Below are 226,951 nucleotides of genomic sequence, written 5' to 3' on the forward strand. Positions count from 1 at the left end.
GTGGGCCTGCCGACGGTGTGCGCCGAGACGTGCGTGGGCCGGCTGCGCTACATCGGGGTGTTCCTCTACGACGCGGACCGCGTCACCGAGGCGGCATCGGTGCCCGACGAGAAGGACCTCTACGAGGCACAGCTCGACCTGATGCTCGACCCCGAGGACCCGGCGGTCGTCGCGGCGGCACGCGAGCAGGGCATCCCGGCGGACTGGCTCGACGCGGCTCGTCGGAGCCCGGTCTACGCGCTCGCGAAGACCTACCGCGTGGCGCTGCCGCTGCACCCCGAGTACCGCACCATGCCGATGGTCTGGTACGTCCCGCCGCTGTCCCCGGTGGTGGACCTGCTGCGCGAGCAGGGCCACGACGCGGAGGACCCCGGCAACCTGTTCGGCGCGATCGAGGCGCTGCGCATCCCCGTGGAGTACCTCGCCGAGCTGTTCACCGCGGGTGACACCGCGATCGTCACGGACGTCCTCAAGCGGCTCGCGGCCATGCGCTCCTACCTGCGCGGCATCACCCTCGAGGAGGGCGCCGACGAGTCGATCCCGAACGCGGTCGGCATGACCGGCCAGGCGATGTACGCCATGTACCGGCTGCTCGCGATCGCCAAGTACGACGAGCGCTACGTCATCCCCAAGGCGCACGAGGAGCGCGGCCACGAGCTCGAGGAGCTGGGCTGCTCGCTCGACTACGACGAGGGTCCGGGCATGTACGAGTCCGCGGCGTTCGGCGAGGCGTCGGGCCGGCCCGTCCCCGTCGCGGTCGAGACCTTCCACGCGCTGCGGCAGCGGCAGACGTCGGAGGCGATCGCCCCGTCGGAGGAGATGCGGGGCCGCGTCAACCTCCTGAACTGGGACGGCGTCGGCACGCCGCCGGGCCTGTTCCCGCAGAAGGACGGCCCGCCCCCGGGCGCGGTCGGCGGACCGGTCCCCGACGAGGCGGTCCGCGCCGAGGCGCGCCCCGACGAGGGGGAGGCGCGATGAGGCTCGGCACGGGACGGGCGCGCTCGTCGGGACGCACGACGAGCGCGCGCGACGGCTCGACGCGCGTCGTGCACCAGGCGGCGTCCTGGTGCCTCGCCTACCCGGACGAGGCGCTGGTCGAGCGCCTGCCGCTGCTCGCGGCCGCGACCGACGAGCTCGCGCGCGGTCGCGCGCGGGACGGCCTGCGCACCTTCCTGGACCACGCCGTCGCGACCCCGCTGGACGTGCTGCAGCCGGACTACGTGCGGCTGTTCGACCTGTCCCGCAAGCAGGCGCTGTACCTGTCCTACTGGACCGACGGCGACACGCGTCGGCGGGGGGAGGTCCTGGCCGGGTTCAAGGAGCGCTACCGGGCGAGCGGCTTCCTGGTGGACACCCGCGGCGAGCTGCCGGACCACCTGCCGCTGGTGCTCGAGTACGCGGCGCTCGCGGACCCGCAGGACGGGACCGCGCTGCTCCAGGAGTACCGCGCGAGCCTCGAGCTCACGCGGTTCGCGCTGATCGAGGCGGGCACGCCCTACGCGGGCGTGCTCGAGGCGGTCTGCGCCACGCTGCCGGGGGAGTCGCCCGCGGACAAGGCGGCGGTGCACGCCATGGCCGCCGCGGGTCCGCCCTCGGAGAGCGTGGGGCTGGACTCGGCCGACCCGCGGCTGCTGCCGCTCGCGGGCTACGGGACCACGGACGGGAGCGCCTGATGGACGTCGTGCTCTGGGGGGTGCTGCCGTACCTCGTCGTCGCCGTGTTCGTCGGCGGCCTGGTGTGGCGCTACCGGTACGACCAGTTCGGCTGGACCACGCGCTCGTCGCAGCTCTACGAGTCGCGGCTCCTGCGCATCGGCTCGCCGCTGTTCCACTTCGGGCTGCTGTTCGTGATCGTGGGGCACGTGGTCGGCCTCGTGATCCCCGAGTCGTGGACCGACGCGGTGGGCGTGACCGAGGAGATGTACCACGCGGGTGCGCTGGGCATCGGGACGGTCGCGGGGGTCGCCACGCTCGCGGGCATCGTGATCCTCATCGTCCGGCGTCGTCGCACCGGGCCGGTGTTCATGGCGACGACGAAGAACGACAAGGCGATGTACGCGGTGCTGACCACCGCGATCGTCACCGGGCTCGCGACCACCGTCATCGCGTTCAGCCAGGGCTCCGAGACGCACGACTACCGCCAGTCCGTCTCGCCGTGGTTCCGCTCGCTGTTCGTCTTCCAGCCCGACGTCGACGCCATGGCCTCCGCGCCGTGGCAGTTCCACCTGCACGTCCTCGTCGGGCTCGGCCTGATCCTGCTGTTCCCGTTCAGCCGGCTGGTGCACGCGTTCACGGCACCGGTGCACTACCTGTTCCGCCCGTACATCGTCTACCGCAGCCGCGACCGCCGGCCGACCCCGGGAGCCAGCGCGCCGAAGCGCGGCTGGGACCCCGTGGGGACGCGCGACCGCGACCGCTGAGCCCCAGGGGAGAGCACGTGACCGAGACGACGAGCACGGCCCGCGCCGGATCCGGCCAGGCGCTGAACCTGGCGCTGGCGACCTGGGCGTTCGCCATCACCTTCTGGGCGTGGAACCTGGTCGGCCCGCTCGCGGCGCTGTACTCCGAGGACCTCGACCTGTCCTCGAACCAGAAGGCGCTGCTCATCGCGACCCCCGTGCTCGTCGGGGCCGTCGGACGCGTGCCCGTGGGTGCGCTGACGGACCGCTACGGCGGGCGGACCATGCTGTCCGCGCTGAGCTTCATCTCGATCGTGCCCGTGCTGCTGGTCGCGTGGGCCGGGAACCTCGAGTCCTACCCGCTGCTGCTGGTGTTCGGCTTCCTGCTCGGCATCGCGGGCACGTCGTTCGCCGCCGGCATCCCGTTCGTCAACGCCTGGTACGGGCCGTCGCGGCGCGGGTTCGCGACCGGGCTGTTCGGCGCGGGCATGGGGGGCACCGCGCTCTCGTCGTTCTTCACGCCGCGGTTCGTCCAGTGGTTCGGCTACACGCAGGCGCACCTGATCATCGCGGCGGCGCTCGCCGTGACCGGCGTCGTCCTGATGCTGCTCATGCGCAACTCCCCGACCTGGCAGCGCAACGACCAGCCGGTGATGCCGAAGCTCAAGGCCGCCTCGAAGCTGCCCGTGACCTGGCAGATGGCGTTCCTGTACGCGGTGACCTTCGGCGGGTTCGTCGCGTTCTCCACCTACCTGCCGACGTACCTCAAGGACGTGTACGACTTCGACCTGGCCGGCGCGGGCACGCGCACCGCCGGCTTCGCGATCGCGGCCGTCATCGCGCGGCCCCTGGGCGGCGTGCTCTCCGACCGCGTGCACCCGCGCGTCGTCGTGCTGGTGTCCCTGGCCGGCGCCGCGGTGTCCGCGGTGCTGATGGCGCTCAAGCCCGAGCCCGAGATCCCGGCCGGCACCGTCTTCGTGCTCATGGCGTTCTTCCTGGGGCTCGGCTCCGGCGGCGTGTTCGCCTGGGTGGCGCGCCGCGTGCCCCCCGAGCGCGTCGGCAGCGTGACCGGCGTGGTGGGCGCCGCGGGCGGGCTCGGCGGGTACTTCCCGCCGCTCGTGATGGGCGCGACCTACAACGAGGTCACGCACTCGTACACGATCGGGCTCGTCCTGCTCGTCGTGACGGCCGTCGTCGCCTTCCTGTTCACGTACTGGCGCCTGCCCCGCGAGGAGCGCGCGCCCACGGCCCCGGGCGCCTGACGTGCGCACGCTGGCGGTCACCCAGAACATCACCGTCGACGGCATCATCGAGATGCGCGGCGACTGGTTCGACCCGCAGGCCCAGGACGACGAGCTGCTCGCGGAGGTGCGCCGCCAGGACGAGTCCACCGACGCGCTGCTGCTCGGCCGCCAGACCTTCGAGGACTTCCGCTCCTACTGGCCGCACGCGACCGACGACCGCACGGGCATCGCCGCGCAGCTCGACACGGTGCAGAAGCACGTGGTGTCGAGCACGCTCACCGAGGCCGGTTGGCAGAACACGACGATCCTGAGCGGCGACGGCGCGGACCTGGCCCGCGAGCTCAAGGAGACGCCGGGCGGTGACATCGTCGTGACCGGGAGCATCACGCTGACGCACGCGCTCGTCGCCGCCGGGCTCGTGGACGAGTACCGGCTGTTCGTCTACCCGGTGGTGCAGGGCGCCGGGCGACCCCTGTTCCCGGAGAGCACGCCGACGACGCGCCTGGAGCTGCGGGACCTGCGCCGGTTCCGGTCCGGCGTCGCGCTCGCGGTCTACGCCCCGGCCGCCTGACCGGCGTTCTCCGCGCCCGCCTCGGGGCCGACGGTGCGGCCAGACGCAACGCGCGGGCGCCCCTCCGCGAAACATGGCTGGCATACAGTAGCCCGCGCACCGGAGGCGGAGATGAGGGGGACGCAGTGGAGACGACCTCGCTGGGGCTGGCGGACCGGTCCCTGGCCACCAAGATCTACCTCGAGCTGCGCGAGCGGATCATCCAGGGCGCGATCAAGCCGGGGGAGCGGATCCGCGAGCGGGAGCTCGCCGAGGAGCTGGACGTCTCCCGGATCCCGCTGCGCGAGGCCCTGCCGCGGCTCGAGGCGGAAGGGTTCATCCGCACGCTCCCGCGCCGCGGTGCTGTGGTGACGGAGCTGAGCCTGCGCGACGTCGAGGAGCTCTTCGAGGTCCGGACCAGCCTGGAGGTCCTGGCCACCCGGCTCGCGACCGAGGCGTGCGCCTCGGGAGCCGACGGCAGCGAGCTCACCGAGGCCCTCCATGCTGCGGAAGCGGCGCTGGCCAGCGGCGACGACGCGGAGATCGCGAGCGTGAACTCGACGCTGCACGAGAAGATCCTGCGACTGTCCGGCAACTCGCTCCTGCAGCTGTTGATGGTCCCCGTCAACGGCCGGGTCCGGCGCCTGTTCTTCCTCGAGGCGGAGCGCGACCAGCAGGTGCTCTGCGCCGAGCACCGGGACCTGTGCCGGGCGATCCTCGACGGGCACGTCGAGCTCGCCGGCTCGCTCGCCTTCGCCCACGTCGAGCACTCCAAGGTGGAGTCGTTGGCCCTCATGAGGACCCGCCTCGCCACGGCTCCCGCCGTTACAGGAAGTTAACGGGCGACCCGCTCCCCACGTAACCTCGCGACGGCATTCTGTATACCAGAGCGCCTCGCTACGACGTTGGGAACGGATCTTGTCGCACACGTTCACGCTGCACCGCGGCCGGCTCGCGGACGGCCGGCTGGTCGACCTGCGGGTCGTCGACGGCGCGCTCACGGAGGTCACTGCCGTCGGTCCCGGAGCGGACCCATCCGCCCGGGGGGCTGGCGCGGCCCTCGGTGCGGTGGACTTCGACGCCTGGGTCGCCGACGGCGGCGCGTACCGGGGGCCGGTCGACCTCGCGGGTCGCCTGGTCCTGCCACCGCTGGTCAACGGCCACGTCCACCTGGACAAGACGTTCGTGGGCGCGCCGTGGCAGCCGCACCGGTCCGGTGCGACGGTGGCGGAGCGCGTGGCGCACGAGCGCGACCTGCGGGCCGAGGTCGACGTGCCCGTCGCCCACCGGGCCGCAGCGCTCGCCGAGCTGCTGGTCGCCTCGGGCACCGGCCTGGCGCGCACGCACGTGGACGTCGACCCGGATGCCCGTCTGGCCCACCTCGAGCAGGTGCTCACGCTGCGCGAGCAGCTGGTCGACGTCCTCGACCTGCAGGTGGTGGCCTTCCCCCAGAGCGGCATCGTCACGGCACCGGGAGTCGCGGACCTGCTCGACCAGGGTCTGCGGCTCGGCGCCGACGTGGTCGGCGGGCTCGATCCCGCGGGGTTCGACGGCGACGCGCAGCAGCATCTCGACGTCGTCTTCGCCCTCGCGGAGCGGCACGGTGCGCGGGTCGACATCCACCTGCACGAGCTCGGGGCCGCGGGTGGGGAGCAGCTCCGCCTGATCGCCGAGCGCACGGCCGCGCTCGGGCTGCACGGGCGGGTCGCGGTCAGCCACGCGTACGGGTTGGGCACGCTCGGGGCTGAGGAGACCCGGCGGTGCGCCGACGTCCTGGCGTCCGCGGGCGTCGCTGTGATGACCAACGGCCCGGCGGGCCCGATGCCGCCCGTGCTGCTCCTGCGGGAGCGCGGGGTCACGGTCTTCTCCGGCACGGACAACGTCCGGGACGCGTGGTGGCCGTACGGCGACGGCGACATGCTGACGATCGCGCGGACCGTCGCCTACCAGCAGGGCTTCCGGTCGGACGACGAGCTCGGGGTGGCGCTCGACCTCGTGACCGGGTCCGCCGCACGCGCGCTCGGCGCAGCGGGGTATGGGCTCCTCCCCGGTGCGCCCGCGGACCTCGTCGTCGTCGAGGCCACCTGCGCAGCCGAGGCGGTCGCAGCCCCCGCCCGCCGCACGGTGGTCCGTTCCGGCGTGCCGCGCTCGTCGGTCGCCACCACCCCAGTCTCCGTCCCGGACGGGACGGACGCGCCGGAGCCGTCCCCCGCGGCACCGACGCACCACCCGGACGACAGCGCTGTCGGCCAGGGCCTTCGACCAGACCCCCGCCTGACCCCCTCGAGGAGCTGACCATGGCACCAGCGCGACTCCGTCACACCCGAACCGCAGCCACCGTGCTCGCGGCCGGCCTCCTGCTCTCCGCCTGTGCGGGTGCGGCCCAGCAGACGTCCGGCGGCGGGTCCGGCACGACCGCGGCCACCCGCGACGAGACCGTGATCATCGGCACGGGCGCCACGCCGCAGAGCCTCGAACCGGCGATCGCGGACGAGGTGCAGACCGACTTCACGGTCTCGTCGATGTACGACAAGCTCGTGACGTTCGACGGCGAGGGGAACCTCGTCCCGCAGCTCGCGACCGAGTGGTCCTTCGGCGAGGGCGCGGCGAGCGTGGACCTCACCCTGCGCGACGACGTGACGTTCCACAGCGGCAACCCGTTCACGGCTGCGGACGTCGTCTACACGCTCGACCGCGTCAAGCGGCTCGGCCTGGGCGTCGCCTCCTTCCTCTCGGACTACGAGTCCGCCGAGGCGGTCGACGACACGCACGTCACGATCACGCTCAGCGGTCCGAACGCCGCCTTCGTCGGCGCCCTGAGCAAGCTGTACGTCCTCGACTCGGCGCTCGTCGCCGAGAACGCGGGCTCCGACGACGCGCAGCAGTGGCTCGCGACGAACGACGCCGGCTCGGGCGCGTACGAGCTGTCGACCTACACCGCCAACCAGACCACCGAGGTGGCGCGGTACGCGGACTACTGGGACTACGACGAGGCCCGGCCGGCCCAGGTGGTCTACCGGTACATCACCGAGAGCGGCACCTTGCGCGACGAGCTGACCTCGGGCGGCATCGACGTCGCGACCGGCCTGGCGGCCACCGACGTGACCGCGCTCGAGAGCGCGGACGGGCTCCGGGTGGAGAGCCTGCCGAGCATGCTCCAGCTGTTCGTCATGTTCAACACGCAGGGCAGCGGCATCACGGCCGACCCCAAGGTGCGCGAGGCGATCCAGCTGGCCTACGACTACGACGGGCACATCGCCTCGATCCTGCAGGGCAAGGGCCAGGTCGCCTCGGGGCTCGCCGCCCCCACGGTCGGCTGCCGCTACGACGCCGGACCCACCGAGCAGGACGTCGCCCGGGCCAAGCAGCTCCTCGACGAGGCCGGTGCCGCGGGCAAGAGCGTCACGATGGTCTACCAGCAGCAGATCCCCGAGCACGCGAAGGCCGCCACGCTCCTGCAGTCCAACCTGGCCGACATCGGCCTGACGCTGGACCTGCAGCCCGTCACGTACCCCGAGTACACCGCGATGCTCGAGTCGGCCGAGACGACGCCCGACATGGGCCTCCTCTGGGACTTCCCCTACTACCCGGAGATCGGGCCGATGCTCTACCGGGTCTACGACTCGCAGTTCATCGACCAGACGAACTACGCGCGGTACGCCAACCCTGAGGTCGACGAGCTCCTCGAGAGCGGTCTCGCGAACCCTGACCCCGAGGCCGCGTGCCAGCAGTTCGTGGACGCCCAGGAGCTCATCGTCGACGACCACGTCGCGATGACCATCTCGAACCCCGAGAACTCCCTGGTGCTGCGGGACGGCCTCGCCATGACCTACGACCCGACGAGCCAGCTGTTCGACGTCTCGACGCTCGTCACCCAGTGACCCACGGCCCGGCGGGCGGTCGCATCGACCGCCCGCCGGTCGGTCGTCGGGCTCGCCGGACGACGGACGGAAGGAGGTGCATGTGTCCCGGTTCCTGCTCAAGCGCATCGGTCTGGCGTTGCTGAGCGTGTGGGGCGTCGCCACGCTCGTGTTCTTCATGACCAAGCTCATCCCGGGTGACGCGGCACGGGTGGCGGCGGGTCGCACCGCGACGGCCGAGCAGATCGCGCAGGCGCGTGAGCGGCTCGGGCTCGACGAGCCCCTCCTCTCCCAGTACCTCACCTACCTCGGCGCGCTGCTGCGCGGCGACCTCGGCTGGTCGGCCTCCACCAAGCAGCCGGTCGCGACCGACCTGCAGGTGGTGCTCCCGGTCACGCTGCAGCTCGTCGTCGCGACCATGGTCGTCACCGTGCTCGTGGCGGTCCCGCTCGGTGTCCTCGCGGCCGTCCGGCACGGCAAGGCGGCGGACGGGGCCACCCGCATCGTCGCGATCCTCGGCGGCGGGGTCCCGGTGTTCTGGCTCGCGCTCATGCTGCAGTGGGGCCTCGCGGCACGCCTCGGATGGGTGCCGATCTCCGGGACCAACGGCTTCGGCATGGCGCCCCCGGTCGTCACCGGCGCCACGCTCGTCGACTCGGTGCTCGCCGGCCGGCCGGACATGCTGGCCGACTCGGCCTGGCACCTCCTGCTCCCCGCGCTCGCGCTGTCGGCGCCGTTCATGGCGGTCGTCGTGCGCAATGTGCGCTCGACGATGCTCGGCGTGCTGGGCACGGACTACGTCGCCTTCGCGGTGGCCAAGGGCGTACCGCAGCGGCGGCTCCTGCTGCGGCACGCGCTCCCGGCTGCCGCCGGCTCGACCCTGACGATCCTCGGCATGCAGTTCGGCTGGATGCTCGGTGCCGCGCTGCTCGTCGAGTCCGTGTTCGCGATGCCTGGCCTCGGGACGTACCTGCACCAGGCGGTCGTCAACCAGGACACCTTCGCGGTGCTCGGCGGCGTCCTCGTCACCGGCACGGTCTTCGTCGTCGCCGGCCTGGTGGTCGACCTCCTGCAGATCGGCATCGACCCACGCGTCCGCGCCTCCCACCTCCAGGCCGCCTGAAGGGACCCCGCATGACCACGTCACCCGACATCGCGCCCGCCGTGCCGGCCGCCTCCGACCAGCAGGGCGTCGCGCGTCGTGCGGCACCGGAGCCGGGCTCCTCCGCGGGCGCACCCGCCCGCGCGGCGGCGGCGGTCGCACCCGCCGCGATCGGCCGCGGCGTCGTGCGCGGCGTGCGCGCGGTCGTCGGCCCGCGGCCCGCGCTGCTGGACGGTCTCGCGCTCGTCCTCGTCGCGCTGCTCCTCGTCGCGGTGGTGGCGGGCCCGTGGCTCGCACCCGCGGACCCGTACCGGGCCGATCCGACGAGTGCGCTGCTCCCGCCGGGAGCGGGGCACCTGCTCGGCACCGACGACGCGGGCCGGGACATCCTGTCCCGCCTCCTGGTCGGGGCGCGGACCACGCTGCTCGCGGCTGTCGGGGTGGTCGCGCTCAGCACGGTGGTCGGCGTGCTCGTGGCGGCCGTCGCCGCGGCGGGGCCGCGCTGGCTGGACGAGACGCTCATGCGCGGGGTCGACATCTTCCTCGCGTTCCCGTCGATCGTCCTCGCCCTCGGCATCGCGGCGGCGCTCGGACCCTCGCTCTCCTCCGTCGTGATCGCGATGGTCGTCGCGATGTGGCCCGCGACGACCCGGCTGGTGCGGAACGTGATGCGGGAGACGATGTCCGGCCAGTACGTGGAGGCCGCGCGGCTCACCGGCATGTCGACGCCCCGCGTGATGCGTCGGCACGTCCTGCCCAACTCCCTCGACTCGGTGTACGTCCAGCTCGGTCTCGACGTGTCCGGCGCGATCGTGCTCATCGCCGGGCTCGCGTTCCTCGGCGTGGGCGCACCACCGCCCAGCGCCGACTGGGGGTCGATGGTCGCGCAGGGCCGCGAGTACGTGACCACGGCGTGGTGGGTCTCGCTGTTCCCCGGCCTGGCGATCACCCTCGCGGCCGTCGCCTTCGGCCTGCTCGGCGACGCGCTGCGGGCGCGGCTCGACCCGACGGTGGTCCGGGCATGAGCGCGCTGCTGGAGGTCCGCGACCTCGTCGTCCGGGTGCGTCGCTCCGGTGGCCCGGAGCTGGTGCACGGCGTGTCCTTCGACATCGCTGCGGGCGAGCGGCTCGCCCTCGTCGGCGAGTCCGGTTCGGGCAAGTCCACGGTCGCGAAGGCCCTGGTGCAGCTCGACCCGACGCTCGAGGTGACCGGCTCGGTGCGGTTCGACGACGACGAGCTCGTCGGCGCCTCCGCGCGAGCGCTGCGGCGCGTGCGCGGGGCGCAGGTCGCGATGATCTTCCAGGACCCGATGACCGCGCTGAACCCCGTGCAACGGATCGCCGACCAGGTGGCCGAGCCGCTCGTGATCCGCGGCGTGCCGCGTCGTGAGGCGCGGGCGCGAGCGGTCGAGATGCTCGACCGGCTCGGGGTGCCGCGCGCGGCCGAGCGGGCGCGTGCGTACCCGTCGGAGTTCTCGGGCGGCATGCGGCAGCGCGTCGTCATGGCCGCGGCCCTCATCGGCGGGCCGCGCCTCCTCGTCGCCGACGAGCCGACCACGGCGCTCGACGTACGGGTCCAGGAGCAGGTGCTCGACCTGATCGAGGAGCAGTCGCGCGAGCTGGACCTCGCGGTCCTGTTCATCACGCACGACCTCGGCTCGGTCGCCGGGCTCGCGGACCGGGTCGCCGTGATGCAGGGCGGCCACGTGGTCGAGGAGCGCGCCGTGGACGACCTGTACGCCGATCCGCGGCACCCCTACACGCGCGGTCTGCTCGCCTCGGTCCCGCGCATCGACGCCGACCCCGAGCGGCGGCTCCTGACCGTCGCCGACCACCTCGCGCTGGAGGCCTCCCGTGGCTGACCCGATCTCCCGCCCGCTGCTGCAGGTGCACGAGCTCGTCAAGACGTTCGGCTCCGGGCGGCACGCGCACACCGCCGTGGACCGCGTGTCGTTCGACCTCGCCGAGGGCGAGGTGCTGGGCCTCGTGGGCGAGTCCGGGTCGGGCAAGTCGACGACGGTGCGCTGCCTGATGGGGCTCGAGGCACCCGACGGTGGCGACCTCGACTACGACCGCATCGACCTGCGCGCCCCGACGCGTGCGGGCCGGCGGAGGTTCCTGCGCGAGGTGCAGATGGTCTTCCAGGACCCGTACTCGAGCCTCGACCCGCGCATGACCGTGCGGCAGCTCGTCGCCGAGCCGCTCGCGGTCACGCGGGCCTGCGCGCCCCGGGAGCGTCTCGACCGGGTGGTGGAGACGCTCGAGCTCGTCGGGCTGGACGCGACTCACCTCGACCGGTACCCGAAGGCGTTCTCGGGCGGCCAGCGGCAGCGCATCGCGATCGCGCGCGCTCGTCGTGCGGCCGCGCGTGCTGGTGTGCGACGAGCCCGTCTCGGCGCTGGACGTCTCCGTGCAGGCGCAGGTGCTCAACCTGGTCAAGGACATGCGGCGGGCGCTCGGGCTGTCCGTGCTCTTCATCGCGCACGACCTGTCGGTGGTGCGCTACCTGTGCGACCGCGTCGTCGTGCTCAAGGACGGGCGCGTGGTCGAGGCCGGCACGCGTGACGAGGTCTACGGGGACCCGCAGCACGACTACACGCGTGCGCTCCTGGCCGCGGTCCCGCGACTGGACCCTGCCGCCGAGCGCGCCCGCCGCGCGGCGCGCCGGCTCACCCCCACCCCGGCCTGACCCACCGGCCGCCCGCCCCCCGCGACCAAACGCTCCCCGCGACAACGCCATCTCTCCGGCTCTGGAGCTCCCGAGCCGGAGAGATGGCGTTGTCGGGCGGCTTCAGTGAGCGGCGATGGTGTCCAGGTAGTCCGTGGCCTGCGCCAGCGGGACGACGTCGCCGATCTTGGTCGAGATGTCGAACAGCGTCCACTGGTGGGCGCCAGGCAGGTGGTCCGCCACCGCCTCGGGGACGACGATCGTGCGGAAGCCGTTCGCGAGCGAGTCGGCGGCGGTCGCGCGCACGCAGCCGGAGGTGACGACGCCGGTGAGGATCACCGTGTCCACGCCCGCGTTGTGCAGCACCGTCGACAGGTACGTGTGCTGGAAGGCGCTCGACTGCGTCTTGGTGATGACGTGCTCGCCCTCGAGGACCTCGAGCGACGGGTGCAGCTCGGTCGCGAGGGTGCCGACCGCGAGGTTGTCGGAGCCCGGGAACTTGCGGGCCATGCCGGTGGCCGAGACCAGGCCCCCGGCGGAGGACTGGTACGCCTGCGTCGTGAAGACCACCGGGACGCCGGCCTCGCGGGCGTGCACCAGGAGCTCGTTGGTCGCGGCGAGCGCACGCTCCGACTCGGGGCAGTAGGCGGCGTAGCCGGGCTCGGTCCAGAACCGGGCGAGGTCGATGACGACGATCGCGGGGCGGGTGCCGAAGCCGACCTCTGCCCACGTGCGGTCGGTCGCGTCGCGCCACTGGCCCAGGAGGTCGATGACCTCCGCCATCTTGGCCTCGATCTGCTCGGCGAGCTGCGCGGCGGCCTCGGTCCCGACCTGTGTGGCTGCGGACGGGGTCGGCTTCTCGGTGACGACGGTCATGCGGTTGCGTCCCTCCTCGGGGAGCCCTGGTGGCTCGTTGGTATACCAACTGTGCCACGGAGACTCCCGTCGGAACGGCCCTCGGGGTGACTCTTAACGTGAAAGTAACAGCGTCGGTCCTGTTCGGAAACTCGGGCTTTGGCATTCTGCATACCAACACAGTGAACCGGAGGATCTGATGGCCTACCCGATCGTGGACGTGACGCTCCCCGCCGCGGACGAGTTCCCCGCCCTGTCGCTCGCCGAGCGCGACCGCCGCTACGCGGCGCTGCGCACGCGGATGTCGCGTGACGGCCTCGACGCGCTCGTCGTCTTCGGCAGCAGCCGCGACACGTACGACCGGTACCTCTCCAACGAGCCGCTCGGCACGGTGGCCGTGCTGACCGCCACGACGGTCACCGTCCTCGGACGGTATCCGCTCGCGCGGCTCGACCCGTCGGGTGCCCCGTACGAGCGGTGGGTCGACGACGTGCGGCCCGGCCCCGTCCCGCAGGTCCTGCGCGACCTGCTCGACGAGCACGGCCTCGCGACCGGGTCGACGGTGGGCGTGGTCGGGCTCACCGGGATCGGCTTCGCGGCCGACCACGGCTGGATCCCGTACACGACGTGGCACGAGGTGCTGTCCCTGCTGCCCGCCGTGACGTTCCTGGACGCCGGCGGCTGGTTCGAGCGCATGACGCTCGTCAAGAGTCCCGAGGAGCGGGTCATGGTCCGCAAGGCGGCCGCGATCGGCGAGGCCGCGTGCGAGGCGTTCGTCGCGGCCGCGAGGGTCGGCGCGCGCGAGACCGAGGTCGCCGCGGCCACGCTCGCCGCGACCGTCGCGGGGGGCGGCTGGTGGTACGAGCCGATCATCTGCTTCCGCGCCGGCCGGGACCGCTTCTCCTGGGGTCGGCCCGAGTGGATCGGGATGGGCGGCGGCGGCCGGGTGCTGCAGGCGGGCGACTCGGTCGCTGCCGAGCTGTTCAACTTCTACGGCGGCTTCGAGACGCAGCAGCAGATCGAGGCCCACATCGGCGAGCCGGACGCGCTGACGCGCCGGCTCGAGGAGGTCTGCATCCAGGCGTACCAGGACGGCCTCGACGTGCTCGCCCGGCCGGGTGCGACGTTCGACGAGCTCGCCGACGCCATGATGCAGCCGATGCTGACGAACGGCTTCTGGAACACGGGGCCGCAGATCCACGGGGTCGGCCCGTGCTGGCCCAACAGCGCGACGCACCTGAACACGGCCTCCGACCCGATGTTCGACGGGCTGGTGCTCCCGCCGGTCAAGCCCCAGGACGGGGACATCGAGCTGGCGCCGGGGATGGCTTTCGCCTTCGAGCCCAATGCGATCCACCAGTACCGCCGGATCTGCGTCGGCGGCACCGTCCTGCTGACCGAGGACGGCATCGAGGAGCTGAACCAGCTCGCCAAGACGGTCCAGGTGGTCCAGCCGTGACCCGCTACGGGACGGACGTCAAGCTGTTCGACGGCTCGTCGCCCGCGTGGGGCGGACCGATGCAGCTGCTCGACGCGGTCAAGGACTTCGGCCTCGACGGGATCAACCTGCGCACGCTCGACGAGCTCAGTCCGACGCTCGACGCGGGCTTCCTCGCCGAGTGGGCGGCGCACGCGCGCGAGCTCGGCCTCTACGTCGAGATGGGTCTGGGCAAGGTCAACCCCTACATGACGGCCGAGCTGCCGCGCGTGCGTGACATCGGCGAGGGCAGCTACCTCGTCGGGATGCAGCGGATGATCGCGGTCTGCGCCGAGCACGGCTGGACCAACACGTGGACCGCGCTGGGCGGGTACAAGGGGCAGTACTCCGGCCTCCACATCACGGACCGGTTCCGCGGTGAAGCGCCCTGGCCGGACCAGCTGGCGGCGACCGCGAAGTTCCTGCACCGCCTCGCACCCGCGCTGAGGGAGCACGGTGTGAGCCTCAACCTCGAGACGCACGAGGAGGTGACGACGTTCGAGCTCGTGCGGCTCGTCGAGGAGGTCGGCCCCGACGTGCTCGGGATCTGCCTCGACCCGGGCAACATGCCGGTGCGGGGCGAGCACCCCGACGACGGGATCGCGCGCGTCGCGCCGTACGTGCGCAGCACCCAGCTGCGCGACGCCGCCCTGCTCCGCACGGGCGACAGCATCGCGCGGTTCCTCGCACCCTGCGGCGAGGGTGTCGTCGACTGGGGCGCGGCGCTGCGGCTCGTCCTGTCCGCGAACCCGGACCTGAACCTCACGGTCGAGCCCATCGGTCCCGTGCGCGCCGAGATGCCGGTGCTCGACCTCGACCCCGAGTGGCTCGCCTCGCACGTCGACCTGAGCGCGGCCGAGCTCGACCGCCTCCGGGCGGCGGCGGACGCCTACGGCGCACGCGCTGCGGCGGGTGAGGTCGAGGACCTCGCGCAGCTCCGAGCACCGCGCCCCGCGACCGCGGCGCACCACGACTTCCTCGCGCGCAGCGTCGCGCACCTGCGCGCCACGGTCGCCGACCTCGTCCCCGTCGCGTCGTCCGTGTGACCGCCGGCCCGACGCCAACCGCCAGCTTCGACCCGAGGAGCCCCCGATGACCACCACCAGCCTGACGAGCGTCGCCGACGAGCTCCGCGCCCACCTGGAGTGCGGCGTGCTCGGGCCGCAGGACGTCGAGTACGACCAGGCCCGTCGCGTCTGGAACGCCGACATCGACCGCCTGCCCGCCGCGATCGTGCAGTGCGCGAGCGCGCAGGACGTCTCGGAGGCGCTGACCTGGTGCGTCGCGCGTGGCCTCCCGGTGACGGTGCGCTCGGGTGGTCACAACCTCGCGGGGACGTCCGTCGCCGACGGCGCGGTCCTGCTGGACACCGCGCTCATCAACCACGTGCGGATCGACACCGAGACGCGCACGGTCACCGTGGGTGCGGGATGCCGTTGGGGCGACGTCGACCGGCCCGCCTCCGAGCTCGACGTCGCCGTCCCCGCAGGCGTCGTCTCCCACACGGGGGTCGCGGGGCTGACGCTGGGTGGCGGGTTCGGGTACCTCGCGCGGCAGTTCGGCGCGACGGTCGACTGGGTGCAGGAGATCGAGGTGGTGGTGGCGGACGGCCGCATCCTGCGCGCGAGCGCCGACGAGCACCCGGACCTGTTCTGGGCGCTCAAGGGCGCCGGCCACAACTTCGGTGTGGCCACCGAGTTCGTCTTCCGCTACGTCGACCTGCCCGGTCTCGCGACGGTCCGGCAGTGCCTGTACGCGGCCGACGACCGCCGCGCCCTCATCGAGCGGTTCGCGACGTGGGGACCCGACGCGCCGACGAACGTCGGCACCTACGTGCGTCTGCTGCGCGCACCCGAGTACTGGTCGCAGATCCCCGCGGCGCACCGGGGTCAGCCGGTCCTGTCGGTCGCCACGGTCACCTACGGCGATCCGGCCGACGAGCCGGCGCTGACGGCCGGCATGTTCGAAGGGGTCGAGCCCATCTACACCTCCGTGCGCTCGATCCCGCACGTCACCCTGCAGCACGCCACGGACGACGAGTTCCGCTACGGCGTGGGCCACTACTGGAAGCACCTCTTCCTGCGCGAGATCACGCCGGAGGCGATCGACGCGATGATCGCGCGCTCGGACGCCTACCCGGGCCGTGCGCTGAACTCGAGCGCGTTCATCGCGCACCAGCTCATGTGCCCGTTCGAGATGATCGCCGGCAGCCGCACGCCGCGCGACGGCTCGAACGACTCCACGGCCGGGGTGGGCAGCCTCTACAGCGCGAACATCGGCGCCGACTGGGAGTACCCGGGGGAGAAGGCGCCGCTGGTCGCGTGGGCCAAGGAGTTCGACGAGGAGCTGCGCCCGTACCAGGGCGGGACGTACGTGAACTTCGCGTCGGAGGGCGGCGACGGCGCGGTCGCGCGCGCGGTCTACGGCCCCAAGTACGACCGGCTCGTCGCGGTGAAGGGCGAGTACGACCCGACCAACGTGTTCGCACGCGGCCTCGTCGACCTCACCACGAACGAGGTCGCCGCGACGGTTCCCGCGGGCTCGTCGGGCGCGGGTGACCGCTGATGCTCGTCGGGACCGACTCCTCGAAGTTCCCCGGCGCGGCCGAGCGTGGCGCGGCGTGGACCTTCCGCCGCGCGTCCGAGCTCGGCCTCGACGGCGTCTTCCTGCGCAGCCCGTGGGAGCTCTCGGCGACGCTCGACGCGGGCGAGATGCGCGATGCGGTGCAGGTGGCGCGCGACGCGGGGCTCTACGTGCAGGTCGGCATCGGGAAGGTGAACCCGTTCACGGCGCCCGAGCTCCCGCAGATCCGGGCGCACGGCGACGGCGACTACCTGCGCGGCCTCGTCCGTCTCGTCGAGCAGGTCACCGCGCTCGGGGTGCACGACCTGTGGGCCGCCACGTGCAACTACCAGTTCCGGTACCGGTCGATCCTCGCGTGCGACCGCTTCCGCGAGGACGTCACGTGGTCCGACCAGCTCGCGGCCACCGCGCACGTGCTCGACCGTCTGGGCCCCGTGCTGCGGGACCACGGCGCGCACCTGAACCTCGAGACCCACGAGGAGATCACGTCGCGCGAGGTGGTCGCGCTGGTCGAGGGAGCGGGGCCGGACGCGTTCGGCATCACGTTCGACACCGCCAACGTGCTGGTCCGCGGCGAGGACCCCGTGGCGGCCGCGCGTCGGGTGGCGCCGTACGTCCGCGCGACGCATGCGCGAGACGTGGCGCTGCACACCACCGCGGACGGCATCGGTCGCTTCCTCGCACCCGTGGGAGAGGGCGTCCTGGACTGGCCGACGATCCTGCGCACGCTGCTGAGCGCGAACCCGGACCTGCCCGTCTCGATCGAGGGTGTGATCGGTATGCGCGCCGAGATGCCGCTCTGGGTGCACGACGAACGCTGGTACGACGGCGGCGTCGACGAGGCCGAGCTCGCGCAGGTGCGCCGGCTCACCGCCGACTACGAGCTGCGGGCGGCCGCGGGCGAGGTGCCGGGGCTCGTCGGGTTGCGCGCGCACCTGGACGACGAGGCCGCCCTCGACTTCGTGCTCCGCAGCGCGGCCGCGCTGCGCGCGTACGCACCGGTCGCCGCATGATCCTGCGGAGCGCCCGGCGGCTGCGCGAGCCCGGGCTCGTGGACGTCCGGGTCGACGACGGTCGGATCGTCGCGGTCGCGCCCGCTGGGTCGGTCCCGACCGACGACCCGCAGGGTGAGCTGGACCTCGCGGGCCGGGTGCTCCTGCCCGGCTTCGTCGAGTCCCACCTCCATCTCGACAAGGCCTGGCTCGGCGGACCACCCGGCGGCGCAGGGCTCGCGGAGGCGATCGCCTGGACCGCGCGCCGGAAGGCGCAGTTCACCGTCGCGGACGTGGCCGAGCGCGCGGGGCGGGTGGCCGAGCTCGCCGTCGCGCACGGGACGACGAGCGTGCGTGCGCACACCGAGGTCGACCCGGGTGTCGGCCTCACCGGAGTCCTGGGCGTGCTCGAGGTGGCGGAGCGGCTCGCGGGCCGGCTCCGGGTGCAGATCGCCGTGTTTCCCCAGGAGGGCCTCGCGTGCCGTCCGGGCACGTCGGCCCTCGTGCGCGAGGCGCTCCGCCTTCCCGGGACCGTCGTCGGCGGTTGCCCCTACGTGGAGGCGACGCCCGACGACGCGCGGGCCCACGTCGAGACCGTCCTGGACCTCGCCGTCGAGCACGGCGTGCCGGCCGACCTCCACCTGGACCTCGCGGACGGCGTGGACGACCCCCGGTTCCTGCTCGCCGAGCACGTCGCTCGCGCCACCGCGGAGCGCGGTCTGCAGGGCCGGGTCGCGATCGGCCACGTCACGACGCTGGCGGCGCTGGGTCGCGACCAGCGGGCGCGGGTTCTGGACCGGCTCGCCGCCGCGCAGGTGGCGGTGACCCTGCTGCCCGCCACCGACCTGCACCTGTCCGGTCGCCACGACGAGCGGGACGTCCGGCGCGGCGTCGCTCCGGTGCGCGACCTGTGGGCCGCGGGCGTCCGCACCGCGCTGTCGTCGAACAACGTGCGCAACGCGTTCACGCCGACGGGCCGCGCCGACCTGCTCGACATCGCGCTCCTGGCCGCCCGCGTCGGCCACGTGTCGGAGCAGCACGAGCTCGACCTGCTGGTGGACGCCGTGTCCACGGTGCCCGCTGCGCTCCTCGACGTCGGGGAGCCGGTCGGCCTGGTGCCCGGCGCCCGTGCCGACCTCGTCGTCCTCGACACGACGGACGCGGACGCGATCCTGCTCGACCAGCCCGCTCGGCACCTCGTGCTCAAGGCCGGCACCGTCGTGGGAGGCGCCGTCGTGGCCGGCACGGCCGCGGCCGTCCCCGCGGGCACGACCCGCAAGGCCGGCGTGCCGGCGGTGACCTCGTGACGGCGGCAGCCGGCACCGCCCCGGCGCTCGAGACGGCGACGCCTGCGACCGGACGCGTCCAGGTGGCCCTCATGCTCGCCCTCACCTTCACCACCGGCATCGCCGACGCGGTGGGCTACCTGGGCCTCGACCGCGTGTTCACCGCGAACATGACGGGCAACGTCGTCATCCTCGGCATGGCGTTGGCGGGTGCCGACGGTCTCCCGGTGCTGGGCCCCTCCGTGGCGCTCGGCGGCTTCCTCGCCGGAGCGCTCGCGGCAGGTCGGCTGCTCCGCCGGGCGCCGGCAGGCTGGTCCGTCCGGACGACGACGGCGTTCACCGCGGCGGCCACCGGGTGTCTCGTGGTCGCCGCCGCGACCCTGGTCCGTCCGCCCGTGGCACCGAGTGCGTACGCCGCGGTCGTGACCGGCGCGCTCGCGGCCGCCCTCGGGATCCAGGCAGCCGCCGCGAGACGTCTCGCGGTCCGTGACGTCACGACGGTCGTGGTGACCTCGACGTTGACGGGTCTCGCCGCCGACTCCCGCCTCGCGGGCGGCCCCGGCGTGGGCGGCGGCCGCCGCGTGCTCGTCGTCGTGCTGCTGACCGCGGGCGCGGCGGTCGGCGCGCTGCTGCTGACCGCCGGGGGCGACCGCGGCGTGGGGCTGGGTGCGCTCGTCGCCGGGCTCGGCTCGGCGGTCTGCGTCCTCGTCGGGCACCGCCGAGGGCGGTCGTCGTGAGCGTGCTCGCGCGCGGAGGCCCTGCCGCGACGGTGGCGGCGGACCCGTTCGTCGTCCTGCAGCCGGGCCTGGGTCCGATCCGCGCCACCACGTACCTGCCCGCGACCCCGGAGACCGTCCGCTGGGGCCGGTTGCCGTGCGGGTCCGACGAGGCCGTCCTCGAGGTCGCGCCCGGCACCGAGGTCACGATCGACACCGTGAGCCACGAGGGTCTGCTACCGGACCAGGGCGACCCGGTCGCGTTCTTCGGGTCGCACGGCGTCCCGCCGGAGGCCGTGCTTCGGGACGCGGTCGAGATCGCGGCGCGGGTGTCCCGCGGGCCGTCCGACGGCCCGCACGTCGTGACGGGGCCGGTGCGGGTGACGGGAGCGCAGCCGGGAGACCTGCTCGCGGTCACCGTGGTCGAGGCGCTGCCGCGGGTGCCGTACGGGGTGGTCTCGAACCGGCACGGACGGGGTGCGCTGCCCGGCGAGCTCCCGCGCACCCCCGGGACCGTGAGCGTCTTCACGCCGGTGCGATCCCGTCCCGACGGCGCGGTCGGATGCCTCCCGCTGGTCGACGGCGGTCCGCGGGTCGTCGAGTTCCCGCTCGCCCCCTTCCCGGGGATCGTGGGGGTCGCGACGGACGGCGACCGTCGCGTGCACTCGGTCCCGCCCGGTGCCCACGGCGGCAACATCGACGTCAACCTGCTGACCGCCGGGTCCACGGTCCTGCTCCCGGTGCAGGTCGCCGGGGCGCTCGCGTACGTCGGGGACCCGCACTTCGCCCAGGGCAACGGGGAGGTCGCCCTCACGGCGCTGGAGGCCTCGCTGCGGCTCACCCTCCGGTTCGACGTGGTGCCGGCCGACGTCGCGAGGTCGCGGTTCGGCGACCTGACCGGCCCGGTGGTGCAGACCCCGGAGCTCCTGGTGCCGATGGGCCTCGACCCGGACCTCGGTGAGGCGATGCGCGCCTGCGTCCGGCAGTCGCTCGGCCTGCTCGTCGCGCGGTACGGCATGGCGGAGCACCTCGCGTACGCGTACCTGTCCGCCGCGACGGACTTCGAGGTGAGTCAGGTGGTCGACCAGGTCGTCGGCGTGCACGCCCGCATCCGCCTCGCGGACTTCGAGCGGGTGCCCTCGTGACGACGAGCGCTCGCACCGTGGCTGCCGCGGAACGGCTGCCCTCGGACCTGCTCGCCGCCGTCGAGCGGTACGAGCGTGCGGTCGTCGCCGACGACGTCACGACGCTCGACGAGATGTTCGCGCCCGGACCGGCGACGCTGCGCGGCGACGACGCGGGCCTGCTCGTCGGCCACGACGCGATCGGTGCCTTCCGGGCCGGCCGCGGCGGTGTCGCTCCGCGCGTCCTGGATCGGCTGGAGGCGCGTCGGCTGGCCGCCGACTGCTGGCTCGTCGTCGCCGTCTCGCGGTACGTCGGCGGTGGGAGCGGCCTGCAGACGCAGGTCTGGCGCCGCGACGACGGGCGCTGGGTGGTCGTCGCTGCCCACGTCACGCCACGGCCGCGCACCTTCGACCGGTCGGTGTGGCGCGTCGTCGGCGACCCGCTGGTGCCGGGCGCGTCCGCCGGGCCGCTGGCCGGACTGCGCGTCGCGGTCAAGGACGTCGTCGCCGTGGCCGGCCAGCGGATCGGCGCGGGCAACCCGACGTGGCTCGCGGCGGCGGGCCTCGAGCCGGCGCACGCCCCGGTGGTCGAGGCGCTCGTCGCGGCGGGCGCCGAGCTCGTCGGCATCGCGCGCACCGACGAGCTCGCGTACTCCCTCGCGGGGGACAACGTGCACCACGGCACGCCACCGAACCCCAGCGCGCCCGGCGCGCTCCCCGGTGGCTCCTCGAGCGGCCCGGCGTCGGCCGTCAGCCTCGGCCAGGCGGACCTCGGGCTCGCGACCGACACCGCGGGCTCGATCCGGGTCCCCGCCTCGTACCAGGGCCTGTGGGGATTGCGGACCACGCACGGTCGCGTGTCGCGCACCGGCGTCCTTCCTCTCGCGCCCTCGTTCGACACCGTCGGCTGGCTCACCCGCGACGCCGCCTCGTTGCTGCGCACGACGCAGGCGCTGCTCCCGGACGGGGTCGGGGTGCCCGGACCGCTGCTGCTGGCGGTCGAGACGCTCGACGAGGTCGACCCGGCGATGCGGGACGCATTCCTGGCGGCAGCCGAGGGGCTCGCGGTGGAGCGCGTCTCGGTCGGTGCCCTCGAGCCGGTCGCCGAGGCGTTCCGTGTGGTGCAGGGGGCGGAGGCGTGGCGTGCGCACGGTGCCTGGTGCACCGCGCACCCCGCGGCACTCGGCGGCGCGGTCGCCCGGCGGTTCCGCGCCGCGGCGGACGTGACCGAGGACGACGAGCGCCGGGCGCGGGACACCCTCGCGGGGCACCGGGCCGCGCTGCGGGACCTGATCGGCGACGGTGCGCTGGTGCTGCCGGCGGCGCCCGGTCCGGCGCCGTCCCGTAGTGCGGGAGCCGCCGCGCTCGATGCGGTGCGCACCCGGCTGCTGCGGCTCACCGCTCTCGCCGGGGCCGCCGGGCTCCCGTCCGTGGCGGTGCCGTGGCTCGCGACGGCCGCAGGCCCTGTCGGCGCCTGCCTCGTCGGGCCCGCGGGGAGCGACGTCGCACTGGTGCGTCGTGCGGCAGAGATCGCCCCGGTGCCGCCACCCGCGCGCGGTGCCCGGTGAACGTCCTCCTCCCGGACCGGACCGCCGATGCTCGGCGGGCGTTGGATACGCTGCCCGCCGGGTGCGAGACCCGCTGACCAACGAGACGGGGGCAAGGTGGCGTCGATCCGGTCGCTGCGCAAGCTGCGCACGGTGGGCGGTGGCACGGACGCGGAGCGCGTCGCGTGGCTGCGTGAGGTGACCGCCCGCGCGGGGCACACCAACGTCTTCAACGTGACGCTCGCGCGCACAGGCGACCGGCTGCACGTGGCGTGGCGAGCGCTCCCGGCCGGCGGCGAGCGGCCGTTCCACGCGTTCTGCACCGCGGTCGACGTGGACGGCGGCAACCCCGGGGAGGTCGTGGACCTCACGGCGCACGCGGCGGCGCACGGCGTGCCGGTGGTCGCGGACCCGAAGCTCTTCGTCGCGCACGGCAAGGTCTACGTCACGTTCAACACGGGCTTCGTCGCGGCGCCCGAGCGCAACGACGTGTACGTCATGCGCGTCGCGCCGCACCTGCGCGCGCCGCAGCGGTGCGTGCTCGACCAGCGCCGCCGCATCGAGAAGAACTGGGTCTTCTTCCCGCACCCGGCGGGCGGGCTCGGCGCCGTGCACCGTATCGGTCCACTGGTGCAGCTGGTCCAGACCGACGGCGGCCTGGGCAAGGACGGCCCGCTCGGGTTCTCGCGGCTGCCCGGGGTGGAGCGGCCGAGCGCCGCCCTGGGCCTCACGCTCGGGACCCCGCTCTACCGCGACGGGGACCGGTACTACGGGATCGTCCACGAGAAGCGGAAGTACCGGCGCCGCGCGCTCTACCTCGGCCGGCCCGCCGTGTTCGAGGGGCTCGGGACGTCGGACGCCCGCGTCCGCGTGAGCGACCTGCGCCTGGTGCACTCGTGGCGCGCGATGCTGCCGCACCGGGCCCGCTTCAACCCGTCCCTGCTGTCGGCCACCTACTTCTCGGGCATCACCAAGCTCGACGGCGGCCTGGTGCTGGGCTACGGGATCAACGACAAGGACTTCGGGATCACGAAGGTGGACCGGTCGCTGTGGAGCTGAGGAGCTTCTTCTGGGACCCGACCGGCGAGGGCGCCGGGTGGCGGGTCGGCAACGCGGGCGACGTGTTCAACCGCGACCTCGTCGACTTCCTGTACGGCGTGCGGATGCGCAACGCCCCCAAGGCCGGCGAGCGGCTGCTGCTCGTCGGGTCGACGGTGCACCGCGTGCTGCCCGGCGACGTCGTGTGCGGCGTGGGGCACAAGGGCAGCCCGATCCCACCGGCGAGCGAGGTGCCGGGCGTGCGGGTCCTGGGCGTGCGGGGACCGCTGACGCTCGAGGCCGTGCGCGACGCCGGGTACGACGTGAGCGACGTGCGGTTCCAGTACGACCCGGGACTGCTGGTGCGGGTCATGTACGCCGGCATGCTGACGACGGTCCGGCCCGTCCCCGGACGCACCATCTTCGTGCCGCACTACCGCGAGCGCCCGCAGTTCGCCGCTCGGACCGACGTGCGCGTGGTGGACATCGACTGCACGCCGCGGGACCTCGTGCTGGAGATCCTGCAGGCCGAGCACGTGTACTCCTCGTCCCTGCACGGCGTGATCTTCGCGCACGCGCTCGGCCGGCCGTGCACGCTCGTCGCGCCGCTGACCGCGGAGCCGGAGCTGAAGTACCGCGACTACCTCGCGTCCGTCGGCGTCCCCTGGCGCACGCCACCGGACCTCGACGCCGCGCTCCGCGAGCCCAAGCCGACGAGCCCCGTCGAGGTGGCGCTCACGCTCGACGACTTCGCGTTCCCCACGCTCGACGAGCTGCGCGCCGCCCGGGTGGTCCGCGGCAGCTGAGGCGTGCGCCCCGGTGGCGGTGCGGTGCTCCGGCGCCGGGGGCTCACGGGTGCCCGGGCGCCTCGTGCGACGCGTGCGCCGACGGCTCGATCTGGAACGTGGAGTGCTCGACGGACACGTCGAAGTGGTGCGCCACGCACTCCTGGAGCGTGTCGAGGATCTGCGGGACGTGGCCGGTGGTGAAGCAGCGGGCGTCGACGACGACGTGCGCGGACAGGGTCGGCAGCCCGGTCGCGATCAGCGACGCGTGCAGGTCGTGCACCTCCAGGACGTGGTCGACGCCGAGCAGGTGCTCGCGCACGTCGCCCAGGTCGAGCCCCGGGGGCGTCGTCTCGAGGAGGACGGACGTCGCCTCGCGGAGGATCTTCAGCGCGCGCGGCAGGATCAGGGCGCCGATCAGCAGGCCGGCCACGGCGTCGGCCTGCTGCCAGCCGGTCGTCGCGATCACGACCGCCGCGACGATCACCCCGACCGAGCCCAGCGCGTCGTTCAGCACCTCGAGGAACGCGGCCCGCAGGTTGAGGCTCGACGAGCGGCCGCCGGCGAGCACCAGCAGGGACACGAGGTTCCCGACGAGCCCGACGACGCCGAACACGACGAGCTCGCCGGACGGGATGTCCGGCGGCGAGAACAGCCGCTGCACGCCCTCGACCAGCACGTACACGCCGACCGCCAGCAGCACCGCGGACTGCGCGAGCGCGGCGAGCACCTCGGCCCGCCGGAACCCCCAGGTGCGCTGCGGGGTCGGGGGCCTGAGCACCAGCGTCGCGGCGACGAGCGCGATCAGCAGCCCCGCCGCGTCGGTGAGCATGTGCGCGGTGTCGACGAGCAGGGCGAGCGAGCCGGTGAGCAGCGCGCCGACGGCCTGCGCGACCAGGATGACCGTGGTGATGCCGAACGCGACCGCGAGCCGGCGCCGGTCGGCGTCCGCACCGTGGTGATGGTGGTCGTGGCTCATCGCGCGGCCTCGTCGTCCCCGGCCGTGTCCGGGACGTGCGCGCCGCGCAGGTGGCGGCAGAGCGTGACGGCCGCGCCCGTCACGGCGAGCAGGTCCTCCGTGGCGCCGAGCAGAGCGGTGAGCCGCTCGGGCTGGGACAGGGAGTAGCGCGTCGAGCGACCGTCCGGCGCGGCGTCGACGAGCCCGCACTCGCGCAGGCACGCGACGTGCGCGGACACGGTGGACTGGGCCAGGCCCAGGTGGTCGGTCAGGTCCCGCACCCGGTGCGGACCGCGGAACAGGTGCTGGACGATCAGCAGGCGGGCGGGGTCGCCGAGCGCCCGGAAGAGTGCCGCCGCGGGCGCGATCGCGGCCTCGTCGTCCACTTCGTGGAGGTCTGGTCCGCTCTCATCGCGCGTATCCGATGTCATCGTCACGCGACGATGATAGACGTGCGGACGTCCCTGGGGGAACGGTCAGAGCACGCGCGCCAGGTCCGCCAGCCCGGCGAGCGGGTCGGCGGCGGTGGGGAGCAGCACCGACGTGGTCAGGCCCGCGGCGCCGCGGGCGGCCAGCTGCTCGCGGACCTGCGCGGGCGTCCCGGCCAGCGCGAGCCGCCGCACCCACGCGTCCGGCAGGTCCCGCGCGAAGTCCTCCCGCGTGGCGCTGCGGGCACGGAGCTCCGCCAGCTCGTCGGCGAACGGCAACGGCGCGAGGTGCGGCGCCCAGTCCGGCTCGCCGATCCACGCGAGCGCCGGCCGGGCGGCGGCGAGCGCCGTCGCCTCGTCGTCGTGCACGGCAGCGACGTCGTAGCCGACGAGCCGGTGCGGTCCGCGCGCTGCGATCTGGTCGAGCGCGGCGCGCACGTACTCGGGGGTCGTCGGCTCGGCGAGGACGGTGCCGTGCGCGAACCGGCCGGCGACCGCGAGCGAGCGCGGGCCACGCACGCCCAGCAGGACGTCCGGTGGCACGTCCGGCACCGAGGACGGCTCGAGCCGGACGCCGGAGAGGCCGAGCTCGTCGTCGTCGAGGCGACCGCCCCCGAGCAGGATGCCCAGGCCACGTGCGTACGCCCGCAGCAGGGCGAGCGGTCGCTGCGGCCAGGCGCCGACCGACCGCATCCAGTCCGGCATGCCGTGGCCCACCCCGACCGTGACCCGTCCCGGGAACAGCTGGGCGAGCGTGGCCACCTCCATCGCTGCGTACGCGACGTTGCGCGCCGCGGCCGGCAGGATCCCGACCGCCACGTGGATCCGGCTCGTCGCCGCGAGTACCGCCGCCGCCTGCGCGACGCCGCCGCGGAAGCCCAGGTCCTCCACGACCCACAGCTCCCCGAAGCCGAGCTCCTCCGCGCGCCGGGCGTACGGGAGCACGGCGTCCGCGGCCAGGTCGCGCGGCAGCAGCACGCCGACGGTCGGGAGGCCACCGGCGGGCGCGAGGGACAGGGGCGACGAGGCAGCGGTCACGCCACGAGTCTGCCCGGTCGGCCCGCCACCGCGCGTGCCGCCCCGCGCGCTGGCATCGTGGCCCGGTGACCCCGCGGACGATCGTCATCACCGGTGCGAGCGACGGCGTCGGCGCCGCCGCGGCGCGGATCCTGGCCGAGCGCGACGAGCGCGTCGTGCTCGTCGGGCGCTCACCGGACAAGACGCGGGCCCTGGCCCGCGAGCTCGACGCGCCCGCCCACCTGGCCGACTTCGCCGACCTCGCCCAGGTCCGCCGGCTGGCGGAGGAGCTGCGGGCCTACCCGCGGATCGACGTCCTGGCCAACAACGCGGGCGCCATCATGGGCGCCCGACGGGTCACCCGGGACGGCTTCGAGGCGACCTTCCAGGTCAACCACCTGGCCCCGTTCCTGCTCACGCACCTGCTGATCGACCGGCTCGAGGGTGCCAAGGTCGTCCAGACGTCGAGCGCCGCCGCGCGCCGGTTCGCCCGGCTCGACCTGGAGGACCTGCAGAACGAGCGGCACTACTCGCCGAACCGTGCCTACGGGGACGCCAAGCTCGCCAACATCCTGTTCACGGTCGAGCTGCACCGCCGGTACCCCGGCGTGGCCGCGGTCGCCTTCCACCCCGGGATGATCGCCACGTCGTTCGCAGCGGGCTCGTCGAGCTGGTTCCGGTGGGTCTACCGCACCCCGCTCGCTCGCCTCGTGCTCGAGCCGCCCGCCCGCGGTGGTGAGCGGCTGGTCTGGCTCGTCGACGGCACCCCCGGGCGCGACTGGACGCCGGGCGCCTACTACGAGAAGAACCTCGAGGCGGTCCCGCCGCCGCTGGCCGCCGACCCGGACGTCGCACGCGCGCTGTGGGACCGCAGCGCCGCGCTCGTCGGACTCACCACGCGGGAAGGTCCCCGCAGCCCGGCGTGAGGTTCGTGCCGCGGAGCGCACCCGCGCTCCGACCGCGACGCTCTCCGCGTGTACGTACACCGTGCGTACGCGCGGAAGGGCACATCGACTTGCGGGCCCGGCGGCGCGACGGGGACCGGCCGCCGCGGCCGACGGCCGGGAACGAGGGAGGGGAGATGGCGGCGGCGGGGGGTGACCGGCGGGGAGTTGGCAGATCGCCGGCGCGGAGGCCGACGGCTGGCACGCGCTGGCCCGGACGTCGTCAGCCGCGGCGTCGCGCGAGGATCCAGCCGCCCAGGCCGGCGAGCAGGATGATGCCGATCGCGACCAACACGAGTCCCAGGACGTACGCGGGTGCGGGCCAGAGCGCGCCCGTGCTCGTCCCCTCCGCGAGCGGCGCGTAGGCGAACCAGGCGAGCTCCCGTGGGCGGCTGCCGTACCAGGCCAGCGCCGTCCCGCCCGCGACGAGCGCGCCACCCGCGACCGCGGTCGCGATAGCGCCGCGACCTCCGCCGTGCCCTCCCGCGCGAACTGCCGTCTGACCTCCCGCGTGAGCTTCGGCGCGAGCTCCGGCGCGATCTCCTGCCGTGGCGGGCTCGGATCCTGCGGCGGGTGCGGCGGGTGCGACGGGCCGAGGTCGGCCGGCAGGCGTGCGCTCGGTCGCGGCCCAGGCCGCGGCGCCCGCCACCAGCGCGAGACCCAGCGCGACGAGACCCACGCCGACGAGCACGCCGAACGTCAGCAGGGAGCCCGACGACGTCGTGGCCCAGTCGTCGGGGCCGGGCAGCGCGGGGACCGCGCCGTCGAGCGTGAGCACGGCTGCAGTGGTGCTCGTGAGCGGTTCGCTGGCCGTCCAGGCCAGCCACCCGCCGGTGCCGGCGAGCACCGCTCCGACCAGGACCGCCGTCGCCACGGCGCGCACCGGACGCGCGGCGGTCGGCACACCGGACGGCACGACGTCCTGCGCCGTGCTCGGCGACGCGGCGGGCCCGCCCGCGGGCCGCGGGCGGGCGAGGGCGCGTCCGACCACCACGCCGAGGACGACGACGCCCAGGACGGCGAGCGCGAGCCCCAGCGCGGTGACGGGCGTCACCTCGCGTGGCTCGACGACCGCACGCGGGAACGTGTCTCCCACCGCCATCGTGAACTCGACCGGGACGGGCTCGCTGCCTGCCCAGACGAGCCACGCCCCGCCCGCCACCAGCAGCAACCCGAGGAGGGGCAACGCCCCTCGTCCCCAGGCCGACCCGTCCCGCCGCCGCGCTGCCCCCTGCTCGCTCTCCATGAGTCGAATCATGGCCGTCGAGAGCCGTGCGTGGGTGGGGTTCCGCGGGTGGATCAGCACCGCGGCGCGGGAGGGCGGGGACGGGTGCGACGATTCCGGGGTGCGGAGCGTCGTGGTGGTCGAAGGGGGCGACCTGGGGTGCGCGCGGCTGCTGGTGCTGCTGCGGCATCGGGTCGCGGAGCTCGACGACGGGACCGTGGTGCACGTGTCCACCTCCGACCCGGTCGCCCCGATCGACCTGCCGGTCTGGTGCCAGATGACGGGGCACGCCTACCTGGGCACCGTGCCGGGGACCGCGGTGCCGACCTACGCCGTGCAGGTGACCGCGACGCCTGCCGCCACCGATCCCGCCAACCCCTGGCGTCGGGCGACCTGACCCGCGCTAGGGTGGCGACGGCGATGGATCCCGCCGGGGCGTAGCGCGTCCGAACCGCCGCGAGGCTGATGGTTCCTGCCCGGTCGTCGGACCGCGGGCAGGTGCTGCCCGCGAAGAAGGAGGGTCTCCGTGGACGTCCCGCAGCCAGCGGTCGAGCGGCTGGTGCCGTTCGCGGGGCACCCGGCCGTGGTCGGCGTGGTGCCCGGTCAGCCCGAGCTCGTCGTGCGGACCGCGCTCGCGTGGGCCCAGGCGAGCGCGACGGCGCTGCACCTCGCGTACGTCGACACCCAGCGGTACGTCGTCGAGGAGCATGCCGACGGCTCGGTGCGGCACGCGGCCCTGGACCCCGACACGTCCGACGACGGCTGGCAGCGGGTCGAGCGCGAGCTCCGGGAGCAGGTGGCGGCGGTCGTCGGGACGACGAGCGTGCCGTGGACGCTGCACTACCTCGCGGGCCGCCCCGACCGCGCGCTGACCCATCTGGCGCGCGCCGTCGACGCGGCGGTCATCGTCGTCGGGACGCGGGCGCCCGGGGCGGCGTCGCGCTTCCGCGAGCTCGTCGAGGGCTCCGTCGCCGTCCACCTGGCGCACCACCAGCACCGGCCGGTGCTGACCGTGCCCCTCGGCGTCGTCGACTGGAGCCAGACGAGGTCGCCGTGGTGACGGGGCACGTGCGGCTCGTCGGGCTGGTGTTCCTCGGCGGGTGCGTGGGGACGGCCGTGCGCTGGGCGCTGGAGGAGGCGTTCGCGGTACCGACGGGGTGGCCGTGGGTGACGTTCGCGATCAACGTCGCCGGCTCGTTCCTGCTGGGGCTGCTGCTCGAGCTGCTGGTGCGCGGCGGCGCGGACGCGGGATGGCGGCGCGCGGTGCGCCTGGGCTGCGGCACCGGCGTGATGGGGGGCTTCACCACGTACAGCACCTTCGTGCTCGAGGTGGACCGGCTGGGCGCTGACGGTGAGCTCGCGCTCGCGGTGGCCTACCCGCTGGTCAGCGTGGTGCTGGGCCTGGCCGCGGCTGCCGCCGGGATGGCGCTGGCCGCACGCACGACGAGCGGCACGACGAGCGAGCGGCGGGAGACCGCGTGATCGGGCTGCTCGTGGCGCTCGCGGGCGGGCTGGGAGCGGTCGCGCGGTTCGAGCTCGACTCGTTCGTCGCCCGCCGCAGCCGCCGCTCCGTCCCCGTCGGGACCGTCGTGGTCAACGTGTCGTCCTGCCTGGCCCTGGGGCTGCTCACGGGCTGGGTGGCGTCCCATGCCGGGCTGGACGACCTGCGGACCGTGCTGGGCGTCGGCTTCCTGGGCGGCTACTCGACGTTCAGCACGGCGAGCGTCGAGGGCGCCCGCCTGCTGCGCGCGGGCCGGGTCCGGGCGGCGCTGCTGCACGCGGGCGGGATGCTCGTGCTCAGCCTCGCCGCAGCGTGGCTGGGCCTCTCGATCACGTCGTGAGCCGTGCGGGGACGCCGTGGCGCGGGCCCCGTCGCGGCGTCGTCAGCGGCGGAAGCCGCCCTCGGTCGAGAGCACCTGCCCGACCACCCAGCGCCCCTCGTCGCTCACCAGCCAGGCGATCAGCCGCGCGGGGTCGTCGGGCTCGCCGAACCGGCCGCCCGGGAAGTGCGCGAGGACCTGGTCCAGGACCTCCGGCGGGCGGTCGGCGGTGTCGACGTCCAGGTAGCCGGTGTTCACCGGGCCCGGGTTGACGGTGTTCAGGACGATGCCGCGGTCGATCAGGTCGTCGGCGACCGAGGCCGTGAGGCCGGCGAGCACGGCCTTGGACGCGGCGTACGCGATCTCGTGCGGCATCGCGCCGGCCACCTGGCCGGACGTCATCCAGATCACGCGGCCGCCGGGCCGCCCGTCGTGCTGGGCCGCGAACGCCTGCGTCGCCAGGATCGTGGACCGTGCGTTGACCGCCCAGTGCGCGTCGAGCATGGCGGCGGTCTGGTCCGCGAGCGGTCCGTCGCCGCCGCTGCGCGCGTGGTTGGCGACCAGGACGTCCAGGTGCCCCGTGGCCGCGCGGGCACGGTCGACCAGCTCGGCGCCGGCGGCCGGATCCGCGAGGTCGAGGCTCGTCGCCTCCAGCCGGGCCCCGGGGACCAGCTCGGCGCGCAGCGCCGCCAGCACCTCGTCGACGTCGTCCGCGCCCCACGGCTGGTCCGCGTCGTGCGGCGCCCAGTGCTGCAGGAAGAGGCTGGCCCCCGCCTGTGCCAGCCGCCGCGCCACCGCGAACCCGATGCCCTGCCGCCGGCTCACGCCGGTCACGACGACGACGCGCCCCACCATCCCGCTCACGCCCCGACGGTACCCACCGCCCCCACGCCCACCGAGCGATTACCCGGGGTCTGCGGCGCCCGACCCGGAGACATCCCGGGGGCCGGGGTCGGCGTCAGGGGAGGGGGCGGGCGAGAAGGACGCCGACGCCGCCCGTGAAGGTGACGCCGGCGAAGGACGGGCCGCGCGCCTCCTCGACGAACCCGTGCGCGGCGTGCAGGTCGAGCGACGGGTGGTTGGTCGCGTTGACGATGCTGCGCAGCGCGTCGGTCCGGTCCCCGGCCGCCGTGACGCGCGCGGCCACCGCCGCGACGACGGCCGCGAGCAGGCGGTCGCCCGCGCCTCGTCGTCGCCAGGCCGGGTCGACCGTCAGCGACGAGACGTACCAGCCGTCGGGGGAGTCGGCGTGACCGCCCAGCACCCGGGCGGACGCCCAGCCGACCACCTCGTCGTCCCGGCGCGCCGCGAGGACGACGTGCAGGTCCGACCGCAGCCAGCCCGCCAGCCGCCCCTCGAGCCCCACCTGCGTCGCCCCGCGCGTGCGGGCCACCCGCGCGACCCCGGCGACGTCCTCGGGCTCCGCGGGTCGCACGACGAGCGCGGGGTCCGGCCGGCCGTGCTCGTCGGGCGCGTACGGGGCGAAGTGCGACACGTCGCCACCGTACGTCGCCTGGTAGACAGGTCGGCATGATCCTCGAGCACGCAGTCCTGCAGGTGGTGCCCGGCCGCGCGGCGGAGTTCGAGCGGGCGTTCGACGAGGCGAGGCGGATCATCGGCGGCATGCCCGGATTCCGGGGGCTGCGGCTGGAGCGCGGCGTCGAGGACCCGACGCGGTACCTGCTGCTGGTCGAGTGGGACCGGCTCGAGGACCACACCGAGGGCTTCCGCGGGTCGCCGCAGTACGACGAGTGGCGCGCCCTGCTGCACCACTTCTACGACCCGTTCCCCGAGGTCGACCACTACGCACCGGCCGCGACGCAGGCCGCGTCGACGGCGCCCGCGCTGCCGGCCCCTCCGCTCGCGCTGCCCGTGCGGCCCGTGCTCCCCGGCTTCCACCCGGACCCCACCGTGTGCCGGGTCGGCGAGGACGTCTACCTCGCGTGCTCGAGCTTCGAGTACGCGCCCGGCGTGCCGGTGCTCCGCTCCCGCGACCTGGCGACGTGGGAGCTCGTCGGGCACGCGCTGGACCGTCCCTCGCAGCTCGCGCTCGCGGGCGTCGGCGCGTCCGGCGGCGTGTACGCGCCGACGCTGCGCCACCACGACGGCCGCTTCTACCTGGTCACGTCGAACGTGAACGACGGCCCGGGCCACATCCTGGTCACCGCCACGGACGCGGCCGGCCCGTGGTCGGAGCCGGTCCGCATCGACGAGGTCGGCGGCATCGACCCGGACCTCGCGTGGGACCAGGACGGCACGTGCTACCTGACGTGGTCGGACGGCGGCATCGTGCAGGCCGTGCTCGACCCGACCACCGGCCGGCTGCTGTCCGACCCGCGGCCGCTGTGGAGCGGGACGGGCGGCCGCGACCCGGAGGGCCCGCACCTCTACCGCGTCGGCGAGCACTGGTACCTGCTGGTGTCCGAGGGCGGCACGGGTGCCGGCCACGCCGTCTCGGTCGCGCGCGGACCCGCCCCGTACGGGCCGTTCGAGCCGTGCCCGGACAACCCCTTCCTCACCGCACGCGCGACGCCCCACCCCGTGCAGAACGCCGGGCACGCGGACCTCGTCGAGCTCGCCGACGGCACGTGGGCGGCGGTGTTCCTGGGCGTGCGCCCCTCCGGCCGGTTCCCGTCCTGGCACGTCCTGGGCCGCGAGACGTTCGCCGCCCGGGTCGCGTGGGAGGACGGGTGGCCGCGCGTGGTCGCGCCGATCGAGCCGTCCGACGAGGCCGCGGTGCCGCCCGACGAGCTGACGGACGCCCTGCCGCCCTCCTGGGTGGGCTCCGGGGTCTTCCCGGCCGACGTGCTGCGGCGCACCGACGACGGCTGGGTCCTGACCGCCCGGCCCGACGAGCGCACGTTCGTCGGCCACCGCCAGGAGCACCCGCACGTCACCGCGTGCGCCCGGGTCGACGCGGCCGACGGGGTGGGCGGCATCGAGGTGCGGATCGACCCGTGGCACGCGCTGACGCTCGAGGTAGACGGCGGCGTCGCCCGCGCCGTGGCGCGCGTCGGGCACCTGGTCCAGGAGCTCGGCTCGACGCCGGTCGGCCCGGACGACGAGCTCGAGCTGCGGGCGGTGCCGTCGACCGCGTCGGAGTACAGCCGGGAGCGGGGTCCCGACGAGGTCGTCGCGGCCGTGCGGCGCGCGGGGGCCTCCGCCGGCGACGAGGTCGTCGAGCTGGGCCGGATCGACGGCCGCTACCTGTCCACCGAGGTGGCGGGCGGCTTCACGGGCCGCATGGTCGGCCTGGTGTGCCGCACCGGCTCCGTCGCGGTCCGCTCCTACCGCTGCGCACGCGACTGACGACGCGGGACGGGAGGCAGCGGTGGAGCGGACGACCGAGGCGGGCGTCCCCGGGCACGGGACGGTGACGCGGTGAACGGGGCCGCGGTCGTGGGCGTGGTCGCGGCCGCCGTCGGTCTGGCCGTGGCGCTCGTCGTGGTGGTGGTCGTGGTCGCCCGGACGTCGCGCCCGGGTCCGCGGCTCACGGCCGCGGAGGCCGCCGCTGCGGGCTGGCGGTGGCAGGGCGAAGGGCTCGACGTGCTCACGCGGTGCGGGGTGGTCGGCGTCGACGTGACCGAGGCCGGCGCGGTCCTCACCCGCGACCTCGGCGGTCGGACGGTGGTCGCCGCCCGGACGTCCGGCCGCAGCTGGACCGTGCGCCGCGGTTCGGTGACGATGACGTCGCGGGTGTCCGGCGCTCCCTACGCGCTGTGCAGCGTGCGGCTGCCGGCCGCGCTGCCGACGATCCACCTGCTGCGCGAAGGTGCGGGCGGGGGCCTCGCCACGGCGGTCGGCGTGCCGGACGTCGACACCGAGTCCGGCGCCTTCAACGAGGGGCGCCGCGTGGTCTCCGACGACGACCGGGTCGCGCACGCGGTCCTCGCGCCGCACGTGATCGCCGAGGTCTCGGCGGGGCCCGCGGACGCGACGCTGCAGGTGGTCGGCGACCGGCTGCTCAGCTTCCGCCCCGGTGAGCCGGACCTCGCGGAGCTGGCGGCGCGTGCGGCGTGGCTGGTCCGCGTCGCGGACGCCATCCCGGGCTTCGTCTACGACGAGCGCCGCGACTGACGGGTCACTCGCCGGTGGACCCGTCGATCCGCTCGCGGATCAGGTCGGCGTGCCCCGCGTGCCGCCCGTACTCCTCGATCAGGTGCACCAGGATCCACCGCAGCGAGATCTCCTGGTCGGTGTGACGCTGACGCCGCGCGGCGACGGCGTCGAGCCCGCGCTCGCGCAGCACCTGCTCGACGAGCGCGTCCGACCGCGCGATCGCGTCCACGTAGCGCCGCCGCAGCTCCTCGGGCGGCGTCGTCCGCGCGGCCGTCCACTCCCAGTCGCGGTCGGCCGCCCAGTCCACCGACGCCCACGGCTCTGCCGGCGGGTTGCCGTGCAGGACGACGCTGCACCAGTCGTCCTCGACCAGGGCGAGGTGGTGCAGCAGCCCGCCGAGGGTCATGGTCGACGGGGGCAGCGCGGTGTCGAGCTGGTCCGCGTCCAGGCCGTCGGCCTTGCGCAGCACCGTGGAGCGGAGGAAGTCGAGGAAGCCGAGCAGGGTCGCGACCTCGTCACCGGTGAGGGGCGGGTCGGTGCGGTCGGTGCTGATCACGTGCGTGACGCTACGCCAGCGCGCTCGTCGACCGGCGGGTGGCGTCCGGCAGGCGGAATCAGATGGCAGGGGCTGGGCCAGGTGCGGGAGCGTTCCCAGAGCGGCGGACGACGCCGCGGGACGGACGGGGCGCGGCGTGGCGCGGAGCGGTCAACGAACGAGAACGAGCACGAGAACGAGCACGAGGACGAGCACCGGTACCAGCACGAGCACGGGTACGGACACCGGTACGGCGGACCGCACGGCCGCGGCGGGCACGACGAGCGCGTCGCGGAGCTGGGTGGTCAGGCGGCTCGCGGAGCGTCGGTTCGCGGCGGGCCAGCTGCGCAGCCTCCTCCCGTACGCCGGCCGGGGCCTGGTGGCCGGGACCGTCGCCGTGCACCTGGTGGCGGGCGCCGCGCCGATCGGGTTCATGGTCGGCACCGGCCTCGCGCTGCAGGACCTCGCCGGCGGCGGGGCGGGCGGCTGGCTCGCCCTCGCGGCCGCGTCGTTCCTGGTCCAGCAGGCGCTCGCGCCGCTGCAGCTGGTGCTGTCCAGGCGCGTGCAGCGGCGCGTCGACGCCGCGTGCATCGAGCGGCTCTCGTCGTTCGCCCTGCGCGGGGCGTCGCTCGCGGGGCTGGAGAAGCCCGAGGTGGCGGACCGGCTGAGCCAGGCCGACGAGGCGTTCGAGCAGTGGACGCTCACGCCCGGCGCCGCGGTCGAGGGCGCGCTCGCGCTGACCGCGCGGTACACCCAGCTGGTCGGCGCGCTCGTCGTGCTGCTGGTCGCGGTCGGTCCGTGGCCCGCGCTCGCGGGCGCGTTCGTCGCGGTCGTCGCGCGGCTGGGCCAGACCGAGGCGTTCAACCGGTGGGGCCACGTAATCCGGGACATCCGGCGGCTGCGGCGGCGAGCCGGCTACGTGCGCGAGCTCGCGACGAGCACGCGCGCCGCCAAGGAGATCCGCACGCTGGGCCTCGTCGACTGGCTGGACCAGCGGTACGTGGCGGAGGACCAGGCGGTGCTCGACACGCTCTGGACCTCGCGCCGCCGCGTGTACGGCGCGCCGTTCGTCGGGTACGCGCTCGCCGCGCTCGTCGGGTCGGTCGTGGCGCTGCTCGTGGTCGCGCGGACGGACGCGGACGTCGCGCAGGTGAGCGTGGCGGTGCAGGCGCTCATCCTGTGCGGACGGTTCGGCGTCGTGTTCCCCGAGGCGGACGTGAAGCTCGTCTACGGCCGCGGCGCGTGGCAGGCGCTGCTCGAGCTCGAGGACATCGCCCGCCGCGAGGGTGCGACGACGGGCGACGCCTCGGCCGGCGGCGCCGGTGCGGTGACCGCGCCGCGGCGGTCGGTCCGGCTCGAGGGCGTGCAGTTCGGCTACCGGCCGGACCGCCCCGTGCTCGACGAGCTGGAGCTCGAGCTGCCCGCCGGCACGTCGACCGCGCTGATCGGGGTCAACGGGGCCGGCAAGACGACGCTCGTCAAGGTGCTGACCGGGATGTACACGCCGCAGGGCGGCAGCGTGCTCGTCGACGGGACGGACCTGCGCACGCTGGACGTCGACGCGTGGCAGCGCGCCTTCGCCATCACGTTCCAGGACTACCTGCGCTACGAGCTCCCGCTCCGCGAGAACGTCGCGATGGGCGCGATCGCGCACCGCGACGACGACGAGGGCATCCGCGCGGAGCTCGAGCGCGTGGGGCTGGGGGACCTGCTGGCCGAGCTGCCGGCGGGCCTGGACACGCCGCTGACGCGGGCGCTGCCGGGCGGACGGGACCTGTCCGGCGGGCAGTGGCAGCGCCTCGCGCTCGCGCGCTCGCTGTTCGCCGTCCGGCACGGGGCCTCCGTCCTGGTGCTCGACGAGCCGACCGCGCAGCTCGACGCCCGCGGCGAGGCCGAGTTCTACGACACGTTCCTCGACCTGACGCGCGGCGTCACCAGCCTCGTGATCTCGCACCGGTTCTCGACCGTGCGGCGGGCGGACCGGATCGTCGTGCTCGACGCCGGTCGGGTGACCGAGGTCGGGACGCACGACGAGCTCGTCGCCCGCGGCGGGCAGTACGCGCGGATGTTCGAGGTCCAGGCGCGTCGGTTCACGGCCGAGAACGACCAGGAGGTCGCGCGATGAGGGACGTCGTGTTCTGCCTGCGGCGCCTGCTGACGATCACCTGGCGTCTGGACCGGCGACGGTTCGCGGCCGGGGCCGGGCTGCTGCTGCTCGGTGCGATCGCCACGCCGCTGCTGGCGATCGGCGCCGGCCGGCTGGTCGACGACGTCGTCGCGGGCGACGTCGCCAGCGCGAGCGGCTGGGCGCTCGTCGTCGCGGTGGCGCTCACCGGCGACCTGATGCTCGGCCACTTCGCGCACCTCTACTACTTCGAGCTCGCGGAGGAGACCGAGCAGCGGTTCAACCGGGACCTGCTGCGCCTGGTCAACGCCGGGGACCACCTGGACCGGGCCGACGACCCGGCGTTCGCCGACCGGATCGACCTGCTGCGCCAGGACGTCATGCAGATGCGCGCCACGGTGCAGACGGGTCTGCAGCTCGGCGCCACCGCCGTGCAGGTGCTGCTGACGGCGGTGGTCCTCGCGACGGTGTCGCCGTGGCTCCTGGTGCTCGCGGCGTTCGCGGTCGCGCCCGTCGTGCTCGGCCGGCGCGCCGAGGCCGGGCTGCAGGAGGTGCGCGAGGCGCAGTCGTCCACGACACGCTCGATCCGGGCGCTGCGGCGCCTCGCGACCAGCCCGGCCTCGCAGAAGGAGATCCGCCTGAACGGCGGGACGGACTTCCTGCTGGCGCGTCAGGGTGCGCTGCTGGGGACGTACGACGAGGCGATGGGCCGCGCGGACACGCGGTACGCGCTGCTGCGCGCCGCGGGGCAGATCGTGTTCGGGCTGGCCTACGTGGGCGCGGTGCTCGGGGCGTTCTGGCTGGCGCGCGAGGGCCGGGCCTCGGTCGGGCAGGTGGTCCTGACGATCACGCTGGCGACGCAGCTCAGCACGCAGATGTCCGCCGGGATCGAGATGCTCGGGTCCGTGCACCGCGCGGCGGCCGGGCTGCGCCGGTTCGTCGGGCTGGAGGCGGAGCTCGCGGCCGAGCACGCCACGCCGCCCGACGGGCTGTTGCCCGCGGACCTGAGCGACGGCCTGCGGCTCGAGGACGTCACCTTCGTCTACCCGGGCACCGAGCGGACCGTGCTCGACCACGTGGACCTGCACCTGCCCGCGGGCTCGTCGGTCGCGCTCGTCGGGGAGAACGGTGCGGGCAAGAGCACGCTGCTCAAGCTCGTCGCGGGGCTGTACCGGCCGACGGCCGGGCGCGTGCTCGTCGGCGGGACGGACCTCGCGACCGTGGAGCCGGCGCGCTGGCGCGAGCGCACGGCCGCGCTGTACCAGGACTTCGCGCGCGTGGAGCTGACGCTGCAGCACAGCGTGGGCATCGGCCGGCTGGCGGACGTGGACGACGAGTCCGCGGTGGCGGCTGCGCTGCGCCGCGCGGACGTGGGCGAGCTGGCCGACGAGCTCGCGCCCGCGGACGTCCTCGGCACGGGGTACGCCGACGGGCGGGACCTGTCCGGCGGGCAGTGGCAGAACCTCGGCTTCGCGCGGACGCTCATGCGCGACGACCCCGCGCTGCTGATCCTCGACGAGCCCGCGGCCGCGCTCGACGCGCTCGCCGAGCAGCGGCTGGTCGACGCGTACCAGGCGACGGCGGCCGAGGTCGCCACGACGGTCGGCGGCGTGACCGTGTTCGTCACGCACCGGATGTCGACCGTGCGCCTGGCCGACCGGATCGTCGTGCTCGACGCCGGCCGCGTCGTCGAGCACGGCACGCACGCCGAGCTGCTCGCCGCGGGCGGCCGGTATGCGCAGCTCTGGGCCCTGCAGTTCCGCGCCTACACGGAGGGTTGAGAGTGCCTCGACTGTTCATGACGACCGTCGACGTCGCTGCGTGGGGCGCGGGACCGCAGCCGACGCTCGAGGCCGACGGCCTGGTGCTGCGGCCCTGGCGCGCCGCGGACGCCCCGGCCGTGCGCGCCGTCTACGCCGATCCGGCGATCCAGCGCTGGCACGCGCGGCGGCTCGACTCCGACGAGGAGGCCGCCGAGGTCGTCGAGAGGTGGCGCGGCGCCTGGGCGGCCGGGTCCGGGGCGGGCTGGGCCGTGGTCGACGCGGCCGGCGCGCTCCTCGGACGCGTGAACCTCAAGCTGGTCTCGGCCGAGGACGGCGTGGCCGAGCTGGGCTACTGGACGGCACCCGACGCGCGCGGGCAGGGGGTCTGCTCGCGCGCGGTGCGGGCGATGACCGGGTGGGCCGTGGCGCAGGGGGTGCACCGGCTCGAGATCGAGCACTCGGTCGGCAACGCGGCGTCGTGCCGGGCCGCGGAGAGGTCCGGGTTCCCGCTCGAGGCGACGCGGCGCAGCAGCGCCCGGCACGCCGACGGCTGGCACGACATGCACGTCCACGTCCTCCTCTCGCCGACGGACCGGTAGCCCGGCCCCGGCCGGTCCCGTCTGCTGTGGGCGGAACGGCACCGCGCGGAGCGGCGTCGCGCTAGCGTCGGGACATGGCGACGGCGACGGGGACGACGAGCGTGTGGCAGCGGCGCCTGCGGTGGCGGGACGCGGTGGGCGCGGTGCTGCGCGAGCGCCGGCTCGACGCGGGCCTGCGGCTGACCGACGTGTCCGCGCGCGCGGGCGTCTCGACGCAGTACCTCTCGGAGATCGAGCGAGGCCGCAAGGAGCCCTCGTCGGAGGTGCTCGCGGCCGTGACCGACGCGCTCGACCTGTCGCTCGCCGACCTCGCGCTGCGGGTCGCGGACCTGTTGGCGCCGCGGCCGGGGCGCCTGCCCGCACGGGCCCCTGCGGTCGTCCTCGACCTCACCGGACGCCACGACGCGCTCGTGTCCCGCGCGCCTGTGCCCCGCTCGTCTGTGTCCCGCTCGTCTGTGCCCTCTCCCGCGGTCACGCTGCTGGCCGCCTGAGCGCCCCGCGGTCGATCACCTGGTCCGCCAGGCCGTACTCCACGGCCTGGTGCGCGGTCAGCACCAGCGCCCGGTCCGTGTCACGGCGCAGGACCTCGGCCGACCGTCCCGTGTGGCGCGCGAGCACCTCCTCGAGCTCCGAGCGGACGCGGACGATCTCGTCGGCGGCCAGGATCAGGTCCGGCACGTCCCCGCGCGCCTGCGTGCCCGGCTGATGCAGGACGACGCGGGCGTGCGCGAGCATCGACCGTTGGCCCGCGGCGCCACCCGCGAACAGCACCGCGGCGTCCGCGGCCGCCCGTCCCACGCACGTCGTCGTGACCGTCGGGCGCACGTACTGCATGGCGTCGTAGATCGCGAGCATCGCCGACGGGGACCCGCCCGGCGAGTTCACGTACAGGTCGATCCGCCCGTCCGGGTCGGCGGACTCGAGGTGCAGGAGCTGCGCGACGACGACGTTCGCGACCTCGTCGTCGATCGGGGACCCGAGGTAGACGATCCGGTCCGCCAGCAGCCACGAGTACACGTCGAGCGAGCGCTCGCCGCCGGGGACCTTCTGAGTGACGTAGGGGATGATCACCGCGCACCCCCGAATCCGGCGGACGTGGCGAACCACGGCAGCACCTGCGCCACGTCGTCGACCACGCGGTCGACGAACCCGTACTCGAGCGCCTCCGCGGCGGTGAACCAGCGGTCCCGCTGCGAGTCCTCCGTGACCCGCTCGACCGGCTGGCCCGTGTCCGCGGCGATGAGACCGAGCACGGTGTCCCGCGTGTGCCGCAGGTCGTCGGCCTGCAGCTCGACGTCCACCGCCGAGCCGCCGATGCCGGCCGAGCCCTGGTGCAGCAGTACCCGGGCGTGCGGCAGCGCCGCGCGCTTGCCGGGCGTGCCCGACGAGAGCAGGAACTGGCCGGCGCTCGCGGCCCAGCCGATCGCGACCGTCGCCACGTCGCACGGCACCAGGTGCATCACGTCGCGGATCGCGAGCATGGCCGGTACGGAGCCGCCGGGGGAGTTGACCAGGAGCGTGATGTCGCGGTGCGGGTCCTCGGCCGCGAGCACCAGCAGCGCCGAGCACAGGCGGTTGCCGAGCGCCTCGTCGAGCGCGGTGCCCATGAGCAGGACCCGTTGGTGCAGCAGGCGTTGCGCCAGCAGCTCGTCGTAGTCGGCGGTCCGGGGGAGCGTGGTCTCGGTCATGCGACGACGCTCGCACCGGTGACGGCCCGGAGGACCGCCCTGCCGCCGCGAGCAGATCCGCGGTCAGCAGCAGCCGGCCGGCCCGCGGGGTCAGGGGCGCAGCAGGACCTTCGTGGCGCGGCGCTCGTCCATGGCCGCGTACGCCTCGGCGGCCTGGTCCAGCGGGAGCGTCAGGTCGAAGACGCGTCCGGGCTGCAGTCGTCCGTCCAGCACCTCCGGCAGCAGCTCCTCGATGTAGCCGCGCACCGGCGCGACGCCGCCGCGCACGCCGACGTTGGTGCCGAACATGGTCCGCACGGGAAGCTCGGGCCCGCCGGACGGCACACCCACGAACCCCACCTGGCCGCCCGGGCGCGCGGACCGCAGCGCCTGGTCCATCGACTCCTTGGTCCCCACGCACTCGAGCACCACGTCGGGCCCGATGCCGGAGAACATGTCCTTGAGCCGCGCCACGCCCTCGTCGCCCCGCTCGGGGACCACGTCGGTCGCGCCGAACGACCGCGCGAGCGCCTGCCGCGCCTCGTGCCGGGACATCGCGACGATCCGCGACGCGCCGAGCCGCTGCGACGCGAGCACGGCGCACAGACCGACGGCGCCGTCCCCGACGACCGCCACGGTCGAGCCCGCGCGCACGCCACCGGACACCGCGGCGTGGTGCCCGGTCCCCATGACGTCGGACAGCGTCAGCAGGTGCGGCACCAGCTCGTCGGACGGCGTCCCGGGGACGACGACGAGCGTGCCGTCCGCCAGCGGTACGCGGACGCGCTCGCCCTGGCCGCCGTCGAGCGAGCTGCCGGGACCGTCCTCGCTGCCCCACCAGCCGCCGTTGAGGCAGGAGGTGCTGACGCCGTTGCGACAGTTGAGGCAGGTCGAGTCGCACACGTAGAACGGCGCGATGACGAAGTCGCCCACCGACAGGCCGCTGACCTCGGTGCCGATCTCCTCGACCACGCCGACGAGCTCGTGCCCGATGCGGTGCGGTGAGTCGGTGCGCTGGACCCCGCGGTAGGGCCACAGGTCGGACCCGCACACGCACGCCGCCACGACGCGGACGATCGCGTCCGTGCCGTACCGGAGCACGGGGTCGGGGACCTCCTCGACCCGGATGTCCCGCTCACCGTGAATCACCGTCGCACGCATGGAGCCAACCTAACCCTGGACGGGCCGGAGGAGCTGGCCACGGATCGTCGCCAGCTCCTCCGGCCCTCGCGGTCAGGGCGTGCCCGTGACCGCGGTCCCGTTGCGGGTGACCGTGTACGCGAGCTCGGCGCCGCTCCAGAAGTGGAACGTCAGCGTGACGGGCGCACCGTCCGTCACCTCGGCGAAGAACGCCGGGCGGAGCACGATCTCGCCCGCGGCCTCGTCGGGCGCGAACGCCACGTCGAACTCCTTGAACGCGGTCCACCCGTGCGGCCCCGCGAAGGAGCCGTCCGCGTAGGTCGCCTCCATGGTGGCGAGCCGGTCGCCGCGGAACTGCGTCGGGACGGCGAAGTCCTCCGTGGTCCCCGTCGCGGCGGCGAGCACGGGCTCGTCGGCGGCGACGACCTCGATCCGCCACGGCACGCCGCGCGTGAACCACGCCGTCAGCGTGGCGCGCGTGCCGTAGCCGGCCGAGGATCCGACGAGGCGCTCGAGCAGCCGGGTCGGCAGGGTCAGCGTCGAGCCCGAGAGCCGGTAGTCCTTGCCGGCGCGCAGCGGCTTGCGCCCGTCCGTCAGCGCGACGAACCGGGTGCCGTGGAGGTCCAGCGTCACGCTCTGCTCGGCGACCGCGTCGGGGTGGACGAAGACCTGGTCGGTGGACGCCGTGCCGGAGCGCGTGGTCCAGCTCGAGCGGATCTGGGCGAACAGCGCGGGGTCGCTCCACCGGTAGGTGGTCCGGCCGAGGTGCTGGCCGTTGTCCCACAGCATCGTCGTGACGCCCGCGGTCCGGGCCTCGTAGCCGAGCTGCTCGAAGAACTTGAGCTTCTCGCCCTGCTCGATGGTGCCGGTGTGCCGGTCGAAGCCGAGCAGGCCGTACTCGCCGAGGATCACCGGGATGCCGGCGTCGCGCAGCGTGGTCTCGACGCGGTCGAACGCCCCGGTCATGTCCGCGAGCGCGGTCTCGTCGAACCGCGTGCCGCCCGCGACGTTCACGCTGAACGGCCAGTAGCCGTAGTAGTGGAAGGTCGCCGCGACGTTCTCGTCGTCCAGCGCCTCGTACGTCTCGAGGAGGCTGTCGAGCCGCGCCTGCCCGCTGTCGGTGTGCAGCGTCGGCAGCACCAGCACGCGGTCGGCGTTGCGGCCGCCCGACGAGCGCACGACCTCGTGGAACGTCGTGTTCAGCTCGTCGAGCAGGGCGTACTCCTGGTCCTCGCCCGACGAGCCGGCGAACTGCGGCTCGTTGACGGACTCGAACAGCAGCGTGCGCGGGTAGTCCCGGAACCGCTCCGCGAGCTGCTCCCAGGTGGCGGTGAACTGCGCGAGCACCTCGTCGTGCCGCGTCGGCATCTGGTTGACCCACTGCCACGAGTCGTGGTGCAGGTCGAGCAGCACGGACAGGCGCGCGTCGAGCGACCAGTCGACGACCTCCTGGATGCGGTCCAGCGTCGCGTCGTCGATCGCGTAGTCCGGTGGGGGGCCCTCGAACTGGCCCAGCGTGACCGGGATGCGGATGCTGCGGAAGCCCTGGGCCCTGACCGTGCGGATCAGCTGCCGGGTGACGCGCGGGTTGCCCCACGCGGTCTCGTCGGCGCCGACGGAGTCGAACGTGTTGCCCAGGTTCCAGCCGGGCTGCATCCCGGCGACGACGCGCTCGGCGGACGGCTGGTGCCTGGTGCCGTGGCGGTCGTGGGGGCCGTGGCCGGCGGGGCCGCCGGCCGTCGCGGGTGCGGCCAGGGTGGCGGTGAGCGCCAGGGTTCCGACGAGCGCCGCGAGGCTCGTCCAGAGGGGTCGTCGCATGGTTGCCCTTCTCACGGTGGGGCCCCGTTGCCCCGCGCCCCGGAGCGCGAACTCGCCCGTCGAAGCGCTTCGACGGGCGAGTCTACGGGCGATTGGTCCCGTTCGCACGGGTCTCGCGCGTGTGAAGCGATACGGCTCAGGGAGCGGCAGGGGTCCGGTCGTCGGCGGGCTCGTGGCGCAGCAGGTCGCCGGGCTGGCAGCCGAGCGCCTCGCAGAGCGCCTCGAGCGTGCTGAAGCGCACAGCCTTGGCGCGGCCGTTCTTCAGCACCGCCAGGTTCGCCGGGGTGATCCCGACGCGCTCCGCGAGCTCGCCGACGGACATCTTGCTGCGAGCGAGGGCGACGTCGATGTCGACGACGATCGGCATCAGATCACCTCGTCGAGCTCGGCGCGCAGCGCGCTCGCGGTCGTGTCGAGCGTCACCGCCTTCGCGAGCAGGAGGCGCATCACCACGACGAGCAGGGCGATCCCCGCGCAGCACACGCCCCCGATCCCGATGACGGCGACGATCCCGGGCGCGACCGCCTCGCCGGGCGCGAGGACCCAGCCGAGCGCGAAGGCCAGGACGGCGCCGGCGGCCGCGCAGCCGATGATGACGTCCACGTCGCGGAACGCCGACGTCGAGAACGGCGCGTCGCGGCGCGCGAGCCGCAGCAGGCGCCAGATGCACACGAGCGCGACCTCGGCGGCGAGGAGCCCCGCGATCATGATGCCGACGACCACCCAGCGCAGCGGCGCGAGCTCCGGCTCCTCCTCGGCGATGTCGACCGCGAGCAGCGGCAGGATGACGCACTGCACGAACAGCAGCCCCGCGATGACGAGCACGATGACCGCGCGCACCGCGCGGACGACCCAGACGTCCATGACCCCTCCTATCGACGAACGATAGAAGCCTATCGCTATTCGATAGACCGGTCGAGTCCACTGGTGCCGCCGCCGGCCGGCTCCTGCCGTGCGCTCGTTCGTCTCGACCCGGGTGGGTCGTCAGAGATCCGGGTGGGTCGTCAGACATTGCTGACGAGGGACCGCACCTCTCACGACCTGGCGAGACCTCTGCGCCGGGGTGTCGGCCGGCGATCTCGTCGTGCGGGGGGCTGGCGGTGGAGCCGGACGGAACGGGCGAAGCGGGAGATCTTCACAAGCGTGACACGTGTCACTACTGTGTGGCCCGGCCTGCAACGCCGCAGCGCCGGACGCCGTCCGAGAGGGACCCGCGATGTCGAACGAGAAGTCACGTCTGGACGAGCTGCCGGCCCTCGGGCGCCGGTCCTTCCTGGCCATGTCCGGTGCGGCGGTCGTCGTCGCGGCGGGTGCCAGCGGTGCCGTCGCGGGCGGTGGCTCGCACCGCCCGTCGCCGTGGCGACCCGGACCGCCGCGGCGCGGGGGCGCGGCCGCGCAGCGCGCGGCCACCGCCTTCCTGCAGTCCGCGACGGACGCCTACCCGACGATCAACACCGGGCCGCGGCTGGCGCAGAGCTACGCCGACGAGCTCGGGCTGTTCAGCACCGCGTTCGTCTACGACAACGCGCTGGCGATCGGCGCGCTGCTCGCCGACTGCGGCCGCGGCACGCTCGCCACGGCCAAGGTGCTCGGTGACGGCCTGGTCTACGCGCAGGAGCACGACCCGGTCCACGACGACGGCCGGCTCCGGCAGGGCTACAACGTCGGGCCGTACACGTTCTACGACGGCAACCCGCAGCCGAACGGGTTCGTCCAGCCGGACGGCACCGCCAACATCGGCTGGCAGTTCGGGTTCCTGGGCACGGCGGTCGGGGACATGGCGTGGCCGGGCCTCGCCCTCCTGCAGCTCTACGGCGCCACCCGGGAGCGGCGCTACCTCGACGCGGCGGTGCGCATCGGCGAGTGGATCACGACGAACGCGTGGTCGACGCGGCCGCTGGGTGGCTTCTCGTTCGGGGTCGACGGCGCCGACAACCCCGTGCCGAACGGGTCGACGGAGCACAACATCGACTGCGTCGCCTTCTTCACGATGCTGCAGCACGTCACCCGGGACAAGGCCTGGGGGAAGGCGGCGGCCCACGCGCGCGCCTTCGTCGAGCGCATGTGGTCCCGCGCGGACGGCTGGTTCTGGACCGGCACCAACGACGGCACGGAGATCAACCGCGACCCGGTCCCGCTGGACCCGGCGACCTGGAGCTGGCTGGCGCTGCGCGACCGCCGGTACGCGGGCGCCCTCGACTGGGCCGGGCGCGCGCTGGCGACCACGGACGTCTCGACCGCGCCGACGTCCCAGCTGCCGGACGGCGAGAAGGTCTCCGGCGTCACCTTCAGCACGGCGAGCCTGACCTCGACCGCGCAGTACAACGGGATCACGGTGCACCCGCAGGGCGTGTGGCTCGAGGGCACGGCGCAGCTCGCGACCTCGCTCGCCGACCGCGGTGGCCGGGCGGACCGGGCGCGTTCCGAGGCGCTGCTCGCGCAGGTGCGTCACGCGCAGGACGCGCTCGGCACGGGTCAGCACCTGGGCGGCGTCGAGGTGGACGGCGGCGTGGTCGCGGCGTCCAGCCTCATCGACTCCGGGTTCGGGTTCGGCTACTTCCAGGTCCAGCACGTCGGCGCGACCGCGTGGTTCCTGTTCGCGTCCACCCGGACCAACCCGATGCGCTGGGGCGGCCTGCGCTAGGAGGACACGGAGGCGGCACGCGTGGGCAGCGTGAGGACCCGCGCGCCGTCCTCGGTGATCGCGACCGTGTGCTCGCTGTGGGCGGTGCGGCAGCCCGTCGCGCTGCGCAGCGTCCAGCCGTCGTCGTCGGTGACGAGCTCGTCGGTGTCCACCATGACCCACGGCTCCAGCGCGAGCAGCAGGCCGGGGCGCAGCGTGTAGCCGCGTCCCGGCCGGCCGGTGTTGGGGACGTGCGGGTCCTGGTGCATCGTCGAGCCGATGCCGTGGCCGCCGAACTCGGTGTTGACCGGGTACCCGGCGGCGGCGAGCACCGAGCCGATCGCGTACGAGACGTCGCCGAGCCGCACGCCGGGCCCGGCCGCGGCGATCCCCGCGGCCAGCGCGCGCTCGGTGGTCTCGATCAGGGCGACGCTCTCCGGCGGTCGCGCGGAGCCCACGACGAAGCTGATCGCCGAGTCGGCGGCGACGCCGCGCAGGAGGACGGCGAGGTCGAGGGTCAGCAGGTCGCCGTCGGCGAGCGCGTAGTCGTGCGGCAGCCCGTGGAGCACGGCGTCGTTCACCGCGGTGCAGATGTAGTGCCCGAACGGCCCGCGGCCGAACGACGGCGCGTAGTCGACGTAGCAGGACTGCGCCCCGGCGTCGAGGATCATCGACCGCGCCCAGCGGTCGACGTCCAGGAGGTTGGTCCCCACGGTGCACCGGGACCGCAGGGTCTGCAGGATGTCGGCGACCAGCGCGCCGGTGGCCGCGGCGCGCTCGACCTCGGCCGGGCTGAGGATCTCGATCATGCGCCGCGCGTCCCGTCGAGCGTGCCGCCCAGCGCGACGAGCAGCCGCTGCACCTTGCGCTTGTTCCGGCCCCAGTCGAACAGCGAGGGCACGGCCTCGCGCGGGTGGAAGACCAGCCGCGTCCCCGCGGCGTCCGGCACGAGCTGCACGTACAGCGTCGTGCCGAACGAGCTCGCCGACATCCCGCGGACCAGCACCGCCTGCTCACGCGTCGACGCCGGCCCCACCACCCAGCCCTGCTGCACGGCTGTGCGGTCCAGCTCCAGGCGCATCTGGTCGAGCGGCTGCGGGACGGTGCCCGTGTACGTCGTCTCCGGTCCCACCGGCTGCCTCCTGCTCACGCGTGGCGGGTGCCTCGCGACCCAGCGAGCCTACCCAGCGGGGACGGGCGCCAGCAGTTGCGCGGGGCTACCGACGGTGTGAGCGTGGGGCGTCGGCGGTCCTCGACGACGAGGGCCGTCGGCAGCGCGGCGCGGCCGATCTCCCTGGCTCGCCGCCGACCACCCGGACGATCGCGCCGGCCGAGCCCTCGACCGCCGCACCGCGGGCCGCACCGACGCGACCTCGCGCGCCCGCCTCGCGCGGCCACGGCCGTGCGGGCGACGGTCAGGGTGCGGACCGAGGAGGACTTCCATGGCACGCAGGACCGACCCAGCCGCGCGGCGGCACGGACCACGGACGACGGTGCTGGCGGGCGCGCTCACGGCTGGGCTGGTCGGGCTGGCCGGGATCGCGGCACTGCCCGCGGCGGCGGGTGGTCACGGCCCGGGCCGTGACCACGACCCGCGCCAGCCCGAGCTGGGCACCCGCGGGGTCCCCATCATCACCGTGGACCACCGCAGGTTCCGCGACCTCGACCGCGACGGCCGGCTGACCCCGTACGAGGACTGGCGTCGCAGCGCGGCGAGCCGCGCGGACGACCTCGTCGGGCGGATGACCCCGGAGGAGAAGGCCGGCCTGCTGGTCCACGGGACGCTCCCGACGACCGCGACGGGCTACCGCTTCGAGGACACGACGAGCGCCGGGGTCACCCAGCTCCTGGGCGACCGGCACATCACGACCTTCATCACCCGCCTCAGCGCGACGCCCGCGCAGCTCGCGACCGCCAACAACGCGGTGCAGGAGGCGGCCGAGGGGCAGCGGCTGGGCATCCCCGTCGTCGTGTCCACCGACCCCCGCAACGGCTTCTCGGTGACCGCGGGCCAGACGGTCGCCCGCCAAGGCGTCACGGCGATGCCCGACGCGATCGGCTGGGCCGCCGCGGACTCCCCGCGGCTGACGCGGCTGCTCGGCGACGTCGTGCGGCAGGAGTACCGCGCGGTCGGCATCCAGGAGGGCCTCTCGCCGCAGGCCGACCTGGCGACCGAGCCGCGCTGGACGCGGATCAACGGCACCTTCGGCTCGGACTCCGACGACGCGCGCGACCAGGTCGAGGCGTACGTCGAGGGGCTGCAGGACGGTGACGACGGGCTGCGCACGACGAGCGTCGCGACCGTCACCAAGCACTGGGTCGGCTACGGCGCCCAGGCCAACGGCTACGACAGCCACTACTACTACGGCCGCTACGCGATCTTCCCGGGGGACAACTTCGCCGAGCACCTGGTCCCGTTCGAGGGCGCGTTCGACGCGCAGACCTCCGGCATCATGCCGACGTACTCGATCCTGCAGGACCTCGTCTACCAGGGGCACGCCGTCGAGCAGACCGGTGCGGGCTTCAGCAGCTTCCTGCTGCAGGACGTCCTGCGCGGCGACTACGGGTTCGACGGCGTCATCGTGTCCGACTGGGGCATCACCGGCAGCTGCCCGGTGGAGTGCCAGGAGACGCGGCCGCCGGCGCCGTTCTTCGGCTCCTGGGGCGTCGGCATGCCGTGGGGCGTCGAGGACCTGTCGGTCGTCGAGCGGTTCGCGCTCGCGATCAACGCCGGGGTCGACCAGGTCGGCGGCTCCGACGAGCCCGCCAACGTGCTCGCGGCCGCCGACGGCGGCCTGCTCACGCAGGACCGGATCGACGAGTCCGCGCGGCGCGTGCTCGAGCAGAAGCTGCGGCTCGGCCTGTTCGAGAACCCGTACGTCGACGTCACGCGGGCGGCGAAGGTCGCGGGCAACCGGTGGTTCCAGAGGATCGGCGACGACGCGCAGGCGCGGTCGCTGACGCTCCTGACCAACGAGGACCGCGTACTGCCGGTCACCACCCGCTCGGGCCACGGGCACGCGTGGGGCACGACGAGCGGGCGCGGCCACCGGTCGAGCCCGACGGTCTACCTGTCCGGCGTCTCGGCCGACGTCGCCCGGGACCACGGCCTGCGCGTCACGACCGACCTAGGCTCGGCCGACCTCGCGATCGTGCGGCTCGCCGACCCGCGTGCGGGCGACGACCTGACGGGCCTCGAGTGGACGGGCGACGAGGAGGACTACCAGGCGTTCCTGGCGGCCACCGACGCGGGCGTCCCGACCATCGCGGTGCCCAAGCTCGACCGGCCGCTGATCCTCACGGACGTCGTCGACCGGGCCGCCGCGGTGCTGGCGAACTACGGCGTGTCCGACGACGTGCTGGTCGAGACGATCCTCGGCGAGCGGTCGCCGGGCGGCGAGCTCCCGTTCGAGCTGCCGTCGTCGATGGCTGCCGTCGAGGCGCAGCTGGCGGACGTGCCCGACGACTCCGCCGACCCGCTGTTCGAGCACGGCTTCGGGCTGTCCTACCGGACGGGGCACGGCCACCACCACCGGTGACCTCTGCCGCCCTGTCCTTCCCCGCGCCGCCGCGGTGCGGCTCGTCACAGGTGCCCGGCCGGGCGCGAGGTCCGGCCGGGCACCAGACTGTCCAGGTCAGGTCAGGTCAGGTCAGGTCAGGTCAGGTCTAGTCAGGTCAGCCCAGCGGGAGGGACCCCGGTATGACGGTCGTCAGCCTGCACGGTCACGCGTGCGCCCGGTTCGAGCGGGACGGCCGCGTGCTCGTCGTCGATCCCGGTGGCTTCAGCGAGCCGGACGCGACCGCGGGGGCGGACGCGGTGCTGGTCACCCACGAGCACGCCGACCACGTCGTCCCCGACCGCCTCACCGCCGAGCTGGCGGCGGACCCCACGCTCGAGGTGTGGGCTCCGCAGCCGGTGGTGGAGGCGCTCGTGCGGGCCGGCGCCGACGAGGCCCGCGTCCACGCGCTCGCCGTCGGGGACGAGGTCGAGGCGGCCGGGTTCGCCGTCCGCGCGCTCGGCGGCCGGCACGCGACGATCCACCCGGACCTGCCCGTGCCCGTCAACCTGGCCCTCCTGGTCGACGGCCGGGTGCTGCACCCGGGCGACTCGCTGACGCAGCCGCCCGCCGACGTGCCCGTCGAGCTGCTCCTGCTGCCCGTGAGCGCGCCCTGGCTCAAGCTCGCCGAGGCGGTCGACTACCTGCGGGCGGTGGCGCCGACGACCGCGGTGCCGATCCACGACGCGATCCTCAGCGACGCGGGCAAGGCGCTCGTCGACCGCGTCTCGAAGCAGCTCGCGGGAGACGGCACGACCTACCGGCGACTGGCGCCGGGGGAGACGCTCACGCTCGGTTGAGCGAGAGGAGCGCGCTGACCCACACCAGCGGCGCGTTCCACCGGATGCAGACGTCGTTGGTGACCTCGGACGTCGGCTCGTCGAGGTAGCAGCACTGCGGAGGCAGTCCGACGAGCCGGTCGTCGTACGGGAAGTCGGGCGCGGGCTGGGAGTTCGCGCCGCCGGCGAGCGCGCCCGGCGGCGGCGGGGGCAGCGTCGCGTCGCGGTCCTGGCCGAATGACCGGGTGCGCTGGTGCCGGCTGTGGTCGGTGCCGTAGCCGGTCACGTAGCTCTGGCCGAGCGCGTTGCGCCCCAGCAGGTGGTCCGCGCCGGCGGCGACCGCGTCGAGGTAGCCGGTCTCGCCGCTCACCAGCGCGGCGGTGCCGAGCACGACGAGGTTGTTCAGCAGCCGCCCGTTCGAGCCCCACGCCCAGCCGTCGGCGGGCGCGTAGGGCTGGCCCCACGGCTGTGCGTCCTGCACCGCACGCAGCCGATCGGCGCCTGCGACCACGCTCGCGACGACGCGGTCGTGGTCGGGCAGGGGAGCCGCGGGACCGGTGCGGCCGTGCAGGGCCAGGTCGAGCCGCGCGGGTGCCGCGACGGCGTCGAAGTCGAACCCGCGCTCGTCGAACGGGTCGCGCGCGTGGTGCGGGGACCGCGCCACGTCCTCGGCGTACCGCTCCTCGCCCGTCGCGAGCCAGAGCTCTGCCGCCGCCCAGTACCGGTCGTCGGACAGGTCGTCGTCGCCGTAGGGACCGCCGCCGTGCCGCGCGTGGTCGTCGGGCGCCAGCAGGTCGGGCGTGCGGAGCGCCGCGTCGTACGCGCACCGCGACGCTGCGAGCAGCCGCGCCGCGTACGCGGGGTCGGCGAGGCGGAACGTGCGCGCTCCCGCGGCGGCCGCGGCCGCGAGGTGCAGCCCGGCACCCGTCGAGGGGCGGTGCAGCACGCGCTCGGTGGGGTCCAGGTGCGGCGGGCCGGGGATCGGCGACCAGACGACGCCGTGGACCCGGTGGAACGCGAGGCCCGCGTGGGGCCGGCCCGGGGGGACCTGCATCCGCAGCAGCCAGTCCAGCTGCCAGCGGCACTCGTCGAGCACCCGGTCCCGCAGGTCGTCCGCCGCCGCGGTCCGCGGGCCTCGCGCGAGCACGTCCGCCGCTCCGAGCAGCTGCCACACGGCGATCGCGCCGCTCGTGACGTACTTGCCGTGGTCGCCCGCGTCGTACCAGCCGCCCGAGACGTCGTACGTCGCGTCGTCGCGCCAGCCCGGGTACAGGCGCGGGGCGTCGGGGCCCGACCACGGCCGGACCGCGGTGTCGCCACGGTTGGGCGGGACGCCGACGTGGCCGGCCGGCCGTGCGTAGCCGGGCGCGACCTCGTCGTCGATCGCGACGCCGGACCGCTGCAGCGTGAGGAAGCGCAGCGCGTCCGCGGCGAGCGGTCGGTACAGCCCGGCGTCGACGCGGAACGCGTGGCTGTGCGCGTCGAGGGTCGGGACCAGGACGCGGTGCCGGCCCGGCGGCAGGTCGCCCAGGTCGAGCACGTGCACCGCCAGACCGGACGTCGGTTCGGGGCGGGTGGGCCACGGGTGCGAACGGGCCTCGTGCACCGGGCGGCCGCCCTCGTCGACGACGAGGAACGGGACCGGCTCGGGCTCGTCGGACACGAGCGTGGCCCGCATCGGGCGACCCGGCAGGTAGCCCACCTGGTTGACGCGCACGCGCGGCCGCCCGGTGACGACGTCCCGCACGGACCACGACGGCCAGCTCACGCCCGGCAGCCTACGGCCGGCACGCCCGCCCCGTCCGGGGTGCGCGGGGCCGTGACCCTGCGGACGATGGAGCATGACGACCAGCGACGTGCACGAGCTCGAGGTCCCGCTCGACGTCCCCGACGGCTGGGCCCTCCCGGACCTCACCGGTGGCGGCGTCGACCGCGTCGCGGACGCCGGCGTGCTCGACCTGGATGCCCGCTACCTCGACACCGCCGACCTCGCGCTGCTGCGGCGCGGCGTCACGCTGCGGCGGCGCACCGGCGACGACGAGGCGGGCTGGCACCTCAAGCTGCCCGCCGGTCCGGGGCGGGACGAGCTGCGCGCACCCGTCGACGAGGACGCGCCCGACGAGGTGCCCGCGCGCCTCCTCGAGCTCGTCGCGGGTCTGCGCCTGGGCAGCGACCTGGTACCGGTCGCCCGGATCCGGACGCGCCGCACCGTGCGCCGGCTGCTCGCAGCGGACGGCCGGACGCTCGCTGAGGTGGTGCTGGACGACGTCGACGCACGCCCCGCGCTCGGGCCCGCGACGACGTGGCACGGGGTGGAGGTGGAGCTCGTCGACGGGTCGCCGGGCCTGCTCGCGGCGCTGGTCGACCGGCTCGTCGCCGGTGGCGCGGAACCGACGCAGGATCGCAAGCTCGCCCGCGCGCTCGGCCGCCGCGAGGGCGCAGCGCCCGCACCGGCGACCGGCGCCGAGCTCGTGCGGAGCACGCTCGGCCGGCACGTCGACCGGCTGATCGGCCTGGACCCGCGGGTGCGACGCGACGACCCGGACGCGGTGCACAAGGCGCGCGTCGCGGCGCGGCGGCTGCGCGAGGCGCTGCGCACGTTCCGCCCGCTGCTCGACCGCGAGGTCACCGAGTCGCTGCGCGACGAGCTCCGCTGGTGGGGCCGGGTGCTCGGCGAGGTCCGGGACGCCGAGGTCCGCGCGGCGCGCGTCGCCGACGTCCTCGACGCCCTGCCCGACGAGCTGGTGATCGGCCCGGTCCGCGCGCGCACGGGCGGCGACCTGCGGGGCGAGCGCGAGCGCGCCCACGCCGCCGCCCTCGACGCGATGGCCTCCGCGCGGTACCTCGACCTGCTGGTCCGTGTCGACGCCCTCGCGCAGGACCCGCCGGTGGTCCGGCACGCGCACCGTCCGGCGGAGCGTGTGGCCGCCCGGGCGGTCCGACGAGCGTGGCGTCGCCTGCGGCGGCGGGCCGACGAGCTGGCGGCCGTGCCCGCGGCGACGTCCCCGGGTGCAGGTCCGGCGGGGCTGGTCGTCGGGCCCGTCGTGGACGACCCCGCGCTCGCCGAGGCGCTGCACGCGTTGCGCAAGTCAGCAAAGGCCGCCCGGTACGCAGCGCAGGCGTGCACGGTCGTCGTGGGACGGCGGGCGCGACGGTTCGCCCGACGGGCCGAGGCCGTGCAGGACGCAGCGGGGGCGCACCACGACGCGGTCGAGCTCGCGGCGGAGCTGCGGGGCCAGGGCGTCGCCGCGCACCTGGCGGGCGAGAACGCCCTCACCTTCGGGCTGCTCGTCGCGGCCGAACGCGCCCGGGCCGCGCAGGCGTTCGCGGCCTACGAGGACGCGTGGGACCGCCTGGACCGCGGCACGGTGCGCGCCTGGACGCGTTGACGCGGCCCTCGACCCCGCGGCCTGCGAGGATCGGGGGATGGTCGAGGTCGTGCTGATGTGCGGGCCTGCCGGCTCCGGCAAGTCGACGGTCGCGCACCGGCTCGAGGCGGCCGGGTACGCGCGCGTCTCCTTCGACGACCACGCGTGGCGGCTCGGTCACCGACGCCACCCGCTGACGCCCGAGCAGTCGGCCGAGATCGCCACGGAGGTGCGGGCGAGCCTCCTCGCACTCGTGGGGGAGGGCAGCGACGTCGTCGTCGACACGTCGTGCTGGTCGCGGCGCTCACGCGACGAGTACCGCGTGCTCCTCGCGCCGCTCGGGATCGTCCCGGTCACCTGGTACGTGGAGACGCCGCGCGACGAGGTCCTGCGCCGCGTCGCGGCCCGCGGCAACGCCGGGCCGCACGACCTGGCACTCGAACCCGAGGTGGTGGCACGGTTCCTCGACGGGTTCGAGGTGCCGACACCGGCCGAGGGTCCCCTGCTGGTGGTCGACGGCACCGGCGGTGACGCGCCGGCCTGACCCCGTCCGTCCGCGCGGCGTGGGACGTCGGAGAGCGCGCAGCCGCGCGTGGGTCCGCCCGAACGCGGAGCCCCCGGTACCGGTCAGCGCGTCCGACGGCAGACGACGACGTGCTCGAGGCCCGGGCGGTCGGGCGCGTCGCGGACCTCGTCGACGTCCAGGCCGGCGTCGGCGACGAGCCCGCGCACCTCGTCGAGCGTCCAGAACCGCAGCGTGGAGTCGGACGTGACCAGGCCGGTGCCGGGGACCAGGTGCGACCAGCGGAACGTCACGAGGGGCGGCTCGACCGCGGTGACCTCGACCCACGCCTCGACCTCGCCGAGACCGGGGACCTCGGTGCGCGTCCGGCTCTGCTCGGGCGTCCACGCCTCCCACGCGCGGCGCCGCGGGTCGCGCGTCTCGAAGACCAGCCGGCCGCTCGGCCGCAGCACCTCCCGGACCGCGACGAGCGTGCGCAGCGCCGCGTCCCGGTCGAGGAACACCTGGAACACGTTCGCGGTCATCACGACGAGGTCGACCGGGTCGACCTCGGTCAGGACGCCGGCGTCCCCGTCGAGCCAGCGGACCCGGGACGCGTGGGGCTTGCCGCGCGCCACGTCGAGCGACGCGGTCGCCGGGTCGACCCCCACCACGTCGAGCCCGTCGGCCGCGAGCATCGTCGCGAACGTGCCCGTGCCGCACCCGAGGTCGAGGACGCGGTGCGCCCCGAGCTCGTCGACGAGTGCCCGGTACGCGTCCAGGTCCGACCGGTCGGGGTCCAGCGGGTCGTACAACCGCGCCAGCAGGGGGTCCTCGAAGATCGCGTCGGCCACGGTCCGCACGGTAGCCGCTGCCCGGCGGGGGAGGCGGTGCGGGTCAGGGTGCCGTCGCGCGCAGCACGTCCTCCAGGGAGCGCGGGGGGTGGCCCGTGAGCTCCTCGACGGCCCGGGAGGGGTGGGCCATGACACCGCTCGCGATGGCCGTGTAGGTGCTGACCCACGCGTCCACCTGCCAGTCCGGCGCGCCGTAGCGGGCGCGCGACGCGTACGCCTCCTCGACGGTCTCGTCGTGGAACGCGACGTCCCGGCCCCGCACGCGCGCGATCGTCGCGGCGACCTCGGCGAGCGTCACCGCCGCCGGGCCGGTGAGGTCGTAGGTGCGCCCCGCGTGGCGCTCCGGCTGCCTGAGGACGGCCGCGGCCGCCTCCGCCACGTCGTCGCGCGCCACCGCCGCGCACCGGCCGGTGCCCGCGGGGCCGCGGATCACGCCGTCCTCGCCGACCATCAGCTCCAGGAAGTCGAGGTAGAGCGCGTCCCGCAGCGCGGTGGACGCCATGCCCGACGCGCGCAGGTGCTCCTCGGTGGCGAAGTGGTCCCGCGCGAGCGTGAACGTCGCGTCGGGCGCCGCGCCCAGGAACGACAGGTAGACGACGTGCCGCACCCCGGCGGCCGCGGCCGCGTCGACGAAGGCGCGGTGCTGGTCGACGCGGTCCGGCGCCTCGTGCCCCGAGACCATGAACGCCACCTCGACCCCGTGCAGCGCCCGCGCGCACGCGTCACGGTCGGTGTAGGACGCCGCCACGACGTCCGTGACGGTCGGCAGCCGCGGCACCCGTGCGCTCTGCGGGTCCCGCACCAGCAGGCGCTGGGCGACGCCGGCCTCGTCGAGCAGCCGCGCGACCCGGCCGCCCACGTACCCGGTCGCGCCGGTGACGGCGACAGGTGCAGAGTTCATCACCCGATGCTGCCTCCTCTCGGCGCCCCGCTCCACCCCGCTGCCTCCCCATACGCCCACCCACACGCGCAAGGGACCCGGGTGAGGGCGGGCGGGAGCGCGGAGGTGCGGCCGCTCGGGCTCACCGGGCCAGGCGCTCGACGATCGCGCCGTAGAGGCCGGGCAGCGCGGCGGCCAGGGGGACGATCCCGCGGCGCGCAGGTGAGGTCGCGGCGGCGACGAGCCCCGACGTCAGCACGCGGTAGTCCCGCGTCGCCCGGGCCCAGGCCTGCTCGTAGCCGTGCGGGTCGTCGAGGTGCGCGACCGCGGCCGCGGCCTGCGCGAGCCCGACGCGCAGCCCCTCGCCGGTGAGCGCGTCGACGTAGCCCGACGCGTCGCCGACGAGCAGCACGCGGCCGGTCGCCCGCGCGGCGGTGCGCTGCCGCAGCGGGCCGGCGCCGCGCACCGGGCCGTCGGGCTCGGCGCCGCCCAGCCGCTCGGTGAGCTCCGGCAGCGCCGCGAGGGTGGCCGCGAGGTCGGTGTGCGCCGGCCCCAGCACCGCGACCCCGACGAGCCCCGGCGCGACGGGAGTCACGTACGCCTCGGCGTGCGGGGCCCAGTGCACCTCGACCAGGTCGCCCCACGGCGTGACCCGGTAGTGCCGGCGCAGCCCGAACCGGCGACGGTCGGTCCGCACGCCTCGTCGCGCGGGCCGCTCCAGGCCGGTCAGCCGGCGCACGGTCGAGTGCAGCCCGTCGCACGCGAGCAGGTACCGGCCCCGCAGGTCCCCGACGACGACGCCGGACGGGTCCTGGTCCAGCGACGTGACGCGCACGGGCACCCGTGCGACGCCGAGGCCGGCCGCGCGCTCGGCCAGCGCGGCGTGCAGGACCGTGCGCCGCACGCCGCGACCCGCCGGACCGACGAACCGGTGCTCGACGCGCCGCTCGCCCCCGACGTACGCGATGCCGGACAGGGCGTGGCCGGCCGGGTCGACGCCGAGCCGCGCCAGCGACGTGAGCGCCCCCGGCATCAGCCCCTCGCCGCACGCCTTGTCCACCGGTCCGGGCCGCGGCTCGAGCACCAGCGCGGTGCGGCCCGCGAGCCGTGCCTCGATCGCCGCGGCGAGCCCGACCGGCCCGCCCCCGACGACGAGCACGTCGGCGTCGTACGCGTCCGACGAGCCCACGGCCGCGTCAGGCCGCCGGCCGCGCGGCCGCCAGCGCCCGCTCCTCGGCGGGGATGCGGAAGCCCAGCAGGAGCACCGCGTTCAGCACGGTGAACGCCAGGGCCGTGACCCACGCGGTGTGCACGAGCGGCAGCGCGATGCCCTCGGCGACGACCGCCACGTAGTTGGGGTGGGAGAGCCAGCGGTACGGCCCGCGGGTCACCAGCGGCAGGTCCGGGACGACGATGACGCGCGTGTTCCACCGCGGCCCCAGCACCGTGATGCACCACCACCGCAGCGCCTGCGAGGCGAGCACGACGACGAGCGCGGGCCACCCCAGCAACGGCAGGAACGGTCGGTCGGCGAGCACCACCTCCGCGATGCACGCCACCAGCAGCCCGGTGTGCAGCGCGACCATCGCCGGGAAGTGCCCGCGCCCGCTCTCTCGCCCGCCACGCTCGAAGGACCACCGCGCGTTGCGCGCGGACACGACGAGCTCGACGAGCCGCTCGACGCCGGTCGCAACGACGAGCGCCACGTACAGCGCGACGCTCACGGGGTGGCCCTCACGTGCCCTGCGGACGGCCAGCGCAGCGCGACGAGCTCGGCCCCCACACCCGGCCCGAAGGCGGCGACCACACCGAGCGCCCCGCCGGCCGAGCCCGCACCCAGCGGCCCGGCCCGCTCGGTCGCCATGGCGTCCGCGAGGACGTGGAGCACCGCAGCCGACGACAGGTTGCCCGCCCGCGCCAGGCTCGCCCGGGACGGCGCGAGCGCGTCGGCCGGCAGCCCGAGCGCCTCCTGCGCCGCGTCCAGGATCTTGGGCCCGCCGGGGTGCACCAGCCACGCCGTCACGTCGTCCGGCACCGCGCCCTGCGCGGTCAGCAGCGCCTTGACGTCGTCGGCGACGTGCGCGCGGATCGTGTCCGGCAGCCCGCCCGAGAGCACGATCCGCAGCCCGGACGAGCCGACGCGCCAGCCCAGCGCGTCGCCGGAGCCGGGGTAGAGCATGCTGCGCGAGCCCACGACGCGCGGGGCCCCGGACCACGCCGCGCGTGCGGCGGCCGGCGCCCCCCGCGGCGCCGTGCGCCGGTCACCCGCCATCACGACGGCCGCGCCGCCGTCGCCGAACAGCCCGCTCGCGACGAGGTTCGCGGTCGAGTCGTCGTCCCGCTGGAGCGTGAGCGAGCACAGCTCGACCGAGACGAGCAGCGCGACCTGGTCCGGGTGGCCGAGCAGGTGGTCGTGCACCCGGGCGAGGCCGGCGGCGCCGCCCGCGCAGCCGAGGCCGAAGCTCGGCAGCCGCGTCACGTCGGCCCGCAGCCCGACGCGGTCGACGAGCATCGCGTCGATCGAGGGCGCCCCGACCGCCGTGACCGTGGTGAGCATCAGGTGGTCGACGTCGTGCGGCTCCAGGCCGGCGGCCGCCAGCGCGTCGCGCACCGCGCGCTCCGCGAGCGCGAGGCCGTGCTCGAGCGCCAGGGCGTTGGTCTCGTCGAACGAGCCGAGCGACCGGTACCGCTCGAGCGGCAGCGCGAGGTGGCGCCGGTCGATCCCGCAGGACGCGTGCAGCCGGGTCAGCAGGGCGCGCCGCGTGGGGTCGGCGGTGACGATGGTCGCGAGCTCCGCGGCGATCTCCGCCTGTGCGTAGGCGTGCGCGGGCAGCACGGGTGCGACCGCCACGATCCGGGACATGTCGGGATCGTCGCACGCGGCGCCCACGCCCGCCGCGTGAGCGGGGCACGGGTGCGTCAGGCCGTGGCGACCAGGACCGCGACCGTCACGGCCGCCACGCCGATCGCCGCCAGGAACGGGTAGCGGCTCGTGGGGCGGCGCACCGCGACCGCCGCCGCGCTGACGCCCAGCGCCACGGCGGCGACGAGCGCGCCTGCCCCCGCGACGCCCGGCCCGCCCGGCCCGCCGGGCGGGCCGAGCACGACGAGCGCGGTGGCGCTGACGAGCAGCGCGACGGCCGCGAGCGTGGTCCGCCGCCGGCCGAGCCGGTGGGGCAGCCCGCGCACGCCGGTCGCCGCGTCGTCCTCCAGGTCCGGCAGGACGTTGGCCAGGTGCGCCCCGACGCCGAGCAGCGCGGCGGCGGCGGTGGTCGAGACCGGCGCGAACCGCGCGGGATCGAGCGCGAGCGTCACGACCGAGGGCAGCAGCCCGAACGACAGCGCGTACGGCGCCCAGGACCACGCGGTCGACTTGAGCCGCACGTTGTACGCCCACGCCGACGCGACGGCCACGACGTGCACCGCGCCGGCCGCGGCACCGAGCGCGAACGACAGCACGACGCAGGCCGCCACGGCGACCAGGGCGGCGGTGCGCACGGTGCGCACGGCCAGGCCGCCGGTCGCGACCGGCTTGTCGGTGCGCCCCACGGCGGTGTCCCGCGACGCGTCGATCCAGTCGTTCGACCAGCCGACCGACAGCTGACCGGTGAGCACGGCGAGCCCGACGAGGACGACCGTCGACGCAGGCGCCCCGACGCCCCCGGCGTACGCGGCGGCGAACGCGGTGACGGCCACGGTCGGCGGCAGGTGCGAGGCGCGGACCAGCGCGCTCGCGGTCCGGGCTGCGGGCATGGCACACCCTTGCACGCAGGGTGCTAGCGGACCCGCCGGAGACGCGCGGCGTCGACCGCGTCGATCATGAGGCCCCGGTCCTCGCGGACCCAGCGCTGCCCGGTGGCGCGACGCTCGTCGGGCCGCGCGAACCGGTAGCGGTAGAGGTGGGCGCGCACCCAGCGCGGGGGAGCGCCGTCGAACGGGTCGACGCGCAGGAGCCGGAGCGTGGGCGCGTCGGCCTCGAGGAGCCGTCCCAGGAACGGCACGAACCAGCCGAGCTGGGCGGACGAGCCGAGCCCCAGGAACCACATCCCCCAGTCCAGTCGGAGGTGGTACGGCGCGAACTGCCGGGGGAGGCGCCGGACGTCCCCGGGCTTGCCGTGGAGCTCGTACTCGCGCCACGTCGCCTGGGCGGGGTCGCGGTCCAGCGTCCCCTCGACGACGACCTCGGTGCGCTGCCGCGTGATGCTGCCGAAGGCGCCGTAGGCGTTGACCAGGTGCCAGACGTTGAACGACGCGTTCATGAGCTGCCGGCGGGAGACGAGGTTGCGCGCCGGCCACCAGCTGAGCACGACGCACAGCGCGCTCGCGGCGAGCACCAGGACGACGAACCACGGGGGCCCGGTGCCGGAGGCCGGCGCGACGTCGATCCCGAGCAGCACGCCCCAGGCGCGGTCGTCGATCGCCGCGCACGCGAGCACGATGGTCAGCCAGTTGAGCCACGCGAAGTTCCCCGAGAGCACGAGCCAGAGCTGCGTCACGACGAGGACCCCCGCGGCCGTGCTCGCGACCGTGCCGGGCACGAGGAGGAAGAACGGCACGACGAGCTGCGCGACGTGGTTGGCGGCGACCTCGACCCGGTGCAGCGGTCTGGGCAGCAGGTGGAACAGGCGGCTGGCCGGCCCCGGCATCGGCTGGGTCTCGTGGTGGTAGTACAGCGCGGTCAGGTCCCGCCACGCGGGGTCGCCCCGCCACTTGATGAGTCCGGCGCCGAGCTCGAGGCGGAGGACGAGCCACCACAGGAGCACCAGGACCGGCAGCGGCGGCGCGACCTCGTCGGACCCCAGGAAGGCCACCAGGAACCCGGCCTCCAGCAGCAGCGACTCCCACCCGAACCCGTAGAACACCTGCCCGACGTTGACGACCGACAGGTACAGGGCCCACAGGACCAGGAACGCGACCATCGGCGCCCACGGCGGCCCCTGCTGCGGCAGCCCGACGACGAGCGCGAGGGCCACGACGAGCCCGGCCCACCCGACACCCACCAGCAGGCGGTCCGAGTAGCGCCACTGGAACAGGCTCGGGGAGCGGCGCCACGGGACCCGCTCGACGAACCGGGGGACGGGGAGCAGCCCGCGCTCGCCCAGCAGCGGCCGGAACTGGCGCAGCACCACGACGAACGCGATCGCGTAGACCGCCGCGACCCCGTGCTGGGCCACGGCACGGCCCACCGTGTAGCCCTCGGCGCCGAACCAGCCCACGTGACCACCTCCCGGTGAGGCCCCGCCACCAGCGTCGCCGAGCCGCGCCCCCGCTGCCAACGCACGTCACGGCCGCCGGCGGGAATGGCTCGCGCCCGGTCGCGTTGACGTGGACCATGACCACTTTCGGCATCATCGGAGCAGGCAACATCGGCAGCCAGGTCGCCCGCGCGGTCATCGCGCTCGGGCACGACGTCGTGATCGCGAACTCGCGCGGTCCGGAGACGCTCACCGACCTGGTCACGGAGCTCGGCCCCAAGGCGCGGGCCGCGACCGCGCAGGAAGCCGCCGAGGCGGCCGACGTCGCCGTCGTGACCGTCCCCCTCAAGGCGCTGGAGCAGGTGCCCGTCGAGCCGCTCGCGGGCAAGGTCGTCATCGACACGAACAACTACTACTTCGAGCGGGACGGGCACATCGAGGCCCTCGACCGGGGTGAGGCGACGACCGCCGGCCTCCTCCAGGAGCACCTGCCGACGTCGAAGGTCGTCAAGGCCTTCAACCACATCATGGCCGCGGACATCACGACCGACGGCACGCCCGCGGGGACGCCGGACCGCCGCGCGCTCGCGACGTCGAGCGACTTCCCCGAGGCGGTCGCGCTCGTGACCGACCTGTACGACGCGATCGGCTTCGACACGGTCGACGTGTCGCCGCTCAGCGAGTCGTGGCGCGTCGAGCGCGACCGGCCGGCCTACGTCGTGCGGCAGAACCGCGAGGAGCTCGTCGCGAACCTCGCGCTGGCTCCGCGCACCGTCTGACCCGGCCTACCCGTCCCCCGGCGCCCGTCCCGGGCCCGGGGGACGCCGGTGCGTCAGTGGCCGGCGCCCAGGCTGCCCGCGAGGCGCTCGTGCCGGGCGGCGCTCTCCGGGTTCATCCCGACGATCGTGACGGTCTTGCCCTTGGTCGCGTACTTGTGCGTGATCGCGTCCAGCGTGGCGACCGTCGACGCGTCCCACACGTGGGCGTCGCTCATGTCGATCACCACGCGGCCGGGGTCGCCGGCGTAGTCGAACTGGTAGACCAGGTCGTTCGACGAGGCGAAGAACAGCTCGCCCTGCACCGCGTACACCCGCTGCCCGTCGTCGTCGTCGGTGTCGAGCCGCGTGACCGTGGTGACGTGCGCGACCCGGCGCGCGAACAGGACCATGGCCGCGACCACGCCGACCAGGACGCCGTACGCGAGGTTGCTGGTGGCGACCGTCACGGCGACGGTCGCGACCATCACGGCCGTCTCCGACCGCGGCATGCGGCGCAGGGTGGCCGGGCGCACCGAGTGCCAGTCGAACGTCCCGACGGCCACCATGACCATCACCGCGACGAGCGCGGCCATCGGCATGATCGCGACCACGTCCCCGAGCCCCACGACCAGCACCAGCAGGAACACGCCGGCGAGGAACGTCGAGATCCGCGTGCGCGCGCCGGACGCCTTCACGTTGATCATGGTCTGGCCGATCATCGCGCAGCCGCCCATGCCGCCGAAGAAGCCCGTGATCACGTTCGCGGCGCCCTGGCCCCACGCCTCGCGGGTCTTGTCCGAGTGCGTGTCCGTGACGTCGTCGACCAGCTTGGCGGTCAGCAGCGACTCGAGGATCCCGACGAGCGCCACGGCGAGCGCGTACGGCGCGACGACCCGCAGCGTGTCGAGGTCGAACGGCACGTCCGGGACCAGCAGGGCGGGCAGGGACGTGGGCAGCTCGCCCTCGTCGCCGACCGTCGGCACGTCCAGCGAGGCGAGCACGGCCGCCGCCGTGAGCAGCACGATCGCGACCAGGGGTGCCGGGACCACGGTGGTCCAGCGGGGCAGCAGCACCATCACGACGATGCCCACCGCGACCATCGGGTACACGACCCACGTGACGTCGACGAGGTGCGGCAGCTGGGACAGGAAGATCAGGATCGCGAGCGCGTTGACGAACCCGACCATGACGGACCGCGGGATGAACCGCATGAACTTGGCGATGCCCAGCAGCCCGAGCAGCACCTGGAGCACGCCGGCCAGGATCACGGTGGCGACCAGGTAGTCCACGCCGTGCTCGCGTGCGACCGGCGCGACGACCAGCGCGACCGAGCCCGTGGCCGCGGAGATCATGGCGGGGCGGCCGCCGAGGAACGCGATCGAGACCGCCATGGTGAACGACGCGAACAGCCCGAGCCGAGGGTCCACGCCCGCGATGATCGAGAACGCGATCGCCTCGGGGATCAGCGCCAGGGCGACGACGAGCCCGGCCAGCACCTCGGTGCGCAGACGCCGGGGCGAGCGGAGGGCGGCGAGCACCGAGTGCGTCGCGTCGGCCTCGGGGGCACCGGTCGTCGGCACGCGGGCCGGGGTGCTGGTCGTCGGGACGCCGGCGGGGGCGTCGGGCAGCGGGGCGTCGGTGGGCACGCGGAAGGGATCCGTTCGGGAAGGGGAGGGGTCGGGGCGTCGCCCCGCAGGCGCAGACTCTACCGTGACGTAAGGGTAGGTTCGAACCCGGCGCGGCCTGGGACACTGGGCGCATGACCGTCCCCAGCGCCCCGCAGGCCACCATGCACATCGGCGCGGTCGCCGAGCAGACGGGACTCTCGCTGCGCACGCTGCGGCACTACGACGAGGTGGGGCTGCTGCGCCCGAGCGGCCGGACGGACGGCGGGTTCCGCCTCTACACCGAGGCCGACGTCGACCGGCTGCTCCTCATCCGCCGCATGAAGCCGCTCGGGTTCACGCTCGAGGAGATGGCCGAGCTGCTCACGCTGGTCGACGACCTGGCCGGACCGGCTGAGGGTGCGCCGCACGCGCGCGAGCGCCTCGCCGAGTACGTCACGCGCGCGCAGGAGCAGCGCGCCGAGCTGGCCCGCAAGCTCGACATGGCCGACGAGTTCATCGCCCTGCTGCGCGCCCGCTGACCCCCGGTCCGGGTCCGTCGCCCGAGCAGCAGCCGTCGGCGCACCCGTCGTCGCCGCACTCCTCGTCGGACGGGCGCCCGTCCGACGGGACGAGCAGGGCCGCGACCGGCGTGCAGCACGCATCCCCGCGCCAGGCCTCGAGCCCCTCGCGCACGGCGAAGCCCGCGATCACCACGGCCGCGAGGGGATCGGCCCACCACCAGCCGAGAGTGCTGTTCAGCACCAGCCCGACGAGCAGGACGCCCGACAGGTAGGAGCAGATGAGCGTCTGCCGCGAGTCGGCGACGGCCGAGGCGGAGCCGAGCTCGCGCCCCGTGCGGCGCTCGAACCACGAGAGCCCGGGCATCACCGCGAGCGAGACCGCCGCGAGGACGATCCCCACCGTGGAGTGCTCGGGCTCCGCGGCGCCGACGAGCGTGCGCACGGCGTCGACCGTGACGAACGCCGCGAGGCCGAGGAACGAGACCGCGACGACGCGCAGCGCGGTGCGCTCCCGCGCGCGGGGGTCCGGGCCCGCGAACTGCCACGCGACGGCGGCGGCGGAGAGCACCTCGACCACCGAGTCGAGGCCGAAGCCGATCAGCGCCGACGACGAGGCCACGCGACCCGCGACCAGCGCCACCGCCGCCTCGACCATGTTGTAGGCGATCGTCGCGGCGACGACGCCGCGGATGCGCCGCTCGAGCACCGCGCGGCGCGCGTCGTCGAGCGCGCGCGGGCCGGCCGGGAGCACGCTCATGCGCAGGTGCACGCGCCGTCGCAGCACGTCGGGTCGACGGCGAGGACGAGCTGCAGCAGGTCGTTGAGCGCGGGCGCCAGGTGCGCGTCCGCGAGCCGGTACCAGGTGCGCCGGCCGTCGGGGATCGCCTCGACCAGCCCGCACCCGCGCAGGCAGGCCAGCTGGTTGGACATCACCTGGCGGGACACGCCCAGGGCGTCCGCGAGGTCCGACGGGTACGCCGGCGCCTCGCGCAGCGCGAGCAGGATCCGGGTGCGGGTCTCGTCGGACAGCGCGTGCCCCAGCCGGGACAGCGCGGCCGTGTGCGTCAGCGTCGCGGTCGCCATACCGCCGACGGTACACGCAAACGTGAACTGTCGACACCCTCGGCCGGTGCGGCCCGGTCGGTGTCAGCCGTGCGCGAGGCCCGGGAACGTCGCAGCGTCGCCCTCGAACGGGCGCAGCTCGTCGGGCGCGGGGAACGGCAGCACGTGCGTCGCGGTCACGACGTCGACCGCGCCGAGGTCGTCGACCTTCACGACGACGCGCTCCGGCGTGACCTCGACGATGCGGACGCGCTCGCGGGTGCCGTCCGGCTGGTCCAGCTGCCAGAGGTCGGCGAGCCAGCGCAGCCCGCGCTCGTCGAGCGCCTCCTCGGCGGTCAGCCAGTCGACCTCGCCGGTCACCGGACGGCCGAGCGCGTCGAGGGCGACGAAGCCGTCGCCCTCGGGGCGGATCCACCCGAGCCGCTCGCGGTCGCCCGGGCGGCGGTGCTCGATCCAGCTCTCCTGCGGCATCGTCCGATCGTAGGGGCGCTGTCGGGCGCTGTCGGGCGCTGTCGGGCGCTGTCGGTCAGGCCGGCTGCCAGAGCTCGATGCGGTTGCCCTCGGGGTCCGTGACCCAGCCGAACCGGCCGACGCCCGCCATGTCCTGCACCTCGTCGGAGACGTCGGCGCCCGCCGCACGCAGCTGCGCGAGCATCGCGTCGAGGTCGCGCACGCGGAAGTTGAGCATCGCCTGCTGAGCGGGGGACCCGAAGTAGTCCGTCCCGGCCTCGAACGGCGCGAACACGGTCGGTCCCGCCTCCTGAGCCCACGCGCCGTCCTCGTCGGGCGCCAGCCCCAGGTGCTCGCGGTACCAGGCGGCGAGCGCCGCGGGGTCGGCCGAGCGGAAGAAGTAGCCACCGATGCCCAGGACGCGCTCCATGCGGCCATCCTGCACCGGGTCAGAGGAACGCGCGGACCTCGACCTTCCGGTGGCACGCGTGCGACCCCGCGGTCGCCAGCTCGAGCGCCGTCGCGTCGTCCGGTGCCTCGATCACCCAGAACCCCGCCACGAACTCCGCGGTCTCGACGAACGGCCCCTCGGTGACGGTGGGGACGCCGTCACCGCGCGCGTCGATCACCGTGGCGTGCTGCGGCGCCGCGAGCCCGCCGGCGAGCACCCAGGCGCCCCGCTCCCGGAGGCCGTCGTTGAACGCGTCGATGGCCGTCATCTCCGCGTCCGTCGCGGTCGTCGTGCGGTCGTAGACCACGTTGACCAGGTACTGCATGTCGCTCTCCCGTGCTCGTCCTCCGGCCGCCGCGGCGGCCCGTCACCAGCATGACGAACGACCCCGCCCGGATTCGACAGCTCAGGCGGCGGTGCTCGTCGGTGCTCGTCGGTGCTCGTCGGTGCTCGTCGGTGCTCGTCGGTGCTCGTCGAAGGCTCGTCGGGCGCGGCACCCGGTGCGCGGCTAGCGTCGAACGCGCCGACGACGAGAGGACGCGCGATGACGCTCACGGGCAAGGTCGCCCTGGTGACCGGGGCGGGATCGGGGATCGGCCGCGCGGCCGCGCTCCGCCTGGCGCGCGACGGGGCGACCGTCGTCCCGCTCGGGCACAGCCAGGACAGCGCCGACGAGGCCGCGGCCGAGATCCGCGCGGCCGGCGGGACCGCCCTGCCGCTGGCCGCCGACGTCGCCGACGCGACCGCGGTGCGCGCGGCCGTCGACCGGGTCGAGAGCGAGCTGGGGCGGCTCGACGTGGTGGTCGCCAACGCGGGCGTCAACGGCGTGTGGGCGCCGCTCGAGGAGCTCGAGCCGGAGGAGTGGGAGAGCACGATCGCCACCAACCTCACGGGCACCTTCCTCACCGTCCGGCTCGCGCTGCCGCTCCTGCTGCGCCAGGGCGGCGCGGTCGTCGTCGTGTCCTCGATCAACGGCACCCGGACGTTCTCCAACTCCGGCGCGTCGGCGTACGCGACCAGCAAGGCCGGACAGCTCGCTTTCGCGCGGATGATCGCGGTCGAGCTGGCGCCGCGCGGCGTGCGCGTGAACGTGGTCTGCCCGGGGGCGATCGACACCGAGATCGGCGACAACACCGAGGCCCGGAACACCGAGCGGCTCGGGGTGCGCACGGAGTACCCCGACGGGCAGATCCCGCTGACCGGGAGCGAGCCCGGCACCGCGGACCAGGTGGCGGACGTGATCGCGTTCCTGGTCTCGGACGCGGCGAGCCACGTCACGGGCACCGAGGTCTTCGTCGACGGCGGGCAGTCGCTGGTCGTGTGAGCGCTACGTCATCGCGGCGAGCTGGATCAGGTTGCCGCAGGTGTCGTCGAGCACGGCGGTGACCACGGGGCCCAGGTCGGTCGCGTCCTGCGTGAAGTGCACGCCCAGCGCCTTGAGCCGCTCGACCTCGGCGGGCACGTCGTCGACCGCGAACTGGGTCCACGGGATCCCGTCGGCCGCCAGCGCCTCCTTGAACGCGCCGGCCGCGGGGTGGCCGTCGGGCTCCAGGAGCAGCTCGACCCCGTCGGGGTCCGCGGGCGAGACGACGGTGAGCCACCGGGCCTCGCCGGCGGGGACGTCGGTCTTCTTCTGGAAGCCGAGCTTCTCGGTGTAGAACGCGAGCGCCTTGGCCTGGTCGTCGACGAGCACGCTCGTCACGTTGATCCGGATCATCAGCTCACTCCGTCGGGTCGATGGGCCACCGCTCCACGACCGCGCGCAGCGGACCCGTGTCGAGGTGGTGGAGCTTGTGCCGGCCCTCCCGCCGGCTGTGCACCAGACCCGCCTCCTCGAGCACCGCGAGGTGCTGGGAGATGGCCTGGCGGGAGGACGTCAGCCCGTGCCGCACGGACAGGCGTCCGCAGATCTCGAACAGCGTCTGGCCGTCCCTCTCGGTCAGCTCGTCGAGGATGGTGCGACGCGTCGCGTCCGCCAGAGCCCGGAAGAGCGCCGCGTCGGCGGGTCCGGCGTCGTCGACCACGGCACCGTTATAGGCAAGTGGCAACTTGCCTGTCAAGAGGTGGCGGGACGCCGTCGGACCCGCAGGAGCGCCGCGCCGGCGACGGCGGAGCCCAGCCCGCCGAGCGCCATGTCCGCGATCGTGTCCCCGTAGGCGACGTAGATCGAGGGGTCGAGGTAGGTGTGACCCGCGTACTCGGCGAGCTCCCACACCGCGCTGAGCGCGAGGCCGACGGTCAGCGTGACCGCCGCGCAGGCGGCCGGGGCGGCCGGGCTCGAAGGGTCGACCACCGCGCCCGTCCGCCGGGCGAGGAGCAGGTGCGCGACGGCGGCGACGAGGCCCGTGACGACGAGGTGCATCAGGCCGTCGAGCCACCACACCGCCTCGTAGAGGTCCAGGGCCCCGCACCAGGCGGCCGCGAGCAGGCCCACGCCGTACGCGGCCCCGAGCGTGCCGGGCGCGCGCGCGAGCCGGGGGACGGTCATGCCCGCGGCGACGAGCAGGAACAGCGCCGCGCCCACCGGTCCGCGCACCAGCACCGCGAGCACGATCGAGACCAGCACCGCGACCCGGACCGCGCCCTCGACCGGGGGGTCGAGGAGCGCCCGGACGGGCACGTTCCGCGTCATCGTCCACCCCCGGTCCGGCGGCCCGGTCCTCGCGTGCGGTCGGGCGCCGGGACCGAGGCTACGCGGGACGGCTCGTCACGGCCGTGCGTGCCGCGTCCCGCCGTCGACGTGCAGGACCTCGCCGGTCACGTACCCGGCGCCGAGCAGCCAGACGACCGCGTCGGCGACGTCGGCGAGGGTCCCGTGCCGCCCCGCCAGCGAGTCGCGCGCCGCCCGCTCGAGCACGGCCGCGCGGCCCGCGTCGCCCCACCGGTCCCACGTGCCGCTGTCGACGATGCCGGGCGCGATCGCGTTGACCCGCACGGGCGCGAGCTCGACCGCGAGGTGCCGCACGACGTGGGCCAGCGCGCCGTTCGCGACGCCCGTGACGACCTTGCCGGGCTGCGGCCGCCAGCCGACGACGCCCGAGAAGAAGAGCATCGAGCCGCCCGGCGCGAGGCGGCGGGCGAAGTGCTTCGCGACGAGCAGCGGGGCGACCACCTTGGCGCGCAGCGCGGTGACCACGCCCTCGGCGTCGAGGTCGGCGACCGGGGCGTCGTGCGGCGCCGAGGCCGTGGACACGACGTGGTCGACGGTGCCGGCGGACCGTGCGGCCGCCGCGATCGAGGCCTCGTCGAGCACGTCGAGCCGGAGGTCGGCGTCGTCGTGCCGCGAGGCCACGACGGCCTCGCCGCCGGCCGCCCGCACGCGGCGGGCGATCTCGGCACCGATCCCACGGCTCGCGCCGATGACGAGGGCGCGCTGGTCCAGGAGCTCATCTGTCATGGTCGTGGACGGTATAGATCGGATACCGGTATCTTCAACGCTACCGACGACGAGAGCGGGTGACCGGTGGGCCAGGCGTACGACGTGATGGCGGCGACCTGCCCGAGCCGCACCGTGCTGCACCGCATCGGGGCCCGGTGGACGGTCTTCGTCGTCACCGCGCTCGAGGCCGGACCGCTGCGGTTCACGCAGCTGAAGGCCTACATCTAGGGCATCACGCCCAAGGCGCTGACCGAGACGCTGCGGGCCATGGAGCACGACGGGCTCGTCGTGCGGGACGACCGCGGCGGCAACCCGCCGCACGTCGAGTACGCGCTGACGCCGCTCGGCCGCTCGCTGCTCGGCCCGCTCGGTGCCCTGCGGGCCTGGGCCGAGACGCACGTGCCGGAGATCGAGCGCGCCCGCGCCGCCGCCGGGGCGCCCGGGCTCTGACGCCCGGGCGACGCGGCCGGCACGCGCCCCGCCGAGCAGGTCCACCGAGCAGGTCCGCCAAGCAGGTCCGCTGAGCAGGTCCGCCACGCAGGTCCGCGGACGGCCCCCGTCGGGTCAGCCGACCCGACGCCGGTACGCCCGGACCGCGCCGACGTAGGCGAGCACCAGCACCCCGAGGATCCAGGCGAGCGCCACCCCGATGCCGCCCCCGACGGGCTCCTGCGCGAACAGCGCGCGCAGCGTGTCGACGACCGCCGTGACGGGCTGGTGCTCGGCGAACCAGGCCACGGGGCCGGGCATCGAGTCCGTGGGGACGAAGGCGGAGCTGATGAACGGCAGGAAGATGAGCGGGTAGCTGAACGCGCTCGCGCCGTCCACGGTCTTGGCCGAGAGCCCCGCCAGGACGGCGAGCCAGGTCAGCGCCAGCGTGAACAGCACCAGCACGCCCGTGGCCGCGAGCCACGCGCCGACCGACGCCCCCGTCCGGAAGCCCATCACCAGCCCGACCGCGACGACGACGACGAGCGACGCGAGGGTCGCGGCCAGCGAGGTCAGGACGTGCGCCCACAGGACGCTCGGCCGGGCGACCGGCATCGACCGGAACCGCTCGACGATGCCGTCCTGCAGGTCGAGGAACAGGCGGTAGGCGGTGTAGGCGACGCTCGACGCGATCGTGATGAGCAGGATGCCCGGCAGCATGTAGTCGATGTAGGACTGCGACGAGCCGGTGCTGATCGCGCCGCCGAGCACGTACGTGAACAGGAGCATGAGGGCGACCGGCGTGACCGCGGTCGTGATGATCGTGTCGGGGCTGCGCAGCACGTGCCGCAGCGAGCGGCCGGTGAGGGCGACGGTGTCCTGCACGGTGCGGACGGCGCGGCCCGTGGCCGCGGGACGCGGGCGCGTGGCGACGAGCGTGCTCATGACGGGTCCTTCCCGGGGGTGGCGACGAGAGCGAGGAAGACGTCCTCGAGCGTGGGCTGCTTCTCGACGTACTCCACCCGGGCGGGCGGGAGGAGCCGCTTGAGCTCGGCGAGGGTGCCGCTGCGGATGATCGTCCCCTCGTGCAGGACGGCGATCCGGTCGGCGAGCTGCTCGGCCTCGTCGAGGTACTGCGTGGTCAGGAGCACGGTGGTGCCGGCGGCGGCGAGCTCCCGCACCGCCGCCCAGACCTCGAGCCGCGCCTGCGGGTCGAGGCCGGTCGTGGGCTCGTCGAGGAAGATCACCGGCGGGTCGCCGATCAGGCTCATGGCGATGTCCAGCCGGCGGCGCATGCCGCCGGAGTACGTCGCCGCGCGCCGCCCGCCGGCCTCGGTCAGCGAGAACCGGGCGAGCAGCGCGTCGGCGACCGCGCCGGGGTCGGGCAGGTGCCGCAGCCGTGCGACGAGGACCAGGTTCTCCCGGCCCGTGAGCACCCCGTCGACCGCCGCGAACTGGCCGGTCAGGCTGATCGACTCCCGCACCTCGTCGGGCTGCCGCGCGACGTCGAAGCCGTGCACCGTGGCGGTGCCGGCGTCGGCCGGGAGCAGCGTGGCGAGGATGCGCACGAGCGTCGTCTTGCCGGCGCCGTTGGAGCCGAGCAGGGCGACGATGCTGCCGGCCGCGACGTCCAGGTCGACGCCGCGCAGCACCGCGTGGTCCTTGAACCGCTTCTCGACGCCGCGCACGCTGATGGCCGGCTGCGCGGTCATCGCTCGTCCTTCTCGGCCTCGTCGAAGGCCTTGGTGAGCCGGGCGCGCTCGCGGTCGATCCACTGCTCGCCGCTGTAGGCCTGCGCGAACGCCTCGGCGAACGCGACCGGGTCGTCGCCGACGATGTCCCGCACGGGGGTGCCGTCGGTCGCCGCGCGCTCCCAGAGGTCGGCCAGGTCGCCGAGCATGGTGACGAGCGTGCCGCCCTCGGTGGTGCCGCCGTAGTAGAGCGTGTACCGGTGCTGAGCCTTGGCGGCCGTGCGGTACGGCTCGGGGAGGGCGTCGATCCGGGCGGTGTCCTTCTTGTACTGCTTCTTCTGCTCGAGCGAGCCCGTCAGGGCCTCGATCCATCGGGCGACCATGTCAGTCCTCTCCTGGTGCGTACGTGCGGTGGAGCTGGTCGATGCGTTCTTCGAGGAAGCTCCAGGTCCTCCAGAACTCGTCGAGCTGGTCCCGCCCGGTGGCGTTGAGCGAGTAGACCTTGCGCGGCGGCCCCTTCTCCGACGGGACCTTCTCGACGTCCACGAACCCGCGCTGCTCGATCCGGACCAGGAGGGCGTAGACGGTGCCCTCCACGAGGTCGGAGAAGCCCTGGTCGCGCAGCTGGGCCGTGATCTCGTAGCCGTAGGCCGGCCGTTGGGCGAGGACCGTGAGGACGATGCCCTCGAGCGTCCCCTTGAGCATCTCCGTGAGCTGGTTGGCCATGGACCCACCTCCTCTACTGTGTGTTGCTGAGTACTGGAAGACGGTAACGCTAGGTACCGGTACTTGGCAACACTGAATAGAGCCCGGGTTCTCCGGGCGGAGGGAACGGGCCGGGTCAGGCGGCGGGCGAGCCGTCCACGGCGACGGTGACGACGGCGATGTCGTCGCGCGCGTCGTCGCGCTGGTACGTCATCACGGCCGCGAGGATCGCCTCCGTGACGTCGGCGGCAGAGCCGCGGTGCTCGTCGACGACGTCCTCGAGCCGACCGCTGCCGTAGAGGGTGCCGCGGCGCTGACGCGCCTCCGTCACCCCGTCGGTGAACAGCACCAGCGCGTCACCCGGCCCCAAGGTGACCTCGGTGTCGGTGAAGCGCACCTCCGAGAGGAGGCCGATCAGCGACCCGTGCTCGCCCACGGGCTCGGGACGGCGCCCCGGCCGGCGCAGCAGCGGCCGCGGATGCCCCCCGCACGCGACCGTCGCCCGCCACACGCCGTCCCTGCGGCGCAGGCGCACGAGCACCACGGTGCAGAACCGCTCGGTCTCGGCGCGCCGGAGCACCTGGTCGAAGACGCGCAGCGTGTCGCTCGGTGACGCGTGGTCGACCGCCGCGGCGCGCACCGTGTGGCGCGCCAGCGCGGTGACCACGGCGGCCTCGGCGCCCTTGCCCTGCACGTCGCCCAGCACCACGACCCAGTCGTCGGTGGCGACCTGGAAGACGTCGTAGAAGTCCCCGCCCACGTGCCGGCCGTCCCCCGCGGGCCGGTACGCCGCGGCCACGTCGAGGCCGGGGATGTGCGGGGGAGCCGGTGGGATCAGCGTCTGCTGCAGGGTCTGGGCGAGCTGCAGCGCGCGCGCCTCGGACTCCTCCGCACGGCGCATCGTGGCGAGCATCTCCCGCTCGTAGCGGCGGCGCTCGGTCGCGTCGAACGCGGCGGTCCGGATGGCGACCGGCGTGCCGTCCTCGTCGCGGTCCAGCACGGAGTTGACCAGCACGGGCAGCCGTCGGCCGTCGGCGCACACCACCTCGAGCGCGATCTCGCGCGCCGTGCCCTGCATGCGCAGGGTCGGGGCGTAGTGCGTCTCGTGGTAGATCCGGTCCCCGACCGGCAGCAGGTCGACGAACCGTCGCCGGCCCACCAGGTCCTCGCGCCGGTGCCCGGTCCACGCCAGGAAGGTCTCGTTGACCCGCACGATCGTGCCGTCGGGCGTGGTCGACAGGTACGCGCACGGCGCACGGTCGTACAGCAGCTCCGGGTCGTCCCGGCGCAGGGCCTCGTGGAAGGCCTCGTCGTCGCCGGCGACCGGTGGCGCCCCCACGCGCTCTCCGCTCAGCGCCCGACGAACGCGGCGATCGCGGCCGTCGTCGCCTCGGGGGCGCTGAGGTGCGGGCAGTGCCCGGTCGCGTCCAGCACGACGAGCTCGGCGCCGGCGATCGCGTCGCGCACGTACTCGCCGACGGCGACCGGCGCGATGATGTCGTCGCGGCACTGCACGACCAGGGTCGGCACCGTCACGCCCGCGAGGTCCGCGCGGTTGTCCGAGAGGAACGTGACGTGCGCGAAGCGGCGCGCGATCTCCGGGTCCGTGCGGCAGAAGCTCTCGGTCAGCTCGGCACCCAGCTCCTGGCGGTCGGCGTTGCCCATGATCGCCGGGGCGATCGCGGCGGACCAGCCCAGGTAGTTGCTGTCGAGCGACCCGAGCAGCTCGGTGATGTCCGCCTCGCTGAAGCCGCCGGTGTACCCCTCGTCGTCGATGTACCGCGGCGACGGCCCGACGAGGACGAGCTTGTCGAAGCGGTCCGGCTCCGCGACCGCGGCGAGCACCGCCACCATCGCCGAGACGGAGTGCCCGACGAGCACGACGTCCTCGAGCCCGAGCTCGTGGACGATCGCGAGGACGTCGTCGGCGTACCCCTGCAGCGAGCCGTGCCGCTCGGGGTCGTACGACGCGAGGTCCGACCCGCCCGCACCGACGTGGTCGAACGTGATCACGCGGTACGCGTCCTCGAAGTGCGGTGCGACCAGGCGCCACATGTGCTGGTCGCACCCGTACCCGTGCGCGAACACGATCGGCTGACCGTCCGGGACACCGCTGACGCGGATCCTGTGCCGGGCGACCGCGTCCATCCAGCGAGGGTACCGCCGGGGCTACCCGCGCCCGGTCGGCCCGTCACCAGGGCGAGCGCGCGTAGTCCTTGAGGAAGCAGCCGTACAGGTCCTCGCCGGCCTCGCCGCGCACGATCGGGTCGTACACCCGCGCGGCGCCGTCGACCAGGTCGAGCGGCGCGTGGAAGCCCTCCTCGGCGAGCCGGACCTTGGTGGGGTGCGGCCGCTCGTCCGTGATCCACCCGGTGTCCACCGCCGTCATGAGGATGCCGTCGGCGAGCATCTCCGCCGCGCTGGTGCGCGTGAGCATGTTCAGCGCCGCCTTGCTCATGTTGGTGTGCGGGTGGCCCGGGCCCTTGTACCCGCGCGAGAACACGCCCTCCATCGCGGAGACGTTGACGACGTACGTCCGCCGCGCGGGCGACGCGGCGAGCGCGGGCCGCAGCCGGCTGACCAGGATGAACGGCGCGGTCTGGTTGCAGAGCTGCACCTCGAGCAGCTCCATCGGGTCCACCTGCTCCACGGTCGCGACCCAGCTGTTCGTCTCCGCCACGTCCGGGATCAGGCCGCCGGCGTCGATCGACGTGCCCGCGACGAGCCGCTCCAGGCTGGCGGCCTCCGCGGTCAGGGACTGCACGACGAGCTCGTCGGCGGCGGCGCGCGCGGCCCGCTCGATCGCGAGCGCCGGGCTCGTCAGGTCGCTGACCGACCCGGCCAGCGCGCGCGGGTGCGCGTCGCTCGTGTGCCCGAAGGTCGTGATCATGCGCGCGGCCTCGTCGGGCAGGGGCGCGAACTCGGCGTCGGCCAGCCGCGTGTACGCGCCGGGCGAGCGCCGCACGGTCTGCGCGGCGTTGTTGATGAGGACGTCCAGCGGCCCCTGCGCGGCGACGTGGTCCGCGAGCGCCACCACCTGCGACGGGTCGCGCAGGTCGATCCCGACGACGTGCAGCCGGTCCAGCCAGTCGGCGGCGTCCGGCATCGCGCCGAACCGGCGGACCGCGTCCCGCGGGAACCGCGTCGTGATCGTCAGGTCCGCACCGTCGCGCAGCAGCCGCAGCGCGATGTACATGCCGATCTTGGCCCGCCCGCCGGTGAGCAGCGCCCGGCGCCCGGTCAGGTCGGTGCGGGCGTCTCGCTTGGCGTGGTGCAGCGCCGCGCACTCCGGGCAGAGCTGGTGGTAGAACGCGTCGACCACCGTGTAGTCCTGCTTGCAGACGTAGCACGGCCGCGCGCGCAGGAGCGTCCCCGCGACGGCGCCCGACGAGGCCGACGTCAGCGGGATGCCGTTGGTCTCGTCGTCGATGCGGCCGGGGCTGCCGGTCGCGGTCGCGGCGATCACGGCGGCGTCCGCCTCCGCGAGCAGGCGGCGCTTCTCGCCGCGGCGGTGCTTCTTGGCCGCCTTGAACAGCGCCGACGAGGCGCGGCGCGCGGCCGCGTGCTGCGGGTGCGTCTGCGGCAGCACGGCGACCTGGTCCATCACGCGCAGGAACGTCGCGAAGTCGTCGGGGTGCACGCCGGGCTGCCCGTCCGCCTGCGCGTCGACCTGCTGGTCGGCCTGCTCGTCGGTCGCGTCGACCGGGGCGCCGCCGGGCGTGGGCGTGGCTGTCTGCGCGCTCATGCGCCGTCCGTCCTGGAAGGGGGAGAGGGCCGTCGCGGTCGCGCGGGCCCGGAGCATGGTACGTGGCCCCGCTGCGCGCCCGCCGCGGGCCGCCGGCCGACCGCGAGCGCGGACGCTCGACCTCGTCGGACGCCGTCCGTACCGTGGGCGGGAGCGCCCCCCAGGCGGGCGATCCCGGCAGGCCGCACCGGCACGGAGGCAGTCGTGAAGCTCTTGCTCACCTCGGGCGGGGTGACGAACCCCAGCATCCGGGCGGCGCTGGTGCGGATGCTGGGCAAGCCGGTGGAGGAGTGCCACGCGCTGTGTGTCCCGACCGCGCAGTGGGGGCACCCGATGTGCGGGCCGTCGTCCGTCCGCGGCTTCGTCGCGGCGGGACCGGGATCGCCGCACCTCTCCGGGCTCGGCTGGGCGTCGCTCGGCGTGCTCGAGCTCACGGCGCTGCCGACGGTGGGCGCGGAGCGCTGGGTGCCCTGGGTCCGGGCGGCGGACGTGCTCCTGGTCGACGGCGGCGACGCCACCTACCTGTGCCACTGGCTGCGCGAGTCCGGGCTCGCCGACCTCCTGGACACGCTGCCGGACACGGTGTGGGTGGGTGTGAGCGCGGGGAGCATGGTGATGGCGCCGCGGATCGGGCAGTACTTCGTCGAGTGGCCGTCCGCCCCCGACGACCGGACGCTCGGCGTCGTCGACTTCGCGATCTTCCCTCACCTGGACCTCTTCCCGACGAACACGATGGCCGACGCCGAGCGGTGGGCCGCCGGCCTCGACGTGCCGGCCTACGTGATCGACGAGCAGACGGCCCTCGCGGTGGTCGACGGGACCGTCGAGGTGGTGTCGGAAGGCCGCTGGGCCCGGCTCGGCGGCTGAGGCCGGCGGCGGGACGGGACGCGGCCGGGGTGGCATCATGCCGTCGTGGCTGACCTCGGACCGACGACGGAGTCGGATCCCGTCTACGACCGGTTCGCGCGGCTCGTGCACGCGTACCTCGGCGTGCCGGTCGCCCTGGTGACGTTCGTGGGCGCAGACGGGCAGCGGTTCCCCGGAGCGGTGGGGCTGCCGGAGCCGTGGCAGTCGCTGCGGGGCACGCCGCTGTCGCACTCCTTCTGCCAGCACGTCGTCGCGCAGGACCGCCCGCTCGTCGTGAGCGACGCCCGCACCGTCGACCTCCTGCGGGACAACCTGGCGATCCCCGACCTGGACGTCATCGCCTACGCGGGCTACCCGCTGCGCGACCTGCAGGGGCGGGCCGTCGGCTCGCTGTGCGCGATCGACGGCACCCCGCGCGAGTGGACCCCGGACCAGCTCGCCGTCCTCGAGGACCTCGCGCTGGCGTGCGCGTCCGAGGTGCAGCTGCGCGAGGCCGCCGCGCTGGCCGCCGACGCGGTGCGCACCGCCGACCGCCGCGCGGAGCACGGCCAGGTGCTGCTGGCGATGTCCGACGCCTTCACGCAGACGCTCACGCCCGACGAGGTGCTCGACGCCGTGCAGCGCGTCGCCACCGAGGTCGCCGGCGCGGCCCGGGCGTCGATCGGCATCGTGCACCCCGAGCGCGGTGCGCTCACCTGGGCGCGCCACGCGGCGGTGCCGGGCGCGCCGGTGACGCTGTGGGACGACGAGCCGCTGAGCCGCGCCGAGTCGCCCGCGGTGCAGGTGGTGATGTCCGGCCGGCCGTTGTTCTTCGACGACGCGACGACCATGTCCGAGGCCTTCCCGATCGTCGCCGGCGTCGGCGGCCCGGGTGCCGCGGCGTTCCTGCCCCTGACGACGTCGACCGCGACGCTCGGCGGGGTGCTGCTGCGCTGGCACGAGCCCCGCGTGGTCGACGACGAGCTGCGCGACCTGCTGGTGACCCTCGCGAGCGACGCGTCGATCGCCCTCGAGCGCGCGCAGCTGCTGCAGCGGCGCCGCGACGTGGCGCACACGCTGCAGAGCGCGATGCTCTCCCACCTGCCCTCGCCCGCGGGGGTGACGCTCGACGCCGTCTACCTGCCCGCGGAGGTGACCGAGCAGGTCGGTGGCGACTGGTACGACGCGATGGAGCTGCCCGACGGCGGGTTCGCCCTGGTGGTCGGCGACGTCACCGGCCACGACATGCGCGCCGCGACGCGCATGGGGCAGCTGCGCTCCATGCTGCGCACGCTGCTGTGGGAGCACGACCGGCCGCCGTCGCGCATCCTCGAGCTGCTCGACGGGATCAACACCGGCACGGGGCTCGAGGCGATGGCGACGGTCCTGCTGGCACGCGTCGAGCCCCCGACCGACGACGGCGTGCGGACCCTGACGTGGAGCTGCGCCGGACACCCGCCCGCGCTGCTGCACCGCGCGGCCGACGGGACGGTCGAGCTGGCCGGTCGCCCGGACCTCCCCATCGGCTTCATGCCGGACCGCGAGCGGCACGACCACGAGGTGCGACTGGCGCCCGGTGACACGCTCGTGCTCTACACCGACGGGCTGCTGGAGCGTCGCACCGAGTCGCTGCGGACGAGCATCGACGCGGCGGCACGCCGGCTCGCGGTGCTCCCGGACCTCGGTGCCCGCTCGCTCGTCGACGCCCTCGGTCCGACGGGGGACCGCCGCGACGACGTCGTCGTGCTCACCCTCTGCCTCGGTCCTCGCTGAGCGGGCCCGCGGTCAGGCGGGGGCGGCGGCCGGTCCGCTCGGCGTCGTGGCCGGCTCGTCGTCCGGCCCGTTCGCCCCGCTGGCCATGAGCACGCGTCCGACGACCGCGACGACGACCCCCGCGCCCACCACGCCCAGCAGCGCGACCCGGAGGCTGGCCGCGTCCGCGACGAGGCCGACGAGCGTGGGGGAGACCAGGAACCCGACGCGCAGCAGCCAGCTCACGACCGTGAGCCCGACGCCCGCGGGCAGGCCGGGCAGCTCGTCGGCCGTGTGCATGACGGCGGGCACCAGCGTGGCGACGCCGAGGCCGGCGAGGGCGAACCCGACGAGCGTGGTCGCGAGCGACGGGAACGCGAGCGCGAGACCCATCCCCACCGCGATCGCGACGCCGCCGAGGCGGGCGACCCGGCGCTGCCCGAACCGGTCGACCACCCGGTCACCGGTGAGCCGGCCGACCGTCATCGCGACCTGCAGCGACACGAACGCCAGGCCCGCGGCGGCCGCGCCGACGCCGACCTCGCCGCGCAGGTACAGGGCGCCCCACGACGAGCCGGCGTCCTCGACGAACGCGCCGCACGCGGCGAGCACGCCGAGCGCGGCGAGGGTGAGCACCGTCCGCCCGGCGACGTGCCGCAGCGAGCGGGCGCCGGGGGCGGTCTCGTCGGGCGCCTCCGCGCGCTCGGCGTCCTCCGGACCGCGCAGCAGGAACCGGTAGGCGACCACCGCGACGACGCTGAAGAACGCCGACGTGGCGGCGAGGTGCGCGCCGAGCGGCACGTCCAGGCCCGCGGCGGCGGCGCCGAGCAGGCCACCGAGCACCGCGCCGACGCTCCACAGCCCGTGGAAGGCGTTGACGATCGAGCGCCCGTACAGCCGCTGGACGCGGAACCCGTGCGCGTTCTGGGCGACGTCGATGACCGCGTCGAACGCCCCCGCCAGCAGGAACAGCCCCGCGAGCGCCACCCAGGTCCCGGCGAGCGGCACGGCCGCGACGGCCGCGGCGAGCGCGACGAGGCCGAAGGAGGCCACCGCGGCGGAGCCGAGCCGCTGGATCAGGAGGGGAGCGAGCAAACCGGCGAGCAGCGCGCCCAGCGGCATCGCGGCGATCGCGGCGCCCAGCCCGGCGTTGGTCAGGTCCAGGTGGTCCTTCACCTCGGGCAGCCGCGGCACCAGGTTGGCGTAGAGCACGGCGTTGACCAGGAACACCGCGGACACCGCGACGCGGGCGCGGCGGGCGGTGGGCGGGACGACGACGGGGTTCGACGAGGGCATGGTGCTCCGAGATGACGCGACAGGGGTCCGGCATACGCCGATGTGTTCAAGCGTACATAACTTCGGTACGCTGCCGCACATGAGCGAGCTCGCCACGACGCCCCGCCGGGCACGTCGGCACGACCCGGACCGCCGCGACCGGATCGTCGACGCGTGCCTCGACGTCATCGGCGAGGTCGGGGTCGCGGGCGCGTCCACGCGCCGGGTCGCCGCCGCCGCCGACGTCCCGCTCGGCTCGATCACCTACCACTTCACGGACGTCGACGAGCTGCTCCGCGAGGCCTTCGGCCGGTTCGCGCTGCAGGTCAGCGACCGGTTCGAGCAGCGCCTGGGGGCCGCGTCCGACGAGGCCGCGGCGCGCCGCGCGGTGGTGGACCTGATCACCGACGACGTGCTCACCGACCCGCGGGAGCTGGTGCTGACGCACGAGCTCTACACGCTCGCGGCCCGGGACCCCGGCTACCGCCGGCTCACGCACGAGTGGATGGCTCGCAGCCGGCACGCGCTCGAGCGGCACTTCGACCCGACGACCGCGCGCATCCTCGACGCGCTCGTCGAGGGCCTGACGATCCACCGCGCGCTGGACACGGAGCCGCACGGCAGGGCCGAGGTCGAGCGCGCCGTCGCGCTGGTCGCCGGCGGTGCCGACCGGGAGCGGCCGTGACCACGCTCGCGGAGCAGCTCGCCCACATCGCCACCGGTGCCGTCTACGACGACCTGACGCCCGAGCTGATCGGTGCGCGTCAGCGTGCGGTCCTCGCGACGAACGCGTACAACGCCGCCTACGGCCGGCCGCAGGCCGAGCGAGAGCGGCTGCTCCGCGACGTGCTCGGCACCGTCGGCGAGGGGGCGAACCTCGAGCCGACGTTCCGCTGCGAGCTCGGCACGAACATCCAGCTCGGCGCGCGGTTCTTCGCCAACTTCGACTGCGTGATGCTGGACGGCGCTCCCATCACGGTGGGCGACGACGTCCTCGTCGGACCCAAGGTCGGGCTCTACACCTCGAACCACGCGCTGGACCTCGACGAGCGCGTCGCCGGCGCGTGCGTCGCACGGCCCATCACGATCGGCCACGGCGTCTGGATCGCCGGCGGTGCGACTGTCTTGCCCGGCGTCTCGATCGGCGACGGTGCGGTCGTCGGTGCCGGCAGCGTCGTCACGCGCGACGTCGCGCCGCGCACGCTCGTCGTCGGCAACCCCGCACGCGTCGTCCGGCAGACCACCGCGGCGGACCGCACGGGCTACCTCCCCTCGCACCGCTCGCACGCCTGAGCGCCGGTGTGGGTACGGGCGCTGCGCCCCCGCACGACGGTCAGTGCAGCTCGCGCCGGTAGTACGTGGCGGTGGGGACGTAGCCCAGGGCTGCGTAGAACTCGCCTGCCCGCGAGGTGGCGAGCGACACGACGCTCGCGCCGGCGGTGCCGGCCCGCTCCTCGAAGTGCCGCACGAGGGCGGCGCCGGCGCCCGTCCGGCGATGATCCTCGCGGACCGCGAGCTCCTGGACCAGGGCCAGGCCGCCGTGGACCATCATCGGGGCCAGGACGCCGAGCAGGTAGCCGATCACCGCGTCGCCGTCCTCGGCGACGAGCAGCACGCTTCGGTCGTCCGCCAGGGCGCGGCGCAGGTGGTCGTCCACGACGGCGTCGTCCAACGGTCCCCGCAGGGCGAGTCCCGCGACGAGTGCGCGGACCGCCGGCGCGTCCTCGGTGGTGGCGTCCCGGATCATGGCGGGAGCCTACGTGGGTGCCGCCGCCGCTCGACCGGGGGGTCGCGGCGCGGTTATGTACGAGCGTACACAACCGCGGTAGCCTGGTGCCATGACGACGGACTACTTCGCCGGTGACCCGCGGACCAACCGGGAGCGCATGCTCGCGGGCGACCTCTACATCGCCGACGACCCCGAGAGCGAGCGCATCGCACGCGCGGCGCTGCGTCTGGCCGACGCCTACCACCGCGCCGAGGTCGCGGGTGAGCCGGACGCGCGGGCGCACCTCCTCGAGCTGCTCGGCACGCTCGGCGAAGGCGCGTACGTCAAGCCCCCGCTCTTCGTCGACTACGGCGAGAACCTCCACATCGGGGCGCGCACGTTCGTCAACTCCAACCTCACGGCGCTCGACGTCGCCACGATCACCATCGGCGAGGACTGCCAGATCGGCCCCAACGTGCAGCTCCTGACGCCGACCCACCCGGTCGACCCGCAGCCTCGTCGGGACAAGCTCGAGGCGGCCCGCCCGATCGTGCTCGGCGACAACGTGTGGCTCGGTGGCGGGGTCATCGTGTGCCCCGGCGTCACCATCGGCGACAACACGGTCGTCGGAGCGGGTGCGGTCGTGACCAGGGACCTGCCCGCGGACGTCGTCGCGGTGGGCAACCCGGCCCGGGTGGTGCGGGAGATCCCGGCGCCGGGGCTCAGCGCGGCCGCGACCCGAGCGTCTGGCGCACCTGCTGGGTGAAGGCGATGCGTCCGGACGGCTCGGCCGCACGAGCCGCGGCGGCGGCCATGGCCGTGCGCAGCTCGTCGACCCGGTCCGGCGGCACGGTGTCCCACATGGCCCGCTGCCCGTGCGACCAGGAGAACTCGAGGACGTGCTCCGGGCCGCGGAACACCGCCGCGACGGTGTGGGAGACGGTCCGCACGTCCGTGAACCCCGCCTCGACCAGCAGCTGCTCGACCCCCTCGTCGGAGGCGTAGGGGCCGCGCCGGCCGCTCGCGCGGGCGTCGAACATGCCCGGCGGCAGGAACGGCGCGAACAGCGCGTCGATCTCCCGCCACCGCTCGTCCTGCGCGCCGAAGGTCGTGACGCCGACGCGCCCGCCGGGCACCAGCAGCCCCCGCCACGCGGACAGCGCCGCCACCGGATCCGGCAGGAAGAACAGCACGAGCGAGGCGGCGACGACGTCGAAGGACTCGGGGGGCAGGTCGGGCGCGCGCGCGTCCCCCACGCGGACGTCGACCTGGGGGAGGTGCGCCAGGTCGGCGGAGGTCAGCTCGACCATCCGGGGGGCGAGGTCGATCCCGAGCGCGTGCCCGCCGGGTCCGGTCGCCTCGGCGAGCGGCCGGAGCGCCGCACCCCGGCCGCAGCCGACGTCGAGGACCCGCTCGCCGGGTCGGACGGCGAGCTGGGCGACGAGCGCTGCTGCGATCGGCACGAACCAGGGGACGCCGACGGTGTCGTACGTGTCGGCGACCCGGTCGAAGACGGCGGCAGGACCCTCCGGCGCGGCCATCGCACCAGCGTGGCACCGACCGGGCGCGATGGCACGCGGCCGCACCATCGGCCCAGCATCGGCCCAGCATCGGCCCAGCATCGGCGATGATCGCGCGGGGCGGGACTGCTAGCCTGCGAGAGCCGTGCAGGACGACGTGAGGAGGTGGGACCCGTGACCGCAGCACCGACATGGGCGCTCCCCTCCGGGGTCGCGGCCGGACGATAGGTCGTCCGGGAGCGCCGACCAGCACTCCCGAGAGGCACGACCATGGACTTCACCTCCGAGCACCTGCACGACGACGGCGTCCTCGAGCGCGAGCTCGTCGTCGGCGACATCCCCGGCACCCTCTGGACGCCCCCGTCCGGACCCGCGCCGCTGGTCCTGATCGCCCACAACAACGGGCTGCCGAAGTCGGACCCGCGGCTCGTGGCCCGCGCCCGGTTCCACGCCGCGCGGTACGGCTACGCGGTCGCCACCATCGACGCCACCGGCTGCGGCGACCGGCCGCGGACGCCCGAGCAGGAGCGGGACCGCGCCGCGTTCCGTCGCGCCATGCAGGCGGGCGAGGGCACCGACACGGTCCTCGAGGACTTCGTCGGTCCGCTCGTCGAGGGCGCGGCACCCGACTGGCAGACCGCCCTCGACGCGCTCGTCGCGCTGCCCGACGTCCAGGGACCCGTGGGGTTCTCGGGCTGGGCCGCGCTGGGGATCCGCCTCGCGACGGCGGAGCCGCGCATCGCCGCCATGGGTCTGGGGGCCGGTGGGTACGTGCCCCGGGCCCAGCGAGAGGCGGCGCCTCACGTCACCGTCCCGTTGCTGCTGATGGTCCAGTGGGACGACGAGGGGAACCCGCGTCAGCGTGCGCTCGACCTGTTCGACGCGTTCGGCAGCACCAGGAAGACGCTGCACGCCAACCTCGGCGGGCACCTCGGCACACCCGCCTTCGAGCTCGAGGACGGCTGCCGGTTCTTCGACCGCCACCTGAGGTGAGCGGGCGTCACCGCGGGACGACGACGACCTTGCCGAGCGCCCGTCCGGCACCGACCCGCGCCAGCGCGTCCGGGACGTCGTCGAGCCCGACGACGCTGTCGACGTGGATGGTGATGTCGCCGGCGACGCAGAGCTCGGTGAGCGGCTCGAAGTGCGTCGGCCCCTCCTTCACGACGAGCACGCCCAGCGACCGGCCGCTGAGCGCACCCACGGCCGCGCCCACCGTGAGCACCCGGAGCAGCGTGCGGGCCGGTCCGCCGACGCACCGGTAGGTACCGCCCGGGGCGAGCGCCCGGCGGTAGGCGAAGACGGACCGGTGGGCGACGAGGTCGAGGACGGCGTCGTACGGCTCGCGGTCGCGCGTGAAGTCCTCGCGACGGTAGTCGAGCACGTCGTCCGCCCCGAGCGAGCGCATGTGCCCGAGCTTGTCGCCGTTGTCGACGCCGGTGACGTGCGCGCCCAGGCGCTTCGCGAGCTGGATCGCGAAGGAGCCTGAGCCGCCGCCGGCGCCGTTGACCAGGACGCGGCGGCCGGCGGCGAACCCCGCCGTGCCCTGGAGCGCGATCGCGCCCGCCTGGGGGATCGTCGACGCCTCGACGAAGGTCAGGCCGGCGGGCTTGGGCGCCAGCGCCCGCTCCCGGACGACCGCGTGCTCGGCGAAGCCGCCCTTGAGGTCCAGGCCGTCCCCGTAGACCTCGTCGCCCGGCGCGAACCGGGTGACCCCGGGGCCGACGGCCTCGACAATCCCGGCGATGTCCGAGCCCAGGACCTGGCGCCGCGGGGCCCGGAGCCCACCGAGGCGGGCGTAGGCCGGCGAGCCGCGCAGGCACTCCCAGTCGCTGAGGTTGACCGACGTCGCCTCGACCCGCACCAGGACCTGGCCCTCGGCCGGAGGCGGGACCGGCACGTCCACGACCCGCAGGACCTCGGGCCCGCCGTACCGCTCGTAGACCACTGCGCGCATGGACTTCCCTTGACCGGGCGACAGGACCGCTGCAGGATGCCAGACTGGAAGCGATTCCAGAATGTTCCAGTACGTCCACTTGCGGCTCGACGACGAGTCGCGCACCCCTGGGGAGACACCGATGTCACACCACCGACGACGGCTGGCGGTCACGGCCACCGTCCTCGCGCTCGCCTCCGCCGCGCTGGGCGGCAGCCCGGCCTGGGCGAGCAACGACGTCCTCGACGAGCGGACCACGATCTTCACCGATCCGCGCAGCTCGACCATGGACGCCGCCCGCGCGCTGCACGGCCAGGCCAAGCGGGACGCGCTCCAGCTCGCCGCCGTGCCGAGCGCGACGTGGTTCACCGACGGCACCCCCGCGGAGGTGAAGAAGGAGGTCCGCCAGCTCGTCGGGCGCACGGCCACGAAGGTCCCCGTGCTGGTGGCCTACAACATCCCGTTCCGCGACTGCGCCCTCTACTCCGCCGGCGGCGCCGCGGACGTCGCGTCCTACAAGGCGTGGATCGACGGCTTCGCCGCGGGCATCGGCGACAAGAAGGCGGTCGTCGTCCTGGAGCCGGACGGTCTGGGGATCATCCCGTGGTACACGACGCTGAACGGTGAGCTCGAGCACTGCCAGCCGCCGGAGCTGGACCCGGCCACCACGGACCGCGACGTCGCCGCCGAGCGGTTCGAGATGCTCGGCTACGCGGTCGACCGTCTCCAGCAGCAGCCCAACGCCGCGGTGTACCTCGACGGGACGGGGCCGTACTGGCTCGCCGTCGGGGACACGGCCGATCGGCTCGTGAAGGCGGGCGTGGAGCGTGCCGACGGGTTCTTCCTCAACGTCTCGAACTACGAGCTCACCGAGAACGACGTGACCTACGGGACCTGGGTGTCGAAGTGCCTGGCGTACGCGACGCAGGTGGTGCCCGGGGACTTCCAGAGCTGCGGCAACCAGTACTGGAGCGGCGGCCCGGCGAACGACTGGACGGGCCAGGTCCTGACCAACCAGGGCGTCTGGAGCCCGACCGCAGCCGATCCCGCGCTGAACACGGCCGGCATCGAGTCGCGCTACGACCTGGTGCTCGGTGACGTCCAGCCGACGACGCACTTCGTCATCGACACGAGCCGCAACGGGCAGGGCCCGTGGGCGCCCCCGGCCGGGACCTACCCGGACGCCGAGACGTGGTGCAACCCGCCGGGCCGTGGGCTGGGCCCGCGTCCGACGACCGACACGGGCGACGAGCTCGTCGACGCCCTGCTGTGGATCAAGATCCCGGGCGAGTCCGACGGCCAGTGCTTCCGGGGCCTCGGCGGACCGGAGGACCCCGAGCGCGGCATGGTCGACCCGGCGGCCGGTCAGTGGTTCCCCGAGCAGGCGCGCGAGCTGATCGAGCTCGCCCGACCCGCGCTGAGCAGGCCGTGCGCGCACGGTCGGCCCGCGCGCTGACCGCTCGCCTGGCCGGAGGGCGGTGATCACAGCAGCACAGCAGCACGCAGGCCCGGGGAGAGCCACGGGCCGTACGCACACCCGTACCGATGGAGGTACACATGCGCTCGACCACGATGCATGACGACCCAGCACCTCGTCCGGCGCGGCTGCGCCGCTGGGCGCTGGGCGCGGCTCTGCTGGCCGGCCTCGCGGCCGTGCCGGCGCTCGCCGCACCGGCTCAGGCAGCCATCGGCGGCAGCTTCGCCGACGAGCTGGACGGGTTCGACACCACGCGGTGGTACAAGGCGGACGGCTACAGCAACGGGGGGATGTTCGACGCGGGCTGGCGCGCCGACCACGTCTGGCACAGCGGCGGCGTCATGGGGATCAACCTCGACGACGCCGGCTGCCCCGACGCGTGCTCCGGGCGGCGCTACGCCTCCGGCGAGTACCGCACCACCGACCTGTACTCCTACGGGCGGTTCGAGGTGCGGATGCGGGCCGCCGGCGGCGGAGCAGGCACGGTGACCTCGTTCTTCACCTACACCGGGCCGAGCGACGGTCAGCCGTGGGACGAGATCGACGTCGAGATCCTCGGCAAGAACACGTGGCAGATGCAGACCAACTACTTCACCGACGGCGTCGGGGGCCACGAGTCCGTCATCGACCTCGGGTTCGACGCCGCGGCGGGGTTCCACGACTACGCCATCGAGTGGTGGGACGGCGGCACCATCAACTGGTTCGTCGACGGCCGTCTGGTCCACCAGGAGGACGGCTCGCGTGGCCCGCTGCCCACCCACCCGCAGCGGATCATGATGAACCTGTGGCCCGGGACGGGAGTCGACGGCTGGCTCGGTCCGTTCAGCTACTCGGGTCAGCGGACCGCGACGTACGACTGGGTCCGGTACTCCCGGTACTGACCGGCAGCTCCCGGCGGGGCGGTCACGTCCCGCCGGGAGCCGACCCGCGCACGACGAGGTGCGTCGGCAGGATGATCGGCGTCGGTGTGTCCCCCTCGATCAGGCGGGCCAGCATCGTCGCCATCTCCCGGCCCAGGCCGCGGATCGGCTGGCCGACCGTCGTGAGCTCCGGCTCCGTGTGGCGTGCGACGTCGAGGTCGTCGAAGCCGACGACGGCGACGTCCTCGGGAACCCGCCGACCCGCGGCCCGTAGGGCGCGCAGCGCACCGGAGGCCATGTTGTCCGAGGCGGCGAACACACCGTCGGTGTCCGGGTGCGCGGCCAGGAGGCGGGTCATCGCGCGGTAGCCGCCGTCGTACGTGAAGTCCGCTTCCTCGACCTGGTCCGCCGGCAGTCCCCGTGCCGCCAACGCGTCGGCGAACCCGCGGGACCGGGCGACCGACGCCTGCAGGTCGAGCGGGCCGGTGATGGTCGCGAGCCGACGACGCCCCGAGGCCAGCAGGTGCTCGGCGGCGAGGCGCCCCCCGCCGAGGTTGTCGACGTCGACGTACCACCGGGCGTCCCCCTCGAACGGGCGCCCGCCCAGGACCACCGGGAGGTCCGTGGCGGCCACGATCCGGTTGAGCGGGTCGTCGCGGCGCAGCGCCATGAGCATCACGCCGTCCGACCCGCGGGAGCGGAGCAGGCGCTCGAGCCGGGCCTGGCCGCGCTCCGAGGACGCGAGCAGGAGGGTGAGGTCGAGCTCGGAGCGATCGAGCGCCGCGGCCACGCCGGCGAGCACCTGGGAGAAGAACGGGTCGCCGAACATGGCGGGGTCGTCATGCGAGACGGCGAGCACCACGGAGCCGACCCGCTTCGTCGCCAGCGCCCGCGCCGTCGAGTTGGGGACGTAGCCGAGCTCGCGCGCCGCTAGCGCGACGGCCTCCCGCTTGGCGGCGCTCACGTTGCGGACGTTGTTCATGGCCCGGGACGCCACGGAGCGTGAGACCCCGGCACGTCGGGCGACCTCGTCGAGCGTCGCCGCCCGACGGGGAAACACCGCGTCGGACGCCGGCCCTGCGGCGCGGGGACCGTCGCCGTGACCCGTCGTCATGGGGTCTGACATGCGGCTGAGCCTACCGGCGTGCCCGCCACGGCCCCCGGCGTCCGTGGCGTGCGGTCGGCTTCGCGGGCCGCCGCGCCCGGCAGGCGTCACCGCGCGCGGCGGGTCCAGAGGTGGTGGGTGACGCCGGACGGCGACGACGTCGCCTCGGTGTCGAACTGAGACTCCAGCGACTCCAGGTCGTCCCACAGCCGGACGCCTCGGCCCAGCACGACGGGGACGACCACGACGTGCAGCAGGTCGACGAGACCCGCACGCAGGAACTCGCGGACGACGGTCGGGCCGCCGCCCAGCCGGACGTCCTGGCCGCCCGCGAGGTCCGTCGCGAGCGCGAGCGCGTCCCCCGGGGCGAGGGCGCGGAACAGGAAGGTCGTCTCCCCGACCGCCAGGTCCGGTCGGGCATGGTGCGTCAGGACGACGACCGGCGTGCGGAAGGGCGGCTCGTCGCCCCACCACCCGCGCCACGACTCGTCCTCCCACGGACCGACCTGCGGGCCGAACTTGCCGCGGCCCATGATCTCGGCACCGATGCCGCGCCAGCTCGCGGCCGCGAACGCGTCGTCGACGCCGTACGTCCCGCCGCCGACGGCCTCGGTCTCGTGGCCCGAGGTGCTCACGAACGTGTGCGTCGGGAAGAACCACTCCATGAGGCGTCCGCCGGCGTGACCGAATGGTGCCTCGAGGCTCCGGTCCTCGCCCGTGGCGTACCCGTCGATCGACACGGCGAGGTTGTGGACGCGCAGCTTCGTCATGCTCGGAACCTAGCGAGAGCCTCGGTCTCGGCCGACGCGCCGCGACCGGGAGGGCTCGGCGGCCAGGTCGCGGGCGCCCGTCGCATCAGGCGGCCAGGTGAAAGGTCTGCGCGAACCGGTCGAGCAGGGTCGCCTGCCCCTGAAGCACCCGGATCTCGCCGGTGGACACGGCGCGGTCCGGTGTCAGCGTCCCGGAGATGACGCGGTGGATGCTCGGTCCGGCGACGAACTCGAGGTCGGCCGGGCCGGTCCCGCGCGCCACGTCGAGGGCCGGTCCGTCGACGTGGATCAGCAGCTCGTCAGGACCGAAGCGCGCGGCGTACGCCGTCGCGGGGAGCGATGCCGCGACCTGCGGGCGGAAGGCGGTGCGCAGCGTCATCGTCATCGCGTCGGGGGTGACGACCTGCTCGTCGCGCGGGTCGCCCAGGGCCTTGAAGCCCCAGGCGCCCAGCGCGAGCACCACCGGCTCGAGCTCGCGCCCGTACGGCGTGAGCTCGTACAGCACGACGCGCGACCGCGGCGCACGGCGGATCACACCCGCCGCCTGCAGCTCCTTGAGCCGCGCCGCCAGGATGTTGCTCGGGATGCGTGGCAGCCCCGCCGCGAGCTCGCCGTACCGGCGTGGTCCGACGAGCAGGTCGCGGACGATGAGCAGCGCCCACCGTTCGCCGACGAGCTCGAGGGCCTGCGTGATGCCGCAGTACTGGCCGTAGTCGCGCGCCGCCATCGGCCTCAGGCCTGCTGCGCCATGAAGGCCTCGGGCCCCTGCTCGGCGGCGACGGGATCCATCCAGCCGAACTCCAGGACGTTGCCGTCCGGGTCGGTCAGCTGGCGCTGGTACATGAAGCCGTAGTCCGCGGCCGGGCGCGGCTCGGTGCCGCCCGCCGCGAGGCCGTCGGTGACCGTCGTGTCGACCAGCTCGCGGCTGCCGAGGAAGATCGCCGTCGACACCGACGGTGCCACCTTCGGGTCGCCGATCGGCAGGTCGGTGAAGGTCTGGAAGTACTCCCGGACCAGGATCATGAAGTAGCAGTGGCCGTCGTCGACCACGACGCACGCGGCGTTGTGGTCCGAGAACGCCGGGTTGATGGTGAACCCGAGCGCCGTGTAGAACGCCTTGGCGCGCTCCAGGTCGGTGACCGGCAGGTTGACGAACATCGAGATCACGGCGGGCTCCTGACGCGGACGGGGACGAGCGGACGGCGTCACACTTGCAAAAAACAAGTGCCGCGTCAAGACCTCGCCCGCGCCAGGGCGCCCGTCACCAGCGGTGCGCGACGTCCACCACGACCCGCGATCCGGTCCCCGGCCCGTCGAGCACGAGCACGCGGAACGGCAGGCGAGCGCGCACGCCGAGGCCGAAGCTGGTGTAGCCCTCGAAGGAGCCGGCGAAGACGACCTGGCGGAACGTCCGGTAGCCCGCGACGTCGCTCAGGTTCCGCGGCCGCGTCGGCGAGTACGTCTCGCCGTGGGCGTTGACCGTGATCTGCAGCGCGGCGTCGCCGCGCGTCGGGATGACCACGCCGGAGCCGTCGTGCCGCACGTCCTTGACGTAGCGCACGGTGTAGCCGCGGGCGTCGCCCGCGACGTCGATCACGAGCCGGTCGAAGCACGTGTGCCGGCCCGTGCGCACGTCGGCGACCTGGGCGGTCGACATCCCCGGCGCGGACTTGGCCAGGGAGCCCCACGTGATGCCGCAGTACGGCGCGGCGTCGGCGGCGGTCGGCCCCGCCAGGAGAGCGCCGAGCATCAGGACGATGGTCAGGAACGAGCGTCGCATCACACAACCTCCTCGTTGCGCGGGCACCCGGACGATGTCCGTTTTGTACCAGGTTAGCCCTCGGCGGACGCAGGGGAACCCCCGAGCCGCGGTCCCCCGTGCGAGCCACCCCAGGTGTCCACCGGGCGGGGACCCGCGGGGTGTGCCGTCCTCCGTAGCGTCGTCGACGAGCCGAGGCGCACTGCCGAGGCACCGGAGGAGGGACACGTCATGCGCATCCTGAAGCAGCTCGGCGCGGTGGTCGCCGTCGCCGTCGTCGGCAACCTGGCGGTCGGCGCGACGAGCGGCGTGGTGTCGCTCGCGCTCGGTGCCCTCGCGGGTCTGGCGGCGCTCGCCGCGTACGCCCGGGTGGTCCGCCGGACCGAGCACCGCGTGCCCGTGGAGGTCACCCGTGCCGGGGCGCCCGCGGCGATCGGCCGCGGCGTCCTGATCGGGCTGGGGATGTGCGTGGCGGTCATGGCCACCGTCGCGGTGTTCGGCGGCTACCACGTGCACGGCTGGGGCTCGCTGTCGTCCGCCGCCGGCGTGCTCGGCGTGACGGTCGTGGTCGGGGTGACGGAGGAGCTCGTGTTCCGCGGCGTGCTGCTGCGGGTCGTCGAGGAGCGGGCCGGCACATGGGTCGCGCTCGCGTCCACCGCGGCGCTGTTCGGCGCGATCCACCTGCTCAACCCGCACGCCACGCCGTGGGGCGCGATCGCGATCGCCGTCGAGGCGGGCGCGATGCTCGCCGCCGCGTTCGTCGCGACGCGGACCCTGTGGCTGCCGATCGGCCTGCACGTCGGCTGGAACTTCGCGCTCGGCGGGCTGTTCGGCACCGAGGTCTCCGGCTCCGGCACCGCGACGGGACTCGTGCACGGCCTGACCTCCGGCCCGGTGTGGCTGTCCGGCGGGGAGTTCGGGCCCGAGGCCAGCGTGTTCACCGTCCTCGCCGGCGTGCTCCTGACCCTCGTCTTCCTGCGTCTCGCGCACCGTCGAGGACGCATCGTCGCGAACCCCCGCCGCGCCGCGCGGGCGGCCGCGACCACTACGGTCTGACCGTGGTCGACCTCCGGCGAGTCCGTGCAGCGTGGGCGTCGTACGACGTCACGGTCCGTGACCTCCCGCTCGCGCTCGCGATCCTCACCGCGACGTTCGTCCCGTCGCTGCAGGACCAGGGCACGCAGCTCGGCGACCTGCCCGGGCGTCCGCACGACGCGCTCACGGGCGTGGCGATCGCCCTGCAGGCGCTCCCGCTCGTCGTCCGTCGTCGGTTCCCCGCCGCCTGCCTCGCGCTGGTCTCGGCCGGGTTCGCGCTCGACCAGCTCGCGGGCTTCCACACGGTCGCCGGCGTCGCGCTGCCGATCGCGATCTTCAGCACCGCCGCCCACCTCCGCAGCCACCGGCGCACGGCGGCGGTCGTCGCGACCGCCGCGTACGTCGCGCTGGCCGTCGCGCTCGCGGACGGTGGTTCGGGGGAGGGCGTGACGGGCTTCGCGGAGTTCTACGTCGTGCTGGCTGTCGCGTGGGGGATCGGGGTGTGGCTCCGGCAGAGCCGCGCGGCCGAGGCCGAGCACCGCCGGCTCGCGGCGGAGGGGGCGCGGGCCGCCGAGCGCGCGGTCATCGCCCACGAGCTGCACGACGTGGTGACGCACCACGTGACCGCGATGGTCGTGCAGTGCGAGGCGGCGCGCTACCTCGCGCAGGACCCCGCGCGGCTCGACGACGCGCTCACCGCCGTGGCCGCCACCGGCCGCCGCGCGATCAGCGACCTGCGCCACCTGCTCGACGTGCTCGACCCGCAGCACGGTCCCGACCCGCGCACGCCGACGGCCGGCGAGGTCGGCGAGCTCGTCGAGCAGGCGCGGCGGTCCGGCCAGCCGGTCGAGTACGCGCAGGAGGGCACGACCCCGCACCCGCCGGGCGGGGCGGAGATCGCGGCGTACCGCGTGGTCCAGGAGGCGTTGACGAACGCGCTGAAGCACGCGCACGGACTGCGGACCGTCGTGCGCGTGCGGCACGACGACGACGTCGTCGACGTCGAGGTCACCACCGCCGGCGAGGCGCAGCAGCGGGTCGCGCCCGCCGGCGGCGGACGGGGCCTGGCGGGGCTGCGAGACCGGGTCGGCCTGCTCGGCGGCGAGCTGACCGCCGGTCCTGCCCCGGACGGCTCGTTCGTCGTGCGGGCGCGCATCCCGGCCGGGACGCGGCCGTGACCGGACCCACGCGCGTGCTGGTGTGCGACGACCAGGCGCTGATCCGCACGGGCTTCGCGACGATCGTCGACGCCCAGCCCGACCTGGAGGTCGTCGGGACGTGCGCCGACGGCCGTGCCGCGGTCGACCTCGCCCGACGGCTGCGGCCCGACGTCGTCGTCATGGACGTGCGGATGCCGGTGCTCGACGGCATCGAGGCGACCCGGCTGCTCGCGGGCGCGGGCGTGGCCGATCCCGTCAAGGTCCTGGTCGTGACGACGTTCAACCTCGACGAGTACGTCTACGAGGCGCTGCGCGCGGGTGCGAGCGGGTTCCTGCTCAAGGACGCCCCCGCCCAGCAGCTCCTCGACGGGATCCGGACCGTCGCGTCCGGCGCCGCGCTCCTGGCGCCCGAGGTCACGCGACAGCTCGTCGGAAGGTACGCGAGCCGGATCGCACCGTCCGGCGCCGCGCACGACGACGCCGCGCTCACGCCGCGCGAACGGGAGGTGCTGCGCCTGGTCGCCGACGGCCTGTCCAACGCCGAGATCGCCGCCGAGCTCGTCCTCAGCCACGAGACCGTCAAGACCTACGTCTCGCGCATCCTGACGAAGCTCGACCTGCGCGACCGGGTGCAGGCGGTGGTCTACGCCTACCGCAACGGCCTGGTGCGCTGAGCGCGCGGGTGCCGCACCGGTCGACGCTGCCGTCACGGGCTGGCTACGGTGGCTCGTCATGCGCCCGCCTCGTCGTCCCGTGATCGTTCTCTGGCTCGGGGCCGTGCTGGCGTTCGCGGGGTGTGCGGGGACGGCAGAGCCGGCCGACGAGGCGGAGATCGCCGAGCTGTCGGTCCCGGCGGGTGTCGCGCCCGAGCTGGTCTACGTCCTGGACGGCGAGGACCTGGTGCTGGCGGGCCAGTCGGTCGGGGTGAGCGGCGACGACGGTCTGAGCGCCGCGTACGTGCGCGAGTCCGACGCCGCGACCGTGCTGCTGCGCACCGAGCGCGACGCCTCGGACCCCTCTCTGGCCGCGTGCGCGGACCTGCCCGACGCCGGACCGCCGCGGTGCGTCGTCGAGCGCGGTGACGTGCGGGTCGTGCTCGAGGGCGACGGCGTCGACGTGGCGACCCTGCGCACGGCGGCGGGAACCGTGCGAGTCCCGGACGCGAGCACGCTGCGCGCGCTGTTCGCCGACGTGCCCGCGGCTCCGGACGCGCCCACCGAACGCGGCGACCTCCCGCCGGGTGACGGGGCGCCTGTCGACCCGCCCGCGGCCGGCGGCTGACCGCCGCCGACCGCCGGCGCGGTCAGGAGCCCGTGATGGCGCTGATGATCGCCTGCTGCGTCACCGTCGCGCTGCTCCGGTCGAACAGGCCGAACCCGAACCGGCCGTTGTAGCCGTTGTCCCAGTAGGCCGTGGCCGCGCCGTACTTCTTGGCCGTCGCGACGAGCGTGCGCGCGTAGTCGGCGCGGTACCTGTTGTTCGTCGCGTCGAAGCTCGTCTTGTCGATCGAGCCGTACTCGCCGACGAACACCGGGTACCCCTTCGCGACGAAGGCGTCGTGCATCTTCTTCAGCTGCGCGTCCATGAAGTCCTGCTGGCCCCAGCTCGACCTCTTCGCCGGGTTGGTCGCCGCCGGACCCCACTGCGTGATGGTGCCGTCCTCGGTGCCGGTGAAGTCCCACGGGTCGTAGTAGTGCACCGAGATCATGATCCGGCGCTCGGAGGCGGGGATCGCCGACGAGCGGTACTGGTCGGTCGGGATGACGAACCCGTAGCTGCCGGCGGTGTAGTCGATGTTCGTGTTCCAGCCCGGTACCAGCAGCCAGCGGGAGGCGTTGTTGCCGCCGGTGCGCCGCACGGTGTCGACGAAGACCTGGTTGTACGCGTTGATGTTCGAGTAGCACGGCTGCGTGGGGGCGCCGTACTGACCGTCGAACTCCTCGTTCATCGACTCGAGGATCAAGCGGCCGCCGTAGCCCTGGAACGTCGAGGCGACCTGCTGCCAGACCTTCTGGTACTTCTCCTTGATCGTCGCCTGGGAGGACGCGTCGCAGATCAGCCAGGCGCCGCTGACGCTCTTGTACCCGTCGCCATGCATGTTGACCACGACGTAGAGCCCGCGGTCGTAGGCCATCTTCACGACCTGCTGGACCCGGGTGAGCCAGGCGGAGTCGATCGTGTAGCTGGGTGCGGGGCCGATCTTGTCGAGGTAGGAGACCGGGATGCGGATCGTCTCGAACCCGGCCGCCTTGACGCGGTCGAGCAGGGCGCCCGTGACCACCGGGTTGCCCCACGCCGTCTCGCTGGGGACCCCGTTGACGCTGGCCTCCAGCTGGTTGCCGAGGTTCCACCCCTGGCCCAGGTCGGCGACGAGCTGCGCGGCCGTCCCGGTGACGGGTCCGGTCGTCGGGGTCGGGGTCGGGGTCGGGGTCGGGCTCGGGGTCGGCGTGGTCGAGGGCGACGCGGTGGGCGACGGTGACGTCGTCGGCGAGCTCGTCGGGGTCGCCACGGCACCGGTGCACACCGTGCCGTTCAGCGTGAACCTGCTGGGCACGGGGTTGGTCCCGGCGAAGGTGCCGATGAAGCCGAACGACGCGGTCCCGTTGGTGGCGAGCGCTCCGTTGTACCCCGCGTCGCGGACCGTCACGGCCGTGCCGGACTGGCTCGCCGAGCCGTTCCACGCCTGGGTGACGGACTGCCCCGCCGCGAAGGAGAAGCCGAGCTCCCAGGAGGAGACCGCGCTGCCCAGGTTCGTCACCTGCACGCCGGCGGTGAACCCGCCCGGCCACTGGGAGCTCACCGCGTAGTCGACCCGGCACCCGGTCGCGGCGCTCGCCGCGTCGGCGACGGCGATCGAGCCGGTCACCGCGATCACGGCGGCCGTGGCCGCGGTCAGCGCCTTGCGAAGTCCGAGCACGGGGATCGTTCCCTCTCACTGGGGGCAGCGCCGCAGCATCCTGGGCGCCCGACGACCGGCGGCGGCGACGCGCACGTTGCGCCGGCGGGAGTGCCCGCTCAGCCCACCAGACGCGCGGCGCCGGAGCACCGCGCGAATCGATTCACCGCGTCTCGGCCCCGTCTCAGCTCGACGTCAGCCCGACCCGAGGCCACGCGTCTCCGGGACCTCGCCGGGGAGCGGGCTGGCGACCGTTCCCGGCGTGCGGCAGGCTCGGGACGACAGTCGGACGGACCACTCGAGAGGACCCCCTCATGCCGAAGCCGCCGCTCCCCGTCGAGGTGGTCGCCCTCCTCGCGAAGCCCAACCCCGCGGTGATGGCGACCCTCCACCCGGACGGCCATCCTGTGACGGTGGCGACCTGGTACCTCCTCGAGGACGACGGGCGCGTGCTGCTCAACCTCGACGCCGGTCGCGCGCGGCTCGAGCACCTGCGCACGGACCCGCGCGTCTCCCTGACCGCGCTCGCCGAGGGCGACTGGTACACCCACGTCAGCGTCCAGGGCCGGGTGGTCGAGATCCACGACGACGTCGACCTCGTCGACATCGACCGCCTGTCCCGCCACTACGGGGGCCAGCCCTACGCGGTGCGGGACCGGGCCCGCGTGAGCGTGCACGTCGAGATCGACCACTGGCACGGCTGGGGAGCGGCCAAGCAGGACTGAGGGCTAGGGCGCGGCGCCGCTGAGGCGCAGGATCTCGTCGACCACGCGCTCGACCGGGACGGTGGCGTCGATCGGCACGCCGGTCGGGACGGTCTCCTTCGTCCGGTGCCACCGGGTGAGCAGCGCCCGGTCGGTCGGGATCCCGTCGCGCCACTCGTCGTCCGGTCGCGCATCCAGGCGCCGCAGCAGCGTCGTGAGGTCGACCTCGAGGACGAAGACCGTGTCGAACCCGTCGACGAACACGGGGAGGTTCCGCGAGCCGCCGCAGAAGAACGTGTCGTCGTGGCTCCGGTCCGCGAGCAGCGCGTGGACCTTCGCGACGTCCCAGACGTGGTCGTCGCGGCCGCTCGTCGCGAACGGCTCACCCGTGCGTGCGTCGCCCGCGTACGCGAGCTCGCGGTCGCCGTGGACCACGTGGAAGCCGCGACGGGTGAGCTCGTCGGCCACCGTCGTCTTGCCCGTGCCCGACAGGCCCTCGACGAGGTGGTTGCGGCGGCCCACCCGCAGGACGGTAGCGCGCGCGTGTCAGGCGCGCGCGACCACCGCCTCGAGCCACGACTGCCACGCCGGCTCCTCGCGCCGCACGTAGTCGGCCGCGTCGGCGGCGAACAGGGAGGTCCGCACGATCACGAGGGCGTCGTCCTCGCCGGGCCACACGCCGACGCTGAGCAGCCCGGGTACCGGCGCGCTGAGCCGCACGACCGCGTGCCGCTTGCCGACCCGCTCGACGGTCCCGGTCGCACCGTTGAGCTCGACAGCCGCGCCCTCGCCGGTCAGCCCGAGCTCGGTGCGCAGCGTCGTCCAGAGCTGCTGCTCGTCGCCCGGACGGGCGGCGTCGAGGTCCATGCGCGTGGCGGTCTGGCCGGGGAAGTGCTGGAGGTAGGCGCGCAGGGTGTCGAATGACGGGATCCAGCCGGGTCCCAGCGTGTCCCACCACTCCTGCTCCCAGTCGGCGCCGACGCCGAAGCCGCTGCTGGTGACCCGGACGACGCAGGTGCCGCCCGACGTCGCCTCGACGAGGAACTCGGACGTCAGCGGGCTCAGCTCGGCGGGGTCCTTGCCCATGAGGGCGGCCCAGTCCTCCTGGTACTCGAGGCGCCGGGGCGGGTCCCAACCGGTGACCTGGCCGTCCGATCCCATCTCCGGGCCCATCGCGAAGTGGAGCGAGCCGCCCTCGCGCTCGTCGAGCTCGGTGGGCAGGAACCACGCGCTCATGCCCGTGGCCGTGGCGATCGCCGCCCACACCTGCTCCGGTGTGCCGGGGACCTCGACGCTGAACTCCAGGCGGTACGGGACGTCGGTGCTCGTGCTCATGACTCCTCCTCGGGTACGGGGTGGGCGGCGACGACGAGCCGGTGGGGCCGCCCGTCGTCGTGGTGGTAGCGCGCGGCCAGGTCGAGCACCGCGGCCGTGAGGTCCTCGGCGAAGGCCGCGCGGTCGGCGGCCGACCGGAAGCCGATCGTCGTGTCGACCGTCAGCGTGGGCAGCCGACCGCCCGACGAGCCGGCCCGTCGCGCCAGGGTGCCGACCTCGCGGACCAGCCGCCCGGCGAGCGCGAGCAGGTACCCGGCCGAGAGGTGGTCGGGGTTCGTGGACGGGTCGGCGGCGGACGGGCTGACGGCTGCCGGTGAGACGACGTAGGCGTGGGCCGACGCCTGCAGCACGCGCTCGGTGATCCCGCCGTGGCGGCGCTCGTCGGCCAGCTCCACCAGTCCGTGCGCCTCGAGCGAGCGGAGGTGGTAGTTGACCTTCTGGCGTGCCATGCCGACGCGCGCGGCGAGGCCGGCGGCCGACGCGGGCGCCCGCAGCTCACCGAGCAGCCGGGCGCGGACGGGGTCCAGCGCGGCCGCCGCTGCGCCCGGGCTCTCGATGACCTCGACGTCCTGCACCCGTCCACCGTGCTCCTTGACAAACAATATTGTCAAGCGCTGCCGCGCGGAAGGGTCGGGGCACGCGGAACGGCGCGTCAGGCATGCTGGCGGCGTGGACCCGTACCTCGAGACCGCCCGTGTGGCACTCCGTCCGTTCGGTGCCGACGACGCGGACCTGCTGATCGAGCTCGACAGCGATCCCGCGGTCATGCGGTACCTGTCGGGCGGCGAGCCGACCGCCGCCCAGGACGTGCGCGAGCGCGTCCTGCCGAGCGTCCTCGCCGGGTACGACCGCTGGGCCGGGGCGTTCGGGCTGTTCGCCGGCTACGAGACGGCCGGCGGCGCGTTCGTCGGGTGGTTCTGCCTGCGGCCGGAGCGCGAGGGGCCGCTCGACGAGGTCGAGCTCGGCTACCGACTGCGCCGCTCGGCGTGGGGCAGGGGCTATGCGACCGAGGTCTCGTCGGCGCTGGTGGTGAAGGCCTTCACGGACCTCGGCGTGCGCACGGTCTGGGGCGCGACGATGGCGCTGAACCGCGCGTCGCAGCACGTGATGGAGAAGGTCGGGATGACGGTCACGCACCACCTGGAGACGCCCGAGGACATGCTGGGGGCCGAGGGTGCGGAGCTCGGCGGCTACCGGTACGCGATCACGCGGGAGCAGTGGGAGCGGTCGCGGACCTCCTAGCGCAGCGCGTCCTGCAGGCGGTGGGCCACGTGCTCCAGCGCGTCCGGGACGAGGGAGAAGTACGCCCACCGCCCGCGCTGCTCGCGGCTGAGCAGACCGGCGTCGACGAGCACCTTGAGATGGTGCGACACGGTGGGCTGGGAGAGCCCGACGGGCTCGGTGAGGTCGCACACGCAGGCCCCGTCGTCGCCGGCGGCCGCGACGATCGAGAGCAGCTGCACCCGGGTGGGGTCGCTGAGCGCCTTGAACACGCGGGCGAGCTCGCGCGCGGCGTCGGGCTCGGCCGCGGGCCGCGGGGGCGGGGTGCAGCACGTGCCGGTCGCCACCCCGGCGACGAGGGGCGAGGGCGTCGCGGTCATGCGCGACATCTTGCCACGCATCGACGATCATGGATATGTTGCCGCCACGCACCCATCGACGTACTTCGATACGAGGAGAGCCATGACCGAGGTCGCGCGGGAGAGCCTGCCGGTCGTCGTGATCGGAGCCGGGCCGGTCGGCCTGGCCGCCGCCGCGCACCTGCTGGAACGAGGCCTGGAGCCACTGGTGCTCGAGCGGGGCGAACGGGCCGGCGCGGCCGTGGCCTCGTGGGGCCACGTGCGCCTGTTCTCGCCCTGGCGCTACGACGTCGACGCCGCCGGGCGGCGGCTGCTCGAGCCGGCCGGCTGGACGGCGCCGGACCCGGACGCGCTGCCCACCGGAGCGGAGCTCGTCCGCGACTACCTGGCCCCGCTGGCGGCGACGCCGGCGATCGCCCGGCGGCTCCGCACCGGGACGACGGTGCTCGCGGTCGCACGGGACGGTGCCGACAAGACGCGCACCCTGGGCCGGGAACGCAGGGCGTACCGGGTGCGCACGGCGACCGCGGACGGGCGGGTCGAGGACGTGCTCGCCCGTGCGGTCATCGACGCGTCGGGCACGTGCTCCGCGTCGAACCCGCTCGGATCGAGCGGTCTGCCGGCGGTCGGCGAGCGCGCGGCCGCGCACCACGTGACCGGGCCGCTGCCCGACGTGCTGGGCGCCCAGCGTGCCCGGTTCGCCGGGCGGCGCACGCTCGTGGTCGGCATGGGGCACTCGGCGGCGAACACGCTGCTGAGCCTCGTCGAGCTGGCCGAGACCGCGCCGGGGACGACGATCACGTGGGCGATCCGCGGGGTCTCGCCGCGGCGGCTCTTCGGCGGGGGAGGGGACGACGAGCTCCCTGCCCGCGGGGTGCTCGGCACCCGGCTGAGGGACGCGGTGGATGCCGGCCGTCTGACGCTGCTGACGCGGGTCGCCATCGAGCAGCTGGTGCCGGCGGGCGACGGCGTCCGGGTCCTGGGCCGCACCCGCGAGGACGCCCTGGACCTCCACGTGGACGCGATCGTCAACGCGACCGGGTTCCGCCCGGACCTCGACATGCTGCGTGAGCTGCGCCTCGACCTGGACCCGGTGGTGGAGTCCCCCGCGCGCCTGGCGGAGCTGATCGACCCCAACTTCCACTCCTGCGGCACCGTCCCCCCGCACGGTGAGGCGCTGCTGTCCCATCCGGACGACGGCTTCTACCTGGTCGGGATGAAGTCCTACGGGCGCGCCCCCACGTTCCTCCTCGCCACGGGGTACGAGCAGGTCCGGTCGATCGCCGCCGCCCTGGCCGGTGACCGCGCGAGTGCGGACGCCCTCGAGCTCGAGCTGCCTGCGACCGGCGTGTGCTCGACCGACACCGACACCGACACCGACACCGACGCCGACGGCGGCGCGTGCTGCGGCAGCGCTGCCGAGCCGCAGCTGGTCGCCCTGGGCGTCGGTGCACCCGCGGGCGTCGGGTTCGCCACCGGCGTCGCGCACGGCCGTGCGGGCGACTCCCCGACGGACGGCGCGACGCCGTGACCGTGGAGCTGCGCGCCGCGACCACGGCGGACGTCGGAGGCATCGCCCGCATCTACGACCACTACGTGTCCACGTCGACCGCCACGTTCGAGCTCGACCCGCCGGGGGAGCGCGTGTGGGTGGACAAGGTCGACGTCGTGACAGCCGCCGGCTGGCCCTTCCACGTCGCGGTCCTGGAGGGCGAGGTCGCCGGCTTCGCCTACGTCGGTCCGTGGCGGCCGCGGGCTGCGTACGCGCACACCGTGGAGGACACCATCTACCTCGACCCGGCCGCGACCGGTCGCGGCATCGGCACCCGGCTGCTCGCGGCGGTCCTGGACGACGCCGCGGCGGCCGGCGCACGGGAGGTCATCGCGGTGGTCGCCGACGGGGACACCGCCGCGTCGCTCGCGCTGCACCGGCGGGCGGGCTTCAGCCCGGCCGGCCGGCTGGAGCGTGTGGGGCGCAAGTTCGACCGGTGGCTGGGCACGTCCCTGCTCCAGAAGTCGCTGCCCGGCGCGTGAGCGGACGCAGGCGCGGACGTCACGGCGTCCGGGCCCGCGTCGCGGGCGAGGTCAGGCGTGGACCGGCGGCACCCCGAGCTCGGTGAGCAGCGTGAGGACGCGCCCGCGGATCTCGTCGCGGATCGGGCGCACCGCGTCGATGCCCTGCCCGGCCGGGTCGTCGAGCTTCCAGTCCTCGTACCGCTTGCCGGGGTAGAACGGGCACGCGTCGCCGCAGCCCATCGTGACCACGACGTCGGAGGCCTGGACGGCCTCGGTGGTCAGGACCTTGGGCTTCTCCGCTCGGATGTCGACGCCCTCCTCGAGCATCGCCTCGACCGCGACGGGGTTGATCTGCTCGGCGGGCACCGAACCGGCCGAGCGGACCTCGACGCGCCCGCCGGACAGGTGCCGCAGCCACCCAGCGGCCATCTGGGACCGGCCGGCGTTGTGGACGCACACGAACAGCACGGTGGGCCTGGTGGCGGCGGGTTCGGTCATCGGGAGCTCTCCTCGGGTCGGTCGGTGGTGGACGGCAGCAGGTCGGTGAGCAGGGCGCGCACGCGGGCGTCGATGTCGTCGCGGATCGCGGCGGCGCCCTCGGGGGAGGCGAGGGCGGGGTCGCCGACGACCCAGTCCTCGTACCGCTTGCCCGGCAGCACCGGGCAGGTGTCCCCGCAGCCCATCGTGACGACGACGTCGGCCGCGCGGACTGCGTCGTCGGTCAGGGGCTTGGGGAAGGCCTCGTCGGCGTCGGCGCCGAGCTCGGCGAGCAGCGCTCGGACGGTCGCGTGCACGGCGCCGGCGGGCGCGGACCCGGCCGACCGTGCGACGACGGCGTCGCCGGCGTGGTGCCGTACCAGCGCGGCGGCGAGCTGGGACCGGCCGGCGTTGGCGACACAGACGAACAGGACCTGCGGGACGCGAGCGTCCGACTCCGTTGCTCGCATGACGTCGGCGAGCCGTTGGGCGGCGAACCGTTGCGCGGTCGGCACCAGGTGCGCGGTGACCCCGGCGCCGCGGGCGAGCGCCGCGTACGACTCGCGCACGGTGCTCAGCACCAGGTCCGGTGCCAGGTCCGGGAACCGGGCCGCGAGCTCGTCGGCCACCCGGGTCAGGGTGGCGTCGACGTCCTCGAGCCCGGTCAGCGGGTCCGCCCGGTGGTGCGTGACGTCCAGGGCGGCGGGGGCGAAGGAGTCCAGCAGCGCGGTGACCGCGCCGCGCACGTCGGGAGCGACGCGGTACCAGACCCAGGTGCCGCGCCGCTCGGAGGCCAGCACGCCGACGTCTTTGAGGACCTTGAGGTGGTGGGACACCGTCGGCTGGGAGACGTCGGCGACGGTCGCGATGTCGCAGACGCACGCCTCGCCGGTCGAGCTGGTGGTGATGAACGAGAGCATCCGCAGCCGCAGCGGGTCGGCCAGGGCCTTGAGCACGGCCGCGACCTCGACCGCCGCCCGCGCCCCTATGGCGCGGGCCTCGGGCGAGGGAGCGCAGTCGGGGCCGGAGTGTGCGTCGGCACGGCCGGCGGGTACCGACGGGCGCGGCGGAGCCCCGCTCTGTATCGACACGCGTCGATATTGACAGACGCCAGCCCCAGGCGGGCCCCGTCACGGTGAACGTGAGGTGAACAGTGCCGCCGGCCGGGAGTCAGGTCGCGCTGCGAACGGCGTAGCGCACGTGGACCACGCCGTTGCGGAACCGTCGGTGGTCCAGGAGCTGCAGGTCCAGCCGCAGGTCGCGCGGGAGCGCCGGCTTGCCGCCGCCCACCGTCACGGGGCACAGGAGCAGCACGCACTCGTCGACGAGCCCGTGCCGGAACGCCTCGGCCGCCAGGGTCGCGCCGCCGATGCTCAGGTCCGTGGCGGACGCCTCCTTGAGCCGGCGCACCTCGTCGGGATCGAACCGCCGCTCGATCCGGGTGCGGGCCGTGGACGCCGCCGCGAGCGTGCTCGAGTAGACGACCTTCTCGGCGTCGCGCCAGATCCCCGCGTACTCGCGGACGACCTCCGGCTCGTCGGCAAGCCAGTCGTCGTCCTCCCAGACGCGCATCGTCTCGTACATCCGACGGCCGTACAGCGACGTGCCGACCTGGCGCTCGTGCTCGTTCCAGAACGCGTGCACCTCCTCGTCCGGCACCGACCAGTCGAAGGCGCCGGAGCTGTCCTCGAGGTAGCCGTCGAGCGACGTGTTGGCTGCGTAGACCAGCTTGCCCATGGGTGCCTCCGGCGGGACGGGCCCCCAGGGTCCCAGCGGGCGCCGGCGCCGACAAGGGCGTGGCGAGCCCCGGTGGACGACGGGCCCGCGACCGGGGAGCGTGGCCACGAGCGGGCGACGCTCGAGCCGGGCTGTCGATTCCGGGGCGGCTCGTCCGTCATCGTGGCGACGGGCTGCACAGGGCGGCCGCACAGGAGGAGTGACATGACCCGGTACGCGATCTACTTCCACCAGCAGTGGGTCGGCGACCACTCTGCCGAGTGGTTCCGGTCCCGCGTCGAGCCGAGCACCGCGGTGGTCCGCGACATGGAGGCGGCCGGCGTCCTCGTCTTCGCCGGTGGGCTCGAGGAGGACCTCGCCGACGCGTTCAGCGTCGACGCGACCAGCGGCACCGTGTCGATCACGGACGGTCCCTACACCGAGAGCACCGAGTACCTGGGCGGGATCACCGTGATCGACGTACCCGACCTGGAGACGGCCAAGATGTGGGCGGCCCGGGTCGCCGAGGGGTGCGGCTGGCCGCAGGAGGTCCGGGTCATCGTGTAGCCGTCACGGTGCGCTGGTCGCGGCGGGTCCAGAAGAGGACCGGGACCAGGAGGAGCGAGAGCGCGCCGCCGAGCAGCGAGAGCGTGGCGTAGCTGGTGGCGCCCATGACCATCCCGGACATCGCGCCGCCGCCCGCGCCGGCCAGGGCGATCAGCACGTCGATCGTGCCCTGCGTCCGCGGCCGGTTGGCGGGGACGGTGGCGTCGACGACGAGCGCGGTGCCGGCGATGAGGCCGAAGTTCCAGCCGAGGCCGAGGAGCGCGAGGGCCAGGATCAGCAGACCCATCGAGTCGGCCGGTGCGAGCGCGGCGACGACGCCCGCCAGCAGCAGGGTGCCCGCGGCGGCGACCGCCATCGGGATGCGCCCGAGCCGGTCGACGAGGCGTCCGGTGACCAGCGAGGGCAGGTACATGGCGCCGATGTGGATCCCGATGACCAGGCCGATCGCCGACAGCTCGTGGTGGTGGGCCCGCATGTGCACCGGGGTCATCGTCATGATCGCGACCATCGCGATCTGGGTGAGCACCATGACCGCCGCCCCGACCGCGGCGCCGCGCCCGGGGCGCGGGACAGGTGCGCTGCCGGCTGCGGCGGGCTGGAGCGCCCGGTCCAGCTCGCGGGCGACGAGGTAGGGGTCCGGCCGCAGCAGCGCGAACAGCACGAGGCCGGCCGCCAGGTAGGCGACGCCGGCCAGCAGGAACGGACCGGCCAGCGCCGGCAGGCCGAGCCCGGTGGCCAGGTGCCCGAGCGGTTCGACGAGGTTGGGGCCGGCGACGGCACCCAGGGTCGTCGAGACCATCGCGACCGAGACCGCGGTGGCGCGCCGGGCCGGGGGTGCGAGGTCCGTCCCCGCGTAGCGGGCCTGCAGGTTGGTCGCGGTGCCGGCGCCGTAGACGACCAGCGCCGCGAGCAGCAGCGGCACGCTGTCGAGGGCGGCCGCCGCGACGACGCCGAGCGCGCCCAGGCCACCGGCGCCGAAGCCGACGGCCAGGCCGAGCCGGCGACCGCGGCGCTGGGTCAGCCGTCCCACGCTGAACGCGGCCACCGCGGAGCCGAAGGTGACCAGGGCCGCGGGCATGCCCGCGAGGCTCTCCGAGCCCAGCATCTGCTCGGCGAGCAGCGCGCCCACGGTGACCCCGGCGGCCAGGCCCGCACCGCCGAGCACCTGGCTGGCGACGACGACGCCCAGGGTGCGGCGCTGCAGCGCCGCCCGCGCACGCTCGTCGTGAAAGGGGCTCGAGACCGGGAGGTCGAGCTCAGGCGACGCCATCGAGGCGCACCGCCTTGTCCGCCCGCCACTCCACGACGCCCTCGTCCATCGCGGTCGCGTCGATGCCGTGGCCGCGCATCAGGTGCGCCGCCTCGCGGGCCGACCGGCACAGCTCGCCCCGGCAGTAGACGACGACGGGCGCGTCGGTCGGCAGCTCGTGCAGCCGCGAGGGCAGGTCGTCCAGCGGGATCGAGAGGGCCCCGGGGAAGTGCCCGGCGGCGAACTCGTTCGCGGGGCGCACGTCGACCACCGTCATCGCCGAGGTCACCGCGGCCGGGCGGATCGTCGCGGCCGCCGAGCCGCCGTCCGCCGCGACGAGGTAGTCGGCCAGCGTGTCGCGGAGCTGACCCGAGCGTGCGAGCGCGACCCGCTTGGCGGCGACGTACAGCTCGGCGACGTCGTCCCCGGCGAGCCGGTAGTGGATCGTCGTGCGCTCGCGGCGGGTGCGGACCAGGCCGGCCTGCTTGAGCGTCTGCAGGTGCGCCGACGTCGTCGTCAGCGCCATCCCGGACAGCCGCGCCAGCTCCTCGACCGGGTGCTCACCCTGGGCCAGCAGCTCGACGAGCTCCAGCCGCCGCGGGCTCGCCAGCGCCTTGACCACGCCGGCGAGGGCGTCGAACACCTCGGCCTTGGCGGTATTCCCGAGATCCATGGAATAGAAGGTACCAGCCGGGTCGCGATCACTCGCGCGCGGGGGACCGGTAGACCGAGACGTGGGACCGCGAGTCCTCGGTGAGCGCGGCCCCCGACCAGTCGGCGTGCCGGCTCTCGAGCGCGAGGCCGGCCAGCTGCGCCATCAGGTCGAGCTCCGCGGGCCAGATGTAGCGGTGGGCGCTGCGGCCGAGGCGGGCGTCGCGGGTCTCGTCGAACCGGAAGTGGTGGGAGACGACGCGCTGGTGCAGCACGTCGTAGGTGTCGAGGCCGATGTACCCGGGCTCGAGAGCCCACACGGTCGCGCCGGTGCCCGGGGGGAGAGTGCGCAGCTCCGGGACCCAGAGCTCGATCACGAACCGGCCGCCGGGGACCAGGTGGCGCGCGGCGTTGCGGAAGCACTCGACCTGCTCCTCCTGCGTCAGCAGGTTGGAGATGGTGTTGTAGACGAGGTAGACGAGCGAGAACTCGCCCGGGGCGACCGCGGTCGTCATGTCGCCGAGGACGACCGGGATCGTCGCCTCGTCCACCTTGGTGCGCAGCTGCTCGACCATCGGGCGGGACAGCTCGATGCCGACGACCGGCACGCCGCGCTCGGCGAGCGGGACCGCGACCCTGCCGGTGCCGATGGCGAGCTCGAGCGCCCGACCGCCGTCCGCCAGCTCGGCGAGCCGGTCGACGGTCGGCCCCAGCACCTCTGGTGCGAACATCCCGACGCCCGGGGTGTCGTAGTGCTGGGCGGTCTCGGCGTCCCACATCTGGTCCTCGGCCATGGCGCCGACGATCGCAGCGCGCACCCGGGCCGTCCACGTGATTCAGGCCCGCCGACCCGCACCGGACGCATCGCACGGCGCGACGACCGGCGGCGGCGCACGAACGAGCAGGCAGGCGGCCTGCCCGCGCGCGGGGCGTCGTCGTCGCCTAGCGTGGCCGGACCAGGACGTCGACCGGTGAGGGAGCACGGCTCATGAGCGGTCCGCGGCACCACGACGTGCTGGTCGTCGGCGGCGGCAACGCCGGCATCTCCCTCGCGGCCAAGCTGCGGCGCGACGGGTGCCGCAACGTGGCGGTCGTCGAGCCGCGCACCACGCACCACTACCGACCGCTGCTGTCCTACGTGGCGTCGGGCATGGCGACGCTCGACGACCTGCGCCGTCCGGAGGGCGACGTCGTCCCGGACGGCGTGCGGTGGTACATCGACGAGGTCGCGGCCGTCGATCCCCAGGCGTCGCACGTGCGCCTCGCGAGCGGCGAGGTGCTGCACTGCACGGACCTCGCGGTGTGCCCGGGTTCGCAGGTCGACTGGGACGCGGTGCCGGGCGCCCAGGCGGCCATGGCGACGCCGGCCGCCGCGACGAGCTACCTTCCTGAGCTGGCCACGAAGACGTGGACGCTGCTGTCCTCGCTCACGAGCGGGACCGCGGTGTTCGCCGTCTCCGACCGGCACGTGCCGTGCAGCCCGGTCGCGCTCAAGCCGCTGCTCACGGCCGCCGACCACTGGCGACGGACCGGACTGCTCGACGCGATCGACGTCCACCTGGTCCACGAGGGCGCGGCTCTCGTCGGAGAGGCGCGCGCCGACCGCGAGCTGCGGGCCGCCGCGGAGCGCTTCGGCGTGCGCGTCCGGATGCGGACCGCGGTCGAGAGCGTGGACCCCGAGGCGCAGACGCTGCGCCTGTCCGGCCCGGACGGGTCCGACGAGCTGCGGTACGACGCCTTCTACCTCGCCCCGCCGCACCGGGCGCCGGCGTGGATCGCCGAGTCCGGGCTGGCCACGGCCGCGAGCGACGGCTTCGTCGCGGTGGACCCGCACACGCTGCAGCACACCGAGCACCCCGCGATCTGGGGGCTGGGCGACGCCGCCGACGTCCAGACCCCGCCGTCGGGGGGCGCTCTGCGCAAGCAGGTGCCCGTCGTGGCCCACAACATCGCCGCCCGCCGCACGGGCGCGCCGATGAACCGGTACCAGGGGTACACGGTGGCCCCGGTGACGACCGACCGGCGACGGCTGCTGCTCGGCGAGTTCGACCGTGACGGCACGCCCGAGCCGACCTTCCGGTTCCCCGACCTGGTGCGCCCGCGGCGCACGCTGCTCGCGTTCGACCGGTACCTCGAGCCGCCGATCTACTGGCACCGCCTGCTCAAGGGCAAGGTGTCCTGACCGCACCGGGGCGGCCGGACCGCAGCCGCGCTGAGGGCATCGCGGTGTGGGCGGTCGGCGGCGTACGCCTCGTGTACGTACACCCGGGAGCTCACGTCCTCTCGACGAGCGCCACGCCGGGCGGCGCCATGCCGTGCGTCGCGCCCGACGGTCTGCATCGTCCAGGCTCGCGGGCCGGGAATGTTCGGGGATGCGCGCGAGTTGAGCCAGGCAGACTCAAGTTTGCTCGGTCGGACTTGCAGGGTCGCGGGACCCGGGTGCAAGGTTGAGCGCAGCGGACTCAAGAGCGTCCAGAGCACCGAAGCGAAAGAAGGCACAGCACATGGCACGAGCAGTCGGCATCGACCTCGGCACGACGAACTCGGTCGTCTCCGTCCTCGAGGGTGGCGAGCCCACGGTCATCGCCAACGCCGAGGGGTCGCGCACGACGCCGTCGGTGGTCGCGTTCTCCAAGACCGGCGAGGTCCTGGTGGGCGAGATCGCGAAGCGCCAGGCGGTCACCAACGTCGACCGCACCATCACGTCCGTCAAGCGCCACATGGGCACGGACTGGACGGTGGAGATCGACGACAAGAAGTACACGCCGCAGGAGATCTCCGCGCGCGTGCTCGGCAAGCTCAAGCGGGACGCCGAGGCGTACCTGGGCGAGCCGGTCTCGGACGCGGTCATCACGGTCCCGGCCTACTTCAACGACGCCGAGCGCCAGGCGACCAAGGATGCCGGTGCGATCGCGGGCCTCAACGTCCTGCGCATCATCAACGAGCCCACGGCGGCCGCGCTCGCGTACGGCCTGGAGAAGGGCAAGGAGGACGAGCTCATCCTCGTCTTCGACCTCGGTGGCGGCACGTTCGACGTGTCCCTCCTGGAGGTCGGCAAGGACGACGACGGCTTCTCGACGATCGAGGTGCGCGCGACCTCCGGCGACAACCGCCTGGGCGGTGACGACTGGGACAACCGGATCGTCGACTTCCTGGTGACCGAGGTGAAGAACTCGAGCGGCGTGGACCTGTCGAAGGACAAGATCGCGCTGCAGCGTCTGCGCGAGGCGGCGGAGCAGGCCAAGAAGGAGCTGTCGTCCGCGACCAGCACCAACATCAGCCTGCAGTACCTGTCGATGAGCGAGAACGGCCCCATCCACCTGGACACCAAGCTCACCCGGGCCAAGTTCCAGGAGATGACCAAGGACCTGCTCGACCGCACCAAGGCGCCGTTCAACGCGGTCATCCGCGACGCGGGCATCCAGCTCTCGGACATCGACCACGTCGTGCTCGTCGGCGGCTCGACCCGCATGCCCGCGGTGACCGAGGTCGTCACGGAGCTGACCGGCGGCCGCGAGCCCAACAAGGGCGTGAACCCCGACGAGGTCGTCGCCGTGGGTGCCGCGCTGCAGGCCGGCGTCATGAAGGGCGACCGTAAGGACGTCCTGCTGATCGACGTCACCCCGCTGAGCCTCGGCATCGAGACCAAGGGCGGCGTGATGACCAAGCTCATCGAGCGCAACACGGCCATCCCGACCAAGCGCAGCGAGATCTTCTCGACGGCGGAGGACAACCAGCCGTCGGTGCTGATCCAGGTGTTCCAGGGCGAGCGCGAGTTCGCGCGGGACAACAAGCCGCTGGGGACGTTCGAGCTCACCGGCATCGCGCCGGCGCCGCGCGGCATCCCGCAGGTCGAGGTGACGTTCGACATCGACGCGAACGGCATCGTGCACGTGTCCGCGAAGGACCGCGGCACCAACAAGGAGCAGTCGATGACGATCACCGGCGGCTCGGCCCTCCCCAAGGAGGACATCGAGCGCATGGTGCGCGAGGCCGAGGAGCACGCCTCCGAGGACAAGAAGCGCCGTGAGGACGCCGAGGCCCGCAACTCCGCCGAGCAGCTCGTCTACTCCACGGAGAAGCTGCTCGTCGACAACGCGGACAAGCTGCCCGAGGACGTGAAGACCGAGGTCCAGGCCAAGGTCGGCGAGCTCAAGACCGCGCTCGAGGGCACGGACACCGACGCGGTCAAGGCCAAGACGACCGAGCTGCAGACCGCCGCCCAGAAGATCGGCGAGGCGATCTACGCGCAGTCGCAGACGGAGACGCCGGCGGACGCGCCCACGGACGCCCCCGCCTCGTCGGACGACGACGTGGTGGACGCCGAGATCGTCGACGACGAGAACGAGGACGACAAGAAGTGACCGACCAGCCGACGACCCCCGGGCCCGAGCAGGGCCCGGGGGAGTCCCCCGAGCCGACGCGGTTCACCGACAAGCGGCGCATCGACCCCGAGACGGGCGAGCTGCGCCAGCCGACGCCGGAGGAGGCCGTCCTCGCCGAGGCCGAGGCGGCGGCCCAGGCCGGCGAGGAGGAGGTCGTGCTCGAGGGGCTCGTGGAGACCCAGAAGCTCGCGGCAGAGCGGCTCGAGGAGCTGCAGCGCGCCAACGCGGCGTACTTCAACCTCGAGCAGCAGTACTCGGCCTACGTGAAGCGGTCGAAGACCGAGGCGTCCGCCGCGCACGACCGCGGCGTCGCGAGCGTGGTCGAGGCGCTGATCCCGGTGCTCGACGACATCGAGCTCGCCCGTCAGCACGGCGACCTGAGCGGCCCGTTCGCGTCGATCGCCGAGAAGCTCGAGGCGACGATCGGCCGGTATGGCGTGGAGCGGTACGGCGAGGCGGGCCAGGAGTTCGACCCGGCGATCCACGAGGCGCTCATGCACGCGCACTCGTCGGAGGTCACCGTCTCGACCGTGCAGATGGTGCTGCAGCCGGGCTACCGCACGGCGGACCGGGTCCTGCGGGCCGCGCGCGTCGCCGTGGTGGACCCGGAGAGCTGACGACGAGCACAGGACGGGAGGAGGCGCGGTGACCGGGCAGGACTGGCTGGAGAAGGACTTCTACGCGGTGCTCGGCGTCTCCAAGGACGCCGACGCGACCACCATCAAGAAGGCGTACCGCAAGCTCGCGCGTGAGAAGCACCCGGACCACAACCCGGGAGACGCGAAGGCGGAGGCCGAGTTCAAGAACGTCGGCGAGGCCTACGCGGTGCTCTCGGACCCCGAGCAGCGCCAGCAGTACGACCAGATCCGCGCCATGGCCGGCGGCGCCCGCTTCACGGCGGGCGGCCGCGGCGCCGGCGGGTTCGAGGACGTGCTCGGCGGCATGTTCGGCGGTGGCGGCGGCTCGCGCGTGCGCTACTCGCAGGGCGGCGCGGGCGGGTTCGAGGACATCCTCGGCGGCATGTTCGGCGGCGGGGGGTTCCAGCGCGGCCCGCAGCCGGGCGCGGACCTGTCCGCGGTCGTCGAGCTGCCGTTCCGGCAGGCGGTCGAGGGGTCGACGGTCTCGCTGCAGGTCGAGGGGCGCACGGTCAACGCGCGCATCCCGGCCGGCGTGCGCGACGGCCAGAAGATCCGGCTGCGCGGCAAGGGGCGTCCCGGTGACCCCGGAGCCCCGGCGGGCGACCTCGTCGTGACGGTGCGGGTGCAGCCGCACCCCGTCTTCGCGCTGGACGGGCGCAACCTCAAGCTGACCGTCCCGGTCGCGTTCGACGAGGCCGCGCTCGGCGCGACGATCGACGTGCCGACCCTGGGCGGCGACACCGTCCGGGTCAAGGTGCCGGCCGGCACGCCCTCGGGCCGGACGCTGCGGGTCAAGGGCCGCGGCGTGCCGGGCAAGGACGCCGCGAACCCCACCAAGGACGCCGGGGACCTGCTGGTGACCGTGCAGGTCGTGGTGCCGCAGCGGCTCTCCGACGCGGCCCGCGAGGCCGTGCAGGCGTTCGGCATCGCGACCTCGGGCGAGGACGTGCGCGCCGAGCTGATGTCCCGCTCGCGGCGCTGACCCGGCGCCGACGAGCGGGACGAGCCGGACGACGAGCGGGCGACGAGGAGGCGAGCGGTGAACGAGGACCAGCCCGTGTTCGTCATCTCGCGCGCCGCCGAGCTCGCGGGCATGCACCCGCAGACGCTGCGCCAGTACGACCGGCTCGGCCTGGTGTCGCCCAGCCGCACGTCCGGCCGCGGGCGGCGGTACTCGCTGCGCGACGTCGCGACGCTGCGCGAGGTGCAGCGGCTCTCGCAGGACGAGGGCGTCAACCTCGCGGGCATCAAGCGGATCCTCGAGCTCGAGGCGGAGGTGCAGCGGCTCGGCCGCCAGGTCGAGTACCTGCGCTCGTTCGTCGAGCCCACGCGCCGCGTGTTCACCGCGGACCCGCGCGGGGACGTCGTGGCCACCCGCCGCGTCGCCCGCCAGCCCCGCGCGCCCCAGCAGCCCCGCGCGATCACGGCCGCCGGCGCGGTCGTCCTGTGGCGCCCCTCGGCCCGCTGACGTCGGCCGTCGACCCCCGCGAGCACGCCGGTCCCGCGGGCGCATGTCCGTCCCTCCCGACGAGGTCGGCGACGACCGACGTGCTCGCGGGCGTTGCTCGGCGCCTGACGGACCCGCCCGACGGACCTCGGGCAGGATCGTCGGGTGACCACCGCGCTCGGGATCGACGTCGGCACCACCAGCACCAAGGTCGCGCTCGTCGACGTCGACCGCGCCGTGGTGCTCGGGATCGCCGCCGCCCCGACGCCCGCCGCAGCGCACGTCGACGCGCTGGTCGCCGACCTCGCCGGGCGCGTGGTGGCCGCCGGGCCGCGGCCGGAGGCGGTCGGTGTCGCGTCGATGGCCGAGACCGGCGTGCCCGTCGGGCCGGACGGGCGGACCCGCGGCGACTGGCTGCGGTGGGACGGTCACCGCGCGGACGCACAGGCTCGGGCGCTCGCGGAGCGGCTCGGGCGTGGCGAGCTGTTCGCGGCGACGGGCGTGCGGGCCTCGGCCAAGGTGCCCCTCGCGACGTGGGCGTGGCTCGCGGAGCACGGCCAGGGCGTGCTGCACGCGGGCGGCCGCTGGGCCGGGGCCGCCGACCTCGTCGTGCTCGGCCTGACCGGGCGCCTGGTCACCGACCACACCCTCGCGGGCCGCACCATGGCCTACCGGCTGGGCCGGCCGGGCGACCTGCCGCACGGGTTCGACGCCGCGCTGCTCCGCGAGGTCGGGCTCGGCGCCCGGCACGTGCCGGCGGTGCTGGCCCCGGGCGCGCACGTGGGACTGCGCGCCGGACCGCTCACGGCGCTCGGGCTGCTCGTCGGCACACCCGTGACCGTGGCGGGGCACGACCACGCGGTCGGCGCCTTCGCCGCCGGGGTGCGCGGCCCGGGCGACGTCGCCGACTCGGTCGGCACCACCGAGGTCGTGTGCACCGTGCTCCCGCGGGACCCCGAGCCCGGGCCGGTCGCCGCCGCGGGGATGAGCCTGGTGCGCACGGTCCGCGGGGACCGCCCGGCGCTGGTCGCGGGATCGTCGAGCGCGGGCGGGGCAGTCGAGGCCTGGCTGGACCAGGTCGTCGGGCCGCGTGGCCGCGAGCACGACGAGCACCCGTACGACGAGCACCCGCACGACGAGCCTGCGCACGACGAGCGCGACCGCGTCCGCGCGGCGGCGTCGGTGCCCTTCGTCGTCGACGAGGTGGTCGACGCAGCGGTCGACGGCGCGTTCGTCGTGCTGCCGTACCTGCACGGACGCCAGACGCCCCGGCCGGACCCCGCCGCCCGGCTCCGCGCGCTGGGCCCCGTGCCCGCGGACCCGGTCGCGGCGGTGCGCGGGGTGCTGCTGGGCGCGGCCCTGCACGCGCGCTGGATGCTCGACGAGCAGGCGGCGCTCGCGGGCGCCGCGCCGCGGGCGGTGCGGGTGCTCGGACGGCCGGTGGCGACCAACCCCGCGTGGGCGGCGGTCAAGAGGTGGTGCACGCCCGTGCCCCTCACGGTGGTCGACGAGCCGCAGGCGGTGGCGGCGGGCGCGGCGCTGCTCGCGGCGGAGCGCGCGGGGCTGGTCGGCGTGGCCCCGGTGCTGGCGGCGTCGACGCCGGCCACGGTGCCGACCGGCCCGCGCGGCCCGCGCGGCGCCGTCGGGCCGGCCGACGCCGAGGCGTGGCTCGCCCGGTTCGTCGCGGCGGCCACGGCGCCCTGACGTGGGTTACCTTTCTGTCGCCGCAGTCGAGAGCACGGGTGCGGCCGGCGGACGGGACGGAGATCAGCTGCATGGGCGAACCGGGGGCCTCCGGTCTGCTCGCACCCGGCGAGCCCGTCGACCTCGACAACTGCGCGCGTGAGCCCATCCACGTCCCGGGGTCGGTGCAGCCGCACGGGGTGCTGCTGGCGGTCACGGAGCCGGACCTGATCGTCGAGCACGTGTCCGCGAACGTGGAGGAGCTGCTCGGGCTCACCGTCGACCACGTGCTGGGACAGCCGCTCGCCGGGGTACTGGGCCCCGAGGCGAGCGACGCGATCGGCACGCACGTGCTCACGTTCGGCAACCTGCGCGCCCGCAACCCGATCGTCGTCACGGCGGCGACCGCGGGTGGCCCGCTCGAGATGGACGCGGTGCTGCACCGGGTGGTCGTCGGGGAGCGGACGCTGCTCGTCGTCGAGCTCGAGGCGTCGAGCGGACCGCGGCCGTTCTCCTTCCCCAACACGTACCAGGCCGTGCGGGACGCCATGGAGCGGCTGAGCGCGAGCAGCTCGCTCGCGGAGCTGTACGACGTCGCGGCGCAGGAGGTCCGGTCGCTGACCGGCTTCGACCGCGTGATGATCTACCGCTTCGACGCCGAGTACAACGGCGAGGTGGTGGCCGAGGCCAAGCGCGCGGACCTCAACTCCTTCTACGGGCTGCACTACCCCGCGAGCGACATCCCGCCGCAGGCGCGCGCGCTGTACGAGAAGAACTGGATCCGGCTGATCGCGGACGTCGGGTACACCCCGGCCCCGCTGGTCCCCGGTCTCGACGGTCCGACGGGGCAGCCGCTGGACCTCACGCACTCGGTGCTACGCAGCGTCTCGCCGATCCACTGCGAGTACCTGGGCAACATGGGCGTCGCCGCCTCGATGTCGATCTCGCTGCTGCGGGACGGGCGGCTCTGGGGCCTGATCGCGTGCCACCACTACTCCGGCCCGCACCACCCGCCCTACGGCGTGCGCGCGGCGGCCGAGTTCCTGGGCTCCTCGCTGTCCCTGCGGCTGGTCGCGCGGGCCGAGGAGGACGAGCTGCAGGGCGCGCTCGACGCCGAGGCGACGATGGTGAGCCTCCTGATCGCCTCGCGAGACGCCGAGCACACGCTCGCCGAGGCGCTCGTCGGGCACTCGCCGTCCAACGTCTCGCTGCTCGAGCTGATGCCGGCGCAGGGCGTGGTCGTCTTCGGTGACGGCACGTGGGACGCCGATGGCACGGTGCCGGACGACCCGACGCCGCTGCTGCGGTGGATCGCGGAGCAGCCCGAGGACCTGACGGCGCGCACCGCGCTGGGGAGCCAGGAGCCGGCGCTGGCCGCGGCCCTGCCCGGCGTGGCGGGGCTGCTCGCGGTCCGGCTGCCGGAGGACCGGGCCGTGGTGTGGCTGCGGCACGAGGCCGTCCGGGACGTGAGCTGGGGCGGCGACCCGCACAACAAGGCGATCGCGCGGCGCGAGGGCGACGAGGTCCGGCTCAGCCCGCGCAAGTCCTTCGAGAAGTGGACCGAGACGGTGCGCGGCCAGAGCACGCCGTGGACCGCGCAGGAGATCCGTTCGGCCACCGACCTGCGCCGTCGCCTGCTGGAGACGCTCCTGCTGCGCACGCGGTGGGCGCTCACGTCCGCCGAGACCGTGCAGCGCTCGCTGCTGCCCGCGGCCCTGCCGCGGGTCGACGGCTGGCAGACGCACGCGCGCTACGTCCCGGCGCCCGGCGGCCGGGTGGGCGGGGACTGGTACGACGCGCTGGAGCTCCCCGACGGCCGGTACGCCGTGGTCGTCGGCGACGTCGCGGGGCACGGCCTGTCCGCGGCTGCCGCGATGGGACAGCTCCGCAACGCCCTGCGCGCGTTCCTCATCCGGGGCGACAGCCCCGCGCAGGCGCTGGGCTGGGCCGACCTCGTCGCGCGCCGGACGATGGCCACGGACATGGCGACCGTGGTGGTCGCGGCCGTCGACGTCGCGACCGGCGAGGCCGAGCTCGCGATCGCCGGTCATCCCCGTCCGCTGCTGCTCGACGCCGTCGGGGGCGCGGAGCTCGTGGTCAGCCCGGTCGACCGGCCGCTCGGCGTCGGGACGGGCACCCCGCCCACCCACCACCTGACCATCGAGCCCGGTGGCGGCCTGGTCCTGTACAGCGACGGCCTGGTCGACTCGCGGTCCACGAACCTGCGCGCGGGCCTCGCCCGGCTCGTGGAGGCGTTCCGACGGCCGGATCCCACGCGTCCGGTCGACATCGACGACGTGGTGCGCGAGTGCAGCGACCCGGACTCGGTCGACGACGTGACGATCCTCCTGCTCTGCCGCGACCTGACCTGACCTGACCTGACCCGACCTGAACCTGACCTGAACCTGACCTGACCGGCCTGACGCCGGTCCCGGTCCCGCCTCTTCACAGCACGTCCGCGAACTCTGTCCGCTGCCTCCTCAGCACACCGCACGGGCGGGCCCCCGCACCTGGCAGCGTTCGGGCATGACGAGACCGCGACCGGCCCGCGACCTGCAGGAACGCCATCGACGCGTCGGCCGGCCGACGAACCCGCGGCACGCCCGGACCGAGGGCGCCGCCGGCCGCACCTGGCGCGTGGCGGCCCTCGTGGCACTCACGGCGGTCGCCCTCGCCGCCTCGACGGCCGGGGCGGTCGTGCTCCGGCTGCGCACCAGCGTGGACGTCGCGGACACGGCCCGGTTCCTCGACGGTCCCCGCCCCACGGTCGCCGGTGCCACGGGCGCGGTCGACCCGACGGACGGGTTCGACGGCAGGGCGGTCAACCTGCTCGTCGTCGGCACGGACATGCGCGACGGCGAGAACGCGGACATCGGCGGGACCGTCGGTGGGATGCACAACGACACGACGATGGTCGTGCACGTCTCGGCCGACCGGAGCCGGGTCGACGTCGTGTCGATCCCGCGTGACTCGCTCGTCGACATCCCGTCGTGCCGTCGGGCGGACGGCACCCGCAGCGCCGCCGCACCGCACCACATCTTCAACGACGCGCTCGCGTTCGGCGGCGGGCCGCAGGAGGACCTCGCGGCGGGCGCGGCGTGCGTCATCACGACGGTCGAGCAGGCCACGGACGTGCGGATCGACGCGAGCGTCGTGGTCAAGATGGACGGCGTGTCCGCGGTGATCGACGAGCTGCAGGGCGTGGACCTCTGCCTCCCGGAGCGCATGGAGTCGAAGAAGGCGGGCCACCTGGTCCTCGACCAGGGCTGGAACCACCTCGACGGCCGCACCGCGATCCAGTTCCTGCGCGCGCGGAGCGGCACCGGCAACGGGCTCGAGCTCGGTTCCGACCTGGCGCGGATCGGCCGTCAGCAGCAGCTCATCGACGCGCTCACCGCCAAGATCCGGTCCGACGAGCTGCTGGCCGACCCCGTGGCGCTCCTCCGGGTCCTCGACGCGGTCGCGCGGTCGCTGAGCGTGAGCCCGGAGCTCGCCGACCCGCGGACCATCCTGGGGCTCGCGTACAGCCTGCGCGATCTCGACGTGGTCGGGCGCCAAATGGTCCCGGTCGTCGACGCGCCCGACGGGAACCGCGTCCTGTGGACGCAGGAGGCGGACGACCTGTGGGCGCGCATCCGGTCCGACGAGCCGATCACCGACGAGCCCGCTCAGCCCACCACCGGGTCCACCGCCGAGACCACCGACCGGCCCACCAACGACCGGCGCGCCACCGACCGGCCCACCACCGAGGTGCCGGCCTCGGCAGCGCCCACGGCGCCAGGACGGACCCGCCCGGCCCCTCCGACGACAGCCCCGACGTGTGGACCGGAGGGTCATCGGTAGCGACGGACGCGCGCGGCCCGCGAGCGCACGTGCGTCGGAGGGCGCCGCACGTCACGCGTGCCGGACTCCCGTGTCAGGCGCGTGTCGGCGCCGTGTCAGCCGCCGCCCGCACGCTGTTGCCATGACTTCAGACCTGGTGATCGAGGCCGAGGGCCTCGTGAAGCACTTCGGCGAGACGAAGGCCCTGCAGGGCGTCGACCTCGTCGTCCCCCGGGGCACCGTGCTCGGTGTGCTCGGCCCCAACGGCGCCGGCAAGACGACGAGCGTCCGCATCCTGTCCACCCTCCTGACCCCGGACGCGGGCACGGCCCGCATCAACGGCCTCGACGTCGTGCGCGACGCCGAGAAGGTCCGGCACACGATCGGCCTGACGGGCCAGTACGCGTCCGTCGACGAGGACCTGACCGGCCGGCAGAACCTGGTGCTGTTCGGCACGCTGCTCGAGCTGGGCCGCAAGGGCGCCCGCGCCCGGGCCGGCGAGCTGCTCGAGTGGTTCGACCTCGCGGACGCCGCCGACCGGCCCGCCAAGACGTACTCCGGCGGCATGCGCCGCCGCCTCGACCTGGCCGCGAGCCTCGTCGGACGCCCGGACGTGATCTTCCTCGACGAGCCGACCACGGGCCTCGACCCCGCCAAGCGGGAGGCGATGTGGGACGTCGTCCGCTCGCTCGTGGCCGACGGCTCGACGGTCCTGCTCACCACGCAGTACCTCGAGGAGGCCGACGCGCTGGCCGACGAGATCACGGTCATCGACCACGGCCGCGTGATCGCGCACGACACCCCGGACGGGCTCAAGCGCGTCGTCGGCGGCCAGACCCTCGAGGTCCGCCCGTCCGACCCCGCACGCCTGGCCGAGACCGCGCAGATCCTCTCCCAGGTCAGCACGGGCGCCGCCGCGGACGAGATCCGCAAGGGCATGCTCGCGGTCCCCGTCGCGGACGACTCGGCGATGGTCCGGACCGTGTCGGCGCTCGGCAGCGCGGGCATCGCCGTCACCGAGCTCTCGCTGCACCTGCCCAGCCTCGACGAGGTCTTCTTCACGCTGACCGGCCGCACGGCGTCCGACGAGGACGGCACCGACAACCGCGCCGGCACCGACACCGACAAGGAGGTGGCGGCATGACCACCACGACGCTCGACCGGACCACGCAGCCGGCCCGCCCCGGCCCGGCCCCCGCCGCCACGGTCCGCCGCCGCCCGTTCCCGCTGGTCCGGCACTCGGCGGCGCTCGCCAAGCGCAGCCTCATCAAGACCTGGCGCACGCCCGAGGCGCTGATCGACGTGACGCTGCAGCCGATCATCTTCCTGCTGATCTTCGTCACCATCTTCGGCAACGCGGTCGCCGGCAGCACGGGGGACTACCTCAAGTTCCTGCTCCCCGGCATCCTCGGCCAGACCATCGCCATGGGCGCGATCGCCATCGGCGTGAACCTCAACACCGACATGGAGAAGGGGATCTTCGACCGGTTCAAGTCGCTGCCGATCCCGCGCTCCGCGCCCCTCGTCGGGGCCGTCGTCGGCGACGTGGTCCGCTACGTGATCGTCGCGGTCGTCACGATCGCCACCGGCTACGTGATGGGCTTCCGGATCGAGACGAACGTGCTGTCCGCGCTCGCGGGCTGCGCGCTGGCCGTGCTGTTCGCGGTCTCGCTGTCCTGGGTCAGCGTGTGGGTGGGGATGAAGGTCCGCACCTCCGGCGCGGTGCAGGGCGTGATGTTCCTGCTGGTCATGCCGCTGACGTTCGGCTCCAACGTGTTCGTCCAGACCGAGGACCTGCCGGGCTGGATGCAGGGGTTCGTCGACGTGAACCCGCTGACCCACCTGGTCGACTCGATGCGCGGGCTGTTCCTCGGTACGCCGATCGGCACCCACGTCTGGTGGACCCTCGCCTGGTGCGTCGGTCTCGTCGCGGTCTTCATGCCGCTCGCGCTGCGCGCCTACCGCAAGAAGGTCTGAGCCGCGCAACACCCGTCACCCGGTCGTCGTCCGCTCGCTTGCCGCGGACGACGACCGGGTGCGTCGTCCGTCTCCGTTACCCTCGCGGGCGTGGCGAGCCAGCGGATCGGATCCCAGGACCTCGAGCGCGCCGGCGCGCTCCTCGACCGGGTGTACGGCGTGTTCCGGCAGCGCGTCGTCGGGCAGACGGAGCTGCGGACCTCGATGGTCGCGGCGCTCGTGTGCGGCGGGCACATCCTGCTCGAGTCCGTGCCGGGCCTGGCGAAGACCACCGCGGCCCAGACGCTGGCCGCCGCGATCTCCGGCAGCTTCCACCGGATCCAGTGCACGCCGGACCTCATGCCGAACGACATCGTCGGCTCCCAGGTCTTCAACTACGGGACCTCGACGTTCACCACGCAGCTCGGCCCCGTGCACGCCAACGTGGTCCTGCTGGACGAGATCAACCGCTCCTCGGCCAAGACGCAGTCGGCGATGCTCGAGGCGATGCAGGAGCGGCAGACCTCGATCGCCGGTGAGGTGCACAAGCTCCCCGAGCCGTTCCTGGTGCTCGCGACGCAGAACCCCATCGAGGAGGAGGGCACGTACGTGCTCCCCGAGGCGCAGATGGACCGGTTCCTGCTCAAGGAGGTCGTGGACTACCCGGAGCGCACCGAGGAGCTCGAGATCCTGGCCCGGATCTCCGACGGCCGGATGACGCGCGAGCTGAGCGGCGACCCGCTGACGCTCGACGACGTGCGCTTCCTGCAGGGCCTGGTCGACCGGGTCTACGTGGCCGACTCCGTGCGCGGCTACGTCGTCGACGTCGTCGGGACCACGCGCCTGCGCGGGCCGCAGCCCGTGCCCGGCCTGGACCGTCTGGTGCGCGTCGGCGCGAGCCCGCGCGGGTCGATCGCGCTGCTGCGCGTGGCGCAGGCCGTCGCGCTCATGGACGGTCGCCCGCACGTGACGCCCGAGGACGTCCGGGCGCTGCGGCACGCCGTCCTGCGGCACCGCCTGGTGCGGACGTTCGACGCGCTGGCGGACGGCATCACGCCCGAGTCGATCATCGACTCGGTGTTCGACGTGGTCCCGGTGCCCTGACGCCTGCCGATGACGCCTCCCCTGCCCGGGACCCCTCCCGGTCCGTCGCCCCGCGGGTCCGCCGGGCTGCCGTCGGCCCGCGCGCGCCTGTCCGCGGTGCGCTCCCGGCTGGCGCTGCCGCTGGTCCGACGAGCGACGGGGCTGCTCGAGGGGCAGCACCGGTCGGTGTACCGGGGGCACGGCCAGGACTTCGACGACCTGCGGGTCTACCAGCCCGGCGACGACGTCGGCGACATCGACTGGCGCGCGTCCGCGCGGACCGGGTCGCCGGTGGTGAAGCGGTACGTCGCGACCTCCAACGTCGCGGTGGTGCTCGTGGTCGACACCGGCCGCCACATGAGCGCCACGGCCGCGCGCGGTGAGGACAAGGCGGAGGTCGCGCAGTACGTCGTCGCGATCGTCGCGCAGGTCGCGCAGCAGCGCGGTGACCGCGTCGCGCTCGTCGCGGGCGACGCCGGGCGCGTGGAGCACCTGCCCGCGCGTGCGGGCCGCACGCACCTCGAGGTGGTCCTGCGCCGGCTCGAGCGCACCTTCGACCCCGCGGCGCCGCCGGGGGACCTGCCGCGGCTCCTGGACCGCGCGATGCGGCAGACCGTGCAGCGCTCGCTCGTCGTCGTGGTGACGGACGAGGCGCGGCCCGACGAGGCGGCGCGCGCGGCCCTCGCGCGGCTCCGCACCCGGCACGCGGTGCTCGTCGTGCAGGTCGCCGACGCGGACGCGTTCGCCTGGGACGTCGCGGCCGGCCCTCCGGGGCGGCTCGTCGGCTCGTCGTCGGCGCGCGAGCGCGGACGCCCGACGAGGGTGCGGCGCGGGACGGTCGTCGACGCCGAGTCCGGCGCGGTCCTCCCCGGCCTGCTGCGCGGCCGACGCCGTGCGGTCGAGGCCGCCCACCGCGCGCGCGTCGCGCGCCACGACCGCACCACCGCGCTGCTCGCGTCGCTCGGCATCCCGTCGGTCGTGGTCGAGGGCACGCACGACGCGCTGGACGAGTTCGTCGCCCTGCTCGAGAGGCAGCGCCGTGGGGGCCGCTGAGATCGCCGACCCGGTCGCCTACGCCTGGTACTGGACGCCGATCGGGGTGCTCCTGCTGCTGTCGGTCGTGTGGCTGCCGGTGCTGATCGTGCTCCTGACGCGGCGCCGTCCGGGCGACCGGCCGCCCGCGCCGCGGCCCGCGCCGACGCCGCCCGCGGCGGCCACCCCCACCGACCCGTACGCCGCCGCGCGCGCGGCGCACCTGGCGCGGATCGACGACCTCGAGCGGCGGGTGCGTGCCGGCGAGATCGACACGCGCGGCCTCGCCCTGGGCCTGCGGGACGTGCTGCGGGACTTCGCGGCCGTGCGCACGGGCGCGGCGACCGCCGCGATGACCGAGGCCGACGCGCGCCGGGACCCGCGCGTCGCGCGCATCGTCTCGCTGCTCGAGCGCACCACCAGCCCCGCGTTCGGGCCGGTCTCCCGCGGCAGCGGCAAGGTGGCGCTGCGCGACGCGCGGCAGGTGGTGACGACGTGGTGAGCGCGACGAGCTGGCCCGCCTGGGGCGTGCCCGCGGCGGTGACGCTCCGGCCGTGGGCGTTCACGGCGGTCGCGGCGCTGGTCGTCGTCGGCGTGCTCGTCGGGCTCCTGCGGCGGCACCGGCGCGGGGTGCGGGTGGCCAACGTCGACGGCCTCCTGCGCGAGCCGGCGCTGCGCGGGTGGCTCGTGCGGTACCGCGTCCTGCGCGTGCTCGGCGCCCTCGCGATCCTGGCGGCCGCGGGGGCCTGCGCCGTGGTCGTGGCGCAGCCGCAGCGGGTGGAGACGCGTCCGCAGGTGCTGGCGAACCGGGACATCGTGCTGTGCCTCGACGTGTCCGGCTCGATGCTCCCGTACGGCGAGCAGGTGGTGGAGACGTTCGAGACGGCCGTCGACTCGTTCGAGGGCGAGCGCATCGCGCTGTCCGTCTGGAACTCCACCTCGCGCACCGTCTTCCCGCTGACCGACGACTACGACCTGGTGCGCCGGGAGCTCGAGACCGCGCGGCTCGCGATGCGCGACGCCGTGACGCTCTCGGAGGGTGGTGACGTCGACGACGTCGACGCCGTGCTCGACTTCTTCGCCGGGACGGACGGCATCGACGGCGAGGCCTCCTTGATCGGCGACGGCCTCGCGACGTGCGCGCTCGCGTTCGACCAGGTCGCGGTGGACCGCTCGCGCTCCGTGCTGCTCGCGACCGACAACTATCTGGCGGGCGAGCCCGTGTACTCGCTCGAGCAGGCCGCGGACCTCACGGTCGCGCGCGGGGCCGAGGTCTACGCGCTGTACCCGGCCGACGAGGGCGTCGTGGACGGCGACGGCGCCCAGCTGCGGGTGGTGGCGGAGCAGACCGGCGGGCGGATGTTCGTCGTGACGGAGCCGGGGGCGGTCGACGAGGTCGTCGCCGACGTGCAGGCGCACCAGCAGGTGCAGATGGACGCGGACCCGCAGCGGGTGGTCGTCGACGACGAGGACGGGTGGATCACGGCGCTCGCGGTGCTCACGGCCCTCGTGGTCCTGGTCGGCTGGAGGCTGCGCTCGTGACGTGGCGGCAGGTGGTCCCCGCGTGGCTCGTGCTGCTGATCGGCGCGCCGCTCGTCGTGCTGTGCGTGCTGGAGGCGGTGCGCGCGGGCGCCCGGGCCGGCGCCTCGTGGTGGCGGCGGGCCGCGCTCGTCGTGCTCGTCGGCGTCGTGGCTCTGACGCCCGCGACGCTGGTCACCCAGCAGGTCGCGGGGTCGGGGCCGAGCGTCGAGCTGTACGTCGTCGTCGACCGGACCGGCTCGATGGCGGCGCAGGACTGGGGGCCGGGGCCGGAGCTGCCGCGTCCGCCGGGCACGCAGGACGTGCCGACGACGAGGCGGCTCGACGGCGCCCGGATCGACGCCGTCTCGCTGGCCGACGACGTGCCCGGTGCGGGCTACAGCGTGATCGGGTTCGCGTCCGAGGCGTCGACCGAGCTGCCGCTGACGACCGACGGCGACGCGGTGGCGGCGTGGGCAGCGACCGTGACGCAGGAGGTGACCGCGAGCTCGACCGGCTCGTCGCTCGCGACGCCCGTCGCCGTGCTGGAGCGCGTCCTGACCACCGCGCGCGAGCGGTCCCCGCACGCCTCGCGGTACGTGTTCGTGCTGTCCGACGGCGAGGAGACGGACGGGCCGACGGACGGGCAGAGCACGGGGGACTGGTCGACGGTCGCGGGCCTGGTGGACGGCGGCGCGGTGCTCGGGTACGGGACGCCCGAGGGCGCGACCATGACGGCGTTCGACGGCACCGACGACCCCGGTGCCCCGCTGATCGAGGACCCCGCGACGGGCGGCCCGGCCGTGTCGCGGATCGACGAGACCGCGCTGCGGTCCGTCGCGGACGCGCTCGGCGTGCCGTACGTGCACCGCACCGGGGTCGAGCCGACGCAGGACCTGCTCGCTGGCCTCGTGGCCGGGACCACGGTGCCCGACGAGGTCACGACGACGCACGACGTCGTCTGGCCGTTCGCGCTCGCCGCCGCGGTGCTCCTCGCGGGGGAGGCGCTCGGGTGGGCGCGCGCGGTGCGCCGACCGGCCTGGTGGGCCGCGCGCTGGTGGCCCGCCCGCTGGTCGCCGGCGCGCTGGTGGCCCCGGCGAGGGAGGCGCCCGTGAACGCGCGCAACAACGGCACGCGCGCGCAGCGCGCCGCGCACCAGAACCGCACCCCGCGCCGCAAGCCGCCGCTGACCCGACGGCAGGTGACCCGCCGCGTGCTGCTGTGGTGCAGCCCCGTGCCGATCGTCGTCGCGGTGGTCTTCGGCGTCTTCATGCTCGGCGCCGGTGCCGGGTTCCGGACCGCCATGGAGGCGTACGACGAGGAGGACTGGTCCACCGCGTGGCTCGAGTTCCGCGACGTGCGCGGCAACCCGGTCGAGAGCTGGAAGGGCTACTACAACGCGGGGACGGCCGCGCTGCGCGACGAGCTGTACTGGAGCGCCGTGGACGACCTCGACACCGCGCTCGAGTCCGTCCCCGACGCGTACCGCTGCCAGGTGCAGACCAACCGCGCGCTCGCGCTCGAGGGGTACGGCGACGAGCAGGTGGCCGACGCGCAGGAGACGCTCGAGGGCGCCCAGGCGCTCGTCGAGGCGGAGGCCGCGCGGGCGGCCGGCGAGCCGTACGACGAGAGCCTGTTCGAGCCGCCGTACGAGGGCGCCGACGAGCCGAGCAGCGCCGAGGAGCTCGACTGGGCGGCGTACCTCATGCGCGACGCGCGCGACCAGTACGCGTACGCCGCGGACGCGGCCGCCGAGCCGCTGTGCGCGTCGCAGGCCTCGTCGCCCGAGCCGACGCCGCCGCCGACCTCCGACCCCAGCACCGACCCCAGCACCGACCCCAGTGAGCAACCGACCGACCAGCCGACCGACCAGCCGACCCCGCAGCCCTCGTCGGGCGGCGGGCAGGACGGGCAGGACGGGCAGGACGGGCAGGACGGGCAGGACGAGCAGGACCAGCAGCGGCAGCGGCTCGAGGACAAGATGGCGCAGGCGGACGACCTCGCGCAGCAGACCGAGGCGCTCGCGCGGCAGGCGGCCGGCGAGGACGAGGAGTCCCCGGCGCCGCAGACCGAGGAGGAGCGCCAGGAGGCCCTCGCCGAGCGCAACCGCGAGGCGGGGGGCACGGGCGACGAGGACGGCTCGTCGGGCCAGGACGGCGAGGAGCCGGGGAGCGACGGCACGGGCGGCGACCAGCCGGGCGGCACCCGCTCGGGCTGGTGACCCACCCGTCCCCGGGCGCGGCCGCCGTCAGGCCAGGACGGACGCCATCCGCTCGACGATCATGCGTGCCACCTCGGTGGCCGGGCGGTCCCGGAGCTCCGCGACGCGGCGCTCGCCCCGCTCGCCGACGGACTCGCCCGCGAGCGAGCGGGCCCGGCCCAGCGTGAAGGACACGGTGGCGAGGTTCGCGCCGAGCCGCGTCCCGAGCGCCCACAGCTCGAGCGCGGTCTCGTCGTCCCCGCGCCGTGCCGCGAGCTCCGCACCACCCAGCGCGTACGAGCCGACCACGGGCATGTCCGGCAGCTCCAGGACGTCGGCGGTGGTCGCGGCGAGGATCGCGGCCGCCTCGGCGATGCCCGGCCCGCCCGCCTGCAGCACGACGACCGCCGCGGCGACCCGGATGACGACGCGGCCCTGCGGGACGGGGGACGCGTCCTGCGCGACGACCTCCGCGGCGCGCAGCGCCAGGCGGCGCGCCTCGTCGTCGTCCCCGGTGTGCAGCGCGACGAGCGCGAGCCCGACGAGCGCCTGCGCGCGGTCCGCGACGTCCGCCTGCGGGGAGTCGACCACCTCGCGCAGCGCGGCGAGGCCGTCACGCTCGCCGTCCACCGCGCGCTGCACGTCGAGCAGCACGCGCAGGCGGCGGGCGTCCTGCGCCGCGCCCACGAGCTCGAGGTGCTCGATGCCGCGCTCGAGCCACGCGACGGCGTCCGGCGCGGCGGCGGTGGCGGACCACTGCGCGACGCCCTGGGCGGCCATGCCCATGCCCCAGTGGTCCCCGACCCGCTCGAACAGCGCGAAGGCCTCGCGGGCGTCCTGCGCGGAGGACAGGGTGTCGCCCCCGTTCTCGCGCCACGCGGCGCGCAGGAACAGGCCGAGCCCGCGGACGTAGGTGTCGGCGTGGGCGACGAGCGCCGCCGCGGCGTTCTCCAGCGCGTCCGGCGTGGGCGAGGAGAGGGAGGGGAGCGCGTCCGCGAGCGCGGTCATCCGCGGGCCCACCTGCGCCCGCTGCTCGCGCATGACCCGGCGGAGCACCCGGCCGGCGAGCGCGGCGAGCCGCAGCGAGGAGGTCACGCCGCTGTTCACGGTGCACTCGACCATGACCGAGACGGTCACGTCGCCGTCCGGCAGCCGGGAGCCGGGCGCGGGTCCGGTGAGCAGCACCGAGCGTCGGCGCGCGGCCGGGTCCGCGACGCGCAGGAGGCGCTCGGCCCAGGTGACGACCTCGACGTGCAGCCCGCGCATCGTCCACCAGTGGAAGAGCGCCGAGGCCACCTCGACCGCGGACGCCTCGTCGTCCCGCCGCAGCGCCCAGCGCAGCGCGGCGACGAACGTCTCCTGCTCCTCGCCGCAGCGCGCGAGCGCCGCGAGCTGGTCGTGGCCCGTGAGCCGGTCGGCGAGGTCGGTCGACTCGCGGGCGGACCAGGCGACCAGCCCCTCCACCGCGGCGTCGCGCGACCCCGAGGCCGTCAGCCGCGCCTCGCCGTACTCGCGGACGGTCTCCAGCATCCGGTACCGCGCCGGGCCCGGGCCGGCGTCGTCGAGCGTCAGCAGCGACTGGTCGACCAGGTCCGCGACGTCGCGCCGCGCCTGCGCGTCGCTGATCCCGCCGATGCGCGCGGCGAGCGGCACGGTGAACGAGGCCGGCGCGACGGCCAACCGCTCGAGCAGGTCCCGCTGCCCCGCCGGCAGCAGCTCGCGGCTCCAGTCGACCATCGCCCACAGGCTCGCGTGGCGCTCCGGCAGGCCGCGCAGCGCGTCGTCGAGCAGTGCGAACCGGTCCGCCAGCCCGGCGACGACGTCCGCGACGGGCATCGAGCGCAGTCGGGCCGCGGCGAGCTCGAGCGCGAGCGGCAGGTTGTCGAGGCGGTGGCACAGCTCGACCGCGGCGTCGCGGTCCCACACCAGGTCCGCGCGCGCGGCGGTGGCGCGGGCGTGCAGCAGCGCGAGCGCCTCCTCGTCGGGCAGCGCGCTCAGGCGGTGCACCTGCTCGCCGACGAGCCCGAGCGGCGCGCGCGACGTCGTGAGCACCGTGACGTCCGGCCCGACGACGTCGAGCAGCTCCGCCACGACGCGCGCGGCGTCGGCAAGGACGTGCTCGCAGTTGTCCAGCACGACGAGCCCTGTGAGCTCCTGCGCCGCGAGGCGCAGCCGGTCCGCGCGCGGGATCGCCCGCCGGTCGGCGCGCAGGTCACCGGTCGTCGGGACGCTCTCCGCGCCGCCGAGCTCGCCGAGCACCGCGGGCAGCACGTCGTCACCGGCCCGCAGTGCGGCGAGCTCGACGACGTGCACCTGGTCGCCCCGCTCGGCCGCGCGCCGCGCGACCTCGGCGGCCAGACGGGTCTTGCCCGCCCCGCCCGTGGCGACCACGGTCACGACCGGGGCGGCGCGCAGGGCGGCGGTGACCGCCTGGACGTCCCGCTCGCGTCCGACGAGCGCGCCCGCGGGCCGGCGCCACGCGGCCGGCAGGTGCACGACAGGTGGGTGTCCTGCAGGTGGGTGTCCTGCAGGTGGGTGGCCTGCGGGTGGGTGGTCGGCAGTGGAGAGTGCGGGTGGGAGCCCGGCGCGGGGCGGGGCGCCCGTCGGACCCAGCTCGCCCCGCAGGAGCGCGAGGTGGGCCTGCGCGACGACCGGTGACGGGTCCGTGCCGTACCGCTCGGCGAGCTCGCGGCGCAGCCGCTCGACGACCTCGACGGCCTCGGCGTCACGTCCTTGGGCGGCCAGGACGCGCACCAGCAGCGCGACGGACGGCTCGTCGGGCGGGGTCCGCTCGGCCAGCAGCCGCAGGTCGGTCTCGTCGTAGGGGCCGCCGGACGCGAGCGCCGCACGGGCCGTGACGTCCGCGGCGTCCGCGAGCAGGTGGGTGGCCGCCGGGTCCTCGGGCACGGCCGGGAGCAGCGCGCGGGCCCGGGCCGCCTCGTCGGCGGCGGCCACGAGGTCGCCCCGCCCGAGCGACCCGCGAGCCGAGGCGACCAGGGCACGGGCCTCGTCGGCGTCGACCCGCAGGTCCTGGGAGGCGACGCGGTAGCCGCCGGGGACGGCCCGCACGTCCAGCCCGAGCCGGCGGACACGGGAGACGAGCGCCTGCACGGCGCCGGTGGCGTCCTCCGGCGGGTCGCCGTCCCACACGGCGTCGACGAGCGCGCTCACCGAGACCGCCCGGCCCCGCGCCGCGACGAGCTCGCGGACGACCGCGGCGAGACGCTCGCCGCGCACGGGGGTGCCGTCGAGCGCGAGCGGGCCGAGCGTGGTCACGTGCACGGGCCCAGCATCCCGCATGCAGCCCGACCGCCGGGCGGTCCGCCGTGGTCAGGGCGTCGCGACGATGCCGTCGGCGTGCTCGACGATCCACTCCATGAGCGGCAGCAGCCGCCGGGTCAGGTCAGCGCCGAGCGGTGAGAGCGCGTAGTCGACACGCGGCGGGACGGTGCCGGTGACGGTCCGCTCGACCAGGCCGTCCGCCTCGAGCGTGCGCAGGGTCTGCGCCAGCATCTTCTCGCTGACCCCCTCGACCGTGCGGCGCAGCTCGCCCCAGCGCAGCCCGCGCTCGGACAGCGCGACGAGCACCAGCACGCCCCACCGGCTCGTCACGTGGTCCAGCACGACGCGGCTCGGGCACGCCGCGGGCAGGCGGCCCTCGGCGAGCATCGCGGACAGCGTCGTGACGCGCGTCTCGGCCGAACTCGCGGAGACGTCCGTGACCTGCATGCTTACCCCCGGGTGGGTACCTGACGGAGAGGTGGGTACCGCTCGTCGGGAAAGTCTACGCGCGTCGCGTCGTTGTCCCCGACGAGCGGCGTCGCGCCGCCCGACCGCCCGTGGCGGTCGCCATGGTCGAGGAGGAACGCATGTCTGTCGTCGTCACCGGTGCCACCGGTCACCTGGGTCGTCTGGTCGTCGAGGGTCTGCTCGCCGCGGGGGTCGCGCCCGGTGAGATCGTCGCGGGCGGCCGGCGCACCGAGCGGATCGCCGACCTCGCGGAGCGTGGCGTGCGCGTCGTCACCCTGGACTACGGGCAGCCGGGCACGCTCGGGGCCGCGTTCGCGGGTGCCGACACGGTGCTGCTGGTCTCGGGGTCCGAGGTCGGGCAGCGGGTGGCGCAGCACACCGCCGCGATCGAGGCGGCCCGCGCCGCGGGCGTCCGACGGGTCGTCTACACCTCCGCGCCCCACGCCGACACCACCGCGCTCGTCCTCGCCCCCGAGCACCGGGCCACCGAGGAGCTGCTGGCGGCGTCCGGGCTGGTCGTGACCGTGCTGCGGAACAACTGGTACACGGAGAACTACGTCGCGGCGCTGCAGCAGGCGGCCGAGACCGGCGAGGTGGTGGCGTCGGTGGGCGACGGTCGCGTGGCGTCCGCGACCCGGGCGGACTTCGCGGCCGGCGCGGTGGCCGTCCTCGTGGGCCCGGGGGCCGACGGCCGGTACGACGGGCGGACGCTCGAGCTCTCGGGCGACGTCGCGTGGACGCACGACGAGCTCGCGGGGGCAGCCGCCGAGGTGCTCGGCCGTCCCGTGACGTTCCGCCGGGTGACCCCCGACGAGCAGCGCGCGGCGCTGCTGGCGGCCGGGCTCGACGAGGGGACGGCGGGCTTCGTCGTCGCGCTCGACCAGAACATCGCCGCGGGCGACCTGGCCGACGCGACGGACACGCTCCGGACGCTCCTCGGCCGCCCGACGACCCCGCTCGTCGACGGCCTGCGGGCCGCCTGGACGTCCGCCGACTGACCCGTCGGCGACGGATCTCACGCTCCGATCCGGGACGAACCCGGACGCTCCGGGCGTCACACCTTGTGGACGACGGTGGGGATGTCCCGCGTGTCGGTGTGGACGGCCTGTGGGCGGGCTGTGGACCGAATCACGCCCGTGTCGTTCCACCACGGCGAAGGTGCAGGCCAGGGGCCCGCGGGGGGCGTGTCAGTGGCTCGTCGTACTGTGGACGAGCAGTGCACATGGGTGAAAAACGACACTGATGTAACACAAGACCTAGTGGTTGGTTGCGCGGTCAGCCACTAGGTGTAGTGTCTTCATCACGCGATGGGCCGGAACCTCGGCCGAGGCGCGAGCGGTCGTCGGAAGCCCCCACGAGGGCGTCGGCGCACCCCAGTTCAGCACTCCAGTTCCGCTGAGTTTCCAGAGTCTCCGGGGAGAGGCACGATGACGATCACGGTCTACAGCAAGCCGGCTTGCGTGCAGTGCAACGCCACCTACCGTGCCCTCGACAAGCTCGGTGCCGAGTACACGGTGGTGGACATCAGCGAGGACGCGGACGCCCGCGACTACGTGATGTCGCTCGGCCACCTGCAGGCACCGGTCGTCATCGTCGACGGGGAGCACTGGTCGGGCTACCGCCCGGACCGCATCAAGGCTCTCGCGGAGAACCTGCAGGCCGTCACCGTCGCCTGAGCGGCGGCACCCAGGCCGGGTCCAGCCGTTCCACGGCGGGGCCCGGCCCACTGATTCGACGTCCGTTCGACCCGTTGAGGGGGCAGCGATGAGCTCGCTGGTCTACTTCTCCTCGGCCTCGAACAACACGCACCGCTTCGTGGAGAAGCTCGGCCTGGCGGCCCAGCGCATCCCGTTGCGTCCCTCGGACCCCTTCCTGCACGTCACGGAGCCGTACGTGCTGGTGGTGCCGACGTACGGGGGCGGGAACGAGGGCGGTGCGGTGCCGCGCCAGGTCGTGAAGTTCCTCAACGACCCGGCGAACCGCGGCCTCCTGCGCGGCGTGATCGCCGCGGGCAACACCAACTTCGGCGAGGCGTACTGCATCGCGGGGGACATCGTGGCTGCCAAGTGCCACGTCCCCTACCTGTACGGCTTCGAGCTCATGGGAACGACCGAGGACGTGCAGCGCGTCCGCGAGGGATTGGAACGGTTTTGGCAGCGACAGTCACTGATTTCCGCGTAGACACGTCGGGGATGGACTACCACTCCCTCAACGCCATGCTGAACCTGTATGGCGCGGACGGCGAGATCCAGTTCGAGAAGGACCGGGAGGCGGCGCGGGCCTACTTCCTGCAGCACGTCAACCAGAACACGGTCTTCTTCCACGACCTGGACGAGAAGCTCGACTACCTCGTCGAGAACAAGTACTACGACCCGGCGGTCCTGGCGCAGTACGACCGCGGCTTCGTCAAGTCGCTGTTCGACTACGCGTACTCCAAGAAGTTCCGCTTCCAGACGTTCCTGGGCGCCTTCAAGTACTACACGTCGTACACGCTCAAGACGTTCGACGGGAAGCGGTACCTGGAGCGCTTCGAGGACCGCGTCTGCATGGTGGCGCTGTCGCTCGCCGAGGGTGACGAGGACTTCGCGACCTCGCTGGTCGACGAGATCGTGGCCGGCCGGTTCCAGCCGGCGACGCCCACGTTCCTCAACCTGGGCAAGGCCCAGCGCGGCGAGCCGGTCTCCTGCTTCCTGCTGCGCATCGAGGACAACATGGAGTCCATCGCGCGCGGCATCAACTCCGCGCTGCAGCTCTCCAAGCGGGGCGGCGGCGTGGCGCTCCTGCTCTCGAACGTCCGCGAGCACGGCGCGCCCATCAAGCACATCGAGAACCAGAGCTCGGGCGTCATCCCCGTCATGAAGCTCCTCGAGGACTCGTTCTCCTACGCCAACCAGCTCGGTGCCCGTCAGGGCGCGGGCGCGGTCTACCTGCACGCGCACCACCCGGACATCTACCGGTTCCTCGACACCAAGCGGGAGAACGCGGACGAGAAGATCCGCATCAAGACGCTCTCGCTGGGCGTCGTGATCCCGGACATCACGTTCGAGCTCGCCAAGAAGAACGAGCCGATGTACCTGTTCTCGCCGTACGACGTCGAGCGCGTCTACGGGGTGCCGTTCGCCGACGTGAACGTGACCGAGAAGTACTACGAGATGGTCGACGACGCGCGGATCCGCAAGACCAAGATCAACGCGCGCGAGTTCTTCCAGACCGTCGCGGAGCTGCAGTTCGAGTCGGGCTACCCGTACATCATGTTCGAGGACACGGTGAACCGGGCCAACCCGATCGAGGGCAAGATCACGCACTCGAACCTGTGCTCGGAGATCCTGCAGGTCTCGACGCCGTCCACGTTCAACGAGGACCTGTCCTACGACCACGTGGGCCGGGACATCTCCTGCAACCTCGGCTCCATGAACATCGCGCTGTCGATGGACTCGCCGGACCTCGGCAAGTCGGTCGAGACCGCGATCCGCGCGCTCACGGCGGTCTCGGACCAGACGGACATCGAGTCGGTGCCGTCGGTCAAGCGGGCCAACCGCGGCGGCCACGCGATCGGCCTGGGCCAGATGAACCTGCACGGGTACCTGGCGCGCGAGCGGATCTTCTACGGGTCCGACGAGGGCCTCGACTTCACCAACATCTACTTCTACACGGTCGCCTACCACGCGATCCGGGCCTCGAACCTGCTGGCCCAGGAGCGCAAGCAGGCGTTCTACGGCTTCGAGAAGTCCAAGTACGCCACGGGCGAGTACTTCGAGAAGTACACGGAGAAGGAGTGGGCACCGCGCACGGAGCGCGTGCGCCAGCTCTTCGCCGAGGCCGGCATCCACATCCCGACGCAGGACGACTGGCGCGCGCTCGCCGCCCTGGTCCAGGAGCACGGGCTGTACAACCAGAACCTGCAGGCCGTCCCGCCGACGGGCTCGATCTCCTACATCAACCACTCGACGAGCTCGATCCACCCGATCGCGTCGAAGATCGAGATCCGCAAGGAAGGCAAGATCGGCCGCGTCTACTACCCGGCGCCGTTCATGACGAACGACAACCTGGAGTACTACCAGGACGCGTACGAGATCGGCTACGAGAAGATCATCGACACCTACGCCGAGGCCACGCAGCACGTGGACCAGGGCCTGTCGCTCACGCTCTTCTTCAAGGACACCGCCACGACGCGCGACCTGAACAAGGCGCAGATCTACGCCTGGCGCAAGGGCATCAAGACGATCTACTACATCCGCCTCCGCCAGCTCGCACTTGAGGGGACGGAAGTGGAAAATTGCGTCTCCTGCATGTTGTGACGCGGGGCTGTCGAGCATGAGCGACGCTCTCGATCCTGAGATCGTGGGCCTGGTCTACGGCATTCGGCTCGCCGACTCAGCCGAGTACCGCTACGTCGGGATGACCGAGTCCACTGCGGTTCGGCGCTTTGCTCGGCACCGTGCCAACGCGCGAGCCGGCCGCCGCACCCCGTTCTACGACTGGCTGCGCAAGTACGACGGCGGTGCCGTCGTCGACGAGCTCGAACTGGTGCGCACGACGAGGCAGGATCTCGGACTGGCAGAGATGCGCTGGATCGCTGATCTCCGGGGTGCAGGCCACCGACTGCTGAACCTCACGGATGGTGGGCTGGGTCCGAGCGGCGTCGTGTGGTCCGACGAGCAGCGGGAGGCGGCGAGGGTCCGTTCGACGGGCCGCAAGGGCGTCAGCCGTCCGGGCGCGCTCAACCCCTTCTATGGGGCGAGGCACACCGCGGAGCAGCGAGCCCGGTGGTCTCGTGATCGTGCCGGCACGAACGCGGGCGAGGCGAACCCGAACTACGGCAAGTTCGGACCTGAGCACCCCAGCTACGGTCACACGATGAGCGAGGAGGCGCGCCTCGCGCTCTCGGAGGCGCGCAAGGGTGCGGGCAACCCGAACTTCGGGAAGTCTGCCAGCGCGGAGACACGCGCCAAGATGTCGGCTGCGCGGCGCGGTCGCCCGATGCCGTCCAGTCGCCGCAGCGCACACACCAGGTACCACACGAACAAGGGCGCGTGGAGCTCGCGCTGCGAGTTCTGTGACTCGATCATCGAGCGGCAGTTCGCACTGCTCGTACTCCAGGGAGATGAGAAAGCATGACCCCCACCGGGAAGCTGAAGCTGATCGACCGCGTCTCGGCGATCAACTGGAACCGGCTCGAGGACGACAAGGACGCCGAGGTCTGGGACCGCCTGACCGGCAACTTCTGGCTGCCGGAGAAGGTCCCGGTCTCCAACGACATCCAGTCGTGGGCGACGCTGACCGAGCAGGAGAAGACGCTGACCATGCGCGTCTTCACCGGCCTGACGCTGCTGGACACCATCCAGGGCACGGTCGGCGCCGTCTCGCTCATCCCGGACGCGCTGACCCCGCACGAGGAGGCGGTGTACACCAACATCGCGTTCATGGAGTCGGTGCACGCCAAGTCGTACTCGTCGATCTTCTCGACGCTGTGCTCCACCAAGGAGATCGACGAGGCCTTCCGCTGGTCGGAGGAGAACGTCAACCTCCAGCGCAAGGCCGAGATCGTCATGGAGTACTACAAGGGCGACTCGCCCCTGAAGCGGAAGGTCGCGAGCACCCTGCTCGAGTCGTTCCTCTTCTACTCCGGCTTCTACCTGCCCATGTACTGGTCGAGCCGGGCCAAGCTCACCAACACCGCCGACCTGATCCGCCTGATCATCCGCGACGAGGCGGTGCACGGCTACTACATCGGCTACAAGTACCAGAAGGGCCTCGAGCGCCTCACGTCGGAGGAGCGCGCCGAGCTCAAGGACTACACGTTCGAGCTGCTCTTCGAGCTGTACGACAACGAGGCCGAGTACACGCAGGACCTCTACGACGGCGTCGGCCTGACCGAGGACGTCAAGAAGTTCCTGCGCTACAACGCCAACAAGGCCCTGATGAACCTGGGCTACGAGGCGCTGTTCCCGCGCGACGAGACGGACGTCAACCCGGCGATCCTCTCGGCGCTCAGCCCCAACGCCGACGAGAACCACGACTTCTTCTCCGGCTCGGGCTCGTCCTACGTCATCGGCAAGGCCGTCAACACCGAGGACGACGACTGGGACTTCTGAGCCCCGCACACCCCGCCCGCCGGGGCGGCGAGAGGCCCGGACCGCAGGTTCCTGCGGGTCCGGGCCTCTCGCGTTGCCGGGGGTGACGGGCTGGGGACGGGCTCAGGCGCCCTCGGCCGGGTCCTCCGCGTGCTCGCGGGGGTCCGACGTGGGCTCGTCGGCTCCGGTCGTCGTGGGGGAGCCCTCGGCGGGCTCGGTCGGGTGCTCGCGGGGTGTGTCGGCCGGTGTGGACATCGGCGTCTCCGTTCTCGGGTCGGTACCTCGATGCTCGTCGGCCCGGGCTCGTCGCGCATCCCGACCGTCCGCACCGGCCGCGGTGTGCGCGTTCACACCGAGGGACCGGTTCCGGCGGGACTGAACCGATACAGCGCGTTGACCTGCCCGGACGTCGGTAGAGACCGTGGCGGCGCGCCCGACGGGGGCGGCGGCGTCACACGGCGCCGGGGACCGGACGGACGGGGCACGACGATGACGCGCGCAGCGACGACCGCACCGGCGGGCCCCCGCACGACGAGACAGGCCGTCTGGCTGCTGGCGGTGGCGCTGGTCGCGGCGCTGCTGGCCTCGGTCGCACCGGCGCCGGCGCGCGCGGCGGACAAGACCGTGTGGATCCCGGAGCGGTGGCGGACCACGGGCGAGGTGTCGTGGGCGTCGGACCGGATGGCGCAGTCCGAGAACTTCGTGCTGCTGTGGGGCGAGCTGGCGGGCACGTCGCCGACGACCGCCCCGAGCGCGTACCGGTTCGACCCGACGAACGTGCTCGCCGAGCTCGAGGACGCGTACGGCTTCTACGTCGACGACATGTTGTTCACGCCGGAGACCGGTCTGCTCGCGCAGCACAAGATCATCGTCATCATCACGAACACGTGGTCGTCGAACCCGAACCTCAACGCGTGGGCGACGGGCGGATCGACCGACGGCCGGGTCGGCGTCATCAACCTGGCCCCCGGGGCGGCGCAGCCGAGCTCGTGGGGGCTGGTGCACGAGCTCGCGCACGTCCTGCAGAACTACACGTTCCTGGGCCGGCCGGGGTACGGGTTCACGCACGCGTCGGCCGGCACGTTCTGGGAGTCGAGCGCCGAGTTCATGGCGATGCAGGCGCTGCCCGGGCAGGCGGCGGGTGACCTGACGCGCTTCATCCGCACGGAGAACCTGCCGTACTCCTCGAGCCGGCACCACTACGGCGCGTGGATGCTGATCCAGGCGATCGTGGAGCGGCACGGGATCGGCATGTTCAACCGGATCTGGAACGAGGCCCGCAGCACCGAGCACCCGCTCGAGACGTACCGGCGCTCGCTGGGCTGTCGCAGGACCAGCTGAACGCCGAGGTCGCGCAGTACGCCATGCGCAACGTCACGTGGGACTACGCGAACGCGGCCCAGGTCCGTCCGTTCATCAACGCGCTCTACCCGTTCGTGGGCGCGCAGAGCTTCGTCGTGGCGGACGCCGTCAACGCGTCCGCGCGGCACTACAAGGTCCCGGACGGCATCGCGCCGGGCGCGTTCGGCTACACCAAGATCCGCCTGTACCCGGACACCGCGGGCGGCCTGGTGCGGATCCGGCTCAAGGGCCACGTGGACGCCGCGGCGGGCTCGGGCTGGAGCTACGGCTTCGTCGGCGTCAGCAACGGCGTCGCGCGGTACGGACCGGTGGTCCAGGGCGCGGACACCGAGGCGTCGTTCCAGACCCGAGCGGGCGAGCAGGTGTACCTCGTCGTGGCGGGGACGCCGACGAGCGTGCCGAAGTACGGGTTCCTCGACGGGTACACCAAGAACTACCGCTTCCCGTTCGAGTTCCGCCTGGACGGCGCGTACCCGCAGGGCCACGGCACGGCGACGAACCGCGGGACGGCGCCGGGTGGCGGCCGCTGGCACAGCAACGGCGGCGGCTGGGTGGACGCGCGCGCGAGCGTGGCGGCGACCGCCTACGTCGGGCCGAACGCGGCGGTGTACGGCCGGTCGACGGTGTCCGGCAACGCGCGCATCGAGGGGCTGGCCTGGGTCAACGACGGCGGGACCGTCTCCGGGAACGCGGTGGTCAAGGACAGCGCGCTGATCCAGGGCGGCGTGTCGATCGGCGGCACCGCGGTCGTCGGCGGCGACGCCGAGCCCGCGGGCGCCTGCTCGTCGGGCACGTACCTGCTGTTCGACCCGTCCCGGACCTGCGACGGCCGGGCCGGCGAGACCGACGTGAACCGCCCGTTCTCCGCCTTCCCGTCCGCGGAGCTCGCGATCACGGGGACGACGAGCCCGTCGCCGACCCCGACGCCGACCCCCATCCCCACCCCGACCGCCCCGACCCCGACACCCACCCCGACGCCCACCGCCGCGCCGACCTCGACCGTCGGGCCGACGACCCCGCCGCCGACCGCCGGGTGCACCGCGTCGTTCCAGGTGTCGAGCTCGTGGCCGGGCGGGTTCGTCGGGGCGGTGCGCGTGACGGCGGGCGCGACGCCGGTCTCGTCGTGGAGGGTCACGGTGACCCTCCCGTCCGGGGCGGTCGCGCAGGCGTGGGGCGCGCAGGTCAGCGTGACGTCGCCGATCACCCTGACCCCGGCCGGCTGGAACGCGAGCCTGCCGGCGGGTGGCGTCACCGAGCTCGGGTTCACCGGGACCGGGTCGGGTGCCGGCGGGACGGTGACCTGCACGGCGTCGTGAGGAGGCCGGAGCGGCGCGACGGGCTCAGGAGTCGCCGCGCTGCTCCGGCTCGAGGCTCGTGACCGTCGTCAGCAGGAACACCGAGTCCTCGAGTGCGAGCACCGCGTGCCGCTGGTGCGTGAGCAGGACCAGGTGCCCCGCGGCCACCTCCGACTCCTCGACGCCCGTGACGCGCACGCGGCCGGTCAGCACCTGCAGGCTCGCGGCGTGCGGCGAGTTGTGCTCGGCCAGCTCGGTGCCCGCGGTGAGCGCGAGCACCGTCTGCCGCAGCACGCCGTCGTGCACGACGAGCTGTGCGTCCCGTCCGTGCGCGGACGCGCGGGCGGCGTCGAGGTGGCTCGCGGCGGCGGCGACGAGGTCGGTCATGACCGGCTCCTTCGGTTCGGCGTCCGCCCAGTCTGCCGCGCAGCCACCGCCCCTGCGCCCGCGCCGGTCCACCCGGACCCGCGCGAGAGCTCGGGTCACGTGAGGACGACGAGCTGCTGGGTGGCGCGGGTCATGGCGACGTAGTGGTCGACCGCGCCCGCGACCCCGTCGCCCCACGTGGCGGGTTCGACGAGCACGACGAGGTCGAACTCCAACCCCTTCGCCAGCTCGGGGGTCAGCGAGCGGACCCGGTCCGACGACGGTCGTCCCGGCGCCCCGATCACGCACGCGACCCCCTCGTCGTGCGCGGCCAGCCAGTCCCGGACGACGTGCTCGAGCAGCGCGACCGGCCCGTGCCGGACGGGGACGCCGCTGCGGCGGACGGACACGGGGACGTTCGCGTCGGGCAGCGCGGCGCGGATGACGGGCTCGGCCTCCGCCATGACCTCGGCGGGCGTGCGGTAGTTGATCGTCAGCGACGCCACGCGGACGTCGGTCAGCCCGACGCGCTCGAAGCGTGACACCCACGGCTCGGCGAACCCCCGGCGGGCCTGCGCGCGGTCGCCGACGACCGTGAACGACCGGGACGGGCAGCGCGCCAGGAGCATCTGCCACTGCGCGTCGGTGAGCTCCTGCGCCTCGTCGACGACGACGTGAGCGAACGGTCCCGCGAGCGCGTCCCGGTCGGTGGCCGGGACCGCGGCGGAGTCGACGAGGGAGCTCCTCAGGTCCTGCCCGCGGAGCATCTGCATGACGCGCATCTCGGTGTCGTCGGTCGCGATCAGGTCGGCCACCACGTCGGCCATCCGGGCGCGCTCGGCGGCGACCGCGGCCTCCTGGCGCCGCCGCTGCCGTGACGTCTCGGGGTCCCCGAGGCGTCGCCGCGCGGCGTCGAGGAGCGGGAGGTCGGGCACCGTCCAGGCCTGCGCGTCGTCGCGCTGGAGGGCCGCGACCTCGTCGGGCTCCAGCCACGGTGCGCACAGGCGCAGGTACGCGGGCACGGACCAGAGGTCGCCGACGACGTCGGTGGCCTCGAGCAGGGGCCACGCGCGGCCGAACGCGCGCTGCAGCGCAACGCTCCGGGCCAACGCGTGCCGCAGCGGCTCCTGCGCCGGCTCGCCGCGCAGGCCGTAGGCGTCGAACTGGTCGTCGAACTGGTCGTCGAGCCGGTCGTCGTCCGCCGGGTCCGGGTCGAGGTCCCCGTCGCGGCCCCACCCCTCGCTCGCGTCGTCGCCGGGCTCCGTGGCCTTGTCGACGAGGATCGCCAGCAGCGCGTCCCAGATCTCGTCGCGCGCCTCGTTGTGCGGCGTGCCCGGCTCGGGCACGGCGAACGCCTCCGCCCAGTCCGCCGGGTCGGCCCAGACGTCGACCACGGGGGTCTCGACCAGCAGCCCCTGCGTGGGGGGTCGCTCGTAGAACGTGACGGCCGGCTCCACCGCGGCCACCAGACGCGCGTCGGCCTTGAGCCGGGCGACCACGGGGTCCGGCTCCGGCCCGGCGGTGCGACCCTCGGGCACCAGGTCGCGCAGCGTGCAGGTCTGGACGCCCTCCTCGCCCAGGCTGGGCAGCACGTCGGACACGTAGTCGAGGTACGGCTCGTGCGGCCCGACGAACAGCACCCCACCCCGCCGGTGCCCGAGCCGCGGGTCGGAGTACAGCAGGTACGCGGTCCGGTGCAGCGCGACCACGGTCTTGCCGGTGCCGGGACCGCCGTCGACGACGAGGGTGCCCTGCGACCCCGCGCGCACGATCGCGTCCTGGTCCGCCTGGATGGTGCCGAGGACGTCCCGCATCCGCGCGGACCGGCTGGTGCCGAGCGACGCGATGAACGCGGACTGGTCGTCCAGCGCGGCGCCGTGCGCGAGGCCCTCCGCGGTGAAGGCCTCGTCCCAGTAGTCGGTGATCCGGCCGGCGGTCCACCGGTAGCGCCGGCGGGAGACCAGCCCGAGGGGGTTGCCGTGCGTGGCGCCGAAGAACGGCTCGGCGACCGACGAGCGCCAGTCGACGAGCAGCCGCCGGTCCGCCGCGTCGGTGAGCCCGAGCCGGCCGACGTAGACGACCGTGCCGTCCTGCGCGACCGTCCGGCCCAGGCACAGGTCGAGCCCGAACCGGCGCAGCGTGCGCAGGCGTGCGCTCAGGCGGTGCACCTCCTGGTCCCGCTCGAGCGGGTTGGTCCCGTGCCCCCCGACCGACCGGCGGGCGGCGGCCAGCCGCGCGGTGAGGTCCGCCACCTGCTCCTCGAGCCGGGACGCGATGGCGGCGAAGTGCCGCTCGTCGTCGCCGACGAGCGCGGGGTCGGCCTTGGCGGCGAGGCGGTCGGGCAGGTCGAAGACGTGGCTGGGCAGCGAGATCACGGCGGCTCCGGGCGGGTCGGCGGGCGGTGCGGGACGACGAGGACCGCGATTCTCCGCCGCGCCGGGGGCCTTGCCGCAAGACCCCCCGTGCGCTATACGTTGAGAACGGAGGGGTTGCCCGTCCCGACGAGCTCGGCGAGCGGGACCGTGAAGCGGTGCGTGCCGTGCCCCACCTCCTGCCGGCGGGACCCCAGGTCGACGAGCGCCGTCGCCCCGACCGGGACCACCGCCTCCACCTCGACGAGGTCGCCCTCGAGCCGCCACGCGACCGACGCGTCGCCGTACGGCGTGCGCCGCTCGCTACGCGCGTGCGTGAGCCCGCCGCCGGGCCGCGGCGCGACGCGCAGGCGGCGGCCGCCGGGCTCGTCGAGCGCGAGGCCCGCGACGACTCGGTGCACCCAGTCGACGACCGAGCCGAACGCGTAGTGGTTGAAGGACGTCATGTCGCCCGGGTTCACGCTGCCGTCGGGCAGCAGGCTGTCCCAGCGCTCCCACGTGGTCGTCGCACCCATGTCCACGGCGTAGAGCCAGGACGGGCACTCGCGGCCGAGCAGCACGCGGTAGGCGGTGTCGAGGTGGCCGGACGACGAGAGCGCGTCGCACAGCACGGGCGTCCCGGCGAAGCCCGTCGCCACCGTGAAGCCGCCGGCGGCGACGAGGGCCGCGAGACGGTCCGCGACCCGGCGGCGCGCGGCCTCGTCGGGCACCAGGTCCCACGTCAGGGCGAGCGCGTACGCGGTCTGGCTGTCCGCGCCGGCCGGCGGCGGGTCGGTCAGGTAGCGGGCGGCGAACGCCGCGCGCACCTCGTCGGCCAGCAGCCCGTAGCGCCGCGCGTCGTCGGCCTCGCCGAGCACCTCGGCCGTGGCGGCCAGCAGCCGTGCCGACCGCGCGAAGCACGCGGTCGCCACCAGGTAGCGGTCGGTGACCGCGAGCGTCGGGTCGTCGGGCGGAGCCGTCGGGTCGAGCCAGTCGCCGAGCTGGAAGCCCGTGTCCCAGACGCGGTCCGGGCCCGCGAGGGCGGTGACCTGGTCCACCCACGCGCGCGCCGACGGGTACTGCCGCGCGAGCACTGCGCGGTCGTCCGACGCCTGGAACAGCGCCCACGGCACCATGACCGCGGCGTCGCCCCACAGCGCGCCCGGCACCGTCGGGTCCCACTCCTCGCCCGGCACGTAGGGCACGTACCAGGGGACCGTGCCGTACTGCGCCTGCTCGGCGCTGACCGAGCGGAGCCAGTCGGCGAGCATGCCCGTGCAGTCGTACAGCGTCGCGGCGGTGGGCGCGAAGACCGCGATGTCGCCGGTCCACCCCATCCGCTCGTCGCGCTGCGGGCAGTCGGTCGGCACGTCCAGGAAGTTCGAGCGCATGCTCCAGACCGCGTTCTCGTGCAGGCGGTCGAGGGCGGGGTCGGACGACGAGAACGCGCCGGTGCGCCGCATCACGGAGTGGTGCACGCGCGAGACGACGTCGCCCGGTGCGAGCGGGCCCGGCCAGCCGGACACCTCGGCGTACCGGTAGCCGTGCATGGTGAACCGCGGCTCCCACTCGGTCACCGCCTCGTCGCCGAGGACCAGCGAGTCCACCGAGACCGCGGCGCGCAGCGGACGCACGCACAGCTCGCCGTCCTCGAGGACCTCGGCGTGCCGCAGCGTGACGGTGGTGCCGGCCGGACCGGCAACGCGCACGCGGAGGCGTCCGGCGTGGTTCTGGCCGAAGTCCAGGAGCCACCGCCCCGGCTCGCGCTCCTCGACGTGCACCGGCGCGAGCTCGTCGGTGCAGCGCACGGGCGGCGCGTCCGCGGTGGTCAGCACGTCGAGGTCGAGCGGCAGCGCCGTCACGGCCGGCCACGCGGCGTCGTCGAACCCCGGCGCGGACCAGCCCGGCTGCTCGAGCCGCGCGTCGTGGTGCTCGCCCTCGTAGAGCTGGGCGCTGAGCGTCGGTGCGGGGGTCCACCGCCACGCCTCGTCCGTGGCCACCGCGACGCTGCGGCCGTGGCCGGTCACCACCTCGAGCTGCGCGAGCAGGCCCAGGTCGGCACCGAAGACGTCCCAGTGGCCGCCCTGGAAGCCCAGGTGGCCGCGGTACCAGCCGTCGGCGAGCCACGCGCCCAGGACGTTCTCGCCCTCGACGAGCAGGTCGGTCACGTCGTACGCGAGCACGCGCAGCCGGTGCCGGTAGCTGGTCCAGCCGGGTGCCAGGACGTCGGCGCCCACGCGCCGGCCGTTCAGCTCGAGCTCGGTGACGCCGTGCGCGGTCACGTACAGCAGCGCGCGACGCGTGCCGGTGGGCGCGACGAACGTGCGGCGCAGGAGCACCGGCCGGCGGTCGGCCGCGGTGGTCCCGTCCGTCGTCCGGTCCGCCCCGTCCGTCTCGGGAGGTCCGACGAGGACGGCGGACCAGTCCGACGGCGCCAGCAGACCCAGCGCCGCGGTCACGGGGCGGCTCCACGGGCTCCACGCGTCGTCGGACCCGCGCACGCGGACGCGGACCTCGAGCGCCTCGCGTGCGCCGAGCTCGCGCGCGGGCCAGTCGACCAGCACCGACCGCTCGCTCTCGACCGCCGCGTGCACCGGCTCGGTCCCGCCGTCGGCCCGGGTGATCGTCCCCTCGACCTCGTACGCGGCCTGGGCCCAACCCTCGGGGGCGGTCGGCACCACCCACGAGAGCCGGGGGCGCGTGCTCCCGAGCCCGACCGCGCCGGGCTCGGCGTGCTCGACCCGCAGGTCGACGGGCGCGGCGAGGGGTGCGGCGGCACGGGGGGCCGGCGACGGGTCGGCGGCGGAAGGGGCGAGGGGGCGCTGGGTCACGGTGCCGTGGTCTCGTTCGTCGGGGCGGGCAGGTCGGTGGGGTCGGGATCGAGCACGCTCGTCGTCGGGCCGGTCACGCGACGTGCGCCGCAGCGCACGGTGACCCCGGCGGGGACCTCGAGGCGCACCCGCTGGCCCGTGGCGGTCCGGTCCGCGCGGACGCGCAGCGGGCCTGCGGCCAGCGGTACCTCGGCCTCGGCCCACGCGAGGGCGCCGAGCGCCGGCGCGACCTCGACCTCGCGCCAGCCGTCGGCCGCGGGCCGCAGGCCCAGCACGATCTCGGGGAGCAGTGCGGCCGGCCCCGAGGACCAGCCGTGGCACAGGCTGCGCCCGTACGGCCGGCCGTACATCGCGGTGTCGGGGCCGTCGCCGGGGAAGTCCTCCCAGAACGTCGTCGCGCCGCGGTCGAGCATCGAGCCCCAGAGCGCGGACAGCGTGCCGAGCGCGAGGTCGCGCTCACCGCAGGCGAGCAGGGCGCGCAGCGCGAACGTCGTCATGAACGGCGTGCCGACGCGCCCGTGCCGGCGGAGCACGTCGCGGACCGCGGGCGGGACCGCACCGTCGTGCAGCCCGGCGAGCACCGCGAGCAGCGCGGGGTACGGGTCGTCGTGGGCACGGTCGTCGGGCCGGTCTCTGTCGGCCACCGGTGCGCCCGGGGCGCGCAGGTGCGCGGTCCACGCCCCGTCGGACCACCCGCGCTCGCGGGCGACCGCGGTCGCGTGCCGCGCGGCGTCCGCCCAGCGTCCGGCGGCGGGGTGCCCGGCCGCGGCGAGCAGCTCGGTGCCCGAGCGGAGCGCCCACACCCACAGCAGCTGCAGCGCGGTCGGGTCGGTGCCGGACGTGACCTCCACGCCCCAGTCGAGGAAGACGCGGTGGAACTGCTCGGGCCGGTCGCGGGGCCGGAAGACGCCGTCGTCGCCCACCTCGCGTGCGAGGTCGGTGAGCAGGTCGTCGGCCTGGTCCGCCAGGCCGCCGAGGTCGGTGCCGGGTCCGTGCTGCCGCACGAGCTCGCGGGCGGTGACCACCCACCACAGCGAGTAGTCGGAGATGCCGTTCACCCAGCCGTCGCCGGGCCGGCCGAGCGCCACGAGGCTGTCCGCCGCGAGCCCGCGGTCGCCGAGCACGTACGCGTTGACGGTGGTGGTGACCGCCTGGTCGCCCACCCACGGCAGCCGGTCGCGCTTGAGACCGTCGACGACGAGCTCCTGCGCGCACAGCGCGAGCGTGCGCGCGGCGACGTCGGCGATCGCGGTCAGGCGCTCGTCGGAGCAGCGGAAGGACCCCGTCGGGCGCGGTGCCACGCGGGCCTCGACCTCGACGGTGCAGGACGGGTCCGACGAGCGCACGGCGAGCCAGCGCAGCGCGAGCTCGTGCCGGGTGGTCCACGCGCCGTCGTCGCGCAGCACGAGGTCGTGCCGGGTCTCGGCCGTGGCGTCGTCGGGGTCGAGGGCCTCGGCGCGCGTCTCGCCGGCGCGCAGGACGGGCCGGCCCGCCGAGCGGACGACGGGACGGCCGAGGACGGGCGCGGCCAGCACGTGCAGGCCGTCCCTCTCGCCGTCGACGTCGACGTCCACGCGCACGGGCACCTCGGTGCGGACCGCGGGCCGCACCTGGACGGGCGGCAGGGCGGCGGACGTGGTGCGGGGCGTGACCGCGTGCCGCCGGCCGCGCTCGTCGACGCTGCGCCACGCCGCCTGGGCCAAGGGGGAGCGCCCGGGCACGCCGATGGCGGCGGGCAGGCCGTCGGCGGTCTCGACGACGACCCGCAGCTCGCCGAGGCCCGCGGGGACCGCGACGTGCCAGGCGCCGTCCGCCTCGACCGCGTGCAGGTCCGCGCCATCGGCGCGGACGGTGACGGCGCCGGTCGCGAGGAGCACCGCCGGGCCGGCGGGCGGCTCGTCGAGCCGGAGCTCGGCGCGGCCGGTGGGCCGCGCGAAGGCGTCGCTGTAGTCGACCGACCGCTGCGCCGCGCGCGCGGTCGTGACCAGGTGCTCGAGCACCGCGGCCTCGTGCTCGCCCCAGCCGTGCAGCCAGGTCCACGTCCCGGCCGCGGGCTCGACGACGGGCTCGACGACGGTGTCGTCGGGGTGCGGCGTCGTGCGGGTCACGTCGTCTCCGGGCTGTCTACGGGCGCTGTACCGGCGCTGTGCGGGCTGGCTGCGGGCGAGGGGTGGCTCCCCGCCCGTCCACGACGGGCGGGCGAGGAGCCACCGGTGTGCTCAGGTCAGGCGGGACCTTGCTCCCAGGCCTGGTCCATCGCCTCGAGCACGTCGTCGGACGTCTGCGAGCCGTCGAAGATGCCCTGGACGCCGGTCAGCAGCGCGGTCTGGACGTCGGGGTTCGGCCACAGCTGGTCCATGAAGGGGTAGGTCTTGCCGCCGTTGAAGTAGTCGCCCAGGTCCTGCAGCGACTCGGCCAGCTCGAACTGGTCGTTCGGGATGCCCGGGAGGCCGGCGTTGACCTCGGCGAACGCGTTGGTGCCCTCGGCCGAGGCCAGGAAGTCCATGAACGCGAGCGCGTTGGCCTTGTTCGCGGCGTCGGCGTTCACGCCGTACGTCCCGGACGCGGCGGCGGCCATGCGGGTGGCCTCGGTGTCGTCGGACGCGGGCATGGCGTGCAGGCTGAAGGTCGCGCCCTCGGGGGCGGCCTCGGTCAGCGCCTGGATGGCCCAGTTGCCGTTGACGATGCCGAGCGCGTCGCCGGTCGCCGCCATCGAGACGGTCGTGTTGTAGTCCGTGCCGCCGACGCCCTCGTTGAAGCAGCCGGCCTGCGTCATCTCGTCGTACTTGGCGAGCACGTCCGTCCACGCCGAGCCGGCAAAGTGCGGGGCCGTGTATTCGGTCGCTCCGCTGTCCATCTCGGGGTCCGCGGTGTAGACCATCTCGGGAGCCAGCGAGTAGGGGATCAGCTGGCCGACCCACGAGTCCTGCACGCCGAGCGCAAACGCGACCTTGCCCGCGTCCTTGGCCGTCTGGCACAGGTCCAGCACCTCGGACCACGTGGTGGGCGGCGTGGCGCCCACGTCGGCGAGCGCCTGGTCGTTGAAGACCGCACCGAGGCCGCTGACCGTCACGGCGAGGCCGTAGAGACCGTCCTCGTTCTCGAGCACGGGCTTGAGCCCGTCGGGCACGTCGGCGGCCCAGTCGCGGCCGGAGAGGTCCTCGAGGAAGCCCGCGGGGGCGAGCACGGAGATCGCCGCCGAGTTGCCGGCGCCCGGCCAGATCTGCACGACGTCCGCGGCGGTGCCGCCCGTGAGCTGCGTGCGCAGCGTCGGCTGGTACTGGTCGGTGTCCGCCCACGTCGTCGTGACCTTGATGTCCGGGTACTGCTTCTCGAACGCCGCGATCGACGCCTCGAGCGCGGCCTTGTCCGAGTTGAGGGCGGAGATCGTGAGCTCACCCGATCCCGCGGTCTCGGTGGGCTCGCTCGCGTCGCCGTCACCGCCGCCGCTGCTGCAGGCGGTGAGCGCGAGGCCGAGCACCGCGGTCGTGACGAGGACGGTCGTCGTCTTCCTGGTGTGCATGGTTCCTCCTGGTAGTCGTCGGACGGGCCGCAGCGTCGCGGCGGGTGCGGGGTGGGCGGGTGCGGGGTGGGCGGGTGCAGGGTGGGCGGAGCTGGTGGTGCGGGTGGGGGGCGTGCGTCCTCGTCGTGCACGAGGAGGTACATGAGGAGGTGGCGGTGCCGGCGGAGCGGCCGGGTGCGCGTGCGGTCAGGCCTTGAGGCCGCCGCTGAAGCCCTTGATGATCGAGCGCTGCATCGCGAAGTAGACGACGAGCACCGGGATGATCCCGATGAGCAGCCCGGCGAAGACCACGTTGTAGTTCGACGAGTACTGCGCCACGAAGGTGGAGATCGCGAGCGGCATGGTGGCCGTGGTGGACCCGGACAGGTAGAGCAGCGGCGTGAGGAAGTCGTTCCAGACGAACACGGCGTTGAGGATGATGACGGTGCCCGTGATGGGCCGCAGCAGCGGGAACACGACGCGGGTGAACGCCCGGAGCGGCGAGCAGCCGTCGAGCATCGCCGCCTCCTCGTAGTCCAGCGGCAGCGCGCGCAGGAAGCCGGTGTAGAGGAACGTCGCGAACGGCACCTGCAGGCCCGAGTAGAACAGGATCAGCGACCACACCGACCCGATCAGCCCGAGGTCGCGGATGGTCGAGTACAGCGGGAGCAGCGCGAGCTGGAACGGCAGCAGCAGGCCGACCATGAACAGCGCGAACATGAGCCGCGACCAGCGCTTGGTCACGCGGGCCAGCACGTAGGCCGCGAGCGCGGACACCGCGACGATGATCACGACGCTGACGACCGTGACGAACGTGCTGGTGAGCAGCGCCTTGCCGAGGTCCGCGTCGTTCCACGCGGTGGAGAAGTTGGCCCACGTGGGGTCCGACGTCGGCGTGAGCAGGGACTGCTGCGACGAGCGGTCCCGGAACGCGAGGTTGACCAGGATGTAGAGCGGGAACGCGATCACGAGCGCGACCACGACCATCCCGACCTCGGTCGCGAACGTGCGACCCGTGTAGCGGCGGTTCACGACGCCTTCCTCTCCGCGCGGCGCAGCAGGTTGTACTGCGCGGCGGCGAACACCGCGACGAGCAGCGTGAGGACCACCGCGAGCGCGATCGCGAACGCGAACTGGCCCGAGTTGAACGCGTAGCGGTAGATCAGGGTGGACAGCGTCTGGGTCGAGTTCGCCGGCCCGCCGCCCGTCGTCGCGTAGACCTGGTCGAAGAGCTTGATCCCGCCGATGATCGACAGCATCAGGTTGATCGTGGTGGCGGGGGCGAGCAGGGGGAGCTCGATCGAGGTGAAGCGGCGGAACCGGCTCGCGCCGTCGAGCTCCGCGGCCTCGTAGATCTCCTGCGGGATGCTCTGCAGGCCCGCCAGGAAGATCACCATCGAGTACCCGGCGAACTGCCAGACGACGATCATCACGATCGACCACATCGCGTACCGCGAGTCGCCGAGCCACTCCCGCTGCAGCCCGTCGAGGCCCACCGCGTCGAGGAACGAGTTGACCGCGCCCGTCGGTGCCAGCAGGTTGCGCCACAGGTAGGCGACGACGACGGGCGTGAGGACCGCCGGCGCGAACAGCAGCACCCGCAGGACGTTGCGCGACTTGATGTGCGAGTTGACGCCGAGGGCGAGCAGCAGCCCGATCGCGTTCTGGATGATCGTCACCGCGACGGCGATGATCACGGTGCGCACCAGCGCGTCGCGGGCGATCTCGGTGTTCCAGAGCTTGACGAAGTTGTCGAAGCCGATCCAGTCGTAGGTCTCGCTGATGCCGTTCCAGTCCGTGAAGGCCAGGACGCCGCCGCGCACGCTCGGCACCAGCACGACGAACGCGTACAGGGCGAGGCCGGGGAGCAGGAACCACCACGGCGCGCGCGACCGGCGGCCGAGCAGGTCGGGCCGACGCCGCGCAGGCCGCGAGGCGGGGCGGCCGGCCCCGTCCTCGGGTGCGCCGCCCGCCCGGCCCGACCGCGTCGGGTCGTCCTCGGTGTGCGTGGGGAGGGTCATCGTCAGGTCTTCCGTCGACAGTGATCAGGCGTCCTGCGGTGCTCGACGGGCGGCGGCGTCCGGCGGGGGTGGCCGGCGCGCTCTGCTCTCCGTCGAGCGATTGAAGCGTTTCATAGCGCCGCCGGGGGTGTCAACAGGGGGACCTTCGACCGTGGCCGATCCGTGACCTGAGGCGGTACGTCGCGGCCGCCGCACGCGGTCTAGGCTCCTGCTGCCGGGGATCGACGGGGCTCGACGGGGATCGACGGGGATCTGCCGGGGAGGGGAAGGGCGGATGGAGCGCGCGCCGAGCGTCGTGGACGTCGCCCGCGTCGCGGGCGTGTCGGTCGGCACCGTCTCCAACGTGCTGAACCGCCCCCAGGTCGTCGCCGCCGCGACGCGGGCTCGGGTCGAGAAGGCCATCGCCGAGCTCGGGTTCGTGCGGAACGCCGCGGCCCGCTCGCTCGCGGCCGGCTCGAGCCGCACGATCGCCTTCGTCGCGGCCGACCTCACGAACACCTTCTTCCTGGACCTCGCGCGCGGCGCGGAAGAGATCCTCGAGAAGGCCGAGCTCAACCTGGTCCTGGCCAACTGCGACTCGCGCGAGGACAAGCAGCGCGCGTACCTGGACCTGTTCGAGGAGGAGCGCGTCGCCGGGCTGCTGGTCGCACCGCGGCAGGACCTCGCGGGGCAGGTCCTGGGGCCCCGGGCGCGCGGGATGCGCGTGGTGCTGCTCAACGCGGAGCCGCCCGAGCCCGGGGTGTGCAGCGTGCAGACGGACAACCGCGCGGGCGGCTACCTCGCGGCCCGGCACCTGATCGAGCTCGGCCGCACACGGCTGCTGTTCGCCGGCGCGCGGCGGTTCCCCGCGGTCGTCGACCGGCTCGAGGGCGCGCGCCTCGCCGTCGCCGAGGCGGAGGGGGTGACGCTGGAGTACCTGGCGACGGTCGGGGTCACGACCGAGGACGGCCGCGCGGTCGCCGAGTCGGTGCTCGCGCGGGATCCCGCGGCGCGTCCCGACGGGCTGCTCGCCGGCGCCGACCTGCTCGCGCTCGGCGTGGTCCAGGCGGCCGCGGCGGACGGTTCGGTCGCGATCCCGGGCGACCTCGCGGTGGTCGGCTACGACAACAACCGCGAGTCGTGGGGCTCGATGACGCCCCTGACGACGCTCGACCAGGCCGGCGTCGAGATGGGGCGCGAGGCGGCGCGGCTGCTGCTCGAGGAGCTGCGCGAACCGGCAGGTCACGAGCACGCGACCGTCGTCATGGAGCCGGTGCTGGTGCCGCGCGCGAGCACCCTCGGCCACCCCGGGGGCTGACGGGCCGCCCCGGAGATCTCGCCGGATCTGTTGACGATCGTCCGGTTCGGGTGTTTGCATGGCGCTGTCATTGCAGCGTTTCAATCCGACGACGAGGTCGAGATCGACGCACCCGACAACGGCCGGGGCCCCGCGGGCACCCGCCGCCCGATGCTCGCCGCGTCACCGTGATGAACCAGGCAGAGAGGCCGGTCCATGCTGGACGTATTGAATCGATTTACCGCCCGAGACAACCCCGGAGACAACCCCGGAGACCACCCCCGAGTCCGGCGCGGACGCCGTGCCGCGCTCGTCCCCCTGCTCGCCGTCGGGCTCGTCGTGCCGATGGTCGCGACCACGGCGGAGGCCCACGGGCGGGGACCGCGCGACCCCGCGCCCGTCCCCGCCGAGTGCCCGTGGATGAACACGCGGCTCTCGCCCGAGGACCGGGCCGAGCTGCTGATCGACGCGTCGTCGCAGCACCAGCTCTACCGCTGGCTCGTCGAGCAGCCCGCGAACAACCCCACGCAGACGGTGTTCTCCGGCGTCGAGTACCCGGCGCAGCTCCCGTGCACGCCCAAGGTGACGTACGCCGACGGGCCCGAGGGGGTCCGCGCCGGGCAGGGGCTGACGGCGTTCGGCTCGAACATCATGCTCGCGGCCACGTGGGACCACGACCTCGCCGAGGACAAGGGCCAGGCGATGGGCGACGAGGCGTTCGACAAGCAGCGCAACGGGCTGCTCGCTCCGGGCATCGCCTCGGGCCGGACGCCGCTGTCCGGCCGCACGCCGGAGTACCTGGGTGAGGACTCGCTCCTGTCCGGCCTGCTGGCCGCCCGGGTGGTCGACGGCATCCAGGACGACCGGGACGGCAAGTCGGTCATGGCCGAGCTCAAGCACTTCGTCGCCAACGAGCAGGAGCTGGACCGGCAGACCAGCTCGTCGAACCTGGACGAGCGCACCCTGCGCGAGGTCTACGCGCTGCCGTACGAGATCGCGCTGTCCGAGTCCGACCCCGCCAACATCATGTGCGCGTTCAACCAGATCAACGGGCAGTACGCGTGCGAGAACGACCACGTGCTCAACGACATCCTCAAGGACGCGTGGGACTACGGCGGCTACGTCGTGTCCGACTTCGGCGCGGTGCACTCGACCGCGGACGCGCTCAACAACGGCCTGGACCAGGAGCTCAACCGCCCGCGGTTCTTCACGCCGGCGCTGCTGGACCAGGCGCTCGCGGCCGGCGACATCACGCAGGCCCGGATCGAGGACGCCGCGAAGCGCGTGCTGACCGCGTACATCGACAAGGGCCTCTTCGACCACCCGATGCCGGACGTCGCGGTCGAGGACGCGTCCACCGCAGCGCACAAGGCGACCGCGCTCCAGATCGCGCAGGAGGGCGCGGTGCTCCTGAAGAACGACCGCTCCGCGCTGCCGCTGCAGGTGCGCCGCGGCCAGACGATCGCGCTCATCGGCCCCACGGCCTCGGCGACGCCGAACGCCGCGGGGGTCAGCGCGCGCAGCGTCTGCACCATGTCCTTCCGCGGCAACCCCACGCAGCCGTGCGAGGACCTGGTCACGCCCGAGGCCGGGCTCGCCGAGCGCGCCGCCCGGGCCGGCGCGACCGTCGTGGTGGACGACGGGTCCGACCCGGCCGCCGCGGCGGCGCTCGCCGCGTCCGCCGACGTCGCGGTGGTGCTCGGCTACCAGCTGGCCGGCGAGTTCGCCGACCTGACGGACCTGCACCTGCACGGGGGCGGCGACGCACTCGTGGACGCGGTCGCGTCCGCGAACAGCAACACGGTGGTGGTGCTGCAGACCGGCTCCGCGGTCGAGATGCCGTGGCTGTCGAAGGTCCGGGCCGTGGTCGAGGCCTGGTACACCGGTGAGCAGATGGGCCCGGCGATCGCGTCGGTGCTCTTCGGCGACGTCAACCCCTCGGGCAAGCTCCCGATGACGTTCCCGAGGTCGCTGGCGGACACCCCGACCGCGGGGTCGACGGCGCAGTACCCCGGCATCTTCTCGGACGGCTCGACGACGCGTCCGGCCGGTACCAACGAGATCCGTCAGGTCGACTACGCCGAGGGCCTCGAGGTCGGGTACCGCTGGTACCAGCAGAACGACATCGACCCGCTGTTCGAGTTCGGGCACGGCCTGAGCTACACCAGCTTCCGGTACGACCGGCTCAAGGTCGTGACCAAGGGCGCGGACGCGGCCAACGGCGTGAGCATCCGCTTCCAGCTCACCAACACCGGTCGCCGGACCGGCACCGAGACCGCGCAGGCCTACGTCACGCTGCCGGCCGCGGCCGACGAGCCGGGCTCGCGCCTCGTCGGGTGGGAGAAGGTCACGCTCAAGCCGGGGCAGTCCCGGTGGGTGACCATCTCGCTGTCTCGCTCCGACCTCGCCGACCACCACCTCCTGCAGTACTGGGACACGGACGACGAGGGGTGGACGACGGCCGCAGGCCGGTACGACGTGGCCGTCGGCGGCTCGTCCGACACGTCGGTCGGCACGTCGTTCACGGTCCGCACCCACGGGCACGGGCACTGGCACCACCGCTGACCGCGGGCGCCCGCGCGTGATCGACCGGGGCCCGGTGGTGCACCCCACCACCGGGCCTCGGCTGCGCCCGGCGTTGACCGGGTGCGACGTGGCGACGTAGGCTATGAAACGATTCATCCACTCTCATCCACTCCTTCCCGAAAGTGACGACGATGTCGAACCCTGTGGTCGAGTCCCTGGTCGCCCGGTCCAACCGGCTGGGTGCCGACCCCCGCACGACGAACTACGCGGGCGGCAACACCTCCGCCAAGGGCGTCGAGACCGACCCGGTCACCGGGCAGGACGTGGACCTCCTGTGGGTCAAGGGGTCCGGCGGCGACCTCGGCACGCTCACGGAGAAGAACCTCGCGGTGCTGCGGCTGGACCGCCTGCGCTCCCTCGTCGGCGTGTACCCCGGCGTGGACCGCGAGGACGAGATGGTCGCGGCCTTCGACTACTGCCTGCACGGCCGCGGCGGCGCGGCGCCCTCCATCGACACCGCGATGCACGCGCTCGTCGACGCCGCGCACGTCGACCACCTGCACCCCGACGCGGGCATCGCGCTCGCGACCGCGGCGGACGGCGAGCGCCTCACGCGGGAGGTCTTCGGCGACACCGTGGTCTGGGTGCCGTGGCGGCGGCCGGGCTTCCAGCTCGGCCTCGACATCGCGGCGATCAAGGCCGCGAACCCGCAGGCGATCGGCTGCGTCCTCGGCGGGCACGGCATCACGGCGTGGGGGGACACGTCCGACGAGGCCGAGCAGCGCTCGTTGCACATCATCCGCACCGCCGAGGCGTTCATCGAGGACGCCACCGCGCGCCTCGGCCGGCACCCGTTCGGCGCCGTGCGGCCGGGCTTCGAGGCGCTTCCCGACGACGAGCGCCGGGCCCGGGCGGCCGCGCTCGCGCCCGTGGTCCGCGGGCTGACCTCGTCGGACAAGCCGCAGGTCGGCCACTTCACGGACGACGACGTGGTGCTCGACCTCCTCGCGCGGGACCAGCTCGACAGGCTCGCCGCGCTCGGCACCTCCTGCCCCGACCACTTCCTGCGCACCAAGGTGAAGCCGCTCGTCGTCGACCTGCCGGCGACCGCGCCGCTCGAGGAGGTCGTCGCCCGCCTGAGCGAGCTGCACACCGCCTACCGGGCCGACTACCAGGCGTACTACGACCGGCACGCCACCGCCGACAGCCCCGCGATCCGCGGCGCCGACCCGGCGATCGTCCTGGTGCCGGGCGTCGGGATGTTCTCCTTCGGCAAGGACAAGCAGACCGCGCGGGTGGCCGGCGAGTTCTACGTCAACGCGATCAACGTGATGCGCGGCGCGGAGGCGATCAGCACCTACGCACCGATCGAGGAGTCGGAGAAGTTCCGCATCGAGTACTGGGCGCTCGAGGAGGCCAAGCTCGCGCGCATGCCGAGGCCGAAGCCCCTGGCCACGCGGGTCGCGCTGGTCACCGGCGCGGGGTCCGGCATCGGGCGCGCCATCGCCGAGCGGCTCGCGGCCGAGGGCGCGTGCGTCGTCGTCGCGGACGTGAACCTCGAGGGCGCGCAGCAGGTGGCCGACGAGCTGGGCGGCCCGGACGTGGCGGTCGCGGTGCAGGCGGACGTGACCGACGAGGCCGCGGTCGCCGGGCTGGTCGAGGCCGCGTGCCTGGCGTTCGGCGGCGTCGACCTCGTCGTGAACAACGCCGGGCTGTCGATCTCCAAGCCTCTGCTCGAGACCACCGCGAAGGACTGGGACCTGCAGCACGACGTCATGGCGCGCGGCTCCTTCCTGGTCGCGCGCGAGGCCGCGCGAGCCATGGTCGCGCAGCAGATGGGCGGCGACATCGTCTACATCGCCTCGAAGAACTCGCTGTTCGCGGGGCCCAACAACATCGCCTACTCCGCGACCAAGGCGGACCAGGCGCACCAGGTGCGGCTGCTCGCCGCCGAGCTGGGCGCGCACGGGATCCGGGTCAACGGCGTCAACCCCGACGGCGTGGTCCGCGGGTCCGGCATCTTCGCCGGCGGGTGGGGCGCACAGCGCGCGGCGACCTACGGCGTCCCGGAGAGCGAGCTCGGCGCCTACTACGCGCAGCGCACGCTGCTGAAGAAGGAGGTCCTGCCCGAGCACGTCGCCGCCGCGGTGTACGCGCTCACCGGCCCGGACCTGGTGCAGACCACCGGCCTGCACGTGCCCGTCGACTCCGGCGTCGCCGCCGCGTTCCTGCGCTGACCCGACCGCGCCGAGCCCGAGGAGGATGGTCCCGTGGTCACCCGACAGATCCCGAAGTGGTCCGAGCTGCAGCCCCTGCTGCGGCCGAAGCCGATCCGGCTCGACCCGACCGAGCGCCGCCTCGCGGACGCGCTCACCGTCGCGGACCTGCGCCAGGTCGCGAAGCGCCGCACGCCGCGCTCGGTCTTCGACTACACCGACGGGGCCGCGGAGGCGGAGATCAGCCTGCGCCGCGCACGCTCGCTCTTCCGGCAGCTCGAGTTCCAGCCGTCGATCCTGCACGACGTCTCGGCCGTGGACACCACGACGAGCATGCTCGGCAAGCCCGCCGCCGTGCCGTTCTCGTTCGCGCCCACGGGCTTCACGCGGATGATGCACCACGAGGGCGAGCGCGCGGTCGCGCGGGTCGCCGAGCGCCGCGGGATCCCGTACGCGCTGTCGACGATGGGCACCACCTCGATCGAGGACGTCGCCGCGGCGGCGCCGGGCGCGCGCAAGTGGTTCCAGCTCTACGTGTGGAAGGACCGCTCGGCGGGCGAGGACCTCATGGCCCGCGCGAAGGCGGCCGGGTACGAGGCGCTGCAGCTCACGGTCGACGTGCCGGTCGCGGGAGCCCGCCTGCGGGACACGCGGAACGGCTTCTCGATCCCGCCCGCGCTCTCGGTCAAGACCGTGCTCGACGCGGCCACGCACCCCGCCTGGTGGATGAACCTCCTGACCACCGAGCCGTTGGTGTTCGCGTCGCTGCAGTCCTGGGACGGCACCGTCGCCGAGCTGCTGGACAAGCTCTTCGACGCCACGATGACGATCGCCGACCTCGAGTGGCTGCGCGCGTCCTGGGACGGCCCGCTGGTCATCAAGGGCATCCAGACGGTCGACGACGCGCGCCGCGTCACCGACGCCGGGGCGGACGCGATCGTGCTGTCCAACCACGGCGGCCGGCAGCTCGACCGGGCGCCGGTGCCCCTGCGGCTCCTGCCCGACGTGGTCGAGGCGGTCGGCGGGCGGACCGAGGTGTGGGTCGACACGGGGATCATGTCCGGCGCGGACGTGGTCGCGGCGCTCGCGCTCGGCGCGGACGCGACGATGGTCGGCCGGGCCTACCTGTACGGGCTGATGGCCGGGGGCGAGCGCGGCGTCGACCGCGCCGCGGAGATCCTGACGCGCGAGGTGCGGCGCACCATGGCGCTGCTCGGGGTCCGCAGCGTCGACGAGCTCGGCCCCCAGCACGTGCGCCTGCCCTGACCCGCTCGTCCGATCTGCGAGAGTGACGCCCGTGACCCCGCCCCCGCACCGCCGGCCCTCGGTGACCGACGTCGCGCGCGTCGCCGGGGTCTCGGTCGGGACGGTGTCCAACGTGCTGAACCGGCCGGACGCCGTCGCCCCGGCGACCCGTGAGCGGGTGCAGGCGGCGATCGCGGAGCTCGGGTTCGTGCGCAACGGCCCGGCCCGCCAGCTGCGCCGGGGGGCGATCACGACCGTGGGCGCGCTGCTGCTGGACATCCGCAACCCGTTCTTCACCGACGTCGCGCGCGGGATCGAGGACCGCCTGACGGTCGACGACCACACGCTCATGCTCGCGAGCTCGGACGACGACCCCGCGCGCGAGGCCAAGTACCTGCACCTGTTCGAGGAGCACGGGGTGCTGGGCCTGCTCGTCGTGCCCACGAGCCGCAGCCTCGAGCACCTGGTGGAGATGCAGCGGCGCGGGGTCGCGGTGGTGCTGCTGGACGCGCCCTCGACGATCGCCGGCATGTCCTCGGTCTCCGTGGACGACGAGGCGGGCGGCGAGCTCGCGGCCGCCCACCTGCTGGCGCAGGGTCACCGCCGGATCGTGTTCCTCAACGGGCCGCACGCGATCCGGCAGTGCGAGGCCCGACGAGCGGGCGTGGACCGCGCCGTGCGCGCCGCCGGTCTGGACCCGGCCGACGTGGTCGAGGAGGTCCCGCTCGCCTCGCTGGACGCAGCGGGTGGCGACCAGGCGCTCGGGGGGTGGGTCGACGCGCACGACGGCGCGACACCGGACGCCGTGTTCTGCGTCAACGACCTCGTCGCGGTGGGGGTGCAGCGGCACCTGCGCCGCCGCGGCGGGACCGACCTGCTGCGGCGCACCGCGATCGTCGGGTACGACGACATCGAGATCGCGGGCGAGCTCGCGGTCCCGCTGACGTCCGTGCGGCAGCCGACGCACGAGATGGGCTACGAGGCGACCGAGCTGCTGCTCCGGCAGGCCGCGGGCCAGCCGGCGCGCCACACGGTGTTCCAGCCCGAGCTCGTCGTGCGCGCGTCCAGCACCTCCTGACCCGTCCTCACCCGGCGCAGCCGGACCCACCGGCCGGCGCCCTGGTCGACACCGCCCCCTGGTTGACACCGCCCCCATCCGATGAAACGATTCATCCAGCCAAAGGAGGCAGACCATGCGCGAACTCGACGCCCCCGCCCGTGACGTCCTCGCTGCTCAGGCGATCGAGCTCCCCTCATGGGCGTTCGGCAACGCCGGGACGAGGTTCAAGGTCTTCAGCACGCCCGGGACGCCGCGGACCATCCAGGAGAAGCTGTCCGACGCGGCCCAGGTGCACCGCCTCACCGGCCTGGCGCCGACGGTCGCCCTGCACATCCCGTGGGACCTGGTGAGCGACTACGGCGAGCTCGCGCGGTACGCGCAGGACCTCGGCGTCCGGCTGGGCACGATCAACTCGAACACCTTCCAGGACGACGACTACAAGCTGGGCTCGCTGACCCACACCGACGAGCGCATCCGTCGCAAGGCGATCGACCACCACCTCGCGTGCGTCGACGTCATGGACGCCACCGGCTCGCAGGACCTCAAGATCTGGCTCCCGGACGGCACCAACTACCCGGGCCAGGGGGACATCCGCGGCCGCCAGGACCGTCTCGCCGACTCGCTCGCGCAGATCTACGCGCGGCTGTCCGACCAGCAGCGGCTGGTCCTCGAGTACAAGATCTTCGAGCCGTACTTCTACACGATGGACGTGCCGGACTGGGGCACGTCGTACGCGCACGTGACGGCTCTGGGCGAGCGCGCGTTCGTCTGCCTGGACACCGGCCACCACGCGCCCAGCACCAACATCGAGTTCATCGTGGCGCAACTCCTGCGCCTGGGCCGGCTCGGCTCGTTCGACTTCAACTCCCGGTTCTACGCGGACGACGACCTGATCGTGGGCGCCGCGGACCCGTTCCAGCTCTTCCGGATCCTGTTCGAGGTCCTGCGCGGCGGCGGCTTCGAGGCGGGCTCGCCGGTGCGCTTCATGCTCGACCAGTGCCACAACATCGAGGACAAGATCCCCGGGCAGATCCGCTCGGTGCTCAACGTCCAGGAGATGACGGCCCGCGCCCTGCTGGTCGACCAGGAGGCGCTGCGCGCGGCGCAGGACGCGGGTGACGTGCTCTCCGCGAACGGACTGCTCATGGACGCCTTCTACACCGACGTGCGGCCCGCGCTCGCGGGCTGGCGCGAGGAGCGTGGCCTGCCCGCGGACCCGATGGCCGCGTACGCCGCGTCCGGCTACCAGCGCCGGATCGCCGACGAGCGCGTGGGCGGTACCCAGTCCGGCTGGGGCGCCTGACGCGAGCACGACGACGATGACGACGAACACCTACGCGGCCGTCGACCTGGGCGCGACGAGCGGCCGGGTGCTCACCGGCCGGCTGGACGGGCGACGGCTCGTGACCGCGGAGGCCGCCCGGTTCGTGAACGAGCCGGTCCGGGTCCCCGTCGGCGACCGCCAGGTGCTGCAGTGGGACGTGCTCGCGCTGTGGGCGGGAGCGCGCGCGGGCCTCGACGCCGCGCACCGCGCGTCGGGCGGGCTCGCGTCGGTCGGGGTCGACACCTGGGCCGTGGACCACGGCCTGCTCGACGCCGACGGCGCCCTGCTGGGCAACCCCGTCCACTACCGCGACGAGCGCACCGCCGGCGCGGCCGACCGGTTCTTCGCGGCGCTGCCCGCGGAGACGCACTACGCGATCACGGGTGCGCAGGTGCAGCCGTTCAACACGGTCTTCCAGCTCCTGGCGGCGGCGGGCTCGGCGCAGCTCGGCGCGGCCGCGCGGGTGCTGCTGGTGCCGGACCTGCTGACGGCCTGGCTCGGCGGTGCGCACGTCACGGAGGTCACCAACGCCTCGACCACGGGTCTGCTCGACGTCGGGACCCGGAGGTGGAGCCCGCGCGTGCTCGAGCGGCTCGACGCGCTCGCGGGCAGCGACGTGTCGCGGCTGCTCGCGCCGCTCGTCGAGCCCGGGACCGTCCTGGGCCCCGTGCTCCCCACGCACGGCTGGGGCGGGACGCACGTCGTCGCGGTCGGCTCGCACGACACGGCCTCGGCCGTCGCGGCGGTGCCGATGGCGGACCCGGCGCACGCCGCGTACATCTCGTCGGGCACGTGGTCGCTCGTCGGCGTGGAGCTCGACGCACCCGTGCGGACCGAGGCGTCACGCCGCGCCAACGTCACCAACGAGCTGGGCGTCGCGGGCACGGTCCGCTACCTCAAGAACGTCGCGGGGCTGTGGCTGCTCAGCGAGTCGCAGCGCACGTGGCGGGCCCAGGGGCGTGAGACCGCGCTGGCGGCGCTGCTCGCGGCCGCGGCCGACGTGCCCGCGTGCCGCACGGTCGTCGACGTCGACGACCCGGTCCTCAGCGCGCCCGGGGACATGCCCGCGCGCATCGCCGAGCTCGCGCGCTCGTCGGGACAGCCGGTGCCGGACGACGAGGCGACGACGACGCGGTGCATCCTCGACTCGCTCGCGCTCGCGTACCGGCGCGCGCTGCGCACGGTGGCGAGGCTCGCCGACCGCGACGTGCGCGTGGTGCACGTGGTCGGCGGCGGTGCGCGCAACGACCTGCTGTGCCGCCTCACCGCCGACGCGACGGGGCTGCCCGTGGTGGCCGGACCCGTCGAGTGCACGGCGCTGGGCAACCTGCTGGTGCAGGCCGGCGCGCTGGGCGACCTCGACGGCGGGCTGCCCGCGGTGCGTGAGGTCGTCGCGGCCTCGTCGGACCTCACGCGGTGGGAGCCGTCCGGGGACGCGACCCTGTGGGACCGGGCCGAGGCCCGGCTCGACGCGCTCGCGGGCGGCAGCCCCCGACGGTCCGACCGACGGACGGAGTGAGGCCGTGCCTCGCTACTGCTTCCTGTCCCGCGTCGAGGTGGCGCACCTCGACGCCTACCGCGAGCGGCACGCCGCCGTCTGGCCGGACATGCTCGTGGCGCTGCGGGACGCCGGGTGGCGGGACTACTCGCTCTTCCTGGCCGACGACGGCACGCTCGTCGGCGTCTTCGAGGCCGACGACAAGGACCTGGCCCAGGCACGGATGGCCGCGACCGAGGTCAACGCGCGGTGGCAGGCCGAGATGTCCCGGCTGTTCGTCGGCGACGGGAACCCCGACGAGGGGTTCCGCTACGTGCCGGAGATCTTCTGCCTGGACGACCAGCTCCGCGCCGCGGGGTTGGCGCCGGCCGCGCCCGCTCAGCCGCAGTAGTCGCAGGTGCCGGTGGCGGGCAGGGTCATGGAGCAGGTGGGGCAGATGGGCGCGACGCGCTCGGGTGCGGCGGTGGAGCGACGCGGTGCGGCGGGAGCGGTGCGCGCGCGGGGGGCGCGGGGCGCCGGCGGCGCTCCGACGGGCTCGGTGACCTCGAACCCGCGGCGGCGCAGCAGCGCGGCAGCGCCGGGCATGCCGCCGTGGAACTCGTCGGCCGTGGCGAGCCGGCCGGTGGCGTAGCGGTGGGCGACGCCGAGGACCGCGCGGGAGTCGTACGTGCGCGTGCCGTGGACCAGGGGGTAGCCGTCGGACGGCTCGAACCCGTAGATGCCCAGGAAGTCGTCGCGGCCCCGGGAGTCGTACTCGGCGATCGCCTGCAGGATGTGCTGCCGCGTCACGGCGGAGAAGGTGGCCACACGTCGAGCCTACGTCGCGCGGAGGGCGGGCTCGGTGGGCCCCCGGGCCCGGGTCCGCGTCCGCCGGGGGAGAATGGGGCCGAAGTCCCAGGTCATGCCGCGGATCCCGACGGGAGACTGGACCACCCACATCTTGGACGCGCGTCCAGCCAGGAGGCACCCGTGCACGCCGTGAGCACGATGGGCGACGACACGACCGCCGACGACCTGACGGCCGTCGCCCGCGTCCTGGGCGAGGCGTTCGCCGACGACCCCGTGATCATGGGCCTCGTCGGCGGCGGGCGCGCGCGGCGGGACCGGGCGACGCACCTGTTCACCGCGCTGCTGCGCGCCGAGGCGGGCGACGGCGCGGGCACGGTCGTCGACGTCGCGCGGGACGACGACGGCGCCGTGCTCGGTGTCGCCGTGTGGGAGCGGCCCGGGACGCACGGGGCCACGCTGCCCGCGCTCGTCGGCCAGGCGCCCACCTTCCTCCGGGCGCTCGGCGTGACCGGCGTCCCGCGGGCGCTCACGGGCCGGCAGGCGCTGGCCCGGTGCCGGCCGGAGCAGCCGCACTGGTACCTGGGCCAGATCGGCGTCACCGCGGTCGCCCGGGGCACGGGCGTCGGTTCGAGCCTGCTCGAGCACCGGTTGCGCGCCGCCGACGGGACGGGTGTGGGCGCGTACCTGGAGTCCTCGACCGAGCGCAACCGCGCGCTCTACCGACGCTTCGGCTTCGAGGAGCAGGGCGAGATCCCGGGAGTTCCGGCCGCTCGTCCGGTCGCGATGTGGCGCGAGCCCGCGCCGGTCACCGTGTGATCCGGCGCTGACCTGGCACGACGTGCTCGTCGGGCGCTTTACGTCACGGACGCGTTCCCTAAAAATCGGCCCTGACCTGCGAACTTAGCCAGGACTTCCTTGCTGGCGCGGTGCCGTGACCGGGTCTAGCGTCGACGGTACGAGCCCCCCAGCTCTGCCTGACGCACGATCCGACGCACGATCCGACGCACGATTGACGCACGGACCCCGGAGGCGCACCATGACCGATCTCATGGACCTGCCCGCCATCGCCGAGTGCTCGGTGGCCGGCTGCTCGTACAACGACCACTCCAGCTGTCACGCCGCGGCGATCACCGTGGGCGGCTCGAACGGGGACGCCCAGTGCGCCACGTTCATCCCGCTCGGGGTGAAGGGCGGCCTGGACAAGGTGCTCAGCCACGTCGGCGCGTGCCAGCGTGCCGAGTGCGCGCACAACTCGCAGCTCGAGTGCACCGCGGACTCGATCCGCGTGGGCGCCGGCCACGACGCGGCCGACTGCCTCACCTTCGCGCCGCGCTGACGCCAGCGCTGGTCGACGCCGTGCCGGTTGACGCCGTGCCGGTCGAGGCCGTGCCGGTCGAGGCCGTGCCGGTCGACGCCGTGCCGGTATCGAGGCCGGCGTCGAGCCGGCAGCGCCGGGCCGGCGGTCAGCCCGCGACGCGCAGCAGGTCGCGGACCAGGTCCGCGGCCGCGTCGACGAGCGCGCTCTCCTCGGTGACGAACCCCGGGTCGGTGCGTCGTACCTCGGTCGCCGCGTCGAGCGCGGGCAGCGGCGAGACCGCGCCGTGCGTCAGGAAGGCCGCCAGGAGCGCCCGGGCGGCCTGCGAGTAGGCGCCGCCCGCGTCCACCGCGACCTCCGCGAGGACCAGGGCCGTGACCGCGACGTCGAGCGTGGCGGCACCCGCGCGGGCGTTGGCCCAGTCGACCACCGCGGGACCGCGCTGCTCGGTGAGGATCACGTTGCCGGGGTGCAGGTCCAGGTGCAGCACGACGAGCCCGTCGGCGCCGGGAGCGGCGCCCGGCGCGGCGATCGCGTGCAGCTGGTCGTGGAGGTCGACGAGCAGCTGCGCGCCCTCCGCGAGCCCGACCTCGCCCGCGGCGAGCGCCTGCAGCAGCGTCGGGCCGTGCAGCCGCTCCATGACCAGGTCCGGGCCCTGCGCGGCGTAGACGGCCGGCGCGGGGAAGCCCTGCGCGACCACGTGGCGCAGGATCTCGACCTCGCGCGCCGCGTCCTGGCCGTCGCGGTAGCGGCGCAGCACCGTGTCGTCGTCGAGCACGTACACGTCGGCGCGCGACCCGGACGTCAGGAGCGGGCCGGGCTCGTCGGTCGCCAGGAAGTGGGCCTCCGTGCCACCGGGGGACGCGTGCGGGTGCGTCGCGGGATCGGGGGGCTCGACCTCGCCCGACGCGCCGACCGCTCCGGCCGGCAGGTCACCCGGCGACACACCTGGGCCCGGGGTCGGGGCAGGGTCGTGCGGGGCGAGGCCGGCGGGGGTCATGGGATCGAACGTAACCCCGATCCGGCCGCGCGCAACCCGTTCGGGGGACGGCTCAGGGTCGCGCGAGCGCGTCGAGCCGGCGGACCGCCTCGTCGTACGTCGGGGGCAGGCCCTCGGACCAGCGGCGCAGCGGGTGCCGGGTCACGTCGGTCACCCGGCCCGCGCGGGTGCGGGCGGTCACACGGGCGTCGAGCACGACGAGCGCGTCGTCGGGCCGCTCGTCCGCGGGAGAGAGGACGACGAACGCGCCGCCACCCAGCGACGCCATCGGGCGGGCGGGGCCGAACGCGTCGAGCAGCGCCGCTCCGACGGCGGCCGAGCGTGCCGCGCGTGTGAAGGGGTCGGGGACGCCCGCGGCGACGTCGACGACGAGCAGGCGGTCGGTCGCCGCGGGGTAGCACTCCGCGAGCCGGATCCGGAGGTACTCCGCCGACGGGAGCCCCGACTCGGGGTCGCGGCCCCACGGGACGCCGACGGGCGCTGCCTGCGCGTCGGCCCAGCCGGTGCACAGCGCGCGCACTACTGGCAGCGGCGGCTCCCCGGCGCCGGTGGTGCGGTAGAGGCAGCCGAGGTCGTCGATCGCCTCCGCGACACCGACCCCCGCGTCCCCGCGCGCGGAGCCGAGGCGGGCGGCCGCCGCGACGGCGTCGTCGTGGAGCAGGATCGCGACGGCGAGCTCGTCGACGGCCGGGTGGTACCAGTCGGACGGGCGCCGCCACACGGACGCCACGGACTCGTCGCGCCACCGCTCGAGGAGGCCGGTCGACTCGAGCAGCGCGGCGGACGGAGGCGGGAACGGTGTCGGGAGCACGGGCGGCATCTCGGCTGTCACGCCCCATGAGAGGAGGGTCGGTGCAGGTCGTGACGCCGGTGCGCGGCTTTTCACCCGCTCGGCCCAGCGTGCGGGCGTGCGCTCGGGGATAACGCCCGGTCCGTCCTGTATGTCACCCTGGGAAGGCTCGCGCGGCGATCGCGCGCGCCCAGACGGCCGGGAGACGAGCAGACGTGGACGCAGCCACCGTCGCGCGGAGCGACGCGGAGCTGATCTCCGCCGTGCGCGCGGGCGACGTCGCCGCCTTCACCGAGCTGTACGAGCGGCACGCCGCCGCCGCGACCGCGGTCGCCCGCCGGTACACCGACGACGCGGCGGACGCCGACGACGTGACCGCCGACGCCTTCACCGCGGTGCTCGGCGCCCTGCAGCGCGGCAACGGCCCCGACGAGGCGTTCCGCGCCTACCTGTTCACCGTGGTCCGGCGCACCGCGACGACGCGGCGCGAGGGGCTCCGCAAGGTCCGCCCGACGGACGACCTGGCGACCCTCGAGGCCGGGACCGCGCTCGCCGGGACCGCGGAGGAGCCCGCGCTCGCCGGGTTCGAGCGGGGCGTGGTCGCGCGGGCCTTCCACTCGCTGCCCGAGCGCTGGCAGGCGGTGCTGTGGCACACCGAGGTCGAGGGGCTGCCGCCCGCCGAGATCGCACCGCTGCTCGGGCTGACCGCGAACGGCGTCGCCGCGCTCGCGTACCGCGCGCGCGAGGGGCTGCGCCAGGCCTACCTCCAGCAGCACCTGAACGACCCGCTGGACCCCGGGTGCCAGGCGGTCGCGTCCTCGCTGGGCGCGTACGTGCGCGGCGGCCTGGGCGCGCGGGAGAACCGCAAGGTCGAGGCGCACCTCGAGGAGTGCGGCGAGTGCCGCGCGCTGGTGCTCGAGCTCGGCGACGTGAACCACGGCATGCGGGCGGTCATCGCGCCGCTGGTGCTCGGCCTCGTCGGGCTCGGGGCGATCGCGAAGCTGCTTCCGCTCGCGGGCGCCGCGGGAGCCGCCGGTGCCGCGGGTGCGGCGGCCGGGGGCGCCGGCGCCTCGGGCGGCGGCACGGGCAGCGGCTCAGGTAGCGGGGCCGGCGGCGGTGCGGCGAGCGGGGGCACGGCCGGTGCAGGTGCCGCCGGTGCCGCGGGGACCGGGACGACGGTCGGGACGGCTGTCGGCGCGGCCGGGGGAGCCGGGTCGGGCGTGGCCTCGGCGGGCGGCGTCGCCGCGTTCCTCGCGAGCATCCCCGCCGCCGCGGTGGCCGCAGCCGCGGGCGTGATCGTCGTCGCGGCGGTCGCCGTCGCCGTCGCGCTCGGCCTGACGAGCCCGGGCCAGGACCCCGAGGCGGACCCGGTGCCGTTCAGCACCACGACCGACGACGCCGGCCCGTCCTCGGCGCCCACCGACGGGAGCGGCCCGACGCCGTCCGCGCCCGGCACGGCCGACCCGACGAGCACCCCGATCGGTGTCCCGACGGACGACGCGAACGGTCCGGTGGGCGTGGGCGACCCGGACGGCGCGCCCACGGACGACCCCACCGACGCCCCGAGCGGCTCGCCCACGGACGCCCCGACCGGCGGGCCCACCGGTGAACCGACCCCCGAGCCCACGACCGACCCGACCACCGAGCCGACGACCGAGCCCACCACCGAACCCACGACCGAGCCGACGACCCAGCCCACCGCTGAGCCGACGAGCGAGCCCACCACTGAGCCGACGACCGAGCCGACGCCGCCGCCGGCCGATCCCGACGTCGTCGTCGACGTGCCGCCGGACGGACTGGTGCTGGCGGGCGGCGCGGCGGGCCAGGAGCTCTCTCTCGCGCTGCGCAACGAGGGCGACCTCGCGGCGGTCGACCTGGTGGCGGAGCTCGCGGTGCCCGAGGGGGTGTCGATCGACGCGCAGAGCGTCGCGGTCGAGCTCGAGGCGGCCCCGCTCTTCGCCCCCGCGCGCATCGCGCCGCGGACGCCCATGAGCCCCGGCGCGGGTGCGGGTGGGCGATCCGACACGGGCACGAACGCGGGAACAGGCGCGGGAACAGAGGCGGGAACAGAGCCGGACGCTGCCGCGGGCACGTTGTGGCAGCCCCGATGGACCCTGCCGCCGCGCGCGCAGGCGGCGGCCGGCGACTGGTCCTGCGCGGTGCCGGACGCGCGCCACGCGCGGTGCCTGCTCGACCGCCTGCCCGGCGGCGCGACGGCGCGGCTGTCGGTCAGCGTGAGCGTCGACGAGTCGTTCGCCGACGAGGCCGCGGACGTGCGCCTCACGGTGCACGGCGACGAGGTGGTCTACGAGCCGCCGCCCATCCACGTCGGCGTGACGCCGTCGCCCGCACGGCTCGCGCTCGACCGCGACCAGCCCGGCCTCGACCTGGTCGCGGGGCGCGAGCGCACCGCGACGTTCCTGCTCCGCAACGCGGGCCGGTCCGCCGCGCCGGAGATGACCGCGGCGCTGACCCTGCCGCCCGGCGTGCGCTGGACGGGCACCCAGGCGGCCCCGTGGACGTGCCGGACCGGCGAGGGCGCGCTGGTGTGCGTCACGGGTCGCGTCGAGGCCGGCGCGCCCGTGCCGCTGACGGTCGGGCTCGCCGCAGTCGCTGGGCTCTCGGGTCGCGTGGACATCGGCACGTCGCTCGCCCCGAGCCGTGCGCCCTACTCGTCGAGCCCCGACGTCGCCGCGCGCGTCTGGCAGCCGGCCACGCTCGTCGTGACCGGCGCGGCGCGGCTCGACGTCGCCGGCGGCAGGACGTCCTCGCTCGCCCTCGACGTCGCCAACACCGGGGAGCTCGACGCCGCGCGCGCGGTGGTCACGGCGCGCCTCCCGGTCGGGCTGCACCTGGCGCCGGCGGCCACCGCGGGCGACTGGGAGTGCACCGAGGCTGAGGACGGCGCGGTCACCTGCGTCGGGCCGGCCCTCGCCGCCGGCGCGAGCAGCGGCCTCGCGCTGAGCGTGCGGGCGGAGCCGGGCGTCGTCGGACCGGCCGGCGGCGTCGTCGTCGAGGCGACGGCGCCGGACGCGGACCCCGGCACGCTGCAGGTGCCCGTCCTGGGCGCCGCCCCGGTGCTCACGGTCGACCAGGCGGCGGTCGGGCTCCAGGCGGACGACACCGGTGAGGTGGTCTTCTCCGTGGGCGTGACGGGCGGCGAGGAGTCGGCGGACGCCGCGGAGGTCGCCGCGCGCGTGGACCTGCCCGAGAACCTCGTGGTCGGCACCCTCCCCGACGGCTGCGCGGCCGACGGCGCCGACGTGGTGTGCCGGTGGGACCGGCTCGACGTGGGCGCGGCCGCGGAGGTGCTGCTGCCGGTGCGGTCGCGGTGGAGCGCGACGTCGCTCGTGACGATCACGGCCACGGCGGCCGGGGCCGACGAGGTGGTCGCGCGGACGCGGGTGCCCGCGCGGTCCGGCGACCTCGCGCAGCGGTTCGAGACGGCGACCGGCGGCTGGGACGTCACCGAGGCGGGTGCGCCGGTGCTGTCGTGCGACCCCCGGCTCGCAGCCTGCGTCCGCGCGCTGCGGGGCGAGGCGGACAACAACAGCCAGGCCATGCTCCCGCTGGACGAGGCGCCGCCCGCCGCAGGGACGCCGCGCGCGAAGGTCGCGGTCTCGTCGAGCACCACGGTCATGGTGCCGCAGGGCCGGGAGATCGCGTTCGCGGGGCTGTACTGGTCGGCGGTGCGGGGCCCGGCGGACACGTGGAGCGCCGGGCTGGACGGTGCGCTGCTGCGCGGGCCGGGCGGCGGGTACGTCGCGGTCACGGGCGAGCACACCGAGCGCGCCGACGCGAGCGGGCGCCGGTACTACACGGCGTTCGCCGACGTGACCGAGCGGGTCCGGGCGCAGGGCGCGGGCACCTGGTCCGTCGCGGACGTGGCGGTGAGCGCCGGTCGCACGGACAAGGACCCCACCTACTACGGCGGCTGGTCGCTCGTCGTCGTCTACTCCGCTCCCGGTGACGCGCGCGTGTCGGTCTACGACGGCGGGCTGTGGGTCGGCACCGCGTCGCCGCCCCCGGCGTTCCGGTTCGCCGCGCCCGCGGGCTCCCGGGCGCGGCTGGGCGTCGTCGGCTGGGAGGGCGACCGCGGGCTCTCGGGCGACCAGCTGCGCCTCGGCGGGCTGTGCCGCGCCGGGACCACCGCGCTCACACCGCTGCGCGCGGACGGCTCCGCGGGCTCGTCGGGCAACGCGTTCGACTCCTCGGCGAGCGGCTGGCGCACGTCGTCGTCGCTCGGCGTGGACGCCAAGGGCTTCCTCCCGACGAGCCTGCCGTGCGACGTCAACGAGCTCACCCCGAGCACCACGGGCGACCAGTACATGGTCGGCGCGATCACGCTGCGCGCCGAGACGGCTCCCGCGACGGCCGGCTGACGGTCCCGGGCGTCAGTCCGCGGGCTCGAGCACCGCGGCGACGGCGGCCGCGACCGGCACGGCACCCGACGTGAGCTCGAGCGTGAGCCCGGCGGTGGCCGGCTCCTGGAGCAGCGCGAGCAGCACGTCGGCGACGTCGGCACGGGGCACGTCGGTCTCCGCGTGCTCGTCGGCCTCGCGCGACAGCGGGCGGATCTCGAGCCGCACCGCGCCGGTCGCCGGCTCGTCCGTGAGCCGGCCCGGGCGGAGCACCGTCCAGTCGAGCGGCCGCTGGCGCAGGTCCTCCTCGCTGGCGGCCTTGGCCCGCAGGTAGGCCGCGAAGACGTCGTCGGTGCCGTCCGCGGGCTCGTCGTCGACGCCCATCGCGGAGACCAGCACGTAGCGCCGGACGCCGGCGGACTCCGCCGCGTCCGCGAGGAGCTGCGCGGCGCCCCGGTCGACCGTGTCCTTGCGGGCGAGGCCGGAGCCCGGCCCGGCGCCCGCGGCGAACACCACCGCGTCCGCGCCCGTGATCGCGTCCGCGACGTCCTGGACGTTGCAGCGCTCGAGGTCGAGCACGGTGGGCTCGGCACCGTCGCGCGTCACGTCGTCGACCTGGTCGAGCGAGCGGATCAGCGCGACCGGGACGTCCCCGCGCGCCGCGAGCGCGCGCGTGAGGTGACGCGCGACCTTGCCGTGTCCGCCAGCCACCGCGATCCGCATGGCGCCCACGGTAGGCACGGGCCGCCGGTCCGGCGACCGCTCGCGCGTCCGCGCAGGTCAGACCACGCCGTAGAGGCGGTCGCCCGCGTCGCCCAGGCCGGGGACGATGTACGCCCGCTCGTCCAGGCGCTCGTCGACGGCCGCGACCACGACCTGCACGTCCGCGCGGTCGCCGACGAACTCCTCGACCACGCGCAGGCCCTCGGGCGCCGCGAGCAGGCAGACCGCCGTGACGTCGTGCGCTCCGCGCTGGAGCAGGTAGTCGATCGCCGCCACCAGCGTGCCGCCGGTCGCGAGCATCGGGTCCAGCAGGAAGCACTGCCGGCCGGAGAGGTCCTCGGGGAGCCGGTTGGCGTAGGTGATCGCCTCGAGCGTCTCCTCGTCGCGCTGCATCCCCAGGAAGCCGACCTCCGCGGACGGCAGCAGGCGCGTCATCCCGTCGAGCATGCCCAGGCCGGCGCGCAGGATCGGCACGACGAGCGGGCGCGGCTGGGCCAGCTTGGTGCCGGTGGTCACCGCGACCGGGGTCGTGATCTCGACCTCGCGGGTCCGGACGTCACGCGTCGCCTCGTACGCCAGGAGCGTGACGAGCTCGTCCACCAGGAGCCGGAACGTGGCCGACGGCGTGGCGGCGTCCCGCAGGACCGTGAGCTTGTGGGCGACGAGCGGGTGGTCCGCAACATGCAGGCGCATGTTCGCAGGCTACCCGCCGCGCGGCCCGCCGGACGGGCACGAGGTCCGCCCCCGTGCCGTGACGTCGCGCCGGAGCGGAGGGTGGCGCGGCGCGGGTGGTGCGGGGTGGGGGATTATGGCGCGCATGGCGTCGCGTCGGGTCCCCGTGGGTGAGCGGGAGCTGTGGGCGATGGGCGCGGCGCTCGACGAGGCGCGCGCGGCGCTGGCGACCGGCGACGTGCCGGTCGGCGCGGTCGTCCTGGGGCCCGAGGGCACGCTCGTCGGACGCGGGCGGAACGTGCGCGAGGCGGACGGCGACCCGACGGGGCACGCCGAGGTGCGCGCGCTGCGCGAGGCCGCCGAGCGGCTGGGGCGGTGGCGGCTCGACGACTGCACGCTGGTCGTGACGCTCGAGCCGTGCCTGATGTGCGCGGGCGCGACCGTCCTGGCGCGCGTGCCGCGGCTGGTGCTGGGCGCGTGGGACCCGAAGGCGGGCGCGTGCGGGTCGCAGTGGGACGTGGTCCGGGACCGGCGCGTGAACCACCGCGTCGAGGTGCTCGGCGGCGTGCGCGAGGAGGAGTGCGGCGCGGTGCTGCGCGAGTTCTTCGCGGACCACCGCGAGGCGTAGCTCAGGGCAGCGCGAGGCGTAGCTCAAGGCAGGAGGACGGCGAGCCCGGTGCGGCACTCGTCGAGGAAGTGCTGGTACAGGTCGGGCCGGCGGTCCAGGGCCCACCGCGGGACGTCGAGCAGCTGCAGCACGGCGAGCTGCACCAGGACGCGCTCGGTGGCGCGGTCCAGCGGCGCGCCGGCAGCCGCAGCGGCCTCGGCCAGGTCCGCCTCCGCGACCTCGCGCCGGACGCGCGCGAGGACCAGGACGTGGCGCAGGTCCGTCCACGGGCTCGGCCCGGTCGACGCGTTGCCCCAGTCCAGCAGCACGGGCGGGCCGCCCGCGGCGGGTGCGACGAGGTGGCGCGGCGCCAGGTCGCCGTGCGTGAGCCCGTAGGTCAGCCGCGTCGTCGCGAGCTCGTCGACGAGGGCGCGCAGCCCGGCCTGCTGGTGCGCGGCGTACGCGCCGTCCCGCAGGAGCGGGTCGTCGTCGGTCAGCGCCTGCCGGTTGTGTGCGACGTGCTGCGCCCAGGCGCGCGGGACGTCCCGGCCGAACCGCGTGAACAGGCCGTCCGGTGCGTCGTCGAGCGCCACGTCGGCCAGGCGGCGCGCGTACTCGCCCAGCGCCGACCACGGCCGCGCGACGGGTCCGCCGTCGTCCGGTGCGTGCTCGTGCACCATGACGGCGCGGTCCCCGACGAGCCCGACGTGCACGACACGGGGTGCCGGGACGCCGGCCCGCGCCGCCGCGGTCGCGGCCCATGACTCCTCGGCGAACTGCGCGGGCCACCGGTCGCCGAGCGGCGAGCGGACGACCCAGTCGAACCGCGTGCCGTCCGTCTGCACGCCGCGGACCCGCAGGACCCGGTTCATCGCACCCCCGCCCAGCACCGCGACCGAGCCGACCGCGCAGCCCAGCGGCTCGATTACGGCCCGCGCGAGCGTCACGTCGGCCGCGGTCACCTCGTCGGACCGCACCTCGTCGGGCTGCTGTTCGTCGGGCGCGGTCACGCGGGGTGCGGCAGGTCGGGGAGGGACTCGGCGAGCGCGGTGAGGGTCGGCGACGTCCCGGCGTCGAGCGTCAGGGTGGCGTGCCTGTCGCCGCGCGTCGCCCCGCGGTTGACGATCACGACAGGCTTGCCGGTCTGCGCGGCGTGCCGCACGAAGCGGAGCCCGGACTGCACCGTGAGCGACGAGCCGGCGACCAGCAGCGCGTCGCCGGCGTCGACCATCGCGTACGCCCGCTCCACACGCTCGCGCGGCACGGTCTCCCCGAAGTACACGATGTCCGGCTTGAGCATCCCGCCGCACACGTCGCAGTCGGCGACGACGAAGTGGCTGGTCCGCTCGATCACCGCGTCCGCGTCCGGCGCGATCTCCACGTCCCCGACCGTCCCGACCGACTCGACGAAGCCGGGGTTGAGCGCGTCCAGCCGGTCCGCGAGGTCGGCGCGCGGCACCACCGTGCCGCAGCTGAGGCAGACCACGCGGTCGTACCGCCCGTGCAGGTCGATGACGTGGTGCGAGCCCGCGGCCTCGTGCAGCAGGTCGACGTTCTGCGTGATGAGGCCCCCGACGACCCCGCGGTGCTCGAGCGCCGCGAGCGCCCGGTGGCCGGCGTTGGGCAGCGTGCGGTGCACGTGCCGCCAGCCGACGTGGTTGCGGGCCCAGTAGTGGCGCCGGAACGCCGCGTCACCGACGAACTGCTGGAACGTCATCGGCGTGCGCGGCGGCGAGTCCGGGCCCCGGTAGTCGGGGATGCCGGAGTCCGTCGAGACGCCCGCACCGGTCAGCACCGCAAGCCGGTGCCCGGCCAGCAGGGCGACCACGTCCGCCAGCGTCCCGGCGGTCAGGGGTGCGGCGGTCGGTGCGGCGTCGCTCACCTGTCCACGGTACGTCCGGCCCGGTCGCGAGGTGCGTCCGCGGCCCGGATTCGGAGCACGGCCCCCGAGCGGGTACCCTTCTGCACCGAGGTAGCGTGTCCGAGCGGCCTAAGGAGCACGCCTCGAAAGCGTGTGTGGGTGAAAGTCCACCGTGGGTTCAAATCCCACCGCTACCGCCAAGGGGTACTGACAACACTCAGTGCCTTGAAGTGACAGAACCCCTCGCGGGGGCCCGGACGGGCGTCCTGCGGGGGGTTCCGTCGTCCCTCGGGTGCTCGATCGGGCCGTTGCGGTTCGTCCGTGCGGGCTTTCGCGCACCGCAGCGGCACACGGCGGTGCACGGGCGCGACAACTGGCCCATCGGCCTCGAGCCGTGGGCTACCGAAGGGTGCTGGCGTTGACGCCGGTCAGACTGCGGGGGCGGGCTCAGCGACGCGGGTGGTTCGTCGTCGAGGGGACCTCCGTACCCCGCCATGGCGCGATAGCGCGAGCAGGAGGTCGTCGGTCTGGTAACCAGGGCCCCGGTCCACTTGCGAGGCTGACGAGGCGGATCCAGCCCCGCTGAACACGTTCACCGTCGCGTGCCTTCAGGTTGCCGAAGATCCCCTCGAAGGCCTTGCGGCGGCAGTGGTCTGCGATCCAGGCGTCGGAGCCCCAGCGGTGCCTGACGCAGGCGCGGCCGCCGTGCTCAGCTGCTACGGATGCCTGGGTTGGGTGGTCAGGCGAGAGTGAAAGAGCCGACCGGGAAGCCGAACCCGAGCATGGCCTCGGTCGTGAAGGCGACGACGATCTCATCGGCGGGGACGAACAGTGTGCCATCCTCGTTCGGCATGCCGGCGACTAACCAGACTGGGCCTGCGGCGAAGTCGAGCCGTAGCGCCGTGGGCACCCTGGCGCCCTCGGCGAACCTGATCGTCGAGCCCATCAGCTCCCAGTGGGTCGCCACGGCAGTCACTGGTTGGCCCGCGCGTGAGCGCCATTGGGCGTGGTCGGTGACAGACCAGCTCTCGGGCGCGTGCTCGCCCTGCTGGAGGAACGAGGTCATCGGGTCGGGAAAGACCTCCACGCCGTAGTCAGAGAAGGTGTTCGTCCACAGCACCGAGAAGGGCCCTGCGCTGGTCTGCAGACCCACGCCCATGACGGCGTGGTGCCAGTGGCCGTAGTCCCACTCGCGTGGCTCGGGGCTGAAGTTGTAGATATCCCAGTACTCGACGGCATCGACCCGGAGCCCGACCAAGGAGGCCGTCTTCCGGTCGAAGTCTTCCCACGCGCTCACAGCGCGAATAGTGCCCTACGCCATGTGCGGGCGTTGCCCCTTTAACGCTCCGCACTGCTTTGTCGTTCGTCCGTCCCATGACCTTGGTGTCTGCGTCGAGCAAGTCGACCGCGAGCGTCTCCTGCGAGACCCGGGCGGTGAGGCCGCCATTGTCCGGCCGAGTGGCACCTTCTGCCCGACCACGACGATGACGCCTGTAGCGGAGGCGCGCCGTTGCACGGTGACCGGCTCGAGCGCGCCCCTGGACGCCGCGGGCCTGCCGGCACGGCCTGCTGGAGTCAGTACTGCTCGCCCGGGGCCACCGGGTTGCCCCCGTGCGCAGGACGAATCTGGTGGTCGGGTCGAACGCAATCACCATGTGCTCCGTGTCTGAGATCCTCGCGAGCCGCCGGATGGGGGTGTGGATCGAGGACGACGCGCCCCCTTGTCGAGACGTCCCGAGACAGGACAGCGCGCTCCGCCCGACGCTCGCGAGAGCTCTTCTTCCTGAATCAACCGCGCGGCTCCGCCTTCTCCACTCCGCGATGGGCTACGTCCACCGCTCACCCCGGCCTTCGACAGCTGGTGTGCTCCGCTCTCGGTCCGATGCCTCCGAATGGGTTGACCTCATTGCTCCCGAAGGGCAGAGGTGCCACTCTTCCGCGGTGATGACGCTCGAAGACCGCAAGGCCGGCTTCTGGTGGCAGGTGGGCCGGCCATGTCGAGCCGTCGGCCGCGGCGTCCGCCGCGTCTGGAGCGTCCTCGACTTCCTCGAGTTCCTTGGTCTGATCGCTCGTGGCGTCGCCCGGATGCTCCGCAGAATGGCCAGCCTGTTCGACGACTGGTTCTGACATCCCGACTCGGCCGACAGGGCACGGCATGGGGGTCCGAGACTGCGCCGCAACCACAGACGCGGTCGAGAGCATTCGAGAGCGTCCGCCCAGGTCAGATCCCGGATCACCCAAGCCAGCCAACCCCTCGAGGACTTGAGCTCAAGCCCACCCGCTACCGCCATTCGAAGCACGCGGATCTCCGCGCCCGGGGCCCTTCGCCGTCTCCGCGGCTTCCGCCTGTCGCCCGACGAGCCACCAGGCGGGTTGCGGGTGGAGAAGCTCCCGCCTGGCGCAACGTTCTCCACCCGTTCGTGGCGGACGGTGCGGCGCGCGTCGGCACCGGCGCCTGCGGCGGCTCGGGCAGGATGTCGGCGCGCGGGCGGTCCGCGCCGAGCGCGGGACGAAGGAGCCCCATGAGCCAGACGCAACCAGGGTGGTACGACGACGGCAGCGGCACCGGGACCCAGCGGTGGTGGGACGGCAGCGCGTGGACCGACCGGACCCAGCCCGCGCCGCCCGGTGGTGGCGGGATCAGCGGGGCGATCGACCGGATCCAGGCGGAGGCGGTCGCGGGCGGCCAGCCGCGGCCGGCGCCGCAGGGCATGAGCTACGTCGTGCTGCAGGTGGTCCTCAAGGAGAAGTTCTGGGGCACCGGCTCGGGGAACCTCACGGAGCTCGAGCGGGCCATCAACGCGCAGGCGGCGCTCGGGTACCGGCTGCACACCATCAGCACCGCGGCGGCGGGCAGCAAGGGCCTCGGCGGGGGCGACCGCATCCAGGCGACCATGGTCTTCGAGCGCATCGTCTGACCCGCGGTCACCAGGTGCGGGAGCGCGCGCACCCCTAGCATCGCCGCGTGGATCACGCGTCGACGGTGGACTGGGTCGTGTTCGTGCTGGTCGTGGGCGCGCGGCTCGTGGTGCCGCTGCTCATCGGGCGGTTCCCGCTGCCGGCGATCCTGGCGGCGCTCGTCGTCGACGGCGTGGACAAGTCGCTGTTCGAGGCGTTCACGGACCTGGACCTGGAGAACTACCAGTCCTACGACAAGGCGCTGGACGTCTACTACCTCGCGGTCGCGTACCTGGCGGTGCTGCGCAACTGGCGCGACCGGTTCTCGGTCGGCGTGGTCGCGGCGCTCTGGTACTACCGGCTGGTCGGGGTGCTGGCGTTCGAGCTGACCGACGCGCGCTGGCTGCTGGTGGTGTTCCCCAACACGTTCGAGTACGTCGTCATCGCGATCGAGGTGGTGCGCACCCGGTGGGACCAGCGCCGGATGTCGGGGGCGGCGGTGCTGGGCCTGGCGGCGGTGATCTGGGTGGTGGTGAAGCTGCCGCAGGAGTGGTGGATCCACGTGGCGCAGCGCGACGTCACCGACGAGCTCGGGAAGCGGCCGTGGGTCGGCGTCCTGCTCGTCGTGCTGGGCGTGACGGCGGCCGTCGTCGTGCGGCGGCTGTGGTCGCGCCTGCCGCGGCCGGACTGGCGGTTCACGCTCGACGCCGACGAGGTCTCGCGCCGCACCGCCACGCGTGACCGTGACCTGGCCCCGCGGCCCACGCCGCGGCCGGGGCCGCGTGCCGCGGCGGTGACGCGCTGGGCGGTGGGGGAGAAGGTCGTCCTCGTCGGGCTGGTGACCACGATCCTGGTCTCCTCCTACCCGCGCATCGACGCGCGCTGGTGGGCGGCCTGGGCGGTGGTCGCCGGGACCGTCCTGGTGCACGCCGCGCTGCAGGGGTGGCGGCTGCGCTCGGGCCACCACGGTCCGACGAGGCTCGGTCCGCAGCTCGCCGCCAACACGCTGATCAGCCTCGTGGCGATCGTGGCGCTGACCGCGCTGGTCTCGGGCGGCAGGTCGGCCGACGTCCCGCTGGTCGACGCCGTGCTCATCGCCTGGGTGGTCGCGCTGGTCACGACCCTGTACGACCGGTGGGTGCCTTCCGCGTGGACGGACGGGCCGACGAGCGACGGGCCGATGGGCCCGCGCCCGGACCGGCGCGAGGAGCCGCCCGTCGCTGTGACGCTGCCGCCGGCCGCGGGGTAGCGGCCGGGCTCAGGCGACCGAGGCCGCGCCGCGCTTGAGGACGTGCATGCGGCGCAGCGCGTCGGCGACGAGCGCGTCAGGGCCGTCGGTCGCGGGGTGGGACGCCTCGACGACGAGCCGCACCGGCCGGTCGTCGCCGCGCTGCGGGGCCAGCGCGCGGGCGAGGTCCTGATCGAGGCGCGCGACGTGCGCCGCGAGGCGGTCCGGGGTCGCGCCGGTGACCAGCGTGACGGCCATGAACTCGTCCGAGCCCGTGCGGCCGACGAGGGTGCCGGTGGGCAGCGCGCCGGACAGGCGGCCCGCGAGGCGGACCAGGAAGTCGTCGCCGGCCGCGGCGCCGTGCGTGGCGTTCAGCGCGCCGAACCCGTCGACGTCGACCACGACGAGCAGCAGCCGACGGCCGGGCTCGCGGGTCATGGGCCACCAGGTCCCGAGCGTGTGCCGGACCAGCTCCCGGCCGGGCAGCCGCGTCAGGGGGTCGTGCAGCGAGCGCGCGGACAGCGACGCGACCAGGGACAGCACCAGGTCTGCGGTCGCGACGGACGCCCACGTGGCGGACCGGACCACGACGTCGTCGTAGCGCGCCGCGCCCTGGCGCTCCATGGCGAGGGCCGCGGCCTCGACGACGCCCGTCCCCGCGTCGACGACCAGGGGCGCGAAGTCGGCGACCTCGACCACGGGCCGGCGGGACAGCACCGCACGGCCGAACCCGAGCCGGCCGGTCTGCGCGTCGGCGAAGCGGGTGCGCGTGAGCAGCCCGATGCGCTCGTCGTCGCCCTGCACCCCCAGGCAGGAGACGTGCGGCGACCGGAACAGCAGCTCCACCTCGCTCATCGGCGTCTGCGGCTCGACCACGGCGAGGTCGACCGCGAGGTCGGCCACCAGCCGGTGCACGCCTCCGGCCGCCCGTGCGGCTCTGACCAGCATGTCCACGTCGTTCGACACCCGGGCATCCTGCCCCGCGCCGGCATGGCCGTGGTCGGATGAATCGGTTGAACCGGTCGTCGGGAGGAAGTGTTCACCGACTCGTCGCCTGCACGTCGTCCGACGGCAGCAGGACCGCGTCTCCACCCCAGGACGGTGGTGGCGTGGCGCGTCGGCCCGGAGGATCGGACGCATGACAGCAGCAGCACGCCCCCGGCGGGGCTGGGTCGGCCTCGGGTTCGCGGCGGTGCTCGCGGGGCTCGTCGCCGCGCTCCTCCTGGCGACCCCCGTGCCCGTCGCCGCGATCGAGGTCGACGGCTACCTCACGCCCGACGTGGGTGTCCTGCGGCCGTTCCTCGCCCTGGTCGTGGGCGTCGTCGTCGTGGGCGCCGTGCTCCTGGCGGCACGCGCGCCCGTCCTGGCCACGCTCGTCGCGCTCGCGCCGTTCGTGCTGCTGCCGTGGTCCGGCGCCTTCCTGTGGGGCTGGCTGGCCGCGCTCGTGGCGGTGACCCTGGTCGCTGCCCTGCGCGGGTGGCGGCACGCCGTCGTGCCGTGGTGCGTCACCGTCGGGGTCGTCGCCGTGTACTGCGGCACCGAGGCCGTGGCCTACCTGCCGATCGGCGCGGTGACGTCCGGCACGGGCCAGGAGTTCGAGGGCGTCGTCTTCGCGCTCTACGTCCTGTGGATCACCGGGCTGACCGTCGCGGCCGGCGCCGTGGGCGCACGCCGGGACGCGCGCGCCCTGGAGCAGCGTGCGCGGGGTCGGGAGGAGCGGGCGCTCGTGACGGACACGCTGGCGCGCGAGCGGGCGCGCATGGCGCGGGACCTGCACGACGTGGTGGCCCACCACGTCTCGCTCATCGCCGTCCGTGCGGAGAGCGCGCCCTTCCAGCACCCGGACCTCGACGACGACGCGCGCGCCGTGCTGGCCGCCGTGGCGGCGGACGCGCGGTCCGCCCTGGGCGAGCTCCGGGAGGCGCTCGCCGTCCTGCAGCGAACGGAGGCGCCGCCCGACGAGGCCGACGAGGCCGGCCGGACCGCGCAGGTCAGCCGCCGGCCGCAGCCGACCGCGGCCGACGTCGATGCCCTGGTCGACGAGGCGCGCGGCGCCGGTCAGCAGGTGCGCGTCACCGGCGAGTGGGCCGACGTGCCCGACGCCGCCGGCTACGTGCTCTACCGCGCCACGCAGGAGGCGCTGACGAACGCGCGCCGGCACGCGCCGGGCAGCGTCGTCGACCTGCAGCGGCTGCAGCACGGCGACCAGGTGGGGGTGCGCGTCTCGAACCCGTCCGCGGGAGGCGTGCGGACGGTGCGCCGCGGCCGCGGGCTCGTCGGGATGCAGGAGCGCGTCGACGCGGTCGGCGGGACGCTGCTCGTCGGGCCGACGGCCGACGCGTTCGTCGTCGAGGTGCGCCTCCCGGACGGGACGCGCCGGCGGGACCGCGCGGGCCGGCCGGCGGGGGTGCGCGCGTGACGCGCGTCGTCGTGGCCGACGACCAGGCCGTGGTGCGCGCGGGCTTCGCGGCGATCCTCGACGCGGCGCCGGACCTGGAGGTCGTGGGCGCCGCCGCCGACGGGCGCGAGCTGGTCGACCTCGTCGCGGCGCAGCAGCCCGACGTCGCGGTGGTCGACGTGCGCATGCCCGTGCTCGACGGCATCGAGGCGACGCGCCTGCTCGTCGCCCACCACCCGGCGACGCGCGTGCTGGTCCTGACGACGTTCGACCTCGACGAGTACGTGTACGACGCGCTGCGTGCCGGGGCGTCGGGCTTCCTGCTCAAGGACGTCCCCGCGTCGCGGCTGGTCGAGTCGGTGCGGCTGGTGGCGGACGGCTCGATGCTGCTCGGGCCGACCGTGACACGGCGGCTGGTCGAGGACTTCGCCGGACGCCCGGCGGCGGACCGCCCGGACGGCGCGGCCGCCATCGCGCTGGCGACGCTCACCCCGCGCGAGACCGAGGTGGTCGCCGCGGTCGCCCGCGGCCTGTCGAACGCGGAGGTCGGCGCCGAGCTCTTCATCACCGAGCCGACGGTCAAGTCGCACGTGTCCGAGGCGCTGCGCAAGCTCGGCTGCCGCGACCGCGTGCAGCTGGTGATCGCCGCGTACGAGGCCGGGCTCGTCCGGCCGGCCGCGGGGGGCGGCACAGGGTGAGCACGATCGTGCTGGTGCTGGTCGCGACGGGGCTGCTCATGAGCGTCGTCGGGTCCTTCGCGCCGGTGTTCGTGGCCGAGGCGTACGTGGTCGCGGTCGCGGTGGCGCAGCCCGTCGGCGTCGCGCTCGCGGTGGCGGCCGCGGTGGTCGTCGGGCAGACGCTGGGCAAGCTCGTCGTCCTGGTCTGCGCCCGGGCGGCGCCGCCCGCCGACGGGGCGGGACGGCGGGCGTGGCTCGACCGGCTGCGGGCGCGGACGGAGCGGTGGCGCGCCGCCCGGGCGGGCTCCGGACCGGCGCGGGCCGGCGGCTGGCTGCGGCGGCACGTGGCGTCGGTCGACCGGTGGACGGTCGACGCGATGGCGCGGCCGCGGGCGCCGCTGGTCGTCGCGGTGAGCGGCGCGGTCGGGCTGCCGCCGCTGCTCGTCGTGACCGTCTACGCGGGCCGGTCGACCATGCCGACCTCGTGGTTCGCCGCGGCCTGCGCCGCGGGGCGGGGCGCGCGGATGCTCACGCTCGCGCTGGTCCCGGGCCTCGCGGGCGGGCTCGCGTTCCTCTGACGACCATCGCCGAAGCCCCCCGACCAGCTCTGCCGGCCAGTTCTGCCGGCCGGCTCTGCCGGCCAGTCCTGCCGGCCGGCTCTGCCGATCAGCCGGACCCGGTGACCGTCACCCGGACGTCCTCGGCGGGTGCGACGCGCACGGTCGCCGGGCCCGCCGCGGCGTCCGCCGGGACCGTCACCGCGATCCGGAAGGTCCCCGCGTCGGGGTCCGCGTCGACGGACGCGAGCACGGTGCGGCGTCCGTCCTGCAGCCACACCACCTCGAGCGTCGTCATCGCGACCGGGGTCCGCGCCGCGGACGCCGCGTCGTCGGCCGCGGTGCCCGCGTCGTCGCAGCCGTGCAGGAACGCGGTCCCGACGACGTCGACGGCCTGGCCGGCCTCGACCGTCCGCCTGCTGAGCTCCACCTGCGGTGCCTCGCAGGACGCGGCAGCGCCGGCCGCGTCGGCGTCCGCGGCGCCGTCCGACGACGACGAGCACGCGCCGACGAGCGTCGCCGTCACGAGCAGCGCGAGCACGCCGGACGCGGCGCGGCGGTGTCGGTGCATGGTTCCCCCTTGTCGGACCGATCCTGACATCCGGGCGGCGACGCCGCGTCGCGGCGCCGTCACGATCGGGTATCGGCGCGGTGACGGCGCGCTCCGGGTCGCGCGTCGCGGGAACCGGGGTGATCGTGGGTCGATGCCACTGACTGCAGTCGTCCTCGTCGGGACGCTCACCCCGTCCCCCCAGCCCTCCAGCAGCGAGCTGCTCGGCCGTCAGGTCCTCGAGGCCCTCGGCGAGCACGGTGTCACCGGTGAGGTGGTGCGGCTCGTCGACCACGACGTCAAGCCCGGTGTCCAGACGGACATGGGCGACGGCGACGCCTGGCCCGCGATCCGCGACCGGGTGCTCGCCGCCGACATCCTGGTGCTCGCGACGCCGATCTGGCTGGGCCAGCCGTCGTCGGTCACCAAGCGTGCGCTCGAGCGCCTGGACGCCGAGCTCTCGGAGACCGACGACGAGGGGCGCCTGCTCACGTACGGGAAGGTCGCGGCCGTCGCCGTCGTCGGCAACGAGGACGGCGCGCACCACACGAGCGCCGAGCTGTTCCAGGCGCTGAACGACGTCGGGTTCACGATCCCGGCCGCGGCGGTCACGTACTGGGTGGGCGAGGCCATGGGCTCGACCGACTACCAGGACCTCGACGAGACCCCCGAGGCCACCGCGGGCACCACCGCGACCCTCGCGCGCAACACGGCGCACCTCGCCGCGCTCCTGCAGCGCGAGCAGTACCCCGCCGGCTGACCCCGGCCCGCCTCAGGCGGGGTCGGGGGTGAGCGTGTACTTGGTCTGCAGGTACTCGTGGATGCCCTCGGCCCCGCCCTCGCGGCCCAGGCCGGACTGCTTCCAGCCGCCGAACGGTGCGGCCGCGTTGGACACGACGCCGACGTTCAGACCCATCATCCCGGTCTCGAGCCGGTCGATCATGCGCTGCCCGCGGGCGAGGTCCCGCGTGTAGACGTAGGAGACCAGGCCGTACTCGGTGTCGTTGGCGAGCCGGACGGCCTCGTCCTCGTCGTCGAACGGCACGATCGCCAGGACGGGGCCGAAGATCTCCTCGCGCAGGATGCTCGAGCCGGCCTGCACGTCCGAGAGCACGGTCGCGGCGTAGTAGGTGCCGGGGCCCTCCAGCCGGGTGCCACCCGTGCGCAGCGTCGCGCCGCGCTCCACGGCGTCGGTGACGAGCGCGTCGGCCTTGTCCACCGCGCGGTCGTCGATGAGCGGGCCGATCGTCACGCCCTCCTGCGTGCCGCGCCCGGTCCGGAGCTCCTCGACGCGCGCGGTGACGCGCCGCGCGAACTCGTCGGCCACGGACCGGTGCACCAGGAAGCGGTTGGCCGCCGTGCACGCCTGGCCGATGTTGCGGAACTTGGCGGCCATCGCGCCGTCGACCGCCCGGTCCAGGTCGGCGTCGTCGAACACCACGAACGGCGCGTTCCCGCCGAGCTCCATCGACGTGCGCAGCACGCCGCCCGCGGCCTGCTCGAGCAGCGCCCGGCCCACCGGGGTGGACCCCGTGAAGGACAGCTTGCGCAGGCGCGGGTCCCGGATGATCGCCTCGGAGACCGGGCCGGTGTCCTTCGTCGTCACGACGTTCAGGACCCCGTCCGGGAGGCCCGCGTCCAGCAGGACCTGGGCGAGCAGGAGCGTCGTCAGCGGGGTGAGCGAGGCCGGCTTCACGACGACCGTGCAGCCCGCCGCGAGCGCGGGCGCGATCTTGCGCGTGGCCATCGCCAGCGGGAAGTTCCACGGCGTGATGAGGAAGCACGGCCCCACCGGGTGCTGGCTGACGATCATCCGTCCGGTGCCCTCGGGGTTGGGGCCGTAGCGTCCCTGCACGCGCGGCGCCTCCTCGGAGAACCAGCGCAGGAACTCGCTGCCGTAGCCCACCTCGCCGCGAGACTCCGCGAGCGGCTTGCCCATCTCGATCGTCATGAGGAGCGCGACGTCCTCCCGCAGCTCCTGGAGGCGGTCGAACGCGCGGCGCAGGATCTCGCCGCGCTCGCGGGCGGGGGTGGCGGCCCACGCGGGACCGGCCGCGCACGCGGCGTCGAGTGCGGCGAGGCCGTCGGCGACGGTCGCGGACGCGATCTCCTTCACGACGTCACCGTTCGACGGGTCGCGCACCGCGAGCGTCGCGCCGTCCGCCGCCGGACGCCAGCGCCCCCCGATCAGCAGCCCGTCGGGCACGCCCGCCAGCAGCGCGCTCTCCCGCTCGTCGGTCTCGCTGTCGTCGGTCGCTCGCGCGTCGGTCGCTCGCTCGTCGGTCATCGCGGACTCCTTCGTCTCGATCGGCTCCGGCGATCGTACGTCGGGACATACCGCTCGGTCGGTCGAGCGGGGTACGGGACGCCGGTGGCGCCGTCGCCCGACGCCCCTGGTCCGACGAGCGGTCCGCGCCCCGGTCGCGGGACGGCGGGTCTGCGGTGAGGGTGGACGGAGGTTGAGCCACCAGCCCGTCTCCGCGCGGAGGCACCACGTACGAGCACCGAAGGAGGACGCGCATGCGCGCCGTCGTCTACGAAGGAACCCGCTCGATCGTCGTGAAGGACGTCCCGGACGCCCGCATCGAGGAGCCCACGGACGCCGTCATCCGGCTGACCACCACCAACATCTGCGGGTCCGACCTGCACATGTACGAGGGGCGCACGGCGGTGGAGGAGGGGACCGTCTTCGGGCACGAGAACATGGGCGTGGTCGAGGAGGTCGGCCCGGCGGTCACGCGGGTCAAGGTCGGCGACCGCGTGAGCGTGCCGTTCAACATCGCGTGCGGCACGTGCCGGAGCTGCACCAGCGGGTGGACGTCGTTCTGCCTGCGGATGAACCCGACGCCGGAGATGGCGGGCGCGGCGTACGGGTACGCCAACATGGGTCCGTACCGCGGCGGCCAGGCCGAGTACCTGCGGGTCCCGTTCGCGGACGTCAACCTGCTCGAGCTGCCCCTGGGCGACGAGCACGAGGACGACTTCACGATGCTCTCCGACATCTTCCCGACGGGCTGGCACGGCACCGCGCTGGCCGGGCTCGCGCCGGGCGACGACGTCGCGGTGTTCGGCGCCGGACCGGTCGGCCTGATGGCCGCGCACGCGGCGATGATCCAGGGTGCCGCGCGCGTCTTCGTCGTCGACCAGCAGCCGGACCGGCTGCGCCTCGCGGAGCAGATCGGCGCGCAGCCGGTCGACTTCTCGGCGGGCGACCCGGTCGAGCAGATCATGGACGCGACGCAGGGCCGCGGCACGGACTGCGGCGTCGAGGCCGTCGGCTACCAGGCGCACGACCACGGCGGTGACGAGCACCCGGAGCTGGTGCTCGACAACCTCGTCCAGGTGGTGCGGCCGACGGGCGGGATCGGCGTCGTCGGCGTCTACGTGCCGCAGGACCCGGGCGCGGCCGACGAGGGCGCCAAGGAAGGGCGCGTCGGGTTCGACTACGGCACGTTCTTCACCAAGGGCCAGCGCATGGGCACCGGGCAGGCGCCCGTCGCGCGGTACAACCGCCAGCTCCGGGACCTGATCGTGGCCGGGCGCGCGACGCCTTCCTTCATCGTGTCCCACCACCTCGGTCTCGAGGACGCCCCGGAGGCGTACGCGAAGTTCGACGCGCGCGAGGACGGGTGGACCAAGGTGCTGCTGCGGCCCCACGGCTGAGCCCCGCGGACGACCCCCGCGGTGCCCCGGCCGTCCGGGGCGGACGGCCGGGGCGCCCCGAGGGTCGGGCGGGTCAGTCGGCGGCGAGGGCGAGCTCGCGGTCGAGGTCCTCCGGGTCGAGACCCGTGCCGGGCCCGGCGTCCGCCGCGCGTGCGGCGGGTCGCCGGACGAGCATCGCGAGCAGGACCACGGTGAAGGCGATCAGCCCGGCCCCGACGAGGAACGCCCGCTCGGCGCCCACGACGAAGGCGTGCTGCGCGACCTGCGCGGCCGTGCCGGCGACCGGCTCGGCGGCCCGCGCCGCGGACTGGGCGATCGTGACGAGCACCGCGAGCCCGAGCGCGCCGCCGATCTGCTGGGCGGCGTTGACCAGCCCGGACGCCGCCCCCGCGTCGCGCGGGTCGACGCCCTGCAGGCCGGCGGCGGTGAGCGGCACGAACGCGAGGCCGTTGCCCATGCCGAACAGCAGGAGGCTCAGCAGCACCTGCGGGTAGGTCGAGTCGGCGGTCAGCCGGGACAGGAGCAGCAGCGCGACGGTCGTGACGGACAGCCCCACGACCATGAGCGAACGCGTGCCGACCCGGCCCATGGCGCGCGCGCTGACCTGCGAGAACACCAGCAGCATCACGGTGATGGGCAGGAACGCGACGCCCGTGGCGAGCGGTGAGTAGCCCAGCACGTCCTGCAGGAACTGCGTGAGGAAGAAGAAGAGCCCGGTCATCGCGGCCATGAGGAGCAGGCGGCCCGCCAGCGCCGCGGTCCGGGTCCGGTCGGCGAACAGCCGCAGCGGGGTGATGGGTGACGAGGCGCGCAGCTCGACCAGCACGAAGGCCGTCAGGAGCAGCCCGCCGACGACGAACGCGCCGACGGTCTGCGGGTCCGACCAGCCGTCCTCGGCGGCGCGCACGAAGCCGTACACGAGCCCGGTCATGCCGACGGTCGAGGTGAACGCGCCGGCCAGGTCGAACCGGCCGGTGTGGCGCGGGGTCTCGACGAGCACGGCACGGGCGAGCAGCACCAGGCCGATCCCGATCGGCACGTTCACGAACATGACCCAGCGCCAGGAGACCCACTGCGTGAGCATGCCGCCGGCGATCAGGCCGAGCGCCGAGCCGCCGATCGAGACGGCGGAGAAGTAGCCGAGCGCCCGCGCGCGCTCGCGGCCCTCGGGGAAGCGGCCCATGAGCAGGGCCAGCGCCGAGGGGGCGGCGAACGCGGCCCCGACCCCCTGCGCCGCGCGGGCCAGGAGGAGCGTGCTCGTCGTGCCGGCGAACCCGCCGACGAGCGAGGCGAGCGTGAACAGCGCGATGCCGGCGACGAGGACGCGCCGACGGCCGAGGAGGTCGCCCGCACGGGCGCCCAGGAGCAGGAGCCCGCCGAACGCGAGCGTGTAGGCGTTGAGGACCCAGGACAGGCCGGTGGGCGTGAAGCCGAGGGCGCGCTGCATGTCCGGCAGCGCGACGTTCACGATGGTGGTGTCGAGCACCAGCATCAGCTGGGTGGTGAGGATGGCGGCCAGCACGAGGACGGGCGAGGCCGTCCGGAGGCTGGGGGACGCGGGCGCAGTCATGCGGACCTCCGCGGGGTTAGGATGAGAGGGAAGCGGAAGATGCCTCCGGTTAGAACTATACGGAGGCTGCCTCCGGTTACGCAAGGGCGTCCCGGATCCCGCTCGACAAGAGGCACGACGAGACGCACGACGAGACGGACGACGAGGAGCGCGCGGTGACCGATCGCGAGACGGCGCACCCCCCTCGGCCCCTGCGTGCCGACGCCGCCCGGAACCGGGCCAAGATCCTCGACGCCGCCGCGGCCGCGTTCGACGAGCAGGGCACCGACGCGTCCCTCGAGGACGTCGCCCGCACCGCCGGGGTGGGCGTGGGGACGCTGTACCGGCACTTCCCGACGCGGCTGGACCTCATCGCCGCGGTGTACCGCTCGAGCCTCGAGCAGTTCGTGGCCCGCGCGGACGAGCTCCTCGAGCAGAAGCCGGCCGGCGAGGCGCTCGACGAGTGGGTGATGGGCTTCGTCGGGTACGTGGTGCGCAAGCGCGGGATGTCCTCCGCGCTCAAGGCCGGCCTCGGCGACGGCGCCGCGCAGGTCATGAGCGAGGGCCGGGCGCTCCTCGAGGGCGCCGCCGCGCGCCTGCTCGTCGCCGCGCAGGCCGCGGGTGCGGTGCGGGACGACCTGGCCCCGGCGGACCTGCTGCGCGCGGTGAGCGGCGTGTGCCTCGCGGGCGCGGACTCGGCCGACCGCACGCAGACCGAGCGCGTCCTGCGCCTGGTCCTCGACGGGCTGCGCTGGACGGCGCCGGCCCCCGCCTGATCGCCGTCCCGGGCAACCGGGCCGATCAGCGCCTCGTCGGGCGGCTCCCGTGCGCCCCGGGACGGTCGGTACGACGGTAGGCAGGTGGGCCCGGTTTGTGCCACGGTGGGGCTTGTGCGGGGAGCACTCCGCCAGCCGTGCGTCGGGGGAGCGGGTATGCGCAGGTCCAGGTTCGCCGGGTGGCGTCGCAAGGTCGCGGCCGTCGCCGGGACCGTGCTGGTGATGTCCTTCGTGCTCCCGGGGGCGGCCGTCGCGGTCGACCCGCCGCCGATCCCGGACGACCCGCCCGCGGGTGACGTGACCGCCGAGCTCAACCTGACCAAGGTGTCGACCGCCGACACGGTCGAGCCCGGGCAGCAGTACACGTACGAGATCCAGCTCGGCTGCCAGGTGACGGCCGCGGCCGGCTGCGTCGACGCGCGGATCACCGACCCGCTGCCGGACTACGTCACGCTCGTCGGGACGCCGACGGTCTCCGGCGTGCCCGCCGGGGACGTCACGGTGACGACGGACCCGGACGGCACGTGGTTCACGGTCGACTTCGACGAGGACCTCGGCGACGGCGACACCGGGCTCTCCACCACCAGCACCGCCACCGTCACCGTCGTGGTGCAGGTCGACGACGACATCCCGTACTCCGCGGACGGCCAGCCCCTGGTCAACACCGCGACCGCCACCGCGGACAACGCGCTGCACGACGACGGGTCGGCCACCGTCACCCCGTCCGTCGACCTCGCCCTCGACGCGGCGACGACGAAGGAGATCACCCCGGCCGCGGCGGAGGCCGCGGTCGGCACCGCGCTCGCGATCGCGCTGACGGGCATGAACACCTCGAACGCGGACGTCGACGAGCTCGTGATCAACGAGCCGGCCGACCCGACGGCCACCCCCAACCCCTTCACGTACCTCGACCTCACCGGCATCGGCGAGGTCACGCTGCCCACGGGTGCGACCACCGTGCAGGTCCGGGTGACCACCGACGGCACCACGTGGGTGGACGGGCCGGTCGGGCCGCCCGCCGCGCTGCCGGACTCCGTCGAGCCCGGTGCCGTCGTCGGCGTGCAGGTCGTCTTCACGGGCGACATCCCCCCGGGCGCGTCCGCGTCCGTGGACCTCGACCTGGCGCAGAGCGACGAGGTCCTCGATCTCGCCGACCCCACGACCGTCACCAACAGCGCCTCGACGACGGTCACGCTCGACGACGACAGCGCGACCTCCGACGTCGCGTCGGACGACTACACGATCACGCCGGTGGTGCCGGAGGTGAGCGCCGGCAAGGACTTCGAGCCGGACACGGTCCACGCGGGCGACGACTCGGTGATGACGCTGAGCGGCACCAACTCGAGCGAGGACACCGCGCTCGACACGATGACGATCACCGACGACCCGCTGCCGGACGGCCTGACGTTCTCCGGGTTCGGGGACGACACGGGCGCCGGGATCGACTGGCCGACGGGCGCCGACGAGGCCTCGGTGACGTTCACCTGCGAGGGCACGGGCGTGGCCGACCCGCTCACCACGGACGTCGTCGACACGCTCCCCGACCCGCCGGCCGGCTGCGTCGTCACGGGGTTCGTCGTGACGTTCACGGGCGACATCGTGCCCGGCGCCGTGGCGACGGTCCCGGCCGTCGTCGTGACCGCCGACGAGCAGGACACCGAGGAGCTGACCCGGACCAACACGGTCGTCGTGGACGGGGCGAACGGCGGTGCGACGGCGACCGACACCACCACGGCCGACCTGCTGTCGATCATCGACCGGCTGGAGATCGACACCAGCAAGCAGGTCACGCCCTCGGAGATCCCCGCCGTCCCGGGCCAGGACGTCGTGATGCAGCTGCAGGGCATCGTCGAGGAGTTCCCGGCGTCGACCACCGACGCCCACACGATCGTCGTGCAGGACCCGGCCGACCCCGCCACGGACGACTTCTGGACGTACTTCGAGCCCGGTGCCGTGGTCACGACGCCCATCCCGGCCGACGCGACGCTGACGGTCCAGTACTACGACGCGACGACGGGCGAGTGGGTCGACGTGCCGGGCATGGTCGACGTCCCCGGCGAGGCGATCTTCACCGAGCCGATCCCCGACGGCATCGACGCCTCGGGCATCCGCTTCGTGTACGAGTCCGACGCGGGCTTCCCGCCGGGCACGACGGTGAGCCCGAACGTGCAGGCCGTGCTGACCGACGACGTGCCCAACGCGGACGCGACGTACACGAACTGCGCGCAGGCCACCGCCGAGAGCCCCGGCGTCACGGCGGTGTACCCGGAGGACCCGGTCTGCGTCGACGCGACGACCGACGCCGTCAACCCCGGCGAGGGCGACCTGATCGACAAGGCGTGGGACGTCCCGACCGTCGCCGAGCGCAGCCTCGACGAGGCTCCCGCGACCCTGTCCTGGTCGACGGCCGGCTACTCGGGCCTCGACACGGTCGAGATCACCGACGTCCCCGCGCCCGGCACGACGGCGCTGCCGGCCTCGGTGTACGACGCGTTCGACCTGGTGCGCATCGAGCCGCTCGACGACGACCCCTGGCTGGCGTTCGACCAGGTCACCGGGGTCGAGCTGTTCCGCCTCCCTGCGGGTTCGGTGGACCCGTCCGCGGGTGAGTGGACCGCCACCACCACCGACCCGTGCGCGACGAGCTGCGACGGCACGTTCCCCGGCTACACGCTGACGGCCGACGAGCGGGCGACGACGATCGCGTTCCGCCTGACGTTCGCCGAGAGCGACACCAACCGCGGCGGCGCCGACGCCGGTCCGACGGACCCGCCGGTCGGCTCGGGCGTGGCCCGCTCGTCGGGCAACGACCGCCCGATCCACCTGGTCTTCTCGGTCCGGGACGACCTGCGCAGCGACGCGACCGTGCCGGTGCTGAGCACGCGGACGTACAACGCGACCGACGCCGGCCTGGTGCGCAACGACGCCCAGGCGCAGGGCTTCGTCGACGGCGCCGTCTTCCTGACCGACACCGCGTCGGACACGATCCTGATCACGGCGGTCGACCTCGTCGTCGACCTGGCGAAGGACTGGACCGGCGGACCGCTCGGCATCCCCGCGGACGACGTGCCGCAGAACCGGTACCCGATCGCGTCCGTGGACCTGAGCGCGCACAACCGCACGCCGGGCAAGGTGGACACGCTGCGCATCGTCGACCCGGCGGTCGGCGACCCGTTCGACGTGTTCAACCTCGTCGGCTTCACCGAGATCACCGACCCGGCCACGGTCGGCGCCGACGCCCTCGAGATCGTCCTGGCCCTGGACGGCGGCGGCGAGCTCACGTACACGGACCGTGCCGCCGCGCTCGCGGCGACCGAGGCGGAGCTCGTCGACGTCGTCGGCATGACCGTGACCTACACGGGGCGGATCGACGCGGACGCGGTCGTCGACATCGGCTTCGACACCCGCCTGCGGACTGAGTCCCGCGACGCGGGCGACCCGCCGGTCGCGGGGATGGAGATCACGAACGGCGCGACGGTGACGATCCAGGACCTGGTCGACTACCCCGACGTCGACCCCAAGACCGCGCAGGACGCCGCGGCCGCCGAGGTCCAGACCAACGAGCAGGGCGTCGAGGTCACGACGACCAAGACGTTCGACCCGGACGTGCAGACCGAGCCCGACAACGGCCCGGTGACGGTGACGCTGACCGGGCAGCCCGGCGGGCCGTCGCGCACCGTGCGGATGGTGCTCAGCGACACCACGGCGACGTTCTGGAACCAGTACGACTTCACGGGCTTCGACGACCTGGCGCTGACCGCGCCGATCGAGCAGGTGCGTGTCGACGCGCTGACCGGCGGGACGTGGAGCGTCCTGCTGGGGCAGCCGGTGCTGAGCGGCGCGACGTGGGTCGAGGGCGTGAACGCCACGACGCTCGCCCTGCCCGACGGCGTGCTGCCGGCGGACGTGCAGGGCCTGCGCTTCACGTTCTCCCGGGTCGGCGACGCCAACTGGGAGAACCCGGCCAACCCCGACCAGCCGGTGAGCTTCGAGGTCACCCGGCGCGCCACCCTGCACACCGGTGGCCCGGTGCAGAGCGACCTGGCCGGCAACACGGCGGCGCCGGGCGAGACCGACCCGGGGGTGGCGACGGACCAGGTGGTCGCAACCGTGACGGGTGCGGACTACGACGTCGACGGGAACCTGATCACGGCGACCTCCACGGCGACCGACACGATCCTGTACCAGCACGCCACGAACTCGGTGACGGTACAGAAGACGCCGGACGGGCAGCAGTGGATCCCCGGCTCGCCCAACACCTACACGCTGACGGTCACCAACGACGGCGCGGTGCCGATCGTCGACCCCGTGATCGTCGACCGGCTCCCGGTCGACGCCCTGGGCGTGCCGCAGGTGGTGTTCGACCCGACCGTGGACGAGGTGGACCGGTACGCCTACGGGCTGACGCCGGAGTCGACCGCCGACGACGCGATGCCCGTGGACCCGGCCGACGTGACCGTCGACGAGCAGGTGGGGGAGCTGACCTTCACCTTCCCGCCGGGCACGACGCTGCAGGTGGGCGAGACGTACACGATCTCGTTCGCGATGCAGACCGCCGCCGGTCTGCCCGGGGGCACGCAGTTCACCAACGAGGTGGGTGTGACGGGTGACCGGGCGTGGGACGGCTGCGTGGAGACCCTCGACGACGAGACGGGCGAGTGCCGGACCGACGCGACCAACACGGTCACGAGCGCGCCGGCCCTGGGCGTGAGCAAGCTCGTCCGCGCGGACGACTGGCAGGAGCTCGGGGTCACCAAGGACCCCGCGGTCACCAACGACCTGGTCTGCGACGAGACGAGCGTCCGCGCCGACGGCTTCTTCGCGAGCCCGTGCATCCCGGTCACCTCCCCGGGCGGTGACATCACGTGGCGGCTGACGTTCCGCAACAACGGGAACCAGCCGCTCGACCAGATCGCGGCGATCGACGAGCTGCCGAAGCCGGGCGACACCGGCTCGACGAACGACCTCGCGCGCGGCAGCGAGTGGCGGCCGACCTTCACGGGCGAGCGTCCCGAGCTGGTGCTGCCCGCCGAGGGCGAGCTGGCCGTCTACTGGACCACGGACGAGGACCCCTGCCACGAGATCTCCGACGCGACGATCGACTGCCCGGCGGGGGCGTGGACGATCTGGCCCGAGGGCGATGACCTTCCGGTCGCACCCGAGGACGTGACGGGCCTCGCCTTCGTCATCAACCCCACCCCGGAGATGGTCCCGCTCGAGCAGATCGCGATCGACATCCACCAGGTCGCCCCGGCGCAGTCGCCCACGGCCGGCCCGGACACGGTGGCGTACGACACGGTCGGCGCGGTGGCGCGGTCCGGCGAGACCGAGCGCTACACGGTGCTCTCGGAGCCGCGGCGCGTCGGCGTGGCGCTGGCCACGGGGCCGATCCGGGTGGTCAAGCAGGTCGACGGCGACGCCGCGGACGTGTACGCGCCGGACGAGTTCACCGCGACGCTCGAGTGCACCTCGCTCGGCGAGGAGGTCGACCTCGGCGACGCGGCGGAGCTCACGCTCGTCCCCGGCGAGCCGGTGACGGTCGAGGACCTGCCGTACGGCGCCGACTGCACGGTGTCCGAGGAGGACCAGGGCCAGTCCGACTGGGAGGCGACGACGGTGACCGTCGAGCGCGACCCGGTGATCGTGCCGACGGTCCGCCTGACGAACACCTACGACTTCGCCGAGCTCACCGTCAGCAAGGCCGTGGACTCCACCGCGGTCGACTCGGCCGGGGACCCCGTCGAGTACGGGCCGTTCACGGTCGACGTCGCCTGCACGCTGGACGACGAGCCCGTGTACGCCGACGGCTACGGCCCGGACGACCCGATGACGGCCGAGCTGGCCGACGGCGGCGAGGTGACGTTCACCGAGCTGCCGCCGGACGCCGTCTGCACGGTCACCGAGACGGACACCAAGGGCGCGGCGGCGACCACGGTCGTGACGACCGCGGGCGACGGCGACCCGGTGACGACGGACGGCACGACGGGCGAGATCACGCTGGTCCCGACGGGCGCCGGGGCGAACACCGCCGAGGTGACGAACGCGTTCGACGCGGGTGACCTGGTGCTCACCAAGGAGGTCACCGGCGACGCCGCGGAGTTCGGCAGCGGTCCCTTCACGCTCCACGTGACGTGCACGCTCGACGACGCGAGCGGCACCCGCACCACCTGGGACGACGACGTGGTCCTGGGCGGGGGCGCGCCGCTCGGGGCGCGCGTGGTGCAGATCGCCACGGGTTCGTCGTGCGAGGTGACGGAGACGGACGCCGCCGGGGCCACCGCCACGACGATCGCGCCCGAGGAGCCGGTGGTGATCGACGACGGCACGCAGGCGGTGGCCGTGACCGTCACCAACGAGTTCCGTGCCGGCGGCCTGCAGGTCGCCAAGACGGTCAGCGGACCGGGCGCGAGCCTCGCGGCCGGGCCCTACGTCTTCGACGTGGTCTGCGCGTTCGCGGGCGACGACGCGGCGTGGTCCGGCTCGCTGACGGTCGAGGGCGTGCCCGACGAGGACGGCCGGCTGCTGTCCGACGTCGTCGAGCCGCTGCCGGTGGGCGCGCAGTGCACCGTCACGGAGACCGAGGACGGCGGGGCGGACGCCACGCCGGACCCGGTGACGGTCACGATCCCCGACGTCGACGACGAGGGCGTCGCGACGGTCGAGGTCGTCGGGGTCGACAACCCGTTCTCCGCCGGCACTGTCGCGGTGACCAAGGTCGTCGACGGGACGGCCGCGAGCCTGGTGGGCGACACCGAGTTCACGGTCCGGGTCACGTGCGAGGCCACGGACGGCACGACGGTGCTCGACGAGCCCGTCGTGGTCCAGGCCGGCGACACGGTCGTCGTCACGGACGACGCGGGCGAGGACCTGCTGCTCCCGCTCGGCACGTCGTGCTGGGGCGTCGAGACCGACGACGGCGGGGCGACCGAGTCCGCCGTCGACCACGGCTCGCGCGAGGACGCGGTCACGGTCGCGCAGTCCGACGAGCTGCAGGCGCTCGAGATCACGGTGACGAACACGTTCGACACCGAGGTCGTGCCGCCGTCGCCCACCGAGGAGCCGACGCCGAGCCCGTCCCCCACGGACGGGACGGGCCCGCTGCCGACCACCGGCGCGGACGTGCTGCCCCTGGCGGTGCTGGCGGGCGTGCTCGGCCTCGGGGGCGCCGCGCTGCTGCTCGGCCGCCGCCGGCTGACGCCGGGCCGCCGCGACTGAGCGTCGGCGGACGAGGGGACGTCGCCGAGCGGAACGCCCACCGGAACCGCCACCGGAGCCGCCACGGGAACGGTCCGGCCCGGGTCGCGCGACGGCGCGACCCGGGCTAGACAGGGCCCATGGGTGTGATCCTGCGGTCCTGGTGGCTCGGTGTCGCGGCGGGCGGTCGCGCGTCGACCGGGCTCGCCGTTCCGGTTCTCGTCGCGCTGCGCGACCGCGACGGCGCGGCCGCGCGGCTCGGTCGCGTCGTGGTCGGCCTCGCCGCGGCGGGCGAGCTCGTGGGGGACAAGCTCCCGACGACGCCGAGCCGGCTGGGGCAGCCGCAGCTCCTCGGTCGCCTCGCCGCCGGCGGCGTGGGTGCCGTGGCGCTCGCGGCGGCGGAGCGGCGTCCCGTCGGCGCGTGGCTGCCGGCCGCGGTGCTCGGCACGGCCGGTGCGTTCGCGGGCTCCGTCCTGGGCGCCTCCTGGCGCGCGGCCGCCGCGGAGCGCGGGCTGCCGGACACGCGCGCGGCGCTCGTCGAGGACGCCACGGTCACCGCGCTCGCGGGCCGCCTGGTGCGCACCGCACGCTGACCCGCCACGCAGGCCTCAGCGGCCCCCGGTCGGCTCGACGAGCACGAGCGTCCCCGGCGGGACGGCGCGCCACAGCACGTCGAGCACGTCGTCGGCCACACGCACGCACCCGTTGGACACCTCGCCGCGGGACGCGAGCGTCGTGGTGTGGATCGCGGTCGCGGACGTGCCCGTCACCCGGTCGTAGGCGTCCATCGTCTCGCTCTGGCTGGACAGCAGGACCACGCGCGGCGTGACGCTGCCGGGCTCCTCCCAGAACGTCCCGACGACGAACTGCGGGCCGCGCGGGGTGGGCCGCGACGGGCTCCCGGTGGCGATGACCGGGTGGACGACCCGCCCGGTGCCGTCGTCGACGGTCAGCGTCTGCGCGGCGGTGTCGACCGTGATCCGCCAGTCCGTCCCGGCCGCCCGGGTGTCGACGGTCCGCACCCACGCCGTGCGCTCGTTGACCCGCGCGGCGTCCGCGCTCGGCAGCGCGCCCCGGGCCGCGACCATGACGCGCAGCCAGCCGGGCGCGGTCTCGACGACGGGCACGACCGTGGACACCCCCAGCGTCTGCGCCGGCAGGACGCCGACCGCGGTGCCGCCCGGCTCGTCGTACGCCGCCGTGTCGCGGACCACCACGGCCGTGCGCCAGCGACCCAGCGCAGGGTCCTCGCTCGCCAGCTGGGTGCGGTCGCCGAGGCCCGGCAGCCCGGCGACGACGTGCTTGGGGTCGACCACCGTGAGCCCGGTCAGGTCGACCGCGGGAGCCGGGGGCGGGACCGCGACCTTGGCGACGTCGACCGGCTCGCGGTCCACCACGGCCGCGACGGTCGGCTGGACCCGCGGCGTGGGCGGCGCCGAGCACCCCGACAGCGCGACGCAGCCGAGCGCGGCCGTCGCAGCGAGGACGCCGACCGCCGAGCGCACAGCACCCACGTCACCCTCCCGCCGCCGGCTCCTCCCATGGTGCCCCGCCCCGCCTCGCCTGCCCACCCCCGCGGACCCACCAGCGGGGAGGGGGTCGGTGCGGTGTGGCAGGCTCGGGGGATGACGGACGGGCACGTGCTGGTGAGCGACGCGGTCGGCAACCTCCGGGACGTCGGCGGACGCCCGACGAGCGACGGCGGCACGGTCGCACGCGGGGTGGCCTACCGGTCGGCGGAGCTGGCGTCGCCCGCGGTGGCGGAGGACCCCGAGCTCGCGCGGCTGGCGATCCGCACCGTGGTGGACCTGCGCACCGCGTCCGAGCGCGGGCAGCGCCCGGACGTCGTGCCGCCGGGCGCCCGGCACGTGGTGCTCGACGTCCTCGCGGACCTCCCGCCGCAGGCGGCGGGTCAGATCCCCGCGATCCTGGCGGACCCGTCGGCGGCGGCGCGGACGCTCGACGGACTCGACATCGCGGGCGCGATGGTCGCCACCTACCGCGAGCTCGTCGTGAGCACGTCGGCCCGCGCCGCCTACGCGGCGTTCGTGCGGCTCGTGATCGACCCGGACGCGACCCCGCTGCTGTTCCACTGCACCGCGGGCAAGGACCGGACCGGGTGGGCCGCCACCATCCTGCTGCTCGCGGCGGGCGTCGACGACGACGGCGTGCGTGCGGAGTTCCTGGGCGTGAACCCGGCCGTGCGGACGACCTTCGCGCCGCTGCTGCACCGGCTCGAGGCCGCGGGCGTCGACCCCGGCCTGCTCGCCCCCGCGCTCGAGGTCCGGCCGGAGTACCTCGAGACGGCGTTGGCGACGGTGCGGGACGAGCACGGCTCGTTCGACGCCTACCTCACCGACGGGCTGGGCCTGTCGACGCTCGAGGTCGAGGCGCTGCGGCACACCATGCGTGCCTGAGGCACCGTTTCGACCGAAAACACCGAAAACCATTGCGGTCCGTCTGGCGGGCCGCAAGACTGCCCGGGAGTCCTGCGCCGCACCCCGTCGCGGCGCAGGACCGCCGGGCCGGACGGCTGCCATCGTCCGCCCGGCCAGGTCAACGTCGACCACGGGAGAGGGCACATGGAGCACCACCACGACCTGTCCGACTGCGCGCACGACGCGGCCCGCCCCCCGGGCGGGCCCGCGCCCGTGACCACGAGCCTCGCCGCACGCCGGCTGAGCCGCCGCTCGGTCCTGCGCGCGGGCGCGCTGGCCACGGCCGCCGTCGGGCTCGCGGGCGTCGTGCCCGCGTCCTCCGCCTTCGGCTCGGTGCCGTCCGCTGCGCGGACTGCGGTCCGCTCGCGTGCGGTCCGCGCGCTCGCCGCGGCGGAGAGCACGCCCGCGTACCCCGACTCGTGGACGGTCCGGCCGTTCGGGCTCACCGACGTCTCGCTCGGCGACAGCGTCTTCACGCGCGCGCAGCAGCAGATGGTGGACCTCGCGCGCGCCTACCCGGTCGACCGCGTGCTCGTCGTGTTCCGTCGCAACGCGGGCCTGGACGTCAAGGGCGCCACCGCGCCCGGCGGGTGGGAGGAGCTCGGCCCCGCGCCCGACGAGCAGCGCTGGGGACCCGACGACTACGTGCGCGGGCAGAACACGCGGGGGGCCGGCGGTCTGCTGCGCGGCCACTACGGCGGTCACTTCCTGTCCATGCTCGCGATGGCCTACGCGACCACGGGCGACGACGCGATCCTGGCCAAGGTCGACGCATTCGTCGACGGCCTCGAGGAGTGCCGCGCGGCGCTCGCGGCCACGGGCCGGTACTCCCACCCCGGGTTCCTCGCCGCGTACGGGGAGTGGCAGTTCAGCGCGCTCGAGGCGTACGCGCCCTACGGCGAGATCTGGGCGCCCTGGTACACGTGCCACAAGATCCTCGCCGGCCTGCTGGACGCGTACCGCTACACGGCCAACCCGCTCGCGCTCGAGCTCGCCGAGGGCCTGGGCCGCTGGACCCACGCGCGCCTGTCGGCGTGCACGCCCGCGCAGCTCGAGCGGATGTGGGGCATCTACATCGGCGGTGAGGCGGGCGGCATGAACGACGCGCTCGTCGACCTGTACACGCTGTCCGCCGCCGACGACCGGGACGACTTCCTGGCGGCCTCCGCGTTGTTCGACCTGCGCTCGCTGGTCACGGCGTGCGCGGAGGACCGCGACACGCTCAACGGCAAGCACGCCAACATGCACATCCCGACGTTCGTCGGCTACGCCAAGCTCGGGTCCTGGACCGGGGACGCGACCTACTCGGCCGCGGCGCGGAACTTCTTCGGGATGATCGTGCCCGGCCGCATGTACGCGCACGGCGGCACGGGCGAGGGCGAGATGTGGGGCCCGGCGAACACGGTGGCCGGCGACATCGGCCCCCGCAACGCCGAGTCCTGCGCCGCGTACAACATGCTCAAGGTCGCGCGGACGCTGTTCTTCGAGCAGCAGGACGCCGGCTACATGGACTACTACGAGCGCACGGTGCTCAACCACATCCTGGGCGGCAAGCGGGACCAGGCGTCCACGACGAGCCCGCAGAACCTGTACATGTACCCCGTCGGGCCGGGCGCCCGGAAGGAGTACGGCAACGGCAACATCGGCACGTGCTGCGGCGGCACCGGGCTCGAGAGCCCGGTCAAGTACCAGGACTCGATCTGGTTCCGCTCCGCCGACGACTCGGCGCTGTGGGTCAACCTGTACATCGCGTCGGAGCTGCGCTGGGCGTCCCGCGGCCTGCGCATCGTGCAGGAGGGCGACTACCCGAACGACGAGACCGTCACGCTCCGGATCGCGGAGGGCTCGGGCGACCTCGACCTGCGCCTGCGCGTGCCCGGCTGGGCCACGTCGTTCGTCGTCGCCGTCAACGGCAGCACGGTCGCCGGCACCGCGGACGGCAGCGCCACGCCGGGCAGCTACCTGTCCCTGGACCGCACCTGGGCCACGGGCGACGAGGTGACGCTCACCATCGCACTGCCGCTGCGCGCCGAGCCGACCGTCGACCGCGCGGACATCCAGTCGCTCCAGCGCGGCCCGGTGGTGCTCTCCGCGCTGAGCACCTCGAGCAAGTACCTGCAGGTCTCGCTCTACGACCGCATGGGCCTCGACGGCACGCTCTCGCGCGGCGTCACGGTCGACGAGGACGGCTACGTGAGCCTCGGCTCGCAGCGGTTCGAGCCCGCCTTCTCCGGCCAGGACGTGGCGTACCACATGTACGTCCAGCGCTCGGAGAGGAAGGTGACGTTCGCGGGCGTCGACTCGGGCGCGAGCAACCCGACGCGCGCGGACGGCACGTCCTTCCTCGACGAGGTGTGGAGCGCCGCCCCGTTCGCGGACCGGCAGGCCTTCCTCGAGCGTGTGCAGACCACGTCCACGGCGTGGGTCGCGGAACGGCTGATGAGCGCACGGGACCGGCAGAAGGTGCTGGTCGCCGCCGCCCGCGCGCCGTTCGAGCGTGCGGCGGTGACCCGATGAGGGCGGGCGCGCGCCGGCTCGTCGCCGGCCTCGCGTCCGCCGCGCTCGTCGCGACGGGCGCGCTCGTCGGGACGTCCGCGTCCGCCGGCGTGCCGCAGGCCGCCGTTCCGCACGTGGCCCCGGGGACGACGAGCCCGCGGGCCTCGGCGGTGCCCGCCGCGCTCGCGGCGGCGGACGAGGCCGTCGCGTCCAACGTCGCGCTGCTCGGCGAGGTGACGGTCAGCTACGTGCCCGGCTGGAACAAGGCGTCGGCGCTCAACGACGGGACCGAGGCGACGCCGGACGGGCACGGCTCGGTCTGGGGCACGTACGGCGAGTTCGAGGCGCAGCACTGGGCGCAGTACGACTGGCAGTGGCCGGTGACGGTCGACCGGTCGGCGGTGTGGTTCTGGAACGACGCGGCCAGCGCGGGCAACGTCCTGAGCCCCGAGGCCTGGCACCTGGAGTACAAGGACGCCGAGGGCGAGTTCCAGCCCGTCGACGTCGCGACGTACCCGATCGCGACGGGCACCGGGGTGGTCCTCGGCCCCAACGAGGTCACCTTCACGCCGGTCACGACGACGGCGCTGCGCCTGGTCCTCGACGCGCAGGAGCGCGGCACGCCGGACCCGTACTACGCGGTCGCCGCGACCGAGTGGCAGGCCTGGGGGACCGGCGGCACCGAGCCCGAGGAGCCCGTCGACCCCGACGCGCCGATCGCGGTCGAGGACGTCGCCGTGCGCACCACCGTGGGGGACGTTCCGACGCTGCCCGACGAGGTCTGGGTCCTGCCCGAGGACGGCCCGCTGACCTACGTCGACGCCGAGTGGGACGCCGTCACGGCGGACGACGTCGACGCGCTGGGCACGGCCGAGGTCGCGGGCACCGCGGGCGACCAGGACCTGCTCGCGACGGTGCACGTCGTGGCGGACCTGGACTCCCCGGTCGAGGAGGTCGACCACACCACGACGATCACGACGCCCGGCGTCGCCCCGGTCTGTGCGCGCACCGTCGTCGCGTGGCACGCGGACGGCTCGGCCGACTCGACCAACCCGGTCACCTGGGAGACCCCGGACCCGGCGGACTACGCCGACGCGGAGTCCTTCTTCGCGGTCGAGGGCGTGGCCGACGGGTTCGAGCCGCCGGTCGAGTGCACGGTCTGGGTCGTCGCGCCCGTGGTCGACGACCAGGCGCCCGGTGTCGTCGTCGACGTCGACGCCGCGCCCGCCTCGTCGGGCTGGTACACCAGCGCGCCCGAGGTCAGCGTGCGGGTGGTCGAGGGCGGCGCACCCGTCGAGCAGGTCGAGCTGCGCATCGGCGAGGGCGACTGGCAGCCGTACACCGAGCCGGTGCCGGTCGAGGCGCAGGGCGAGGTCGTCGTAGCGGCCCGCGCGACGGACGCCGACGACCGGACGGGCGACGCGCAGCGCACGCTGCGGGTGGACACGCGCGCTCCGGAGACGGGTGTCGAGCACGTCGTCGGCGCCACCTCCGCCACGTTCACGCTGACGCCGGCCGACCCGGAGCCCGGCTCGGGCCTGTCCCGGACGCTGTTCTCCTACGGTCCGAGCAGCGACCCGGAGTCGAGCGAGAACGTCATGTGGGCCACCTACGAGGAGCCCTTCGGCGTCTCGCTCGGCGAGGGTGCGACCGTCTACGTGCACGTGCGCTCGCAGGACCTCGCGGGCAACCAGGAGGAGACGCGGACCGTCGAGCTCGAGCCGTCGGGGCCGGTCGCGGTCACGCCGCTCGCACCGACGCTCACCGCGCCGCGGTGCGAGGCCGGCGAGGCGGTCGACGGCTCCCTGGCCGTCCCGGAGGTCGCGGGCGTCGTCTACACCGTGGGCGGCGAGGCCGTCTCCGGCACGCTCGTCGTCGAGCCGGGCGAGAGCATCACGCTCGTCGCGAGGCCGGCCGCGGGCCACACCTTCGCGGGTGCCGCGCAGGTCGTCTCCTACGTCGTCACCGCCGCGGTGCCCGACTGCACGCCCGCCCCGCGGGAGGTCGTGCCCGGCACGGTCACGATCACGGGCGAGCCGCGGGTCGGCGGCCGGGTGACGGCCACGGCGGCCGGGTGGGGGCCGGACGGCGTGCGGCTGGCGTACCAGTGGTACGCGGGCGGCACGGCGATCCTGGGCGGCAACGTGCGCACCTTCGTCGTGGGTGCCGGCCAGGTGGGTCAGAAGCTGTCGGTGCGCGTCACCGGCTTCGGTGACGGTCTGGTGACGCGCTCGCTGATGTCCGGGTCCACCCGCACGGTGACCCGCACGGGGGTCTTCGACGCCCCGCAGCCGACCATCGACGGCCGGATGGCGGTCGGCAGGCCGCTCACCGCCGTGCGCGGCGTCTGGAAGCCGGCGCCGACGAAGGTCACCTACCAGTGGTTCGCCAACGGCCGGGCGATCCCCGGCGCGACGCACCAGACGTTCACGCCGACGACATGGCACGTGGGACGGAACATCAAGGTCCGCATCACCGGCACGCGGGACGGGTACCAGGCCGCCACGGTCACGTCGGCGGCGCGCACCTGGCCGGTCCGTGCGGGATCGCCCACCATCACCGGGACCGCCGAGGTCGGCGCCACGCTGCGTGCCCAGACCGGTACCTGGCAGCCGGCCTCGCTGCGGCTGACCTACCGGTGGAGCGCCGACGGCACGGCGGTCCCGGGCGCAACGGCACGGACGCTGACCGTCCCGCGCGCCCTCGCCGGCACGCGGATCACGGTCACCGTGACGGGCACGGCCAAGGGCTACACGACGACGAGCCGGTCCGCGACGCCGGTGCGGGTCGCGGGGACGGCGGACCCGACGCCGACCCCGACGCCAACGCCAACGCCAACGCCGACATCGACCCCCGCACCAGCCCCGACCGCGTCCCCCACGGCCCCTCCGACGACTGAGCCGGCGGTGGAGCAGCCGGTCCCCGCCGACGTGGTCGCGCGGTTCGGCCTCGACACGTCCTGGTACGCCAAGTACGTGCCGGGCCCGGTGGACCCGGCGACGGGGCTCGGGATCCCGGTCCTGGGCTCGTCCGCGGTCGAGGACTCCACGCTCCTCGAGGCGGCGCGTCAGGTCGCGGTCCTGGCGCGCACCGCCCCGGTGGACCCGGTCGCGGAGATGGTGGGACGTGACGTGCGCGTGGTGATCGTGGCGCGAGGCGAGGTGATGAGCTCGATCCCCGACGTGCGCGCGCAGTGGGGCACGGACCTGGACGAGCGCTACTGGGCGGGCATGGGCGGAGCGCTCACGGTCGGCACCGAGGCGAACCTGATCGACGACGAGGGCGGCGAGAACGTGTTCATCCACGAGTTCGGCCACACGGTCGACGGATGGGGCCTGCGGTCGGCCGACCCGGAGTTCGGCCCGGCTCTGGACGCCGCGTACGACCGCGCCACCTCGCTCGGGCTGTGGCACAACACGTACGCGGGCAGCAACGTGAGCGAGTACTGGGCCGAGGGCGTGCAGGGCTACTTCGACCTCAACCGCGAGGGGCCGGCCGGGGGTGACGGCGTGCACAACGACGTCAACACGCGGGCGGAGCTCCGGGAGTACGACACGGCGCTGTTCGCGCTCCTCGACCGCGCGTACGGAGGCACGTCGCTCCTGACCGAGGTCTGACCGGAGGCGGGGTCGCGGTCGCGGGCGAGCGCTCGCACCGCGGCCCCGTTTGCTCCGTTCGGGTGGTCCGATATGTCTGATATTGCTGAATCCTTCACCCGGCCGGACGATGGGCGGACACCGCCGTGCGGCAGCCGCGCCGACGCCTGGTGAGAGGAGAAGCCCGTGGCCGACGAGCTGGAGTCCCCCATCCGGCAAGGAGCGCACGACATCGCGATCGAGCGCGACCGCATGCGCCGCCGGCGCGTCTACAAGGTCGCCGCGGTGGTCCTCGCGATCGAGGCGTGGGTGATCGGGGCGTCGCTCGCGGGCTGGCCGCTCCTGCCGCAGCTCCCGCCGGTCGACCCCTTCTTGGTGACGATCGTCGTGTTCTTCGTCGCGATGCTGCTGATCGTCGTGCTCACGACGGTGGGAACCTCGCGGTCGCCGCACCTGGTGTACCGGCCCGAGCAGGTCGACGTCCGGCTGGACGACGTCATCGGCATCGACCCGGTCAAGGAGGACGTGCGCCGGTCGATCGACCTGTTCCAGACGCACCGCCGGTTCGCGGACCAGATGGGCGGCACCCCCCGGCGCGGGCTGCTCTTCGAGGGGCTGCCCGGCACGGGCAAGACGATGACCGCGAAGGCGATGGCGGCCGAGGCGGGCGTGCCGTTCCTGTTCGTGTCCGCGACGTCGTTCCAGTCGATGTACTACGGCGCCACCGCGCGCAAGATCCGCTCCTACTTCAAGGCCCTGCGGGCCACCGCGCGCCGCGAGGGCGGGGCGATCGGCTTCATCGAGGAGATCGACGCGATCGCGCTGCGCCGCGGCGGCATGGTGGCCGGGGCGGCGCCGGCGTACGGGCCGTCGGCGGCGAGCGCCTGCGTCTCGTCGACGGTCCCCTCGCCGGTCTCCGGCGCCCCGGCGGCGGGCGGCATCGTGACGAACGCCGTGGTGTCCGAGGGCACCGGCGGGGTCGTCAACGAGCTGCTGGTGCAGATGCAGTCGTTCGACGAGCCGACGGGCGGCGACAAGCTCTACAACCGCATGGTGGCCGCGGTGAACCTGCTGCTGCCGTCCGACCGCCAGATCAAGCAGCGGCGCCCGGGCCGCGCGCCGATCCTGCTGATCGCCGCGACCAACCGCGCCGACTCGCTCGACCCCGCGCTGCTGCGGCCCGGGCGGTTCGACCGGCACCTGACGTTCTCGACGCCCGACGCGCACGGCCGGCGCGCGCTGGTCGACCACTTCCTGCTGCGCCGCTCGCACGAGGTCTCGCTCGACGACCCGGCGCTGCGCGACCGCATCGCGGCGGCGACCAACGGCTGGACGCCGGTCATGATCGAGCACCTGCTCGACGAGGCGCTCGTCAACGCGCTGCGCCGCGGCTCGACGACGATGCGGTTCGACGACGTCGAGCAGGCGCGCATCACCGAGATGGTCGGCATCGGCCAGCCGGTGCGCTACACCGAGGCGGAGCAGCGGCTGATCGCGACGCACGAGGCCGGCCACGCGACGGTCGCCTGGCTGGTGGCGCCGAACCGCACGCTCGAGGTCCTGACGATCATCCGACGAGGAGAGGCGCTCGGCCTGCTCGCGCACGGCGACTGCGAGGAGGTCTGGACGCACTCGCAGTACGACCTGCAGGCGCTCGTGCAGATCGCGATGGGCGGCTGGGTGGCCGAGGAGCTGTTCTTCGGGCACACCTCGACCGGCCCCGCGAGCGACCTCGCGGCCGCGACCCGCACGGCGGCGCAGATGGTCGGCGCCGCGGGGATGACGGGGTCGCTGGTGTCCTTCCTGGCCGCCGACCGCGACCTGGTCAGCGCGGTCCTCGCGGACAACGCGGCGCGCGAGCAGCTCGAGGGCGTGCTGGACGACGCGCGCAGCAGCGTCCGGCGGCTGCTGTCGCGGCACCGGCACCTGGTCGAGGCGCTGCGGGACGCGCTGCTGGAGCGGCACGAGCTCATCGGCCCGGAGATCACCGACGTGCTCGAGCAGGCCCAGACGCGGACCGAGGCACAGGCGCAGGCCCAGGTCGAGGCGCGCGCGACGCGGCCGGCGCTCGCCGACGCGATGGCGGCCCGGATCGGCGCCCAGCCGGCCGCCTGACCGCCCGGGCCCGCCGGGTCCGCGTCGCCCGCCTGACGTAACCTGCGAGGCGTGCCCGAAGGTCATACCGTCCACCGCGTCGCGCGCCAGCTCGAGCTCGACCTCGTCGGGCGTCCGCTGCGGGTGACGTCCCCGCAGGGCCGGTTCGCGGCGGGGGCGGAGCGGCTCGACGGCCAGGTGCTCGCGGCCTCGTCGGCGGTCGGCAAGCAGCTCTTCCTGACGTTCGCCTCCGGCGACGTGCTGCGCGTGCACCTGGGCCTGTACGGCGCGTGGGACTTCTACGGCCGGCTCTCGCCGCTCGTCGCGGGCGAGGCCGCGTGGGGCTCGATGGGCGCGCCCCGGCTGCGCCGCGCGGTGCGGATGGGCGAGGACGAGCGCGAGCAGCCGGCCGACGAGGGTGGGCTGGTCGCCACGTTGCACCAGGCCTTCCCGCCGGAGCCGGTGGGCCAGGTGCGCGTGCGGCTCGCCACGTCCGAGACGGTCGCGGACCTGCGCGGACCCTCGGCGTGCGAGGTGCTGGACCCCGCGGGCGCGGAGGCGGTGCTGGCGCGCCTGGGTCCGGACCCCGCCACGCTCACCGGGGACGACGAGCGGACCGCGGCGGGCCGCGAGGTGGTGCGGCGCCTGCGCGCCCGGAACGTCGCGGTGGGCCAGCTGCTCATGGACCAGTCGGTGGTGGCCGGCGTCGGCAACATCTACCGCGCCGTGCTGCTGTTCCGCGCGCGCCTGGACCCGCGGACGCCGGGCCGGGACGTGCCGGAGCGCACGGCGGCGGCGCTCTGGACGGACTGGGCGGCGCTGCTGGCGGACGGCATCGCCGACGGCATGATCATCACGCGCGAGGACCTGACCCCGGACCAGCGCCAGGCCGCGCGGGCCGACCCGACGCTGCGGCACTGGGTGTACGGCCGCGCCGGCGAGCCGTGCCGCGTGTGCGGGACGCCCGTCGTCGTCGAGGACATGGCGGCCCGCAAGCTCTACCGCTGCCCACGGTGCCAGCGGCGCCCGCGCACCCGCACCACCACCCGCACCCGCACCACCAGGACCAGCACCAGCACCAGCACGAGCACCACGACGAGAAGGACGACGACCCCGAGATGACGATGCAGCTCCGCGTGTTCACCGAGCCCCAGCAGGGCGCCTCCTACGACGACCTGCTCGCGGTCGCCCGCGCCACCGAGGACCTGGGCTTCGACGCCTTCTTCCGCTCCGACCACTACCTGCGCATGGGCGACGGAGACGGCCTGCCCGGCCCGACCGACGCGTGGACCACGCTCGCGGGTCTGGCGCGCGAGACGTCGCGGATCCGCCTCGGCACGCTCGTCTCGTCCGTGACGTACCGCTACCCGGGGCTGCTGGCGATCCAGGTGGCGCAGGTGGACCAGATGTCCGGCGGCCGCGTGGAGCTCGGCCTCGGCACGGGGTGGTTCGCCGAGGAGCACGCCGCGTACGGCATCCCGTTCCCGGCCAAGCGGTTCGGGCTGCTCGAGGAGCAGCTCGAGATCGTGACCGGCCTCTGGGGCACGCCCGTGGGGGAGCGGTACTCGTTCGCGGGCGAGCACTACACGCTCACCGACGCCCCGGGCCTGCCCAAGCCCGTGCAGGAGGCACGCGGCCGTGCGGGCGTCCCGGTGATCGTCGGCGGCAACGGCCCGCGGCGCACGCCCGCGCTCGCCGCGCGGTTCGCGAGCGAGTTCAACCTGGCGTTCCCGGAGCTCGGCACCGTCGCGGACAAGTTCGCGACGGCGCGCGCGGCGTGCGAGGCGGTGGACCGCCCGGCCGACGACCTGGTGCTCTCCGCGGCTCTGGTGCTGTGCGTCGGCCGCGACGAGGCCGAATTCCGGCGTCGCGCCGAGGCGATCGGCCGCGAGCCCGACGAGCTGCGCGAGCACGGGCTCGCGGGGACGCCGGCCGAGGTCGTGGACCGGCTGTCCTGGCTGCGCGAGCAGGGCGCGTCGCGGGCCTACCTCCAGGTGCTCGACCTGACGGACCTGGACCACCTCGCGCTGGTCGCGGACCAGGTGGCCCCTCAGCTCGGCTGAGGGTCGCCCGCCCGCTCGGGCGCGTGGGCGGCCACCGCCCCGGGCTCGAGCGCGGCGGGCTCGCCGGTGACGAGCTCGCTGGTCGCGGGTGCCGCGTCGTCCGGCGGGGACGTGTCCCGGAGCAGCCCGCGCACGACGAGCACGACGAGGGCGACCAGCGCCACGTTGCGCGCGACGAGCACCAGGGTGACGCCCGCGCCGCCCCCGGTGATCTGGGCGTAGCCCCACGGGAACACCACCTGCGTCGCCGCCGCGATCCCGGCCACGAGCGCGGCGGTGCGCCCCCACCCCGGCAGCCGCAGCGCGAGCGCCACGGCGACGGGCGGCGCGATCCAGCCGACGTACTGCGGCGACCCCACCTTGTTGAGGACGATGAGCAGGGTCGCCACCAGCAGCGCCCCGCGCAGCAGGAGCTGGGCACGCGCGGTCTCGTCGGACCACAGGCGTGCCCCCAGGCGCGTGCGGCACCACCAGAGGAACGCGGCCGCGGCCGCGAGACCCAGGTAGAACAGCGCGCCCAGGACGTCGGCGGCCGCCTGGGCGCCCGGGCCGGACACCTCCCACGTGATCAGCTGCTCGTTCAGGAGCAGCTCGATGTCCGGCCGCCACAGGCTCGCGACCACCCACGGGGTGGCGCCGACGGCCTCGATCTGCAGCCCGCGCTGGTCCTGCTCCGTGAGGAACGAGAGCACGTGCGCGAGCCCACCGCCCAGCGCGACCGCGAGCACGACGCCCGCCGAGACCAGCACGGCAGGGACCACGACGTCGCGGGTGCGCCGCACGACGAGCCAGAGCGGCAGGAGCAGCGCGCCGGGCGCGACCTTGACCCAGGCGCCCGCGGTCAGCAGCGCGGACGCGACGCGGGGGTGCCGCAGCGCGAGGACCAGGGCGCCGACGACGAGCGGCGCGACCACCGCGTCGAGCCGCCCCATCGCGACCGGACCGAGCAGCGCCGTGAACGCCACCCACCACCAGGCGCCCACGAGCGTGCGCGCCGCGTGCCGGTGGCCGGCCACGCGCGGGGCGTGCGTCAGCGCCAGGACGCCCAGCGCGTCGAAGACGGTGAGCCACAGGCTCCACGCCAGCGAGTAGCCCGCGCCGTACCCGGTCCCGCCCAGCGCGGCGGCGAACATGGGCACGACGGCGCCGGCGGGGTAGACCCATGGTCCGGACAGCACCGGCCACACGCCGTCGTGCAGGCCCTGCCACATCCACCAGCGGTACAGGTCGATGTCCCAGAACGTGTCGGTCGGGAGCCAGAAGACCCCGACGACGATCAGCCAGCCGTGCACCAGCGCGAACGCCGCCCACAGCGCGAGCGGCGAGCGCAGCATGCGGTCCAGCGGGGCCTCCAGGGACGAGCGCGGCAGTCAGCCCCGACCGTACCCAAAGACCCCGCGGGCCCGCCTCAGCGTCCGGTGGCCGACGGCGGCGGCACGACCCCCGTCATCGGTCCGGCGGGCGGCAGCACGGCCGGCCGCTCCTCGAGGAGCTGCGCGTCGACGTCCTCGACGTCGTCGGGTGCGGGAGGGGCCTGCGGTGCGGTGCTCTTGACGGGGTCCGGCGCGCCGCCGGGGATCACGTGCGCGGTGGTCGGGACCTCGGTCCCTTCGTTCTCGGTCATCGTCGGCCTCCGGGTGCTCGGGCCAGCTCGTCGGCTGGTCTACCCCGACAGTGGCACGACGAGACGGCGCCCGCTCGTCGAGCGCGGCGCTAGGGTCCGTCCAGGCGGCCGGGGACGGGACCGGCCCGGAGCGTCCGGCCACGGCCGGGGGAGACGGAGGAACGGTGGCCGGTTGGCAGGTGCACGGCGACGGCCGCGCGGTGGTCCCCGGGCAGGTGGTCGGGCCCGACGAGCGGCTGTCCTGGCCGCGCACGATCGGCATCGGGCTGCAGCACGTGGTGGCGATGTTCGGTGCCACGTTCCTGGTCCCGCTGCTGACCGGGTTCTCGCCGCAGACGACGCTGTTCTTCTCCGCCGTCGGCACCCTGCTGTTCCTCGTGGTCACCCGCAACCGGGTGCCGAGCTATCTCGGCTCCAGCTTCGCGTTCATCGCGCCGATCCTCGCCGCGACGGCGAGCGGCGGCCAGTCCGCCGCGGTGGGCGGGATCCTGGTCACGGGCGTGCTGCTGACCGTCGTCGGCGTCGTCGTCCACCTCGCGGGCACGCGGTGGATCGAGGTGACCATGCCACCCGTCGTCACGGGCACGATCGTCGCGCTGATCGGGTTCAACCTCGCGCCGGCGGCGTGGGGCGCGAACGAGGACAGCGGCTTCCGGGCGGCCCCGGTCACCGCGACCTGCACGCTCGGCGCGATCCTGCTGAGCGCGGTGCTCTTCCGCGGCATCCTCGGCCGCCTGTCGATCCTCGTCGGCGTGGCCGTCGGCTACGGGGTCGCGGTGCTCCGCGGCGAGGTCGACTTCGCGGCGCTGCGCGAGGCCGACTGGGTCGGTCTGCCGACCTTCGTCACCCCGCGGTTCGAGACCGGCGTCCTGGTGCTGTTCGTGCCCGTGGTGCTCGTGCTCGTCGCCGAGAACATCGGTCACCTGAAGTCCGTGACCGCGATGACCGGCAAGGACCTCGACCCGGTGACGGGGCGGGCCCTGATCGGCGACGGCCTCGCGACGACGCTCGCAGGCCTGGGCGGCGGTTCCGGGACCACCACCTACGCCGAGAACATCGGCGTCATGGCCGCCACCCGCGTCTACTCGACGGCGGCCTACTGGGTCGCCGGGCTCGGTGCCCTCGTCCTCGCGATGTCGCCCCGGTTCGGTGCCGCCGTCGCCACCGTGCCCCCGGGCGTCATCGGGGGCGCCGCGACGCTGCTCTACGGGATGATCGGCCTGCTCGGTGCCCGCATCTGGATCCAGAACAGGGTCGACTTCTCCGACCCGGTGAACCTCATGCCGGCCGCCGTGGCGCTCGTGATCGGGATCGCCAACTTCTCGTTCCGGTGGGGCGACCTGCAGTTCGAGGGGATCGCACTCGGCACCGCCGCGGCGATCGTGCTCTACCACCTGATGCGGGTGCTGGCCCGGTGGCGCGGCACCACGTTCGAGCCGGCGTCACCCGCGTCCGCGCCCGGGGGCGACGAGGGGATCGTGGAGGACGCCCGCGCGCACTGACCCGACGCGCACGGGCGACCCGTCCGGGCCCCGCCGGGCCACCGACCGCAGGCTCCCGCGTGGTGCGGCGGGGATCAGCCCTCGGTCGCCGCGCTCGTCGGCGCCTTGCTGGCGCCCGTCTCCGGGTCGACGAGCTGCTCGAACGGCGTGCAGCCCTTCGGGGACTCGAGCGGTGCCTCGGGGTCCAGCGCGACCTGGTCCGGCTCGAGCAGCCCGGTGTACGCAGTCCCCAGGACCAGGTCCACGGAGCCGCCGGTGCGGGCGTCCAGCACCAGCTGAGCGCCCTCGACCTGCGCGGCGAGCGTGTAGGCCCGGGCGACGCTGGCGACCCCGGTGACGACCTGGGCGGTACCCGCGTACTCCGGCAGGTTCCCGGTGGTGCCCGGCTTGAAGTCCCGTGCGACGAGCGCGTCCATGGTCGTCGCGGCCAGGCCGCTCGTCTCCGTCGTGTTGTACACGTTGACGGTGATGACGCTGTACGGCTCCGCCTTCGCGCCCTCGGGCGGGCACGGGAAGGTGGCCGCGGCGATGGTCGGGGTGGGCTCCGCCTGGAACTCTTCCTCGACGAACGGCAGGCTCAGGCTCCCGGTGTAGACCGCGGCGGCGCCCAGCCCGATGACGGCCATCGCGGCGAGCAGCACGCCGAACACGACCGCCTGGCGCTCGTGCATGTGGCGGCGCCGCAGCGACCGCGCCCGGTCGGCGTCGCTCACTCGATCACCAGCACGCGCGCGTGGAGCATGGCGCGCTGCTGCAGCGCTGCGCGCACCGCCCGGTGCAGGCCGTCCTCGAGGTACATCACGCCCTTGTACTGCACGACGTGCGCGAACAGGTCGCCGTAGAAGGTCGAGTCCTCGGAGAGCAGGTTGCCCAGGTCGAGGGTGCGCTTGGTGGTCACGAGCTCGTCGAGCCGGACCTGGCGCGGCGGCACCTCGGCCCACTGCTTGGGCGTCTCGAGCCCGTGGTCCGGGTAGGGCCTGCCCTCGCCCACCGCCTTGAAGATCACGGGGCCACTCTAGAGGGCGTACCCCGCAAGCCCCGACCCGGGCACGCTGGGTGTCCGCAGGGTGGATCCTCCCGGACCTTCGTGCCGCCGACGGTCCGCGGTCACGTCGTCGCGGTCGCGTCCGCGATCACGTGCCTGCCCGCGGCGTCCACGGAGAGCGAGAGACGGATGATGTCCGTGCTCCCGTCGTCCCAGGTGCCGATGCCTTGGCAGGTCATGAGGTAGGTGGCTCCTCCGCCCGTCGGGGGCCGCGCGGTCGACCGCTCGTCCTTCGTCACCTGCGCACCGACCACCGACGCGAGGCCGATCTGGCCGTCCTGCAGGCCGCGGTGGGAGAGCTCGACGGCCTCCTGCACCACCTGCTCGCACGTCGCGGTCTCGACGGCGGCGGCGAAGGCGTCGTTGCGCTGCTGGTTCAGGAACACCGGGACGGCGATCGCGGCCATCACACCGAGCGCCACGACGAACGCCACCGCCCCCAGGGACAGCACCGCCGCAGTCTTCGCGCCCGACCAGCGCTTCGGGCCGGGCCGGGCCGGCAGAGGACCCGCCGGGACCGCGTGCGGGGTCCAGGAGGTGCCGTCGAACCACCGCAGCATCGTCGGCGTGGCGGGGTCGGGGTACCACCCCGGGGGCGGCGTCTGCGTGCTCATCGGGTCCTCGTCGGGTCCTCGTCGTCAGGGCAGCCCACGCGGGCGGCGTCACTGCCCCATCGGCAGGCAGCTCCCGCGGGTTGAGCGCCACGGGCGCCGGTGCCGCGTGCGCGCGGCGGGGTGCGGACGTGCGCGGCGGGCCGCAGGATCGGGGGAGGCTGGACGGCCGCAGGTCACAGCCGCGGGGAGAGGTGAGGACGTGCCCGACGAGGTGCGGTATCGGCTGCTCGCGCTGCGCGCGGAGGCGCTCGACCGGCTGGTCGGGCTGGGGGCGTCGCGGTCCGATCTGGTCGAGTCCGCCCGCGGCGCCAACATCGACGACGAGCACGACCCGGAGGGTCAGACGATCGCGTTCGAGCGGGCCCAGCTCGACACCCTCGTCGCCGACGTGGGGCGGCGGCTGAAGGAGGTCGACGCCGCGCTCGGTCGGCTCGACGAGGGCACGTACGGCCGGTGCGTGGTCGGCGGCGAGCCCATCGACCCCGCCCGGCTCGCGGCACGGCCGACCGCGACGACGTGCGTGGCGCACGCCGGCCGGTGACGGCCGCGTCAGCGCGCGCGGTCGAGCAGCCCGCGCAGGTAGCCGGCCTGACCGGCGTGCTCCAGGTCGTCGGCGAGGATGCTCACCAGGCGCGTGCCGAGGGTCACCGGCGGGTCCCAGCCCTCGTCGACGACGACGTCGAGGTCGTCGTCCTGGAGCCGCTCGAGGTAGGCGAGCGTGACGTCCGTCGTGTCCTGCAGGTAGCCCAGCAGCAGCGCGCCGGACGCGCGGACCTGAGCGACCTCGTCGGACGTCTGGCCGTACCCGTTCGCGTCCGCGCCGAACGGCAGGTCGAAGCGGTCCGCCCAGCCGCGTGACGTCCAGACCTGCTCGCTGCCGGCGAGCGGCGCGATCTGCGCGTCCTGGCCGCGCGCGATGTGCCAGGCGAGCCACGCCAGCGTGTTGGCCTGCGGGTCGACGCGGCGCGTGAGGTCCGCCTCGTCGACCCCGTCGAGCGCGTGCCGGACCAGGTCGACGATCCGGCCGAAGCCGTCCGCCAGGACGTCGTTGCTGCGCACGGAGATCTCCTTCGCTTCGCGGGGACGCCCTCGACGCTACGACGCGACCGCGCACCCCGCGCGCCGACCCCGGACCGCGACCAGCACCGGGGGTGGTGGGATCGCCGCGCTCTCCCTTGCCGGAGCTCGGGTTCAGGCGACGCGGGGTTCGGACCGGACGTGTACGCACGGTGTGCGTACGCCCGCCGCTGCGACCAGCGTGGCGCAGCTCGTCCCGGCGGCGATCTCGCGACAGGTCAGCTGCTGATGCACGGGTACCTCTGCTGGCGCGGGCCTGAACGCCGCACCCGCCAGGCAGCGCACCCGCCAGGCAGAGTGCGCGAACGGCCTGCGAGCTGCATGTGCAGGTCACAGGCCGTTCTTCGGCGGAGGATGGGGGATTCGAATCTCCTAGACGCGCGCGTTTGACCAGGTCAGACGCACGATCAAGCGTGTTCCCTCGCCGGCAGAGGTGCCCGTTTCCCGCAGTTCGCCGCACTTCCTCGCACTCCCTGGTCCCAGGGGAACACCCTGCGTGGCGGGCAAGGCGACAGAGCCGACACGCCGGCAACCGGCACGCCGAAGAGCTGTACAGGCGTTCGAAGCCAAGCTAGCGTGCGAGACGAAGCACACGCCGAGCTAGGGTAGCTATCCTGGCCGATCCCGGTTAGCTTGGCGTGGACGCTCCCGCACCACCCGCACCGCCCCGGAGGCCACCGTGACCGAGCATGCGACGACGCCGTCGGCGTTCCGGTTCATTGACCTCTTCGCCGGGATCGGCGGGTTCCACGCGACGCTCGCTGCGTACGGTGGTGAGTGCCAGTACGCCGTCGAGATCGACCCGCACGCCGCAGCCGTCTACGAGCGCAACTGGGGTCGTGACCCCCGGGGAGACATCACCGCAGACGCCAACGACGGCGTTATGAACGTGCCCGCCCACGACGTCCTCGCGGCTGGCCTGCCGTGTCAGCCGTTCTCGAAGTCCGGCGCGCAGCGTGGCATGGACGAGACGCGCGGCACCCTCTGGTTCAACACGCTGCGCATCGTGCAGGAGCACCACCCAGCGATCGTCCTGATCGAGAACGTGCGGAACCTCGCTGGCCCCCGCCACGACCACGAGCTGAAGATCATCGTGCGAGCGCTTCGCGAGGAGGGCTACCGGGTGTCGGACGCTCCCGCGATCTTCTCTCCGCACCTGCTGCCCCCCACGTTGGGCGGACGCCCGCAGGTCCGCGAGCGAGTCTTCATTACCGCGACGTACAACCCGAAGGGCATCGGCACTGACCGCCCCCTGCCCGTTGCGACGATGGCAGACCGGTTCAACGGGTGGGGTCCGGCGGACTGGGACCTCGACACGCACCTGCCGCTCGACCCGGACCACCACGTGCAAGGTTGCGATCTCACGGCGGCCGAGCGACTGTGGATCGACGCGTGGGATGACTTCGTCCAAGTCATGTGGGAGGAGCGCGAAGGGCGGCGCCTCCCGGGCTTCCCGATCTGGGCGGACGCATGGGTCGACGTCGACGACCTGCGCATCCCCGCAGACACGCCCCTGTGGAAGCGTCAGCACCTGACGAAGAACGCCGTGTTCTACACCGAGCACAAGGCCACGCTCGACCGCTGGGCCGCCAAGTGGGGCGTGTTCACGGACGCGTTCCCGCCGTCCCGGCGCAAGCTCGAATGGCAGGCGCAGGACACCGCGCGACTGTGGGACACCGTGATGCACTTCCGGCCGTCCGGGATCCGTGCCAAGCGCGCAACCTACGTGCCGGCACTCGTGGCGATCACCCAGACTTCGATCGTTGGACCGCGCGAGCGACGACTCTCGCCGCGTGAGGCTGCTCGGCTGCAGGGGCTTCCGGACGGCTTCGACTTCGGTGACCAGCCGACGTCGGCGACGTACAAGCAGCTCGGCAACGGCGTCAACATCGGCGTCGTTTGGCACATCCTGCGAGCTCACGTGAACCGCGACCGCGACATCCTTAAGACGACCGCCAAGGGGCGAAGCGTCCTCGCAGCCGTCGACGGTGCACCCGACGCGCCGGACAAGGTGCTCGCGGAGATGTTCCCGGTGAAGGGCTAACCGAGCGCTGACGGCCGCGACGCCGGCGAGAACCGACGGTCGAACTCGCTGCGCTGGGAGAGGTACAGGTCCGGCGGGCGCGGTGGCGCATAGGCCGCGAACCACATCGGCATCGGCGTCCACAAGCCGAGGCCGGCGGCAGATGCCATGAGGCCGTGGACGATCTCCTTTGAGAGCACCGTGGCTCGGTTGTTCTTACCGGTGGGGACTTCGCGGAGAAGGTCCGCAGGGAAGATGTAGACGCCTGGCCTGCCCTTCCACGTCAGCGTTCCGGCATCGAGTTCGTGGACGCCCTTCGCTGGGACCCACAACAGCTCGATGTGGTTGGCCGGCACGCCAGCAGCGGCTCGAGCAGCGAGCGTGGGCCACACCAGCTCGAACGACGGCCAGCTCGACCAGATCGCGAGAAGCGTCGCTGAGCCGTCCGGCTGCCACTCGACGAGCGCGGGCACCTTCCCGCGTGCGTCTCCACTTTCGGGGCGCGGCCACACCGCGCGGAATCGGCCAGCCTTGCTGGTTGGAGACGAGGGAGCCCATTCGCCTGTGACCGGCGAGTAGCCGGACGCGACGTAGGTGACCGGAACTGCTGACGTCCATGTGCCCGTCGTCTCCTGAGCCGCTACGAGCGCGTCCCAGTGCACACCGGTCTGCTGCGCGCCGGCGCCGCTCTTATGGCTGTACGGGAGGCTGTCGACGATGTAGTCGCCCTTCACGCCTGGCTCGCCGCGCGGCGTCTTCGACAGTGCGACGGCGGGCTCCGCACGAGCGACCCAGTTCGCGAGGGCGTCGTACCAGAGATCCTCGAGCAACGCCGCCGCCGTCAGCCCGTAGTAGGTGCCGCGATACTGCGGCTGCGCCGCCACGATAGGGAGAAGCCACTCGGGGTCTGCAAGCATCGCAGAGACGGTTGCCATGAATGCGCGCTCGCGCGCGTCGACGGTTACCCCGGCCAGGTCGCGCCCGGTTGCCGTGCAGATCGCTGCCACGATCGGGACCCTAGCGACCTAGCGTGCTACGTCAGGGTCGACGCACCGGCGGCTGCCGCGCGGACGCGCTCGACGGCGACGGGGATGTCGCTGGTGATCTCGTGCTCCCAGATGCGGACGACGGTCCAGCCCGCGTCGTTCGCCAGCGTCGTCGATCGCAGATCGTTCGCCTTGTTGCGATCCATCTTCGCCGCCCAGAGCTCGGCGTTTGGCCCAGTCCACGGTGTCCGCCGTCCGTGGTCGGGGCAGCCGTGCCAGAAGCACCCGTCAACGAAGACGGCCACCCGGTGACGGGGGAGCACAAGGTCTGGGGTGCAGCCCTTCGCAACCTTGGGATGGAGCCGGAACCGGAAGCCGGCCGCGTGCAACGCGCGACGCAGCGCCACCTCTGGCTGGGTGCTCGTCTTCACGCGGCCTGCGAGATGTCCGCCGGCGTCGGTTGCCCTCCACGTCTCCATCCATGTCAACGTACGGAGGTGATATCCGGCGTGCGCGTTCTATGCGTCGGTACCGTCATCAGTTATGTGGAGCTGGCGGGTGCGATCTCTGGCTGCGCTCGGCCTGCTAACGGTTGCCGGAGCAGTCGTCACCGCCCTGATCGAGACCGGGCCGCTTGCGGCCTGGAAGCCTGCTCAGGCGGCGATCGCGGTCGCCACGGCGGGCGTTGGCGGCCTCACCACGTTCGTTACTGCTGCCTTCGAAGGGACGCACGAGCGCCGCGCACGTCGGCGATCGGACATCGAACGACTCCAACGTGGCCTCGAGTGGAACCTGTTCAAGAACGACAGGATCTCGCCCTTCGATGTTGGCCTCGCGGTGTGGATGCCACGGAGGCGATGGCTGTTCGCGCGCCACCCCCCGAAGATCAGCGACAAGCTCTACCGATCCCGCTCGCGCAACCGACACACTTCCACTGGCATCGTTTGGCGAGTGGGCATGGGCGTCATCGGACGCTGTATCGAGACGGGCGACATCGTGGGTGTCGACCTGCAGGACCTATGGGCGGGCCTCCGAGGCTGCGACGAACCGACCTGGCTGGCTCAGCCTGAGGTGACCGTCCGTCAGCGGCTCACGTTCGAGGACTTCAACAAGGCTCAGGCATCCGGAAGCGTCATCCCGGGGGGTCACTTGAACTACGTGCTAGCCGTGCCGATCCTCAAGGAAGGGCGCCGCAAGCCGCTCGGATGTGTTGCGCTCGACCTGCCGCCGGACCTTGTGCCGGCTGGCGTGTCAGAGGGGCACTACATAGTGGAGGGACTCCGAGGGATCGCCGATCTCCTCGGATCGGAGTAGGCATAGGTGAGGGAGGGCGAGATGGACAGCAGCAGCGGCGCAACGCTCCACGAGCCGCGCCACCGGGCGAGCACGTCGTTCGTCATCCGCGGGGCGCAGAGGCTTGACGCGCCTCCGTCGTCGTTGGTCACAGCGCTTCGCGAGCTCGGCGACAGCGAAGGCGAGAAGAGCCTGGTCAGCGCGTACGCGACCAACGGGCCAGCGGCGCGTTCATCGCGTACGCGGTAGACGCGGCGTACGCAGTCCCGTATCGTTTCCAGTGCCCAAGGCAGTAGCCGAGGGAAGTCGAAGGCTCGAGACCCGTCCGGACGGTCGTGGCGCTCGGGCCTTACGCATGTCCGGGGTCAGACGTCCACGATCTTCGTGACGAGCGGCATCGCCCGGCTGCGGAAGTCCCCGCCGCGCGCGTACGCCCACCCGATCGCATCAGGGACCGCCAACAGCGGCTCGGCCGCCGCGAGACGGTGCTCGTACTGGACACGCTCGGTGCAGCGGAGCTCGCGAACCAGGCGGAAGAGCTGCTGGCGGTCCCGCGCGTCCTGCGACTCGTCGCACTCGAACGTCACCCGCGCGGTCGGCTCGAACGCCAACGGACGGACCAGCTTGTCGATGCAAGCCTCACGGGCGGCGATGTTCGTCTTGTAGCCGACGGCGCGATAGATCGTCGCTCGCAGCCCGGCTCTCTCGAACGCGCTCAGGATCGTTCGCCGACGCCCGTCGGTCTCCGTCTTCATGTGGATGCGGCTCTGCTTAGGCAGGTGGAGGGCGCGAACGGCGCCTCTGGCCGCGCCCAGGTCAGCGGGCAGCACGACACTCGCGACGAGCAGGTACGGACCTGCCTTCGACTCGTCCACGAACACGTGCACTGACAAGCTCCTTGCTCTCGTGTACTGGGCCCGTGACCCTAACCGGCGGCCTGTCACTCGGCCCACGTCTTGCGCTTCCTGCGGTAGCAGAGACAAGCACGACACCCGGCCCAATGTCTCGTCCTCGGCCGGAACGACGTTCTTGGCAGGTGATGAGCGTGTCCGGGCGCTGGGCATGTCCTACGGCGTCGTCACTGGTAGATCGGCTGGGTGCTCCACCACTGCTCGAGGAGCTCGCAGATGAGCGCGTCGTGCTGTTCGTGCCGGATACCGAGCGGGGTGCCCCACTCGTGGCCGTATGCCTCGAACTCGCGGACGGCGCGCCACCCGCCGGCGACCGTCGGGTGGTAGTCGTGGCACCCGCCGGAACCCCCGTTGGCGACCGTGGCGACGTGCACCCCATCGCGAAGGAGGTGCGCTTCGAATCGGGGCGTCTCCCACCCGCCAGCGAAGCGCACCCGACGCAGCGTGTAAGGGCAGTCGTCGGGGATCGGGCGCGGTGCGTCGTCGTCGAGCTCGTCGGTCATCGGGTGCTCCTCGGGTCAGAGTCGGGTGTTTGTGCAGGTCAGGTAGGGGACCGGAAACTCCGATCAGGAGTCGGGCGTCCTCACCCAGCCGGGCCGCTCGAGCGAGACACGGATGCGCTCCGCGTCGGCATCCGCGAGATCGTCGGTGACCTCGATCGGCTGGTCGTGCTCGTCGTACATGAACATGAACTCCGGCTCCCATGCGGCGGGTGCGTCAGCGGCGTCGGCCACGTCGATGTCGTAGGTGACGGTCCCGTCGTCGTGCACCGTGACGAAGACGGGCAGGCCGATTGCGTAGGTCCGGGGCGCGGTCATCGGGTCTCCTGAGAGTCGGTCGGGTACTGCTGGTCAATCCACGTCTGCAGGTCGTCGAGCGTGATCTCCCCCGCGACCCACGCAGCGCACATCGCTTCGAGTTCGGGGTCTGGCTCGTGCCCAGCCAGCCGAGCGGACGCCAGCGCCCCAGCGGCGATCCGTGCGCGTTCCGCTTGGTCGGGGGTGCTCAACGCTCGCGCCTCGACCGCTGGAGCATGACCCACGCGACCACGCTTCCGGCGATGCAGCGCGCATCTGAGCACCGCTCCAAACCCGCCAGCGGCCCGGCCGCGATGAGCCGACGCGAGCCGTCCTGGTGGACCGTCACCGCATAGCTCATATCGGCCACATCGAGCCAGGCCACGACCCCGGCGCGATCGTCGAGGATCAGCGCCACCCACGCCGAGCCGTCGTCCACCAGCTCGGGCATCGCGCCGATCCCCGAACCCATCAGCGACGTCGCGATCCCCGCCGCGAGGACCGCGCCGCTCGTCGTGGCGCTCAACGGGCAACTGCCGGGGCACGGCGGTCGTCGATCGCCGCGTAGACGGTCGTCCTGCTGACACCGAGCGTGCGGGCCACCTGAGAGACGGACGTGCCCGTCGCGAGCATGCTGCGCGCCGCATCGATGCGCTCGGGTGACATCACAGGAGGACGACCGCCAACCCGGCCACGAGCACGCGCCGAAGCCAGGCCGCTCTTCGTGCGCTCGACCAGGATCTCCCGCTCGAGCTCTGCCAGCGCCGCCAGGATCGTGAGTATGAGCCCGCCCATCGGGCCCGCGCTCTCGCTCGTGTCGATGCCCTGCGTCAGGCTCCGGAGTCCGATGCCACGGACGGCAAAGTCGTCGAGCACGAGCGCGAGCAGGTTGCGCACCGAGCGCCCCGCGCGGCTCAACTCCGTGACGACGATTGTCTCCACTGCGCGCGTACCCGAGCATGAGGTCCCACTGCGGCCTGCTGGCCTTCGTGCCCGAGACGCCACGATCGACCCACACCCGCTCGCATCCGGCGGCCGTCAGCTCGTCCACCTGCCGCTGCGGGTCCTGATCCGGTCGGCTCGTCCTTGCGTACCCCAGGAGTGCCACCGCGCATCACCTCGACTCTCGAGCACCTGTTCGATTCGAGGTCGACAGAGAACCGGCAACGACGCGATCTGTCCAACTAACGGTCGGGTGAAGTTCCTTAACACCTGCGGTTTCCCACACGTTTGCTGAACAACCGGCCACCCGAGACCGCGACGACGTCGAGAAGTGTTCAGTCATCGCTCGTTTAATGAGCAAGAGTGAGCAGCATCGCTGGCACGATTGACTCGTGACCGAGCACACCTTCTACAGCGATCGCCTCAACGGGCCGCCGCCCGCGATCCACGACACTCTTCCCGCGACGGCGTCGAGGGGACTGCTGAGCCTGCTCGACACGAAGATCAACGCGAACTGGCTCGCGAAGGAGTTTCCCGAGCGCTGCCCGGACGGGCACGGCACCTACGACACCGATGTCGCTGCGCTGGCCGCGAACCTCCAAGCGCTCGTTCCCGGGGCGCCCTGGCCGCTTCTGCACCCAGACGCGGCAGTGGGCGACGAGACTGTCTTTGACGTGGTCGAGTACGCCGCGGCCCGCGTGGCGGAACCTGTGAACCTTCAGTACCACAGCTTCTTCGGCCACTACGAGCTGCGCTTCAACGACGACGAGGGCCGGGCGAAGTTCCGCTCCGACGTCAACGCGATCCTGCAGCGGGGTCGGACGATGTACGAGCTCACGGAGAACGGCGAGGTGCATCGCCGCGGTACCGCTGAGGTGCAGTCCGTCATGGCAGGTCTGAACCCGGCGTCGGGCGACGCGCGCCTGGACGAGCTGATCGGCGAAGCTCGATCCCTCTACACGTCGCATCGCGCAAGCGATCGAGCGGTCGCGCTCGAGCGGCTATGGGACGCGTTCGAACGTCTGAAGACGATCGACCTGCCAGGTGGCGACAAGAAGCTGAGCATCGAGAAGCTGCTCAGCAACCTCGACGCCACTTGGCGACCCACGATCGAGGCGGAAATGACGACCCTGACGAATCTCGGCAACAACTTTGCTATCCGGCACCACGAGACGAGGACGACGCCGGTGCCCGAGGGCAGCGCCAGTGACTACCTCTTCGCGCGGATGGGAGCTCTGATCACTGAGCTGCTGGCGGCGAGCCGACGGCTCCGACCGGCCGCGACCGTGAACCCGTGGGACTTGTGAGCGCTCCCGCCCGCTGCTCCAGGTCGTAGCGAGGCGCGCGCGTCGAGACCGCGATGTCGGTGCTCCCTGCGATCGTTGGGGAGTGGATGGATGGAGCCTCGCGCGCGCGGTCGCACCGCTGCTGCCGCGTGCGTTGGCGACGTTGGCGTGCGGTGCCGTGTTGGCGTGGATGGTCATGACTGGTGACTACCGACTCGTCGCCGCAGCGATGGATGGCGGGGTCGACGCCGTCAGGGACTGGACTGGTCTGTACGACTCGCTCACGCGGATCGTGACGCCGTGACAACGACTGGCCGTTACGACTGGTTGCCAGATCACCAGCTGCACGTGGTCGCGACACTGGCTCACGCCGACCACCTGATCGAACTCGCGGCCGAGACGCTCCGCCCCGTCCTGCGCGACGGTGCCGTGGAGCTGCACGACCGTTACGAAGGTGGACTGTGCCTGGCCACGGTGAAGGCGGTCAAGCCGATCCCGCCCGCCGTGAGCCGCTACACCGCTGACGCTCTGACTCAACTGCGCGCTGCGCTCGAGCATGTGCTGTTCGTGGAGGTTGAGCGGGCGACTGGCCGAGACCTGACGGAGAGCGAGGCACGCGCGATCGAGATGCCCGCGTGCACGGACGCCGACGACTTCGGCAAGTGGCTGAACGACGGTCGCCGCAAGAAGCTGTCAGCGCTGCGAGACGGAACCAGGCTGGTCAAGCGCATCCGTGAGCTCCAGCCCTACAACCTGCGGAAGCAGCCAGATCAGCACCCGTTGAGGCTGCTGGTCGCGCACACGAACCTCGCGAAGCATCGCGCGCCGCTCGTTGCCGCGACACGCGTGGGACGCGTCATCCCGGACTCGATGCCGCCGGGCGTGGAGATCCCCGAACCGAGCGGCCAACCTGTGCGGGTGGGAGATGTGCTCGCAATCGCGCCGGCGGGCGTGGTCCTACCCATGGACATCTGGCCGACGATCAGCGTGCGCCGACCCCACACCGGTGAGTTCCCCATCCTGCTCAGCGAGTTCGAGTTGATCGCGGACTGGGTGCGGACCGTCGCCATCCCGATCCTCGTCACCGGTGGGAGCAATGTGACGCACTTGCCGGTCGAGCTCGACACCACTGCCGCTTGGGACGATCCTCGCGCTGTCATCGCCGCCGGTGGACACGTCACAGCTCCGGCGCGATTCCGACGCTCCATTCAGGTCCGGATCGGACGCGAAGGACTGCGCGACATGCTCGACGTGCACCCCGCGAAACCAGACCGCGACGCGATCCGACGGTGGGTCAGGAGCCTCAGCGACGACGACGTGCTTGCTCGCATCACGGCGGTCACCGCCGGCACGTCGGTGGAGATCATGCTCCGCAACAAGGCGGTTACGGACGGCTGGGTCGACGAAGTGACCGCGCTCGAAGGGCAGGCGGTCGAGTCACCCGTGCGTCCGGTTTAGGCGCCGCTGTACCTGTCATCACCTACCGTTGCCCGCCGCCGCCGGGGTGTGACGGGGCAGATGGGGTGATCGTGATGTGTGAAACGGCCGGGCGGCGGTGCGCAGGGCATGCAGGACCGGCGCTGCGAGATGCACTGCGACGGTTCCGGGACGCGTGCCCGGGTGCACAGGATCCGTGTCTGCTCCTCCAGGCCGAGAGTCGGATCGGGCAGCTTCATGCGCACGTCGCTGTGGCGTCGGCGTACGTCCGTGACGCCGAGACGGACGAAGAGCGCCAAGAGGCGGAGCGCTACCTCGAGCAGGCACGTGAGCGGCTCCGGAGGCGTTGGGCGGAGCGTGCCGCGACGTCACAGGCCGCTGCGCTGACTGCTGACGAGCAAACCGCGTGGGACGTTGCGGAGCACGACCGGCGCCACGCCGAGGAGCGAACCGAGGCGTACGAGCAGATGGCAGACGCGCGATGGGGCGTGGACGGCTCGGCGGCGGACCGCTACGACCGGCTCGCTGCGCATCATCGCCAGGCAGCGGCGGAGGCCAAGGCGACCCAGGACCGCATCCTCGCTGGTGCGCGTGCTCGTCGATCGACTCCCGCCGCTCCGGCTCCTGTCGCTCGTGTGGAGCTGACCGCCGAGCAGCGGGTAACCATCTCCACCTGGAGCCAGTGGAACCGGCCAGACGCCCTGGTCACGGGCCACCAGGCGGCAGCGATCGTCGGCGAGGACGCCGCAGGTCGGCTTCCAGTCGCGCTCGAAGCCGACACGCACGGCCGCTACCCGGACATGCACCGCTTCGGCGACGTGGCCGCGGTCGCTGGTGACGACCTGCCCGCGCCTGCCCGTTCGACGCGGGCAATCCTGCAGGCGCACACGCGCTGGCTGCGATCCGGCGAGTCGGAGCGTGTCGCAGCGTGGCGAGAGCTCGACGCGCGCCGCAACCGCGCGGACCTGGCGGGAGCAGCCTGATGTGCGAGACCGGCGGGCGCCGGCGCGCCGCACACACCAGGACCGAGCACGAGCGCGCGAGTGGCGTCTACCGGGTGGTCTATCCCCGCGGCTGCTGCCGGGTAGACCCCGTGAGCCGCGTTGAGGCCATGCACGGCGCGTGGTACTCCCCGAGTTTGGGGACGAGCTCGCACGCGCATGTTGGCCCACCCCCGAGCCAGGTGCCGCCGCGTCCGGCTCCGCAGCCTGCACCGGCTCCCCGGCCAGCACCTACGCAGACGTCGCCTCCGCGACCGACGTACGCGCCCCCACCGCCGCCGAGTTCGCCGCAGCCGCAGTTCTGGGGGCTGCCCCCGGCAGCACATCCCGGCCCGTCACCGCGCCCGGCTCAGGCATGGACGCCACAGCGACGGACGACGACGGGCGGGAGCCGTGCAGGTCGGGTGGCTCGGGTGCTCGCGCGGCACCTGGGCCGGCAGATGCTCCACGCCGTGACTCCGCGGGTGCTTCGCAAACCGCTCCGCACGATGACGACGATGCTCCGGCTGGGCCGGGCACGCCGCCGCTGACCCCGACCACCTACCTGGCTCGACGCTGGCGGCCCGCTCCCGATCCCTGGGGGCGGGTCGCCCCGTTTTGTGGGCGCAACGTGGCGGGCGGGTGGTGGACGTAGGGGAACAGGAGTTCCGGTGTCGGTGCGTTGTCGCGCTGCGTTTCCGCAGGTCAAGCGAGGGACACGGTAACGATCGCGTCCGGTCTCAGCTCCATTCCTAGCTCTGATCCCAGCTCCCGGCCCGGCGATGTCGGGTCCTGCCGGTAGACCGCGGGGGTCGGAACATCCCCCAACCCCGCAGGCACGTCTTGCTCCCAGCCCCACGCTGCCCGTACGCCTACGCCCGCGCGCACGCCGACTTCGCGGTTGCGCTCCGAGACGCCGCGCCCGTCGAGCACCTGGAGGGGCGATGAGCACCGAGACACCGCCCCCACCAGGACGGCCCGTGCTGACCCTGGTGCCCGCTTCCGTGCCGACCCTGACTCTCTCCGGCATGCGCTGGACGGGCATCGGCGTCGATGTGGCCGGGACACTCATCGAGCGTGCCGAACAGCGCGGTGATGACCGAGGCACCGCCCTGGCAGCCACGAGCGCAGTGATCGCGCACCGAGCCTGCGCGGCGCTCATCAACGGTCAAAACGGCGACGCACGAACCCTTGCCGGGCTCGCCACCGCGCTCCGTCACGAAGCCCTTAGCCACGACGCGCAAGCAGCCTGGGACGCGACGAACGAGTGCTCAAGTGAGCTCGTGTCGACCTGCCGCCCACAAACGACCGCGCCCCTGCCCGATGCGAGCCGGGGAGGGGCGCTCTCGTCCTCGCGGAGGTCAGCAGGCGGACGTTCCCGAAGAGGCGAATGAAAACTGCGGCGTCGTCGGCGCGGTGGAGCCCGGCGCCGTAGTAGCCGTGATCACGGCATTGGCGCCATCAAAGGCGCAGGCTGAGACCAGATTCTTGCCGACAGGCACTTGCTGCGCCCAATCCCACCCGGCGGGAAGAGTCCTGCTGGGGCCAGCAGACAGATCCCAGCGGATCACCGCATAGGAAGTGACCACGGGGCTGGGCGTGATCGTGACGACTGCCGCGATGGAAGCACCACCCGAGGCGCTCGTGGACCACGTCGTCCACGAGCCCACCGCCACCGTGCACGTTCTCATCGCGTCGACGACCCCGCCCGCGCTGTACACGGTGCATGCCGGGAGCGGTGGAAGTGGAGTGCCGGTGCGGTTCGGGATCGTCGGTGCGCTGCCCGAGCAGCTCGATCCAGGCGGCAGGATGCCGCCCTTGGTCGAGTCGTAGTACAGCGGCGACGCGTCCGTGAATCGAGCGCCGCGTCCGTCGCTGGCGAGCGCGATGCAGTAGCCATTGGCGGTGCCACTGGCAGCCCAGCGAACGCCGTCCGTCGTGACGACCTTCTGGCTGCCACCGTTGACCGCGACGCTCCCGGTCGAACTGTCACCGGTGACGATGCCTGCCCCGTCTGTGAACGCGGCTTCGACGCTCTTCGCGACGGTCGCTGCCTGGGCCTTGACGGCGGCGTCGTGCGCCTTGGCCTTCTGGTTCATGAAGACGGGGATGGCGATGCCGGCGAGGATGCCGATGATGATGACGACGACGAGGAGTTCGACGAGCGTGAAGCCGCGATCAGTGCCGGTGCGGCGCGGTGGTCGGCGGGGTGTGGCTGGTCGTGGAGCGGCCCAGCGCTCGAGATCGGCAGGGTCGAGGAGGACCCGACCCCGTCCGCGGCCCTGACGCAGGTGTTGAAGGTCACCGTCGGCGAGGGCGTGAGCGATCGTCGAGCGCGATTGGCCGGCGCGTTCGCACGCTTCACGGATCGTCAGGAAATCGGGAGCCTCGGGCTGTCGAATATCT

The 226,951-nt window shown here is 74.2% G+C and carries 218 protein-coding genes, 1 tRNA gene, 4 pseudogenes and 1 riboswitch (2 of these 224 running past the window's edge); of the genes and pseudogenes, 123 read left to right on the plus strand and 100 right to left on the minus strand.

Features of this window, described 5'->3' with window-relative positions:
* From narH to KIN34_RS17295, 13 genes and pseudogenes are all read left to right on the plus strand, one after another.
* Positions 1–978, plus strand: partial view of a nitrate reductase subunit beta gene (gene narH / locus KIN34_RS05275; protein ID WP_237689047.1) — the 3' portion only. The gene continues 762 nt to the left of window position 1, outside the view; 978 of the gene's 1,740 nt are visible here — the last part of the coding sequence; its start codon lies off the left edge, out of view; it ends in the stop codon at positions 976–978.
* A complete protein-coding gene (gene narJ, locus KIN34_RS05280) occupies positions 975–1,673 on the plus strand; it encodes a nitrate reductase molybdenum cofactor assembly chaperone (protein ID WP_214347714.1) in 699 nt (232 codons plus the stop codon). The genes narH and narJ overlap by 4 nt, the downstream gene beginning before the upstream one ends.
* A complete protein-coding gene (gene narI, locus KIN34_RS05285) occupies positions 1,673–2,419 on the plus strand; it encodes a respiratory nitrate reductase subunit gamma (RefSeq protein WP_214347717.1) in 747 nt (248 codons plus the stop codon). The genes narJ and narI overlap by 1 nt, the downstream gene beginning before the upstream one ends.
* A gap of 17 nt (positions 2,420–2,436) precedes the next feature.
* On the plus strand, positions 2,437–3,660 hold the full coding sequence (locus KIN34_RS05290; protein ID WP_214347720.1) for an MFS transporter: 1,224 nt from the start codon (positions 2,437–2,439) through the stop codon (positions 3,658–3,660).
* A 1-nt stretch (position 3,661) separates the two neighbouring features.
* Entirely contained in the window at positions 3,662–4,213 is a 552-nt protein-coding gene (locus tag KIN34_RS05295) for a dihydrofolate reductase family protein (RefSeq protein ID WP_214347723.1), read from the plus strand.
* Between the two features lie 125 nt (positions 4,214–4,338).
* On the plus strand, positions 4,339–5,031 hold the full coding sequence (locus KIN34_RS05300; RefSeq protein ID WP_307858097.1) for a GntR family transcriptional regulator: 693 nt from the start codon (positions 4,339–4,341) through the stop codon (positions 5,029–5,031).
* Between the two features lie 79 nt (positions 5,032–5,110).
* A complete protein-coding gene (locus KIN34_RS05305) occupies positions 5,111–6,487 on the plus strand; it encodes an amidohydrolase (RefSeq protein WP_214347726.1) in 1,377 nt (458 codons plus the stop codon).
* A gap of 2 nt (positions 6,488–6,489) precedes the next feature.
* Positions 6,490–8,073, plus strand: a complete 1,584-nt coding sequence (locus KIN34_RS05310) for an ABC transporter substrate-binding protein (protein WP_214347729.1) — start codon at positions 6,490–6,492, stop codon at positions 8,071–8,073.
* An 82-nt stretch (positions 8,074–8,155) separates the two neighbouring features.
* A complete protein-coding gene (locus KIN34_RS05315; protein WP_214347732.1) occupies positions 8,156–9,175 on the plus strand; it encodes an ABC transporter permease in 1,020 nt (339 codons plus the stop codon).
* An 11-nt stretch (positions 9,176–9,186) separates the two neighbouring features.
* Complete coding sequence (locus tag KIN34_RS05320) at positions 9,187–10,179, plus strand: ABC transporter permease (RefSeq protein WP_214347735.1); 993 nt, start codon at positions 9,187–9,189, stop codon at positions 10,177–10,179.
* A complete protein-coding gene (locus tag KIN34_RS05325; RefSeq protein ID WP_214347738.1) occupies positions 10,176–11,015 on the plus strand; it encodes an ABC transporter ATP-binding protein in 840 nt (279 codons plus the stop codon). The genes KIN34_RS05320 and KIN34_RS05325 overlap by 4 nt, the downstream gene beginning before the upstream one ends.
* A gap of 124 nt (positions 11,016–11,139) precedes the next feature.
* Positions 11,140–11,445: pseudogene (locus tag KIN34_RS17290) on the plus strand (ATP-binding cassette domain-containing protein); the annotation flags it as partial.
* A 64-nt stretch (positions 11,446–11,509) separates the two neighbouring features.
* Positions 11,510–11,842 (plus strand): ABC transporter ATP-binding protein, encoded by a 333-nt coding sequence (locus KIN34_RS17295; protein WP_307858098.1) that lies wholly within the window; start codon positions 11,510–11,512, stop codon positions 11,840–11,842.
* A gap of 102 nt (positions 11,843–11,944) precedes the next feature.
* Here KIN34_RS17295 and KIN34_RS05335 read toward each other — a convergent pair whose 3' ends face one another.
* On the minus strand, positions 11,945–12,697 hold the full coding sequence (locus KIN34_RS05335; protein WP_214347741.1) for an isochorismatase family protein: 753 nt from the start codon (positions 12,695–12,697) through the stop codon (positions 11,945–11,947).
* Between the two features lie 178 nt (positions 12,698–12,875).
* On the opposite strand from KIN34_RS05335, the gene KIN34_RS05340 reads away from it, so the two are divergent.
* The 10 genes from KIN34_RS05340 (at position 12,876) to KIN34_RS05385 (ending at position 24,245) form a co-directional block, all read left to right on the plus strand.
* The gene (locus KIN34_RS05340; protein WP_214347743.1) at positions 12,876–14,135 is read left to right on the plus strand and encodes a M24 family metallopeptidase; all 1,260 of its coding nucleotides are present in this window, start codon (positions 12,876–12,878) and stop codon (positions 14,133–14,135) included.
* On the plus strand, positions 14,132–15,199 hold the full coding sequence (locus KIN34_RS05345) for a sugar phosphate isomerase/epimerase family protein (RefSeq protein WP_214347745.1): 1,068 nt from the start codon (positions 14,132–14,134) through the stop codon (positions 15,197–15,199). The genes KIN34_RS05340 and KIN34_RS05345 overlap by 4 nt, the downstream gene beginning before the upstream one ends.
* A gap of 46 nt (positions 15,200–15,245) precedes the next feature.
* A complete protein-coding gene (locus KIN34_RS05350) occupies positions 15,246–16,718 on the plus strand; it encodes an FAD-binding oxidoreductase (protein ID WP_214347747.1) in 1,473 nt (490 codons plus the stop codon).
* Entirely contained in the window at positions 16,718–17,749 is a 1,032-nt protein-coding gene (locus KIN34_RS05355) for a sugar phosphate isomerase/epimerase family protein (RefSeq protein ID WP_214347749.1), read from the plus strand. The genes KIN34_RS05350 and KIN34_RS05355 overlap by 1 nt, the downstream gene beginning before the upstream one ends.
* On the plus strand, positions 17,746–19,035 hold the full coding sequence (locus KIN34_RS05360; protein WP_214347751.1) for an amidohydrolase family protein: 1,290 nt from the start codon (positions 17,746–17,748) through the stop codon (positions 19,033–19,035). Before KIN34_RS05355 ends, KIN34_RS05360 begins: the two co-directional genes overlap by 4 nt.
* Positions 19,032–19,751 (plus strand): DUF1275 family protein, encoded by a 720-nt coding sequence (locus KIN34_RS05365; RefSeq protein ID WP_307858099.1) that lies wholly within the window; start codon positions 19,032–19,034, stop codon positions 19,749–19,751. Before KIN34_RS05360 ends, KIN34_RS05365 begins: the two co-directional genes overlap by 4 nt.
* The gene (locus KIN34_RS05370) at positions 19,748–20,875 is read left to right on the plus strand and encodes an acetamidase/formamidase family protein (RefSeq protein ID WP_307858100.1); all 1,128 of its coding nucleotides are present in this window, start codon (positions 19,748–19,750) and stop codon (positions 20,873–20,875) included. The genes KIN34_RS05365 and KIN34_RS05370 overlap by 4 nt, the downstream gene beginning before the upstream one ends.
* Complete coding sequence (locus tag KIN34_RS05375; protein ID WP_307858101.1) at positions 20,872–22,422, plus strand: AtzH-like domain-containing protein; 1,551 nt, start codon at positions 20,872–20,874, stop codon at positions 22,420–22,422. The genes KIN34_RS05370 and KIN34_RS05375 overlap by 4 nt, the downstream gene beginning before the upstream one ends.
* Before the next feature lie 96 nt (positions 22,423–22,518).
* On the plus strand, positions 22,519–23,460 hold the full coding sequence (locus KIN34_RS05380; protein ID WP_214347753.1) for a hypothetical protein: 942 nt from the start codon (positions 22,519–22,521) through the stop codon (positions 23,458–23,460).
* Entirely contained in the window at positions 23,451–24,245 is a 795-nt protein-coding gene (locus KIN34_RS05385; RefSeq protein ID WP_214347756.1) for a polysaccharide pyruvyl transferase family protein, read from the plus strand. The genes KIN34_RS05380 and KIN34_RS05385 overlap by 10 nt, the downstream gene beginning before the upstream one ends.
* Positions 24,246–24,288: 43 nt before the next feature.
* Here KIN34_RS05385 and KIN34_RS05390 read toward each other — a convergent pair whose 3' ends face one another.
* The 3 genes from KIN34_RS05390 to KIN34_RS05400 form a co-directional block, all read right to left on the minus strand.
* Complete coding sequence (locus KIN34_RS05390; RefSeq protein ID WP_214347759.1) at positions 24,289–25,203, minus strand: cation diffusion facilitator family transporter; 915 nt, start codon at positions 25,201–25,203, stop codon at positions 24,289–24,291.
* Positions 25,200–25,568: an ArsR/SmtB family transcription factor gene (locus KIN34_RS05395; protein WP_307858102.1), complete on the minus strand. Its 369-nt coding sequence runs from the start codon at positions 25,566–25,568 to the stop codon at positions 25,200–25,202. Before KIN34_RS05395 ends, KIN34_RS05390 begins: the two co-directional genes overlap by 4 nt.
* A 90-nt stretch (positions 25,569–25,658) precedes the next feature.
* Entirely contained in the window at positions 25,659–26,648 is a 990-nt protein-coding gene (locus KIN34_RS05400; protein WP_307858103.1) for an LLM class flavin-dependent oxidoreductase, read from the minus strand.
* Between the two features lie 65 nt (positions 26,649–26,713).
* Here KIN34_RS05400 and KIN34_RS05405 point away from each other — a divergent pair, with 65 nt between their 5' ends.
* On the plus strand, positions 26,714–27,553 hold the full coding sequence (locus KIN34_RS05405) for an SDR family NAD(P)-dependent oxidoreductase (protein WP_214347762.1): 840 nt from the start codon (positions 26,714–26,716) through the stop codon (positions 27,551–27,553).
* A 241-nt stretch (positions 27,554–27,794) separates the two neighbouring features.
* On the opposite strand, the gene KIN34_RS05410 is transcribed toward KIN34_RS05405, so the two are convergent.
* On the minus strand, positions 27,795–28,817 hold the full coding sequence (locus tag KIN34_RS05410; protein WP_214347765.1) for a hypothetical protein: 1,023 nt from the start codon (positions 28,815–28,817) through the stop codon (positions 27,795–27,797).
* A 100-nt stretch (positions 28,818–28,917) separates the two neighbouring features.
* Here KIN34_RS05410 and KIN34_RS05415 point away from each other — a divergent pair, with 100 nt between their 5' ends.
* The 4 genes from KIN34_RS05415 (at position 28,918) to crcB (ending at position 30,637) form a co-directional block, all read left to right on the plus strand.
* Positions 28,918–29,193: a sulfurtransferase TusA family protein gene (locus tag KIN34_RS05415; RefSeq protein WP_214347767.1), complete on the plus strand. Its 276-nt coding sequence runs from the start codon at positions 28,918–28,920 to the stop codon at positions 29,191–29,193.
* Between the two features lie 10 nt (positions 29,194–29,203).
* Positions 29,204–29,278, plus strand: a riboswitch (Fluoride riboswitch).
* Positions 29,279–29,322: 44 nt separating this feature from the next.
* Positions 29,323–29,856 (plus strand): universal stress protein, encoded by a 534-nt coding sequence (locus tag KIN34_RS16715; protein ID WP_307858104.1) that lies wholly within the window; start codon positions 29,323–29,325, stop codon positions 29,854–29,856.
* The gene (locus KIN34_RS16720; protein WP_307858105.1) at positions 29,853–30,278 is read left to right on the plus strand and encodes a fluoride efflux transporter FluC; all 426 of its coding nucleotides are present in this window, start codon (positions 29,853–29,855) and stop codon (positions 30,276–30,278) included. The genes KIN34_RS16715 and KIN34_RS16720 overlap by 4 nt, the downstream gene beginning before the upstream one ends.
* Positions 30,275–30,637, plus strand: a complete 363-nt coding sequence (crcB, locus tag KIN34_RS05425; protein WP_214347770.1) for a fluoride efflux transporter CrcB — start codon at positions 30,275–30,277, stop codon at positions 30,635–30,637. Before KIN34_RS16720 ends, crcB begins: the two co-directional genes overlap by 4 nt.
* A 42-nt stretch (positions 30,638–30,679) precedes the next feature.
* On the opposite strand, the gene KIN34_RS05430 is transcribed toward crcB, so the two are convergent.
* The gene (locus KIN34_RS05430) at positions 30,680–31,471 is read right to left on the minus strand and encodes an SDR family oxidoreductase (protein ID WP_214351828.1); all 792 of its coding nucleotides are present in this window, start codon (positions 31,469–31,471) and stop codon (positions 30,680–30,682) included.
* 103 nt (positions 31,472–31,574) lie between these two features.
* Positions 31,575–32,111: a GNAT family N-acetyltransferase gene (locus KIN34_RS16725; RefSeq protein WP_214347773.1), complete on the minus strand. Its 537-nt coding sequence runs from the start codon at positions 32,109–32,111 to the stop codon at positions 31,575–31,577.
* A 35-nt stretch (positions 32,112–32,146) separates the two neighbouring features.
* On the opposite strand from KIN34_RS16725, the gene KIN34_RS05440 reads away from it, so the two are divergent.
* A complete protein-coding gene (locus KIN34_RS05440) occupies positions 32,147–33,925 on the plus strand; it encodes a family 43 glycosylhydrolase (protein ID WP_214347774.1) in 1,779 nt (592 codons plus the stop codon).
* Positions 33,926–33,997: 72 nt separating this feature from the next.
* Complete coding sequence (locus KIN34_RS05445; protein ID WP_214347777.1) at positions 33,998–34,693, plus strand: hypothetical protein; 696 nt, start codon at positions 33,998–34,000, stop codon at positions 34,691–34,693.
* 4 nt (positions 34,694–34,697) lie between these two features.
* Here KIN34_RS05445 and KIN34_RS05450 read toward each other — a convergent pair whose 3' ends face one another.
* Positions 34,698–35,231, minus strand: coding sequence for a mycothiol transferase (locus KIN34_RS05450; RefSeq protein ID WP_214347780.1), 534 nt, complete (start codon positions 35,229–35,231; stop codon positions 34,698–34,700).
* 280 nt (positions 35,232–35,511) lie between these two features.
* On the opposite strand from KIN34_RS05450, the gene KIN34_RS05455 reads away from it, so the two are divergent.
* The 4 genes and pseudogenes from KIN34_RS05455 to KIN34_RS05470 all read left to right on the plus strand — a co-directional run bounded on the left by KIN34_RS05455 (position 35,512) and on the right by KIN34_RS05470 (position 40,188).
* The gene (locus KIN34_RS05455) at positions 35,512–37,335 is read left to right on the plus strand and encodes an ATP-binding cassette domain-containing protein (RefSeq protein WP_214347783.1); all 1,824 of its coding nucleotides are present in this window, start codon (positions 35,512–35,514) and stop codon (positions 37,333–37,335) included.
* Between the two features lie 1,103 nt (positions 37,336–38,438).
* Positions 38,439–39,116: pseudogene (locus KIN34_RS17470) on the plus strand (ATP-binding cassette domain-containing protein); the annotation flags it as partial.
* Between the two features lie 17 nt (positions 39,117–39,133).
* On the plus strand, positions 39,134–39,697 hold the full coding sequence (locus KIN34_RS05465; protein ID WP_214347789.1) for a GNAT family N-acetyltransferase: 564 nt from the start codon (positions 39,134–39,136) through the stop codon (positions 39,695–39,697).
* Between the two features lie 74 nt (positions 39,698–39,771).
* Entirely contained in the window at positions 39,772–40,188 is a 417-nt protein-coding gene (locus KIN34_RS05470) for a helix-turn-helix domain-containing protein (RefSeq protein WP_214347792.1), read from the plus strand.
* Here KIN34_RS05470 and KIN34_RS05475 read toward each other — a convergent pair.
* The 6 genes from KIN34_RS05475 to KIN34_RS05500 all read right to left on the minus strand — a co-directional run bounded on the left by KIN34_RS05475 (position 40,169) and on the right by KIN34_RS05500 (position 45,186).
* Complete coding sequence (locus KIN34_RS05475; protein WP_214347795.1) at positions 40,169–40,768, minus strand: ClpP family protease; 600 nt, start codon at positions 40,766–40,768, stop codon at positions 40,169–40,171. The genes KIN34_RS05470 and KIN34_RS05475 overlap by 20 nt on opposite strands.
* Positions 40,765–41,385, minus strand: a complete 621-nt coding sequence (locus KIN34_RS05480) for a ClpP family protease (protein WP_214347797.1) — start codon at positions 41,383–41,385, stop codon at positions 40,765–40,767. Before KIN34_RS05480 ends, KIN34_RS05475 begins: the two co-directional genes overlap by 4 nt.
* Before the next feature lie 90 nt (positions 41,386–41,475).
* Entirely contained in the window at positions 41,476–42,525 is a 1,050-nt protein-coding gene (locus KIN34_RS05485; protein WP_214347799.1) for a zinc-dependent alcohol dehydrogenase family protein, read from the minus strand.
* A 72-nt stretch (positions 42,526–42,597) separates the two neighbouring features.
* Positions 42,598–44,322, minus strand: coding sequence for a cellulase family glycosylhydrolase (locus tag KIN34_RS05490; protein WP_214347801.1), 1,725 nt, complete (start codon positions 44,320–44,322; stop codon positions 42,598–42,600).
* A 136-nt stretch (positions 44,323–44,458) separates the two neighbouring features.
* Complete coding sequence (locus tag KIN34_RS05495) at positions 44,459–44,689, minus strand: helix-turn-helix domain-containing protein (RefSeq protein ID WP_214347803.1); 231 nt, start codon at positions 44,687–44,689, stop codon at positions 44,459–44,461.
* Complete coding sequence (locus KIN34_RS05500) at positions 44,689–45,186, minus strand: DUF2975 domain-containing protein (protein ID WP_214347805.1); 498 nt, start codon at positions 45,184–45,186, stop codon at positions 44,689–44,691. Before KIN34_RS05500 ends, KIN34_RS05495 begins: the two co-directional genes overlap by 1 nt.
* A 352-nt stretch (positions 45,187–45,538) precedes the next feature.
* On the opposite strand from KIN34_RS05500, the gene KIN34_RS05505 reads away from it, so the two are divergent.
* On the plus strand, positions 45,539–46,966 hold the full coding sequence (locus KIN34_RS05505) for a YyaL domain-containing protein (protein WP_214347807.1): 1,428 nt from the start codon (positions 45,539–45,541) through the stop codon (positions 46,964–46,966).
* Here the strand turns inward: KIN34_RS05505 and map are convergent.
* Positions 46,963–47,754, minus strand: coding sequence for a type I methionyl aminopeptidase (gene map, locus KIN34_RS05510; RefSeq protein ID WP_214347810.1), 792 nt, complete (start codon positions 47,752–47,754; stop codon positions 46,963–46,965). The two genes, KIN34_RS05505 and map, sit on opposite strands and share 4 nt — an antisense overlap.
* Positions 47,751–48,095 (minus strand): hypothetical protein, encoded by a 345-nt coding sequence (locus tag KIN34_RS05515; RefSeq protein ID WP_214347813.1) that lies wholly within the window; start codon positions 48,093–48,095, stop codon positions 47,751–47,753. The genes map and KIN34_RS05515 overlap by 4 nt, the downstream gene beginning before the upstream one ends.
* 292 nt (positions 48,096–48,387) lie before the next feature.
* Between KIN34_RS05515 and KIN34_RS05520 the strand changes: the two genes are divergently transcribed.
* Both KIN34_RS05520 and KIN34_RS05525 read left to right on the plus strand, forming a co-directional pair.
* A complete protein-coding gene (locus tag KIN34_RS05520) occupies positions 48,388–50,484 on the plus strand; it encodes a glycoside hydrolase family 3 protein (protein ID WP_214347815.1) in 2,097 nt (698 codons plus the stop codon).
* 161 nt (positions 50,485–50,645) lie between these two features.
* Positions 50,646–51,302 (plus strand): MBL fold metallo-hydrolase, encoded by a 657-nt coding sequence (locus KIN34_RS05525; RefSeq protein ID WP_214347817.1) that lies wholly within the window; start codon positions 50,646–50,648, stop codon positions 51,300–51,302.
* Here KIN34_RS05525 and KIN34_RS05530 read toward each other — a convergent pair.
* Positions 51,289–53,049, minus strand: coding sequence for a glycoside hydrolase family 9 protein (locus tag KIN34_RS05530; protein ID WP_214347821.1), 1,761 nt, complete (start codon positions 53,047–53,049; stop codon positions 51,289–51,291). The two genes, KIN34_RS05525 and KIN34_RS05530, sit on opposite strands and share 14 nt — an antisense overlap.
* Before the next feature lie 73 nt (positions 53,050–53,122).
* Here KIN34_RS05530 and KIN34_RS05535 point away from each other — a divergent pair, with 73 nt between their 5' ends.
* The gene (locus KIN34_RS05535; RefSeq protein ID WP_214347824.1) at positions 53,123–54,670 is read left to right on the plus strand and encodes a CYTH and CHAD domain-containing protein; all 1,548 of its coding nucleotides are present in this window, start codon (positions 53,123–53,125) and stop codon (positions 54,668–54,670) included.
* A 37-nt stretch (positions 54,671–54,707) separates the two neighbouring features.
* Positions 54,708–55,193, plus strand: a complete 486-nt coding sequence (locus KIN34_RS05540; RefSeq protein ID WP_214347828.1) for a P-loop nucleotide/nucleoside kinase family protein — start codon at positions 54,708–54,710, stop codon at positions 55,191–55,193.
* 83 nt (positions 55,194–55,276) lie between these two features.
* Here the strand turns inward: KIN34_RS05540 and KIN34_RS05545 are convergent, their stop codons facing one another.
* From KIN34_RS05545 to KIN34_RS05575, 7 genes are all read right to left on the minus strand, one after another.
* Entirely contained in the window at positions 55,277–56,005 is a 729-nt protein-coding gene (locus tag KIN34_RS05545) for a class I SAM-dependent methyltransferase (RefSeq protein ID WP_214347831.1), read from the minus strand.
* Positions 56,006–56,048: 43 nt separating this feature from the next.
* The gene (locus KIN34_RS05550; RefSeq protein ID WP_214347834.1) at positions 56,049–56,906 is read right to left on the minus strand and encodes an SDR family oxidoreductase; all 858 of its coding nucleotides are present in this window, start codon (positions 56,904–56,906) and stop codon (positions 56,049–56,051) included.
* Between the two features lie 121 nt (positions 56,907–57,027).
* The gene (locus tag KIN34_RS05555) at positions 57,028–58,074 is read right to left on the minus strand and encodes an NAD(P)/FAD-dependent oxidoreductase (protein ID WP_214347837.1); all 1,047 of its coding nucleotides are present in this window, start codon (positions 58,072–58,074) and stop codon (positions 57,028–57,030) included.
* Between the two features lie 7 nt (positions 58,075–58,081).
* Positions 58,082–58,609: an isoprenylcysteine carboxyl methyltransferase family protein gene (locus tag KIN34_RS05560; RefSeq protein WP_214347840.1), complete on the minus strand. Its 528-nt coding sequence runs from the start codon at positions 58,607–58,609 to the stop codon at positions 58,082–58,084.
* Complete coding sequence (locus KIN34_RS05565) at positions 58,606–59,748, minus strand: type III polyketide synthase (protein WP_214347843.1); 1,143 nt, start codon at positions 59,746–59,748, stop codon at positions 58,606–58,608. Before KIN34_RS05565 ends, KIN34_RS05560 begins: the two co-directional genes overlap by 4 nt.
* Positions 59,749–59,804: 56 nt before the next feature.
* Positions 59,805–60,638 (minus strand): UbiA family prenyltransferase, encoded by an 834-nt coding sequence (locus KIN34_RS05570; protein ID WP_214347845.1) that lies wholly within the window; start codon positions 60,636–60,638, stop codon positions 59,805–59,807.
* A 23-nt stretch (positions 60,639–60,661) separates the two neighbouring features.
* The gene (locus tag KIN34_RS05575; RefSeq protein WP_214347848.1) at positions 60,662–62,101 is read right to left on the minus strand and encodes a lipase maturation factor family protein; all 1,440 of its coding nucleotides are present in this window, start codon (positions 62,099–62,101) and stop codon (positions 60,662–60,664) included.
* A gap of 116 nt (positions 62,102–62,217) precedes the next feature.
* Here KIN34_RS05575 and KIN34_RS05580 point away from each other — a divergent pair, with 116 nt between their 5' ends.
* Positions 62,218–62,859, plus strand: coding sequence for an NADPH-dependent F420 reductase (locus KIN34_RS05580; protein WP_214347851.1), 642 nt, complete (start codon positions 62,218–62,220; stop codon positions 62,857–62,859).
* 53 nt (positions 62,860–62,912) lie between these two features.
* Here KIN34_RS05580 and KIN34_RS05585 read toward each other — a convergent pair whose 3' ends face one another.
* Positions 62,913–64,418, minus strand: coding sequence for a SulP family inorganic anion transporter (locus KIN34_RS05585; protein WP_307858252.1), 1,506 nt, complete (start codon positions 64,416–64,418; stop codon positions 62,913–62,915).
* Between the two features lie 179 nt (positions 64,419–64,597).
* Between KIN34_RS05585 and KIN34_RS05590 the strand changes: the two genes are divergently transcribed.
* A complete protein-coding gene (locus tag KIN34_RS05590) occupies positions 64,598–64,984 on the plus strand; it encodes a MerR family transcriptional regulator (protein WP_214347857.1) in 387 nt (128 codons plus the stop codon).
* Here the strand turns inward: KIN34_RS05590 and KIN34_RS05595 are convergent.
* The 5 genes from KIN34_RS05595 to KIN34_RS05615 all read right to left on the minus strand — a co-directional run bounded on the left by KIN34_RS05595 (position 64,959) and on the right by KIN34_RS05615 (position 67,254).
* Positions 64,959–65,723, minus strand: a complete 765-nt coding sequence (locus KIN34_RS05595) for a cation diffusion facilitator family transporter (RefSeq protein WP_214347860.1) — start codon at positions 65,721–65,723, stop codon at positions 64,959–64,961. The genes KIN34_RS05590 and KIN34_RS05595 overlap by 26 nt on opposite strands.
* The gene (locus KIN34_RS05600; RefSeq protein ID WP_214347863.1) at positions 65,720–66,049 is read right to left on the minus strand and encodes an ArsR/SmtB family transcription factor; all 330 of its coding nucleotides are present in this window, start codon (positions 66,047–66,049) and stop codon (positions 65,720–65,722) included. Before KIN34_RS05600 ends, KIN34_RS05595 begins: the two co-directional genes overlap by 4 nt.
* 63 nt (positions 66,050–66,112) lie before the next feature.
* A complete protein-coding gene (locus KIN34_RS05605; protein WP_214347866.1) occupies positions 66,113–66,499 on the minus strand; it encodes a hypothetical protein in 387 nt (128 codons plus the stop codon).
* Between the two features lie 55 nt (positions 66,500–66,554).
* Positions 66,555–66,908 carry a VOC family protein gene (locus tag KIN34_RS05610; protein ID WP_214347869.1) on the minus strand — a complete coding sequence of 118 codons (354 nt, stop codon included), beginning with the start codon at positions 66,906–66,908 and terminating at the stop codon, positions 66,555–66,557.
* Positions 66,909–66,927: 19 nt separating this feature from the next.
* Positions 66,928–67,254, minus strand: coding sequence for a YciI family protein (locus tag KIN34_RS05615; protein WP_214347873.1), 327 nt, complete (start codon positions 67,252–67,254; stop codon positions 66,928–66,930).
* A 219-nt stretch (positions 67,255–67,473) separates the two neighbouring features.
* Between KIN34_RS05615 and KIN34_RS05620 the strand changes: the two genes are divergently transcribed.
* A complete protein-coding gene (locus tag KIN34_RS05620; protein WP_214347875.1) occupies positions 67,474–68,253 on the plus strand; it encodes an SDR family oxidoreductase in 780 nt (259 codons plus the stop codon).
* 3 nt (positions 68,254–68,256) lie between these two features.
* Here the strand turns inward: KIN34_RS05620 and KIN34_RS05625 are convergent, their stop codons facing one another.
* The 4 genes from KIN34_RS05625 to KIN34_RS05640 all read right to left on the minus strand — a co-directional run bounded on the left by KIN34_RS05625 (position 68,257) and on the right by KIN34_RS05640 (position 70,326).
* On the minus strand, positions 68,257–68,646 hold the full coding sequence (locus KIN34_RS05625; protein WP_237689049.1) for a VOC family protein: 390 nt from the start codon (positions 68,644–68,646) through the stop codon (positions 68,257–68,259).
* 4 nt (positions 68,647–68,650) lie between these two features.
* Positions 68,651–68,953, minus strand: coding sequence for an ArsR/SmtB family transcription factor (locus KIN34_RS05630; RefSeq protein ID WP_214347878.1), 303 nt, complete (start codon positions 68,951–68,953; stop codon positions 68,651–68,653).
* A 32-nt stretch (positions 68,954–68,985) separates the two neighbouring features.
* A complete protein-coding gene (locus tag KIN34_RS05635; RefSeq protein WP_214347881.1) occupies positions 68,986–69,561 on the minus strand; it encodes a DUF2238 domain-containing protein in 576 nt (191 codons plus the stop codon).
* A 75-nt stretch (positions 69,562–69,636) separates the two neighbouring features.
* Positions 69,637–70,326: an SDR family oxidoreductase gene (locus KIN34_RS05640; protein WP_214347884.1), complete on the minus strand. Its 690-nt coding sequence runs from the start codon at positions 70,324–70,326 to the stop codon at positions 69,637–69,639.
* A gap of 66 nt (positions 70,327–70,392) precedes the next feature.
* Here KIN34_RS05640 and KIN34_RS17300 point away from each other — a divergent pair, with 66 nt between their 5' ends.
* Together KIN34_RS17300 and KIN34_RS17305 are read left to right on the plus strand one after the other, a co-directional pair.
* Positions 70,393–70,536, plus strand: a complete 144-nt coding sequence (locus KIN34_RS17300) for a winged helix-turn-helix transcriptional regulator (protein ID WP_307858106.1) — start codon at positions 70,393–70,395, stop codon at positions 70,534–70,536.
* Positions 70,537–70,539: 3 nt separating this feature from the next.
* A complete protein-coding gene (locus tag KIN34_RS17305) occupies positions 70,540–70,758 on the plus strand; it encodes a winged helix-turn-helix transcriptional regulator (RefSeq protein ID WP_307858253.1) in 219 nt (72 codons plus the stop codon).
* A gap of 114 nt (positions 70,759–70,872) precedes the next feature.
* On the opposite strand, the gene KIN34_RS05650 is transcribed toward KIN34_RS17305, so the two are convergent.
* From KIN34_RS05650 to KIN34_RS05680, 7 genes are all read right to left on the minus strand, one after another.
* A complete protein-coding gene (locus KIN34_RS05650) occupies positions 70,873–71,682 on the minus strand; it encodes an ABC transporter permease (RefSeq protein ID WP_214347887.1) in 810 nt (269 codons plus the stop codon).
* On the minus strand, positions 71,679–72,449 hold the full coding sequence (locus KIN34_RS05655) for an ABC transporter ATP-binding protein (protein WP_214347890.1): 771 nt from the start codon (positions 72,447–72,449) through the stop codon (positions 71,679–71,681). The genes KIN34_RS05650 and KIN34_RS05655 overlap by 4 nt, the downstream gene beginning before the upstream one ends.
* The gene (locus tag KIN34_RS05660) at positions 72,446–72,811 is read right to left on the minus strand and encodes a DUF1048 domain-containing protein (protein ID WP_214347893.1); all 366 of its coding nucleotides are present in this window, start codon (positions 72,809–72,811) and stop codon (positions 72,446–72,448) included. The genes KIN34_RS05655 and KIN34_RS05660 overlap by 4 nt, the downstream gene beginning before the upstream one ends.
* Position 72,812: 1 nt before the next feature.
* Entirely contained in the window at positions 72,813–73,154 is a 342-nt protein-coding gene (locus KIN34_RS05665; RefSeq protein WP_214347896.1) for a PadR family transcriptional regulator, read from the minus strand.
* 115 nt (positions 73,155–73,269) lie between these two features.
* Positions 73,270–74,472, minus strand: a complete 1,203-nt coding sequence (locus KIN34_RS05670) for a PP2C family protein-serine/threonine phosphatase (protein ID WP_214347900.1) — start codon at positions 74,470–74,472, stop codon at positions 73,270–73,272.
* An 11-nt stretch (positions 74,473–74,483) separates the two neighbouring features.
* Positions 74,484–75,281, minus strand: a complete 798-nt coding sequence (locus tag KIN34_RS05675) for an alpha/beta fold hydrolase (protein WP_214347902.1) — start codon at positions 75,279–75,281, stop codon at positions 74,484–74,486.
* Positions 75,282–75,324: 43 nt separating this feature from the next.
* On the minus strand, positions 75,325–76,878 hold the full coding sequence (locus KIN34_RS05680) for an SDR family NAD(P)-dependent oxidoreductase (RefSeq protein WP_237689050.1): 1,554 nt from the start codon (positions 76,876–76,878) through the stop codon (positions 75,325–75,327).
* 204 nt (positions 76,879–77,082) lie between these two features.
* Here KIN34_RS05680 and KIN34_RS05685 point away from each other — a divergent pair, with 204 nt between their 5' ends.
* A complete protein-coding gene (locus tag KIN34_RS05685) occupies positions 77,083–77,745 on the plus strand; it encodes a Type 1 glutamine amidotransferase-like domain-containing protein (RefSeq protein ID WP_214347905.1) in 663 nt (220 codons plus the stop codon).
* Between the two features lie 45 nt (positions 77,746–77,790).
* Positions 77,791–79,497 carry a GAF domain-containing SpoIIE family protein phosphatase gene (locus tag KIN34_RS17310; protein WP_214347909.1) on the plus strand — a complete coding sequence of 569 codons (1,707 nt, stop codon included), beginning with the start codon at positions 77,791–77,793 and terminating at the stop codon, positions 79,495–79,497.
* A 12-nt stretch (positions 79,498–79,509) separates the two neighbouring features.
* Here KIN34_RS17310 and KIN34_RS05695 read toward each other — a convergent pair whose 3' ends face one another.
* Positions 79,510–80,772, minus strand: a complete 1,263-nt coding sequence (locus KIN34_RS05695; protein WP_214347911.1) for an MFS transporter — start codon at positions 80,770–80,772, stop codon at positions 79,510–79,512.
* A 79-nt stretch (positions 80,773–80,851) separates the two neighbouring features.
* Between KIN34_RS05695 and KIN34_RS05700 the strand changes: the two genes are divergently transcribed.
* Positions 80,852–81,436 carry a TetR/AcrR family transcriptional regulator gene (locus KIN34_RS05700; RefSeq protein ID WP_214347913.1) on the plus strand — a complete coding sequence of 195 codons (585 nt, stop codon included), beginning with the start codon at positions 80,852–80,854 and terminating at the stop codon, positions 81,434–81,436.
* Positions 81,433–82,044 (plus strand): sugar O-acetyltransferase, encoded by a 612-nt coding sequence (locus KIN34_RS17315; RefSeq protein WP_214347916.1) that lies wholly within the window; start codon positions 81,433–81,435, stop codon positions 82,042–82,044. The genes KIN34_RS05700 and KIN34_RS17315 overlap by 4 nt, the downstream gene beginning before the upstream one ends.
* Before the next feature lie 40 nt (positions 82,045–82,084).
* Here KIN34_RS17315 and KIN34_RS05710 read toward each other — a convergent pair whose 3' ends face one another.
* The gene (locus KIN34_RS05710; protein WP_214347918.1) at positions 82,085–82,498 is read right to left on the minus strand and encodes a GNAT family N-acetyltransferase; all 414 of its coding nucleotides are present in this window, start codon (positions 82,496–82,498) and stop codon (positions 82,085–82,087) included.
* Positions 82,499–82,589: 91 nt separating this feature from the next.
* Between KIN34_RS05710 and KIN34_RS05715 the strand changes: the two genes are divergently transcribed.
* Entirely contained in the window at positions 82,590–83,225 is a 636-nt protein-coding gene (locus KIN34_RS05715) for a DapH/DapD/GlmU-related protein (protein WP_214347919.1), read from the plus strand.
* Here the strand turns inward: KIN34_RS05715 and KIN34_RS05720 are convergent.
* On the minus strand, positions 83,182–84,000 hold the full coding sequence (locus KIN34_RS05720; RefSeq protein WP_214347921.1) for a class I SAM-dependent methyltransferase: 819 nt from the start codon (positions 83,998–84,000) through the stop codon (positions 83,182–83,184). The two genes, KIN34_RS05715 and KIN34_RS05720, sit on opposite strands and share 44 nt — an antisense overlap.
* 249 nt (positions 84,001–84,249) lie before the next feature.
* Between KIN34_RS05720 and KIN34_RS05725 the strand changes: the two genes are divergently transcribed.
* On the plus strand, positions 84,250–84,972 hold the full coding sequence (locus KIN34_RS05725) for a dienelactone hydrolase family protein (RefSeq protein WP_214347924.1): 723 nt from the start codon (positions 84,250–84,252) through the stop codon (positions 84,970–84,972).
* 7 nt (positions 84,973–84,979) lie between these two features.
* Here the strand turns inward: KIN34_RS05725 and KIN34_RS05730 are convergent, their stop codons facing one another.
* Positions 84,980–85,936: an NAD(P)-dependent alcohol dehydrogenase gene (locus KIN34_RS05730; RefSeq protein ID WP_214347927.1), complete on the minus strand. Its 957-nt coding sequence runs from the start codon at positions 85,934–85,936 to the stop codon at positions 84,980–84,982.
* Positions 85,937–86,057: 121 nt separating this feature from the next.
* Here KIN34_RS05730 and KIN34_RS05735 point away from each other — a divergent pair, with 121 nt between their 5' ends.
* Together KIN34_RS05735 and bglS are read left to right on the plus strand one after the other, a co-directional pair.
* Positions 86,058–87,371 (plus strand): glycoside hydrolase family 6 protein, encoded by a 1,314-nt coding sequence (locus tag KIN34_RS05735; RefSeq protein ID WP_214347930.1) that lies wholly within the window; start codon positions 86,058–86,060, stop codon positions 87,369–87,371.
* A 101-nt stretch (positions 87,372–87,472) separates the two neighbouring features.
* Entirely contained in the window at positions 87,473–88,273 is an 801-nt protein-coding gene (bglS, locus tag KIN34_RS05740; RefSeq protein ID WP_237689051.1) for a beta-glucanase, read from the plus strand.
* A gap of 22 nt (positions 88,274–88,295) precedes the next feature.
* On the opposite strand, the gene KIN34_RS05745 is transcribed toward bglS, so the two are convergent.
* The 5 genes from KIN34_RS05745 to KIN34_RS05765 form a co-directional block, all read right to left on the minus strand.
* Complete coding sequence (locus KIN34_RS05745) at positions 88,296–89,378, minus strand: LacI family DNA-binding transcriptional regulator (protein WP_237689052.1); 1,083 nt, start codon at positions 89,376–89,378, stop codon at positions 88,296–88,298.
* Positions 89,379–89,464: 86 nt separating this feature from the next.
* Positions 89,465–90,127: a dihydrofolate reductase family protein gene (locus KIN34_RS05750; protein WP_214347933.1), complete on the minus strand. Its 663-nt coding sequence runs from the start codon at positions 90,125–90,127 to the stop codon at positions 89,465–89,467.
* Positions 90,128–90,212: 85 nt separating this feature from the next.
* Positions 90,213–90,854, minus strand: coding sequence for a winged helix-turn-helix transcriptional regulator (locus KIN34_RS05755; RefSeq protein ID WP_214347935.1), 642 nt, complete (start codon positions 90,852–90,854; stop codon positions 90,213–90,215).
* A 5-nt stretch (positions 90,855–90,859) separates the two neighbouring features.
* A complete protein-coding gene (locus KIN34_RS05760; protein WP_214347938.1) occupies positions 90,860–91,294 on the minus strand; it encodes a VOC family protein in 435 nt (144 codons plus the stop codon).
* A gap of 94 nt (positions 91,295–91,388) precedes the next feature.
* Complete coding sequence (locus tag KIN34_RS05765) at positions 91,389–91,907, minus strand: AMIN-like domain-containing (lipo)protein (protein WP_214347941.1); 519 nt, start codon at positions 91,905–91,907, stop codon at positions 91,389–91,391.
* 210 nt (positions 91,908–92,117) lie between these two features.
* On the opposite strand from KIN34_RS05765, the gene KIN34_RS05770 reads away from it, so the two are divergent.
* The 4 genes from KIN34_RS05770 to KIN34_RS05785 all read left to right on the plus strand — a co-directional run bounded on the left by KIN34_RS05770 (position 92,118) and on the right by KIN34_RS05785 (position 95,362).
* Positions 92,118–92,942, plus strand: coding sequence for a CPBP family intramembrane glutamic endopeptidase (locus tag KIN34_RS05770; RefSeq protein ID WP_214347944.1), 825 nt, complete (start codon positions 92,118–92,120; stop codon positions 92,940–92,942).
* A 2-nt stretch (positions 92,943–92,944) separates the two neighbouring features.
* Positions 92,945–94,099, plus strand: coding sequence for a sensor histidine kinase (locus KIN34_RS17320; RefSeq protein ID WP_214347947.1), 1,155 nt, complete (start codon positions 92,945–92,947; stop codon positions 94,097–94,099).
* Positions 94,096–94,755: a response regulator gene (locus tag KIN34_RS05780; protein ID WP_214347950.1), complete on the plus strand. Its 660-nt coding sequence runs from the start codon at positions 94,096–94,098 to the stop codon at positions 94,753–94,755. The genes KIN34_RS17320 and KIN34_RS05780 overlap by 4 nt, the downstream gene beginning before the upstream one ends.
* Before the next feature lie 79 nt (positions 94,756–94,834).
* Entirely contained in the window at positions 94,835–95,362 is a 528-nt protein-coding gene (locus KIN34_RS05785) for a hypothetical protein (RefSeq protein WP_214347953.1), read from the plus strand.
* A 22-nt stretch (positions 95,363–95,384) separates the two neighbouring features.
* On the opposite strand, the gene KIN34_RS05790 is transcribed toward KIN34_RS05785, so the two are convergent.
* Complete coding sequence (locus tag KIN34_RS05790; protein ID WP_214347955.1) at positions 95,385–96,998, minus strand: cellulase family glycosylhydrolase; 1,614 nt, start codon at positions 96,996–96,998, stop codon at positions 95,385–95,387.
* A gap of 293 nt (positions 96,999–97,291) precedes the next feature.
* Between KIN34_RS05790 and KIN34_RS05795 the strand changes: the two genes are divergently transcribed.
* A complete protein-coding gene (locus tag KIN34_RS05795) occupies positions 97,292–97,702 on the plus strand; it encodes a TIGR03618 family F420-dependent PPOX class oxidoreductase (RefSeq protein ID WP_214347957.1) in 411 nt (136 codons plus the stop codon).
* A 3-nt stretch (positions 97,703–97,705) separates the two neighbouring features.
* Here the strand turns inward: KIN34_RS05795 and KIN34_RS05800 are convergent, their stop codons facing one another.
* From KIN34_RS05800 to KIN34_RS05810, 3 genes are read right to left on the minus strand one after another with little or no spacing between them, the layout of a single operon-like run.
* On the minus strand, positions 97,706–98,203 hold the full coding sequence (locus tag KIN34_RS05800; protein ID WP_214347959.1) for an AAA family ATPase: 498 nt from the start codon (positions 98,201–98,203) through the stop codon (positions 97,706–97,708).
* A gap of 24 nt (positions 98,204–98,227) precedes the next feature.
* Positions 98,228–99,016 carry an SRPBCC family protein gene (locus KIN34_RS05805; protein ID WP_214347961.1) on the minus strand — a complete coding sequence of 263 codons (789 nt, stop codon included), beginning with the start codon at positions 99,014–99,016 and terminating at the stop codon, positions 98,228–98,230.
* The gene (locus KIN34_RS05810) at positions 99,013–99,591 is read right to left on the minus strand and encodes a winged helix-turn-helix domain-containing protein (RefSeq protein WP_214347963.1); all 579 of its coding nucleotides are present in this window, start codon (positions 99,589–99,591) and stop codon (positions 99,013–99,015) included. The genes KIN34_RS05805 and KIN34_RS05810 overlap by 4 nt, the downstream gene beginning before the upstream one ends.
* Positions 99,592–99,685: 94 nt before the next feature.
* Here KIN34_RS05810 and KIN34_RS05815 point away from each other — a divergent pair, with 94 nt between their 5' ends.
* Positions 99,686–100,258: a GNAT family N-acetyltransferase gene (locus tag KIN34_RS05815; protein ID WP_214347965.1), complete on the plus strand. Its 573-nt coding sequence runs from the start codon at positions 99,686–99,688 to the stop codon at positions 100,256–100,258.
* Here the strand turns inward: KIN34_RS05815 and KIN34_RS05820 are convergent.
* Positions 100,255–100,638 (minus strand): ArsR/SmtB family transcription factor, encoded by a 384-nt coding sequence (locus tag KIN34_RS05820; protein WP_214347967.1) that lies wholly within the window; start codon positions 100,636–100,638, stop codon positions 100,255–100,257. The two genes, KIN34_RS05815 and KIN34_RS05820, sit on opposite strands and share 4 nt — an antisense overlap.
* Positions 100,639–100,699: 61 nt before the next feature.
* On the opposite strand from KIN34_RS05820, the gene KIN34_RS05825 reads away from it, so the two are divergent.
* Positions 100,700–102,127, plus strand: coding sequence for an FAD-dependent oxidoreductase (locus KIN34_RS05825; protein WP_214347970.1), 1,428 nt, complete (start codon positions 100,700–100,702; stop codon positions 102,125–102,127).
* The gene (locus tag KIN34_RS05830; RefSeq protein WP_214347973.1) at positions 102,124–102,630 is read left to right on the plus strand and encodes a GNAT family N-acetyltransferase; all 507 of its coding nucleotides are present in this window, start codon (positions 102,124–102,126) and stop codon (positions 102,628–102,630) included. Before KIN34_RS05825 ends, KIN34_RS05830 begins: the two co-directional genes overlap by 4 nt.
* A 51-nt stretch (positions 102,631–102,681) precedes the next feature.
* Here KIN34_RS05830 and KIN34_RS05835 read toward each other — a convergent pair whose 3' ends face one another.
* The 3 genes from KIN34_RS05835 to KIN34_RS05845 form a co-directional block, all read right to left on the minus strand.
* Positions 102,682–103,110 (minus strand): arsenate reductase ArsC, encoded by a 429-nt coding sequence (locus KIN34_RS05835; protein WP_214347976.1) that lies wholly within the window; start codon positions 103,108–103,110, stop codon positions 102,682–102,684.
* The gene (locus KIN34_RS05840; protein ID WP_307858254.1) at positions 103,107–104,078 is read right to left on the minus strand and encodes a metalloregulator ArsR/SmtB family transcription factor; all 972 of its coding nucleotides are present in this window, start codon (positions 104,076–104,078) and stop codon (positions 103,107–103,109) included. Before KIN34_RS05840 ends, KIN34_RS05835 begins: the two co-directional genes overlap by 4 nt.
* Positions 104,079–104,259: 181 nt before the next feature.
* Entirely contained in the window at positions 104,260–104,826 is a 567-nt protein-coding gene (locus tag KIN34_RS05845) for a dihydrofolate reductase family protein (RefSeq protein WP_214347979.1), read from the minus strand.
* A 204-nt stretch (positions 104,827–105,030) separates the two neighbouring features.
* On the opposite strand from KIN34_RS05845, the gene KIN34_RS05850 reads away from it, so the two are divergent.
* Positions 105,031–105,372 (plus strand): YciI family protein, encoded by a 342-nt coding sequence (locus KIN34_RS05850; RefSeq protein WP_214347982.1) that lies wholly within the window; start codon positions 105,031–105,033, stop codon positions 105,370–105,372.
* Here the strand turns inward: KIN34_RS05850 and KIN34_RS05855 are convergent.
* From KIN34_RS05855 to KIN34_RS05865, 3 genes are read right to left on the minus strand one after another with little or no spacing between them, the layout of a single operon-like run.
* Positions 105,362–106,642: an MFS transporter gene (locus KIN34_RS05855; RefSeq protein WP_214347985.1), complete on the minus strand. Its 1,281-nt coding sequence runs from the start codon at positions 106,640–106,642 to the stop codon at positions 105,362–105,364. The two genes, KIN34_RS05850 and KIN34_RS05855, sit on opposite strands and share 11 nt — an antisense overlap.
* Positions 106,629–107,294: a metalloregulator ArsR/SmtB family transcription factor gene (locus KIN34_RS05860; protein WP_214347988.1), complete on the minus strand. Its 666-nt coding sequence runs from the start codon at positions 107,292–107,294 to the stop codon at positions 106,629–106,631. Before KIN34_RS05860 ends, KIN34_RS05855 begins: the two co-directional genes overlap by 14 nt.
* Before the next feature lie 28 nt (positions 107,295–107,322).
* Complete coding sequence (locus tag KIN34_RS05865; RefSeq protein WP_214347991.1) at positions 107,323–108,066, minus strand: class I SAM-dependent methyltransferase; 744 nt, start codon at positions 108,064–108,066, stop codon at positions 107,323–107,325.
* A gap of 194 nt (positions 108,067–108,260) precedes the next feature.
* On the opposite strand from KIN34_RS05865, the gene KIN34_RS05870 reads away from it, so the two are divergent.
* The 16 genes from KIN34_RS05870 (at position 108,261) to KIN34_RS05945 (ending at position 127,057) form a co-directional block, all read left to right on the plus strand.
* Positions 108,261–109,454, plus strand: coding sequence for an NAD(P)/FAD-dependent oxidoreductase (locus KIN34_RS05870; RefSeq protein ID WP_214347996.1), 1,194 nt, complete (start codon positions 108,261–108,263; stop codon positions 109,452–109,454).
* A gap of 322 nt (positions 109,455–109,776) precedes the next feature.
* Complete coding sequence (gene dnaK / locus KIN34_RS05875; protein WP_214347999.1) at positions 109,777–111,636, plus strand: molecular chaperone DnaK; 1,860 nt, start codon at positions 109,777–109,779, stop codon at positions 111,634–111,636.
* Positions 111,633–112,274: a nucleotide exchange factor GrpE gene (locus KIN34_RS05880; protein ID WP_214348001.1), complete on the plus strand. Its 642-nt coding sequence runs from the start codon at positions 111,633–111,635 to the stop codon at positions 112,272–112,274. The genes dnaK and KIN34_RS05880 overlap by 4 nt, the downstream gene beginning before the upstream one ends.
* 28 nt (positions 112,275–112,302) lie before the next feature.
* Positions 112,303–113,277: a DnaJ C-terminal domain-containing protein gene (locus KIN34_RS05885; RefSeq protein ID WP_214348003.1), complete on the plus strand. Its 975-nt coding sequence runs from the start codon at positions 112,303–112,305 to the stop codon at positions 113,275–113,277.
* Positions 113,278–113,334: 57 nt separating this feature from the next.
* Complete coding sequence (locus KIN34_RS05890) at positions 113,335–113,763, plus strand: heat shock protein transcriptional repressor HspR (protein ID WP_214348005.1); 429 nt, start codon at positions 113,335–113,337, stop codon at positions 113,761–113,763.
* A gap of 144 nt (positions 113,764–113,907) precedes the next feature.
* Positions 113,908–115,446 carry an FGGY family carbohydrate kinase gene (locus tag KIN34_RS05895; RefSeq protein WP_214348008.1) on the plus strand — a complete coding sequence of 513 codons (1,539 nt, stop codon included), beginning with the start codon at positions 113,908–113,910 and terminating at the stop codon, positions 115,444–115,446.
* 71 nt (positions 115,447–115,517) lie between these two features.
* Positions 115,518–117,797, plus strand: a complete 2,280-nt coding sequence (locus tag KIN34_RS05900; protein ID WP_214348010.1) for a SpoIIE family protein phosphatase — start codon at positions 115,518–115,520, stop codon at positions 117,795–117,797.
* Between the two features lie 154 nt (positions 117,798–117,951).
* Positions 117,952–119,268 (plus strand): LCP family glycopolymer transferase, encoded by a 1,317-nt coding sequence (locus KIN34_RS05905; RefSeq protein ID WP_214348012.1) that lies wholly within the window; start codon positions 117,952–117,954, stop codon positions 119,266–119,268.
* A 121-nt stretch (positions 119,269–119,389) separates the two neighbouring features.
* Positions 119,390–120,391 (plus strand): ATP-binding cassette domain-containing protein, encoded by a 1,002-nt coding sequence (locus KIN34_RS05910; protein ID WP_214348015.1) that lies wholly within the window; start codon positions 119,390–119,392, stop codon positions 120,389–120,391.
* On the plus strand, positions 120,388–121,224 hold the full coding sequence (locus KIN34_RS05915) for an ABC transporter permease (protein WP_214348017.1): 837 nt from the start codon (positions 120,388–120,390) through the stop codon (positions 121,222–121,224). Before KIN34_RS05910 ends, KIN34_RS05915 begins: the two co-directional genes overlap by 4 nt.
* Before the next feature lie 90 nt (positions 121,225–121,314).
* A complete protein-coding gene (locus tag KIN34_RS05920; RefSeq protein ID WP_307858107.1) occupies positions 121,315–122,307 on the plus strand; it encodes an AAA family ATPase in 993 nt (330 codons plus the stop codon).
* Positions 122,308–122,316: 9 nt separating this feature from the next.
* The gene (locus tag KIN34_RS05925; RefSeq protein ID WP_214348020.1) at positions 122,317–123,339 is read left to right on the plus strand and encodes a DUF58 domain-containing protein; all 1,023 of its coding nucleotides are present in this window, start codon (positions 122,317–122,319) and stop codon (positions 123,337–123,339) included.
* Positions 123,326–123,820 carry a hypothetical protein gene (locus KIN34_RS05930; protein WP_214348022.1) on the plus strand — a complete coding sequence of 165 codons (495 nt, stop codon included), beginning with the start codon at positions 123,326–123,328 and terminating at the stop codon, positions 123,818–123,820. The genes KIN34_RS05925 and KIN34_RS05930 overlap by 14 nt, the downstream gene beginning before the upstream one ends.
* Positions 123,817–124,860, plus strand: a complete 1,044-nt coding sequence (locus tag KIN34_RS05935) for a vWA domain-containing protein (protein WP_214348025.1) — start codon at positions 123,817–123,819, stop codon at positions 124,858–124,860. Before KIN34_RS05930 ends, KIN34_RS05935 begins: the two co-directional genes overlap by 4 nt.
* Complete coding sequence (locus tag KIN34_RS05940; RefSeq protein ID WP_214348027.1) at positions 124,857–125,951, plus strand: VWA domain-containing protein; 1,095 nt, start codon at positions 124,857–124,859, stop codon at positions 125,949–125,951. Before KIN34_RS05935 ends, KIN34_RS05940 begins: the two co-directional genes overlap by 4 nt.
* Positions 125,948–127,057 carry a hypothetical protein gene (locus KIN34_RS05945; protein WP_214348030.1) on the plus strand — a complete coding sequence of 370 codons (1,110 nt, stop codon included), beginning with the start codon at positions 125,948–125,950 and terminating at the stop codon, positions 127,055–127,057. The genes KIN34_RS05940 and KIN34_RS05945 overlap by 4 nt, the downstream gene beginning before the upstream one ends.
* Before the next feature lie 27 nt (positions 127,058–127,084).
* Here the strand turns inward: KIN34_RS05945 and KIN34_RS05950 are convergent, their stop codons facing one another.
* Both KIN34_RS05950 and KIN34_RS05955 read right to left on the minus strand, forming a co-directional pair.
* The gene (locus tag KIN34_RS05950; RefSeq protein WP_214348033.1) at positions 127,085–130,318 is read right to left on the minus strand and encodes an AfsR/SARP family transcriptional regulator; all 3,234 of its coding nucleotides are present in this window, start codon (positions 130,316–130,318) and stop codon (positions 127,085–127,087) included.
* 48 nt (positions 130,319–130,366) lie between these two features.
* On the minus strand, positions 130,367–130,705 hold the full coding sequence (locus KIN34_RS05955; protein WP_237689420.1) for a winged helix-turn-helix transcriptional regulator: 339 nt from the start codon (positions 130,703–130,705) through the stop codon (positions 130,367–130,369).
* Between the two features lie 200 nt (positions 130,706–130,905).
* On the opposite strand from KIN34_RS05955, the gene KIN34_RS05960 reads away from it, so the two are divergent.
* From KIN34_RS05960 to nrdF, 6 genes are all read left to right on the plus strand, one after another.
* A complete protein-coding gene (locus KIN34_RS05960) occupies positions 130,906–131,784 on the plus strand; it encodes an SDR family oxidoreductase (protein ID WP_214348038.1) in 879 nt (292 codons plus the stop codon).
* A gap of 429 nt (positions 131,785–132,213) precedes the next feature.
* Positions 132,214–132,462 (plus strand): glutaredoxin-like protein NrdH, encoded by a 249-nt coding sequence (nrdH, locus tag KIN34_RS05965; protein ID WP_214348041.1) that lies wholly within the window; start codon positions 132,214–132,216, stop codon positions 132,460–132,462.
* 88 nt (positions 132,463–132,550) lie between these two features.
* Complete coding sequence (gene nrdI, locus KIN34_RS05970) at positions 132,551–132,967, plus strand: class Ib ribonucleoside-diphosphate reductase assembly flavoprotein NrdI (RefSeq protein WP_214348044.1); 417 nt, start codon at positions 132,551–132,553, stop codon at positions 132,965–132,967.
* 11 nt (positions 132,968–132,978) lie between these two features.
* Positions 132,979–135,084 (plus strand): class 1b ribonucleoside-diphosphate reductase subunit alpha, encoded by a 2,106-nt coding sequence (nrdE, locus tag KIN34_RS05975; RefSeq protein ID WP_214348047.1) that lies wholly within the window; start codon positions 132,979–132,981, stop codon positions 135,082–135,084.
* A gap of 16 nt (positions 135,085–135,100) precedes the next feature.
* A complete protein-coding gene (locus tag KIN34_RS05980) occupies positions 135,101–135,904 on the plus strand; it encodes an NUMOD3 domain-containing DNA-binding protein (protein ID WP_214348050.1) in 804 nt (267 codons plus the stop codon).
* Entirely contained in the window at positions 135,901–136,881 is a 981-nt protein-coding gene (nrdF, locus tag KIN34_RS05985; protein ID WP_214348053.1) for a class 1b ribonucleoside-diphosphate reductase subunit beta, read from the plus strand. The genes KIN34_RS05980 and nrdF overlap by 4 nt, the downstream gene beginning before the upstream one ends.
* A gap of 102 nt (positions 136,882–136,983) precedes the next feature.
* On the opposite strand, the gene KIN34_RS17095 is transcribed toward nrdF, so the two are convergent.
* Entirely contained in the window at positions 136,984–137,115 is a 132-nt protein-coding gene (locus KIN34_RS17095) for a hypothetical protein (protein ID WP_273544019.1), read from the minus strand.
* A gap of 234 nt (positions 137,116–137,349) precedes the next feature.
* Between KIN34_RS17095 and KIN34_RS05990 the strand changes: the two are divergent.
* Both KIN34_RS05990 and KIN34_RS16740 read left to right on the plus strand, forming a co-directional pair.
* Positions 137,350–138,641 (plus strand): annotated as a pseudogene (locus KIN34_RS05990) (DUF6055 domain-containing protein); the annotation flags it as partial.
* A gap of 429 nt (positions 138,642–139,070) precedes the next feature.
* Entirely contained in the window at positions 139,071–139,538 is a 468-nt protein-coding gene (locus KIN34_RS16740) for a cellulose binding domain-containing protein (protein WP_307858255.1), read from the plus strand.
* Between the two features lie 24 nt (positions 139,539–139,562).
* Here KIN34_RS16740 and KIN34_RS06000 read toward each other — a convergent pair whose 3' ends face one another.
* The 7 genes from KIN34_RS06000 to KIN34_RS06030 form a co-directional block, all read right to left on the minus strand.
* Positions 139,563–139,904: a cupin domain-containing protein gene (locus KIN34_RS06000; protein ID WP_214348062.1), complete on the minus strand. Its 342-nt coding sequence runs from the start codon at positions 139,902–139,904 to the stop codon at positions 139,563–139,565.
* Positions 139,905–139,999: 95 nt separating this feature from the next.
* Positions 140,000–142,258 carry an RNA polymerase recycling motor ATPase HelR gene (gene helR, locus KIN34_RS06005; protein ID WP_372449528.1) on the minus strand — a complete coding sequence of 753 codons (2,259 nt, stop codon included), beginning with the start codon at positions 142,256–142,258 and terminating at the stop codon, positions 140,000–140,002.
* Between the two features lie 92 nt (positions 142,259–142,350).
* Positions 142,351–145,065, minus strand: coding sequence for a family 78 glycoside hydrolase catalytic domain (locus KIN34_RS06010; RefSeq protein WP_214348065.1), 2,715 nt, complete (start codon positions 145,063–145,065; stop codon positions 142,351–142,353).
* Positions 145,062–147,173 carry an alpha-L-rhamnosidase-related protein gene (locus tag KIN34_RS06015; RefSeq protein ID WP_214348067.1) on the minus strand — a complete coding sequence of 704 codons (2,112 nt, stop codon included), beginning with the start codon at positions 147,171–147,173 and terminating at the stop codon, positions 145,062–145,064. The genes KIN34_RS06010 and KIN34_RS06015 overlap by 4 nt, the downstream gene beginning before the upstream one ends.
* A 116-nt stretch (positions 147,174–147,289) precedes the next feature.
* Positions 147,290–148,588 (minus strand): ABC transporter substrate-binding protein, encoded by a 1,299-nt coding sequence (locus KIN34_RS06020; RefSeq protein ID WP_214348070.1) that lies wholly within the window; start codon positions 148,586–148,588, stop codon positions 147,290–147,292.
* Positions 148,589–148,774: 186 nt separating this feature from the next.
* Positions 148,775–149,599, minus strand: a complete 825-nt coding sequence (locus KIN34_RS17100) for a carbohydrate ABC transporter permease (RefSeq protein ID WP_214348072.1) — start codon at positions 149,597–149,599, stop codon at positions 148,775–148,777.
* On the minus strand, positions 149,596–150,588 hold the full coding sequence (locus KIN34_RS06030) for a carbohydrate ABC transporter permease (protein WP_214348074.1): 993 nt from the start codon (positions 150,586–150,588) through the stop codon (positions 149,596–149,598). The genes KIN34_RS17100 and KIN34_RS06030 overlap by 4 nt, the downstream gene beginning before the upstream one ends.
* Before the next feature lie 274 nt (positions 150,589–150,862).
* Here KIN34_RS06030 and KIN34_RS06035 point away from each other — a divergent pair, with 274 nt between their 5' ends.
* The 8 genes from KIN34_RS06035 (at position 150,863) to KIN34_RS06070 (ending at position 162,124) form a co-directional block, all read left to right on the plus strand.
* Positions 150,863–151,885, plus strand: a complete 1,023-nt coding sequence (locus tag KIN34_RS06035) for a LacI family DNA-binding transcriptional regulator (RefSeq protein WP_214348076.1) — start codon at positions 150,863–150,865, stop codon at positions 151,883–151,885.
* A gap of 195 nt (positions 151,886–152,080) precedes the next feature.
* Positions 152,081–154,429, plus strand: coding sequence for a beta-glucosidase (locus KIN34_RS06040; RefSeq protein ID WP_214348078.1), 2,349 nt, complete (start codon positions 152,081–152,083; stop codon positions 154,427–154,429).
* A gap of 152 nt (positions 154,430–154,581) precedes the next feature.
* Complete coding sequence (locus KIN34_RS06045) at positions 154,582–156,627, plus strand: bifunctional aldolase/short-chain dehydrogenase (RefSeq protein WP_214348080.1); 2,046 nt, start codon at positions 154,582–154,584, stop codon at positions 156,625–156,627.
* Between the two features lie 33 nt (positions 156,628–156,660).
* Positions 156,661–157,872: an alpha-hydroxy acid oxidase gene (locus tag KIN34_RS06050; protein ID WP_214348082.1), complete on the plus strand. Its 1,212-nt coding sequence runs from the start codon at positions 156,661–156,663 to the stop codon at positions 157,870–157,872.
* Between the two features lie 31 nt (positions 157,873–157,903).
* Positions 157,904–158,929, plus strand: a complete 1,026-nt coding sequence (locus KIN34_RS06055) for a LacI family DNA-binding transcriptional regulator (RefSeq protein WP_214348085.1) — start codon at positions 157,904–157,906, stop codon at positions 158,927–158,929.
* 115 nt (positions 158,930–159,044) lie between these two features.
* On the plus strand, positions 159,045–160,214 hold the full coding sequence (gene rhaI, locus KIN34_RS06060) for an L-rhamnose isomerase (protein WP_214348088.1): 1,170 nt from the start codon (positions 159,045–159,047) through the stop codon (positions 160,212–160,214).
* A 16-nt stretch (positions 160,215–160,230) separates the two neighbouring features.
* On the plus strand, positions 160,231–161,754 hold the full coding sequence (locus KIN34_RS06065) for a rhamnulokinase (protein ID WP_214348093.1): 1,524 nt from the start codon (positions 160,231–160,233) through the stop codon (positions 161,752–161,754).
* 4 nt (positions 161,755–161,758) lie between these two features.
* Complete coding sequence (locus KIN34_RS06070; RefSeq protein ID WP_214348096.1) at positions 161,759–162,124, plus strand: L-rhamnose mutarotase; 366 nt, start codon at positions 161,759–161,761, stop codon at positions 162,122–162,124.
* Here the strand turns inward: KIN34_RS06070 and KIN34_RS06075 are convergent.
* Positions 162,112–162,540 (minus strand): ScoMcrA-related endonuclease, encoded by a 429-nt coding sequence (locus KIN34_RS06075; protein WP_214348099.1) that lies wholly within the window; start codon positions 162,538–162,540, stop codon positions 162,112–162,114. The two genes, KIN34_RS06070 and KIN34_RS06075, sit on opposite strands and share 13 nt — an antisense overlap.
* A gap of 162 nt (positions 162,541–162,702) precedes the next feature.
* Here KIN34_RS06075 and KIN34_RS06080 point away from each other — a divergent pair, with 162 nt between their 5' ends.
* Together KIN34_RS06080 and KIN34_RS06085 are read left to right on the plus strand one after the other, a co-directional pair.
* A complete protein-coding gene (locus tag KIN34_RS06080; RefSeq protein WP_307858108.1) occupies positions 162,703–163,338 on the plus strand; it encodes a GNAT family N-acetyltransferase in 636 nt (211 codons plus the stop codon).
* Positions 163,339–163,558: 220 nt separating this feature from the next.
* Positions 163,559–163,858 carry a DUF1540 domain-containing protein gene (locus KIN34_RS06085; protein ID WP_214348102.1) on the plus strand — a complete coding sequence of 100 codons (300 nt, stop codon included), beginning with the start codon at positions 163,559–163,561 and terminating at the stop codon, positions 163,856–163,858.
* A gap of 127 nt (positions 163,859–163,985) precedes the next feature.
* Here the strand turns inward: KIN34_RS06085 and KIN34_RS06090 are convergent, their stop codons facing one another.
* Both KIN34_RS06090 and KIN34_RS06095 read right to left on the minus strand, forming a co-directional pair.
* Complete coding sequence (locus KIN34_RS06090) at positions 163,986–164,837, minus strand: phosphotransferase (RefSeq protein ID WP_214348104.1); 852 nt, start codon at positions 164,835–164,837, stop codon at positions 163,986–163,988.
* A 52-nt stretch (positions 164,838–164,889) separates the two neighbouring features.
* Positions 164,890–165,657 carry a hypothetical protein gene (locus tag KIN34_RS06095; RefSeq protein WP_214351846.1) on the minus strand — a complete coding sequence of 256 codons (768 nt, stop codon included), beginning with the start codon at positions 165,655–165,657 and terminating at the stop codon, positions 164,890–164,892.
* A gap of 185 nt (positions 165,658–165,842) precedes the next feature.
* Between KIN34_RS06095 and KIN34_RS06100 the strand changes: the two genes are divergently transcribed.
* Positions 165,843–170,009 (plus strand): sigma-70 family RNA polymerase sigma factor, encoded by a 4,167-nt coding sequence (locus tag KIN34_RS06100; RefSeq protein WP_214348106.1) that lies wholly within the window; start codon positions 165,843–165,845, stop codon positions 170,007–170,009.
* Positions 170,010–170,021: 12 nt separating this feature from the next.
* On the opposite strand, the gene KIN34_RS06105 is transcribed toward KIN34_RS06100, so the two are convergent.
* Together KIN34_RS06105 and upp are read right to left on the minus strand one after the other, a co-directional pair.
* The gene (locus KIN34_RS06105; protein ID WP_214348108.1) at positions 170,022–170,711 is read right to left on the minus strand and encodes an SDR family oxidoreductase; all 690 of its coding nucleotides are present in this window, start codon (positions 170,709–170,711) and stop codon (positions 170,022–170,024) included.
* Positions 170,712–170,768: 57 nt separating this feature from the next.
* Positions 170,769–171,404, minus strand: coding sequence for a uracil phosphoribosyltransferase (gene upp / locus KIN34_RS06110; RefSeq protein ID WP_214348111.1), 636 nt, complete (start codon positions 171,402–171,404; stop codon positions 170,769–170,771).
* Between the two features lie 124 nt (positions 171,405–171,528).
* Between upp and KIN34_RS06115 the strand changes: the two genes are divergently transcribed.
* A complete protein-coding gene (locus tag KIN34_RS06115) occupies positions 171,529–172,011 on the plus strand; it encodes a nucleoside deaminase (RefSeq protein WP_372449529.1) in 483 nt (160 codons plus the stop codon).
* A 23-nt stretch (positions 172,012–172,034) separates the two neighbouring features.
* On the opposite strand, the gene KIN34_RS06120 is transcribed toward KIN34_RS06115, so the two are convergent.
* On the minus strand, positions 172,035–173,000 hold the full coding sequence (locus KIN34_RS06120) for a phosphotransferase family protein (RefSeq protein WP_214348115.1): 966 nt from the start codon (positions 172,998–173,000) through the stop codon (positions 172,035–172,037).
* Entirely contained in the window at positions 172,997–173,872 is an 876-nt protein-coding gene (locus KIN34_RS06125; protein WP_214348118.1) for an NAD-dependent protein deacetylase, read from the minus strand. The genes KIN34_RS06120 and KIN34_RS06125 overlap by 4 nt, the downstream gene beginning before the upstream one ends.
* A gap of 89 nt (positions 173,873–173,961) precedes the next feature.
* On the opposite strand from KIN34_RS06125, the gene KIN34_RS06130 reads away from it, so the two are divergent.
* Positions 173,962–174,051: transfer RNA gene (locus KIN34_RS06130), tRNA-Ser, on the plus strand.
* 539 nt (positions 174,052–174,590) lie between these two features.
* Here the strand turns inward: KIN34_RS06130 and KIN34_RS06135 are convergent.
* A complete protein-coding gene (locus tag KIN34_RS06135) occupies positions 174,591–175,148 on the minus strand; it encodes a hypothetical protein (protein ID WP_214348122.1) in 558 nt (185 codons plus the stop codon).
* A 644-nt stretch (positions 175,149–175,792) separates the two neighbouring features.
* Here KIN34_RS06135 and KIN34_RS06140 point away from each other — a divergent pair.
* From KIN34_RS06140 to KIN34_RS06150, 3 genes are all read left to right on the plus strand, one after another.
* On the plus strand, positions 175,793–175,978 hold the full coding sequence (locus KIN34_RS06140) for a hypothetical protein (protein ID WP_214348125.1): 186 nt from the start codon (positions 175,793–175,795) through the stop codon (positions 175,976–175,978).
* A 395-nt stretch (positions 175,979–176,373) separates the two neighbouring features.
* Positions 176,374–176,769, plus strand: a complete 396-nt coding sequence (locus KIN34_RS06145; protein ID WP_214348129.1) for a DUF2510 domain-containing protein — start codon at positions 176,374–176,376, stop codon at positions 176,767–176,769.
* Positions 176,770–176,816: 47 nt separating this feature from the next.
* Positions 176,817–177,998 carry a hypothetical protein gene (locus tag KIN34_RS06150; protein WP_214348132.1) on the plus strand — a complete coding sequence of 394 codons (1,182 nt, stop codon included), beginning with the start codon at positions 176,817–176,819 and terminating at the stop codon, positions 177,996–177,998.
* A 9-nt stretch (positions 177,999–178,007) separates the two neighbouring features.
* Here KIN34_RS06150 and KIN34_RS17325 read toward each other — a convergent pair whose 3' ends face one another.
* On the minus strand, positions 178,008–178,943 hold the full coding sequence (locus KIN34_RS17325; protein ID WP_214348134.1) for a GGDEF domain-containing protein: 936 nt from the start codon (positions 178,941–178,943) through the stop codon (positions 178,008–178,010).
* Positions 178,944–179,115: 172 nt separating this feature from the next.
* Here KIN34_RS17325 and KIN34_RS06160 point away from each other — a divergent pair, with 172 nt between their 5' ends.
* Genes KIN34_RS06160 through KIN34_RS06170 form a run of 3 tightly spaced genes read left to right on the plus strand, consistent with a single transcriptional unit; the run spans position 179,116 to position 181,630 of the window.
* Positions 179,116–180,396, plus strand: a complete 1,281-nt coding sequence (locus KIN34_RS06160; RefSeq protein ID WP_214348137.1) for a sensor histidine kinase — start codon at positions 179,116–179,118, stop codon at positions 180,394–180,396.
* Positions 180,393–181,073: a response regulator transcription factor gene (locus KIN34_RS06165; RefSeq protein WP_214348140.1), complete on the plus strand. Its 681-nt coding sequence runs from the start codon at positions 180,393–180,395 to the stop codon at positions 181,071–181,073. Before KIN34_RS06160 ends, KIN34_RS06165 begins: the two co-directional genes overlap by 4 nt.
* A complete protein-coding gene (locus KIN34_RS06170; RefSeq protein WP_214348142.1) occupies positions 181,070–181,630 on the plus strand; it encodes a hypothetical protein in 561 nt (186 codons plus the stop codon). The genes KIN34_RS06165 and KIN34_RS06170 overlap by 4 nt, the downstream gene beginning before the upstream one ends.
* Before the next feature lie 88 nt (positions 181,631–181,718).
* Here KIN34_RS06170 and KIN34_RS06175 read toward each other — a convergent pair whose 3' ends face one another.
* Positions 181,719–182,180 carry a hypothetical protein gene (locus KIN34_RS06175; RefSeq protein WP_214348144.1) on the minus strand — a complete coding sequence of 154 codons (462 nt, stop codon included), beginning with the start codon at positions 182,178–182,180 and terminating at the stop codon, positions 181,719–181,721.
* A gap of 133 nt (positions 182,181–182,313) precedes the next feature.
* Here KIN34_RS06175 and KIN34_RS06180 point away from each other — a divergent pair, with 133 nt between their 5' ends.
* The gene (locus KIN34_RS06180; RefSeq protein ID WP_214348147.1) at positions 182,314–182,919 is read left to right on the plus strand and encodes a flavodoxin family protein; all 606 of its coding nucleotides are present in this window, start codon (positions 182,314–182,316) and stop codon (positions 182,917–182,919) included.
* A 12-nt stretch (positions 182,920–182,931) separates the two neighbouring features.
* Here KIN34_RS06180 and KIN34_RS06185 read toward each other — a convergent pair whose 3' ends face one another.
* On the minus strand, positions 182,932–184,446 hold the full coding sequence (locus KIN34_RS06185; protein WP_214348151.1) for an NAD-dependent succinate-semialdehyde dehydrogenase: 1,515 nt from the start codon (positions 184,444–184,446) through the stop codon (positions 182,932–182,934).
* A 233-nt stretch (positions 184,447–184,679) separates the two neighbouring features.
* Here KIN34_RS06185 and KIN34_RS06190 point away from each other — a divergent pair, with 233 nt between their 5' ends.
* Positions 184,680–185,822 carry a glutathione-independent formaldehyde dehydrogenase gene (locus KIN34_RS06190; protein WP_214348154.1) on the plus strand — a complete coding sequence of 381 codons (1,143 nt, stop codon included), beginning with the start codon at positions 184,680–184,682 and terminating at the stop codon, positions 185,820–185,822.
* A gap of 73 nt (positions 185,823–185,895) precedes the next feature.
* On the opposite strand, the gene KIN34_RS06195 is transcribed toward KIN34_RS06190, so the two are convergent.
* Positions 185,896–187,392 carry an MFS transporter gene (locus KIN34_RS06195; RefSeq protein ID WP_214348157.1) on the minus strand — a complete coding sequence of 499 codons (1,497 nt, stop codon included), beginning with the start codon at positions 187,390–187,392 and terminating at the stop codon, positions 185,896–185,898.
* A 155-nt stretch (positions 187,393–187,547) separates the two neighbouring features.
* Between KIN34_RS06195 and KIN34_RS06200 the strand changes: the two genes are divergently transcribed.
* The 3 genes from KIN34_RS06200 (at position 187,548) to KIN34_RS06210 (ending at position 195,934) form a co-directional block, all read left to right on the plus strand.
* A complete protein-coding gene (locus KIN34_RS06200; RefSeq protein WP_214348160.1) occupies positions 187,548–188,147 on the plus strand; it encodes a TetR/AcrR family transcriptional regulator in 600 nt (199 codons plus the stop codon).
* Between the two features lie 156 nt (positions 188,148–188,303).
* Complete coding sequence (locus KIN34_RS06205) at positions 188,304–195,362, plus strand: DUF5979 domain-containing protein (RefSeq protein WP_214348163.1); 7,059 nt, start codon at positions 188,304–188,306, stop codon at positions 195,360–195,362.
* A gap of 119 nt (positions 195,363–195,481) precedes the next feature.
* Positions 195,482–195,934, plus strand: a complete 453-nt coding sequence (locus KIN34_RS06210) for a hypothetical protein (RefSeq protein WP_214348166.1) — start codon at positions 195,482–195,484, stop codon at positions 195,932–195,934.
* A 15-nt stretch (positions 195,935–195,949) separates the two neighbouring features.
* Here the strand turns inward: KIN34_RS06210 and KIN34_RS06215 are convergent, their stop codons facing one another.
* Positions 195,950–196,855: a L,D-transpeptidase gene (locus KIN34_RS06215; RefSeq protein ID WP_307858110.1), complete on the minus strand. Its 906-nt coding sequence runs from the start codon at positions 196,853–196,855 to the stop codon at positions 195,950–195,952.
* Between the two features lie 111 nt (positions 196,856–196,966).
* On the opposite strand from KIN34_RS06215, the gene KIN34_RS06220 reads away from it, so the two are divergent.
* The 6 genes from KIN34_RS06220 to KIN34_RS06245 all read left to right on the plus strand — a co-directional run bounded on the left by KIN34_RS06220 (position 196,967) and on the right by KIN34_RS06245 (position 208,028).
* Complete coding sequence (locus tag KIN34_RS06220) at positions 196,967–197,758, plus strand: tyrosine-protein phosphatase (protein ID WP_214348169.1); 792 nt, start codon at positions 196,967–196,969, stop codon at positions 197,756–197,758.
* Positions 197,759–197,923: 165 nt separating this feature from the next.
* Positions 197,924–200,296, plus strand: a complete 2,373-nt coding sequence (locus KIN34_RS06225; protein WP_214348172.1) for a beta-L-arabinofuranosidase domain-containing protein — start codon at positions 197,924–197,926, stop codon at positions 200,294–200,296.
* On the plus strand, positions 200,293–203,892 hold the full coding sequence (locus KIN34_RS06230; RefSeq protein WP_214348175.1) for an Ig-like domain-containing protein: 3,600 nt from the start codon (positions 200,293–200,295) through the stop codon (positions 203,890–203,892). The genes KIN34_RS06225 and KIN34_RS06230 overlap by 4 nt, the downstream gene beginning before the upstream one ends.
* Positions 203,893–204,057: 165 nt before the next feature.
* Entirely contained in the window at positions 204,058–205,986 is a 1,929-nt protein-coding gene (locus KIN34_RS06235; protein WP_214348178.1) for an AAA family ATPase, read from the plus strand.
* Between the two features lie 51 nt (positions 205,987–206,037).
* A complete protein-coding gene (locus tag KIN34_RS06240) occupies positions 206,038–207,087 on the plus strand; it encodes an Fpg/Nei family DNA glycosylase (RefSeq protein WP_214348181.1) in 1,050 nt (349 codons plus the stop codon).
* Between the two features lie 2 nt (positions 207,088–207,089).
* Positions 207,090–208,028, plus strand: a complete 939-nt coding sequence (locus KIN34_RS06245; protein ID WP_214351852.1) for an LLM class F420-dependent oxidoreductase — start codon at positions 207,090–207,092, stop codon at positions 208,026–208,028.
* Here KIN34_RS06245 and KIN34_RS06250 read toward each other — a convergent pair.
* Complete coding sequence (locus tag KIN34_RS06250; RefSeq protein ID WP_214348184.1) at positions 208,016–209,362, minus strand: glycosyltransferase 87 family protein; 1,347 nt, start codon at positions 209,360–209,362, stop codon at positions 208,016–208,018. The two genes, KIN34_RS06245 and KIN34_RS06250, sit on opposite strands and share 13 nt — an antisense overlap.
* A 74-nt stretch (positions 209,363–209,436) precedes the next feature.
* A complete protein-coding gene (locus KIN34_RS06255) occupies positions 209,437–209,652 on the minus strand; it encodes a hypothetical protein (protein ID WP_214348187.1) in 216 nt (71 codons plus the stop codon).
* A gap of 164 nt (positions 209,653–209,816) precedes the next feature.
* On the opposite strand from KIN34_RS06255, the gene KIN34_RS06260 reads away from it, so the two are divergent.
* On the plus strand, positions 209,817–211,154 hold the full coding sequence (locus KIN34_RS06260) for a uracil-xanthine permease family protein (protein ID WP_214348190.1): 1,338 nt from the start codon (positions 209,817–209,819) through the stop codon (positions 211,152–211,154).
* A 74-nt stretch (positions 211,155–211,228) separates the two neighbouring features.
* On the opposite strand, the gene KIN34_RS06265 is transcribed toward KIN34_RS06260, so the two are convergent.
* The 3 genes from KIN34_RS06265 to KIN34_RS06275 form a co-directional block, all read right to left on the minus strand.
* Positions 211,229–211,867, minus strand: coding sequence for a LytR C-terminal domain-containing protein (locus KIN34_RS06265; protein ID WP_214348193.1), 639 nt, complete (start codon positions 211,865–211,867; stop codon positions 211,229–211,231).
* Positions 211,864–212,160 carry a type II toxin-antitoxin system VapB family antitoxin gene (locus KIN34_RS06270; RefSeq protein WP_214348196.1) on the minus strand — a complete coding sequence of 99 codons (297 nt, stop codon included), beginning with the start codon at positions 212,158–212,160 and terminating at the stop codon, positions 211,864–211,866. Before KIN34_RS06270 ends, KIN34_RS06265 begins: the two co-directional genes overlap by 4 nt.
* A gap of 101 nt (positions 212,161–212,261) precedes the next feature.
* The gene (locus KIN34_RS06275) at positions 212,262–212,813 is read right to left on the minus strand and encodes a DUF2510 domain-containing protein (RefSeq protein ID WP_214348199.1); all 552 of its coding nucleotides are present in this window, start codon (positions 212,811–212,813) and stop codon (positions 212,262–212,264) included.
* Between the two features lie 199 nt (positions 212,814–213,012).
* Between KIN34_RS06275 and KIN34_RS06280 the strand changes: the two genes are divergently transcribed.
* Positions 213,013–213,354, plus strand: a complete 342-nt coding sequence (locus KIN34_RS06280; protein WP_214348203.1) for a TraR/DksA family transcriptional regulator — start codon at positions 213,013–213,015, stop codon at positions 213,352–213,354.
* Positions 213,355–213,362: 8 nt separating this feature from the next.
* Here the strand turns inward: KIN34_RS06280 and KIN34_RS06285 are convergent, their stop codons facing one another.
* A complete protein-coding gene (locus KIN34_RS06285; protein ID WP_214348205.1) occupies positions 213,363–213,872 on the minus strand; it encodes a mycothiol transferase in 510 nt (169 codons plus the stop codon).
* Positions 213,873–214,569: 697 nt separating this feature from the next.
* On the opposite strand from KIN34_RS06285, the gene KIN34_RS06290 reads away from it, so the two are divergent.
* Positions 214,570–215,934, plus strand: a complete 1,365-nt coding sequence (locus KIN34_RS06290; RefSeq protein ID WP_214348208.1) for a DNA cytosine methyltransferase — start codon at positions 214,570–214,572, stop codon at positions 215,932–215,934.
* Here KIN34_RS06290 and KIN34_RS06295 read toward each other — a convergent pair.
* Both KIN34_RS06295 and KIN34_RS06300 read right to left on the minus strand, forming a co-directional pair.
* Positions 215,931–216,920, minus strand: coding sequence for a hypothetical protein (locus KIN34_RS06295; protein ID WP_214348211.1), 990 nt, complete (start codon positions 216,918–216,920; stop codon positions 215,931–215,933). The two genes, KIN34_RS06290 and KIN34_RS06295, sit on opposite strands and share 4 nt — an antisense overlap.
* A gap of 26 nt (positions 216,921–216,946) precedes the next feature.
* A complete protein-coding gene (locus KIN34_RS06300) occupies positions 216,947–217,330 on the minus strand; it encodes a very short patch repair endonuclease (protein WP_307858111.1) in 384 nt (127 codons plus the stop codon).
* 112 nt (positions 217,331–217,442) lie between these two features.
* Here KIN34_RS06300 and KIN34_RS06305 point away from each other — a divergent pair, with 112 nt between their 5' ends.
* Complete coding sequence (locus tag KIN34_RS06305) at positions 217,443–218,213, plus strand: hypothetical protein (RefSeq protein WP_214348216.1); 771 nt, start codon at positions 217,443–217,445, stop codon at positions 218,211–218,213.
* Between the two features lie 344 nt (positions 218,214–218,557).
* On the opposite strand, the gene KIN34_RS06310 is transcribed toward KIN34_RS06305, so the two are convergent.
* From KIN34_RS06310 to KIN34_RS17485, 7 genes and pseudogenes are all read right to left on the minus strand, one after another.
* A complete protein-coding gene (locus KIN34_RS06310; protein WP_214348218.1) occupies positions 218,558–219,073 on the minus strand; it encodes a hypothetical protein in 516 nt (171 codons plus the stop codon).
* 197 nt (positions 219,074–219,270) lie between these two features.
* Positions 219,271–219,606, minus strand: coding sequence for a hypothetical protein (locus tag KIN34_RS06315; protein ID WP_214348220.1), 336 nt, complete (start codon positions 219,604–219,606; stop codon positions 219,271–219,273).
* 63 nt (positions 219,607–219,669) lie between these two features.
* Positions 219,670–219,921 (minus strand): hypothetical protein, encoded by a 252-nt coding sequence (locus KIN34_RS06320; protein WP_214348222.1) that lies wholly within the window; start codon positions 219,919–219,921, stop codon positions 219,670–219,672.
* Entirely contained in the window at positions 219,918–220,184 is a 267-nt protein-coding gene (locus KIN34_RS17475; RefSeq protein ID WP_372449530.1) for an antitoxin VbhA family protein, read from the minus strand. The genes KIN34_RS06320 and KIN34_RS17475 overlap by 4 nt, the downstream gene beginning before the upstream one ends.
* Complete coding sequence (locus KIN34_RS06330) at positions 220,109–220,426, minus strand: hypothetical protein (RefSeq protein WP_214348226.1); 318 nt, start codon at positions 220,424–220,426, stop codon at positions 220,109–220,111. Before KIN34_RS06330 ends, KIN34_RS17475 begins: the two co-directional genes overlap by 76 nt.
* On the minus strand, positions 220,423–220,566 hold the full coding sequence (locus KIN34_RS17480; RefSeq protein WP_372449552.1) for a helix-turn-helix domain-containing protein: 144 nt from the start codon (positions 220,564–220,566) through the stop codon (positions 220,423–220,425). The genes KIN34_RS06330 and KIN34_RS17480 overlap by 4 nt, the downstream gene beginning before the upstream one ends.
* An 81-nt stretch (positions 220,567–220,647) precedes the next feature.
* Positions 220,648–221,008 (minus strand): annotated as a pseudogene (locus KIN34_RS17485) (recombinase family protein); the annotation flags it as partial.
* 226 nt (positions 221,009–221,234) lie between these two features.
* Between KIN34_RS17485 and KIN34_RS06340 the strand changes: the two are divergent.
* From KIN34_RS06340 to KIN34_RS06355, 4 genes are all read left to right on the plus strand, one after another.
* Entirely contained in the window at positions 221,235–222,149 is a 915-nt protein-coding gene (locus tag KIN34_RS06340) for a hypothetical protein (protein WP_214348229.1), read from the plus strand.
* A 279-nt stretch (positions 222,150–222,428) separates the two neighbouring features.
* Positions 222,429–223,586, plus strand: a complete 1,158-nt coding sequence (locus KIN34_RS06345; protein WP_214348232.1) for a hypothetical protein — start codon at positions 222,429–222,431, stop codon at positions 223,584–223,586.
* A 230-nt stretch (positions 223,587–223,816) separates the two neighbouring features.
* On the plus strand, positions 223,817–224,548 hold the full coding sequence (locus KIN34_RS06350) for a hypothetical protein (protein ID WP_214348234.1): 732 nt from the start codon (positions 223,817–223,819) through the stop codon (positions 224,546–224,548).
* Positions 224,549–225,525: 977 nt separating this feature from the next.
* Complete coding sequence (locus tag KIN34_RS06355) at positions 225,526–225,939, plus strand: hypothetical protein (protein ID WP_214348237.1); 414 nt, start codon at positions 225,526–225,528, stop codon at positions 225,937–225,939.
* Here the strand turns inward: KIN34_RS06355 and KIN34_RS06360 are convergent.
* Positions 225,907–226,951, minus strand: partial view of a prepilin-type N-terminal cleavage/methylation domain-containing protein gene (locus KIN34_RS06360; protein WP_237689057.1) — the 3' portion only. Its footprint extends 14 nt past the window's final position; 1,045 of the gene's 1,059 nt are visible here — the last part of the coding sequence; the start codon falls outside the window, past its right edge; its stop codon occupies positions 225,907–225,909. The two genes, KIN34_RS06355 and KIN34_RS06360, sit on opposite strands and share 33 nt — an antisense overlap.

This window comes from Cellulomonas fulva (assembly GCF_018531375.1).
In the GTDB taxonomy this organism is placed as follows: Bacteria; Actinomycetota; Actinomycetes; order Actinomycetales; family Cellulomonadaceae; genus Cellulomonas; species Cellulomonas fulva.

Coding starts and splice junctions, on each gene's coding strand:
- narJ (WP_214347714.1), top strand. CDS start 975: ATGAGGCTCGGCACGGGACGGGCGCGCTCGTCGGGACGCACGACGAGC.
- narI (WP_214347717.1), top strand. CDS start 1,673: ATGGACGTCGTGCTCTGGGGGGTGCTGCCGTACCTCGTCGTCGCCGTG.
- KIN34_RS05310 (WP_214347729.1), top strand. CDS start 6,490: ATGGCACCAGCGCGACTCCGTCACACCCGAACCGCAGCCACCGTGCTC.
- KIN34_RS05320 (WP_214347735.1), top strand. CDS start 9,187: ATGACCACGTCACCCGACATCGCGCCCGCCGTGCCGGCCGCCTCCGAC.
- KIN34_RS05325 (WP_214347738.1), top strand. CDS start 10,176: ATGAGCGCGCTGCTGGAGGTCCGCGACCTCGTCGTCCGGGTGCGTCGC.
- KIN34_RS05335 (WP_214347741.1), bottom strand. CDS start 12,697: ATGACCGTCGTCACCGAGAAGCCGACCCCGTCCGCAGCCACACAGGTC.
- KIN34_RS05340 (WP_214347743.1), top strand. CDS start 12,876: ATGGCCTACCCGATCGTGGACGTGACGCTCCCCGCCGCGGACGAGTTC.
- KIN34_RS05350 (WP_214347747.1), top strand. CDS start 15,246: ATGACCACCACCAGCCTGACGAGCGTCGCCGACGAGCTCCGCGCCCAC.
- KIN34_RS05355 (WP_214347749.1), top strand. CDS start 16,718: ATGCTCGTCGGGACCGACTCCTCGAAGTTCCCCGGCGCGGCCGAGCGT.
- KIN34_RS05360 (WP_214347751.1), top strand. CDS start 17,746: ATGATCCTGCGGAGCGCCCGGCGGCTGCGCGAGCCCGGGCTCGTGGAC.
- KIN34_RS05390 (WP_214347759.1), bottom strand. CDS start 25,203: ATGAGCCACGACCACCATCACCACGGTGCGGACGCCGACCGGCGCCGG.
- KIN34_RS05410 (WP_214347765.1), bottom strand. CDS start 28,817: ATGGAGAGCGAGCAGGGGGCAGCGCGGCGGCGGGACGGGTCGGCCTGG.
- KIN34_RS05430 (WP_214351828.1), bottom strand. CDS start 31,471: ATGGTGGGGCGCGTCGTCGTCGTGACCGGCGTGAGCCGGCGGCAGGGC.
- KIN34_RS05440 (WP_214347774.1), top strand. CDS start 32,147: ATGATCCTCGAGCACGCAGTCCTGCAGGTGGTGCCCGGCCGCGCGGCG.
- KIN34_RS05465 (WP_214347789.1), top strand. CDS start 39,134: ATGACGACCGTCGACGTCGCTGCGTGGGGCGCGGGACCGCAGCCGACG.
- KIN34_RS05470 (WP_214347792.1), top strand. CDS start 39,772: ATGGCGACGGCGACGGGGACGACGAGCGTGTGGCAGCGGCGCCTGCGG.
- KIN34_RS05480 (WP_214347797.1), bottom strand. CDS start 41,385: ATGACCGAGACCACGCTCCCCCGGACCGCCGACTACGACGAGCTGCTG.
- KIN34_RS05485 (WP_214347799.1), bottom strand. CDS start 42,525: ATGCGTGCGACGGTGATTCACGGTGAGCGGGACATCCGGGTCGAGGAG.
- KIN34_RS05490 (WP_214347801.1), bottom strand. CDS start 44,322: ATGCGACGACCCCTCTGGACGAGCCTCGCGGCGCTCGTCGGAACCCTG.
- KIN34_RS05495 (WP_214347803.1), bottom strand. CDS start 44,689: ATGCCGATCGTCGTCGACATCGACGTCGCCCTCGCTCGCAGCAAGATG.
- KIN34_RS05500 (WP_214347805.1), bottom strand. CDS start 45,186: ATGGACGTCTGGGTCGTCCGCGCGGTGCGCGCGGTCATCGTGCTCGTC.
- KIN34_RS05505 (WP_214347807.1), top strand. CDS start 45,539: ATGTCGAACGAGAAGTCACGTCTGGACGAGCTGCCGGCCCTCGGGCGC.
- map (WP_214347810.1), bottom strand. CDS start 47,754: ATGATCGAGATCCTCAGCCCGGCCGAGGTCGAGCGCGCCGCGGCCACC.
- KIN34_RS05520 (WP_214347815.1), top strand. CDS start 48,388: ATGGCACGCAGGACCGACCCAGCCGCGCGGCGGCACGGACCACGGACG.
- KIN34_RS05525 (WP_214347817.1), top strand. CDS start 50,646: ATGACGGTCGTCAGCCTGCACGGTCACGCGTGCGCCCGGTTCGAGCGG.
- KIN34_RS05535 (WP_214347824.1), top strand. CDS start 53,123: ATGACGACCAGCGACGTGCACGAGCTCGAGGTCCCGCTCGACGTCCCC.
- KIN34_RS05540 (WP_214347828.1), top strand. CDS start 54,708: ATGGTCGAGGTCGTGCTGATGTGCGGGCCTGCCGGCTCCGGCAAGTCG.
- KIN34_RS05550 (WP_214347834.1), bottom strand. CDS start 56,906: ATGAACTCTGCACCTGTCGCCGTCACCGGCGCGACCGGGTACGTGGGC.
- KIN34_RS05565 (WP_214347843.1), bottom strand. CDS start 59,748: ATGTCCCGGATCGTGGCGGTCGCACCCGTGCTGCCCGCGCACGCCTAC.
- KIN34_RS05570 (WP_214347845.1), bottom strand. CDS start 60,638: ATGCCCGCAGCCCGGACCGCGAGCGCGCTGGTCCGCGCCTCGCACCTG.
- KIN34_RS05580 (WP_214347851.1), top strand. CDS start 62,218: ATGACCACTTTCGGCATCATCGGAGCAGGCAACATCGGCAGCCAGGTC.
- KIN34_RS05590 (WP_214347857.1), top strand. CDS start 64,598: ATGACCGTCCCCAGCGCCCCGCAGGCCACCATGCACATCGGCGCGGTC.
- KIN34_RS05595 (WP_214347860.1), bottom strand. CDS start 65,723: ATGAGCGTGCTCCCGGCCGGCCCGCGCGCGCTCGACGACGCGCGCCGC.
- KIN34_RS05600 (WP_214347863.1), bottom strand. CDS start 66,049: ATGGCGACCGCGACGCTGACGCACACGGCCGCGCTGTCCCGGCTGGGG.
- KIN34_RS05605 (WP_214347866.1), bottom strand. CDS start 66,499: ATGCCGCAGGAGAGCTGGATCGAGCACCGCCGCCCGGGCGACCGCGAG.
- KIN34_RS05610 (WP_214347869.1), bottom strand. CDS start 66,908: ATGGAGCGCGTCCTGGGCATCGGTGGCTACTTCTTCCGCTCGGCCGAC.
- KIN34_RS05615 (WP_214347873.1), bottom strand. CDS start 67,254: ATGCAGTACCTGGTCAACGTGGTCTACGACCGCACGACGACCGCGACG.
- KIN34_RS05620 (WP_214347875.1), top strand. CDS start 67,474: ATGACGCTCACGGGCAAGGTCGCCCTGGTGACCGGGGCGGGATCGGGG.
- KIN34_RS05625 (WP_237689049.1), bottom strand. CDS start 68,646: ATGATCCGGATCAACGTGACGAGCGTGCTCGTCGACGACCAGGCCAAG.
- KIN34_RS05635 (WP_214347881.1), bottom strand. CDS start 69,561: ATGACGCGGAACGTGCCCGTCCGGGCGCTCCTCGACCCCCCGGTCGAG.
- KIN34_RS05640 (WP_214347884.1), bottom strand. CDS start 70,326: ATGACAGATGAGCTCCTGGACCAGCGCGCCCTCGTCATCGGCGCGAGC.
- KIN34_RS05650 (WP_214347887.1), bottom strand. CDS start 71,682: ATGAGCACGCTCGTCGCCACGCGCCCGCGTCCCGCGGCCACGGGCCGC.
- KIN34_RS05655 (WP_214347890.1), bottom strand. CDS start 72,449: ATGACCGCGCAGCCGGCCATCAGCGTGCGCGGCGTCGAGAAGCGGTTC.
- KIN34_RS05660 (WP_214347893.1), bottom strand. CDS start 72,811: ATGGTCGCCCGATGGATCGAGGCCCTGACGGGCTCGCTCGAGCAGAAG.
- KIN34_RS05665 (WP_214347896.1), bottom strand. CDS start 73,154: ATGGCCAACCAGCTCACGGAGATGCTCAAGGGGACGCTCGAGGGCATC.
- KIN34_RS05675 (WP_214347902.1), bottom strand. CDS start 75,281: ATGGACGCGGTCGCCCGGCACAGGATCCGCGTCAGCGGTGTCCCGGAC.
- KIN34_RS05680 (WP_237689050.1), bottom strand. CDS start 76,878: ATGAGCGCGCAGACAGCCACGCCCACGCCCGGCGGCGCCCCGGTCGAC.
- KIN34_RS05695 (WP_214347911.1), bottom strand. CDS start 80,772: ATGCCCTCGTCGAACCCCGTCGTCGTCCCGCCCACCGCCCGCCGCGCC.
- KIN34_RS05700 (WP_214347913.1), top strand. CDS start 80,852: ATGAGCGAGCTCGCCACGACGCCCCGCCGGGCACGTCGGCACGACCCG.
- KIN34_RS05710 (WP_214347918.1), bottom strand. CDS start 82,498: ATGATCCGGGACGCCACCACCGAGGACGCGCCGGCGGTCCGCGCACTC.
- KIN34_RS05715 (WP_214347919.1), top strand. CDS start 82,590: ATGACGACGGACTACTTCGCCGGTGACCCGCGGACCAACCGGGAGCGC.
- KIN34_RS05720 (WP_214347921.1), bottom strand. CDS start 84,000: ATGGCCGCGCCGGAGGGTCCTGCCGCCGTCTTCGACCGGGTCGCCGAC.
- KIN34_RS05725 (WP_214347924.1), top strand. CDS start 84,250: ATGGACTTCACCTCCGAGCACCTGCACGACGACGGCGTCCTCGAGCGC.
- KIN34_RS05730 (WP_214347927.1), bottom strand. CDS start 85,936: ATGCGCGCAGTGGTCTACGAGCGGTACGGCGGGCCCGAGGTCCTGCGG.
- KIN34_RS05735 (WP_214347930.1), top strand. CDS start 86,058: ATGTCACACCACCGACGACGGCTGGCGGTCACGGCCACCGTCCTCGCG.
- bglS (WP_237689051.1), top strand. CDS start 87,473: ATGCGCTCGACCACGATGCATGACGACCCAGCACCTCGTCCGGCGCGG.
- KIN34_RS05745 (WP_237689052.1), bottom strand. CDS start 89,378: ATGTCAGACCCCATGACGACGGGTCACGGCGACGGTCCCCGCGCCGCA.
- KIN34_RS05750 (WP_214347933.1), bottom strand. CDS start 90,127: ATGACGAAGCTGCGCGTCCACAACCTCGCCGTGTCGATCGACGGGTAC.
- KIN34_RS05755 (WP_214347935.1), bottom strand. CDS start 90,854: ATGGCGGCGCGCGACTACGGCCAGTACTGCGGCATCACGCAGGCCCTC.
- KIN34_RS05765 (WP_214347941.1), bottom strand. CDS start 91,907: ATGCGACGCTCGTTCCTGACCATCGTCCTGATGCTCGGCGCTCTCCTG.
- KIN34_RS05770 (WP_214347944.1), top strand. CDS start 92,118: ATGCGCATCCTGAAGCAGCTCGGCGCGGTGGTCGCCGTCGCCGTCGTC.
- KIN34_RS05795 (WP_214347957.1), top strand. CDS start 97,292: ATGCCGAAGCCGCCGCTCCCCGTCGAGGTGGTCGCCCTCCTCGCGAAG.
- KIN34_RS05805 (WP_214347961.1), bottom strand. CDS start 99,016: ATGAGCACGAGCACCGACGTCCCGTACCGCCTGGAGTTCAGCGTCGAG.
- KIN34_RS05820 (WP_214347967.1), bottom strand. CDS start 100,638: ATGCGTGGCAAGATGTCGCGCATGACCGCGACGCCCTCGCCCCTCGTC.
- KIN34_RS05825 (WP_214347970.1), top strand. CDS start 100,700: ATGACCGAGGTCGCGCGGGAGAGCCTGCCGGTCGTCGTGATCGGAGCC.
- KIN34_RS05835 (WP_214347976.1), bottom strand. CDS start 103,110: ATGACCGAACCCGCCGCCACCAGGCCCACCGTGCTGTTCGTGTGCGTC.
- KIN34_RS05845 (WP_214347979.1), bottom strand. CDS start 104,826: ATGGGCAAGCTGGTCTACGCAGCCAACACGTCGCTCGACGGCTACCTC.
- KIN34_RS05850 (WP_214347982.1), top strand. CDS start 105,031: ATGACCCGGTACGCGATCTACTTCCACCAGCAGTGGGTCGGCGACCAC.
- KIN34_RS05855 (WP_214347985.1), bottom strand. CDS start 106,642: ATGGCGTCGCCTGAGCTCGACCTCCCGGTCTCGAGCCCCTTTCACGAC.
- KIN34_RS05860 (WP_214347988.1), bottom strand. CDS start 107,294: ATGGATCTCGGGAATACCGCCAAGGCCGAGGTGTTCGACGCCCTCGCC.
- KIN34_RS05865 (WP_214347991.1), bottom strand. CDS start 108,066: ATGGCCGAGGACCAGATGTGGGACGCCGAGACCGCCCAGCACTACGAC.
- KIN34_RS05870 (WP_214347996.1), top strand. CDS start 108,261: ATGAGCGGTCCGCGGCACCACGACGTGCTGGTCGTCGGCGGCGGCAAC.
- dnaK (WP_214347999.1), top strand. CDS start 109,777: ATGGCACGAGCAGTCGGCATCGACCTCGGCACGACGAACTCGGTCGTC.
- KIN34_RS05900 (WP_214348010.1), top strand. CDS start 115,518: ATGGGCGAACCGGGGGCCTCCGGTCTGCTCGCACCCGGCGAGCCCGTC.
- KIN34_RS05905 (WP_214348012.1), top strand. CDS start 117,952: ATGACGAGACCGCGACCGGCCCGCGACCTGCAGGAACGCCATCGACGC.
- KIN34_RS05910 (WP_214348015.1), top strand. CDS start 119,390: ATGACTTCAGACCTGGTGATCGAGGCCGAGGGCCTCGTGAAGCACTTC.
- KIN34_RS05915 (WP_214348017.1), top strand. CDS start 120,388: ATGACCACCACGACGCTCGACCGGACCACGCAGCCGGCCCGCCCCGGC.
- KIN34_RS05925 (WP_214348020.1), top strand. CDS start 122,317: ATGACGCCTCCCCTGCCCGGGACCCCTCCCGGTCCGTCGCCCCGCGGG.
- KIN34_RS05955 (WP_237689420.1), bottom strand. CDS start 130,705: ATGCTCGCCGAGGGCCGCCTGCCCGCGGCGTGCCCGAGCCGCGTCGTG.
- KIN34_RS05960 (WP_214348038.1), top strand. CDS start 130,906: ATGTCTGTCGTCGTCACCGGTGCCACCGGTCACCTGGGTCGTCTGGTC.
- nrdH (WP_214348041.1), top strand. CDS start 132,214: ATGACGATCACGGTCTACAGCAAGCCGGCTTGCGTGCAGTGCAACGCC.
- nrdI (WP_214348044.1), top strand. CDS start 132,551: ATGAGCTCGCTGGTCTACTTCTCCTCGGCCTCGAACAACACGCACCGC.
- nrdE (WP_214348047.1), top strand. CDS start 132,979: ATGGACTACCACTCCCTCAACGCCATGCTGAACCTGTATGGCGCGGAC.
- KIN34_RS05980 (WP_214348050.1), top strand. CDS start 135,101: ATGAGCGACGCTCTCGATCCTGAGATCGTGGGCCTGGTCTACGGCATT.
- nrdF (WP_214348053.1), top strand. CDS start 135,901: ATGACCCCCACCGGGAAGCTGAAGCTGATCGACCGCGTCTCGGCGATC.
- KIN34_RS17095 (WP_273544019.1), bottom strand. CDS start 137,115: ATGTCCACACCGGCCGACACACCCCGCGAGCACCCGACCGAGCCCGCC.
- KIN34_RS06000 (WP_214348062.1), bottom strand. CDS start 139,904: ATGACCGACCTCGTCGCCGCCGCCGCGAGCCACCTCGACGCCGCCCGC.
- KIN34_RS06020 (WP_214348070.1), bottom strand. CDS start 148,588: ATGCACACCAGGAAGACGACGACCGTCCTCGTCACGACCGCGGTGCTC.
- KIN34_RS06030 (WP_214348074.1), bottom strand. CDS start 150,588: ATGACCCTCCCCACGCACACCGAGGACGACCCGACGCGGTCGGGCCGG.
- KIN34_RS06035 (WP_214348076.1), top strand. CDS start 150,863: ATGGAGCGCGCGCCGAGCGTCGTGGACGTCGCCCGCGTCGCGGGCGTG.
- KIN34_RS06040 (WP_214348078.1), top strand. CDS start 152,081: ATGCTGGACGTATTGAATCGATTTACCGCCCGAGACAACCCCGGAGAC.
- KIN34_RS06045 (WP_214348080.1), top strand. CDS start 154,582: ATGTCGAACCCTGTGGTCGAGTCCCTGGTCGCCCGGTCCAACCGGCTG.
- rhaI (WP_214348088.1), top strand. CDS start 159,045: ATGCGCGAACTCGACGCCCCCGCCCGTGACGTCCTCGCTGCTCAGGCG.
- KIN34_RS06065 (WP_214348093.1), top strand. CDS start 160,231: ATGACGACGAACACCTACGCGGCCGTCGACCTGGGCGCGACGAGCGGC.
- KIN34_RS06085 (WP_214348102.1), top strand. CDS start 163,559: ATGACCGATCTCATGGACCTGCCCGCCATCGCCGAGTGCTCGGTGGCC.
- KIN34_RS06090 (WP_214348104.1), bottom strand. CDS start 164,837: ATGACCCCCGCCGGCCTCGCCCCGCACGACCCTGCCCCGACCCCGGGC.
- KIN34_RS06095 (WP_214351846.1), bottom strand. CDS start 165,657: ATGCCGCCCGTGCTCCCGACACCGTTCCCGCCTCCGTCCGCCGCGCTG.
- KIN34_RS06105 (WP_214348108.1), bottom strand. CDS start 170,711: ATGCGGATCGCGGTGGCTGGCGGACACGGCAAGGTCGCGCGTCACCTC.
- upp (WP_214348111.1), bottom strand. CDS start 171,404: ATGCGCCTGCATGTTGCGGACCACCCGCTCGTCGCCCACAAGCTCACG.
- KIN34_RS06115 (WP_372449529.1), top strand. CDS start 171,529: ATGGCGTCGCGTCGGGTCCCCGTGGGTGAGCGGGAGCTGTGGGCGATG.
- KIN34_RS06145 (WP_214348129.1), top strand. CDS start 176,374: ATGAGCCAGACGCAACCAGGGTGGTACGACGACGGCAGCGGCACCGGG.
- KIN34_RS06160 (WP_214348137.1), top strand. CDS start 179,116: ATGACAGCAGCAGCACGCCCCCGGCGGGGCTGGGTCGGCCTCGGGTTC.
- KIN34_RS06175 (WP_214348144.1), bottom strand. CDS start 182,180: ATGCACCGACACCGCCGCGCCGCGTCCGGCGTGCTCGCGCTGCTCGTG.
- KIN34_RS06180 (WP_214348147.1), top strand. CDS start 182,314: ATGCCACTGACTGCAGTCGTCCTCGTCGGGACGCTCACCCCGTCCCCC.
- KIN34_RS06185 (WP_214348151.1), bottom strand. CDS start 184,446: ATGACCGACGAGCGAGCGACCGACGCGCGAGCGACCGACGACAGCGAG.
- KIN34_RS06190 (WP_214348154.1), top strand. CDS start 184,680: ATGCGCGCCGTCGTCTACGAAGGAACCCGCTCGATCGTCGTGAAGGAC.
- KIN34_RS06195 (WP_214348157.1), bottom strand. CDS start 187,392: ATGACTGCGCCCGCGTCCCCCAGCCTCCGGACGGCCTCGCCCGTCCTC.
- KIN34_RS06205 (WP_214348163.1), top strand. CDS start 188,304: ATGCGCAGGTCCAGGTTCGCCGGGTGGCGTCGCAAGGTCGCGGCCGTC.
- KIN34_RS06210 (WP_214348166.1), top strand. CDS start 195,482: ATGGGTGTGATCCTGCGGTCCTGGTGGCTCGGTGTCGCGGCGGGCGGT.
- KIN34_RS06220 (WP_214348169.1), top strand. CDS start 196,967: ATGACGGACGGGCACGTGCTGGTGAGCGACGCGGTCGGCAACCTCCGG.
- KIN34_RS06225 (WP_214348172.1), top strand. CDS start 197,924: ATGGAGCACCACCACGACCTGTCCGACTGCGCGCACGACGCGGCCCGC.
- KIN34_RS06230 (WP_214348175.1), top strand. CDS start 200,293: ATGAGGGCGGGCGCGCGCCGGCTCGTCGCCGGCCTCGCGTCCGCCGCG.
- KIN34_RS06245 (WP_214351852.1), top strand. CDS start 207,090: ATGCAGCTCCGCGTGTTCACCGAGCCCCAGCAGGGCGCCTCCTACGAC.
- KIN34_RS06250 (WP_214348184.1), bottom strand. CDS start 209,362: ATGCTGCGCTCGCCGCTCGCGCTGTGGGCGGCGTTCGCGCTGGTGCAC.
- KIN34_RS06255 (WP_214348187.1), bottom strand. CDS start 209,652: ATGACCGAGAACGAAGGGACCGAGGTCCCGACCACCGCGCACGTGATC.
- KIN34_RS06275 (WP_214348199.1), bottom strand. CDS start 212,813: ATGAGCACGCAGACGCCGCCCCCGGGGTGGTACCCCGACCCCGCCACG.
- KIN34_RS06305 (WP_214348216.1), top strand. CDS start 217,443: ATGTGGAGCTGGCGGGTGCGATCTCTGGCTGCGCTCGGCCTGCTAACG.
- KIN34_RS06315 (WP_214348220.1), bottom strand. CDS start 219,606: ATGACCGACGAGCTCGACGACGACGCACCGCGCCCGATCCCCGACGAC.
- KIN34_RS06320 (WP_214348222.1), bottom strand. CDS start 219,921: ATGACCGCGCCCCGGACCTACGCAATCGGCCTGCCCGTCTTCGTCACG.
- KIN34_RS17480 (WP_372449552.1), bottom strand. CDS start 220,566: ATGTCACCCGAGCGCATCGATGCGGCGCGCAGCATGCTCGCGACGGGC.